This is a genomic window from Bradyrhizobium sp. KBS0727, from assembly GCF_005937885.2.
Classification (GTDB): Bacteria; Pseudomonadota; Alphaproteobacteria; order Rhizobiales; family Xanthobacteraceae; genus Bradyrhizobium.
The window spans coordinates 6117490-6344120 of record NZ_CP042176.1; the positions used below are offsets into that span (position 1 = coordinate 6117490).

At 63.2% G+C, this 226631-nt stretch carries 218 protein-coding genes, 2 tRNA genes and 2 pseudogenes (2 of these 222 only partly in view); 107 read left to right on the forward strand and 115 right to left on the reverse strand.

The features are described 5' to 3' along the window. A protein-coding gene (locus tag FFI89_RS28545; protein ID WP_138830854.1) for a tripartite tricarboxylate transporter substrate binding protein crosses the window boundary here: on the reverse strand, positions 1 to 149 show its 5' portion. It extends 895 nt beyond the left edge of the window; 149 of the gene's 1044 nt are visible here — the first part of the coding sequence; it begins with the start codon at positions 147 to 149; the stop codon falls past the left edge of the window. A gap of 89 nt (positions 150 to 238) precedes the next feature. Here FFI89_RS28545 and FFI89_RS28550 point away from each other — a divergent pair, with 89 nt between their 5' ends. The 4 genes from FFI89_RS28550 (at position 239) to FFI89_RS28565 (ending at position 2231) form a co-directional block, all read left to right on the forward strand. Then, on the forward strand, positions 239 to 625 hold the full coding sequence (locus FFI89_RS28550) for a carboxymuconolactone decarboxylase family protein (RefSeq protein ID WP_138830855.1): 387 nt from the start codon (positions 239 to 241) through the stop codon (positions 623 to 625). A 124-nt stretch (positions 626 to 749) separates the two neighbouring features. Next, complete coding sequence (locus FFI89_RS28555) at positions 750 to 1427, forward strand: alpha/beta fold hydrolase (protein ID WP_246669284.1); 678 nt, start codon at positions 750 to 752, stop codon at positions 1425 to 1427. Between the two features lie 192 nt (positions 1428 to 1619). After that, complete coding sequence (locus tag FFI89_RS28560) at positions 1620 to 1991, forward strand: DUF4118 domain-containing protein (RefSeq protein ID WP_138830857.1); 372 nt, start codon at positions 1620 to 1622, stop codon at positions 1989 to 1991. A 6-nt stretch (positions 1992 to 1997) separates the two neighbouring features. Further along, entirely contained in the window at positions 1998 to 2231 is a 234-nt protein-coding gene (locus FFI89_RS28565) for a hypothetical protein (protein ID WP_138830858.1), read from the forward strand. Between the two features lie 57 nt (positions 2232 to 2288). Here FFI89_RS28565 and FFI89_RS28570 read toward each other — a convergent pair whose 3' ends face one another. The 3 genes from FFI89_RS28570 to FFI89_RS28580 all read right to left on the reverse strand — a co-directional run bounded on the left by FFI89_RS28570 (position 2289) and on the right by FFI89_RS28580 (position 4692). Beyond that, on the reverse strand, positions 2289 to 2474 hold the full coding sequence (locus FFI89_RS28570) for a hypothetical protein (protein ID WP_138830859.1): 186 nt from the start codon (positions 2472 to 2474) through the stop codon (positions 2289 to 2291). A gap of 120 nt (positions 2475 to 2594) precedes the next feature. Then, the gene (locus FFI89_RS28575; RefSeq protein ID WP_138830860.1) at positions 2595 to 3110 is read right to left on the reverse strand and encodes a hypothetical protein; all 516 of its coding nucleotides are present in this window, start codon (positions 3108 to 3110) and stop codon (positions 2595 to 2597) included. Positions 3111 to 3144: 34 nt separating this feature from the next. Beyond that, positions 3145 to 4692 (reverse strand): acetolactate synthase large subunit, encoded by a 1548-nt coding sequence (locus tag FFI89_RS28580; protein WP_138830861.1) that lies wholly within the window; start codon positions 4690 to 4692, stop codon positions 3145 to 3147. Positions 4693 to 4915: 223 nt separating this feature from the next. On the opposite strand from FFI89_RS28580, the gene FFI89_RS28585 reads away from it, so the two are divergent. The 4 genes from FFI89_RS28585 to FFI89_RS28600 all read left to right on the forward strand — a co-directional run bounded on the left by FFI89_RS28585 (position 4916) and on the right by FFI89_RS28600 (position 8496). Then, the gene (locus FFI89_RS28585) at positions 4916 to 5497 is read left to right on the forward strand and encodes a L,D-transpeptidase (RefSeq protein WP_138830862.1); all 582 of its coding nucleotides are present in this window, start codon (positions 4916 to 4918) and stop codon (positions 5495 to 5497) included. Positions 5498 to 5604: 107 nt separating this feature from the next. Beyond that, positions 5605 to 6417 (forward strand): DUF2927 domain-containing protein, encoded by an 813-nt coding sequence (locus tag FFI89_RS28590; protein ID WP_138830863.1) that lies wholly within the window; start codon positions 5605 to 5607, stop codon positions 6415 to 6417. A 95-nt stretch (positions 6418 to 6512) separates the two neighbouring features. Continuing rightward, entirely contained in the window at positions 6513 to 7502 is a 990-nt protein-coding gene (locus FFI89_RS28595; RefSeq protein ID WP_138830864.1) for a LysR family transcriptional regulator, read from the forward strand. Between the two features lie 241 nt (positions 7503 to 7743). Beyond that, positions 7744 to 8496 carry a substrate-binding domain-containing protein gene (locus tag FFI89_RS28600; RefSeq protein ID WP_168213083.1) on the forward strand — a complete coding sequence of 251 codons (753 nt, stop codon included), beginning with the start codon at positions 7744 to 7746 and terminating at the stop codon, positions 8494 to 8496. Positions 8497 to 8564: 68 nt separating this feature from the next. Here FFI89_RS28600 and FFI89_RS28605 read toward each other — a convergent pair whose 3' ends face one another. Beyond that, entirely contained in the window at positions 8565 to 9737 is a 1173-nt protein-coding gene (locus tag FFI89_RS28605) for an isovaleryl-CoA dehydrogenase (RefSeq protein WP_138830866.1), read from the reverse strand. Positions 9738 to 9970: 233 nt separating this feature from the next. Here FFI89_RS28605 and FFI89_RS28610 point away from each other — a divergent pair, with 233 nt between their 5' ends. After that, positions 9971 to 11242, forward strand: a complete 1272-nt coding sequence (locus tag FFI89_RS28610; RefSeq protein WP_138830867.1) for a cytochrome P450 — start codon at positions 9971 to 9973, stop codon at positions 11240 to 11242. Positions 11243 to 11269: 27 nt separating this feature from the next. Next, positions 11270 to 12544, forward strand: a complete 1275-nt coding sequence (locus tag FFI89_RS28615; RefSeq protein WP_138830868.1) for a cytochrome P450 — start codon at positions 11270 to 11272, stop codon at positions 12542 to 12544. Between the two features lie 153 nt (positions 12545 to 12697). Here the strand turns inward: FFI89_RS28615 and FFI89_RS28620 are convergent, their stop codons facing one another. Further along, on the reverse strand, positions 12698 to 13621 hold the full coding sequence (locus FFI89_RS28620) for a LysR substrate-binding domain-containing protein (RefSeq protein WP_138830869.1): 924 nt from the start codon (positions 13619 to 13621) through the stop codon (positions 12698 to 12700). Positions 13622 to 13746: 125 nt separating this feature from the next. Here FFI89_RS28620 and FFI89_RS28625 point away from each other — a divergent pair, with 125 nt between their 5' ends. From FFI89_RS28625 to mdlC, 4 genes are all read left to right on the forward strand, one after another. Then, positions 13747 to 14913 (forward strand): acyl-CoA dehydrogenase family protein, encoded by a 1167-nt coding sequence (locus FFI89_RS28625; RefSeq protein ID WP_138830870.1) that lies wholly within the window; start codon positions 13747 to 13749, stop codon positions 14911 to 14913. Between the two features lie 9 nt (positions 14914 to 14922). Continuing rightward, a complete protein-coding gene (locus FFI89_RS28630) occupies positions 14923 to 16053 on the forward strand; it encodes a CaiB/BaiF CoA-transferase family protein (protein ID WP_138830871.1) in 1131 nt (376 codons plus the stop codon). Then, positions 16050 to 16916 (forward strand): MaoC family dehydratase N-terminal domain-containing protein, encoded by an 867-nt coding sequence (locus tag FFI89_RS28635; protein ID WP_138830872.1) that lies wholly within the window; start codon positions 16050 to 16052, stop codon positions 16914 to 16916. Before FFI89_RS28630 ends, FFI89_RS28635 begins: the two co-directional genes overlap by 4 nt. Before the next feature lie 76 nt (positions 16917 to 16992). Continuing rightward, positions 16993 to 18609, forward strand: a complete 1617-nt coding sequence (mdlC, locus tag FFI89_RS28640) for a benzoylformate decarboxylase (RefSeq protein WP_138830873.1) — start codon at positions 16993 to 16995, stop codon at positions 18607 to 18609. Positions 18610 to 18665: 56 nt separating this feature from the next. On the opposite strand, the gene FFI89_RS28645 is transcribed toward mdlC, so the two are convergent. Both FFI89_RS28645 and FFI89_RS28650 read right to left on the reverse strand, forming a co-directional pair. Then, a complete protein-coding gene (locus FFI89_RS28645) occupies positions 18666 to 19460 on the reverse strand; it encodes an SDR family oxidoreductase (RefSeq protein ID WP_138830874.1) in 795 nt (264 codons plus the stop codon). 85 nt (positions 19461 to 19545) lie between these two features. Next, on the reverse strand, positions 19546 to 20241 hold the full coding sequence (locus FFI89_RS28650) for a hemolysin III family protein (RefSeq protein ID WP_138830875.1): 696 nt from the start codon (positions 20239 to 20241) through the stop codon (positions 19546 to 19548). Positions 20242 to 20516: 275 nt separating this feature from the next. Between FFI89_RS28650 and FFI89_RS28655 the strand changes: the two genes are divergently transcribed. Further along, on the forward strand, positions 20517 to 21980 hold the full coding sequence (locus FFI89_RS28655) for a YcjX family protein (RefSeq protein WP_138830876.1): 1464 nt from the start codon (positions 20517 to 20519) through the stop codon (positions 21978 to 21980). Then, positions 21977 to 23008: a YcjF family protein gene (locus FFI89_RS28660; RefSeq protein ID WP_138830877.1), complete on the forward strand. Its 1032-nt coding sequence runs from the start codon at positions 21977 to 21979 to the stop codon at positions 23006 to 23008. The genes FFI89_RS28655 and FFI89_RS28660 overlap by 4 nt, the downstream gene beginning before the upstream one ends. A gap of 71 nt (positions 23009 to 23079) precedes the next feature. Here FFI89_RS28660 and FFI89_RS28665 read toward each other — a convergent pair whose 3' ends face one another. From FFI89_RS28665 to FFI89_RS28680, 4 genes are all read right to left on the reverse strand, one after another. Next, the gene (locus FFI89_RS28665; protein WP_138830878.1) at positions 23080 to 23337 is read right to left on the reverse strand and encodes a DUF1127 domain-containing protein; all 258 of its coding nucleotides are present in this window, start codon (positions 23335 to 23337) and stop codon (positions 23080 to 23082) included. A gap of 124 nt (positions 23338 to 23461) precedes the next feature. Further along, positions 23462 to 23926: a chromate resistance protein ChrB domain-containing protein gene (locus tag FFI89_RS28670; protein WP_138830879.1), complete on the reverse strand. Its 465-nt coding sequence runs from the start codon at positions 23924 to 23926 to the stop codon at positions 23462 to 23464. Positions 23927 to 23962: 36 nt separating this feature from the next. Continuing rightward, positions 23963 to 24967: a YncE family protein gene (locus tag FFI89_RS28675; RefSeq protein WP_138830880.1), complete on the reverse strand. Its 1005-nt coding sequence runs from the start codon at positions 24965 to 24967 to the stop codon at positions 23963 to 23965. Positions 24968 to 25211: 244 nt separating this feature from the next. Next, a complete protein-coding gene (locus FFI89_RS28680; protein WP_138830881.1) occupies positions 25212 to 26102 on the reverse strand; it encodes a DUF1259 domain-containing protein in 891 nt (296 codons plus the stop codon). Positions 26103 to 26653: 551 nt separating this feature from the next. Between FFI89_RS28680 and FFI89_RS28685 the strand changes: the two genes are divergently transcribed. Continuing rightward, a complete protein-coding gene (locus FFI89_RS28685; RefSeq protein WP_138830882.1) occupies positions 26654 to 27049 on the forward strand; it encodes a nuclear transport factor 2 family protein in 396 nt (131 codons plus the stop codon). 657 nt (positions 27050 to 27706) lie between these two features. Here the strand turns inward: FFI89_RS28685 and FFI89_RS28690 are convergent. After that, positions 27707 to 29272: a glycosyltransferase family 39 protein gene (locus tag FFI89_RS28690; RefSeq protein ID WP_138835799.1), complete on the reverse strand. Its 1566-nt coding sequence runs from the start codon at positions 29270 to 29272 to the stop codon at positions 27707 to 27709. A 340-nt stretch (positions 29273 to 29612) separates the two neighbouring features. Here FFI89_RS28690 and FFI89_RS28695 point away from each other — a divergent pair, with 340 nt between their 5' ends. The 5 genes from FFI89_RS28695 (at position 29613) to FFI89_RS28715 (ending at position 34050) form a co-directional block, all read left to right on the forward strand. Next, complete coding sequence (locus FFI89_RS28695) at positions 29613 to 31319, forward strand: adenylate/guanylate cyclase domain-containing protein (RefSeq protein ID WP_246669285.1); 1707 nt, start codon at positions 29613 to 29615, stop codon at positions 31317 to 31319. Positions 31320 to 31545: 226 nt separating this feature from the next. After that, positions 31546 to 31806 (forward strand): hypothetical protein, encoded by a 261-nt coding sequence (locus FFI89_RS28700; RefSeq protein WP_138830883.1) that lies wholly within the window; start codon positions 31546 to 31548, stop codon positions 31804 to 31806. 201 nt (positions 31807 to 32007) lie between these two features. Then, positions 32008 to 33207, forward strand: coding sequence for a molybdopterin-dependent oxidoreductase (locus FFI89_RS28705; protein WP_168213084.1), 1200 nt, complete (start codon positions 32008 to 32010; stop codon positions 33205 to 33207). Positions 33208 to 33218: 11 nt separating this feature from the next. Then, positions 33219 to 33530, forward strand: a complete 312-nt coding sequence (locus FFI89_RS28710) for a cytochrome c (protein WP_168213085.1) — start codon at positions 33219 to 33221, stop codon at positions 33528 to 33530. Positions 33531 to 33849: 319 nt separating this feature from the next. After that, complete coding sequence (locus tag FFI89_RS28715; RefSeq protein ID WP_027539571.1) at positions 33850 to 34050, forward strand: cold-shock protein; 201 nt, start codon at positions 33850 to 33852, stop codon at positions 34048 to 34050. A gap of 204 nt (positions 34051 to 34254) precedes the next feature. On the opposite strand, the gene FFI89_RS28720 is transcribed toward FFI89_RS28715, so the two are convergent. Together FFI89_RS28720 and FFI89_RS28725 are read right to left on the reverse strand one after the other, a co-directional pair. Next, positions 34255 to 34914 carry a hypothetical protein gene (locus FFI89_RS28720; RefSeq protein WP_371721938.1) on the reverse strand — a complete coding sequence of 220 codons (660 nt, stop codon included), beginning with the start codon at positions 34912 to 34914 and terminating at the stop codon, positions 34255 to 34257. Positions 34915 to 35009: 95 nt separating this feature from the next. Next, a complete protein-coding gene (locus tag FFI89_RS28725; protein WP_138830886.1) occupies positions 35010 to 35474 on the reverse strand; it encodes an Lrp/AsnC ligand binding domain-containing protein in 465 nt (154 codons plus the stop codon). 109 nt (positions 35475 to 35583) lie between these two features. Here FFI89_RS28725 and putA point away from each other — a divergent pair, with 109 nt between their 5' ends. The 3 genes from putA (at position 35584) to FFI89_RS28740 (ending at position 40702) form a co-directional block, all read left to right on the forward strand. After that, the gene (gene putA / locus FFI89_RS28730) at positions 35584 to 38595 is read left to right on the forward strand and encodes a bifunctional proline dehydrogenase/L-glutamate gamma-semialdehyde dehydrogenase PutA (RefSeq protein ID WP_138830887.1); all 3012 of its coding nucleotides are present in this window, start codon (positions 35584 to 35586) and stop codon (positions 38593 to 38595) included. 230 nt (positions 38596 to 38825) lie between these two features. Further along, positions 38826 to 40031 (forward strand): CaiB/BaiF CoA-transferase family protein, encoded by a 1206-nt coding sequence (locus tag FFI89_RS28735; protein ID WP_138830888.1) that lies wholly within the window; start codon positions 38826 to 38828, stop codon positions 40029 to 40031. A 23-nt stretch (positions 40032 to 40054) separates the two neighbouring features. Continuing rightward, positions 40055 to 40702, forward strand: a complete 648-nt coding sequence (locus tag FFI89_RS28740) for a glutathione S-transferase family protein (RefSeq protein WP_138830889.1) — start codon at positions 40055 to 40057, stop codon at positions 40700 to 40702. Between the two features lie 9 nt (positions 40703 to 40711). Here FFI89_RS28740 and FFI89_RS34615 read toward each other — a convergent pair whose 3' ends face one another. The 5 genes from FFI89_RS34615 to FFI89_RS28760 all read right to left on the reverse strand — a co-directional run bounded on the left by FFI89_RS34615 (position 40712) and on the right by FFI89_RS28760 (position 46458). Next, positions 40712 to 40879 (reverse strand): hypothetical protein, encoded by a 168-nt coding sequence (locus FFI89_RS34615; protein WP_168213086.1) that lies wholly within the window; start codon positions 40877 to 40879, stop codon positions 40712 to 40714. 13 nt (positions 40880 to 40892) lie between these two features. Continuing rightward, positions 40893 to 42317, reverse strand: coding sequence for an MFS transporter (locus FFI89_RS28745; RefSeq protein WP_138830890.1), 1425 nt, complete (start codon positions 42315 to 42317; stop codon positions 40893 to 40895). A 90-nt stretch (positions 42318 to 42407) separates the two neighbouring features. Next, positions 42408 to 43643, reverse strand: a complete 1236-nt coding sequence (locus tag FFI89_RS28750) for a flavin-dependent oxidoreductase (RefSeq protein WP_138830891.1) — start codon at positions 43641 to 43643, stop codon at positions 42408 to 42410. Between the two features lie 86 nt (positions 43644 to 43729). After that, positions 43730 to 45271: a hypothetical protein gene (locus tag FFI89_RS28755; protein WP_246669286.1), complete on the reverse strand. Its 1542-nt coding sequence runs from the start codon at positions 45269 to 45271 to the stop codon at positions 43730 to 43732. A gap of 221 nt (positions 45272 to 45492) precedes the next feature. Next, a complete protein-coding gene (locus FFI89_RS28760) occupies positions 45493 to 46458 on the reverse strand; it encodes a hypothetical protein (protein ID WP_246669542.1) in 966 nt (321 codons plus the stop codon). A 307-nt stretch (positions 46459 to 46765) separates the two neighbouring features. Between FFI89_RS28760 and FFI89_RS28765 the strand changes: the two genes are divergently transcribed. The 3 genes from FFI89_RS28765 (at position 46766) to FFI89_RS28775 (ending at position 48738) form a co-directional block, all read left to right on the forward strand. Further along, complete coding sequence (locus FFI89_RS28765) at positions 46766 to 47140, forward strand: Crp/Fnr family transcriptional regulator (RefSeq protein ID WP_138830892.1); 375 nt, start codon at positions 46766 to 46768, stop codon at positions 47138 to 47140. After that, complete coding sequence (locus FFI89_RS28770; RefSeq protein ID WP_138830893.1) at positions 47137 to 47949, forward strand: MBL fold metallo-hydrolase; 813 nt, start codon at positions 47137 to 47139, stop codon at positions 47947 to 47949. Before FFI89_RS28765 ends, FFI89_RS28770 begins: the two co-directional genes overlap by 4 nt. 174 nt (positions 47950 to 48123) lie before the next feature. Then, positions 48124 to 48738, forward strand: coding sequence for a glutathione S-transferase family protein (locus FFI89_RS28775; RefSeq protein ID WP_138830894.1), 615 nt, complete (start codon positions 48124 to 48126; stop codon positions 48736 to 48738). Positions 48739 to 48878: 140 nt separating this feature from the next. On the opposite strand, the gene FFI89_RS28785 is transcribed toward FFI89_RS28775, so the two are convergent. From FFI89_RS28785 to FFI89_RS28795, 3 genes are read right to left on the reverse strand one after another with little or no spacing between them, the layout of a single operon-like run. Continuing rightward, entirely contained in the window at positions 48879 to 49376 is a 498-nt protein-coding gene (locus FFI89_RS28785) for a TPM domain-containing protein (RefSeq protein WP_138830895.1), read from the reverse strand. Between the two features lie 14 nt (positions 49377 to 49390). Continuing rightward, entirely contained in the window at positions 49391 to 50299 is a 909-nt protein-coding gene (locus FFI89_RS28790; protein WP_138830896.1) for a YgcG family protein, read from the reverse strand. A 33-nt stretch (positions 50300 to 50332) separates the two neighbouring features. Then, complete coding sequence (locus FFI89_RS28795) at positions 50333 to 50953, reverse strand: LemA family protein (RefSeq protein WP_138830897.1); 621 nt, start codon at positions 50951 to 50953, stop codon at positions 50333 to 50335. Positions 50954 to 51233: 280 nt separating this feature from the next. On the opposite strand from FFI89_RS28795, the gene FFI89_RS28800 reads away from it, so the two are divergent. The 3 genes from FFI89_RS28800 to FFI89_RS28810 are packed head-to-tail and all read left to right on the forward strand — an operon-like array spanning position 51234 to position 54389. Beyond that, positions 51234 to 52025, forward strand: a complete 792-nt coding sequence (locus FFI89_RS28800) for an enoyl-CoA hydratase (protein ID WP_371722540.1) — start codon at positions 51234 to 51236, stop codon at positions 52023 to 52025. A 19-nt stretch (positions 52026 to 52044) separates the two neighbouring features. After that, complete coding sequence (locus FFI89_RS28805) at positions 52045 to 53178, forward strand: acyl-CoA dehydrogenase family protein (protein WP_138830899.1); 1134 nt, start codon at positions 52045 to 52047, stop codon at positions 53176 to 53178. Positions 53179 to 53192: 14 nt separating this feature from the next. Beyond that, positions 53193 to 54389 (forward strand): acyl-CoA dehydrogenase family protein, encoded by a 1197-nt coding sequence (locus FFI89_RS28810; RefSeq protein WP_138830900.1) that lies wholly within the window; start codon positions 53193 to 53195, stop codon positions 54387 to 54389. Between the two features lie 110 nt (positions 54390 to 54499). On the opposite strand, the gene FFI89_RS28815 is transcribed toward FFI89_RS28810, so the two are convergent. The 3 genes from FFI89_RS28815 to FFI89_RS28825 form a co-directional block, all read right to left on the reverse strand. Then, the gene (locus FFI89_RS28815) at positions 54500 to 56824 is read right to left on the reverse strand and encodes a xanthine dehydrogenase family protein molybdopterin-binding subunit (protein ID WP_138830901.1); all 2325 of its coding nucleotides are present in this window, start codon (positions 56822 to 56824) and stop codon (positions 54500 to 54502) included. 115 nt (positions 56825 to 56939) lie between these two features. Further along, on the reverse strand, positions 56940 to 57815 hold the full coding sequence (locus FFI89_RS28820; RefSeq protein WP_138830902.1) for a dihydrodipicolinate synthase family protein: 876 nt from the start codon (positions 57813 to 57815) through the stop codon (positions 56940 to 56942). Positions 57816 to 57966: 151 nt separating this feature from the next. Then, entirely contained in the window at positions 57967 to 60624 is a 2658-nt protein-coding gene (locus FFI89_RS28825; protein ID WP_246669287.1) for a M1 family metallopeptidase, read from the reverse strand. A gap of 236 nt (positions 60625 to 60860) precedes the next feature. Here FFI89_RS28825 and FFI89_RS28830 point away from each other — a divergent pair, with 236 nt between their 5' ends. Then, positions 60861 to 62609, forward strand: coding sequence for a peroxidase family protein (locus FFI89_RS28830; RefSeq protein WP_138830904.1), 1749 nt, complete (start codon positions 60861 to 60863; stop codon positions 62607 to 62609). A gap of 40 nt (positions 62610 to 62649) precedes the next feature. Beyond that, positions 62650 to 63063, forward strand: a complete 414-nt coding sequence (locus tag FFI89_RS28835; RefSeq protein WP_138830905.1) for a hypothetical protein — start codon at positions 62650 to 62652, stop codon at positions 63061 to 63063. A gap of 8 nt (positions 63064 to 63071) precedes the next feature. On the opposite strand, the gene FFI89_RS28840 is transcribed toward FFI89_RS28835, so the two are convergent. After that, on the reverse strand, positions 63072 to 65153 hold the full coding sequence (locus tag FFI89_RS28840) for a BTAD domain-containing putative transcriptional regulator (RefSeq protein ID WP_168213087.1): 2082 nt from the start codon (positions 65151 to 65153) through the stop codon (positions 63072 to 63074). 115 nt (positions 65154 to 65268) lie between these two features. On the opposite strand from FFI89_RS28840, the gene FFI89_RS28845 reads away from it, so the two are divergent. Next, a complete protein-coding gene (locus FFI89_RS28845; RefSeq protein WP_138830907.1) occupies positions 65269 to 65994 on the forward strand; it encodes a hypothetical protein in 726 nt (241 codons plus the stop codon). Continuing rightward, the gene (locus tag FFI89_RS28850) at positions 65976 to 66530 is read left to right on the forward strand and encodes a hypothetical protein (protein ID WP_138830908.1); all 555 of its coding nucleotides are present in this window, start codon (positions 65976 to 65978) and stop codon (positions 66528 to 66530) included. The genes FFI89_RS28845 and FFI89_RS28850 overlap by 19 nt, the downstream gene beginning before the upstream one ends. A gap of 57 nt (positions 66531 to 66587) precedes the next feature. Here the strand turns inward: FFI89_RS28850 and FFI89_RS28855 are convergent, their stop codons facing one another. The 8 genes and pseudogenes from FFI89_RS28855 to FFI89_RS28890 form a co-directional block, all read right to left on the reverse strand. Next, positions 66588 to 67016 (reverse strand): helix-turn-helix domain-containing protein, encoded by a 429-nt coding sequence (locus FFI89_RS28855; protein WP_246669288.1) that lies wholly within the window; start codon positions 67014 to 67016, stop codon positions 66588 to 66590. Positions 67017 to 67168: 152 nt separating this feature from the next. Beyond that, complete coding sequence (locus tag FFI89_RS28860; RefSeq protein WP_138830910.1) at positions 67169 to 67495, reverse strand: hypothetical protein; 327 nt, start codon at positions 67493 to 67495, stop codon at positions 67169 to 67171. 235 nt (positions 67496 to 67730) lie between these two features. Beyond that, on the reverse strand, positions 67731 to 69371 hold the full coding sequence (gene pgm / locus FFI89_RS28865) for a phosphoglucomutase (alpha-D-glucose-1,6-bisphosphate-dependent) (protein ID WP_168213088.1): 1641 nt from the start codon (positions 69369 to 69371) through the stop codon (positions 67731 to 67733). A 133-nt stretch (positions 69372 to 69504) separates the two neighbouring features. Then, a complete protein-coding gene (pyrC, locus tag FFI89_RS28870; RefSeq protein ID WP_138830912.1) occupies positions 69505 to 70599 on the reverse strand; it encodes a dihydroorotase in 1095 nt (364 codons plus the stop codon). A gap of 148 nt (positions 70600 to 70747) precedes the next feature. Then, a pseudogene (locus FFI89_RS28875) lies at positions 70748 to 70897 on the reverse strand (gfo/Idh/MocA family oxidoreductase); the annotation flags it as partial. A 106-nt stretch (positions 70898 to 71003) separates the two neighbouring features. Continuing rightward, positions 71004 to 72248, reverse strand: a complete 1245-nt coding sequence (locus FFI89_RS28880) for a threonine ammonia-lyase (RefSeq protein WP_138830913.1) — start codon at positions 72246 to 72248, stop codon at positions 71004 to 71006. Between the two features lie 144 nt (positions 72249 to 72392). Next, the gene (gene fabA / locus FFI89_RS28885) at positions 72393 to 72923 is read right to left on the reverse strand and encodes a bifunctional 3-hydroxydecanoyl-ACP dehydratase/trans-2-decenoyl-ACP isomerase (protein WP_138830914.1); all 531 of its coding nucleotides are present in this window, start codon (positions 72921 to 72923) and stop codon (positions 72393 to 72395) included. 393 nt (positions 72924 to 73316) lie between these two features. Beyond that, positions 73317 to 75089 carry a porin gene (locus FFI89_RS28890; RefSeq protein ID WP_138830915.1) on the reverse strand — a complete coding sequence of 591 codons (1773 nt, stop codon included), beginning with the start codon at positions 75087 to 75089 and terminating at the stop codon, positions 73317 to 73319. A gap of 442 nt (positions 75090 to 75531) precedes the next feature. Here FFI89_RS28890 and FFI89_RS28895 point away from each other — a divergent pair, with 442 nt between their 5' ends. Next, positions 75532 to 76014: a MarR family winged helix-turn-helix transcriptional regulator gene (locus tag FFI89_RS28895; protein ID WP_138830916.1), complete on the forward strand. Its 483-nt coding sequence runs from the start codon at positions 75532 to 75534 to the stop codon at positions 76012 to 76014. A gap of 66 nt (positions 76015 to 76080) precedes the next feature. Here FFI89_RS28895 and FFI89_RS28900 read toward each other — a convergent pair whose 3' ends face one another. The 3 genes from FFI89_RS28900 to FFI89_RS28910 all read right to left on the reverse strand — a co-directional run bounded on the left by FFI89_RS28900 (position 76081) and on the right by FFI89_RS28910 (position 79923). Then, positions 76081 to 77196, reverse strand: a complete 1116-nt coding sequence (locus FFI89_RS28900; protein WP_371721951.1) for an alpha/beta hydrolase family protein — start codon at positions 77194 to 77196, stop codon at positions 76081 to 76083. Between the two features lie 504 nt (positions 77197 to 77700). Continuing rightward, on the reverse strand, positions 77701 to 78741 hold the full coding sequence (locus tag FFI89_RS28905) for a DUF1254 domain-containing protein (RefSeq protein ID WP_138830917.1): 1041 nt from the start codon (positions 78739 to 78741) through the stop codon (positions 77701 to 77703). Between the two features lie 21 nt (positions 78742 to 78762). Next, entirely contained in the window at positions 78763 to 79923 is a 1161-nt protein-coding gene (locus tag FFI89_RS28910; protein ID WP_168213089.1) for a DUF1254 domain-containing protein, read from the reverse strand. 345 nt (positions 79924 to 80268) lie between these two features. Between FFI89_RS28910 and FFI89_RS28915 the strand changes: the two genes are divergently transcribed. From FFI89_RS28915 to FFI89_RS28940, 5 genes are all read left to right on the forward strand, one after another. Beyond that, a complete protein-coding gene (locus FFI89_RS28915; RefSeq protein ID WP_138830919.1) occupies positions 80269 to 81057 on the forward strand; it encodes a LysR family transcriptional regulator in 789 nt (262 codons plus the stop codon). A 633-nt stretch (positions 81058 to 81690) separates the two neighbouring features. Then, a complete protein-coding gene (locus FFI89_RS28925; protein ID WP_138830921.1) occupies positions 81691 to 86523 on the forward strand; it encodes an NAD-glutamate dehydrogenase in 4833 nt (1610 codons plus the stop codon). A gap of 76 nt (positions 86524 to 86599) precedes the next feature. After that, positions 86600 to 86920, forward strand: a complete 321-nt coding sequence (locus FFI89_RS28930; protein WP_138830922.1) for a hypothetical protein — start codon at positions 86600 to 86602, stop codon at positions 86918 to 86920. Positions 86921 to 87260: 340 nt separating this feature from the next. Then, the gene (locus FFI89_RS28935) at positions 87261 to 87488 is read left to right on the forward strand and encodes a hypothetical protein (protein ID WP_246669289.1); all 228 of its coding nucleotides are present in this window, start codon (positions 87261 to 87263) and stop codon (positions 87486 to 87488) included. Between the two features lie 103 nt (positions 87489 to 87591). Next, the gene (locus FFI89_RS28940) at positions 87592 to 87858 is read left to right on the forward strand and encodes an HGGxSTG domain-containing protein (RefSeq protein WP_138830923.1); all 267 of its coding nucleotides are present in this window, start codon (positions 87592 to 87594) and stop codon (positions 87856 to 87858) included. A gap of 320 nt (positions 87859 to 88178) precedes the next feature. Here FFI89_RS28940 and FFI89_RS28945 read toward each other — a convergent pair whose 3' ends face one another. After that, positions 88179 to 89345, reverse strand: a complete 1167-nt coding sequence (locus tag FFI89_RS28945; protein WP_138830924.1) for an alpha/beta fold hydrolase — start codon at positions 89343 to 89345, stop codon at positions 88179 to 88181. A 297-nt stretch (positions 89346 to 89642) separates the two neighbouring features. Here FFI89_RS28945 and FFI89_RS28950 point away from each other — a divergent pair, with 297 nt between their 5' ends. Then, entirely contained in the window at positions 89643 to 90593 is a 951-nt protein-coding gene (locus FFI89_RS28950) for a polysaccharide deacetylase (protein WP_246669290.1), read from the forward strand. Between the two features lie 345 nt (positions 90594 to 90938). Continuing rightward, entirely contained in the window at positions 90939 to 91601 is a 663-nt protein-coding gene (locus tag FFI89_RS28955) for a hypothetical protein (protein ID WP_138830926.1), read from the forward strand. Between the two features lie 65 nt (positions 91602 to 91666). Here FFI89_RS28955 and FFI89_RS28960 read toward each other — a convergent pair whose 3' ends face one another. The 3 genes from FFI89_RS28960 to FFI89_RS28970 all read right to left on the reverse strand — a co-directional run bounded on the left by FFI89_RS28960 (position 91667) and on the right by FFI89_RS28970 (position 94768). Beyond that, complete coding sequence (locus FFI89_RS28960; protein WP_138830927.1) at positions 91667 to 92818, reverse strand: CaiB/BaiF CoA-transferase family protein; 1152 nt, start codon at positions 92816 to 92818, stop codon at positions 91667 to 91669. Positions 92819 to 92821: 3 nt separating this feature from the next. Continuing rightward, entirely contained in the window at positions 92822 to 93610 is a 789-nt protein-coding gene (locus FFI89_RS28965) for an enoyl-CoA hydratase (protein WP_168213090.1), read from the reverse strand. 228 nt (positions 93611 to 93838) lie between these two features. Beyond that, positions 93839 to 94768, reverse strand: a complete 930-nt coding sequence (locus tag FFI89_RS28970; RefSeq protein ID WP_168213091.1) for a LysR family transcriptional regulator — start codon at positions 94766 to 94768, stop codon at positions 93839 to 93841. A gap of 340 nt (positions 94769 to 95108) precedes the next feature. Here FFI89_RS28970 and FFI89_RS28975 point away from each other — a divergent pair, with 340 nt between their 5' ends. Then, positions 95109 to 96086, forward strand: coding sequence for a tripartite tricarboxylate transporter substrate binding protein (locus tag FFI89_RS28975; RefSeq protein WP_138830930.1), 978 nt, complete (start codon positions 95109 to 95111; stop codon positions 96084 to 96086). Positions 96087 to 96453: 367 nt separating this feature from the next. Here FFI89_RS28975 and FFI89_RS28980 read toward each other — a convergent pair. Together FFI89_RS28980 and FFI89_RS28985 are read right to left on the reverse strand one after the other, a co-directional pair. After that, positions 96454 to 96528: transfer RNA gene (locus FFI89_RS28980), tRNA-Glu, on the reverse strand. Positions 96529 to 96676: 148 nt separating this feature from the next. Then, positions 96677 to 97015, reverse strand: coding sequence for a hypothetical protein (locus FFI89_RS28985; protein WP_138830931.1), 339 nt, complete (start codon positions 97013 to 97015; stop codon positions 96677 to 96679). 26 nt (positions 97016 to 97041) lie between these two features. On the opposite strand from FFI89_RS28985, the gene FFI89_RS28990 reads away from it, so the two are divergent. Together FFI89_RS28990 and rpoH are read left to right on the forward strand one after the other, a co-directional pair. Then, positions 97042 to 98070 carry an RluA family pseudouridine synthase gene (locus FFI89_RS28990; RefSeq protein ID WP_246669291.1) on the forward strand — a complete coding sequence of 343 codons (1029 nt, stop codon included), beginning with the start codon at positions 97042 to 97044 and terminating at the stop codon, positions 98068 to 98070. A 215-nt stretch (positions 98071 to 98285) separates the two neighbouring features. Next, the gene (rpoH, locus tag FFI89_RS28995) at positions 98286 to 99185 is read left to right on the forward strand and encodes an RNA polymerase sigma factor RpoH (RefSeq protein ID WP_027540787.1); all 900 of its coding nucleotides are present in this window, start codon (positions 98286 to 98288) and stop codon (positions 99183 to 99185) included. Between the two features lie 198 nt (positions 99186 to 99383). Here the strand turns inward: rpoH and FFI89_RS29000 are convergent, their stop codons facing one another. From FFI89_RS29000 to FFI89_RS29015, 4 genes are all read right to left on the reverse strand, one after another. Beyond that, the gene (locus FFI89_RS29000) at positions 99384 to 100019 is read right to left on the reverse strand and encodes an N-acetylmuramoyl-L-alanine amidase (RefSeq protein WP_138830932.1); all 636 of its coding nucleotides are present in this window, start codon (positions 100017 to 100019) and stop codon (positions 99384 to 99386) included. Between the two features lie 32 nt (positions 100020 to 100051). Further along, the gene (locus tag FFI89_RS29005; protein WP_138830933.1) at positions 100052 to 101278 is read right to left on the reverse strand and encodes a GGDEF domain-containing protein; all 1227 of its coding nucleotides are present in this window, start codon (positions 101276 to 101278) and stop codon (positions 100052 to 100054) included. 714 nt (positions 101279 to 101992) lie between these two features. After that, positions 101993 to 102610: a LysE family translocator gene (locus FFI89_RS29010; protein ID WP_138830934.1), complete on the reverse strand. Its 618-nt coding sequence runs from the start codon at positions 102608 to 102610 to the stop codon at positions 101993 to 101995. Positions 102611 to 102676: 66 nt separating this feature from the next. After that, complete coding sequence (locus tag FFI89_RS29015) at positions 102677 to 103090, reverse strand: response regulator (protein ID WP_138830935.1); 414 nt, start codon at positions 103088 to 103090, stop codon at positions 102677 to 102679. Positions 103091 to 103237: 147 nt separating this feature from the next. Here FFI89_RS29015 and FFI89_RS29020 point away from each other — a divergent pair, with 147 nt between their 5' ends. After that, complete coding sequence (locus tag FFI89_RS29020) at positions 103238 to 104083, forward strand: SDR family oxidoreductase (protein WP_138830936.1); 846 nt, start codon at positions 103238 to 103240, stop codon at positions 104081 to 104083. A 183-nt stretch (positions 104084 to 104266) separates the two neighbouring features. Here FFI89_RS29020 and FFI89_RS29025 read toward each other — a convergent pair whose 3' ends face one another. Further along, positions 104267 to 105085 carry a lytic transglycosylase domain-containing protein gene (locus FFI89_RS29025; protein WP_138830937.1) on the reverse strand — a complete coding sequence of 273 codons (819 nt, stop codon included), beginning with the start codon at positions 105083 to 105085 and terminating at the stop codon, positions 104267 to 104269. Between the two features lie 235 nt (positions 105086 to 105320). Between FFI89_RS29025 and FFI89_RS29030 the strand changes: the two genes are divergently transcribed. The 3 genes from FFI89_RS29030 to FFI89_RS29040 all read left to right on the forward strand — a co-directional run bounded on the left by FFI89_RS29030 (position 105321) and on the right by FFI89_RS29040 (position 106408). Then, positions 105321 to 105557: a hypothetical protein gene (locus tag FFI89_RS29030; RefSeq protein ID WP_138830938.1), complete on the forward strand. Its 237-nt coding sequence runs from the start codon at positions 105321 to 105323 to the stop codon at positions 105555 to 105557. A 427-nt stretch (positions 105558 to 105984) separates the two neighbouring features. Further along, entirely contained in the window at positions 105985 to 106188 is a 204-nt protein-coding gene (locus FFI89_RS29035; protein WP_138830939.1) for a hypothetical protein, read from the forward strand. Between the two features lie 16 nt (positions 106189 to 106204). Further along, entirely contained in the window at positions 106205 to 106408 is a 204-nt protein-coding gene (locus FFI89_RS29040) for a hypothetical protein (RefSeq protein ID WP_138830940.1), read from the forward strand. A 184-nt stretch (positions 106409 to 106592) separates the two neighbouring features. On the opposite strand, the gene rpoD is transcribed toward FFI89_RS29040, so the two are convergent. Together rpoD and dnaG are read right to left on the reverse strand one after the other, a co-directional pair. Further along, the gene (gene rpoD / locus FFI89_RS29045; protein WP_138830941.1) at positions 106593 to 108713 is read right to left on the reverse strand and encodes an RNA polymerase sigma factor RpoD; all 2121 of its coding nucleotides are present in this window, start codon (positions 108711 to 108713) and stop codon (positions 106593 to 106595) included. A 378-nt stretch (positions 108714 to 109091) separates the two neighbouring features. Next, complete coding sequence (dnaG, locus tag FFI89_RS29050) at positions 109092 to 111125, reverse strand: DNA primase (protein WP_138830942.1); 2034 nt, start codon at positions 111123 to 111125, stop codon at positions 109092 to 109094. Between the two features lie 197 nt (positions 111126 to 111322). Here dnaG and FFI89_RS29055 point away from each other — a divergent pair, with 197 nt between their 5' ends. The 3 genes from FFI89_RS29055 to FFI89_RS29065 all read left to right on the forward strand — a co-directional run bounded on the left by FFI89_RS29055 (position 111323) and on the right by FFI89_RS29065 (position 112659). After that, positions 111323 to 111640: a BrnT family toxin gene (locus FFI89_RS29055; protein WP_138830943.1), complete on the forward strand. Its 318-nt coding sequence runs from the start codon at positions 111323 to 111325 to the stop codon at positions 111638 to 111640. Continuing rightward, positions 111582 to 111896 (forward strand): BrnA antitoxin family protein, encoded by a 315-nt coding sequence (locus tag FFI89_RS29060; RefSeq protein ID WP_138830944.1) that lies wholly within the window; start codon positions 111582 to 111584, stop codon positions 111894 to 111896. The genes FFI89_RS29055 and FFI89_RS29060 overlap by 59 nt, the downstream gene beginning before the upstream one ends. A gap of 196 nt (positions 111897 to 112092) precedes the next feature. Continuing rightward, entirely contained in the window at positions 112093 to 112659 is a 567-nt protein-coding gene (locus FFI89_RS29065) for a chlorite dismutase family protein (protein WP_138830945.1), read from the forward strand. Positions 112660 to 112668: 9 nt separating this feature from the next. On the opposite strand, the gene FFI89_RS29070 is transcribed toward FFI89_RS29065, so the two are convergent. Genes FFI89_RS29070 through FFI89_RS29080 form a run of 3 tightly spaced genes read right to left on the reverse strand, consistent with a single transcriptional unit; the run spans position 112669 to position 114850 of the window. Further along, positions 112669 to 113067: a gamma-glutamylcyclotransferase gene (locus FFI89_RS29070; protein ID WP_138830946.1), complete on the reverse strand. Its 399-nt coding sequence runs from the start codon at positions 113065 to 113067 to the stop codon at positions 112669 to 112671. 32 nt (positions 113068 to 113099) lie between these two features. Further along, the gene (locus tag FFI89_RS29075) at positions 113100 to 113912 is read right to left on the reverse strand and encodes a transglutaminase family protein (RefSeq protein ID WP_138830947.1); all 813 of its coding nucleotides are present in this window, start codon (positions 113910 to 113912) and stop codon (positions 113100 to 113102) included. 2 nt (positions 113913 to 113914) lie between these two features. Next, positions 113915 to 114850 (reverse strand): transglutaminase family protein, encoded by a 936-nt coding sequence (locus FFI89_RS29080; protein ID WP_138830948.1) that lies wholly within the window; start codon positions 114848 to 114850, stop codon positions 113915 to 113917. Between the two features lie 96 nt (positions 114851 to 114946). On the opposite strand from FFI89_RS29080, the gene FFI89_RS29085 reads away from it, so the two are divergent. After that, positions 114947 to 115756: an N-formylglutamate amidohydrolase gene (locus tag FFI89_RS29085; protein WP_138830949.1), complete on the forward strand. Its 810-nt coding sequence runs from the start codon at positions 114947 to 114949 to the stop codon at positions 115754 to 115756. Here the strand turns inward: FFI89_RS29085 and FFI89_RS29090 are convergent. Continuing rightward, complete coding sequence (locus FFI89_RS29090; protein WP_138830950.1) at positions 115753 to 116727, reverse strand: DUF3592 domain-containing protein; 975 nt, start codon at positions 116725 to 116727, stop codon at positions 115753 to 115755. The genes FFI89_RS29085 and FFI89_RS29090 overlap by 4 nt on opposite strands. A gap of 102 nt (positions 116728 to 116829) precedes the next feature. Further along, complete coding sequence (locus tag FFI89_RS29095) at positions 116830 to 117447, reverse strand: LysE family translocator (protein ID WP_138830951.1); 618 nt, start codon at positions 117445 to 117447, stop codon at positions 116830 to 116832. A 331-nt stretch (positions 117448 to 117778) separates the two neighbouring features. Between FFI89_RS29095 and FFI89_RS29100 the strand changes: the two genes are divergently transcribed. The 4 genes from FFI89_RS29100 to FFI89_RS29115 all read left to right on the forward strand — a co-directional run bounded on the left by FFI89_RS29100 (position 117779) and on the right by FFI89_RS29115 (position 119232). Further along, positions 117779 to 118102 (forward strand): helix-turn-helix transcriptional regulator, encoded by a 324-nt coding sequence (locus FFI89_RS29100; RefSeq protein WP_138830952.1) that lies wholly within the window; start codon positions 117779 to 117781, stop codon positions 118100 to 118102. Next, on the forward strand, positions 118099 to 118509 hold the full coding sequence (locus tag FFI89_RS29105) for an SRPBCC domain-containing protein (protein ID WP_138830953.1): 411 nt from the start codon (positions 118099 to 118101) through the stop codon (positions 118507 to 118509). The genes FFI89_RS29100 and FFI89_RS29105 overlap by 4 nt, the downstream gene beginning before the upstream one ends. A 79-nt stretch (positions 118510 to 118588) precedes the next feature. Next, entirely contained in the window at positions 118589 to 118804 is a 216-nt protein-coding gene (locus FFI89_RS29110) for a hypothetical protein (RefSeq protein ID WP_138830954.1), read from the forward strand. Further along, positions 118801 to 119232, forward strand: a complete 432-nt coding sequence (locus tag FFI89_RS29115) for a DUF1801 domain-containing protein (RefSeq protein ID WP_138830955.1) — start codon at positions 118801 to 118803, stop codon at positions 119230 to 119232. The genes FFI89_RS29110 and FFI89_RS29115 overlap by 4 nt, the downstream gene beginning before the upstream one ends. 117 nt (positions 119233 to 119349) lie before the next feature. Here FFI89_RS29115 and FFI89_RS29120 read toward each other — a convergent pair whose 3' ends face one another. The 4 genes from FFI89_RS29120 to FFI89_RS29135 all read right to left on the reverse strand — a co-directional run bounded on the left by FFI89_RS29120 (position 119350) and on the right by FFI89_RS29135 (position 123074). Continuing rightward, the gene (locus tag FFI89_RS29120) at positions 119350 to 119793 is read right to left on the reverse strand and encodes a hypothetical protein (RefSeq protein WP_138830956.1); all 444 of its coding nucleotides are present in this window, start codon (positions 119791 to 119793) and stop codon (positions 119350 to 119352) included. Positions 119794 to 119874: 81 nt separating this feature from the next. Continuing rightward, positions 119875 to 120855: an ABC transporter substrate-binding protein gene (locus FFI89_RS29125; protein WP_138830957.1), complete on the reverse strand. Its 981-nt coding sequence runs from the start codon at positions 120853 to 120855 to the stop codon at positions 119875 to 119877. 210 nt (positions 120856 to 121065) lie between these two features. Continuing rightward, the gene (locus FFI89_RS29130; protein WP_138830958.1) at positions 121066 to 121620 is read right to left on the reverse strand and encodes a hypothetical protein; all 555 of its coding nucleotides are present in this window, start codon (positions 121618 to 121620) and stop codon (positions 121066 to 121068) included. 11 nt (positions 121621 to 121631) lie between these two features. Beyond that, complete coding sequence (locus FFI89_RS29135; RefSeq protein WP_138830959.1) at positions 121632 to 123074, reverse strand: LVIVD repeat-containing protein; 1443 nt, start codon at positions 123072 to 123074, stop codon at positions 121632 to 121634. 153 nt (positions 123075 to 123227) lie between these two features. On the opposite strand from FFI89_RS29135, the gene FFI89_RS29140 reads away from it, so the two are divergent. From FFI89_RS29140 to FFI89_RS29160, 5 genes are all read left to right on the forward strand, one after another. Next, complete coding sequence (locus tag FFI89_RS29140; RefSeq protein ID WP_138830960.1) at positions 123228 to 123758, forward strand: cytochrome P460 family protein; 531 nt, start codon at positions 123228 to 123230, stop codon at positions 123756 to 123758. A 166-nt stretch (positions 123759 to 123924) separates the two neighbouring features. Next, positions 123925 to 124239 (forward strand): helix-turn-helix transcriptional regulator, encoded by a 315-nt coding sequence (locus FFI89_RS29145; RefSeq protein ID WP_074819264.1) that lies wholly within the window; start codon positions 123925 to 123927, stop codon positions 124237 to 124239. Then, complete coding sequence (locus tag FFI89_RS29150; protein ID WP_138830961.1) at positions 124232 to 124699, forward strand: SRPBCC family protein; 468 nt, start codon at positions 124232 to 124234, stop codon at positions 124697 to 124699. The genes FFI89_RS29145 and FFI89_RS29150 overlap by 8 nt, the downstream gene beginning before the upstream one ends. Further along, on the forward strand, positions 124692 to 125153 hold the full coding sequence (locus FFI89_RS29155) for an SRPBCC family protein (RefSeq protein ID WP_138830962.1): 462 nt from the start codon (positions 124692 to 124694) through the stop codon (positions 125151 to 125153). The genes FFI89_RS29150 and FFI89_RS29155 overlap by 8 nt, the downstream gene beginning before the upstream one ends. Before the next feature lie 8 nt (positions 125154 to 125161). Continuing rightward, positions 125162 to 125674 carry an SRPBCC family protein gene (locus tag FFI89_RS29160; protein ID WP_138830963.1) on the forward strand — a complete coding sequence of 171 codons (513 nt, stop codon included), beginning with the start codon at positions 125162 to 125164 and terminating at the stop codon, positions 125672 to 125674. A 66-nt stretch (positions 125675 to 125740) separates the two neighbouring features. Here FFI89_RS29160 and FFI89_RS29165 read toward each other — a convergent pair whose 3' ends face one another. The 3 genes from FFI89_RS29165 to FFI89_RS29175 all read right to left on the reverse strand — a co-directional run bounded on the left by FFI89_RS29165 (position 125741) and on the right by FFI89_RS29175 (position 128699). Then, positions 125741 to 127351, reverse strand: coding sequence for an acyl-CoA synthetase (locus tag FFI89_RS29165; RefSeq protein ID WP_138830964.1), 1611 nt, complete (start codon positions 127349 to 127351; stop codon positions 125741 to 125743). Positions 127352 to 127483: 132 nt separating this feature from the next. Beyond that, on the reverse strand, positions 127484 to 127939 hold the full coding sequence (locus FFI89_RS29170) for a GatB/YqeY domain-containing protein (RefSeq protein WP_138830965.1): 456 nt from the start codon (positions 127937 to 127939) through the stop codon (positions 127484 to 127486). Positions 127940 to 127997: 58 nt separating this feature from the next. Then, positions 127998 to 128699, reverse strand: coding sequence for an alpha/beta fold hydrolase (locus FFI89_RS29175; protein ID WP_138830966.1), 702 nt, complete (start codon positions 128697 to 128699; stop codon positions 127998 to 128000). Positions 128700 to 128849: 150 nt separating this feature from the next. Between FFI89_RS29175 and carA the strand changes: the two genes are divergently transcribed. The 10 genes from carA to FFI89_RS29225 all read left to right on the forward strand — a co-directional run bounded on the left by carA (position 128850) and on the right by FFI89_RS29225 (position 138969). Then, the gene (carA, locus tag FFI89_RS29180; RefSeq protein ID WP_138830967.1) at positions 128850 to 130040 is read left to right on the forward strand and encodes a glutamine-hydrolyzing carbamoyl-phosphate synthase small subunit; all 1191 of its coding nucleotides are present in this window, start codon (positions 128850 to 128852) and stop codon (positions 130038 to 130040) included. A 191-nt stretch (positions 130041 to 130231) separates the two neighbouring features. Next, positions 130232 to 130732, forward strand: a complete 501-nt coding sequence (locus FFI89_RS29185) for a PaaI family thioesterase (protein ID WP_138830968.1) — start codon at positions 130232 to 130234, stop codon at positions 130730 to 130732. Between the two features lie 52 nt (positions 130733 to 130784). After that, complete coding sequence (locus FFI89_RS29190) at positions 130785 to 131312, forward strand: hypothetical protein (RefSeq protein WP_138830969.1); 528 nt, start codon at positions 130785 to 130787, stop codon at positions 131310 to 131312. Positions 131313 to 131505: 193 nt separating this feature from the next. Beyond that, positions 131506 to 132201, forward strand: coding sequence for a class I SAM-dependent methyltransferase (locus FFI89_RS29195; RefSeq protein ID WP_138830970.1), 696 nt, complete (start codon positions 131506 to 131508; stop codon positions 132199 to 132201). Positions 132202 to 132665: 464 nt separating this feature from the next. Then, positions 132666 to 136130: a carbamoyl-phosphate synthase large subunit gene (gene carB / locus FFI89_RS29200; protein WP_138830971.1), complete on the forward strand. Its 3465-nt coding sequence runs from the start codon at positions 132666 to 132668 to the stop codon at positions 136128 to 136130. 219 nt (positions 136131 to 136349) lie between these two features. Then, positions 136350 to 136823, forward strand: a complete 474-nt coding sequence (gene greA, locus FFI89_RS29205; RefSeq protein WP_092517971.1) for a transcription elongation factor GreA — start codon at positions 136350 to 136352, stop codon at positions 136821 to 136823. A 72-nt stretch (positions 136824 to 136895) separates the two neighbouring features. Continuing rightward, positions 136896 to 137177 carry a hypothetical protein gene (locus FFI89_RS29210; protein ID WP_246669292.1) on the forward strand — a complete coding sequence of 94 codons (282 nt, stop codon included), beginning with the start codon at positions 136896 to 136898 and terminating at the stop codon, positions 137175 to 137177. Between the two features lie 203 nt (positions 137178 to 137380). Beyond that, on the forward strand, positions 137381 to 137785 hold the full coding sequence (locus tag FFI89_RS29215) for a DoxX family protein (RefSeq protein WP_138830972.1): 405 nt from the start codon (positions 137381 to 137383) through the stop codon (positions 137783 to 137785). A 374-nt stretch (positions 137786 to 138159) separates the two neighbouring features. After that, positions 138160 to 138555: a DoxX family protein gene (locus FFI89_RS29220; RefSeq protein WP_138830973.1), complete on the forward strand. Its 396-nt coding sequence runs from the start codon at positions 138160 to 138162 to the stop codon at positions 138553 to 138555. 9 nt (positions 138556 to 138564) lie between these two features. Next, entirely contained in the window at positions 138565 to 138969 is a 405-nt protein-coding gene (locus FFI89_RS29225) for a DoxX family protein (protein ID WP_138830974.1), read from the forward strand. Between the two features lie 143 nt (positions 138970 to 139112). On the opposite strand, the gene FFI89_RS29230 is transcribed toward FFI89_RS29225, so the two are convergent. Next, positions 139113 to 139592 (reverse strand): Lrp/AsnC family transcriptional regulator, encoded by a 480-nt coding sequence (locus FFI89_RS29230; RefSeq protein ID WP_074819304.1) that lies wholly within the window; start codon positions 139590 to 139592, stop codon positions 139113 to 139115. 270 nt (positions 139593 to 139862) lie between these two features. Here FFI89_RS29230 and trxB point away from each other — a divergent pair, with 270 nt between their 5' ends. The 3 genes from trxB (at position 139863) to dapA (ending at position 143322) form a co-directional block, all read left to right on the forward strand. Beyond that, a complete protein-coding gene (gene trxB, locus FFI89_RS29235) occupies positions 139863 to 140828 on the forward strand; it encodes a thioredoxin-disulfide reductase (RefSeq protein WP_138830975.1) in 966 nt (321 codons plus the stop codon). Positions 140829 to 140830: 2 nt separating this feature from the next. After that, the gene (locus tag FFI89_RS29240; RefSeq protein WP_168213093.1) at positions 140831 to 141754 is read left to right on the forward strand and encodes a LysR family transcriptional regulator; all 924 of its coding nucleotides are present in this window, start codon (positions 140831 to 140833) and stop codon (positions 141752 to 141754) included. Between the two features lie 635 nt (positions 141755 to 142389). Then, complete coding sequence (dapA, locus tag FFI89_RS29245) at positions 142390 to 143322, forward strand: 4-hydroxy-tetrahydrodipicolinate synthase (RefSeq protein ID WP_138830976.1); 933 nt, start codon at positions 142390 to 142392, stop codon at positions 143320 to 143322. Positions 143323 to 143368: 46 nt separating this feature from the next. Here dapA and FFI89_RS34620 read toward each other — a convergent pair whose 3' ends face one another. Then, positions 143369 to 143509: a hypothetical protein gene (locus tag FFI89_RS34620; RefSeq protein ID WP_168213094.1), complete on the reverse strand. Its 141-nt coding sequence runs from the start codon at positions 143507 to 143509 to the stop codon at positions 143369 to 143371. Between the two features lie 312 nt (positions 143510 to 143821). Here FFI89_RS34620 and FFI89_RS35280 point away from each other — a divergent pair, with 312 nt between their 5' ends. Beyond that, positions 143822 to 143956 carry a hypothetical protein gene (locus tag FFI89_RS35280; protein ID WP_256379164.1) on the forward strand — a complete coding sequence of 45 codons (135 nt, stop codon included), beginning with the start codon at positions 143822 to 143824 and terminating at the stop codon, positions 143954 to 143956. Positions 143957 to 144173: 217 nt separating this feature from the next. Here the strand turns inward: FFI89_RS35280 and FFI89_RS29250 are convergent, their stop codons facing one another. From FFI89_RS29250 to FFI89_RS29285, 9 genes are all read right to left on the reverse strand, one after another. Continuing rightward, positions 144174 to 144854, reverse strand: a complete 681-nt coding sequence (locus FFI89_RS29250; protein WP_138830977.1) for a ParA family protein — start codon at positions 144852 to 144854, stop codon at positions 144174 to 144176. Between the two features lie 177 nt (positions 144855 to 145031). Next, entirely contained in the window at positions 145032 to 145340 is a 309-nt protein-coding gene (locus FFI89_RS29255) for a hypothetical protein (protein WP_138830978.1), read from the reverse strand. A 182-nt stretch (positions 145341 to 145522) separates the two neighbouring features. Then, positions 145523 to 145915, reverse strand: a complete 393-nt coding sequence (locus FFI89_RS29260) for a hypothetical protein (RefSeq protein WP_246669293.1) — start codon at positions 145913 to 145915, stop codon at positions 145523 to 145525. Positions 145916 to 146349: 434 nt separating this feature from the next. Then, positions 146350 to 146814: a hypothetical protein gene (locus FFI89_RS29265; protein ID WP_138830979.1), complete on the reverse strand. Its 465-nt coding sequence runs from the start codon at positions 146812 to 146814 to the stop codon at positions 146350 to 146352. 173 nt (positions 146815 to 146987) lie between these two features. After that, on the reverse strand, positions 146988 to 147458 hold the full coding sequence (locus tag FFI89_RS29270; RefSeq protein ID WP_246669544.1) for a hypothetical protein: 471 nt from the start codon (positions 147456 to 147458) through the stop codon (positions 146988 to 146990). Further along, entirely contained in the window at positions 147353 to 147952 is a 600-nt protein-coding gene (locus FFI89_RS35095) for a hypothetical protein (protein WP_246669584.1), read from the reverse strand. The genes FFI89_RS29270 and FFI89_RS35095 overlap by 106 nt, the downstream gene beginning before the upstream one ends. Before the next feature lie 430 nt (positions 147953 to 148382). After that, positions 148383 to 148459, reverse strand: a tRNA-His gene (locus FFI89_RS29275). 224 nt (positions 148460 to 148683) lie between these two features. Further along, positions 148684 to 149118 carry a phasin gene (locus FFI89_RS29280; protein WP_138830981.1) on the reverse strand — a complete coding sequence of 145 codons (435 nt, stop codon included), beginning with the start codon at positions 149116 to 149118 and terminating at the stop codon, positions 148684 to 148686. A 275-nt stretch (positions 149119 to 149393) separates the two neighbouring features. Further along, entirely contained in the window at positions 149394 to 149768 is a 375-nt protein-coding gene (locus tag FFI89_RS29285) for a phasin (RefSeq protein ID WP_138830982.1), read from the reverse strand. Between the two features lie 311 nt (positions 149769 to 150079). Between FFI89_RS29285 and FFI89_RS29290 the strand changes: the two genes are divergently transcribed. Together FFI89_RS29290 and FFI89_RS29295 are read left to right on the forward strand one after the other, a co-directional pair. Beyond that, complete coding sequence (locus FFI89_RS29290; protein ID WP_138830983.1) at positions 150080 to 153370, forward strand: histidine kinase dimerization/phospho-acceptor domain-containing protein; 3291 nt, start codon at positions 150080 to 150082, stop codon at positions 153368 to 153370. Between the two features lie 125 nt (positions 153371 to 153495). After that, on the forward strand, positions 153496 to 154323 hold the full coding sequence (locus FFI89_RS29295) for a metallophosphoesterase (RefSeq protein WP_138830984.1): 828 nt from the start codon (positions 153496 to 153498) through the stop codon (positions 154321 to 154323). Here FFI89_RS29295 and FFI89_RS29300 read toward each other — a convergent pair. Further along, the gene (locus FFI89_RS29300) at positions 154262 to 154747 is read right to left on the reverse strand and encodes a Crp/Fnr family transcriptional regulator (protein ID WP_138830985.1); all 486 of its coding nucleotides are present in this window, start codon (positions 154745 to 154747) and stop codon (positions 154262 to 154264) included. The genes FFI89_RS29295 and FFI89_RS29300 overlap by 62 nt on opposite strands. A gap of 214 nt (positions 154748 to 154961) precedes the next feature. After that, positions 154962 to 155756, reverse strand: coding sequence for an alpha/beta fold hydrolase (locus tag FFI89_RS29305; protein WP_138830986.1), 795 nt, complete (start codon positions 155754 to 155756; stop codon positions 154962 to 154964). A gap of 186 nt (positions 155757 to 155942) precedes the next feature. Here FFI89_RS29305 and FFI89_RS29310 point away from each other — a divergent pair, with 186 nt between their 5' ends. The 6 genes and pseudogenes from FFI89_RS29310 to FFI89_RS29335 all read left to right on the forward strand — a co-directional run bounded on the left by FFI89_RS29310 (position 155943) and on the right by FFI89_RS29335 (position 163699). Next, positions 155943 to 156593, forward strand: coding sequence for a GntR family transcriptional regulator (locus FFI89_RS29310; RefSeq protein ID WP_168213095.1), 651 nt, complete (start codon positions 155943 to 155945; stop codon positions 156591 to 156593). After that, the gene (locus tag FFI89_RS29315) at positions 156590 to 158119 is read left to right on the forward strand and encodes an aldehyde dehydrogenase (protein ID WP_138830987.1); all 1530 of its coding nucleotides are present in this window, start codon (positions 156590 to 156592) and stop codon (positions 158117 to 158119) included. Before FFI89_RS29310 ends, FFI89_RS29315 begins: the two co-directional genes overlap by 4 nt. Positions 158120 to 158197: 78 nt before the next feature. Next, positions 158198 to 159551 (forward strand): annotated as a pseudogene (locus FFI89_RS29320) (MFS transporter). Between the two features lie 112 nt (positions 159552 to 159663). After that, positions 159664 to 160986, forward strand: coding sequence for a cytochrome c (locus tag FFI89_RS29325; RefSeq protein WP_138830988.1), 1323 nt, complete (start codon positions 159664 to 159666; stop codon positions 160984 to 160986). Further along, positions 160983 to 161477: a (2Fe-2S)-binding protein gene (locus FFI89_RS29330; RefSeq protein ID WP_138830989.1), complete on the forward strand. Its 495-nt coding sequence runs from the start codon at positions 160983 to 160985 to the stop codon at positions 161475 to 161477. Before FFI89_RS29325 ends, FFI89_RS29330 begins: the two co-directional genes overlap by 4 nt. After that, positions 161474 to 163699, forward strand: coding sequence for a molybdopterin cofactor-binding domain-containing protein (locus FFI89_RS29335; RefSeq protein WP_138830990.1), 2226 nt, complete (start codon positions 161474 to 161476; stop codon positions 163697 to 163699). The genes FFI89_RS29330 and FFI89_RS29335 overlap by 4 nt, the downstream gene beginning before the upstream one ends. 103 nt (positions 163700 to 163802) lie before the next feature. On the opposite strand, the gene FFI89_RS29340 is transcribed toward FFI89_RS29335, so the two are convergent. Next, entirely contained in the window at positions 163803 to 164453 is a 651-nt protein-coding gene (locus FFI89_RS29340) for a 3-oxoacid CoA-transferase subunit B (protein ID WP_138830991.1), read from the reverse strand. A gap of 82 nt (positions 164454 to 164535) precedes the next feature. After that, positions 164536 to 165243, reverse strand: a complete 708-nt coding sequence (locus FFI89_RS29345; protein WP_138830992.1) for a CoA transferase subunit A — start codon at positions 165241 to 165243, stop codon at positions 164536 to 164538. Positions 165244 to 165523: 280 nt separating this feature from the next. Between FFI89_RS29345 and FFI89_RS29350 the strand changes: the two genes are divergently transcribed. From FFI89_RS29350 to FFI89_RS29375, 5 genes are all read left to right on the forward strand, one after another. Next, positions 165524 to 167458: an AsmA family protein gene (locus FFI89_RS29350; RefSeq protein ID WP_138835821.1), complete on the forward strand. Its 1935-nt coding sequence runs from the start codon at positions 165524 to 165526 to the stop codon at positions 167456 to 167458. A 248-nt stretch (positions 167459 to 167706) separates the two neighbouring features. Then, on the forward strand, positions 167707 to 168513 hold the full coding sequence (locus FFI89_RS29360) for an RMD1 family protein (RefSeq protein ID WP_138830993.1): 807 nt from the start codon (positions 167707 to 167709) through the stop codon (positions 168511 to 168513). Positions 168514 to 169021: 508 nt separating this feature from the next. Next, positions 169022 to 170407 carry an ABC transporter substrate-binding protein gene (locus tag FFI89_RS29365; protein WP_138830994.1) on the forward strand — a complete coding sequence of 462 codons (1386 nt, stop codon included), beginning with the start codon at positions 169022 to 169024 and terminating at the stop codon, positions 170405 to 170407. Positions 170408 to 170573: 166 nt separating this feature from the next. Beyond that, positions 170574 to 171446: a carbohydrate ABC transporter permease gene (locus tag FFI89_RS29370; RefSeq protein ID WP_138830995.1), complete on the forward strand. Its 873-nt coding sequence runs from the start codon at positions 170574 to 170576 to the stop codon at positions 171444 to 171446. Next, a complete protein-coding gene (locus tag FFI89_RS29375; RefSeq protein ID WP_138830996.1) occupies positions 171443 to 172294 on the forward strand; it encodes a carbohydrate ABC transporter permease in 852 nt (283 codons plus the stop codon). Before FFI89_RS29370 ends, FFI89_RS29375 begins: the two co-directional genes overlap by 4 nt. 7 nt (positions 172295 to 172301) lie before the next feature. Here FFI89_RS29375 and FFI89_RS29380 read toward each other — a convergent pair whose 3' ends face one another. From FFI89_RS29380 to FFI89_RS29390, 3 genes are read right to left on the reverse strand one after another with little or no spacing between them, the layout of a single operon-like run. Then, positions 172302 to 173117, reverse strand: a complete 816-nt coding sequence (locus tag FFI89_RS29380; RefSeq protein ID WP_138830997.1) for an ABC transporter permease — start codon at positions 173115 to 173117, stop codon at positions 172302 to 172304. Next, entirely contained in the window at positions 173117 to 174031 is a 915-nt protein-coding gene (locus FFI89_RS29385) for an ABC transporter permease (RefSeq protein ID WP_138830998.1), read from the reverse strand. The genes FFI89_RS29380 and FFI89_RS29385 overlap by 1 nt, the downstream gene beginning before the upstream one ends. Further along, the gene (locus FFI89_RS29390) at positions 174028 to 175221 is read right to left on the reverse strand and encodes an ABC transporter ATP-binding protein (RefSeq protein ID WP_371721978.1); all 1194 of its coding nucleotides are present in this window, start codon (positions 175219 to 175221) and stop codon (positions 174028 to 174030) included. The genes FFI89_RS29385 and FFI89_RS29390 overlap by 4 nt, the downstream gene beginning before the upstream one ends. A 173-nt stretch (positions 175222 to 175394) precedes the next feature. Here FFI89_RS29390 and FFI89_RS29395 point away from each other — a divergent pair, with 173 nt between their 5' ends. After that, positions 175395 to 175895 carry a heme-binding protein gene (locus tag FFI89_RS29395; protein WP_138830999.1) on the forward strand — a complete coding sequence of 167 codons (501 nt, stop codon included), beginning with the start codon at positions 175395 to 175397 and terminating at the stop codon, positions 175893 to 175895. A 43-nt stretch (positions 175896 to 175938) separates the two neighbouring features. On the opposite strand, the gene FFI89_RS29400 is transcribed toward FFI89_RS29395, so the two are convergent. From FFI89_RS29400 to FFI89_RS34625, 4 genes are all read right to left on the reverse strand, one after another. Further along, positions 175939 to 176127, reverse strand: coding sequence for a hypothetical protein (locus FFI89_RS29400; RefSeq protein ID WP_138831000.1), 189 nt, complete (start codon positions 176125 to 176127; stop codon positions 175939 to 175941). A gap of 55 nt (positions 176128 to 176182) precedes the next feature. Then, the gene (locus FFI89_RS29405; protein ID WP_138831001.1) at positions 176183 to 176836 is read right to left on the reverse strand and encodes a hypothetical protein; all 654 of its coding nucleotides are present in this window, start codon (positions 176834 to 176836) and stop codon (positions 176183 to 176185) included. 5 nt (positions 176837 to 176841) lie between these two features. Beyond that, positions 176842 to 177438: a superoxide dismutase gene (locus FFI89_RS29410; RefSeq protein WP_138835825.1), complete on the reverse strand. Its 597-nt coding sequence runs from the start codon at positions 177436 to 177438 to the stop codon at positions 176842 to 176844. Between the two features lie 203 nt (positions 177439 to 177641). Then, positions 177642 to 177812: a hypothetical protein gene (locus FFI89_RS34625; protein WP_168213096.1), complete on the reverse strand. Its 171-nt coding sequence runs from the start codon at positions 177810 to 177812 to the stop codon at positions 177642 to 177644. A 281-nt stretch (positions 177813 to 178093) separates the two neighbouring features. Between FFI89_RS34625 and FFI89_RS29415 the strand changes: the two genes are divergently transcribed. Beyond that, complete coding sequence (locus FFI89_RS29415) at positions 178094 to 179401, forward strand: tetratricopeptide repeat protein (protein WP_210249040.1); 1308 nt, start codon at positions 178094 to 178096, stop codon at positions 179399 to 179401. A 6-nt stretch (positions 179402 to 179407) separates the two neighbouring features. Here the strand turns inward: FFI89_RS29415 and FFI89_RS29420 are convergent, their stop codons facing one another. Both FFI89_RS29420 and FFI89_RS29425 read right to left on the reverse strand, forming a co-directional pair. Beyond that, positions 179408 to 180877, reverse strand: coding sequence for a glycerol-3-phosphate dehydrogenase (locus FFI89_RS29420; RefSeq protein WP_138831002.1), 1470 nt, complete (start codon positions 180875 to 180877; stop codon positions 179408 to 179410). Positions 180878 to 181044: 167 nt separating this feature from the next. After that, complete coding sequence (locus FFI89_RS29425; protein ID WP_138831003.1) at positions 181045 to 183744, reverse strand: EAL domain-containing protein; 2700 nt, start codon at positions 183742 to 183744, stop codon at positions 181045 to 181047. A gap of 258 nt (positions 183745 to 184002) precedes the next feature. Between FFI89_RS29425 and FFI89_RS29430 the strand changes: the two genes are divergently transcribed. Then, positions 184003 to 185106, forward strand: a complete 1104-nt coding sequence (locus tag FFI89_RS29430; RefSeq protein WP_138831004.1) for an NAD(P)/FAD-dependent oxidoreductase — start codon at positions 184003 to 184005, stop codon at positions 185104 to 185106. Between the two features lie 141 nt (positions 185107 to 185247). Here the strand turns inward: FFI89_RS29430 and FFI89_RS29435 are convergent, their stop codons facing one another. Beyond that, positions 185248 to 185433: a YdcH family protein gene (locus tag FFI89_RS29435; protein WP_138831005.1), complete on the reverse strand. Its 186-nt coding sequence runs from the start codon at positions 185431 to 185433 to the stop codon at positions 185248 to 185250. Between the two features lie 239 nt (positions 185434 to 185672). Between FFI89_RS29435 and FFI89_RS29440 the strand changes: the two genes are divergently transcribed. The 3 genes from FFI89_RS29440 to FFI89_RS29450 all read left to right on the forward strand — a co-directional run bounded on the left by FFI89_RS29440 (position 185673) and on the right by FFI89_RS29450 (position 186769). After that, the gene (locus tag FFI89_RS29440) at positions 185673 to 185879 is read left to right on the forward strand and encodes a YdcH family protein (RefSeq protein WP_027538800.1); all 207 of its coding nucleotides are present in this window, start codon (positions 185673 to 185675) and stop codon (positions 185877 to 185879) included. Positions 185880 to 186267: 388 nt separating this feature from the next. After that, positions 186268 to 186474: a hypothetical protein gene (locus FFI89_RS29445; protein ID WP_074819380.1), complete on the forward strand. Its 207-nt coding sequence runs from the start codon at positions 186268 to 186270 to the stop codon at positions 186472 to 186474. A gap of 43 nt (positions 186475 to 186517) precedes the next feature. Continuing rightward, a complete protein-coding gene (locus tag FFI89_RS29450) occupies positions 186518 to 186769 on the forward strand; it encodes a hypothetical protein (RefSeq protein ID WP_074819382.1) in 252 nt (83 codons plus the stop codon). A gap of 62 nt (positions 186770 to 186831) precedes the next feature. Here the strand turns inward: FFI89_RS29450 and FFI89_RS29455 are convergent, their stop codons facing one another. Beyond that, positions 186832 to 187512, reverse strand: a complete 681-nt coding sequence (locus FFI89_RS29455; RefSeq protein ID WP_138831006.1) for a GGDEF domain-containing protein — start codon at positions 187510 to 187512, stop codon at positions 186832 to 186834. Positions 187513 to 187664: 152 nt separating this feature from the next. On the opposite strand from FFI89_RS29455, the gene purE reads away from it, so the two are divergent. Both purE and FFI89_RS29465 read left to right on the forward strand, forming a co-directional pair. Beyond that, complete coding sequence (gene purE, locus FFI89_RS29460) at positions 187665 to 188153, forward strand: 5-(carboxyamino)imidazole ribonucleotide mutase (RefSeq protein ID WP_138831007.1); 489 nt, start codon at positions 187665 to 187667, stop codon at positions 188151 to 188153. Next, positions 188150 to 189253 (forward strand): 5-(carboxyamino)imidazole ribonucleotide synthase, encoded by a 1104-nt coding sequence (locus tag FFI89_RS29465; protein ID WP_138831008.1) that lies wholly within the window; start codon positions 188150 to 188152, stop codon positions 189251 to 189253. The genes purE and FFI89_RS29465 overlap by 4 nt, the downstream gene beginning before the upstream one ends. Before the next feature lie 22 nt (positions 189254 to 189275). Here the strand turns inward: FFI89_RS29465 and aqpZ are convergent, their stop codons facing one another. Beyond that, on the reverse strand, positions 189276 to 189989 hold the full coding sequence (gene aqpZ / locus FFI89_RS29470) for an aquaporin Z (RefSeq protein ID WP_138831009.1): 714 nt from the start codon (positions 189987 to 189989) through the stop codon (positions 189276 to 189278). A 262-nt stretch (positions 189990 to 190251) separates the two neighbouring features. Between aqpZ and rpsU the strand changes: the two genes are divergently transcribed. Together rpsU and FFI89_RS29480 are read left to right on the forward strand one after the other, a co-directional pair. Continuing rightward, entirely contained in the window at positions 190252 to 190557 is a 306-nt protein-coding gene (rpsU, locus tag FFI89_RS29475) for a 30S ribosomal protein S21 (RefSeq protein ID WP_138831010.1), read from the forward strand. A 263-nt stretch (positions 190558 to 190820) separates the two neighbouring features. Continuing rightward, a complete protein-coding gene (locus tag FFI89_RS29480) occupies positions 190821 to 191396 on the forward strand; it encodes a tetratricopeptide repeat protein (protein WP_246669545.1) in 576 nt (191 codons plus the stop codon). A gap of 155 nt (positions 191397 to 191551) precedes the next feature. On the opposite strand, the gene FFI89_RS29485 is transcribed toward FFI89_RS29480, so the two are convergent. The 11 genes from FFI89_RS29485 to FFI89_RS29535 form a co-directional block, all read right to left on the reverse strand. Then, positions 191552 to 192529 carry a hypothetical protein gene (locus FFI89_RS29485; protein ID WP_138831012.1) on the reverse strand — a complete coding sequence of 326 codons (978 nt, stop codon included), beginning with the start codon at positions 192527 to 192529 and terminating at the stop codon, positions 191552 to 191554. A 162-nt stretch (positions 192530 to 192691) separates the two neighbouring features. Beyond that, positions 192692 to 192976, reverse strand: a complete 285-nt coding sequence (locus FFI89_RS29490; RefSeq protein ID WP_138831013.1) for a cupin domain-containing protein — start codon at positions 192974 to 192976, stop codon at positions 192692 to 192694. A gap of 46 nt (positions 192977 to 193022) precedes the next feature. Further along, the gene (locus FFI89_RS29495; protein WP_138831014.1) at positions 193023 to 194120 is read right to left on the reverse strand and encodes a calcium:proton antiporter; all 1098 of its coding nucleotides are present in this window, start codon (positions 194118 to 194120) and stop codon (positions 193023 to 193025) included. 54 nt (positions 194121 to 194174) lie between these two features. Further along, positions 194175 to 194981 carry an alpha/beta hydrolase gene (locus FFI89_RS29500; protein ID WP_138831015.1) on the reverse strand — a complete coding sequence of 269 codons (807 nt, stop codon included), beginning with the start codon at positions 194979 to 194981 and terminating at the stop codon, positions 194175 to 194177. A 24-nt stretch (positions 194982 to 195005) separates the two neighbouring features. Beyond that, positions 195006 to 196406 carry an NAD(P)(+) transhydrogenase (Re/Si-specific) subunit beta gene (locus FFI89_RS29505; protein ID WP_138831016.1) on the reverse strand — a complete coding sequence of 467 codons (1401 nt, stop codon included), beginning with the start codon at positions 196404 to 196406 and terminating at the stop codon, positions 195006 to 195008. Positions 196407 to 196459: 53 nt separating this feature from the next. Then, positions 196460 to 196777 carry a proton-translocating transhydrogenase family protein gene (locus FFI89_RS29510; RefSeq protein ID WP_138831017.1) on the reverse strand — a complete coding sequence of 106 codons (318 nt, stop codon included), beginning with the start codon at positions 196775 to 196777 and terminating at the stop codon, positions 196460 to 196462. 11 nt (positions 196778 to 196788) lie between these two features. After that, entirely contained in the window at positions 196789 to 197916 is a 1128-nt protein-coding gene (locus tag FFI89_RS29515) for a Re/Si-specific NAD(P)(+) transhydrogenase subunit alpha (protein WP_138831018.1), read from the reverse strand. A gap of 133 nt (positions 197917 to 198049) precedes the next feature. Further along, positions 198050 to 198202 carry an aa3-type cytochrome c oxidase subunit IV gene (locus tag FFI89_RS29520; RefSeq protein ID WP_138831019.1) on the reverse strand — a complete coding sequence of 51 codons (153 nt, stop codon included), beginning with the start codon at positions 198200 to 198202 and terminating at the stop codon, positions 198050 to 198052. A gap of 95 nt (positions 198203 to 198297) precedes the next feature. Beyond that, positions 198298 to 198684, reverse strand: coding sequence for a type II toxin-antitoxin system death-on-curing family toxin (locus FFI89_RS29525; RefSeq protein ID WP_138831020.1), 387 nt, complete (start codon positions 198682 to 198684; stop codon positions 198298 to 198300). Beyond that, positions 198681 to 198962 carry an AbrB/MazE/SpoVT family DNA-binding domain-containing protein gene (locus FFI89_RS29530; protein ID WP_138831021.1) on the reverse strand — a complete coding sequence of 94 codons (282 nt, stop codon included), beginning with the start codon at positions 198960 to 198962 and terminating at the stop codon, positions 198681 to 198683. The genes FFI89_RS29525 and FFI89_RS29530 overlap by 4 nt, the downstream gene beginning before the upstream one ends. A gap of 78 nt (positions 198963 to 199040) precedes the next feature. Further along, positions 199041 to 200912, reverse strand: a complete 1872-nt coding sequence (locus FFI89_RS29535) for a M3 family oligoendopeptidase (RefSeq protein WP_138831022.1) — start codon at positions 200910 to 200912, stop codon at positions 199041 to 199043. A gap of 139 nt (positions 200913 to 201051) precedes the next feature. Here FFI89_RS29535 and FFI89_RS29540 point away from each other — a divergent pair, with 139 nt between their 5' ends. The 3 genes from FFI89_RS29540 (at position 201052) to FFI89_RS29550 (ending at position 206972) form a co-directional block, all read left to right on the forward strand. After that, positions 201052 to 202551 carry a sigma-54 dependent transcriptional regulator gene (locus tag FFI89_RS29540; protein ID WP_138831023.1) on the forward strand — a complete coding sequence of 500 codons (1500 nt, stop codon included), beginning with the start codon at positions 201052 to 201054 and terminating at the stop codon, positions 202549 to 202551. 345 nt (positions 202552 to 202896) lie between these two features. Further along, positions 202897 to 205071 carry a L,D-transpeptidase family protein gene (locus FFI89_RS29545; RefSeq protein WP_138831024.1) on the forward strand — a complete coding sequence of 725 codons (2175 nt, stop codon included), beginning with the start codon at positions 202897 to 202899 and terminating at the stop codon, positions 205069 to 205071. Between the two features lie 266 nt (positions 205072 to 205337). Beyond that, positions 205338 to 206972: a DUF882 domain-containing protein gene (locus FFI89_RS29550; RefSeq protein WP_246669294.1), complete on the forward strand. Its 1635-nt coding sequence runs from the start codon at positions 205338 to 205340 to the stop codon at positions 206970 to 206972. 249 nt (positions 206973 to 207221) lie between these two features. On the opposite strand, the gene FFI89_RS29555 is transcribed toward FFI89_RS29550, so the two are convergent. Both FFI89_RS29555 and FFI89_RS29560 read right to left on the reverse strand, forming a co-directional pair. Next, positions 207222 to 208985 (reverse strand): adenylate/guanylate cyclase domain-containing protein, encoded by a 1764-nt coding sequence (locus FFI89_RS29555; protein WP_138831026.1) that lies wholly within the window; start codon positions 208983 to 208985, stop codon positions 207222 to 207224. A gap of 272 nt (positions 208986 to 209257) precedes the next feature. Beyond that, positions 209258 to 209680, reverse strand: coding sequence for a GFA family protein (locus FFI89_RS29560; protein ID WP_138831027.1), 423 nt, complete (start codon positions 209678 to 209680; stop codon positions 209258 to 209260). Positions 209681 to 210007: 327 nt separating this feature from the next. On the opposite strand from FFI89_RS29560, the gene FFI89_RS29565 reads away from it, so the two are divergent. Next, entirely contained in the window at positions 210008 to 211393 is a 1386-nt protein-coding gene (locus FFI89_RS29565) for an FAD-binding oxidoreductase (RefSeq protein ID WP_138831028.1), read from the forward strand. A 123-nt stretch (positions 211394 to 211516) separates the two neighbouring features. On the opposite strand, the gene FFI89_RS29570 is transcribed toward FFI89_RS29565, so the two are convergent. Beyond that, on the reverse strand, positions 211517 to 211789 hold the full coding sequence (locus tag FFI89_RS29570; protein ID WP_027538822.1) for a DUF2312 domain-containing protein: 273 nt from the start codon (positions 211787 to 211789) through the stop codon (positions 211517 to 211519). A gap of 278 nt (positions 211790 to 212067) precedes the next feature. Further along, a complete protein-coding gene (locus tag FFI89_RS29580) occupies positions 212068 to 212370 on the reverse strand; it encodes a DUF1244 domain-containing protein (protein WP_138831029.1) in 303 nt (100 codons plus the stop codon). A 235-nt stretch (positions 212371 to 212605) separates the two neighbouring features. Between FFI89_RS29580 and FFI89_RS29585 the strand changes: the two genes are divergently transcribed. Then, the gene (locus FFI89_RS29585) at positions 212606 to 213193 is read left to right on the forward strand and encodes a DUF1036 domain-containing protein (protein WP_138831030.1); all 588 of its coding nucleotides are present in this window, start codon (positions 212606 to 212608) and stop codon (positions 213191 to 213193) included. After that, on the forward strand, positions 213190 to 214626 hold the full coding sequence (gene pyk / locus FFI89_RS29590) for a pyruvate kinase (protein WP_138831031.1): 1437 nt from the start codon (positions 213190 to 213192) through the stop codon (positions 214624 to 214626). Before FFI89_RS29585 ends, pyk begins: the two co-directional genes overlap by 4 nt. A 17-nt stretch (positions 214627 to 214643) precedes the next feature. Here pyk and FFI89_RS29595 read toward each other — a convergent pair whose 3' ends face one another. From FFI89_RS29595 to ybgF, 7 genes are all read right to left on the reverse strand, one after another. Further along, positions 214644 to 215072 carry an OsmC family protein gene (locus FFI89_RS29595; protein ID WP_138831032.1) on the reverse strand — a complete coding sequence of 143 codons (429 nt, stop codon included), beginning with the start codon at positions 215070 to 215072 and terminating at the stop codon, positions 214644 to 214646. Positions 215073 to 215164: 92 nt separating this feature from the next. Continuing rightward, the gene (locus FFI89_RS29600; RefSeq protein ID WP_138831033.1) at positions 215165 to 215839 is read right to left on the reverse strand and encodes a TetR/AcrR family transcriptional regulator; all 675 of its coding nucleotides are present in this window, start codon (positions 215837 to 215839) and stop codon (positions 215165 to 215167) included. 193 nt (positions 215840 to 216032) lie between these two features. After that, the gene (locus tag FFI89_RS29605) at positions 216033 to 217256 is read right to left on the reverse strand and encodes a glycosyltransferase family 87 protein (protein WP_138831034.1); all 1224 of its coding nucleotides are present in this window, start codon (positions 217254 to 217256) and stop codon (positions 216033 to 216035) included. Positions 217257 to 217643: 387 nt separating this feature from the next. Continuing rightward, positions 217644 to 218075, reverse strand: coding sequence for a DUF3052 family protein (locus tag FFI89_RS29615; RefSeq protein WP_138831035.1), 432 nt, complete (start codon positions 218073 to 218075; stop codon positions 217644 to 217646). Between the two features lie 11 nt (positions 218076 to 218086). Beyond that, complete coding sequence (gene ftsH / locus FFI89_RS29620; protein ID WP_027538830.1) at positions 218087 to 220009, reverse strand: ATP-dependent zinc metalloprotease FtsH; 1923 nt, start codon at positions 220007 to 220009, stop codon at positions 218087 to 218089. Between the two features lie 255 nt (positions 220010 to 220264). Further along, on the reverse strand, positions 220265 to 221293 hold the full coding sequence (tilS, locus tag FFI89_RS29625) for a tRNA lysidine(34) synthetase TilS (RefSeq protein WP_138831036.1): 1029 nt from the start codon (positions 221291 to 221293) through the stop codon (positions 220265 to 220267). Between the two features lie 51 nt (positions 221294 to 221344). Next, positions 221345 to 222400: a tol-pal system protein YbgF gene (ybgF, locus tag FFI89_RS29630; RefSeq protein ID WP_138831037.1), complete on the reverse strand. Its 1056-nt coding sequence runs from the start codon at positions 222398 to 222400 to the stop codon at positions 221345 to 221347. Between the two features lie 187 nt (positions 222401 to 222587). On the opposite strand from ybgF, the gene FFI89_RS29635 reads away from it, so the two are divergent. After that, entirely contained in the window at positions 222588 to 223460 is an 873-nt protein-coding gene (locus FFI89_RS29635; protein WP_138831038.1) for an alpha/beta fold hydrolase, read from the forward strand. Positions 223461 to 223517: 57 nt separating this feature from the next. On the opposite strand, the gene pal is transcribed toward FFI89_RS29635, so the two are convergent. The 3 genes from pal to FFI89_RS29650 all read right to left on the reverse strand — a co-directional run. Continuing rightward, positions 223518 to 224009, reverse strand: a complete 492-nt coding sequence (gene pal, locus FFI89_RS29640; RefSeq protein ID WP_138831039.1) for a peptidoglycan-associated lipoprotein Pal — start codon at positions 224007 to 224009, stop codon at positions 223518 to 223520. Between the two features lie 310 nt (positions 224010 to 224319). Then, positions 224320 to 225048 (reverse strand): hypothetical protein, encoded by a 729-nt coding sequence (locus FFI89_RS29645; protein ID WP_138831040.1) that lies wholly within the window; start codon positions 225046 to 225048, stop codon positions 224320 to 224322. A 147-nt stretch (positions 225049 to 225195) separates the two neighbouring features. Then, a protein-coding gene (locus tag FFI89_RS29650; protein WP_138831041.1) for a bifunctional diguanylate cyclase/phosphodiesterase crosses the window boundary here: on the reverse strand, positions 225196 to 226631 show its 3' portion. The gene runs 895 nt beyond the window's last position; 1436 of the gene's 2331 nt are visible here — the last part of the coding sequence; its start codon lies beyond the right edge, outside the window; it ends in the stop codon at positions 225196 to 225198.

The following is a 226631-nucleotide window of genomic DNA, read 5'->3' on the forward strand; positions in this document are numbered from 1 at the left end:
TCCGCCGCGGCGTCGCCACCGGCCACAACAGCCACTGTCATGGCCAGGCACAGTCCCGCGGTCTTGAGTAGATCGCTAAACATCACTCCCCCCTTACGCGCCAACTCCTTACGCGCCAAGCATTCGCTTGTCGTTTTCTTGACGGCCACAAACAACGGCCATACAGATCGATCATCATTCTATTTTTTATTGCCGATCGGGTTCACTGTAGCTCGGCCGCGGACGAAGGGAAATCACTATGCGTTCAGACTCCTCCCGCCGATCGCGCGGTGCACAAAAAATCGGCGAGGTTCTCGGTCAGACGCCGGAACAGGTCGAGCGATCACTCGGCGATGTTGCGCCGCAACTCGCGACCTACGTGCTCGAGACGATCTATGGCGAAGTCTACCAAAGCCCGACACTTGATTTGCGCACGAGACAGATCGTGACCGTCGCAGCACTAGCGACGCTTGGGACGGCGGCGCCGCAGCTCCGAACGCATATTGGCGGAGCCCTTCGATGTGGCGTGACGCGGGACGAACTGGTCGAAATCATGATGCAGCTCGCGCCTTTTGCCGGCGTCGCGGCCGCCATCAACGGCGTCGCGGCCTGCCGCGAGGTTTTCGCGGCCGCCGATAAGTCCTGAGCGCGGGATCGAACAATCACCACGGGAGTGGGCTGGAATGGTTTGGCATACGACGATCGGTAACGGCCCGACGAAAGTCCTGGTCATCCATGGGTGGTTTTGGGATCACCGGGTATTTACCCCGATGTTCGATGCGCTCGACCGCGACCTTTACACCTACGCCTTTATGGATATCCGCGGTTATGGCCATTCGCGCGACATCGCCGGCGCATTCTCCATCAGCGAGGTCGCCGCGGATGCTATCGCGCTCGCCGACCAGCTTGGCTGGCAGGAATTTCACGTGGTCGGCCATTCCATGGGCGGCAAGGCGGTTCAGAAGATCGCGATGGACGCCCCGGCGCGGATAAGATCCGTGGTCGCCGTGACGCCGGTGCCAGCCTCGGCCTTGCCTTTTGACGACGAGGTATTCGGCTTCTTCGCGTCGGCATGCGAACGCGACGCTGCCGCACTGGCCATCATGGGCGATTCGCTCGGCAATCGCGTCTCGGCAATCTGGCTGCAGCTGATGCTCCGACGCGCACGGGAGACCGCTACGCCCGCAGCGTTCAAAAATTATATGCAGTCGTTCATCAGAGACGACTACTCGGCGATGGCAAACAAGGTCACAGCACCGATGCTGGTGCTCTATGGCGAGCACGACAACGGCGTCAGTGAAGCCATGGTGAAGGCTGTCTATCCGGGCCTCTATCCGCACGCCGAGATCGAGAAGATCGGCAATTGCGGACACTACCCGATGCAGGAAACGCCGATCATCCTCGCAACCAGGATTCAGACGTTTCTTTCTCAAAGCACCGCAAGCTGAGAACATAGTGGAACGATCGTTCCGTTACGCACCTCGGACATTTGCTTGCCTCCCGGATCCGGTCGGCCCAACACCGCCCGCCTCACAAAATTCCGAAAACTTCCCGCTCCGCCTGGCCGCTCCGGGGCTTTTATTTGTGCCCTTCCTCCGCTAGCCTCCCGGCTTTCAGCATCCGATTTTGGGGGGAATTTGATGCGCCATCGGACTAATTACCTGCGCAGGTTGCAGCCATGGTCGATCGCGACCTTCGCGGCCGCGATCGCGGCGGTGGTGTTTGCGGCCACCATGCAGGAGATCGTGGCGACCTTCGGCATCACGCCTTACTTCGCCGGCTTCATTCCTGCGATCCTGGTGGTGAGCCTCGTCGGCGGCGCGCCGGCCGGCACCTTTGCGGCCATCCTCACCATTCCGGTGGTGTGGTGGGCGTTCATGCCGCCACACTTCGAGTTCAATCCGCTGACCGCCGACGACTACGACCGGTTCGCCATCTTCGTGCTGGTCAGTGCACTGGTGATCTGCTTTTCCCACCTCTATCGGGAAGCGCGCATCCTGATGCGGAAATAGCGGCCGATGCGCTATCCGAAACTCGCCGTGACAATCACCAGCCTCGCCGGCGGCGCGGTCGGATTGCTGGCGCCGATCGGCGTCGTCAAATGGCTGCTGCGGACCGAGCCGGAAGACGCCGGCATCCTGACGCTGTTTTTCCTGCCGGTATGGTGCCTGCTGGTGGTCGCGGGCCTGCTGATCGGCCGCCGTCTCGGGCTATCGATGTCAGGCGGCAAGCGCATGCATCTCAAGACCTGACGCTTGTCGCTCGGCTTCCGCGGTAAGCGTGAAGCCGAGTGCGCGATCGTCGCTGGTTCATGCGCAGGCCTGCAGGAGACGGGTGCTCTCGGCGGGCGCGAGATGCTCATGGTCGCGGACGATGATGGTGACCTGCCAGCCTTCGCTGGCCCACACCCGCGCCTTGGCAAGCGCCATCAGTGAACTCGCCCTGTCCATCCTGACGGTCTCGTTTCCGCGTTCTGCGACGATCCTGTAGGTCATGATATCCCCTTACGCACTCAACGATGCCAGGAGATGTTTGACGGCGGCTTTGGCCGCAGTTTGCCGACAATTTGTCCAATCGGCGGCAAGATGCGGCGGACTGAGGCACGCTGGAGGCCCTCACTCCGCGCTCAAACCCGCCTCCTTCAGCCGTCCGGCAAACCAGTTCGACAAGGCCTCGTCCTTGACGCCGCTGGTATAGACTTCCGACATCGCGACCTGCTTCTTGCCGAGCGTCACAAATACGCCGATCCAGTAGGCAAACCACAGATGCGGGTCGGTCAGCGCCCGCAGCTTGTGCTGGTCGTGCTCGACCGGCTGGTGATTGCCTGACTTGCGGACCTCGATCGCGAGAAGATTGTTGGGGATCGCGCGCTGGTGCACGACGATGTCGGGATAAACCGATTTTCCGAGGTGATCGTCGGTCGAGATGATGGTGCCGTGCGGCAGCCGCAGCGTGCGGTCGCCGAGCCGGTCGTAGCCGCAGTCGACCTCCCAGCCCGGGAACTCCTTTTCGACATGCACCGCCACCCGGTGTGTCAGCGTGTGCTCGCCGAGATCCTTTTCGAGCAGAAACGTCTCGCGCGCGTAGAATTCATGGAGTGCCGTGACGACCTTGTTGAGTTCGGTCTGCATGACGCCTCCACTGCGCGAGCGGGACGCCCGCCCCTCACATCTGCACTTCGATCAGCCACGGGCCCGGCTCGGCGATGGCTTCCGCCAGTGCCTTGTTGAAATCGTCGACATTGGCGACCGAGCGGCCCGGCACGCCCATGCCCTTGGCGAGCGCGACGAAGTCGAGGTCGGGACGGTTGATCTTGAGCATGTCGAGCGCACGCTGTCCCGGCTCGCCGGCACCGACGCCGTCGAATTCGCCACGCAGAATCTGGTAGATCTTATTAGCGAATACAATCGTGACGACGTTGAGGCCTTCGCGCGCCTGGGTCCACAGCGATTGCAGCGTGTACATCGCGCTGCCGTCGCCGACCATGCAGATCACCTTGCGGTCCGGGCAGGCCACCGCGGCGCCGGTCGCGACCGGGGTCGAGAAGCCGATCGAGCCGCCCATGTTCTGCAGCCAGTCGTGCGGGGCCGCCGCCGCCGTCGGCGGAAAGAAGCCGCGGCCGGTGGTGATGGATTCGTCCACTACAATGGCGTTTTCCGGGATCGCCATCGCGATCGCCTGCGCGATCGAGGCGTGCGTCAGCGCACCCGTCGGCGTGGCAATCTCGACCAGCTTCTGCGGCTGGCGGTCCTGCGGCTTGGCGCCGAGCGCGGACGCCAGCGCTTCCAGTGCCGCGACCGAGTTCTCGGCGCCGGACGTCATGCGGTGCACCTCGCAGCCATCGGGCTTCAGCATGCTCGGCTTGTTCGGATAGGCGAAGAACGCGACGGGATCGTTGGCCTCGACCAGGATGATGTTCTTGAAGTCCTTCAGGATCGGCAGCGCCTGCTCGATCACATACGGAATGCGGTCGATCGCAAACCGGCCCTTGCCGCGCGCCATGCGCGGATTGTAGGTCTGGCCCATCACCTTGCAGCCGGTCTTGCCGGCGATCTGCGCCGCCAGCGCCAACCCCTGTTCGGTCAAGGCGCTGCCGGTCATCAGCAGCAGCGTTTGGCCGCCACCGCTGCGCAGCACCTTGGCGGCGTTGTCGATGGCTGCAGAGGAATAATTCGCGCGCTGGCTTTCCGCCGGGACCTGGGCGATGCCGTCGGCCTCGTTCCAGGCGGTGTCGGCGGGCAGGATCAGGGTGGCGATCTGCGCCGGCGCGCTCTTTGCCGCGGCGATCGCAGCCGCACCGTCGGTAGCAACCGATTTCGCGTCCGGCGAGGTCCGTACCCAGGCCGACATCGGTCGCGCCAGTCCCTCGATATCCGAGGTCAGCGGCGCGTTGAAACCGATATGGTAGGTGGCGTGCTGGCCGACGATGTTGACGATGCCGGAATTGGCCTTCTTGGCGTTGTGCAGGTTGGCAAGGCCGTTGGCGAGGCCGGGCCCGAGATGCAGCAGCGTCGAAGCCGGCGAGCCCTTCATGCGGTAATAGCCGTCGGCGGCGCCGGTCACGACGCCCTCGAACAGGCCGAGCACGCAGCGCATGCCGTCGACCCGGTCCAGCGCGGCGACGAAGTGCATCTCCGAGGTGCCGGGGTTGGCGAAGCAGACGTCGACGCCCCCTGCGACCAATGTCCGCACCAGACTTTCCGCACCGTTCATGGTCTCGCTCCCATTCGCATTGTTCTGTAAGGGTCGCGAAGATCAATCATTGTTCGCGCGTTTCGTCAAAGGTTTAGGGCACAATGCAGCTATCGCCTGCGGCGTGTTGCCTTTTTTAACCGCGGTGTCCGAAAATGCCGCGCTCACGGCCTCGTTGCTTGCGAAAGCATGGTAATTATGGCCTGTCTCGAGTTACCGATTTGATATTTTCGCGAGAAAAAAAATGACCCGGGTTCTGGCTTTGCTGGTTGCGGCGGTGACGATGCTGGCTGCGGCCGGCCAGGCGCAAGCCCAGGGCTTCGACCTGCGCGACATCATGGGCGGCGGCCCCAATTTCTTCAGCGGCGGCGGCGGCGGATCAAGCCCGATCCCGCGCACGACCGTGAACTTTACCGGCAACTACGCGCCCGGCACCATTTTAATCAGCACGTCGGAACGGCGGCTCTATCTCGTGCTCGCCAACGGCCAGGCGCTGCGTTACGGCATCGGCGTCGGCCGCGACGGCTTCCGCTGGAGCGGCACCCACCGCATTACCGCGAAGAAGGAATGGCCGAGCTGGACCCCGCCGTCGCAGATGCTGGCGCGGCGGCCCGACCTGCCGCGTCACATGGCCGGCGGCATCGACAATCCGCTCGGCGCCCGCGCGATGTATCTCGGATCGACGCTGTATCGCATCCATGGCTCCAACGAGCCCGAGACGATCGGACAGGCGGTATCGTCGGGATGCTTCCGCATGACCAACGACGACGTCACCGACCTCTATAGCCGGGTCTCCGTCGGCACCACCGTCATCGTCAAGAACTGAGCCGACCGAAACGCCGGAACCCCGGCACCGCTCCTGCGCGCAACTGTCGGATCATGCCTTCTGATCATGCCTTGCACGCCTCCTCCGATTGCGGCAGCGTCGCCGTCATGCGCACGCCCCGCCGATCCCGCTATCTGGCAACCCTCGCGGCCGCTCTGACCGCGATCGCGCTTGGCGACATCTTGCCGCAGCCCGCCGCCGCGGCCGATATTCCCGCCATCGCCCAGCGTCAGCGCACCGAGAAGAAGATCTTCACCGACGGCGAGATCGTCGAAGGCTTTCTCAAGACCGCGTTCGGCGCCGAATACCATCTCGCCGGCCGCGTCGACCGCATCCGCAAATACGACATGCCGGTGCGGGTGTTCGCCGACGGCAACCGTCCCGACCGCAAGGCCCAGCTCGCCAAGATCGTCGCCGATATCGCCGCCAAGGTTCAGCACCTCGACATCGCCATGGCCGCGAGCAACGACGACGCCAACGTGCTGGTCAAGCTGGTGCGCGACCGCGACCTCAATCGCACCATCGCGACCTTCTACGGCAGCGAACGGGCCCGCGAGATCCGCTCGTCGCTCGATCCGCAATGCCTGTCGGGTTTTCGCAAGAACGAGAAATTCGAGATCGAACATTCCGACGTGATCCTCACCGTCGACAATGGCGACTTCGTCTTCTTCGATTGCGGCTATGAGGAGTTGCTGCAGTCGCTGGGACCGATCAACGATACCTCGACGGTGCCCTGGACCATGTTCAACGACAATGTTTCGATGGGCTATTTCGACGTCTACGACCAGTACATCCTGAACCTGCTCTACGATCCCAGGATCAAGGCCGGCATGACCGTGCAGGACGTCAAGGACGTGCTGCCCGGCGTGCTCGCCGACGTGCGCAATTGGGTGCGCACGGTCAACAATCTGCCGGAGTGACACCCCGCTGATCGGCCACGGCCGATAACAACGCAGGGTTTCATTCACAAAATGTTGTGACCTTTAAGAGTATTATTTGTATATGAGCATTTCACATGAACGAACTGCCACGAACCCAGGCCCTGCGCTGCTTCATCACGATAGCCCGTGAAGGTTCGGTTTCACGCGCAGCGACCTTGCTCAACCTGACCCAGCCTGCCGTCAGCCTGCAGCTCAAGGGCCTGGAAGAAAGCATCGGCCTGCAACTCTTCAACCGGACGCCCGGCGGCTTTACCCTCACCGAAGCCGGCGTCGCCTTGCTTCCGCTGGCGCACAAGGCGGTGTCGGCTTCATCGGATTTCAGGACGACGGCGGCCTCGCTGCGCGAGCAGCTACGGGGAACATTGCGCGTCGGCACCATCCTCGAGCCCGAGTTCATCCGGCTCGGACCGTTCGTGCGCAGCCTCACTGCCTCGCGGCAGAAGACCGAAGTCTTCCTGCGCCATGGCATGAGCGACGACGTGCTGACGCAGATCGGCAAGGGCGAGCTCGACGTCGGATACTATATCGACGCGCCGCCTCCGGCGCCCCCGCCGTTTTCCGAGCGCACCATCGGCGACGGAAAATTCCAGCTCGCGCCATTGACGAGCTACGACTACCGCGTGATCGCGCCTCTGGCATGGAGCGACCAGGTTCTGGGCAAGGACTGGGCCGACCTCGCCGATCTGCCATGGCTCGCAACACCGCTCCATTCGGCGCACCGGCGGCTCACGGACGATATCTTCCGTCCGCTGGGCGCGCTGCCGAAGCGCGTGGCGTTCACCGACCAGGAAGAGGCGGTGATCGACTTCGTCGAATCCGGCATCTGTCTCGGCCTTGCCCGCGACGGCCTTTTGGATCGCGTCACGCGCAAGCGGGAGTTCGTCATTGCCGACAAGGTGGCGCTGACCTGCGACCTCTCCTTTGCCTGTCTCGCGTCGCGGCGTCATGAAGACATGATCGCGCACGCCTTTTCCGCGATGCAGGCGGTGTGGGATTTGACGCCATCCCGCACGCCGCCGGCGCCGGTCGCAGCGGCGAGATCGCGCAAGGGCGCGGCGCGCTGACGCCGTTCCAAGCCTGGTGATCCCAGCCTGTGCTATGTCCGCTTCCGGACACGGCGGTAGTTCTACGATCTTGGCAGCGGCGACCGAATCACAGAGTCTGCGTTGGCGTCCCTTGATTGGGCGTTTCCTCCCGAAACTTCGCCCGCCCGATCGGCGGGCTTCCTTTTCCCAACGCGTCTCTTGACGCCTCCGTTACCTTCGTGCTCGCTGTTCAGGTCAGCGTATGGGGGGCGATGTCAACATGAAGCCAGGTTCACTTGCTTTGGTTGTAGTGACCGCGTCAGCCTTGCTCGTTACACAGGCGAGCGCTGCCGAGATCAGGGTGCTCAGCACACCGACGTTGAAGACCACGCTCGACGAACTCGGCCCAAAATTCGAACGCGCCACAGGCCACAAGCTCGTGACGAAGTTCGACGCCGTGGCGGTGCTGAAACGGCAAATTGAAGCAGGCGAACTGTTCGACGTGACCATTCTCTTGCCGGTCGCGATCGATGATCTGATCAAACAGGGCAAGGTCGTCGGCCGAACGGACATTTCCCGATCCGGCGTAGGGGTTGCGGTGAGAGCGGGGGCTACGACCCCGGATGTTGGCTCGGTCGACGCGCTCAAGCGCACATTGCTCAGCGCGAACTCGATCTCCTACTCACCCGATAGCGCCAGCAGCACGTTCTTTCTCAACCTGGCAGACCGGCTTGGGATAGGAAGCGAAGTAAGGCTTAAATTGAAGGCGGCGCCGGGTGGGCGCGTTATGGAACCGATCGCGAGCGGCGATGCAGATCTCACGGTGATTACGATCCCAAACATCGTCGGCGTGCCCGGTGTGGCCGTGGCTGGACGCCTGCCGGCTGAGCTCCAGAGCTATACGGTCTTTTCGGCGGGTGTCGGCGCCACTGCGAAAGAAGTCGATGGTGCCAAAGAACTGATCCGATACCTGGTCGCTCCAGAGGCCACAGCGGTCTTTGAAGCGAAAGGCATGGAGCGCGTGCCGCAATAGGATCGCCATCTACGCGGCGGAAACGGCCCCGATGATTTTGTCGGGACCGGCAGCCGCCCGGCGCAGCCTTATGCCGACTTGTCGAACAGCTCGCGCCCGATCAGCATGCGCCGGATCTCGCTGGTGCCGGCGCCGATTTCATACAGCTTGGCGTCGCGCAACAGGCGGCCGGTCGGATAATCGTTGATGTAGCCGTTACCGCCCAGCAGCTGGATGGCGTCGAGCGCGCATTGCGTCGCCTTCTCGGCGGCGTAGAGGATCGCGCCGGCCGCGTCCTCGCGCGTGGTCTCGCCGCGGTCGCACGCCTTCGCCACCGCGTACACATAGGCGCGCGAGGCGTTCATAGTGGTGTACATGTCGGCGAGCTTGCCCTGCACCAGCTGGAAGGTGCCGATCGGCTGGCCGAACTGCTTGCGCTCGTGGACGTAGGGCAGCACGACGTCCATGCAGGCCTGCATGATGCCGATCGGCCCCGCGGCGAGCACCGCGCGCTCGTAGTCGAGACCGGACATCAGCACGTTGACGCCGCGGCCGACCTCATCGAGCACGTTCTCTTCCGGCACTTCGCAATCCTCGAACACCAGTTCGCAGGTGTCGGAGCCGCGCATGCCGAGCTTGTCGAGCTTCTGCGCGGTGGAAAATCCCTTCATGCCCTTTTCGATGATGAAGGCGGTCATGCCGCGCGGCCCGGCTTCCGGATCGGTCTTGGCATAGACCACCAGCGTGTCGGCCACCGGGCCGTTGGTGATCCACATCTTGTTGCCGTTCAGGACGTAGCGATCGCCCTTTTTGTCGGCGCGCGTCTTCATCGACACCACGTCGGAGCCGGCGCCGGGCTCCGACATCGCCAATGAGCCGACATGTTCGCCGGAAATCAGCTTCGGCAGGTATTTGCGCTTCTGCGCCTCGTTGCCGTTGCGGCGGATCTGGTTGACGCAGAGGTTGGAATGGGCGCCGTAGGACAGCCCGACCGCGGCGGACGCCCGCGACATTTCCTCGACCGCGATGCAGTGCTCGAGATAGCCGAGGCCGCTCCCGCCATATTCCTCTTCCACGGTGATGCCGTGCAGGCCGAGCGCGCCGATCTTCGGCCAGAGGTCGCGCGGAAACTGGTTGCTCTTGTCGATTTCCGCGGCGCGCGGCGCGATCTCGTTGCTCGAAAAGGCATGGACGGTCTCGCGAATCGCATCCGCGGTCTCGCCGAGATCGAAGTTGAACATCCGGTACGCGTTGGGGATCATGGTGGGGCGGCCTCCGGCATATATTTAGGGCTTTGTGGCCTACAGGCTTATTCCCTCAAAATGCGCTTGTCACGGGCCGAAACGGACCGAAAAGCGGGACGATCGGACGGGCTCTGGTATACCGCAGATGCGGCAAACTCCCGCTTGCTCTGGCGCCTGCAACGGGCTGTAATTCGCCGAAATGACCACCCTCCGGGACCAACCACGGCGGGGACACAATCAGGAGACGCCTTATGCACGGAACGATCGAACTCTCCGGAGATTCCCATCTGCGGGCCGCGCGCGACAAGGCCAACTCGCTGCCGCTTGCCGATATCGACGTCAGCCATCCCGAACTGTTCAGGACCGACTCGTTCTGGCCCTATTTCGACCGGCTGCGCCGCGAAGACCCGGTGCATTACTGCAAGGACAGCATGTTCGGGCCGTATTGGTCGGTGACCAAATACAACGACATCATGGACATCGAGACCAACCATGCGGTGTTCTCGTCGGCGTCCTCGCTCGGCGGCATCACCATCCGCGACGTCGATCCCGACCTGCGCCGCGAAAGCTTCATCGCCATGGATCAGCCGCGCCACGGCGCCCAGCGCAAGACCGTGGCGCCGATGTTCACCCCGACCCATCTCGACCAGCTCGCGATCAACATCCGCAAGCGCTCGGCCGAATGCCTCGACAATCTGCCGAAGGGCGAAATTTTCGACTGGGTCGACCAGGTCTCAATCGAGCTGACCACCCAGATGCTCGCCGTACTGTTCGACTTCCCCTGGGAGGATCGCCGCAAGCTGACCCGCTGGTCCGACGTCGCCACCACCCTGCCCGGCCCGGACGGCGTCGTCGCCACCGAGGACGAGCGGCAGGCCGAACTGATGGAATGCGCGACCTATTTTGCAAGGCTCTGGAAGGAGCGGATCAATCAGCCGCCGAAGAGCGACCTGTTGTCGATGATGGCGCATTCCGACGCCACCCGCGACATGGACCCGAAGAATTTCCTCGGCAACCTGATCCTCCTGATCGTCGGCGGCAACGACACCACCCGCAACACGCTGTCGGGCAGCATCTATGCGCTGGCTAAGAATCCGGACCAGTACCGCAAGCTGCGCGAAAATCACGCGCTGATCGACAGTTTCGTGCCGGAGGTGATCCGCTGGCAGACGCCGCTGGCGCATATGCGCCGCACCGCGCTTTCGGATTTCGAGTTCCGCGGCCGGCAGATCAAGAAGGGCGACAAGGTCGTGATGTGGTACGTCTCGGGCAACCGCGACGAGGATGTGATCGACCGCCCCAATGACTTCATCATCGACCGCGCCCGGCCTCGTACCCACATCTCGTTCGGCTTCGGCATTCATCGTTGCGTGGGCTTGAGGCTCGCCGAGCTGCAATTGAAGATTATCTGGGAAGAAATCCTCAAGCGGTTCGACAATATTGAGGTGGTGAGCGAGCCGAAGCGGGTATATTCCAGTTTCGTCAAAGGCTACGAGACCCTGCCGGTTCGCATCGCCGGCTAACCTCACTTCACCACGGGAACATCGACGATGAACGTCCTGAGCTCCATCAGAGCAGACAAGAATGAGCTTCTGCGCGCCGCGCGCGAAGAGGCCTATTCCACGCCGCTGAAGGATTTTCATCCCGGTGCGCCAAAGCTGTTCCAGAACGATACGCTGTGGCCGTGGTTCGAGCGGCTGCGCAAGGAAGAGCCGGTGCATTACTGCACCAATGCGCCGATCGAGCCCTACTGGTCGGTGACCAAATACAACGACATCATGCATGTCGACACCAACCATGGCATCTTCTCGTCCGACTCCACGCTGGGCGGCATCTCGATCCGCGACGTTCCGCCGGGCTACGACTACCCAAGCTTCATTGCGATGGACCAGCCGAAGCATTCGTCGCAGCGCAAGACCGTGTCGCCGATGTTCACGCCGACCCATCTGGACGAACTCGCCAAACTGATCCGCGAGCGCGCCATCAAGGTGATCGAGAACCTGCCCCGCAACGAGACTTTCAATTTCGTCGAGCGGGTGTCGATCGAGCTGACCACGCAGATGCTGGCAACGCTGTTCGACTTTCCGTTCGAGGAGCGCAGCAAGCTGACGCGCTGGTCCGACGTCTCGACCGCGCTGCCGAAGAGCGGCGTCGTCGAATCCGCCGAGCAGCGCCGCCAGGAAATGGACGAATGCGCGGCGTACTTCACCAGACTGTGGAACGAACGCGTCAATGCGCCGCCGCGCAACGACCTCATCTCCATGATGGCGCACAGCGATGCGACGCGCCACATGGATCCCGACAACCTGATGGGCAACATCATCCTGTTGATCGTCGGCGGCAACGACACCACCCGCAACACCATGAGCGGCTCGGTGCTGGCGCTGAACGAGCACCCGGACCAGTACCAGAAGCTGCGCGACAACCCTGATCTGATCGACACCATGGTGCCGGAAGTGATCCGCTGGCAGACCCCGCTGGCCCATATGCGCCGCACCGCGCTGGTCGATACCGAGCTCGGCGGCAAGAAGATCAGCAAGGGCGACCGCGTCGTGATGTGGTACGTCTCCGGCAATCGCGACGAGGAAGGCATCGAGAAGCCGGAAGAGTTCATCATCGACCGTGCCCGGCCCCGCACCCATCTGTCGTTCGGCTTCGGCATTCACCGCTGCGTCGGCATGCGGCTCGCCGAGCTGCAACTGAAGATCGTCTGGCAGGAGATGCTCAAGCGTTTCGACCGCATCGAGGTGGTCGGCGAGCCGAAGCGGGTCTATTCCAGCTTCGTCCGCGGCATCGAACAGCTACCGGTTCGTATCCCGGCCTAGATCGAACCTGGTCCCGGGCACCCCTCGCAATCCGCCGGGCCTGCGGTCGCCTTCACGTGGCGCCGCCCTATCGAATTGCGGCATGGCAGCTTGAACCAGATGATAAGGCCGCGCCCGGTCTATCTGTTCTACTAAGCCCCCGTCGGACCGGGCTCAGGCAAGCGTGATTTCCCAGAGGCCCTCTGCACGGCATGCGCTGATTTCGTTGCGGAGAAGCGTGGTAATGAGCGTGATGGCTTTTGAGCCCGGATGGTCGAGCGGGGAGGCAAGGGTCAATTCGCGCGTCGGCGCCGGCCTGGAAATCCTGGCCGTTTCCAGCCGGCCGTCGGCGACCTCATGGCGCACCGACGACGGCGGCAGCAGCGTGTATCCCAGCCCTTCTTCGACCAGGCTGGTGAGGACCCGGAAGGAATCGGCTTCCAGCTGCACGTCGAGCTTCCATTTCTTCTTCGCCGCCGCGTGCTCGATCAACGCCCGGAGCCCATGCGAATGACTGGGCAGGACCAGCCGCTGCCGAAGCAGCCAGGCGATATCGACCTGCTTTTTTTGAGCCAGCCCGCTGCCGCGCGGCCCCACCGCCACGATGTCGTCGCGGCCGAGGCTCTGCACGGTCAAATGCAGGTCGCTCGACGGCCCATAGATGACCGCCAGGTCCATCTCGCCGCGGTGCAGCCATTCCATCAGGTGTCCGCTGTAGCTCTCCACGATGCACAGGGAAATGCCGGGGAAGCTTTCCACGGTGCGCCGGGCAAGCCGCGCCGAAAGCACGCAGCTCACGGTCGGAACCAGCCCCAGCACCACGCGCCCGGACGGCGGTCCTCCGGAGGACTGGATATCGTCGCGGATCTGGTCGATCTGCCGGACGATGCCCGCCGTCCTCGCCAGCAGCAGGCGGCCGGCCTCGGTCAGCACCATGCCTCTGCCGTTTCGGGTAAAGAGCTCGGCCCGCAACTCATGCTCGAGCAGCTTGATCTGACGGCTGAGCGCGGGCTGCGCCACCCGCAGCGTGTCGGACGCCTTGCTGAGGCTGCCCAGTTCAGCCACGCAACTGAACGTTCTGAGCTGACGCAGATCCATACTTGCCAGTCTTCGAATGCAGGTTCATACGCTATAACAAAACAGCATAGGGAGTTTGCGGTGGCTTCACAACGGCACGCCGATCAGCAATTGACATCAACCCATAGCCATCGCCAGTAAATCCAATGACCGCATCAGAACAACAAGACGAATTCCACGACATCCGCGACGCCGTCGCCAAGCTCTGCGCCCAGTTTCCGGGCGAATACTGGCGCAAGCTCGACCGCCAGATGGCCTACCCGAAGGAGTTCGTGAACGCGCTGACGGAAGCCGGCTACCTCTCGGTGCTTATCCCCGAGGAATATGGCGGCGCCGGGCTGAAACTGTCGGCAGCGGCAGCGATCCTCGAAGAGATCCAGCGCGCCGGCTGCAACGGCGGCGGCTGCCACGCCCAGATGTACACCATGGGCACACTGCTGCGGCACGGCAGCGACGCCCAGAAGGCGAAGTGGCTGCCGAAGATCGCCAGCGGCGAATTGCGGCTGCAGGCGTTCGGCGTCACCGAGCCGACCAGCGGCACCGACACCTCCTCGTTGAAAACCGTCGCGCGGCGCGACGGCGACCACTACATCGTCAACGGTCAGAAGATCTGGACCAGCCGCGCTGAACATTCCGACCTGATGATCCTGCTGGCGCGCACCACGCCGAAGGAAGACGCCAAGAAGCGCACCGACGGGCTGTCGGTGTTCATCGTCGACATGCGCGAGGCGAAGGGCAACGGTCTCGAAATCCGCCCGATCCGCACCATGATGAACCACGCCACCACCGAAGTGTTCTTCACCGACATGAAGGTGCCGGCCGAAAACCTGATCGGCGACGAGGGCAAGGGGTTCCGCTACATCCTCTCCGGCATGAATGCCGAGCGCATCCTGATCGCGTCGGAATGTATCGGCGATGCCAAATGGTTCACGGCGAAATCCACCGCCTACGCCAAAGAGCGCGTGGTGTTCGGCCGTCCGATCGGCCAGAATCAGGGCGTCCAGTTCCCGATCGCCAAGGCCTACGCCTCGATGCGCGCCGCCGAATTGATGGTGAAGGAAGCCACCCGCAAATACGAGGCCGGGCTCGACTGCGGCGCCGAGGCCAACATGTCCAAGATGCTGGCGGCGGATGCGGCCTGGGATGCGGCCAATGCCTGCGTGCAGACTTTTGGCGGCTTCGGCTTCGCGGAAGAATACGACGTCGAGCGCAAGTTCCGCGAAACCCGGCTGTATCAGGTGGCGCCGATCTCGACCAACCTGATCCTGTCCTATGTCGCCGAGCATGTGCTCGGCATGCCCCGCTCCTACTGAGAACATCAGATGTTGCCGCTGGAAGGATTGATCGTCGTCGCCGTCGAACAGGCTGTCGCAGCACCATTCTGCAGTTCGCGGCTGGCGGATGCCGGCGCCCATGTCATCAAGGTCGAACGCCCCGAGGGCGACTTCGCCCGCGGCTACGACGCCGCCGCCAAGGGCCAGAGCAGCTATTTCGTCTGGCTCAACCGCGGCAAGAATTCCGTGGTGATCGATCTTGCGACCAAAGAAGGCCGCGCCGCGCTCGAAGAGCTGATCGCCAGCGCCGACGTGCTGCTGCAGAACCTCAAGCCCGGCTCGATGGACAAGCTCGGCTTCTCGCTGGAACGGCTGCGCAAGGATTATCCGGCGCTGATCTGCTGCACCATCTCGGGCTACGGCGATACTGGCCCCTATGCCGACCGCAAGGCCTATGACCTCCTGATCCAGGCCGAGAGTGGCCTCGCCTCGATCACCGGCGGCCCGGAAGGCCCGTCGCGGGTCGGCATCTCGGTCGTCGATATCTCGACCGGCGCCACCGCGCATGCGGCGATCCTCGAAGCACTGATCGCCCGCGGACGCACCGGCAAGGGCGCCGACATCCGGATTTCGATGTTCGACGTGATGGCCGACTGGATGGCGGTGCCGCTGATCAATTCCGAGGCCGGCAATCCGCCGAAGCGGATGGCGCTCGCCCATCCCTCGATCGCGCCCTACGGCGTGTTCAACTCGAAAGACGGCAAGGGCATCCTGATCTCGATCCAGAGCGAGCGCGAATGGAAGAAGCTGTGTTCGGATGTGCTGGACCAGCCTGACCTGCCGAACGATCCGCGCTTCGCCAACATGGTCGAGCGCGTGCGCAACCGCGCGCTGACCGACAAGACGGTGGCCGACAGTTTTGCGACCATGAACCGCGTCGATCTCCTCAAGCGGCTGGACGACGCCGACATCGCCTTCGCCGAGGTCAACACCATGGCCGACCTCGCGGTCCATCCGCATCTGCGCCGCATCGAGGTCGACACGCCGAACGGCAAGGTGAACTATGCCGCGCCCGCCGCGATCTTCGTCGGCGAGGAAAGGCACTACGGCGCCGTGCCGGCGATCGGCCAACACGTCGAACTTCCCAAGACCGCTCGCGCTGGGAGTACCAAGTCATGACCGAAGCTGTCGTCGAAAATCTCGACCTGGATCATCTGCGCCAGTGGATCGGCAAGACCACCGAGGCGTCCGACATCGTCACCGCGCACCTGGTGAAAGGTTTGCGCGCGACGCTGTTTCAGGACATCGGCGAGCCGAAGACGGGCGACGCCGCACCCTGGACCACGCATTGGTGCCTGGCACAGCCGGTGTTTCCGATGTCGATGCTCGGCCCCGACGGCCACCCGACCCGCGGCGGTTTTCTGCCGCCGGTGCCGCTGCCGCGCCGGATGTGGGCCGGCGGCGAGCTGGAATTCTTCGAACCCTTGCGCGTCGGCGATGACTCCGAGCGGACCTCGCGCATTACTGACGTGACGATCAAGACCGGTTCGACCGGCGTGCTGTGCTTCGTCTCCGTCGAGCACATCATCACGACGCCGCGCGGCATGGCAATTCGCGAGCGCCAGGATCTGGTCTATCGCGACGTGGGCGGCGCGACGCCGGCAGCTTCAGCCAAGGCGTCACCGCCGGCGCCGGTCGCGAAACATCGCGAAAGCCATGTCAGCGATCCCGTGCTGCTGTTTCGCTACTCCGCGCTGACCTTCAACGGCCACCGCATTCATTACGACCGCGATTACGCCACCAAGGTCGAGGGCTATCCGGGCCTGATCTTCCACGGCCCGTTGCAGGCGGCTCTGATTGTCGAGTTCGCTGCAAAACTTCACGGCGGCACGCCGCCGAAGAAGTTCAGCTATCGGGGCCTGCAGCCTTTGTTCGAAGGCAGCGAATTCTCCGTCAACGCCAACGACATCGCCGCCGGCACGGAACTGTGGACCGCGAATGCAGAGGGCCAGCCGACCATGAAGGGCACGGCGACGTGGTGATTTGGTTCCCCGTCATTCCGGGTTCGATGCTACGCATCGCCCCGGAATGACGGCATAACTCCGAGGACGCAAGCAATTGTCCAAAAAGCCAGCCAAAGCCTCCACCACCGTCAAGGACGCCACCTTCACCCTGCTCCGCGCGTTCGGCGTCAAACGCGTGTTCGGCAATCCCGGCTCGACCGAACTGCCGTTCCTGAGCGACTGGCCTGACGACATCGACTACGTGCTGGGCCTGCAGGAAGCCTCCGTCATCGGCATGGCCGACGGCTATGCGCAGGCGACCCGCAATGCCGGCTTCGTCAACCTGCATTCCGCTGCCGGCGTCGGCAACGCGCTCGGCAACATCTACACCGCGCACCGCAACCAGACGCCGCTGGTGATCACCGCCGGCCAGCAGGCGCGCTCGATCCTGCCGCTGCAGGCGTTTCTCCAGGCCGAACGCGCGTCGGAATTTCCGCGGCCTTACGTCAAATACAGCGTCGAGCCGGCGCGGGCCGAAGACGTGCCGGCCGCGATCGCGCGCGCCTATTACGTGGCGATGCAGCCGCCATGCGGGCCGACCTTCGTCTCGGTGCCGATCGACGACTGGACGCGCCCGGCGCAATCGATCGAGGTCCGCCAGGTCAGCCGCGAACTCGGACCTGATCCGGCCGCGATGAAGTCGCTGGTCGCGGCGCTGTCGGAAGCAAAGCACCCCGCGCTGGCGATCGGCCCCGGCGTCGATCGTGCCGCAGCCGTCGACCTGATGGTGCGGGTGGCGGAGAAGACGAAAGCCGCGGTCTGGGTCAGCCCGTTCTCGGCGCGTTGTTCTTTCCCGGAACGGCATCCGCAATTCGCGGGCTTCCTGCACGCCTCGCCGGGACAACTGTCGGACGCATTGCGCGCGCATGATCTGGTGGTCGTGATCGGCGCGCCGGTGTTTACGTTCCATGTCGAGGGCCATGCGTCGATCTTCGATGGCGCGACCACGATCTTCCAGATCACCGACGATCCGACCGCCGCCGCCGTGACGCCTGTCGGTACCAGCATCGTCGCCACCATGAAGCCGGCGCTGTCGATGCTGCTCGACCTGCTGCCGGAAACCAGGCGCACCGCAGCGGCTGGCCGCGTGCTGCCGCCAAAGCCATCCGCGGCCGATCCGATCCCGGTCGAATATCTGCTCGACGCGCTGTTTCACGCCATGCCCAGTGATGCGGCGCTGGTCGAGGAAGCGCCGTCGCACCGTCCGGCGATGCAAAAATTCATGCCGATGCGCGGCCAGGACAGTTTCTACACCATGGCGAGCGGCGGCCTCGGCTGGAGCCTGCCCGCCGCGGTCGGCATGGCGCTGGGGCGGCCCGGCGTGCGCACCGTCTGCCTGATCGGCGACGGCTCGGCGATGTATTCGATCCAGGCGCTGTGGACCGCGGCGCAACGCAAGCTGCCGCTGACGGTCGTCGTCATCAACAATTCCGGCTACGGCGCGATGCGCTCGTTCAGCCAGGTGATGCAGGTGCGCAATGTACCGGGCCTCGAACTGCCCGGCATCGATTTCGTCAAACTCGCCGAAGGCATGGGCTGCGATGCGGTGCGGGTCGCCAAATCATCGGAGCTTGCCGCTGCGCTGAAGCGCGGGCTCGCGCATGACGGCGTCAGCCTGATCGAGGTGATGGTGGATTCGGCGGTGCCGCTGCTGTACGCGAAGAAGAGTTAGATGCTGTCATTCCGGGGCGATGCGAAGCATCGAACCCGGAATGACGCCAAGAGGCGTCACTTCCCATACGCCTCCCGCATCTTGGCCTGGATCTTCGCCATGCCGGCAATCCAGCGGTCGTAATTCTCGGTCTTCTTGCGCATATAGCCCAGCACCTGCGGATGCGGCAGAATGACGAACGTCTCCTGCTCGAGTCCGGCCAAAACATCCTGCGCCACCTGCTCCGGCGTCAGATCGCCGTCGCCGGATTGCGGGCCCTTCGGGATCGAGCGCAGCATCGCGGTATCGACGCCCTGCGGGCACAGAATGGAGACCTTGATGCCATCATCCTTGTGCGAAATAGCGAGATTTTCCGCAAACCCCACCGCGGCGTGCTTGGTGGTCGAATAGGCCGGACTTCCGACCTGCGAAAGCAGTCCCGCCGCCGAAATCGTGTTGAGGAAATAGCCGCCGCCGCGCGCCTTCATGCGCGGGATCAGATGCCGCGCCGCATAGACATGCGCCATCACATGAACGGCCCAACTCCGCGACCATGGTTCGTCGGAGGTTCCGCCCGCGTTGGCCGACAGCGGATCGAAGCCGCCGCCGATACCGGCATTGGAGCAGAACAACGCGATCGGGCCGAATTGCTTCTCGGTCTCCTCGATGACGTGAAGGATGTCCTTCTCTTTTCCGACATCGCATTTGAAGGCCGCTCCACCGATCGGGGTGGCAACGGCTCGCGCGGCTGCCGGATCGATATCGGCGACCACCACCTTGGCGGCGCCGGCGCGGTGGAACGCCTCGCACATCGCCTTGCCGATACCGTTGCCGCCCCCCGTCACGACCACGACTTTGCCGTTCACCTGCATGGCCGACCTCCCTTACAGCATGATCCGGAAAAGTGGGAACCGGTTTTCCGAAAAGATCATGCTCAAAAAATAAAAGTCTTCGTTCCTACGTCAGGACCAGATCGAGGATAGCCGTATAATGGCACGCCGCGCCAAGCAAGACGAAGCCATGCCAGATCGCGTTCTGGAAGCGCAGCCGCTGCCAGGCGTGGAAGATCACGCCCAGACTATACAGCACGCCGCCTGCGACGACGAACCCCAGCGCGAGATTCGGCAGCGCCTTCACGACCTGATCGTACAGCATCACGCCGCTCCAGCCCAAAGCGAGATAGAGGCCGACGGCGGTGCGATCGTATCGTCCCGGCCGCGCCAGTTTCAGCACGATGCCGATGATGGCGACGCACCACACCCCGATCAGCAGTACGATGGCGAAGGTGCTGTCCTTCAATTCCATGATCAGCGGCGTATAGGTCGCGGCGATCAACAGATAGATCGCGGAATGATCGAACCGCCGCAACACCCATTTGGCTGATGATACCGGCCAGAGATTGTAGGTCGCCGACATCGCCAGCATCGCCAGCAGGCCGGCGGCATAGACCGACACCGCGGCAACGTCGATCGCGCTGGCATAAACGGCCGCCAGCACGATCAGCGCGGTGGCCGCCACCAGGCCGAGACAGACGCCGACGATGTGCACGACGCCGTCGGCGATCAGCTCAGTGCGGTCGTAGTTCCAGTGCATGGCGCCGGCCGCCGCGTGGATCGAAGTCGATGCGATTTGCTTCAGTCTGAAGATCGTCATGACGGCCTTCCGAAAGGGGTCTGGGAGCCATAAGACATAAACCCATAAGACTCGGGTCCGGCGAGGTCAACGAACGGTTCAAGCGCTGGAATACCGCCGTCATCATCCGCGAAAGCGGATGATCCAGTATTCCACCGCTGTGGCCTTTTCGTGCTCCGGCGATTACTGGATACCCCGCCTTCGCGGGGTATGACGAGCGCTTGATTTCGGCCCGCCAATCGCCACTTTTCGGGGGTTCGCGCCCCTCCTCTCCCACATCGAGCTTTCCCGCCCGCATGGCCCCGAGTTTTTCAGACATCGTCGAGGAAGCGCGCCTGTCGGCGCGGGCGCTATTGGATTACGGCGAGGGCTTCTTCAATCCCACCGTGCGGCTCGGCGTCACCGGGCTGTCGCGCGCCGGCAAGACCGTGTTCATCACGGCGCTGATCCACGGCCTGACCCGCGGCGGCCGGTTTCCGGTGTTCGAGCCCTATGCGTCGGGGCGGATCGCCCGCGCCCGGCTCGAGCCGCAGCCGGACGATGCGGTGCCGCGCTTCGATTACGAGAACCATCTCCGCTCCCTGATCGAGCAGCGGCGCTGGCCGAGCTCCACCGTCGACATTTCGGAACTGCGGCTGGTGATCGACTATCAGCGGCAAAATGGCGCGGACCGGACGCTGACCATCGACATCGTCGACTATCCCGGCGAATGGCTGCTCGACCTGCCGCTGCTCGCCAAAAGCTACGAGCAGTGGTCGGCCGAAAGCCTCGCATTGTCGAGGGAAGGCCCGCGCCTCAAACTCGCCGCGCCCTGGCATGAGCATCTGGCGACGTTGAGCGCCGAAGGCCGCGAGGACGAACAGGCCGCGCTGACGGCCGCAAAGCTTTTCACCGACTACCTGCGCGCCTGCCGCGACGAGCGCTTCGCCATGAGCCTGTTGCCGCCCGGACGTTTCCTGATGCCGGGCAACATGGCGGGCACGCCGGCGCTGACCTTTGCGCCGCTCGACGTCGCCGCCGACGGAACGGCTCCCGACGGTTCGCTGTGGGCGATGATGAAGCGGCGTTATGAAGCCTACAAGGACGTCGTGGTGCGGCCGTTCTTTCGCGATCACTTCGCCCGGCTCGATCGCCAGATCGTGCTGGTCGACGCGCTCGCCGCCTTCAACGCCGGGCCGGAGGCGCTGCACGATCTCGAAGCCGCCCTCGCAGGCATTCTGGATTGCTTCCGGATCGGACGCGGCACGCTGCTCAGCAATCTGTTCCGGCCGCGGATCGACCGCATTCTGTTTGCCGCCACCAAGGCCGATCATCTGCACCACCAGAGCCATGACCGGCTGGAAGCGGTGTTGCGGCGTGCGGTCGCCAAGGCCGCCGGCCGCGCCGAAGTTGCCGGTGCCGCGATCGACGTCGTCGCGCTGTCAGCGGTGCGCGCCACCCGCGAGGCGGTCGTCACCCGCGGTCGCGACAAGCTGCCGTCCATCCTCGGCACGCCCGCGCCGGGCGAGGTCGCCAATGGCGAGACTTTTGACGGCGAAACCGAAGTGGCGACCTTTCCGGGCGACCTGCCCGACAATCCCGAGCAACTGTTCAACGGCGGGTTTCGCGGCCTCTCCAGCACGCCCTTCGACAAGGCCGATTTCCGTTTCCTGCGCTTCCGGCCGCCACGGGTCGCACAGGAGGGCGCGGAAGAGCCTGCACTGCCTCACATCCGCCTTGACCGCGCCCTTCAGTTCCTGATCGGAGACCGACTGCAATGAGCGAGAAAACGCCGCATCGGCGGCCGGCAACGTTCAAGCTCGACGATCCCGGCGTGGTCGTGATGGATTCTGACGAGACCGGCCGCCCTGCCCGCGGCACGGTGCGCATCACGCCGGAGAGCGATCCGTCGCTGCTGCCGGTGCTGGTCGATGCGCCGCTGGTGCCGGTGCGTCGCGGCTTTCGCTGGGGCACGCTGTTCTTTGCTGCCGTCGGCGGACTGGTGCTGCTCGGCACCGGGCTCGGCATCGTCAATCTGGTCGAGGATCTGTTTGCGCGCAGCGAAAGCCTCGGCTTCCTGGGCATCGCATTCGCCGCCGCCGCCACCCTGGCGCTGACGGTGGTGATCGCGCGCGAGGCGTTCGCCCTGGCGCGGTTGGCCACCATCGAAAAACTGCATCTGCGCGCTGCGGAAGTTTTGCGCAGCGACGACCGCGCCGCGAGCCGGGCCGTCGTGGCCGACCTGGTCAAGCTCGCTCACCAGAACCCGCAACTGGCGCGGGCCCGCGCCGCGCTGGCCGGCCATGCCGACGATATCATCGACGGCGCCGACATGATCAAGCTGGCCGAGCGCGAATTGATGACGCCGCTCGATCAGGAAGCGCGGCGACTGGTCTCGACGGCGGCACAGCGGGTCTCTGTCGTCACCGCCGTGAGCCCGCGCGCGCTGATCGACGTACTGTTCGTATTGGTGGCGTCGTTGCGGATGATCCGGCAACTGGCGCTGCTCTATGGCGGGCGGCCGGGCACGCTCGGCATGATCCGCCTGATGCGCCATGTCATCGGACATCTCGCCATCACCGGCGGCATGGCCGCCAGCGACAGCCTGATCCAGCAGATGCTCGGCCACGGCATCGCGGCCAAGCTCTCGCAGCGCCTCGGCGAAGGCGTACTCAACGGCCTGCTGACGGCGCGGCTTGGCCTCGCCGCCATCGACGTCACCCGCCCGCTGCCGTTCACCGCGCTGCCGCGCCCGGCGCTGGCAGACCTCGCCAAGGACCTGTTGCGCAAGCGGGACGACGAGGCGTGAGGTAATCCTGGCGGATGATCGTTTCGCCCGGACCAATCTCTACAAACGACCCCAGAGCGAGCATCGGACCGTCATCGGCTGTCGCACCACGCGTCCATGTACAAGGGAGACCTTCGCACTTCTTCAACATCCGTCTTCGATACGCCAATGTCGGCGAGCAGCCGATCATCAAATTCGAGAAGTTGCCTGTACTGGTCCCGTCGTTCCAACCACAGTGCTATTCCGGCCAGCCACCCAGCCGGGGTTCTCCAGGACCATCCAAGCGCCGGAAAAGAGACTGAAGCTGCGAGAGTATTGGTTGGATTGTTGATCGTGCTGCCGCAAGCCATGTTTCATCTCCTTCATGGAGCGAAACAACCCTTGGCTGCGGGAGCTCATCGGGCGGTTGTCGATGGCCCGAGCTATTTCTGTATCACAATTGCCTTTGGTGCTCAAGCGACGGCAAGCGAAGCATCAACTCATGAAGTCACCATGTGGCTTGCCGCGCCTGACCATCTCGCCGCAATACGCATAGAGCGCGTCATAGACGATCCACGCCGCCGCATTATGCGCGTGGTCGTCCTTGAAGCCGAGATGCCGAAAGCCTTCGGCGACCGCCTCCAGGCCGGGTCCCTCCGGTTGATGGTACAACGTGTTATCGGTATCGGCGCCATTGACGATCCGCCCGAGCAACATCAGCGCGGGATCGCCGGTCAACTTGTACTTTTTCAGGATTGCTTCGAACGAGCACTCCTTGCCGTGATGACCAAGCTCGACATCCTTGACGTCATAGGGAATGGCATCGAGGCGCTTCGCCTCCGCCATGACTTTCTCTCCAGGAACGAAAAAGAACTCGGCGTCCTCATCGACGAACTTCTTGATGAGCCATGGACATGCAACGCGGTCGACCTTGACCTTTTCTCGGGTGATCCATTTCATTCTGGTTCTCCTGCTCGGCTGTTGGCGCGGCGGACGTCAGACGTCCGAGAGGACGAGGACGCCGCCATGCGCGGGTGAAATCACGTAGAGCTGGTCCGGCGCCACCAGCGCCGTTGTATGCGCGCCTGCCCCGGTCACGGTTCGCGTGCCGTGGCCATTCCGCGGATCGATGGATTCGACAAGCCCGGGCTCTCCGATGGCGACATGAACCAGGCCGGTTGCCGGATTGAAGAACGTGACGTCGGGCGGACCTCCGATCGGCCACACGTTGGTGACTTCGCCCGTTGCGCTGTTCATCTCGACCAGGGTTCTGTCGTCACAGGCAACATAAAGCCTGCTTCTGGTATGATCGATGTCGAGACCGTGAGCGCCCGATGACGGGATTTTCCAATGCGTCACCACGCCAAGGTCCGGTAGCTGTGCCACCAGCACCATCGAGGGCTCGCGGATGCAGAGAAATATACGCCCGGCATCGGCGTCGGTGACGCACCAGCGAGGGCGCCCCGGGAGGTCGATCGATACGTGTTTGTGGTCGTGCAATCCGAAAAGCTGCAATGTCGGCGCTTCGGTGTCATTACCGATACAGGCTGCGATCGCCAGTCCGGATCGGGCTACGATCACGGCGCCGTTCGGTCGCGCGCCGGTCTTGAACACGGCACCGGTTTCCAGCGTGACGGCATCAAGCAAGGCGACGCTGGCGTTGCCGCGGTTGGTTGCCAGAATCTGTCCGTCGTCGGCGACGGCCCCGGCCACGCCCGGAAATCCCGGCAGCGTTGCCAGGTGGCGGCCAGCGTCGTGGTCGATTACCTCGATACAATCGCGTGCCGTGTGTGCAATGAAGACACGCCGGCTCTTCGCATCGAAGGCGGCGTGATCGAACTCGCTGCCTGCGGCGCCTGGTATGGCGATGGTTCCGACTATTTTCAGCGGCATGATGACCTCATAGCGCCGCGTGCGCTGAGGGTTGCGCTGATCACAATCTGGTAAGGAAGCAATAGAAAATCGGCCCTGGCATCGTCCACGCGCAATCTCCTCGAACATCGAGAGCTGCGCAGAGCTTGGACGGAGACCGTCTAACGGGGAGTCTGCATTTTCCCCGTGGTGTCAAACTAGTCTGGCGCGAGCGCTCTCGCAAGTGCCGGATCGGCGACCGCAAGACTCCAATGCCGGCACAATCACCGACGGGCCGGCCAACAGGCGCAATACCCGTACAGCCTTGCGCAACGTCTCGTCATCGACTCTTTCGCGGTCTTCAAGCGCGTCGCTTGATTGAACTCCTCCAACTCTAGCTCTTCGTGCTGGCGGTCTTGTCGAGTGCCGCGCGCAGGCCCCGGGCAAGTTTCAACGCATCATCATGGGCCCAGAAATGAAGGAAGAACAGCCGAGGCTGTTCGTCCAGCATGTGGCTGTGAACGGCGGTCACGTCGATGCCGTTTGATCGCAATGCCCTGATGACCGGGTTCACCTCGTCGCCGGACAAAACGAAATCCCCGGTGATCGCCGCCTTGCCGCCGCCGGTGGGCTGAAAACCGATGGCGATCGCCACGCCCATCGGCCCGACCGGACTCATCTGCATGCCATTTTCCGTGACCGGATCACGGCGCGGCACGGCAAATTGATAGACACCGCCGTTCGCCTGCCCTTTGACGCCGATGATCTGATCGAGCTGTGCGGTGTCGAGGTCGACGGCCGGCGGAGGCGCCGACGCGGCCGGTGTCGCGAGCGGAGTCTTGCTCGCCGTCAGGGCATCGCGAATAACGCTAGCCATTTTGGCCGGATCGCCGTGGCCTCCGACATGCATGTAGAACGTCGCGGGGCTGGCGCGAAGCAGGTGATTGTGGACGGCGGTGATCTCAAGCCCGCCTTCGATCAACTTGAGCATGACCGGATTGATTTCAGTTTCCAGCAGCACGAGGTCGCCCATCACCATGGCCTCTCCGTGCATCGGCTTGAACGCGACCCAGCCGCCGAGCGCCAGCGCCGGCTTGATGGTGACGCCGTCGAGTGTCACGGTCAGGTCGGTGCGGGGAAAACCGTAGCGGTGCACGTCGCCCGATACCGCGGGGTTCCTCCCGAATGCGTCATCGACTTTCTGCCAGTCGATTTCCTGAGCGTTGGCGGTTGTCGCGAACAAGGCGGCAAGGATCGTGGCCACATGCCAAGGTTTGAAACTCATGAGCTGTCCTCCGGGTTTGGGGTGGCGTCGGACTGCGCAATATCTGGTGGCAGAATGCCGGCCTCGAATCCCATTGCACGTAACGCAACGGCAAAGCCTTCGCTGACCTGCTGTGCACTTCCGGAATAAGTGACCGACGAGCTCTCGTGAACACAATCGGTCGGCGCCGTGTCAACGGCGATCGGTCCACAAAGCGCGCTTGTCAAGATTGGGAGCTGTCGGCCATCCATGCGCAATCCTCTCGACAAATCGAGCGTTGCGCAGATCTTGGACGGGAACCGTCTGACGGGGAGTCTGCATTTCCCCGAAGCTTTTTTAGTCAGAGTGCGGTGCACACGCAATAGGTGGATAAGGGTTCCGTTGCTGGTGTCACGAGGCTGTGTGCAGGGTCTCGAATAAGTTTAACATCAAACATGGCGGCGATCAGAGCCGCGCAATGACAATGTCCGCTATTGGGCATTGAGCGAACCTGGTGATCGCCCGGAGTGATATCTGCTCCCCGCGGATAACGGCCACGGCGCCACCGCGCCGGGCACAGGCAGGAGATCGAGATGGATGATCAAACCGTGCGGGCAGCGCTCCAGCGCCATTGGGACGCTTCCGATGCGAGCGATTTCGATGCCGAACACGAAATCTACCGCGAGGATGCCGTGCTTGATTATCCGCAATCGGGCGAGCGGATCCGCGGCCGGCACAATATTCAGGAGAGCCGACGCGTTCAGCCCAACACCAAGCGCTTTACGATCCGGCGAATGATCGGCAGCGGCGATCTCTGGGTTACTGAATTCGTGCTCAGCTATGATGGCGTACCCTCCTACACGGTAAGCATCATGGAATTCCGCGACGGACTGGTGGCGCACGAGACGCAGTATTTCGCCGATCGGTTCGACCCTGCGCCCTCGCGCGCAGGTCTTGTGGAGCGGACAAGTGGAATCACGTCGTCCTGAATGTGACGGCGATCTGCGACAAATTGGCACGACGGGCAAATCACCAAAACCTGTCCAGACCCTCGTGCAAAAATATTTCCGTTGCCCCGTCGGGCAAATCAGTCGTTCAACTTCGCCCGTCTACCGCGGCAAGAGGGGCGATCGCGATCGTCACGACCGTGCGGTGGGATGCGATGGACGCGAAGGCCGCGACTGACGAGCGTGGCAAAAGCGTACGGCGAAATCGTTTGGGTCCCACGCCCCGGTGCTGGCGTCAAGTCGGCGGGAGCGAAAGCTTCTCACGGCGATGGTGGCAAGAAAGCCGGTCACCAGGACGAAATCGTATAAGCCGTAAAGCCATTGCGCAGGGAAGGCCGGGTGTTCTCCGCTGAACCTGTATGCTCGTGTGCAGCATTTCTAATGCACAATCGCACGCGAGACCGCGGGTGCAGCGCGCATCCGGTCTTCCCCGCGCCCTCTATTTTTCGAGGGCAAGGTTTCCAGCAAAACCTCGGGCGCAACGCGCCGCGAGAATGTGAAGTCATGTTTATGTTCTGTCATTCCGGGGCGATGCGAAGCATCGAACCCGGAATCTCGAGATTCCGGGTTCGCTTCGCGCCCCGGAATGACGTCTCACTTGTGACGGCCTGAGAAAACCCCATGCACGACAGCTACGCCTTAAGACGCCACGCCCTCGCCCCCCACCGTCCCCGCCAGCACGCGCCAGTTGAACAGTGGCGAGTCCAGTGGCGGCGAGAGATCGGGGGTCCAGCCGGTGATTTTTTCCAACGCGTAGGTATCCATCACGATGCCGCGCCAGCTGCGTTCGACCCGTTCGAGCGGCTGCCGCTTCGCCGTCGTCAGATTCCACAGCGGCAACTGATTGTCCGGCTCGCGCCCGACATAGAGGCCGGTGTGATCCCTGATCCGATCCATGCCGGGATCGCGAAAATCCTGGAACCGGCCACGCTCGTTGATCTGGACGACGGGCACGCCGCTGCCGTTGAAATACCAGCGCAGCATCGCATAGGTGCGATAATCCGTGGTCGCGATCCAGGCAGCACCGGTCTTCTGCAACTGGTCGCGCGCGCGCTCCACGACCCGCTGATAGCCCGCCTCGCCGCCGACCGGATCGGACCGGCCGATGAAATTCCAGGGCGCCGCGACATAGTAGAGGAACACGGCGACGACGAAGGCGATGCCGGAAATGACGGCCACCCTCGCCCAGGCGAACGACGACTTCACCATCCAGTCCGGCCAGCCCTCGCGGGACAGCATGAAAAGGTTGATCACGGTGGCGGCAAAGCCGGCCGGCCACAGGAACATCGGCCAGGTATCGCCGACCCGCAGCGTCAGCGACTTCCAGAAGAAATACAGGAACGGCACCAGCACGGCGGTCGACAGCAGGATCGCGACCGGCTCGCGACGGCGGTAGCCGCGCCACGCCGTCAACGTCACCCCGGACAACACCACCGGCAGCAGCACGAACCCGACCAGGCCAAACTGCAGGCCGAAGAAGTCGCCGACGGTGCGGAACGACAACGCATGGGTCGCTACCGCGCGCACGAATTGGAAGCGGAACGACGCCCAGTCGTGCTGCGCGTTCCAGATCAGCACCGGCAGGAACACCACGACCGCGATCAGCGCCGCCAGCCACGGATACGGGCTGAGCAGCCAGCGCCGCCGCCAGTCCGGCACCAGCGCAAATGCCACTACCGCCGGCGCCAGCATCACGGCGGTGAATTTCGACAGCAGCGCCAGCCCGGCGAACAGGCCCGCGGCGAGCCACCAGCGCGCGTTACCGCTCTCATGGAGCCGAACCAGCGCCCACAGCATCGCGGTCGCAAACGGGATCATCGCCGTGTCCGGCGCCACCTTCGCCATCAGCAGGCCGTAGTAAAGCGCCGCCTCCGGCATCAGCACCGCGAACACGACGGCGCGAAAATCATGGGTCACGCGCCGGACGATATCGGCGAGCAGCAACTGCGTGACCAGCATCGCCACGATGCCACCAAACCGAACCCCGAGATTGGTATCGCCGAAAATGGCGGTGCCAAACCGGATCATCCAGGCGATGCCGGGAGGGTGATCGAGGAAGGAAAGCGCACTCTCCTTCGACCAGGTCCAGTAATAGGCCTCGTCGGTGCGCAGTTCCATGGCGCCGGCATAGACGATCCGCATCACGGTCAGGAGGGCGATCAGCCCCACCACGCCAAGCCATCTCGCACCAAGCCATGGCGGCATGGCAGGACGGGCCGGTCTCACGGGGCTGTTATCGGGTGGGGCAATCGTCACGGCGCTTTCTCCTCGACTCCCCGGGAGGTGTCAACGTGCCGTGTCCGAAAAAGCCCGCCGTCGTCCCTGCCTAGTGCGCAATTGCGCACGGGCGCAGGGACCCATAACCACCGGCCGTGGTAAGGAGAAACGACTTAAGCTACAGCCCCTCACGGATGGGCCGCGGAGTATGGGTCCCTGCTTTCGCAGGGACGACAACGACAATTGCGAGACCGTGATGGAATTACGCAGCGTTATCACCGATATCTAATCCATGGACCACATGCCAAAATTGAGCCGCCAACAGCTCATGACACTCATCCGCGGCACCAGCCTCCGGCAGGTCCGGCTTGCCAGCGGCGTGGTGCTGTTCGCCTATCTGGTCAGCCATTTTCTCAACCACGCGCTCGGCAATATCTCGATGAAGGCGCTGGCGACCGGCGTCTATTTCCATATGCTGTTCTGGCAATTCCTGCCGGTGGCGATCCTGTTCTACACTTCCTGTTTCGCGCACACCGCGCTCGGCATCTGGGCGCTCTACGAGCGCCGGCAGTTTCGCTGGAAGGCGATCGAGCCGATCCAGCTCGTGCTCGGCTTGAGCGTCCCGGCAATGGTGGTCGCGCATATTATCGGGGTACGGCTCGGCCACACGCTGTACGGCCAGGAAAAGCTCTACCCGCAGGTCTTCTTCGCGTACTGGATATCGACGCCCTACAAGGCCTGGCTGCTGAGCGCCGTCCTGATCGTCTCGTGGGTTCACGCCTGCATCGGCCTGCACTTCTGGCTGCGGATGAAGGCGTTCTACCAGAAGGCAGCGCCGTATCTGCTCGCCGTCGCCGTGCTGGTTCCGACGCTCTCGCTGCTCGGTCTCTATCAGGGCGGGCGCGACGTCATGAACAGCGACAGCCTCGAATGGCGGCAGGAAAATCTGTCGCAACGCGCGATGGGCACGCGACCCCAGGCGCAAGTGCTCGATCGCGTCACGGATTATTTCCTGATCGGCTATCTCGGCCTGATCGGGCTCGTGTTGCTGGGCAAGGGCGCCCGCGCCCTCTATGAACGCCGCGGCGGCATGATCAGCCTTTCCTACGGCAACGGCCGGACGGTGCGGGTGCCCAGGGGGTTGAGCGTGCTCGAGGCCAGCCTGCGCAACAACGTCCCGCATGCCAGCGTCTGCGGCGGCCGCGCCCGCTGCTCCACCTGCCGCATCCGTATCATCGGCGACTGTAGCGCACTGCCCGAACCGTCGCAGCGCGAGGCATTCGTGCTCGGGCGGGTCGGCACCACGGATCCATCGATCCGCCTCGCCTGCCAGTTGCGACCGAACGCCGACCTCTCGTTCTTCCAGCTGTTCCTGCCGCACACGATGTCGGCCAATGCGCAGGCGTCGAACCCGGCGCGGATCGGCCAGGAACGCTATCTCGTCAATATGTTCGTCGACATGCGCGGTTCAACCAAATTGGCGGAGAAGCGCCTGCCGTTCGACACCGTGTTCATCGTCAACCGCTTCCTCGGCGCGGTGTCGCAGGCGGTGATCGAGAGCGGCGGCAAGCCGAACCAGTTCATCGGCGACGGCATGCTGGCGCTGTTCGGGCTTTCCTCGAGCCGTCAGGAAGCCTGCCGCCAGGCCTTGAAAGCGGCAACCCTGATCGCCGCCAATGTCGACGAGCTGAACACGTTTCTCGCGCACGACCTGCGCGAGCCGATCCGCTTCGGCATCGGCATTCACGGCGGCGAGGTGATCGTCGGTGACATCGGCTACCGCGACCACATGGTGTTCACCGCGCTCGGTGACGCCGTCAACGTCGCGGCGCGGCTGCAGGACATGACCAAGGGCCTTGCCTGCGAGGCGGTTATCTCCGACGAGGTTCGCGTTACCGCGGGTGTCGCCGCCGATGCGCTGCCGCAGCAGCAGGTCGAGATCCGCGGTCGCAACGAGCCGATGATCGTGCGCACCGTGACCGAGGCGCGGACGCTGGCGGCGCTGGTTGAGGTCGAGCAAAGCGCCGCCGCGTAACATCGCTTCGCCACGCGTGGCGCGAAGCCAGCGTGATCTATCTCACACCTGAACGGATGTTCAGGAAATTGTCAGCGAATTCAATGCCGCTTCCTCGAACCCGGTTTCCGGCGCGTACGACAGATGGGCGATGGGCAAGACTGAAACTGAGCCCTGAAACTGAGCCCTGAAACTGAAACCCGCGCCGAGACGAAACGATCAACGCGCACATCGAAGGAGAACGACCATGCTTCGCAAAGTAGCTCTCGCACTTGTTGCCGCCGCTTCCCTCAGCGCCATGGCGCTGGCTCCCACTGCCGCTTCGGCGGGACCGTGGGGCGGCGGATGGGGTGGTGGCTGGGGCGGTGGTGGCTTCCATCATCACCACTGGGGCCACGGCTTCGGCATCGGCTTCATCGGTGGCGGCGACGACGGCTGCTACGTGACCCGCCCGGTGATGACGCCGTACGGCTACCGCTACCGCACCATCAACGTCTGCAGCTACTGACACAACGCCGTTCGCCCTATTCGGAAACCCCGGTCGCTCACATAAGCGGCCGGGGCTTTCCGTTGAACCTTGTTTGCAACACTAATGTGACATGCTCACTCCGAAAGCATCAATTGACTCCGCCTCCTCCGATGCGACAACTTCGCATCCGTGAGTCTGGTGATGACCGGCTCAAATAGAAGAAGCTTCGGAGGAAGCACGATGTTCGATCGACGAGAATTGCTGAGACGTGCCGGTATGGCGGCGCTGCTGACCGGCCTCGGTTCACAACGGGCATTCGCGCTCGATACCGTGACGCTGCCATTCGACAATGGCGAACGGCCGCTGGTGCGCTACCCGCAGAAGCGCCCGATGATCGGCCTGACGGAGCGGCCGCCGCAGCTCGAAACCCCGTTCGCGATCTTCAACGACGGCGCGATCACGCCCAACAACGCGTTCTTCGTCCGCTACCATCTGGCCGACGTGCCCTACGACATCGATCCGGACAAGTTCACGCTGGAGATCAAGGGCAAGGTCGATCGACCGCTCAAGCTCTCGTTAAGGGACATCAAGAAGCTGAAAGCTGTCGAACTGGTCGCGGTCAACCAGTGCTCCGGCAACAGCCGCGGCTTTTCCACGCCGCGGGTCCCCGGCGGGCAATTGGGCAATGGCGCCATGGGCAATGCGCGCTGGCGCGGCGTGCCGCTGAAAACCGTGCTCGATATGGCCGGCGTGCAGCAGGGCGCCAGGCAGGTCACCTTCAACGGCATGGACGGTCCGGTCAGCGACAAGACGCCCGATTTCGTCAAGGCGCTCGACATCGACCACGCCCGCGACGGCGAGGTGATGCTGGCCTATGGCATGAACGGCGACGACCTGCCGCTCCTGAACGGCTTTCCGCTGCGGCTCGTGGTGCCCGGCTACTACGGCACCTACTGGGTCAAGCATCTCAACGAAATCACCGTGATCGACAATGTGTTCGAGGGCTTCTGGATGAAATCCGCCTACCGGATTCCGGATACGCCCAACAACAGCGTCGAGCCGGGCACGGCGCCGAAGGCGACGATTCCGATCAACCGCTTCACGGTGCGCTCGTTCATCACCAACGTCGCCGACGGCGCCAAGCTGAAGCCGGGCTCGACCACGCTGAAGGGCATCGCCTTCGACGGCGGCAAGGGCATCAAGGAAGTCGCCGTCTCCACCGACGGCGGCAAGACCTGGACGCCGGCGAAGTTGGGTAAGGATCTCGGCAAATATTCGTTCCGCGAATGGAAACTGCCGGTCAAGCTCGCGGCCGGCGCCTACGAACTCAAGGTGCGCGCCACCAGCAATGGCGGCGACGTGCAGCCGATGACCGCGTTCTGGAATCCCGCCGGCTATCTGCGCAACGTCGTCGAAACCGTTCGCGTCACGGCGGCATGAGGGGAATGATCATGCGATACCGGATTCTCGTCACCCTCACCGTCACCGCAAGCCTCGGCTTCGCCGCCGCTTACGCAGCTCCGGTCGGCTACAAGCTTCCGGAGGAAACCTCAGCCTTCAAGCCCGGTGCGGGTCTCGAAGTGGTGCAGGGCAATTGCACCGCCTGTCACTCCGCCGATTACATCAAGACCCAGCCGCGCGGCGAAAAATTCAAGAAGGATTTCTGGGCCGCCGAAGTCACCAAGATGATCAAGGTCTACGGCGCGCCGATCGATGACGCGGATGTCGGCAAGATCGTCGATTACCTCGCCGCGAATTACTGAGGCGACGGGGCCCGGAGGGCACGGCGGTGACGGAAATCGCCGGCCCCAACGGCCCGGTTGTGGAGAGGCCACCACCCCGCCTCTCCCCCTGCGGGTAGAAGCGGATGGGCTCGCCTGCCGCGATTTCGCCGCGTCAAATGACCGCGAATCCGGCAAAAAGGCGGAAATGCGGTGCAATATGCCGCTTTTTTGCCGAAACGATGATGCCGTTTGCGCTACCCAGCCCGCCACAACCCGCGTATCCTGATGTCTCGGGCAGGCCGGTAAGTGCGGGGACCGGCAGCTCGTTTTATTTTTTGATTCCGCGGAGACGACGTGAATGGCTAAAGGTACGGTGAAGTGGTTCAACCCGACCAAGGGTTATGGGTTCATCCAGCCCAGCAATGGCGGCAAGGACGTTTTCGTTCATATTTCGGCAGTTGAGAAAGCTGGTCTTTCGACGCTCAATGAAGGGCAGACCGTCGAGTACGAAGAGATCGCCAACCGCGGCAAGACCTCGGCCGAGAACCTCAAGGTTTAGCGCAACAGCGCGTTCGGCAACGGCAAACTCTCGGACGCGATCCGGGAGTTGGGCTGACAAGGATCTCCAGAAAAAACTGTGAGCGTTCGGCGGAGCGGGCACCGCTTTGACGCGCACTCCGATAGGCCAATATGCCATTCCGTTCTGATCGCATCAGGACGGATTTTTTTTGGCCGGTCCGCGCCGAATCAACGCGAACCGCGCTCAATCTTCCGTCACCCATTTCTGCACCGTCATGACATCGGGCGGCTGCAGATAACCGCGCGGCCAGAGATCGACGACCCATTCGATCTTGGTGGCGCGATCGACCAGCACCGCGGTGTTGTGCGGCGTCTGCAGCACCAGCGTATTGCCGCGATAATGCGGATCGCCGACGGTGTGGAACTTGAGCAGGCGCCACTCCTGCAGCACCAGCAACAGGCTGGTGGTGTTGCGGGTGGTGTCCCAGCAATCGTAATTGTGCTTGTCGTCGAAATAGCGAAAATCCGCTTTCGCCACCCGCTTGTTGGTGCCGATGATCGGCCCCATGCGGCGGTCGAGCCAGACCACCGCCTTCTGCGCCGCGGCGCGTTCGGCCGCAGCCGACGCGTGCCCTGCATTCAATATCTGCGTCAGCGCCGCGCGATCGCCCGGAGTGAAATCGAGGATCTCGCGTCGCCGGCAAACGAAGCCGTAGCAGACCGTCATCGAATTGGCCGAGGGCGGATAGATCGACACCGTGCTGTAGAGCGCGGCGACTTCCCGGCTCATCTCGGTCGCTTCCGTCGACGGCGCGCCCAGCAGGCAAGCGAGGACAATCCCCGGCACGGTCGAAAACCTGGCCAGCGCATTTCCGAATCTCGGCGGATCGGCGTCTTGCATCATTCCAACAATCCCAAGCTGCGGCGTGGCCGAGAATTAGCGCGGCGGTTTCGCGCTGCCAATACGCGAGCCCGTCGCCTGTGGATCACGTCCCGGTATTAGCCGACCGGCAGCGGTGCGTCGCGCTTGACCTCTTCCATCACGGCGTAGGTCCGCGTCTCGCGCACGCCCGGCAGCGCCAGCAGGCTCTCGCCAAGGAACCGGCGATAGGCCGTCATGTCGGCGACCCGGGCTTTCACCAGGTAATCGAAGCCACCCGCCACCATGTGGCACTCCAGCACTTCGGGCGCCGCCTGCACCGCCTTGGCGAAGCGCTCGAAGATGTCGGGCGTGGTCTTGTCGAGCATCACCTCGACGAACACCAGCAACCCCAGGCCCAGCCGGTGCGGATTGAGCCGGGCGCCATAGCCCTCGACGAAGCCGTCGCGCTGCAGCCGCTTCAGCCGCTCGCCGATCGAGGTCGGCGACAGCCCGATCCGCTCCGCCAGCTCGACATTGGCAATACGGCCATCCCCTTGAAGAATTGAGAGGATTTTGCGGTCTATCTTATCAATTTCAGTCATTTATCAGGCCAATCTGAGTATCTGCAGTATTATCTAATGGTAAATCGTCAATTTGTCTATCGAACTACGGTTGATGCGGCAGTAGATTTGAGCGAGCTGGGAAAATCAGATGTCAAACGAGCAATCGCCTCCTCCACCCTTCAGCGCGCCCCACGCCCCCGATGACCGCACGATCGCCACCGGCCTGCTCCAGGCCGGGCGGCTGGATGCGGCCCAGGAACGGCGCATCGACGGCACCGCGACCCGGCTGATCGAGGCCATCAGGGCCAATGACGATCCGCTTGGCGGCGTCGAGGACATGCTGCGCGAGTTCGCGCTCTCGACCAAAGAGGGGCTGGCGCTGATGGTGCTCGCCGAGGCGCTGCTGCGGGTTCCCGACGCCTGCACCGCCGACCAGTTCATCGAGGACAAGCTCGGCCAGGGCGACTTCGTCCATCACGAGACCAAATCCAGCGCCTTCCTCGTCAATGCCTCGGCATGGGCGCTCGGGATGTCGGCCCGCGTGATCCAGCCCGGCGAGACCCCGCAGGGAACCATCGGCCGGCTGACCAAGCGGCTGGGTGCGCCGGCGGTGCGCGCCGCGACGCGCCAGGCGATGCGGCTGATGGGCAGCCATTTCGTGCTCGGCGAGACCATCGAGGCTGCGCTCGAGCGCGCGCAGCCGCATTCGTCGCAGCATCGGCGCTATTCCTTCGACATGCTTGGCGAAGGCGCGCGCACGGCCGAGGATGCGGCGCGCTATTTCAATTCCTACGCCAGCGCGATCGAGGCGATCGGCCGGACAGCCGGCGGCCGGTCGCTGCCCGACCGTCCCGGTATCTCCGTCAAACTTTCCGCGTTGCATCCGCGCTTCGAGGCCGTGAGCCGCGCGCGCGTGATGACCGAATTGGTCCCTCGCCTGATTGATCTCGCGCGGCAGGCCAGAGCGCATGAGCTGAATTTCACCGTCGATGCCGAGGAAGCCGACCGGCTGGAACTCTCGCTCGACGTGATCGAAGCTGCTTTCGGCGACACGTCGTTAGCGGGCTGGGATGGTTTCGGGCTGGCGATCCAGGCCTATCAGAAGCGCGCATCCGCCGTGATCGGCTATGTCGATGATCTCACAAGCCGCCTCAACCGGCGGATGATGGTGCGCCTCGTCAAGGGCGCCTATTGGGACACCGAGATCAAGCGCGCGCAGGAACGCGGCCTCGACGGCTATCCCGTGTTCACCCGCAAGGCGATGACGGATTTGAACTACATCGCCTGCGCGCGGCAATTGCTGGCGCTGCGGCCGCGACTATTTCCGCAATTCGCCACCCACAATGCGCTGACGGTTGCGACCATTCTTGAACTGGCGAGCGGCGAAGATGGATTCGAATTCCAGCGGCTGCATGGCATGGGCGAAGCGCTGTATGCGAAGCTTGCCGAAGATCGCCCCGGCATCGCCTGCCGGACTTATGCGCCGGTCGGCAGCCACCGCGATCTGCTCGCCTATCTGGTGCGGCGGCTGATCGAGAACGGCGCCAACTCGTCGTTTGTTGCGCTTGCCGCCGACGAGGCCGTGCCGGTGACGGCGCTGCTGCGGCGTCCGGCCGGCATCATCGGCAGTGCTGACAATGCCGGGCATCCCAACATTCCGCTGCCACGAGATATGTACCGGCCGCAGCGGGCAAACTCGCGCGGGCTTGAATTCGGCGAGCGCGCGACGCTCGACCGGCTCGTTGCGACCATCGCCGCGGAGCCGTTGCCCGAAGCTGGAAGCATCGCCGATGCGACACCGGCAGCGGCGAATGCGGCGATATCAGCCGCGCGCGACGGGTTCAAGACCTGGAGCCGGACGCCGGCCGGGAGGCGCGCGTCTGCGCTTGAAAAAGCCGCCGATCTGCTGGAACAGCGCGCCACGCATTTAATCGCACTGCTGCAGCACGAGGGCGGCAAGACACTCGACGACGCCCTGTCGGAAGTCCGCGAGGCCGTCGATTTCTGCCGCTACTATGCCGCGGAGGGCCGCGAACAATTTGGCGACGGCAAGGCAATGCCGGGCCCGACCGGGGAGAGCAACGTGCTCAGGTTGCGCGGCCGTGGCGTCTTCGTCGCAATATCGCCGTGGAATTTTCCGCTCGCAATTTTCCTGGGGCAAGTGGCAGCCGCGCTGATGGCCGGCAATGCCGTCGTGGCAAAACCGGCGGAACAGACGCCGCTGATTGCGGCGGAAGCCGTTCGGCTGTTGCATGAGGCCGGCGTGCCGGCGTCAGCACTGCATCTCGTGCAGGGCGACGGCCGGACCGGCGCCGCGCTGGTGGCACATGCCGACATCGCCGGCGTCGTCTTCACCGGATCGACCGAGGTCGCGCGCGCGATCAACCGCGTTTTGGCCGCCAAGGACGGACCGATCGTGCCGCTGATCGCGGAAACCGGCGGCATCAATGCGATGATCGTCGACGCCACCGCGCTGCCCGAGCAGGTCGCCGACGATGTCGTGACCTCTGCGTTTCGTTCGGCCGGCCAGCGCTGCTCGGCGCTGCGGCTGTTGTTCCTTCAGGACGACGTCGCCGACCGCATGATCGAAATGATCGCTGGCTCAGCGCGCGAGCTTGTCATCGGCGATCCCGCCGATCCCGCAACCCATATCGGACCGGTGATCGACGCCGAGGCCAAGCAACGCCTTGACGCCCATATCGCGCGGATGAAAAAGGACGCGAAGGTGCATTATGCGGGCACAGCCCCGGACGGCAATTACGTCGCCCCGCACATTTTCGAACTGTCCGATGCCAGCGAGTTGACCGAGGAAATATTCGGCCCGGTGCTGCACGTGGTGCGCTACCGCGCCGACCGGCTCGACCAGGTACTGCAATCGATCGAACGCTCTGGCTTCGGGCTAACGCTCGGCATCCATTCGCGGATCGACGATATGGTCGAAGCCGTGATCGATCGCCTTTCCGTCGGCAACATCTATGTCAACCGCAACATGATCGGTGCGGTGGTCGGCGTGCAGCCGTTCGGCGGCCATGGGCTGTCCGGCACCGGCCCCAAGGCCGGCGGCCCGCATTACCTGGCGCGCTTTGCGACCGAACAGACGGTGACGATCAACACGGCGGCGGCCGGTGGCAATGCGGCGTTGATGGCGGGCGGGGAGTAGGTGCGATTCGGACGCCGTCATTCCGGGATGGTGCGTTAGCACCAGACCTGAGGGGTGCAATTGCACCCGGGGAATCTCGAGATTCCGGGTTCGATGCTTCGCATCGCCCCGGAATGACACTGACGCACCCCGTTGCATCATGCCCCCGACATGGGTCAAATGGCGTTTGAACCGGATCACTCATCGCGATAATCAACAAAACCAACAAACGTCACGGGAGCGGCGCCGCCATGGAAAAAGGTATTTTTGAAGGCCTCAAGGTTCTGGACTGCGCGAGCTTTATCGCAGCCCCCGCGGCCGCCACCGTGCTGTCGGATTTCGGCGCCGACGTCATCAAGATCGAACCGCCCGGCGCCGGCGATCCCTATCGCAATCTGCCGAACTTGCCGGGCTACCCCCACAGCGAACACAATTTCGCGTGGCTGCTGGAGGCCCGCAACAAGCGCAGCCTCGCGCTCGATCTCTCGAAGCCCGAGGGCCAGGCCGTGCTGCACAAGCTCGCCGCCGAAGCCGACGTCTTCATCACCAACTATCCGCCGCCGGTACGTGAACGGCTAGGGATTACCCACGCCCATCTGGCGCCGACGAACGAGCGGCTGATCTACGCGTCGTTTACCGGCTACGGCGAAAAGGGCGAGGAAGCCAACAAGCCCGGCTTCGACTCTAACGCCTATTGGGCGCGCTCGGGCCTGATGGACCTGGTGCGCGCCGACGAACACACCACGCCGGCGCGGTCGATCGCCGGCATGGGCGACCACCCCTGTGCGATGGCGTTCTACGGCGCGATCGTGACCGCGCTCTACAAGCGCGAGCGCACCGGCAAGGGTTCGCATGTCTCTTCGAACCTGATGGCGAACGGCGTCTGGGCCGCCTCCGTGCTGGCGCAAGCCAAGCTGGTCGGCGCGAAATTCGGCGAACGGCGTCCGCGCGAGCGCGCGCTGAACGCGGTCACCAATCACTACCAGTGCAAGGACGGACGCTGGCTCATTCTGTCGCTGCTCAACGAGGACAAGCAATGGCCGACGCTGGCGCGCATCCTCGGACGCGAGGATCTGGTCACCGATCCGCGCTTCGAGACCAAGAAGGAACGCCATGCGCGGTCGCTGGAACTGATCAAGATCTTCGACGAGACCTTCGCCACCAAAGACCTCGCCGAGTGGCGGCAACTCCTCGACGGCAACGGGCTGGTGTTCGGCGTGGTCGGCATTCTCGACGACATTCCGCACGACAAGCAGATGATCGAGAACGAAGTGCTGGTGCCGTTCGAGAACGACACCATGCTGACCATCAGCAGCCCGATCTGGGTCGACGGCAGCAAGAAAGTCCAGCCGCGCAAGCCGCCCGGCGTCGGCGAACACAGCGACGAGATCTTGCGCAACGCCGGCTATGACGAGGCCGCGATCAAGAAGTTGCGGGCGGCCGGCGCGGTCGCCTGACAGCTCTCGGAGAAGGACCGATCATGTCCACCTATCGCCTGCACTATTTCCCGGAGTCGGGGAACAGCTACAAGCTCGCCTTGATGCTGACCCTGTGCGGCGAACGCTTCGAACCGGTGTGGACCGATTTCGCCGGCGGCGCCACGCGAACGCCGGAATGGCGGCGCGACGTCAACGAGATGGGCGAAATTCCGGTGCTGGAGGTGGACGGCGAGCGCCGCACCCAGACCGCGCCGATCCTGCTGCAACTGGCCAAGCAATACGGTCGGTTCGGCGGCGAGACCGAGCAGGAACAGTTCGAGCTGTTGCGCTGGCTGTTCTGGGACAATCACAAGCTGACCGGCTATATGGCGAGCTATCGCTATTACCGCGCGTTCACGCCGACGCCGGACCAGCACGTGCTTGCGCATTTTCGCCGGCGGCTCGACGACTTTCTGTCGATTCTCGAAGCGCATTTGCAGAAGAACGCTTTCGCCATCGGCGAACGACCGACGATATCGGATATTTCAATGATGGCCTATCTGCATTATCCCGCCGACGAAACCGGATACGATCTGGCGGCGAGCCATCCCGCCATCAGCGCCTGGCTCGGGCGGATGGCACAGTTGCCGGGCTGGAAACCGGCCTACGACCTGTTACCCGGCAAACGAATGACGCATTACGCCAACTAGGTTCACCGCTCAGCCGCGAAGCCACATCCAGGCGATACCAAACACGACCACACCGGCAATGACGGTAACCGCGACCGCCCAGCTGCTGACGCGAACGCTGCTTATTTTCTCGCGCCTGGCTTCATTCTCCGCGATCTCGCGATCGCGGTCTTTGTTCTCCTGGTCGGAAAAGCTCATCGCCGGTCTCCGCTCAGTTCGCTGCTGCTGCCGTGTCTAGCCTGGCATCAATCGATGACGGCCGATCGGCGCCTTTGCCGCCGCTCATGCCGGCGAGCCGGCTCAGCGAGAATGCCGCCAGCGCTGCACACATGGCGGCCGTTGCCGCCGCCATGAAGACCGATCCGGTGCTCCACTTCGCCGTCAACAGCGCCCCGCCCACCAGCGGCCCGATGATCGACCCGACCCGGCCGATACCGAGCGCCCAACCGACGCCGGTCGCCCTGACGGAGGTGGGATAGAATCCCGCCGCCAGCGCATTGGCGGCAATCTGGCCGCCGACGATGCAGAACCCGGCCGCGAAGATGGCCGCCGTCACGAGCGCGACGGAGTGACCGAGCTGACCGATCGCGCCGACGGCGAATACGGCGACAAAATACACAAGTGCCAGCGCGCGGAACGAGAAGCGGTCGATGATGCTGCCGAGCGCGAAGGTTCCGACCACGCCGCCGACCTGCAGCATCGACCCGATCAGAGCGGCCGAGGAAACCGAGGCGCCGAGATCGTTGAGCACGGTCGGCAGCCAGTTCGACAGAAAATAGAGATCGAGCAGGCTCATGAAGAACACCACCCACAGCAACAGCGTGGGCAACGTCCGCCCTTCCCGGAACAGATGCAGCACCGGCATCCCGGCCAGTTGCGGCTCTTGCACGACGAACTGTGTCGCGGGCGTAAAACCGGCTTTGGGATTGATCCGCCCGAGCAGTTCGGCAACCCGCGCCGGCGCCTGCCCGGTGAGCGCAAGGAAGCGCACGGATTCCGGCAGCCGCAGCGCCAGGATCGGCGCCAGCAACAGCGGTGCTGCGCCGCCGACGGCGAACACCGAGCGCCAGCCGAATTGCGGGATCAACGCCGCCGCGAGCAGCCCGCCGAGCGCTGCCCCGATCGAGAATCCGCAGAACATGACCATCACCATGGTGGCGCGGCGGCGATGCGGACTGAACTCGGATGTCATCGCGATCGCATTCGGCATCGCGCCGCCGAGACCGAGACCGGTCAGAAAGCGGATTGCCAGCAGCGCGTTGACGTCAGCGATGAAAGCCGTCGCGAACGTGCCGATGCCGAAGGCCAGCGTCGAGAAGATGATGATCCGCTTGCGTCCGATCCGGTCCGCCAGCGGCCCGAAGATCAGCGCACCGATCATCAGGCCGAACAGTCCGGCGCTGAACACCGGCCCGAGCGCGGCCTTGCTCAGGCCCCACTCTTTCGCGAGTGCCGGCGCGACATATCCGATCGCCTGGGTGTCAAAGCCGTCGAGAAACAGCACCGCGGCGCAGGTCAGCAGCAATTTGATCTGGAAACCGCCGACCGGCTGCCGGTCGATAAAGCCGACGACATCGACAGGCGATGCGCCGGCGACATCGACTGGGCCGTCACCCTGCGCCTGAGAACCTGCCATGCCGTCTTCTCCCCCAAAACGCCGAACCGCGGTTCTTGCCGACCGCATTGTCTCAGCCTAACTCGATTTCCGACACCGCTGCGGGAATTCTCACCCGCGCAATGCTTCCTTCGAATAACCCGCGATCCGCTTGTAGCCTTCGGACAGCCCCGCGAGTTCCTTGCGGCTGATGACGTCCTCGATCGTCTTGAAAGGGCGGTCCCCGGTGCGTTCGAACACCTCGCGCAGGATCGCATCCGGTGGATTGGTGCGGTTGGTGAGCACGATCCGCGTGGTGGCTTCCAGCCGCTGGTTTTCGTAAGCCGCAAGCGCGGCTACCGGATCGGCATGGTCGCGCAGCGCCGTCGTGAGCGCGCGCGCATCCAGGATCGCCTGGCCGGCACCGTTGGAACCACGCGGCACCATCGGATGCGCCGCGTCGCCAAGCAGCGTGATCCGGTCAAAACTCCAGCGCGGCAGCGGATCCTGGTCGACCATCGGGAATTCGAGCACATGATCGGCGGCGCGGATGAGGGCCGGCACATCGAGCCACTCGAAATGCCAGTCGGAAAACGCGCCGATGAAATCGTCGAGCGAGCCGGACCGGTTCCAGTCGCGCTTGCGATAGACAGGCGTCTCGATCTCGGCGACCCAGTTGATCAATTGCTTGCCGTCGGCGCCCGCGGGTCGGATCGGATAGATCACCATCTTGCCGTGCGACATCCAGCCGGCGCGCACCATGCTGGCGCCCGACAGCATCGGTTTCCAGCGGGTGACGCCGCGCCACATGTTGATTCCGGAATAGCGCGGTTCGCCTTCATCGGGATAGAACTGCTTGCGAACCGCGGAATTGATCCCGTCGCAGGCGATCGCCACGCGGCCGCGCAAGGTGGAGCGGTTCGAGCCGCCCGGGCCGTCGGAAAATGTCACGGCGACGCCAGCCGCATCCTGCTCGACGCCGACGCAATGCCGGTTGGTCAGCAACCGGTCGCCCCCGGCACGCGCGACGAAAGCATCGAGCAAGACCCGCTGCAGGTCGCCGCGGTGAATGGAGAATTGCGGATGATCGTAGCCCGCCGCGCGGCCAAGCGGCTCCTGGTAGATCAACTGGCCGAAGCGATTGAAGAAGGTCGCATCGGTGGTCGCGATCGCGACTTTGGCCAGCGCGCTCTCCAAGCCGAGCGCGGCCAGTTCTTTGGTCGCATGCGGCAGCAGGTTGATGCCGACACCCACCGCCTTGATCTCGGCGGCGGACTCGAAGATGCGGCAGGGAATGCCGGCCTCATGCAGCGCCAGCCCGAGCGTCAGCCCGCCAATGCCGGCGCCGACGATAATGACCTCGTCCATGCTTCTTCCCTGCGAAATAATTTGAAGCATAAAATAGGATTAGTAAGCCTACTGTCAATTGCGCCGTGGAGCCAAAATGGCCGGTTCTAACGGCTTTTGACGAAGCACATGCCCATGCGCGAGGTCTTGCCGGCGGGCTGGCAGGTGAGGCCCTCGGCGCAGCCCCAGGAATTGAAGCTCCGGTCGTTGTCGGCGGTCTTTGGGCTTCGGACATAGCAATGCGCCCCCCAGCCGTCGCCATATTCGGTGCCTGCGAGTTCCGCACCGCCGCGCGATTGCGGGCGGCTGGAGAAGCCGCGGGAATAATCCGGCGGCCTGCCGTCGCGCAGCGCGGTCAGAATATCGCGACGCCTGACCTGGTCGCCGAAGAAATGCGGCGACGCCGGCACCACGGTCGAATTCGACGGCTTTGCTGTCATCCAGTCGACGCCGGGGAAATGGAAGCCGCCGATGCCGCGCGTCTGGTGGCAGCCGGAACAGGTGACGTCGTTCAGCCGGCGCTCGAAGCCTCCGACCGAGCGGATGTTTTGCAATGCCACGCCGTCAGCCGATGCCTTTCGCAGCGCCGCCACGATGTCGGCCTCGGCGAATACGGGGTTGGCGGTTGCCCCCTCGCCTTGCAGCAGGCCGAACTCCGGCTGCAGATCCGATGGATCGAACCCGGCCGGCGTCGGCGCAATCGCGCCACGCGCGAGAAATTTTTCCGGGATCAGGGCCGTGCCGCGATCGAACTCGACGAGATGCCGGGGATCGAGCAGCCAAGCCTTGAACTCGCGTTTCAGGCTGTCGTCGGCCAGAATACGATCGCGGTCGATCTGGTTTTCCATCGGCGCTTCCTGAAACAGGTGCGCCTGCGGATCATAGCGAAACACCTTCAGCAGATAATCGGTGCGGAAATCGCGAACCGCCGATTTCGGCGCATGCGCGATCTGAAGATTGGTTTCGATGCGATCGATATTGGCGTAGCCAATCGGGTCGAGCGGACCGTCCTTTGCCAGCAGCTTTGCAGCAAGTTCGGTACCCGTCAGCACCAGGTCGCCTGCGGCCAACCAGCGTCTGGCGATTTCGGAACATACGATCGCCTGACCTTCAACCCTGGCCTTCAGCACGAGGTTCAGCGTCATCGGCAACCGTGGCGAGGCGGTGTTGTCTTCGCTGTCGGGCACATTGATGCGGGTCAGGCGGTAGATCAGCCGGATCTCGCCGCAGTCTGCTTGCGAGACATAGGCGCGGTCCATCCGGTTGACGATGCCCGCCAGCACGAAGCGCGTATCGGGGGAATAGAGCCATGCGCGGTCGAATAGCTGGAAAGCAAAACCGTCGCCGACGCCGATCGTCTCATTCGGCAGGCTTTTCTGGTGCCTCGCCACGTAGCGTTCGAACTCGCCGTCAACCGCCTGCCGGACCGGCAGCATCGACGGCAAGGCGAAGAGCTCACTGTCGGTGAGCGGAATATTCGCCGACCGCTCCGGCAGCAGCATGCGGCCGATGCCAAATTTGCCGCGGTCGAGTTCACGCAACGCCGCGGGATCGACAATGGCGGTGCCGCGCTCCAGCGGGGCGGCCGATGCTGAGCGATCCGGCACGGCGCCGGCAAACAGAAGCAGAGCGATTAGAAGGTAGCGCACGCGCAAACTAGGTCCTGACCAATGCCGCCACCAGGAGGCGCCACCAGGAGGCGTCTTGGGCGGCGTTTGCGTTCAGGAAATTAGCCGAAAAGCATCCCGGCTGTCTCGCGACAATCGGGATGCGGTTTCACGCGAGAGTGAAGGAATATTCGTAATCGGGCGAATCATCGCCGATCCACACCCATCCTCGGGCCACGCCCGAGGACTTCGCGGATCGCACGTTAACGCGAGATCAGGCCCTTGCTGGTCACGACCACCCATTTGCCATCCTGCCTGCGGATGGCATCGACACGACCGAGACCGGGGACTGGATCGCCGGCATAAACTTCAAAGATGCCCTGACGGCCTTCGATCAGTGCGCCGCCATTGGCGACGTCGCGCAGCACCCAGCCTTCGACCCGCGGCAGCCTGCTGACGTCGAGCTTGGGCGCAGCGGCCGCGGGCGCGGCAGCCGCAACCGTCGCCGGCTGCGACACCGAACCCGTGACTTCCCTCGCCTGGGCCGGCGCCGCGGCGGCGACAGGGGCAGGCGTGGCGCGGAGCTTGTCGACGGCTTCGCTGAGCTTGGCGAGTTTCGCGGCGGGTTCAGCCTGCGCCTTCTCGACCTTGTCGAGGCGATCACTGGCCTTGTTGAACTGGCCCGTCGCCATCTTCGAGGTGTGCTCGACGCCGGCCTTGAGCGCGACGATATCGGCATCGATCCGTGCAATCGAGGCTTCCAGCGCGCTGGCGTTCGCAGCCGCGGCATCCCCGCTGATCATATGCCCGAAACCGGCAGTCGCCAGCGCGCCACCCAACGCCCCCGCAACCGTCGCCAGCGCCACCACGGCCGCCATCGCCGACATCCGGCGCTTGCCGGAGGATCCCTCGCCCGATGCCGCTTCGGCCTTCGCACCGGCGTCCACGCGCTCGCCAGGCGACATGATCATCATCTTGCCGGACAGGTGCGACGTCTCCGGCTTGGCAGCGTCCACCTTCGGAACTTCCGGCTTGTTCGCTTCGACCTTGGGCGCATCAACCTTGAAAGGCTCGACCTTGGGCATTTCAGCCTTCGGTACATCAGCCTTGGGCGCATCAGCCTTCGGTACGTCGGCTTTGGGCGAAGTCTCTTCCTGTTCGGGCGCGAGCCTCGGGGACTCGACCTCGGCCGCGGCCCTCACCGGCGCGGACATGTCGGAAGCAGCCATCCCGGCGCCAACGGTTCCGGTTTCAGCGCTGGTCGGCTCGGGCTTGAGATCGATCACATCAAATACTCCAGGATTGGTTGACCTTTTGGTAACTTTTATTGCTTGCGAAATCGTTACCGGGCGCGGGCTTACCGAAATTTTAGGAAGTCATCCGGGCCGGTTTTGTGGCCGCAAGACGGCGGCCGCGCGGCCGGCGGCATCCGAACCCCGGCCATGCTGCTCTGCGGCAATCCCTGGCAGCTCCGTTTGCGCCGGCGGGTTTACCGACTAACATGCCGCCACCAACAAGCCAGAAGGCAGGGGCGCCATGACGATCGAGAAATGCATCAACGAGTTTGATGTAGATGACGTCATTTTCGAGGAGGGATCGACCGGGCGCGAGCTGTTCGTGGTGCTCGAAGGCGAGGTCGAGATCGCCAAGATGAACGGCGCGGCCAAGACCGTCATCGTGACGCTCGGCAAGGGCGAGTTCTTCGGCGAAATGGCGGTGATCGACGGCTCCTCGCGCTCGGCGACCGCGATCGCCGCGGCACCGCACACCCGCGTGATGCGGATCAACCATGCCCGCTTCGTCTATCTGGTGAGCCAGCAGCCGGCGTTTGCGCTGATGATCATGGATGCGCTCTCCAAGCGGTTGCGCGCCTCGAACGCCATCACCTTCAAAGCCGCGGCCACTACATGAGCGACCGCAAGCCGAGCCCGTTCAAGATATTGCTCGACAGCGACGTCTGCACGCTGATCCAGGCCGCCGAAGACGTCTATCAGATCCGCTTCAAGAACCGCGCCGCCAACGCCTATCTGGTGCGCGGCAGTTCGCGCACCATCATGATCGATGTCGGGCTGTCGTCGAACTATCCGCATCTTCTGACATGCCTCAACCATGTCGGTTGCCCGCCCGAAAAAATCGACATGGTGGTGTTGAGCCACGAGCATCTCGATCACATCGGGGCGGCCTGGCATTTTTCGGGCCGCACCTTCATCGCCGCGCATCGGCTGGCCGCCAACAAGATCATGCTGCGCGACGACTTTTCGATGCTGCGCAAGATGTTCAACGAGCCAAACGTGCCGATCAACGTCGATATCTGGCTCGAGGAAGGCAACCTGATCGACCTCGGCAATTTCCGGCTCAACGTGATGTACACGCCGGGCCACACCTCGGCCTGCATCACGCTGTTCGACCAGGACAAGGGATTACTATTCGCCGCCGACACGCTGATGCCCGGCGGCGTGATGGGCGGCGTGTTCGGCTCGGGCAGCATCGCCGACTACATCCAGTCGCTGGAGCGGCTCAAGGGCCTGAACTCGAAGATCCTGCTGTCGGGTCATGGCCGGCTGTCCGACACGCCGCAAGACGACGTCCGGATCGCGATCCAGCGCTCGCACACGCTGCTATCGGATACGGCGCAACTGTTCGACGCGCTCGACGCACGCTCGAACTTCGAACCGATCATGCAATCGGTGCGCGACCTCAACAAGCTCGACGACGGCTAGCGAACGATCTCGACGTTCCGGATTTATTCCCCGCAACCGCTGATTTTCGCGTGATGCTGAATCACATTCGGCGAAGCGGAACGTGTGAACCGTCCATTTGACAAATGCCGCGGCGGCCTGTTCAAAAGCAGCCAATAAACGGCGCCATCAAAAATCAACGGGAGAGAATGCACCATGAAGCTCTACGACTCGGTCGGACCGAACCCGCGCATTGTCCGCATGTTCATGGCGGAAAAGGGCATCGAAATGCCGAAGCAGGCGGTCGACCTGCGCAAGGGCGAGAATCGCGAGGCCGAACACCTGAAGCGTAATCCGCACGGCCAGATGCCGACGCTCGAACTCGACGACGGGCATTATCTCTCCGAAATCACCGCGATATGCGAATATCTGGAAGAGAAGAATCCGAAGCCGGCGATGATCGGAGCGACGGCGGAAGAACGCGCCGAGTGCCGTATGTGGACGCGCCGCGTCGACCTCAACATCTGCGAGCCGCTCGCCAACGGCTACCGCTTCGGCGAGGCGCTGAAGTTTTTCGAAAAGCGCATTCTCTGCGTCCCCGAGGCCTCGCCTGGCCTGAAGCAGATCGCCGCCAACCGCCTGCAATGGCTCGATGGCCAGATGGCGGACGGCAGGGAATACATCTGCGGCAAGCGCTTCACGCTGGCGGACATCCTGCTCTATTGCTGGCTCGATTTCGGCAACCAGGTCGGCCAGCCGCTGGACACCACCAACGCCAATATCGTGGCGTGGATGGCGCGTGTCGGGGAAAGGCCTTCGGCGAAGGCTTAGGATAAGGTCATTCCGGGGCGATGCGAAGCATCGAACTATGATGTGCAATTGCACATCTGAGAATCTCGAGATTCCCCGGGGGGGGGCAATTGCACCCCCGAGGTTCGATGCTTCGCATCGCCCCGGAATGACGACCAAAGCTAAATCACCACCGGTGCGTCCGGCAGCTCATTGGGGCCGCCGCTGCTTCTCGGAAAATGCGCTGCCATCTCGCGCGACACCGCCTCGATCCCCTTGATCGCGCCGGCTTCGAAGTTCTTCGCCCTGAAGTCGGCTTCCATCGCGGCACAGATCTTCTCCCAGCCGGCGGTGCCGACCTTGGCGTCGATGCCGCGGTCGGCGACGATCTCGACATTGCGGTCGGCGAGCAAGAGATAGATCAGCACGCCGTTGTTATGGGCGGTGTCCCAGATCCGCAATTGACCGAAGATATCGAGCGCCCGGTCCCGCGCCGACTGGCCGCGGAACAGCGGTGCGCCGTCGAGCGCGCCTTCCACCACAAAACGCACCTGCCCGGAATGCGTGGCTTCGCCGGCCTTGATCGCAGCTTCGATCGCGGCCAGCACGCCGGGCGGAAAATATCGCCGCTGCCACCAGTGATGATGCAGCAGATGCTTGCCGATGCGCGCAATGCCCATGTTCCCAGCTCTCTCTACCAGCTGCCGGACGCGCCGCCGCCGCCGAAGCTGCCGCCGCCACCGCCGCTGTCGCTTGAACTGCTGGAGCTGCTCGACCAGTCGCTGCTGCCGCCGCCCGACCAGCCGCTGCTACTGCTCCGGCCTCCACCACCCGTGTTGTTTGCAAAATCTCCGACCAGCGCAAAGATGAACACAATGATCGCCGCGAGCGCCGCCAACACCAGCGATTGAATGAAGAACCAGGCGAGTAAGCCGACGATACCGCCGGTCGCGATCGCGCCCATCAGCCGGCCGAGCGTGGCCCGCATCGCGGCGCCGACGACAAAAATCCCGAAGATGATGAACGGATTGAATGGATTGACATGGTCCAGCAGCCAGGACGGCTGGATGCCCTGCTGCGGCTCGCTCTGTGCCGGCGCGGGCAATTTCTCACCCTCGACGATCCGCATGATGCGGTCGACGCCTGCGGAAATGCCGCCGGAGAAATCGCCATTCCTAAACCGCGGCGTGATGATCTCGTCGATAATGCGTTTGGAAGTCACGTCGGTCAGCGCGCCTTCGAGGCCGTAGCCGACCTCGATCCGCAGTTTGCGGTCGTTCTTGGCGATGACCAGAAGCACGCCGTCGTCGATCTTCTTGCGGCCAATCTTCCAGGCTTCCGCGACCCGGAGCGAGTATTGTTCGATAGCCTCACCGTCCGTCGTCGGGACGATCAGCACCGCGAGCTGACTGCCCTTCCGGGCTTCGAATGCCCGGATGGTCTGGTTCAGGGCACTGACATCGTTGGTGGACAGCGTGCCGGTTTGATCGACCACCCGCCCGACCAGCGGCGGAACCGCGACGTCGGCGTGCGCGAAATCGGCAGCGACCGCGAACGCCCAGCACAGCAGCAGCGCAAGAAAGGAAGCTCTCGCAGCATTCATCGCGATTTGTCGGTTGCCGGCACGTTGGATCGGCTATTTCGAGGGCGCTGCGGGCGCCGCCGGAGCCGGATTGAAATCCACCTTCGGCGCCGTCGAGATTTCCTTCTCGTTCTCGACCGTGAAGTTCGGCTTTTCCTTGTAGCCAAACGCCATCGCGGTGAGGTTGTTCGGGAAGGTACGGATGCCGACATTATAGTCCTGCACCGACTTGATATAACGGTTGCGCGCCACGGTGATGCGATTCTCGGTGCCTTCGAGCTGCGCCATCAGGTCGCGAAACAGCGCATCCGATTTGAGCTGCGGATAGTTTTCGGTCACGACCAATAGTCGCGACAATGCGCTGGAAAGTTCACCCTGGGCGGCCTGGAATTTCTGGAACGCGGCCGGATCGTTCAGCACTTCCGGCGTCGCCTGGATGCTGCCGACCTTGGCGCGGGCGTTGGTGACCCCGAGCAGCACATCTTTTTCCTGCTGGGCGAAGCCCTTCACCGAATTGACGAGGTTGGGCACCAGATCGGCGCGGCGCTGGTACTGGTTGACCACTTCCGACCAGTTCGCCTTGACCTGCTCGTCATTGGTCTGGATCGCGTTGTAGCCGCAATTGGTCAGGCTCAACGTCGCCAGCGCCGCCAGCACGGTCCATAACTTTCGCATCGAAATTCTCCCGGTAAATCTGCGGTCAACATATCAGAACGGTATGAGGGTCCATACTCCTACTTCGTCATTCCGGGACGATGCGAAGCATCGAACCCGGAATCTCGAGATTCCGGGTTCGCTTCGCGCCCCGGAATGACGGCGGCGTAGTGATTCAATCCCCTTGCCTATCATTCGCCGACACCACAACATGGCCGGATAACAATAAAGGGAGGGCCGATTGACCGCTTATCAGACCATCGTGGTGGAGCGGCCCGAGCCTGGTATCGCGCGAATCGTGATGAACCGGCCCGAGGCGCGCAACGCCCAAAACCTGCAAATGACCTACGATCTCAACGCTGCCTTCGACGAGGCGGTGCAGGACGACGCGGTCAAGGTCATCATTCTCGCCGGCAATGGGCCGCATTTCTCGGCCGGGCACGATTTGCGCCCGGGCGCCAAGAATACCGCCGGCGTTGATTTTCCGCCGGTCGGAAATTGGGGTGGTTTCGCCGAACCCAACGCCCATGGTCGCTTCGCCCGCGAGCAGGAAATCTATCTGCAGATCACCCGGCGCTGGCGCAATCTGGCCAAGCCGACGATCGCCGAAGTGCACGGCAAATGCATCGCCGGCGGCCTGATGCTGGCCTGGGCCTGCGACCTCATCGTCGCCAGCGCCGATGCCGAATTCTGCGATCCCGTGGTCACCATGGGCGTCTGCGGCGTCGAATGGTTCGTTCATCCCTGGGAGCTCGGTCCGCGCAAGGCCAAGGAATTGCTGTTCACCGCCGACGTCTGGAGCGCGGAGGAAGCGCACCGGCTCGGCATGGTCAACCATGTCGTGCCGCGCCCGGAGCTTTCATCCTTCGTCCTGGCGCTGGCGCGGAGGATCGCCGCAAAACCTTCGTTTGCGCTGAAGCTCACCAAGGAAGCGGTCAATCGCTCGGTCGACGTGATGGGACAGCCCGCGGCGATCGAGCAGGCGTTCGCGCTGCATCAGCTCTGCCATGCGCATAATCTGCAGGAATTCGGAATGGTCGTGGACCCCGCGGGCCTGCATCCGTCCGTCAGGAAACCGGCGCAAACCAAATAACAAAAGCAAAGAAGATCAGATGGACCTCACCTTGAGCGACGAGCAGCGGATGCTGCGCGAAAGTGCCGACCGCTTTGTCACCGAGACCTACAATACCGATCATCGCAAGCGGTCGGCGAACGATCCGCGCGGCTTCGGCACCGGGATCTGGAAGCAGTTCGCCGATCTGGGCTGGCTCGCGCTACCGATCAAGGAGGACCACGGCGGGCTTGGCGGCGGCGCCATTGAGATCGGTATCCTGATGGAAGCATTCGGACGCGGCCTCGTCTCCGAGCCTTATCTGTCGACCGTCGTAATCGGCGCGTCATTGATCGCGGAATGCGGCTCCGAGGCGCAGAAGCAAGCGCTGCTGCCCCACATCGCCGACGGTTCGCTTTATCTCGCCTTCGCGCATTCGGAGCGGCAGGCCCGCTTCGATCTCGCCGACGTCAAGACGACGGCGAAGAAAACACCGGAGGGCTGGCGCCTCGATGGCCACAAGACCGCCGTGCTCGACGGCAACGCCGCCGGACAGATCATCGTCTCCGCCCGCATGGATGACGGCAAGCTCTGCCTGTTTCTGGTGCCGCAAGGTGCGCCCGGTCTTACCGCCCGCGATTTCCCACGGCTTGGCGGCGGCCGTGCCTGTAACCTCGATCTCAGGGATGTGCGCCTGCCCGCCGACGCCCTGCTCGGCGACGGCAGCGACGTGTTGCCGGCGATCGAAGGCGTGGTCGATCGCGCGATGGCCGCGCTCGGCGCCGAAGCCGTCGGCATCATGCAGACCCTGCTCGACCAGACCCTCGAATACACCAAGATCCGAAAGCAATTTGGACGGCCGCTGTCCGCCAACCAGGTGATCCGTCATCGGCTGGCCGACATGGCGATGCAATGCGACGAAGCCCGCTCGATGGCGTTGCGCGCCGCGCTGATGGCCGACGCTGAACCGGTGGCGCGTGCGCGCGCCGCTTCCGGCGCCAAGGCCAAGATCGGCAAATGCGCCCGCTTTGTCGCGGAGCAATCCGTACAGCTTCATGGCGCCATGGGAGTCACCGACGAGCTCGACATCGGTTCCTACTTCAAACGGTTGCTCGCCTTCGACACGCTGTTCGGCGGCAGCGCCCATCATTATCGCCGCTATGCCGCCCTCGGCGGCCGTACCGTTCAAGCCTGATATCGGAGCGCAACATGGATCTCACCTTTAACGCCGACGAGCGCGCTTTCGAGAAGGAAGTCCGCGACTTCATTGCCGCCAACCTGACGCCGGAGATCAAGCGCGCGACCGCGCTGACGCCATCGGTGTTCTCCGACCCCGATATCGGCATGGCCTGGCAGCGAGCGCTGCATAAGAAGGGCTGGGGCGCGCCGGGCTGGCCGGTGGACCATGGCGGCCCGGACTGGACCCCGGCGCAACGCTGGATTTTTGAGGCCGAATGCGCCCGCGCCGGCGTACCGAATGTGAATGTGATGGGCGTCAAGATGGTCGGCCCCGTGATCATCGGCTTCGGCTCGCCCGAGCAGAAGAACTTCTATCTGCCAAAAATTCTCTCCGGCGAGGATTACTGGTGCCAGGGCTACTCCGAACCGGGTTCGGGGTCCGATCTGTCCTCGCTGAAGACCCGCGCGGTGCGCGACGGCGACGATTACATCATCAACGGCACCAAGATCTGGACCACGCACGCCCATCACGCCAACCGTATGTTCGCGCTGGTGCGCACTAACGAGACCGAACGCCAGCAGGACGGCATCAGCTTCATCCTGATCGACATGAAGAGCCCGGGCATCACCACGCGACCGATCCTCACCATCGGCGGCGACCACGAGGTCAACCAGGTGTTCTTCGACGACGTCCGCGTCCCCGTCGCCAACCGCGTCGGTGAGGAAGGCAAGGGCTGGACCTATGGCAAATACTTGCTCGAATTCGAGCGCGGCTCCGGCATTGCGTCAGCCAAATTGCGCGAGGCGCTGAAGACGATTTCCGACCTCGCGGAGTCCGAGGCGACCGGCCGCGCGATCGACGACCCCGATATCGCGGTGCGGATGTCCGAGATCGAGGTCGATATCGACACGCTGGAAATGACCGAACTGCGGGTGCTGTCGGCACTGCAGACCGGACAGAATCCCGGCGCGGTGTCGTCGCTATTGAAACTGCGCGTCAGCGAAATTCGCCAAGCGGTCACGCGGCTCGGCGTCGAAGTGATCGGCAATGACGGGCTCTATGTCGAGCCGATCCGTCCGCTCTACCGGCTGAACGAGGCGCCGGGAATTCCGGAAGAATTGCTGCCGGTGGTGCCGGAATATCTCAACAGCCGCGCCTATACGATCTTTGGCGGCTCGTCGGAGATCCAGCGCGATATCGTCGCAAAGATGGTGCTGGGGCTTTAACTACCGTCGTTCCGGGGCGATGCGATAGCATCGAACCCGGAACCTAGAGCTTATCTTACACGATCGAGATTCCGGGTTCATCGCTCCGCGATGCCCCGGAATGACGGGAGCTACACCCCCGCCTTCGCGTCCCGGATCGCCTGCCAGATCTTGGCAGGCGTCAAGGGCGTGTTGAGCTGCTTGATGCCGAGTTCACTGAGCGCATCCATCACGCCGTTGGTGACGCAGGGCGGGCCGCCGATGGCGCCGGATTCGCCGCAGCCCTTGGCGCCGAGCGGATTGGTCCGGCAGGGTGCGGAATCGTCGAGCGTCACAGCGATCGGCGGGATGTCGTCGGCGCGCGGCACGCAGTAATCCTGATAGCTCGCGGTCAGCAACTGACCTTCCTCGCTATAGGCGACGCCCTCGTACAGCGCTTGCCCGATGCCTTGCGCGACGCCGCCATGGACCTGGCCGGTCACCAGCATCGGATTGACGGCGATGCCGACATCGTCGACCGTGGTGTAGCGCACCACCTTGCTGACACCGGTCTCGGGATCGATCTCGACTTCGCAGATATGCGTGCCGTTCGGCCAGCTCGGGCCGTCGACTTCGCCTTCCGAGTCGACGGAGAGTTTGGCGCCGTCTTCCTTCTTGGCGATCTCGAACAGGCTGATGCGCCGGTCGGTGCCGACCACCGAGAGCCAGCCGTCGCGGTATTCGATGTCCTCGACGGAAGTTTCCAGCACGTTCGAGGCCTTCTCGCGCGCTTTCGTGATCATATCATTGGTGGAGACCGCGACCGCCGTGCCGCCGACGAACAGCGAGCGCGAACCGACGCTGCCGAAACCGGTCGCGAGATCGGTGTCGCCCTGCACCACGTCGATCTTGTCCATGGGGATGCCGAGCGACTCCGACACCATCTGGGTGTAGGTGGTCTGCAGGCCCTGCCCCATCGCCATGGTGCCGGAGTGCAGGATGATGCGGCCCTCGGCCGTGGCGTGCAGCGAGACCTTTTCGGTATGCGCGCGGCCGCCGGTCCATTCGATGTAGCTGGTCAGGCCGCGACCGTAGAGCAGGCCCTTCTTCTTCGCCGCCTTCTTGCGCGCGGCAAAGCCGTTCCAGTCGGCGAGATCCGAGGCGCGCTCCAGCATGTGGGCGAAGGCGCCGGAATCGTACACCTGGCCGACCGCGTTGGTGTAGGGCAGTTGCGCCGGCTTGATGTAGTTGACCTTGCGAATGGTGCGCGGATCCATGCCGATCTGGCGCGCGGCCGCATCCATCAGCCGCTCGACGATGAACACCGCCTCTGGCCGCCCGGCACCGCGATAGGCACCGACGGGTGCGGTGTTGGTCATCACCGATTTCACCTCGAAATGCACCAGCGGCAGATCATAGACGCCGGTCTGCACGAACGGTCCGAGCACCAGCGGGATGATATTCGCCGTGCCGGAGGAGTAAGCGCCGGTACCGCCGACCGAGCGAACCCGATAGGCCTGCACGCGGCCCTTGGCGTCGAGCGCGAATTCGCCGGTCGAGGTCAGGTCGCGGCCGTGGGTGCCACCGACGAACTCGTCGGTGCGGTCGCCACGCCAGCGGATTTTCCGCGACAGCTTGGTCGCCGCATAGGCAACGATGCCGTCTTCCGGATAAAGGCTGGTCTTCTGGCCGAAACCACCGCCGATGTCGCCGACCAGCACCCGGACACTCTCCTTCGGCCGCTTCAGAATCGATTCGGCGAGCAGATCGCGGGTCGAACCCGGCGTCTGCGACTGCACATGCAGGATCAGCCGGCCGGTCTTCTTGTCGATCTCGGCAATCGTCGAGCGCGGCTCCATCGCCGACGGGATCAGCCGCTGGCTGACCAGGTCGAGCGAGACCACGTGCGCCGCGCTGGCAAAGGCCGCCTCGACCTTGGCCGCGTCGCCATAGCTCATGGCGGCAACGATGTTGTCCGGCGCTTCGGGCCACACCACCGACGCACCCGGCTTGATCGCTTCCAGCGGATCGACCACCGACGGCAGCACAGCGTATTCGACCGTGATCGCTTCGGCCGCGGTCTGCGCCAGCACGCGCGAGGTCGCCACCACGGCCGCCACGGCCTCGCCGGCGAAGCGCACAACCTCATGGGCAAGCAGCCGCCGCGGCGGCACCGTCATCGGCTTGCCGTCCGGCCGCTTGAAGATCGCCAGCGTCGGAAGGGTGCCGATATCGTCCTTGATCAGGTCGGCGCCGGTATAGACCGCTTCGACGCCTGGCATCTCGGTCGCGGGCTTGGTATCAATCGAGACGATTTTGGCGTGGGCATGCGGCGAGCGCAGCACGTAGAGCCACAGCGCGCCCTCCTCGGGCTTGTCGTCGATGAACTGCCCCTTCCCGGTGAGCAGTCTCTGGTCTTCCAAACGCTTGACCGGCTGGCCCGCACCAAAACGCATATTGCCGGGAAGAATGTTCATCAGTTTGTCCTTCGAGCTTCTTGTCGGATTGGGCGGGGTTTTAGCGGGTTTTGGGAAGGAAACAACTCGGTCTGGAAGGGACGAGGTAATGCGGTTTATGCAACTCGCAAGCCAGTTAGCCGACATCCCGCAAGGCTTGTTCGACCACCTTGCGCTGGTCGGCCGTCAGCGCCGCCTGCGGCGGAACGGGGTCGCCGACCGGATAGCCCTGGATCTCGAGCCCGGCCTTGATGCAGGCCGCCAGGTTGAAGCGCGCGAAGGCCTCGTTGATGCGCCACAGCTTGCGCTGAAGCACCATCGCCTCATCCCAACGCGCTGCCTTGCAGAGGTTGTAAAGTTCGACGCTCTGCCGTGGAATGATGCAGGCCGGTCCCGCCATCCAGCCCAGCCCGCCGATCAGCATCACCGCCGCCGGGATATGCGCGGAGGCCGAGAACACTTTGATGCTGTCGCCGCACCGGTTCATGATCGACAGCAGCCGGCCGGTATTGGTGGAGGCGTCCTTGATGTAGCCGATACGCGGATGGGTCGCGAGCCGCGCGATCACGTCCAGTGTCAAATCGGAGCGCTGGAATTGCGGGTTGGTGTAAATCACCACCGGGATATCGACGGCGTCGGCGATGGCGCGGAAATAGGATTCGATCTGCGCGTCAGCGACCGGAAAGTACGCCTCCAGAATCGCAAGGATGCCGTTGGCGCCGAGCCTCTGATAGGCCTTCGCCTGCGCCACCGCGTCCGCCGTCGAGGTCGAGGCGACACCCGCGATGACGGGCACGCGGCCTTTCGCGGCCTCAATCGCGGTTTGCACGACGCTCGTGCGCTGCGCCTGGCCGAGATAGGCGAACTCGCCGGTCGAGCCCAGCGGCGTCAGCCCGTGCACGCCTGCCTTGATCAGATCGTCGCACAGCCGTCCCAGCACCTCAGTGCGGATCTGGCCGGACGGATCGATCGGGGATACGAGATAGGGAAAGACGCCGTGGAAATCAGCCATGGTAGGGATGTTGCCTCAGCCTGAAAAATCTGGCCGCCATGGCTACCCGGAATGCGGGGGCATGGCAACGATCGCAGAGCAGCGAGATCCCCACTGGCTCAACCGATCGAGCAAGACTTCGTCCAGATGAAGGCGAAGCGCCGCGGCCGGATCAATTTCGCTGCCTGATCCAGGCATCGACCGCCGGCAGCGCCCGTGCCTTGAGGTCGGCCGAGATCGCGATCGTCTCCGTTGCCCGCGCGGCCATCACACGCCCGCCGGAAGTTGCCTGCGCAGGGGCAAACGCGGCCAGTTCGGCGACATGGCCGTCGTCGCTGAAATTGGTCATGAAGTTTGCGATGAACTGGTCGCGGAATTGCGGCCCCTGCTTTGCGAACAGCGCATCGTAGTTCTTCTGCAGAAAGTCCCAGGCGAGATCGGGCTGTTCGCCTGACGCGGCGACCGAGTTGATCAGGCCGGTGACGATCGTGCCCGGCACCTCGTCGGTCAAAGCCAGCGCCAGCGTGGCGCGCGCCAACGACACGTCACGCGCGCTGGCGGCGGCGAAATAGTAACGCAAGCGCTCGTTGGTCACGGTGCTCTTGCGCGCGAGCGCCAGCAACGTGTCGTAGGTGGCGCGGTCGGCCGTGATGCCGACGATATGGGTGACCGCATCGCGCAGCGCGGCGGGGAGCGATTTCGGATCCTGCAGGAAGCCCGCAAAGCGCCGCTTCGCCTCGGCGATGATCTCCTCGTCGCCGAATTCGCCGAGCACCCGGATCAGACTGGCGCGCAGTAACGTGTTGTCGTCGTCACCCGAACCGCTGCCCTCCCAGCCGAGCCGGTCGAACACCGGGCGCAACGTTGCCCGGGCATAGCCTTGAATCGCCGGGCGCTCGGCGCGGTCGCGCGCGAGACGGTTGAGCGTGGTGAACACGGTGATCACCTGATCCCAGACCGGGCGGCGATCGTCGGCGCTGACAGCCTCGACCAGCGTGAGATAGGACGGCGGCGCGGCGCGCCCGGCCGCCACCATCGCCCAGCTGTCGGTGAGAAAGTTGACGCGATCCTCGGCCGACATCTGCGGCAGCGATTTCGCCAATGCCGCCCGGCTGATCGGCCCGTATTCGACCCGGTAATAGCCGATATCGCCTGAATTGACCTTGATCGGTTCGCCGCAAGACCGGGCCGGGATTTCCATAGAGCCCTGAAGCAGCACGACCTCCGGCGACGACGTCGGGCGCAGCGGCCCGACAGCAACAGGGACCTGCCAGTTCCGGGGCGGAAGGGCGGCGGCGCCCGCCGGCGCGATCACGAAACGATCCTGCCGCAGTGTCAGCCGCTGCTCGTCACCGCTGCAGCTCGTCTCGGCCATGACCAACGGCACCCCGTCCTGCTCGGTGAAGGAGGCGGCGATGCCGGTCACCGGTTTATGGGCGGCACCCTCCAGCGCCTGCCAGAGATCGGCGGTGGTGGTGTTGCCATAGGCATGTGCGGCCATGTAGGCGCGGATGCCGTCGCGAAACGCCGTCTCGCCGAGGTAATTTTCCAGCATGCGGATCAATGCCTGACCCTTGTTGTAGGTGATGGCGTCGAACGCCACCATCGCCTCGCTCTCGTCGGTGATCGGCTGCTGGATCGGGTGCGAGGTACGCCGCGCGTCGAGCGCCAGGGCATATTGCTTCTGGGCGTAACCGTTCAGCCAGCTCTGCCATTGCGGGTAAAACTGCTCCGAGGCCTTGGTCGCCATCCAGGTCGCAAAGCCTTCGTTGAGCCAGAGATTGTCCCACCATGCCATGGTGACGAGATCGCCGAACCATTGATGCGCCATTTCATGCGCGATGATGCCGAAGATGCCGCGCCGCGCGCTATCCGGATTCGTCGCGGGATCGAACAGCAGCCGGCTCTCGAAGAAGGTGATGCCGCCCCAGTTCTCCATCGCGCCGCCGAAGCCGCCCGGCACCGCGATCAGGTCGAGCTTGGGCAGCGGGTATTTGACGCCGAAATAATCGTTGAACCAGGACAGCAGTTTGACCCCGCTGTCGAGGGCGAACTGTCCCTTCGCGGCCTTGCCCGCGGTGGCGACGACGCCGACCGTGACGCCGTCCACCTCCGCCGTGATCCGCTCCAGCTCGCCCACCGTCAGCACGAACAGATAGGTCGACATTTTCGGCGTTGTTGCGAAAGTGACTTGCTTCAGATTCGGCTCCAGCGGCTGCTCGCGCACTACCGGCATGTTGCCGACCGCGAGAAAATTCCGCGGCACCGTTACCGTCCACGCGAAGCTTGCCTTGAAGACGGGCTCGTCCCAGCACGGAAATATCCGCCGCGCATCCGACGGTTCGAGCTTGCTCGTGAGCAGGCGCTTCACGCCGTTATCGGTCGGATAGTCGACGAAGAAGAAGCCGCGATCGAATTTGTTGATCTGCGCCGCAAATTCGATGCGGAGCCGGTGAGGGCCTGTGGCAAGCGGTTGCGCGAAGGTGAACGTGGCGGTCTCGGTACCGGCATCGAGCGCGATGTCGGCGCGCGTCGTGTCGTCGTCGACGGTGACGGCCGCAAACGTCGTGTTGACGGCGTTGAGCGTCAGTCGCGCGGTGGGCGCGCGCACCTCGATATCGACGATTTCCACGCCTGGTAGCGCAAGGCTCGCGATGTCGGGTTTGAGCTCGATCGCATAGTGGACGGGAACGATCGCCTTCGGCAATTTTCCCGGCGTGCCGTCGAAGGAAAAAACCGGCTCCGCGCAAGCGGCGCCGGATATCGAAAACACCAGCTCGAACGCTGCAGCGAGCCGTCGCAGCGCCTGCGATATCGCAATCGTGTTCACGCCAAACTCCTTCGTCATTCTACGCGCCAAGCGCGCGGGCGCCATTCTGCGCGCCAGGCGCGCGGCATCATATTCGTGTCCGTCGTTCGGCCATAGGCAAAAGTGCCAGCCACCGCACCAACCGGCGCGCCGCAAAGATGTCCACAGATGTCCACAACCTCTAACGATTTAGCTCACGATAATTTCACGACCTTCCCAGCAGTCTCCGGGCCGGACCAACAAGCGAGATACTGTCGATGGCGGTACAGAAGGTCGCTGAAGCTTCCACTCTCCAGACTTCTGGAACTGAAGCGCGCAACGCTGCTCAGCCCGCAGCAGCTCCCGGCTTTCGCCACTTCCTCCATACGCCACTGCCTTCGCAACGGTTTCGCGTTTTCGGGATCGACCCGCTGGAATCTCCCGCGCTGCAGTCGAGACTGCGCGGACTGATGCACCGCCTGTCGCGGCGGATGGATGCCGAAATATACTGGCCGCAGCATAGCGACGGAGCGGCCGAACACTGGGAAAACCCCCGCATCCCTTCCGGTTACACCTACCTGCTGCAGTTCGTTGCGCACGACCTGGTTCATTCGGCGATCCCGCTTTCGGTGGCCGGAACGCTCGGCGCCGGGACCGCCAATGCGCGCCGCATGCCGCTTCGGCTCGAAACCCTGTTCGGCAGCGGTCCCGTCGGATCGCCGCATATTTATGCACTCGACGCCCCGAATGACGACCGACGCACGAAGCTGCGGCTTGGGCGGATGCGCTGGAAAGAGAACGAGCCCGCGACCGGTTGCCCGTTCCGCGACATCGCGCGGACCGGGGCTGAGAACGTGACCGGGATCGACCGCAGCATCGCAGGCATGCGGGTTGCTCTCACCGAAGCGCTGGTCGCGGATCCCCGCAACGACGACCACGCCGTGATGTCGCAACTGACGGCGCTGTTCTCGCTGCTTCACAACAGCTTGATCGATCACGTCCGCCGTCAGGAAAGAAGCCACGGTCCGAACGAGCGGTTTGGCGCCGCCTACAAGCGCTTCCGGTGCGTTCGGGAAGCCGTTACCGCGATCTATCACAACATTCTGCGCAACGACCTGATGCGGAGGCTGATCCATCCGACGATCTATGCAGCCTATAGCGGACCAACGCCGAACTTCATCGACCGGCCGGGTCAATCCGCCAGGGACTCCGCGACCGGCTGGCAAATTCCGTTCGAATTCTCGCACGGCGCGTTTCGGTTCGGCCACTCCATGGTGCGGCCCGAATACAATATCAACGACCTGTCCAACCAGGACCTCTACAACACCCTCGAAAAGACCTCCGCGAACGATCCGGTCAACATGCCGCTCGACGAGACATGGATGATACGGTGGTCGCATTTCTTCCGGATCAACGGATCGAAGCCGAATTTCAGCCGGCGCATCGGTCCGTATCTCAGCGACGGATTGGGCAACGATCAGATCTTTCCGGCGTTCGACGAGACCGAACGGGTGGGCTTGCTGTATCGCGACCTGCTCGGCGCCGGGCTCGCCGGCATGTGGTCGGTAGACGCGCTGATCGCCGAGATCGCCGCGCGCAGACCGCACTTCATCGCCATGTCGCGCCTGCTGTTCGATCGCGACTATCGCATCAGCCAGCTCCGCGAATGGCTTGCCGCCGCGCCGGCCTATGGCAAGCTGACGGACGAGGACATCGAGACGCTTTCGAACGATCCGCCGCTGCCGTTCTTCATCCTGTTCGAAGCCATGCTGCAACCCGGCGCGGAAGGACTGCGCCTTGGGCCGCTCGGCTCGATCATGGTGTCGGAAGTGATATTCGGCGCACTCGCCGGCGATCCGCGCACATCCAACGGCGATTCACTGACCGATCAACTGGCCGATTTGTCCCGCAACTATTACCCGGCAAATTTTTTCCAGGACATTCCCGATATTTCGAGCATGGCGCAGCTGGTGGAATTCACCGCCGAAATTGCCGAGCTGAAGCAAGCCGTGCCCGCATTTCTGTGAGCAGAATTGTCTGCCTCACGCAACCCGGAGGAGCAAGACCATGCAGCGCATCGAAAGGCTACAGGTGACCAACCACGAACGTTGGGGCAAGCTGGTGAAGACCTGGGCGACCGGCCAGAACTACCTCGACGACGACAACACCTATCCGCTGCCGGAGACGATGGACGAGTTCAAGGAACAGCTCGCCAAGGCCCAGGTATTCGCGACCGTGCCCGAGCGCTTCAAGCAAATCCAGTTTGTGTCTTCGGACCAGGAGACCATCCTCGTACGCTTGCCGCCGAAAGTGATGATCGAAGACTCCGAGGCCCTGCTCAACCAGCCCGGATCGACCTACCCGCTGCCGCCGTTCTACAAACGCCTGTTCAACGGCATGGATCCCGTGATCTCGGAAGAAGAGAAGTTCCGGGTGCATGCCGAGCGTATCGGCGACTACACCATCAGCATCTGCGCCTGAGGTCGGGGTCAGAGCCGAGTGATGCTTTCGACAGGAAGCCCTGCGCCACCCAAGGCAGAGCGCAGGGTTTCCCACCTCGAATCTATGTTGATGGGGTGCGCCTGCAGAAGCCAGCGCGTGACGGCCTCGTCGGTGGGCGCTGCCGGGCCGACCCAGAAGGAACGTATCCCATTGAGGAACCGCTGGGCCTCTTCGCGTGCGGTCTCGGTATTTCCCAGCTTATACAGCGCCGCCGCTCGCCATGCCGGCAAGGTCTTGATGACGCCATGCGCCCGGCCACTGGCTTCCATCGAACCGGCATAGTCACCACACAAAAAGGCGATGATGGACTGGTACCCCCATTCGAGGCCGGATGGCGCCAGCGAAAGCGCATGCGCCTGACGGGCGCGCAGTTCTGCCTGATCGATCGATCCACAGAACGCGCAATAGGCCGCACAGGACAGCAAGGTCCACGGATCGTTGTCGTTCAGCTCGCAGGCGAGTTCCATGTGCGGCGCCGCTTCGGCCTCACGTCCTACCATCACATGGGACCAGCCGCAGCACAGATGCGCCCTGGAATCGACGGGGTCGAGTTGAACGGCGGTCTTTGCCAGTTCGAGGGTCGTCCGCGCCTTTTCGAGATCGTGAAACAAGCCCGGATGCACAAAATGTTCAATGTTGTTCATTTGCACGAGGCTGCTGTAGCACGGCGAGAAAGTCGGATTTTCGCGGATCGCATCACGAAAGATGGTGACGGCCCGCTGCCAGCTCTCCGGATCGAACTTCGTGATGAGATTTTGCCCGCGAAGCCAGCGGTCGTGCAGATCGAGCGAAACGTCGGGTTCGCCCGCGAGCCGCATCAGCCGCTCGGTCGACAGTTGCACGTTCAGCGAGGTCGCGATGCGGCGGATGATCCGCTGCTGGGTTTCGAACCAGTTGCTGAGACCGAGGCGGAAGCTTTCGCTCCACACATAGATTCCGGTGGTATCGTCCCGCAGCACCATCACGATGTTGATTTCGGCGCCTGCCTGGTAGGCGGTGGTTTCGATGCAGTATTGCGGCGCCGCGCCCGGTGCCGGAAGCACGTCGGCGGCCGGCGCGCGATCGACAACGCTCCATTCGCGGAAGCGAACGAGACATGCGGCGAGATGCTGGGAGAAGCCCTGCACCAGATGGCCGTGGTCCTCGTCGATGCCATGCATTGCAAAGGGCCGCAGCACCAGAAGCGTCTTGACGGGTGCATTTGATAACGACGAGGCCGCAGGAACGGGCTGGAGACCGGATCCGTTGACTGCCCGGGCCGCCAATACGCCATTCTTCGCATGGGCGCCGCGATCGGTCAGCGGCTGCTCGAAAATGCCGAGCTTGATGCTGGCAACGAGCTCTTCAGTCTGCGACGACGGCTCCATACCGTAATCGCGATCCAGCAGGTCCCATAACGATTTGTAGATGCGCAGTGCGCCCGCAATATCCCCTTCCTCGGCATGCGCCCGCATCAGGTAGCGGCAGGCATGTTCGTGGGTCGGATCGAGGTTGACGATCGCCGCAGCGAATTTCTTTTTGGTGTCGCGCGGGACGTTTGCGCCGATCAAACCGGCCTCGAGGCTTCGCATCAGCCGCTCGTGGATCGTTTGACGCTTGGCCAGCACCCAAACGCGAAAAGACGGATCGAGATCGTCCATGCCTTCGAGCAACCGCTCGTCAAGCGCTGGCGCATCGAGCAGCAGGGGATGGACCCGCTCGTTTTCAGCCTGCTGAAGCACGCTCTCGATATCGACTTCCACTCGCCCGATGTTGATGCCGATCATCAACCGCTCGGCGACGAAGCCGCCAAATCCGGCCTCCTCCAGCATCGAACGCAATTCGCGAACGACCTGACGCAGCGAGGCGCGCGCCTTTTCCTCGTCCGACCGACTCCACAGCAGGCCGACCAGCCGTTCCCGGCTTTCCTGTTTGGTATCCGACAGCGCCAGATAACCGAGGACCGCGGCGGCCTTGCGGGTGCGCAAATCGATCGGCCGGCCGTTGAGCTTCAAGCCGAAACGCCCGACCAGCGACACCGACAGCCGCGGGGCATTTTCGCGTGCCATCGCGGCTTCGTTTGCTGTCATGGCACTTGCGCTGCCTCGCATCCAAGGATTTCCGTGCCGGGCTGGAATTGCCGCCAGTCTATATCAAAGCGACGCCGTCGGTATAGGTTGCGCCGCCGCCGGTTCGCGCCATGGCATGTCGCAATCTCGCCGTGACGATTTCGGACGGCTCTGGCTGCAGCCGGGCGCGACGACACGCACCACAGGGACGGCAAAGTGCTGGCGCGTCAAATCGATGCAGCAGGTTTCGATACCCGGTTCTTTCAAACGCCCAGCGATCAACTCAAATATGACACTCGCATCAGTTGCGCCGATGGCGAAATGCGACGGGGCCGGCGACCTGCTGCAGCAACGCGCATCGATCGGCATCCATCATCGCGCGGCGCAGATGGGTACGGTCCTGCGCAGGGGGCGCAGCATCTCCGCGCTCGCGGCGTTTGGTTGCGATGACGGCCTCGGCAAACTCGCGCGGGCACATCTCGAGCGTGGCGCAGCGGGCCGCCGCCTCACGTTACGACCTGCACCGACACCGGAGACGTCGACCATCGGGCTTTCCGGCATGCAAGGGACCGGCGAGAACCGGATCAAATGGCGCGCCAAGGCTGACCAGGTCGGGCGCCCCCAGTTGGAACAGGCGCAAACCGCGAGGCAGCCATCAACAGCCGCAACATCTGTTGGCATCGTGATCGCCGGTCGCGTCCGATGGCTCGCCCAGCGACAAATTAGCTGCGGACAGCAACAAATCTGCCGTCGAATTTTCAGCGCCGCTCACGGTGACCTCACGCCTGACCCTCAAACTTCGGACGTGAGGTCAGTCATCACGCCCTCGCCTTGGAGGAATTTATGCTCGCGAAAGCCTTAGTCATAGCCATGGCGGCCGATATTGCCCGGTCGGATTATGCAAAGCCAACCCTGATTCGCAGCCGGAGCCGCGAGTGGCTGATCGCCTGCCGCTGGGGACCGGACGGCGAGTATCTTTCAATTGCGACAGCCGGCGCGCTTGCGGAGCCTCTTGCGAAGGCAGCACCGCAGGCGATCAAGCCGATCCACAGCCTGTTTGGCTTGCTGATTTCCGAATCCGAGACGGATTCCACCAGCACCTTCCTGCTGGTGCGTCAGTTGCCTGGTGGGATCGAACTTGCCGGCACGTTCTTTCCCGCCGATGGGTATGTGGTCATGCAGCAACATGCCGACATCCATCTCGTCTGCAAGGCACGTTACTCGCACAGCTGCGGCTGGCTCCACGGCAGGGAAATCCGCAAGGACATTCCCGATCCGGCACCTTCCTCGGCCGAAGCGATGTCCTGGCATATCGAGGCGTCGCGGCGTGACTGGATCGGCGAATTCATTCCGGGAACAATGCCGCGAGAGCGGATCCCGATTCGCGCTGCCGGCTGACGGGGTCAATATCCGCAGGCACGCCGTCACCTGCCGCAAGCGTGCTGCCGCTCGAAACTAGATCCGCACGCGCGAGTTCCTGCGCTCGCCACGTGGCGCCGCAAGCCGCGCCACCGAAGCCTTGGTCATTGATTTATGAACGACCGGCTTCTGAACGATAGGCCTCTGAACGACAGGCTTCCGAACAGTCGGCTTCTGATCGGCGATGCTTTCCACCAGCTTCGCGATGGCCAGCCGCACGCGTGAATTGGTTCGCAGATAGGCCTTGAGAACGCGCAATGCGCCGGGCTCGGCGAGCAGATGAACCGGTGAATTCGATGCTGCGGTTTTTTCCAACGAAGACTCGAACAACTCGCCGACCGTAATCCCCAGCACGGAAGCGATCTGCGACAGCCGGTTGGCGCCGACCCGGTTTGCGCCCTTCTCGTATTTCTGGACCTGCTGAAAGGAAACGCCGATCCGGTCGGCGAGCGCCGTTTGGCTCATTCCGTGATTGATCCGGAACATACGAATCTTGGCGCCCACCATTGCGTCAAGCGGACCAGACTTCCTAACTGCCATTGTCAGGCTCCCCGATTTTCCGAGTTAGGGAAGACTAACACAACCTCAGGGCGTTGCGGACGCTAATTTGCGATTCGCTAGTTCACAAGCCCCGGCAGGATCTTCGCCCGTTGCTCGACATTGACGTGGTCGAGCAACAGCCGGCCTCTCAGGTCGATGGCCGCCCTCACGGCCGGCGGATGACCGGTCTCGAGATAGCGCTGCAGCACAGAACGGCTCTCGTCGGAGAGCGCAAACAGCGCCCGCATCAGCTCAAAAAACCCCGGTTCTTCCGCTACATAGAGCAGTTCTCGGAGTTCCGCCCCGGTAAAGCGCCCCAACGCCGCCAGGAGCCATTCGGTTTGGTCATTGGGATCGCTCTCGGGCTCGCGATTAAGATAATAAACGACCGATTCCGCACTCATGTCTTCCCCCGATCCTCGCGATAGCCCACGAGCCCCCCCGTCCGGGACGGATTTCCTGGCAGCTAACACTGATCATGAGAGTGCGTGGCCTCTCGTGATTTCAGCGTGATTGCGCCGGAGCAGCCCGGCCGGGGGTGCCTGCTTGCGCCGAATTGACGCACCCACCGCACAGAGCGTGAGACCTTCGCCACCGCCGCTCCCGTAGCATGCCCATGACGTCAGGAGCCTTGTCGGCTCAGAACGCTTTGGCGATTGCGCGCTGGGCGTCCTGCTGAATCAGCTTCAGATGGTTCTGGTCGCGAAAGCTCTCCGCGTAGATCTTGTAGACGTCTTCGGTGCCCGATGGCCGGGCGGCGAACCAGCCCATCCCGGTCTCAACCTTGATGCCGCCGAAGGATTGGTCGTTACCCGGCGCCCTGGTCCTGACGGCGCTGACCGGTTCGCCGGCGAGTTCGCGCATGTCGAGTTGGTCCGGTCCCAGCGCCTTCAAGGCGTTCTTCTGCGTTGGGGTCGCCGGCACGTCGATCCGCTCGTAATGGGGCACGCCGAGTTCGGTCGTGAGCCCCGCGAACAATTGGCTGGGATCGCGGCCGGTCCGCCCGAGGATTTCGGCTGCCAGCAGCCCCATCACGATGCCGTCCTTGTCGGTCGTCCATACCGACCCGTCCCGCTTGAGGAACGACGCGCCGGCGCTTTCCTCGCCGGCGAAACCGAACGCCCCGGTGCCGAGGCCCTCGACGAACCATTTGAAGCCGACCGGGGTCTCGACCAGGTCACGGTTCAGTTTCCGCGCGACGCGGTCGATGATCGAACTTGAGACGATGGTCTTGCCGATCGCGGCCTGCCGGCTCCATTGCGGCCGGTGCTCGAACAGATAGGCGATCGCGGCCGCGAGAAAATGGTTGGGGTTCATCAGGCCATTGGAGCGCGTCACGATGCCATGCCGGTCGGCATCGGTATCGTTGGCAAAAGCGACGTCGAATTTGTCGCGCATCTGGATCAGGCTCGCCATCGCAAACGGCGAGGAACAGTCCATCCGGATCTTGCCGTCCCAATCGGCGGTCATGAACCGGAAGGTCGGATCGACGGCATCGTTCACAACGGCAGCATTGATCCCGTAACGCTCGATGATCGGCTGCCAGTAATGCACCGCGGCTCCGCCGAGCGGATCTATCCCGATCTTCACGCCCGCGGATTTGATCAGCGCCATATCGACGGCATTGCCGAGATCGGCGACATAGGGACGGACGTAATCGTGCAGATGCGTCGAGGGCGCCTTGCGGGCACGCTCATACGGCATCCGCGCAACGCCTTTCATGCCGGCTGCCATATAGGCGTTGGCGGCCTTTTCGACCTTCGACGTCACGTCGGTATCGGCAGGTCCGCCATGCGGCGGGTTATACTTGTAGCCGCCGTCTTCCGGCGGGTTATGCGACGGCGAGACGACGACGCCGTCGGCAAGGCCGCTGCTTCGTCCCTTGTTATGGCTCAGGATCGCATGCGAGATCACCGGCGTCGGCGTGTAGCCGCCGCGCTCATCGATCATGATGTCGACGCCGTTGGCGGCGAATACTTCCACCGCGCTCACCAGCGCCGGCTCCGCCAGCGCGTGGGTGTCGATACCGACGAACAACGGCCCGGTGAGACCGGTCTCGCGGCGGTGGTCGCAGATCGCCTGCGTCGTCGCCAGAATATGATTTTCGTTGAACGAATTCTTCAGCGACGACCCGCGATGCCCCGACGTGCCAAAGGCCACGCGCTGGGCCGGGTCGGCCGGATCCGGCTTCGAGGCAAAATAGGCCGTCACCAATCGCGGCACGTTGACGAGGGAAGCGGGATCGACCGGTTTGCCGGCGGCGGGATTTTGGGCAGTCACGTGACCTCTCAGGACTGATAGCGTGTTCGGAGATATAAATCGCGAAAACAACCCCATGCAAAGTAGAATGGCGCGCGAAAAAAGGCCGGGCGGCGCGACCCAACCCGCCCTGGCGGCCGTCAGAACGCGCAAATCAGGGCCGCACCTCGCCGAGAGACCACGGCAGTGCTTCGTCGCCACGGAACACCACGATATCGCCGCCATCAACGGCGATAGAAGCCGGCATCGCTGCAGAGCGCCGCTTGAGTTCGATCGTGCCGGCGTTGACCGGCAGGCCGTAGAAATTTGCGCCATTCAGCGAGGCGAATTTTTCCAGCCGATCAAGAGCGCCCTCCTCTTCGAACACCTGCGCGTAGGTCTGCAGCGCGGTGGCACCGACGAACACGCCGGCGCAACCACAGGCCGCCTCCTTGAGGCTGGACAGATGCGGCGCCGTGTCGGTGCCAATGAAGAAACACGAGTCGCCGGATGTCACGGCGCTGCGCAGCGCGAGGCGATGATGTTCGCGCTTGGCGACCGGCAGGCAGTAATAATGCGGCCGCAACCCGCCCTGAAACAGCGAGGTCCGGTTGATGACCAGATGATGCGGCGTGATGGTTCCGGCGACGCGCGGCGCGTGGGCGCGGACGATGGCGACCGTTTCCGCCGTCGTCACGTGCTCGATAACGACCTTCAGGCCCTGGTGGTCGTGCAACAGCGGCAACAGGCTCTGCTCCATGAACACGGCCTCACGATCGAATATGTCGATCGCGGGATCGGTCGCTTCGCCGTGAATCAGTACCGGCATGCCGATGCGCTCCATCCGCTCCAGCACGGGACGCAGCGCCTTGATATTGGTGACGCCGTGATGCGCGTTGGTGGTGGCGCCGGCCGGATAGAGTTTTGCGGCGGTCCATACCGCTTCGGAATGGCCCTTCTCGATTTCGTCGGGAGATGTCGTATCGGTCAGATAGCAGGTCATCAGCGGTTCGAAATCGCTGCCGGCCGGCCGGGCCGCGAGGATACGGGCACGATAGGCAATGGCGGCGTCCACCGTGGTCACCGGCGGCACGAGATTTGGCATGATGATGCCGCGGGCGAATTGCCCTGCCGTGAACGGAAGCACCGTGCGCAGCATCTCGCCGTCGCGCAAGTGAACATGCCAGTCGTCAGGACGCCGGATCGTGATGCCGTCGACCGCTTTTCCGCGGGAGGCCACAGAGGCGTTGAAAAGTGTATCCAGATTCATGGCTCAGCCTCGTTAAGCAATTCGCACGGCGCAGCGGCCAGGAACCTGCGATCATGGGAATCGCGCACGTTTCCTGTCCACCAGAGCAGATAGGACATTTGGCAGCGGATACCAACCGCCACCGGGACGCGCGCCGCGAATGGCCGGGTCATGCCGCGTCCTCGAACGGTTCCACCGTGCGGCGGCGTCCCAGCATGAAGGCGTCGGCTACAAGCTGGAACGGGGCAAGATCGACGTCCAGCGCACCCGTCGCGGTGAGTTCGACGAAGCGCCGGTAAAGCCCGATATACTCGGCCTCGGCGTCCTCCGTCGCCGTGATCGCCGGCACATGCTGATCCCGCGCGATCTTGCCGAAGCCGACGATGATAATGCGAAGCGGGCTCATGATGCGCCCGCACGCGTCGCTAGTGGGCACCGACGACCACATTGAGATCGGCGGCCCTCAGCGCCTCGATCGTCGCGGCGAGATGCGACCGGTCCCTGGTCTCGACCACGATCTCCAGATGCACCGCCTTGGCCGGCAGATCCGTGAAGATGCGCTGATGGGATACTTCCACGATGTTGGCGCCGACCCGGCTCAGAACAGCGACCACCTCGCCGAGCTGTCCCGGCCGGTCCACGATGTCGAACCTCAGCTGTGAAAGGCGGCCCTCCCTGGCGAGTTGGCGGGTAAGCACACCCGATAGAAGCCGGGTGTCGATATTTCCGCCGCTCAGCACAAGACCGAGCTTGCGGCCCTTGAAGCGCGCGGGATCGGCGAGCACGGCGGCCAGACCGGCGGCCCCGGCGCCTTCCGTCACGGACTTTTCGATGGTCAGAAGAAGGCTCAGCGCATGCTCGACATCCTGCTCCGTCACCAGAACGATGTCATCGACCAGCGCGCGCACGATCTCGGATGTGATCCGGCCAGGGGCTTTGACGGCAATGCCTTCCGCGAGGGTGTCACCGCGCATCGGTAGGGATTGATGCTTGATAAGATTGTACATCGAAGGATAGAGCGCGGCCTGCACGCCGACCACCTCGATATCCGGCTTGAGTGTCTTGGCGGCGACCGCGATGCCGGAAATAAGCCCGCCTCCGCCGATCGGCACGATCAGAACGTCGAGGTCAGGCACCGCAGCCAGCATCTCGAGCGCGATGGTGCCCTGACCGGCAATGATCAAGGGGTCATCGTAAGGATGAACGAACGTCAGGCCCTCGTTTCGGCCATGCGTCGTGGCCAATGCGGCGGCCTCCTCCAGTGTCGCCCCGCCTTCGATCACGGTCGCGCCATGCCGGCGCGTGTTCTCGATCTTCACCGTCGGGGTTCCGACCGGCACGTAGATGGTGGCCGGTATTGAAAGGCGTGCCGCGTGATAGGCCACGCCCTGCGCGTGATTGCCTGCCGAGGCCGCGATCACACCTCGCCGTCGCTGATCGGCCGACAGGGCCGATAGCCGGTTGAGCGCCCCGCGCTCCTTGAAGGTCGCGGTGAACTGCAGGTTTTCGAACTTGAGCCACACGCTGGCGCCGGTGATGTCGGACAAGGTCCGGCTGCGGTCGAAGTTCGTGCATTTAACCAGGCCGGCCAGCGTGGCTGCCGCGGCCTCGATATCGGCGAGCGTGACCGGCAGTTGCGCCAGCGATGCTCTTGCCGTTTGAACCGTCATAGTCGAATCTCCGATTGTCGCGTTCAAGGTACTGCATACCTGTTGCGCCGGGGCAAGCTTCGCTCATGGATGAAAAGGCTGCCATCGCTTCGCAACGATAGCCAAGGGCCCCGGAAGGCCACAGCCTCTTTCCCGGACCACATCTCAGATCGCGGGTGCGATCAATCCGACTCTCATGTCCTTGGCGAGATATACGCATGCGTCGTCGGCAAACACGCTGCCATTGGCAATTCCGAGCGCCAGTTTACCGCGCCTAACGAGGCGCATATTCACCTCGTAGCGCACGCGCTTGACGTCTGGCGTGATATGCCCCCGGAACTTGACCTCGCCGACACCGACGGCGCGGCCCTTGCCCGGCGAGCCCGACCAGCCGAGCCAGTAGCCAATGATCTGCCACATGGCATCCAGACCCAGACATCCAGGCATCACAGGGTCGCCGAGAAAGTGACTGTCGAAAAACCAGAGACCTGGCGTGATATCCAGTTCCCCGACGACATGGCCCTTGCCGAATTCGCCACCGGCGAGGCTGATCTCCGTGATGCGGTCCATCATCAGCATCGGCGGCGCCGGCAGTTGGGCATTGCCCGGACCGAAATAGCCGCCTTCGCTCGATCTGAGCAGTTCTTCCCTGGTGTAGGACGATTGCGGCGCGTGAAAGTCGCGAGGGTCGGACAAGGACGATATCCTCCGGCGTTTGGCTATCGGTCGCTGAACGTCAGGCGACTTCGTCCCGACCGCTTTTTTCGATGCCAGAGGCGGCCGAACGGCGGCGGCGCAGTGTTCGGCGAACCACCTGCAAGCCTTGTACACGTACCACAAAATGAAAAACCTCCGGCAGGGCATTGCCGGAGGTTTCGGAGGTTTATCATAAAGGTGAGTGTGTCTCCTCTGATCGAGCGAGCGGCGGCCAAACGTTCCAGCAGCAACTCCAGACCTTATGTACAAAACTAAAATACCTTAGTCAATCATGCATTTTAGTTTTGTACATATTCTCTACCCGCCGCGGTTACAACGAAAAGTCCCGGCGGTCTAACGCCGGGACTCTCCAGATCATCAACCCGCGACAGATCAGAAGTTTCGCTGGGCCCTCAGATTGAAGGAAGCCGTCTGCTGGTCCTTGAACGTATACGTGGTGGCCAGGAAGGGTGGGTTCACGCCGAATTGCGATCGCGTGGTACCGCTCCAGTTCTGATCAAGATAGGACCAGAAAACTTCGCCACTGAACGTCAGTCCCTTCACAGGTGTCCATCCGGTTCTGAAGCCGACCTGATAGACGTTGAAATCCGGATTGCAGGTCGAGGTGGGATTTGCACCTCGGTTGCCCCAACCAAACAACGGATTGCCAGAGACCGAATTGCAATATGCGTTCTTGGCGACATCATTGTAACGCACAGCTGAGGCGCTTCCGAACAGGCTGCTCTGCCAGTTTGCATCCCAGTTGTGGATGTAGCCGCCGCGGAATCCGAACGCTTTGGTCAACTGGATTCCACCGGTGGCAACGCCCGCCCCGTTCAAACCATTGCCGTTGCTGAACACACCGTCCGAGACGTAGCCGTACCCGACCGTGGGGTTGCCGCCGGTATTGTTGAACATCGCGAAGGATGGCGAAGCACCGCTGGTCGAAATCACGGCCTTGGTGTCGCCTTTGGCGAAGGTAGTATCGACGTTCAGGGTATCGCCAACTCCGGTCGGCAGGTTCTTGAGCTGGAGACCGGCAGTGATGGCGCCGCCCCATCTGCTGTCAGGGTGACCGGAAGTCAACGAGCTACACGGCTGTCCAGCTACCGTGTTGATGATGCCGTTCGCCGGACACACGATGTAGGCACCGGCGCCGAACGGGGTTGAGAAGCCCTGCGAGCCAGCGTCGGTGGAGGAGTCGAGGAAGTTGTACGACGCGTTGATATAGTGTGCGATCGCCGAAACCTGGAAGATGCCCCAGGCCTGATCGACCCTGATGTTGCCCGCGATATCCGGCGCGAACTGTCCGCCATAGGCGTTGGCGGGCCCACCGGTCGAGCGGTTAACCGCTGAACCTGCGGCCGCCCCCAGCCCGAAGCCGCCCTGGAACAGGGTGGTTGGCGTCTGCACGCCGTTGGTGGGGAAAATCGCCGGCAGCGTAAACACGTCGAAATTGCCGAGCTGGGTACGATTGAACACCTTGCCTTCATCGAGACCGATGCTGGCCGACACGCCGTTGCCGAACTGTGCGGTATACTGGATGTTGTTCACGCCGGTTACATAATCGGGACCGCCGATCAGGAACGAGGTGTTGTTGTTGCCGCCGTAACCATTCCAGGGCAGGGCATAGGCCGAAGCGGATTTGCCGAACGTAAAGCCGGCAAACTGGATGAACACCATTTCGACAGCGACCTGGCCGTTGCCGGGCGTGTCGTTGTTCAGTGTACCCAGGAGAGCAGCGCCGTTGAGCGATTGATTGGCGGCGGTGCCGCCATAGGTGCTGAACTGAAAGTCACCCTGGCCGAAAGTACGGACAACGCCGTATTCGGTGGCGGTGCGCGTATCGAGCGTCAGTGCCATACGCGAACGAACATTGATTCGGTCGGTGAAGCGGTTGCCCTGGCCGGACTCGTAGCCACCGTCACCACTCCAGAATGGAGCGCCGTAGATGCCGCCGCCATAGGTGGAGTCGACGCGCAGATAGCCACCCATCTTGACGCAGGTGTCGGTGCCCGGAATGTAGAAGAAACCGGCTCCATACAGGGAGCAGATCCTCACATACTCGACCGCTTTGGCCTTGACGGGAAGATCAGCTGCCTGCGCCCCGCTCAGGGCGGCGAGACCCGCCGCTGAGCCGAGGATAAGGCTCTTAATCATTTTCATGTTAACCTCCAAGTTGTTCTCTCTCGAGGCTCCGTACCCACCGGGGTAATTTCCCTCAGGGCTGGCTCCCCCCAAAAACCGCTCGATGGTTTCGCTCTTGTGCCCCCGCACGAGAGAGGGACTTGCGCGAGCATCCAGCGGGACGATCCGGAACCCCCAGCCGTCGGAAACGACTATGAGTGCATTACTTCACTAATTGAAATACCTTATTTTATAAGCTAACTTCTTTTGGAAATGATGTGCCTTTCTTGCAACTGATGGAAAACCTCGCGTCAAAGCCAAACCTGGCCGTTTTCTAGGATTAATATCCCCTGCTGCCGCGTGGATAAGCAATAACGCAGGATATTTTTACTTGTTTTGGAAATGAAATCGACGAAGATAGATCGATGGCCGGGCAAGGCAGCAAGGTTGCAAACCTCTCGGCGCACACGAGGAATGTCGATTGGGCGAAACGGCTCCAAAGAATCAGGACGCCATCCGGCGGTTCGCCTGGGTTATCAATTCTGTCGGCGTTCACCTGGAAGAGCTGCGCTACTTCTGGGCCAAGGCGCTCGGCATCAGCGGCCCGCAGTGGATGATCCTGATGGCGCTCGCAGATCTCGACGACAAGGACGGCGTTCCCGTCAATGTTGTCTCCAAGAAGCTTCATGTCGATCCGTCGTTCGTTACGACGCAATCGAAATTGCTGGAGAAGAAGGGTTTCCTTCGCCGGAAGGCATCGACCGAAGACGCCAGAATCGTGCTGATGTCGTTGACGGACAAAACCTACAAGCAAATGGCAGGGCTCGCCGCCCAGCAGGAAGCGCTTAACGCGTTCATTTTTGCCGAACTCAGCAACAAGCAGCTCGACGATTTGATCGATACGCTCAGCGGCTTGAGAAATCGCTTGGAGAAGGGCCGCCTTAAGGTCATTGCGGATGCGTGACCCTGTCCGGGCTGGAATGACCCGCCCGGCCCGGTAAACGCCCACACCCTTCAAGTACGACACCCTTCAAATACCGAGGCGCGAAGCGATCCAATCGAAAATATACTCGTTGGCGAGCGTTGGATTGTCGACGTGGCCCTGCATCGCCGCCGTCTCGGAAGCGGCGAATATTCTAAGCGTTACGTCACGCCCGTCCTCCTTGAGCTGCATGAATAGCTCCCGCACGCGCTCGGCTCTCAACCAGCCACGCTCGCCGGTCGCAATCAGGACAGGACATTTGATGTTGCGTGCGACCCGCCCGAGATCACGATCCGACCGCGAACACTTCGCCTGAAACGGGGCACGCCCTGCAAGGAAGGCACGCTCATGCAGGTCCCAGATGCCGCCATCGCACACAGCCGCCGCAAAGCGATCGTCGAATGCGATGCCGCGGGCCACGAAGGACGATCCCCACCCGTCGGCCAGAATGGCGATCCGGCTGGTATCGACATCTTCCCGTTCGACAAGATAATCCATGATGTGTCCGAGGGTCGCTTCGAGGTCGGAACGGCCGACGATCTCGTCGAACTCCCGACCTGTGCCGGCCCCGAGCAAATCAACAGCGAGCAGCGACATCCCCCGCTCACGGGCGTAGCGCCCAACCTTGTGGAGGAACTCTTCCTTGCGCTGGCCAGGCTCTCCCACACAAAGGATGACTGGCGCCCGGCGAGCCGGTTCCGGCGCCGGCAGGAAATAAGCCTCGAGCGGATACCCGCCCGGCCAGGGGATCCACACCACCTCGCCTCGCGGGTTGCAGCAGTCGAGATAGTCGCGCGCGCATTGGCGCATGTTTGATGTCGCGAGCCGGTATTGACGATCCCCGCGATCGAATGGGAGCGCCGCCGACTGATAGTAATTGATGGCGCGCAGCCAGTTGCTCCGTGCGGTCAGCACGAGGCCGTCGCGCCGTGCAGCGTTGCCGCGCTGGCAGTTTACATCTGCAACGCTCATCCATTCGCTGTACCAGGAGTGGTCGTTCGACGGATCGATGCGGCTGGCCGTGACCCGGCACTCGGCGGCGGTCGCCCCTCCCTCCTGCGCAGATCCCATTAGCCTCAAGAACTCAATCGACAGATCCTCGTGCCCTGGCCACAAGGCCCAACCCAGAAGGTCAGGTTCAGATTCGCCGCAGTCAATGCTCAAGCCTCCCCTCCCCCGCTCTATTGCATCACGGCAATACGAGCCTTGCAGCGAACCATGCATTCACGTCTCCGTCGCCGGGCGGACCGACAGATCAAACAGCCCGCGCATGTTCTGCCGGCCGGATGATGGCGCGCGCCGAAAATTCGGGCACGCGCCTCCGTTAGACATTTCCGCCCTTTGAGTGCCAGATCAGGCAGCCAGGATGGTTATTCCCGGGTTCACGGGCAGTTTACTTGAGGGGATGCTGTAGCTTTACCGGCCCTGGACCGCATGGCTCGTTGGGCGCACGCGCAAGAGGAGCGCGGTGACCGAGCGATGCTCGTTGCCTTGCTCAGTGAAGAGCGACAACAAGAAGTAGCGCGACGTCCAAAACCTGGTTTGGACGGGGAGATCGTTGCGCCGCGCGATCTTCGCCGCGTCAGGTGGACTTCGAACTCGCGTCGACCGACGGTCCTCACGGACCTGCCCAACACGAAACAGAGTCTCTCACACGCCCGCCATTCGTCAGTTCGCCGGCTGCGCTGCCGGAAATTTCCATTTGCCGCTCACCACCGCCGGGTTCGGCATGTACAGCCGCACCATGTAGTTCCATTTGTCCAGGATCGGCAGGCAATTCGGGACTTTGCCGTCGCAATTGCCGAACTGCACCGCGACGGAGCCATCGGCCTCTTTCTTTGCGGTGACGTTGTTCAGGTTGTAAGCATTCAGCGGATTGGGCTCGTAATAGCCCTTCTCGTTATAGACGCTGATCGACCAGAACCCCTTCACGGGCACGTCCTTGACTTTGAGCGTGTAAACCGTCTTGCCGTCGTTCCTTGCGGGCACGACGTTGAGGTAGAGCGTCTCCTTCTCGGGTATGCCGCCCCATGCCGAAGCCGCACCGGCGAGCCGCCGCACCGGCTCGACTTCGCCCTTCTTTCCGAACATGCCCTTGGTGTCAGGCAGGGTGGATGCGAGTACGAGCAACGCATCGCGGACCTTTTTCTGACTGGCCTGATCCCAATTGGGCACCGTGAAGCTGCCCGGACCGCCTTTCTGCTCGACCTTGATCGCATCCTGCACGCGGTGGACCGCGTCGACGTCCTTCTGATCCGCCGTATCGACCAGCGTGCGGACCACAACCATTACATAGCGCGTGCCGATCTGTTTCCTGGTCAGCGTGTGGGTGCCGCGACCGTAAAAGATGTCGTGCGTGTAATGGTCTTCATCGATCACCTGCATGGAAATGTAGCGATTGCCGGGATCGGGCATCGTGACGGTCACAGGGCCGGCATCGAGATCGAATACGCCGGAGGAGTACAGCGTATCGCGATTGAGCCTGATGACCGTTTGATGGTCCACCCTTGCCGGCTCCCGACGATGGCGCAGCTGACCGAATGCCCCGTCCTTCGCCAGCCGGGAGAAATACAAATCGCTTTCCGCACGCGGGAAATTATCGGCCGTCACCGGGACTGCCGTATCCACGGCGGCAGACTCCGCGCGCGCAACCGAAGCAATCGGACTGACGGTCGAGAGCAGCAGAACGATGGAGCAGATCTTTTTCATGACGAGTCGCTTGTTGGTCGATCAGATCGACTGGATGGCGGGAAGCTGATAGCGGCCTTCAAGGAGCTCGGCTTTCGGCAAATAAGCGCGCAGGATCGGTATGAAATTGCCTTCGGCCGGTGCCGGCAGCCAGTTCGCGTTCGGGTTGGATGCCGGCTCCGCGCGCGACATGACGATTTCGAGCGAACCGTCGGGACCGCGCTTGAGGCCGGCCGTGCGGTCGCCGACCGTGTAGCGGTTGATCGGGTTTTCCGCGAAATAGAGTCCGCCGTCGGGCATGAGCCGATACATCGACAGCGACCAGAACGAATCCACCGGCGGCAGTTGATCCGCAGCGAAGGCCAGTCTCCAGGATTTCGCGCTGTCGAATCCCCGGCCGTCCGGCCCGCCCGCGCGAAGGTACATCGCTTCGACCCGGGGCAGTGCGGCGAGACCGCCGATCGCGACAGCCGCGCGATAATCGTAGTCCTGTCCGAAATCGCCCATGCTGTAGCGTGGGAAACTCCAGCCGTTATGCACCAGCGTATTCTTGCGAATTTGCAGGAGCCGGTTGCCGTAGTCTCCGATTCCGGCCTTGATCTCCGCAATCTGCTCCGGCGAAAAACGCGACGGATCGAAGGTTTTCCCGAATTGCAGAAGGGGCGCGATCCCATCCAGGATGCGCGAGTCCGTCACCGGCGGCGGATTCTCGTTCATCAATTCCTGCACGGCGGCGAAATATTCGTTCCACGGCGCGCTGCGCTTTGCGTAGCTTTTCAGCGCGCCGCTCTCCGGCCCCTTGATCGTCCATCCGTCCTGGAACGCATGCGCCTTCGACAGATCGCCGTCACCATCGACAAGCGTACGGCCGAGAATCCATACCGAGTTGGTCGGCGCACGGATCGCCTGAGGAATGTTGGCCGTTTCGCGCGGGCCGATGACGGTGAATGTCCGCGCATTCGAACCGGAGGTCCGGGTACCAACGATCGCGAAATTGTTGGAATACATGTCCATCAACGGCACGCAATAGTACCGGCTGCCGGACGCAGGCACTGAGATCGTGACCGGACCTTTCTCGAGGCTCAGCCAGGCCTGCGAATACAGGGTATCGTTGTTGGGCGTGGTGACGAACTGCCCCTTCGCGGTAACGAGCGCCCGTTGGTGTTGGAAGGTATTCGGCTTCACGCCCTCAGCAGAACGCACCGCCCGCTGCTCGGCCATCTCGATGAGAGGGAGCCCCCAAATCCACGCATCGCACGCGGCAACTCTTAGGTTGCCGGGCACTACCGGTTGGGATGCAACGTCGGAGCGTGCTTGCGCGTAAGCCCGGGTCGAAGCCACGGTAGCCGCGGTGACGGCAAGAAACTGTCGGCGGTCCAATTTTTCGCTCCGTTTGTTGTTTCGCTGGCATCAGGCGTCATTGGACGGCGCAAAATGTCGTTAGGCATCGAGGATCGTCGACAAGATGGACCCCTATGACATTCCTGTAAATTTGATTATATTCAGTCCGTGGTTACTTTTTGTTATGCTTCGGAGCGCGTCGCAACCATGCTCACAACGCCGGACTTTTTGCTCAGGCGGCTGCGAATGCGGCACTTCCAGTTGCTCGTACTGCTTGCCGATCAAGGTTCGTTGCGGGCGGCAGCGACATCGCTGAACCTCACGCAACCCGCAGCGAGCAAGATGTTGGCCGAGGTTGAGCGAGCGTTCGGAACGACCTTGTTCGATCGCGGACGACACGGCGTTGACCCCAATATCTTCGGCCGCTCCGCGATCCACCACGCGCGCGTGATGATCGGTCAAGCCGTGCACGCTGCGGAAGAACTGAACGCGATGCGTGGCGGTGCGACCGCTGTGGTGCGTGTGGGAGCGCCATCGATCACCGGTATCGTGCCCAAGGCGACCGTTGAGTTGATGCGGCTGGTCCCGGGCGCCCGCGTCGAGATTCGGGAGGGGCCCGTGCGCGACCTCCTGAGACTTCTTCTCGAGGCCGAACTCGATTGTGTGTTCGGCGCCCTGCCGTCCGAGGCGTTGACGAACGATCCGATCGAACAACTTCAGTCAGAGATCATCTTCAACGATCACGTCTGCGCCGTCGTGGCGAAAACGAACCCGCTATCGCGCCAAGGCAATCTAAATTGGCACGACCTTGCCTCTCAACGATGGATCGCTCCCCCTCGTCATACGGCAGTTCGGCGGGCTTTCATGGCCGGGTTTCTTAACAATGGGCTGACGCCACCCCAGCCGGTTGTGGAAGCAGTTTCGCCGACAACGCTTGGCGCACTGATAAGGCTGGATCATTCATTGATCGGCGTTGTTCGCTACGGCAGCGCTTGAGACAGCGACGCATTTCCCGATGCCCGGGTCGTCGAGATTGTGCCGCGAGTGGCATTGCCTCCGCTCTGTGTGATCCTGCGCCGAATTGCGGCCGAACATCCCAAGGCTGTTGTCACCTTCGTCGACGCTCTCAAACGCGCCGCTCGCTCGCGACGCACGCGCGAGAAATGAGGAATTTTACCACCGCGACCACCTGCCCGCCCTCGCGCAGCGCATCGAGGTGGCCGACAGGGAAGTCCGCATCATGGGATTGAAGTCGGTACCGCCGCGTATTCCCGTCGCCGCTTCGATTGCAAATCGGCAACTGCCCGTGTTCGCAGTTCCGTACTGAATGGCGCGCCACTCAGAACAAAACCACGAACTCATACACAATTGAAATTGCTTGTGATTTTGCTTAAACTATTGGTTCGGTGGCCGTCGGCGCCTACTTCGGCCTCACGCGCTGCCATATCTCAGCACTTCTCACGACAGCGTGCGCCTTGGATAGGTTTGGGATATTATCGTCAGGAGCTGTCGAAGCTTTGAGACCGGGATTTCGCGTACGCGCTCGATCGCGGCCAAGGCAGTGGCGCTCAAAGAGATGCACTCCAGAATCAAGCTGACGATCGCGACTGCGGTCGGAAGGCGCGGCAAATGGAGGACATTATGGCTTGGCGTGACGATAAAGCCCGTTCAACTCTGATCCGGGATGCAGCGGGAAGCGTGCAGCCGGGCAAGGCTCCCCGGACCTTTGCCGAACTTCTGTTCGGCTACACCAATGTCGAGGACCTCGCCAATCACGATGCCTCGTCGCTGGCCTTCCTGGCGGAACAGGCCTGGGAGCACGTGCAGCAGCGCACGGCCGGCAGCGCCGATGTCCGCGTCGTCAATCCGATGATGCCGGACGGGCGCGAGATTTCCGTGCTCGAAGTTCTCAACGACAATATGCCCTTCCTGTTTGATTCCACGATGGCGGAGCTGGCCGAGCAGGGCATCGAAGTCACCCTCGTCGCTCACCCGATCCTCGCGGTGGAGCGCGATGACCAAGGCAAGCTCCTGCGCTTCTACGGCGAAGCACTGCCGGAGGGAACAAAGGGCACGCGGGAAAGCCTGATTCATCTCCACATCACCCGCCTGGACGCCGATGCCGATCGCCAGAAGCTGATCGACGGTCTCACCAGGACGTTGAACGACGTCCGCGCCTGCGTCGCCGACTGGCGCGCCATGCGTGACCGCGTCGAGGAAGCGATCAAGACTTTCTCTTCCAATCCGCCGCCGCTGCCGATCGATGAGGTCGCCGAAGCCAACCAGTTCCTGCAATGGCTCTGCGCGGACAATTTCACCTTCCTGGGGGTGCGCGAATATCGCTTCTCGCCCGACAGCGATGCGTCCGACGACATCACGACCGGCGAAGGCCTCGGAATCCTCCGCGATCCGGATGCGAAGGTCCTGCGCCGCGGTAGCGAAATGGTGGTGATGACGCCGGAAATACGCGAGTTCATGCACGAACCCACCCTGCTCATCGTCATCAAGGCCAACGTCTCCAGTCGCGTTCATCGTCGCATTCGTATGGATTATGTCGGCATCAAACTCTATACGCCCGACGGCCGGCTGGAGGGCGAATTGCGGGTCGTCGGCCTGTTCACCTCAGGCGCCTATACCCGCTCCGCACGGCAGATCCCTTATGTCCGCCACAAGGTGACGCGGGTGCTGCAACTCGCCGGCTTCGACCCGAACAGCCATTCGGGCAAAGCGCTTATGCATATTCTCGAAGAATATCCGCGTGACGAACTGTTCCAGGTCGACGTCGACACGCTCTACAATTTCGTCATGGAGATACTGATCCTCTACGAGCGTCCGCGCGTCCGGGCGCTGGCGCGGGTAGACAAGTTCGATCGCTTCGCCTCCATCCTCACCTTCATTCCGCGCGAGAAATACGACACCGACGTTCGCACGCGCGTCGGCGCCTTCCTCTCACAGGTCTACAAGGGGAAGCTGTCGGCCTCCTACGTTTCATTCCCTGAAGGGGCGCTTGTGCGCGTCCACTACATCATCGGGCGCTACGAAGGCAAAACTCCCGTCGTCGAACGCTCCACGCTTGAAGCCGGGATCAGCGCCATTGCCGCGACCTGGGCCGACAAGCTGAAGGCCGCGCTCACTGCCTCGACCGATGGCATGCGGGCGCGCATGCTCACCAACCGATATGCCAAGGCCTTTAGCGGCGGCTATACCGAGGTGTTCGGCGCGGAACAGGCGATCACCGATATCGCCACCATCGAAAAGCTCACGCCAACCCGCCCGGTGGCGATTTCGGTTCACCGTGACGAAAGCGAGGTCGATCCCAAGCGCTTCGGACTAAAGGTGTTCTCGCGCGGCGCGCCCCTGTCGCTGTCCTACCGCGTGCCCGTGATCGAAAATCACGGCCTGCGCGTGGTCAACGAACGCACCTATCAGATCGCGCCGCGCGCCACGCCGGCGCCTCCGCCGGTTTGGCTCCACGACATGACGATCGAGGCCAGCGACGGCCAGCCGATCACGATCAGCCCGGAATTCAGCCATCGCCTTGAAGCCTCGATCATGGCGGTGGTCCGCGATCGCGCCGAATCCGATGGATACAACGGCCTGATCCTGCGCACCGCCCTGGGCTGGCGGGAAGTCACGACCATCCGGGCGCTGTCCCGCTACCTGCACCAGATCCGCGCGCCGTTCACCCAGGATTATATGTGGGAGACCTTGCGCAAGAACGCCGCGATCACGGCCAGCCTCGTCGCGTTGTTCCAGACCCGCCTCGATCCACGCCTCGCCTCCACGGATGCCGAACGCTCGGCACGCGAGACGGCCCTGCTTGCCGAGGTCGAGGAGCAGCTCAAATCCGTCGCCTCGCTGGACGAAGACCGCATCCTGCGCCGTTTCACCAACCTGGTGCAGGCGACGATTCGCACCAATCTGTGGCAGATCGGCGAGGATGGACATCCGCGCCCGGTGATCTCCTTCAAGTTCGACGCGCGTCGGATCGACGACCTGCCGGCTCCACGACCTCTCTACGAGATCTTCGTCTATTCACCTCGTGTCGAAGGCATTCACCTGCGCTTCGGCAAGGTTGCGCGCGGTGGCTTGCGCTGGTCCGACCGGCCGCAGGATTTCCGCACCGAGATCCTGGGCCTCGTGAAAGCGCAGCAGGTCAAGAACGCCGTGATCGTGCCGGTCGGCGCCAAGGGCGGCTTCGTGCCCAAGCGCTTGCCGCCACCTTCCAATCGCGACGCCTGGCTCGCGGAAGGCACCGAAGCCTACCGCATCTTCGTTCGCTCGCTGCTCGAGCTCACCGACAATCTCGATGGCGACGTCGTCGTGCCGCCCGACTCTACCGTGCGCCATGACGGCGATGACCCCTACCTGGTCGTCGCCGCCGACAAGGGCACCGCCACCTTCTCCGACGTCGCCAACGCGATCTCAGCCGAGAAGAACCATTGGCTCGGCGATGCCTTCGCTTCCGGCGGCAGCCAGGGCTACGACCACAAGAAGATGGGGATCACGGCGCGCGGCGCCTGGGAGGCGGTCAAGCGCCACTTCCGCGAGCTCGGCACCGACATTCAGACCATGCCGTTCACCGCGGTGGGCGTGGGCGACATGTCCGGCGACGTTTTCGGCAATGGCATGCTGCTCTCGCCGGCGACAAAGCTCGTGGCGGCTTTCGATCATCGCGACATCTTCATCGATCCCTCGCCTGATCCTTCGATCAGTCTCGCAGAGCGCAAGCGCCTGTTCGACCTGCCTCGATCGAGCTGGCAGGACTACAACAAGTCGCTGATCTCTCAAGGCGGCGGCGTGTTCTCGCGCCAGCTCAAGGCGATCCCGCTCGCTCCGGAAGTGCGCACCCTGCTCGATCTCGACAAGCCGCAAGCCACGCCTTTCGAGGTGATGACGGCGATCCTGAAAGCGCGCGCCGACCTTCTGTGGTTTGGCGGCATCGGCACCTATATCCGCGCGTCGGCGGAAAGCGACGACCAGGCCGGCGACCGCGCCAACGATCCGATCCGCATCGCGGGCAGCGACGTGCGCGCCCGGGTGATCGGCGAAGGCGCCAATCTCGGCGTCACTCAGCGCGGCCGCATCGAAGCCGCGCAGAAGGGCGTCAAGCTCAACACCGACGCGATAGACAATTCGGCCGGCGTGAACACGTCCGACGTCGAGGTCAATATCAAGATCGCGCTGGCGCGCCTCGAGCGCGAGGGACGCCTCAGCCCCGCTGACCGCAACAGCCTGCTTGCCGCGATGACCGACGAGGTCGGCGCTCTGGTGCTGCGCAACAACTATCTGCAGTCGCTGGCGCTCTCGCTCGTCGAGCGCAAGGGCGTGGCGGAGACCGGCTTCCTCACCCGCCTGATGCAGTCGCTCGAGCAGCGCGGCTTGCTCAGCCGCGCGGTGGAGTTCTTGCCCGACGACGCAGCGCTCACCGAGCGCACACGGCGCGGCCAGTTCCTGACGCGGCCCGAGCTTGCCGTGTTGCTCGCCTACGCCAAGCTGACCCTCTACGATGACCTGCTCGCCACCAGCGTGCCCGACGATCCCTATCTTGCCCGCGAACTATCTCAGTATTTTCCGCGCGAGGTTCAGGACAAATTCCCGGCCGCGGTCGAATTCCATCGCCTGCGGCGCGAGATCATCGCGACCAGCCTCGCCAATGCAGTGATCAACCGCGGCGGCCCGGCCTGTGTCGTGCGCCTGATCGACGAGACCGATGCCGATATTCCGACCATCGTCATGGCCTACGTGGCGGTCGATGAATGCTACGGACTGAAGTGGCTCAATGACGCGATCGATGCACTCGATACCTGCATCGACGGGCAGGTGCAGTTGTCGCTCTACGCTTCTGTCCAGGACCTCCTGCTCTCCCGCATGGTCTGGTACGTGCGCAATGTCGATTTCAAGGACGGGCTGGAGGCCGTCGTCGCGCGCTTCGGCCCGGCTATCCGCCAGATCGTCGCCGCGCTCGACACCACCCTGCCGCCGGACTTGCAGGCCGCACGTGCCAAGCGTCGGCAGGACCTGACCGATGCCGGTGTCCCGGCCGGCCTCGCCGGCGAACTCTCCGATCTCGACGCTCTGGTCTCGGCACCCGATATCGTGACGGTTGCGGAGCGCACCGCCCGCCCCATCGGCGACGCCGCCGCCACCTTCTTTGCCGCCGAGGCGAATTTCCGTCTCGACCGGATCGTTGCCGCCGCGCGCAGCGTGCCAGCAAACGACTATTTCGAACGTATGGCGATCGATCGCGCCGTTGAGCAGATCGCTGGCGCCGAAAGAAGACTGGCCGCGGATATGCTGGCGACCGGGCAGTCCGGCCAGCAAGCCGTCGAGACCTGGCTCGCGGCTCATCCCGAAGCGACGCGCATCCGCCGCTCGGTCGAGGAGATTGCCGCCAGCGGCCTGACGCTCGCCAAGCTGACGGTGGCTGCGAACCTGCTGGGGGACTTGGTCAAAGCCTGAGGCGTGCGAGGCAGCGATGTGAGACTCTAAAGAGCAATGCTAGCGCAAGTTGTTAGCCGGCGAACGGAGGAATCCAATGATCCATGCTACTTGCCATACTGCCGATAATGTCCGCTGCATCGAGTTCGATGCCACACCCTGGTTCAGCGAGGCTGACGCTCCGAGCATTATCGATTTGGCCCAACGAGGATGGGCCAGCACGGCGATTGCAGATTCCCTTGAGCACCGACGAGGATACGAACGCTTGCACGACCTCGTTGAGTATGCGGCGAAGCGACTGCAACCGGAATCCCTGGAGGACCCAACCTGGGAAACCTTCGAGTGCGTCGTCGATGGACCCGACGCCGTGGCCTGGCTCGAGAAGAACCGGCCCGACGTTGTGGCAAGGATCCGATAAGCCACGGGAGGCGCCAGCAATTTGCGACGATTGATTGGCGGCATCGCAAGCGGCATTCCCAAAATATCGAAAACAACCCCATGCAAAGTAGCCGGCGACCGCCGGCAACAGACGCCGGCGTCAGACAAACAAATTGACACGTCGGGCAAATCAGGGGCATTCTTTCATCATTCCGAAAGCCTGAATGCGCCCGTCGCCCTGCCATAGCGGGCGCGTCCGTCGCGATTGCAGCCCAAAATCCTCACCCAAAACTGGAATTTTACCGGGCCGCGGCGGCGAGCGATCGCCTGCGCGTGGCCGAACCGCGCGCGCTGGCCGCGCGCCTGCGAGGGACCTCGACATGAACACCGCTCCCGACCTCACCATCTCAACGGCAATCGCCGCAACCGACCAGACCAAAGCCGCCGCCACCCCGCGGATCAAACTGCTGTCGCACGGCTTCTCCATCGACCATCCTGATCCGGAGCTCGGCGAACGGATGGCGAGCCTGCCATCACCGTGCAGAACGTGTCGGTCGGCGACGGCGGCAAGGCCATCGTCGGCAACGTCACGCAGCATGCGAGCGTGATGGTTTCGGACAGGAGCCCGGCATCCGCAGCGCGCAAGGCGCCGAAGGCGCCGGGCTCCAGGCGACGGCCCGCTTGCGCGGATGCCAAGCGGAAGGCATAGGCATGAGCGATCACATCAGAAATGCCGGGCCTATGCTCGTGAGCCCACGTTGTTGCGCTCAAACGCGTCCCGGCGGCGCGTGCCGCGCGCCGGCGGTGCACGGCAGGAAGCGCTGCCGCATGCACGGTGGCGCACAGGAATCCGGCGCACCATGGGCAAACCAGAACGCGCGCAAGCACGGCCTGTTCACCAAGGATGCGATCGCCGAGCGAAGGCGGATTCGGGATTTGTTGGGTGAAGCGCGGGAGCTGTTGGAAGGGATGAAGTGAATGGACTTCGCGAAGATTGGGAGTCTCGGACTCGATCGAGAAGCCCTCTCGTTCCTGTCGCAGCGCCCAGCTCAGAACGGGATGTCACTAAATGTCTCACTAATACCCTTGGCAGCCGGGAGGTTGGCTACGCTTGGGCTAGTGATACGAGGATCCCGGATTGGACAACGAAAGACTTCAAGAAAAAACCGGTATGTCGTCCAGTTGCATAAGTAACGAACGCTGAATACCGTCGTCGCCCCGGCCACACGGGTAGCCGCTCGGTCGAGGAGATTGCCGCCAGCGGCCTGACGCAGCGCGCCGACCATTTTGATTGCGCATCAATGATGCGGATCGGCAAGGCCGTTGTGGCAAGGCTGGCTGCGAAATTCGGGCTGATCCGTTTCAAGCCACCGGGCAATCCGAGGCCACGAATTGCTCAAGGTCTTGCAACCCATCATGAGGCCAAGGTGACCGCAAGGCTCGCTGCCTCTCTCCACGCATGCTGGCGGAGTGCCCAGCAGCCGCGCTGTTGCAAACGCCTGGTCGAGCGGTACGACCGCGTCATCTGCGCCCGCCAGCAGAAAGAGCGGAACCCTCACCTCGGCCAGGTTGATTTTACGGCCGAGCGCAATGAAGCGTCCCTGCGCGATCCGGTTTTCCCGAAAAATCCAGTCCGTTACCTCGAGATAATAGGTCCCTGGTAGATCCAGTGTTTTGCCGTCCCAGCGCTCAAAGCGGTCGAGCAGTGCCCTGGATTCTGCTGTTTCATCGGTCAGATTTCTTTGCAAGGCGGCTTCCACGTCCTGCAGGCTGAACGAACTGCTCCAAAGGCGATGCATGTGCTCGCCGCTCACAATGCCTCCTGCCCGACGTATCAATTCATCCAACGCCGGTTTCGGAACATTCGCCACGGCCCGAGATAACTCCGATTGAACCGAAACATCGACCGGGGTCCCCACCAGAACCAGCCGACGCACTTTTTCGGCAAAACGAGCGGCATAGACGAGCGATAGCCAACCGCCCTGGCATAGGCCCACGAGATCGACAGGCGGCCCTATTTCATCAACCGCAATGTTGAGATCAGCGAGATAGCTGTCGATCGAGAAATAGCGCATATCGGGCTCGGCCGATCGCCAATCGGTCAGATAGACCCGGTCCAGGCCGCCCTGTTGAAGCGCCTCCACCACGCTGTGACCTGACGCAAAGTCAGCGATCAATGCGCCATGCAGCGAATAGGGGGCGCAGACAAGAACCGGTCGCCCGATGCCTCGGCGCGAAAAATCCCTTAACTGCATGGACGGGAGTTGAAGCGCAATCGTATTGGCCGTCGTCCAGGGCAATGACGTTTCGCCCTGTCGGTCGGATGACCTGGACCCATCGTCGAGCCACCAAGCGTACGCATCCAGCGCCAGTCTTGCCGCCGTGAACGGCCAAAGCAGCACTTCATGCGCCCAGGCGGCGTCTGGTCCTGCCTTCTCTACCGGTGTTTTCGTTTGCTGTCGCAAGTCCGCCCACCCGATTGGTTTCCGTCCATCAACTCAGGACGGCATGGGCCGAAGGTTAGCCTTCATCAAGATAAAGACGATTTGAGGACCGCTGTTCTTGCGCAGGAGCTGCGGAGGCCTTCATCTGCATCGAGACGGACGCAGAGCACACCGCTCCGGCGCCTGCTGGCGCCCCATTCAGAACAAAGATGCAACCATTCAGGCTTACGTTCCATATTGGTCACAGAGATGAATCCAATCCGCGATCCCGGACGCAGGAGGCCAGCGTCCGGGGCCTCGCCAGCACACAGGTGGGACATGCGTAAGTTGACTTTCGCTTTTCTTCTTGCCGCCAGTCTCGCGCTCGCCCCTGCGACGGCGCGATCCGGCACGGACTGGATCACCGGCCTGCCGCGGCAGGACATCCCTGTCGTATCGTGGCCTGGAGACAAAATGGTCGCCGTCACCTTCGTCCTCTACGTCGAAGTGTGGGGGCGTGGACACGGGCCCAACTTCCGACCTGACATGACCGGGCGCACGCCCGATCTCGTCGACGAGGGATTTCGACAGTATGCGATCAATTTTGGCCTGCCGCGCACGGCCCGACTGTTTAAGGAGATGGACGTCCCGCTCAGCCTGGCGCTGAATGCCCAGTTTCCGCAGGCCCAGCCGGAAACATGGCAGGTGCTCCGCGCGCTCGTTCCCACGGCGCCGATCATCGCTCACGGGATCAACAATTCCACCGACCTTCTGCCGCTGTCCGAGGGGGCGGCAGCACAGCGTGTCTATATCCGCAAGACGCTCGACATGATCGAGGCGAGCACCGGCGTTCGCAGCATCGGCTGGTCGAGCCCGAGCGTTTATCCCGATGCGGAGACCTTTCAAGCGAGCGCCGCGGAAGGCATCCGCTACACTCTTGACGGCATGGATTCGGACATGCTGTCGCGGCTCGACACAAAGCCGGCGCCGCTAGTGCTGGTGCCTTACCCTCCGAGCGTCGTCGACATGGGGCAGTACCTCTCCCGCTTCAAGGAGGCCGGCGATCTTGAGCGACTGTGGATCGACTATGTGCATGAACTTGGGCGTGAGGCCGCTGCCGATCCCAAGAGACCCGCGACGGTGGTCGCCATCGGCATTCATCCCTTTGTCGTCGGCACCCCGGCTGGGGCTGCCGCGCTGCGCCGTGTCTTGCAAAGTCTCAAAGCAAACCACCTCGTCTGGCTGACGGATGTCGAGGCGGTGTTGCGCGCCGCCGGCCAATCTCGCTAGAGCATGTCCTGTTGCAGTAAAAAGCGCGATTCCGCCCACGATCTTCGTTTCGACCCGTCTTCGTGACCCTTCGATAGGGCGCACGCCCAAAATATCGAAAACAACCCATGCAAAGTAGCCGGCGCCCGCCGGCGTCAGACAAGCAAATTGACACGTCGGGCAAATCAGGGGCATTGTTTCATCATTCCGAAAGCCTGAATGCGCCCGTCGCCCCGCTAGAGCGGGCGCGCCCATCGCGCTTGAAGCCGAAAATCCTCACCCACCATTGAAACTGCACCGGACCGCCGTGGGCCAAGCGATCGCCTGCGCGTGGCCGAACCGCGCGCACCTGCGAGGGACCTCACCATGAACACCGCTCCCGACTCCACGATCTCAACGGCGATCGCCGCAACCGACCCAACCAAAGCCGCCGCCACCCCGCGGATAAAACTGCTGTCGCACGGTTTCTCGATCGACCATCCGGATCCAGAACTCGGCGAACAGCTGATGGCTGACGCGCTGGGGGTCGCCGACCGCGACGCGATGCATGGCATCCTCCGGCAATTGGTCAGGGCCAGCGTGAGCGGCGAGAACCCCGACGAGGTCAACCTCGCCTTCATGATTTCGATGGTGAAGAGCATCAAGCCGAGGGACTCCGTCGAGGCCATGCTGGTGGCGCAGATGGTTTCGGTTCATGTGATGGCGATGCGATGCGCCCATCACCTCGCCGAAGCCTGTGACCTCGCCCAGCACGACAGCGCCGCGCGCGCCCTGGGCCGGCTCGCCCGCACGTTTCCCGCCCAGATCGAGGCGCTGAACCGCTACCGGAGCCATGGCGAGCCTGCCATCACCGTGCAGAACGTGTCGGTCGGGGACGGCGGCAAGGCCATTGTCGGCAACGTCACGCAGCATGCGAGTGTTATCGTGTCAGACAAGAACGCGGCGTCCGCAGCGCGGAAGGCGTCGAAGGCCGCGGGCTCCAGGCGAAGGCCCGCTTCCGCTGATGCCAAGCGGGGAGCACAGGCCTGAGCGATCACATCAGACATACCGGCCCGATGCTGGTGAGCCCGTGCCAAAGTCCGTAACAAGCCGATTTATTGAGGCAGGCGTTCCTTGGAAGCGCTGAGCGCGCCAAGAACGACCTCCGTGTGGGCGCCAAGCTTGGGAGAAAGAAGCCGCGGTTTTGGCCGTTGGCCATCGAACGAGAGGGGCAATCCAATCAGCTGCATCCCGGCGGTGCCCGAAATAACTTGTAGCATTCCGAGCGCTTTGGTCTGCTGCTCTTCGAGAACTTCGGGAATTGTCAGGACGGGAGCGCAAGGGATGCCGGCGGCCTCGAATGCGGTCACCCAATCCTCCTTACTGCGGGTCGCAAGAATCGCGCGCAAACTGTTCTGCAGAGACGAACGATTCATAACCCGCGCGCTGTTCGTAATATATCGCGCATCTTTCTTCCATTCGGCCCGCCCCAAGACGTCGGCCAGCTTGTTAAACAGCCGGTCGTTGCCAGCGGCGACAACGAGCGCGCCTGTCTTCGTTTGGAATATTTGATAGGGAACGACCGAGGGGTGTCCGACACCGTGTCGTTTGGGTGCGTCCCCAGATACAAGATAGTTAGCCGCTGGAATTCCGATCCAACAAAGCGCCGTTTCGAGCAAAGAAGTCTGCACCAGGCAGCCCTGCTTAGTCGTGATACGTCGTAGTAATGCGCTTAGAATGCCGATAACCGCCCACATCCCAGTGCCTAAATCGTTGATTGACGGGCCGCAGCGCACCGGGTCGCCGTCCGGTTCCCCGGTAATACTCATCGGCCCGCCGAAAGCCTGGACCAGCAGTTCGTAGCCGGGTTTTGCCCTCATTGGTCCTACATGTCCGAATGCACCGATGTCGGCATATACGAGTTGAGGAAAACGCGCTTGCAACAGCTCCGGTCCAAGGCGGAGGTCCTCAACCGCGCCCGGCCTCAGATTGTGCAGAAATACGTCCGCAGATCCGATGAGCTCGAGAAGTTGCGCGTACTGTCCGGGATCCTTGGCGTCCAATACGACACTCTGCTTATTACGGTTCATTTGATGGAAGAGGGCGGCATCCCCCTCCCAAAAAGGTGGCCCCCATTGGCGCGCATCGTCCCCTCCGGGCTTCTCGACCTTGATCACTTCGGCGCCAAGATCCGCGAGTATTTCGGCAGCGAAAGGTGCAGCCAGGATTTGTCCGAGTTCGACGATACGAATGCCGGAAAGCAACATCGGCTATCCTCGTGGCCGGTCAATGAAAGAGCGAAGCATTTGACGGGCCTCACCGGTTTCAAACGTTTCCGAGAACGTAGCGATACCGGTCGAGACAGCCTGATCAATCGGCAAGGTCTCCCAATCCCTGATCAATCGCTTCTGCAGCCGCATCCCGCGGTTGCCGTTGGTTGCCATGAGACGGAGCCAGCTATCAACCGCCGCATCGAGCGCCTCCGGCGCAACCACCTTTTCAACCAAGCCCCACTGCAACGCTTCCGCTGCGTCAATCGTGTCGCCCAACAACAAAAGGCGCCGCGTGCGTCCCCAACCGATAAGGCCCGGCAGCAGCGCGGCCTCTACGACCGAGGGCATGCCGAATTTCACTTCCGGCATTCCAAAAACTGCGTTGCTAGACGCAACTCGCATGTCGCAGGCGGCAGCCAGCTCCAGACCAGCACCCAGCGCGTAACCGTTGACTCTTGCAATGACAGGCACCGGCAAGTCCCGAAGACAACGGCAACACTCATGCACCCGCGTGATGAAGGCACGTGCGGCGGTAGGATTCGCAAGTTGGGAAAGTTCGTGAATGTCGGCCCCGCCTATGAAGGCCTTTTCGCCGGCGCCCGTTACCACTATCGCCCGCATCTTCTGATCCGCGTGCAGGGCATTAACCACAGCCACGAACTGCGACATCAGATCCGAGTTCAGTGCATTTAAACTGCGACTGTTGTCGATTATGACGTGAACTACATCAGCGAACTCCGGCCTTGTATCGAATCTCGACGTCACTCCCGGAACATTCTGCAGCACCTTGATCTCCTATCCAGTTGATCAAGTACCAAGCGCCCGCGAACATTATTGGTCAAAGACCGAGTGAGTCTGGCAGCCATATGTTAGCGATATGGCCGGGGTCCAGAGGCACCGATTTCCACGAGTCAGCCCGCTCGTCCTGCGAATCTGCCTGGCGTTTGCCCCTCGCCGCCACCTCGTTGAGAGGCCCGATGCTAGAGAACCCGCGCGCGTCTGGTCTTCACACTTTTAGCTCTCATTCGAGCAGAGGCGCGCGAGCCAATTCCCGCTCTGCACCAGTCTGGACACGATCTGTCGTGCTGTCTCTTCAACGGTCTGAAGAGCGCGCGTGGCCGGAACGTCGGCAGAGCGACAGAAAATCACAGAACGTGTGATTGAAGGAGAGCCTATCCGCCTTGCTGACAGGCGTCCGACCTCTAGTTCCGGCCGAATAGAGGCGTGAGATAGAATAGTATAACCCAAGCCCGTTGCCACCAGCTCCTTGATCTGCGGGATCGCGTCCACTTCGGCGACGATTTGAAATGAAATGCCCTCGCGTCGAGCGCAGTCAGCGATCAGTTCGCGAAGGCTGTGAGGCCGACCCGGGAGTATCATCGGCATAGCAGCCAAATCGCGTAAAGCGACATCGACTCCATCCAAGTTTCCAGGTGGTCCCACCAAATACAGGTCCTCCTCCAGGACGCGCCGTGCGACCAAACCGTGCCCCTCCTCGAGTCGGAATACTACCCCCAAGTCCAGACGTGCTGATCGGAGGAGTTCGGGAATATGCCCAGTATTGCTTTCACAAAGTCGAAGCCTGATCTGGGGAAACTCATCCAAGGTCTGTCGTACGAGAGGGGCGCCCAGCATCATTGCGATAGATTGCGACATGCCCCAAACAACACTCCCAGCCGGTTCCGGAGCCTCGCCCTGAATGTCCTCTCGCGCAGCGTCGAACCGTTGGATAATATCGCGCGCGTGAGTCAACAGTTTCGCGCCCGAGGCCGTCACACGCACACCTCGAGCGGTCCGGTGCAGCAGCGCCGAGCCAAGCTCTGCTTCCAGCTTCCGGAGCTGCAGACTAAGGGCCGGCTGGGCAACATGGAGACGAAGAGCTGCCTTAGAAATCGTTCCCTCTTCGGCAATGGCGACAAAGTAGCGGAGAGTCCGAATATCCATGCTGATGATACTATCCACGTATTGGCGGTATCGCCACGGACTCATTTACTTCAAAATGGTGTCTGCACTGGTCGGAATTGGCTGCCGCGCCTTCGCCCGGATGACTTCTGATCCATATCGACAGGATATGGCCGCCAGACCCACTTGGTATTTGACCGCATTTCGTTTGCCGGGCCTAGTGTTCGAGGACATGTTTGCGGACGAGCAGCGCTGACATGCAGAGACGCCACTAGCCAATCACAGCAGCCGCCTACTTCGTGAACCGCTCGTGGAAGCACAGGGGTGGTCGGAAAGAGGTCCCCCGCGACAAAAGCTGAAATATATTCAGGGAGGTTCAGAAATGAAGCTTACGCGCCGCGAAGCGATAGCCGGAGCGTCCTCCCTTTTCGCTACGCGAGTATTTGCGGCCACGGATTGGCCCTCACGTCTCATCAAAATCGTCGTTCCATTTGCAGCGGGCGGTCCTACGGACTTCGTAGCGCGGCTATTGGCGGAGCCTTTAGGTACAGCAGTTGGTCAGCAGGTGATCATCGAGAACCGGCCCGGCGCAAGTGGAAATCTGGGCGCGCAGGCAGTTGCAGACGCCGAGCCGGACGGCTACACGCTCCTCCACACTACTGTTGCAACCCAAGCGCTCAATCCAATTCTCATGCCGAGTTCCAAGTTGAGGCCCCTCAAGGACTTGGTTGCGGTCGGAACGACTGCCGCACTTCCGAACGTTCTCGTTGTTCAACCCAAGAAAATTGAAGCGAGCTCGGTTCAGCAACTCGTCGAACTCGGCAAGACGGCATCGAAGAGCCTGAACTATGGCACCTTCGGACACGGAACGTCGCCCCACATACTTAGCCTGCTCCTTCAGAGGAAGGCGGGCTTTGAAGCTGTCGCTGTCGCATACCGGGGAAGCGCCCCCGCTCTCACGGACCTCATATCCGGGCAAATTGATTATCTGTTTGACAACGTCACTACGTCTTCAGAGCAAATCAAAGCGGGAATTGTACGGGGCCTGGCCATCACATCGGCGTCACGCTCCTCGGTTCTCCCAGACCTGCCGACGATGAAAGAAGCCGGCTTCGATGGCTTCGATCTAAATTTCGGATTCTCGCTAATGGCGCCTGTACGCACGCCAGTGGCTATCCTCACCAAGCTTCGATCCGCCTTCGACATGGTGGTGAAAACGACGAGCTATGCGAACGAGTTGCGGGCACGTGGAGCGGAACCGCTGCTCGTTGCTCAGGCCGACCTGGCGGGCTTCGTGGAACGCGAAACCGAAAGGTGGGTGCAAGTCGCTCAACAGATTAGTCTCAATCCTTCGAACTAGGGCGCTCATAAATCGAGCTTGATTGGTGCGGTTTGATCGATGTCCGCCAAGCTCCGATAGCCCACCGAAAGCTAACACGGTCAGCTTGATAACCGTACGACAGGTGGGCAACCAGTGCCGGCTGTCGATGCAAATGATCGGCGGCCCGCCGCACGATTGCGGGCGCAAGGTTGCGGTCACTGAGCCAACAACTGTGAGCGCGGGGCTAGAAGGCGGCGGCCATCCGCAGCGGGGGCCGACCAATTATTGGTCGGCGATAGGTCTGACCTTCGCCCGGCGATACCACGCAAAGAGGGCACAGTTGGAGTCTGCCAACGAGACACCAGCTGGACACTCTGCTTCGCGAACCGGCTAAGTTATTGATTTCTGGCGCTCCCTAGGGGAATTGAACCCCTGTTTCAGCCTTGAGAGGGCCGCGTCCTAACCGCTAGACGAAGGGAGCGTTGGCTGCAGGGAATAGCCTCGAAATGCGCGGTCGGCAAGGCGGAAGCTTCCGCCTGTCCCTGACTTGATCGGGGATTTCCCGGGCGTCTACGACGAAGAAAGACGTGGATGGCCGGGTCAAGCCCGGCCATGACGGTGGTGGTGAATCAGGGTTCGCTGACGAATTTGAGTTTTCCGGCCGGTTTCAGCGTTTTGGCGTCGAAGGTGCGGATTTCGGTCACCCCGCCTATGTCCAGCGTCACCACCAGCCGCTCGCCGGCAACCCCGGTCGAAACGATGCGGGCGCCCTTCGGCAGCGTCGCGGTGACATCCGAGGTCGCCGCCGTGGCGCTTCCCTCGCCGCGATAAAGGCGGTAACCGACAGCGATCAGGACGATGGTGACGGCCAGCGCCGAGGTCAGGCCTGCGATCACCATCATCCGCCGTACGCGCGCAAATAGCGCGGCCTGCTCGGGGGTCGGTTCGGGCGCAACGGCATCGGTCATGCGGGACTCTTCGTAAGGACAAGGTTTTGGACGAGGGCATTTCAACGGGCGGACACTCAACGGGCGCGCAACGGCTGGAGGTCACCGTCGGCGGCGACGAGGGTTCGTCCCGCCTCGACCGTGTGCTCGCGGTGCTCCGCCCCGAACTGTCGCGCTCGCGGCTGAAAGCGCTGATCCTGGCCGGTTCCGTCACCGCCCGGGGCGCCCCCGTCCGCGACCCCGCTTATCATGTCGTCACCGGCGATACGATCACAATCGACGTCCCGGAGGCGGTGGCGCCGGAGCCGAAGGGCGAGGCGATCGCGCTCGATATCGTCTACGAGGACGACGACATCGTCGTCATCAACAAGCAAAAGGGACTGGTCGTGCATCCGGCCGCCGGCCATGAGAGCGGCACGCTGGTCAACGCGCTGATCGCCCATTGCGGCGCAAGCCTCTCGGGGATTGGAGGTGTCCGCCGCCCCGGCATCGTGCACCGGCTCGACAAGGACACCACCGGGCTGATGGTGGTCGCCAAGAACGACCACGCCCATCAATCGCTGACCGCGCAGTTCGCCGACCATGGCCGTACCGGGCCGATGCAGCGCGGCTATATGGCCTTCATCTGGGGCGCGCCCGGCCGCCAGCGCGGCACGGTCGACGCCCCGATCGACCGCCATCCCTATGCCCGCGAAAAGATGGCGGTGCGCGACGGCGGCCGCGAAGCGGTCACCCGTTGGGAGCTGCAAGCCAGTTATAACGGCCGCGACGGCAAACCGGTGGCTTCCCTGCTCGCCTGCCAGCTCGAGACCGGGCGGACCCACCAGATCCGGGTGCATCTGTCCCATGCCGGTCACCCCCTGATGGGCGATGCCGTTTACGGCTCCCACTTCAAGACCAAGGCCGGCCACCTCGGACCCCAGGCCCAGGCCGCCCTTTCGGCCCTCGGCCGGCAGGCCCTGCACGCCTACCTGCTGGCTTTGGAACACCCCCGGACCGGGGAACTTTTGCACTGGGAAGCGGCTTTGCCGGAGGATTTGCTTCTCCTGCAAAGCGCCCTGGAAGCGGCGCTATGACGCAGGCCGCCTAGAAAAGCTTTGTTATGCCAACAGGTTATAGCTGCCACACGGGGACGTGACGTCAGCAATCCTTCCCTATCGGCCCCGATTTGGTGTATGTTGCACCTGCGCTGAATATCCAGCGCGGAACATCGCAGCCGGGCCGGCTTTAACACAGCGGCCGTCTGCCGGGCCCGCCGCTATCGGGGGCCTGAACCACTGGAGGGCGCTAAATGGCCCGTACAGCTACGTTACCGGTTCTCAATGGAGAACACGGTCTTTCCCGTTACCTCGCCGAGATCCGCAAATTTCCGATGCTGGAACCCCAGCAGGAATACATGTTCGCCAAGCGTTGGCGCGAACATGACGATCGCGACGCGGCACATCACCTTGTCACCAGCCATCTCCGGCTCGTGGCCAAGATCGCCATGGGCTATCGCGGCTACGGCTTGCCGATTTCCGAGGTCGTCTCGGAAGGCAATGTCGGCCTGATGCAGGCGGTCAAGCGGTTCGAGCCCGAAAAGGGCTTCCGTCTCGCTACCTACGCTATGTGGTGGATCAAGGCGTCAATACAAGAGTACATCCTGCGTTCCTGGTCGCTCGTGAAAATGGGCACCACCGCGAACCAGAAGAAGCTGTTCTTCAACCTGCGCAAGGCGAAGAGCAAGATCTCGGCGTTGGACGAAGGCGATCTCCGCCCCGACCAGGTCAAGATCATTGCCAAGCGCCTCGGCGTCACGGCCCAGGACGTGATCGACATGAACCGCCGCCTCGGTGGCGACGCGTCGCTCAACGCGCCGATCCGCGACGACGGTGAAGCCGGCGAATGGCAGGACTGGCTGGTCGACAACTCGCCCAACCAGGAAGCCGTGATGGCCGAGCACGAGGAATTCGATCATCGCCGGCAGGCGCTGAATGGCGCCATCGGTGTGCTCAACCCGCGCGAACGCCGCATCTTCGAGGCGCGACGTCTGGCGGAAGACCCGATGACGCTGGAAGACCTCGCCGCCGAATTCGGCGTCTCGCGCGAGCGCGTGCGGCAGATCGAGGTCCGGGCTTTCGAGAAGGTGCAGTCGGCCGTCAAGGGCACGATCGCGAAGGCGGAAGCCGCCGTCCTGGAAGCCGCGCTCTAACCCTGCACGGGAAGCAACAACTGACGAAAGCCGGCGGCGACGCCGGCTTTTTGTTTTTGGGGGAACGCTTCAGCACCATCGCTGTCGTCCTCCGCGAAAGCGGGGGACCCAGTATTCCAGAGGCGTCGGTGATTGAACCGATAAGCCGCGGCGTACCGAGTCGGATTCAACCGGTCGTCGCAACACTTTGTGTATGGCCTACTCGCCCCATTCCCGCGCCAGCTTCGCCAGCGCGCAGCCTTCGCAATAGCGGGCGTCCTTGAAGTCGATCCAGTTGTGGGCATAGACGCGTTCAAGCGGAATGCCGTAGCGCGCGCGCAAGACCTTCACCAGGATCCGCCACGCCGCGACCTGTGCCTCGGTCGGCCCGCGCGTCACGTCGGGATAGTTGCCGGCGAATTCGACGCCGATCGAGGTATCCTTGTTCACCTGGCGATAGGTTTTGCTGTTGTCGATGTATTTGTTGTCGTTGCGGTCGGCGCCGTCGGTATGGGTCGGTACCAGATTTTCCGCCACCGCCCAGTACACCGTGCCGTCGGTCTCGACCCAGACCATGACGCCCCGCCGGGTCGGATTCCGGTTCTGCTCCTGCGCGCCACCGCGGGCGGAGCCGGCCGGACCTTCGGTCTGGTGCACGATGATGTTGCGCCAGGGATGGGCCTTTGCGGGATCGCCCCATGGCGCCAGCCAGATCACTTTCAGGCCGGGAATGTCGGGTGTGCCCGACGCGCGCGCGATTGCCACGAGATCGGGCGTTTGCGCGGAAGCCGGGACGGAGAATGCCAAGGAGAACGTGAGGGCGCCAAGCGCCGCGACGGCGAAACGAAGTTTCATGATCTGGCGTCCAGTGGGCTCACTGGCGCGTATCACGCCCGCTTGCGCGCGGCCATATCCGAAACGGCCGGGCTTGGGAGTTCGGGGACCAGCGGCGGCGCCGGGTCGTAGGCCGCAAACCGGTTGCGGCCGCCCTTCTTGGCTTCATACAGAGCGTGGTCGGCGGCCGCGATCAGGCGGTCGGGGAATGCGCCCATCTCCCTTGTCCACTGCGCGACGCCGATCGAGACCGAGATCGGAATGTCGGGGCCCGCGCATTGCTCGGCATCCGCGCGGCAGACTTCCAGCACGCGGCGGGCGATCATGGCGCCCTCGCGCAGCGTCGAGGACGGCAGCACGATGCAGAACTCGTCGCCACCGGAGCGCGCCAGCATGTCGCCGGGCCGCAGCCGGGTTTGCGCCATCAGCGTGAAATGCTGCAGGCAGGCGTCACCGGCGGCGTGACCGTGGGTGTCGTTGATGCCCTTGAAGCCGTCGAGATCGATCACCAGCAACGCAAACGGCTGGCTGCTGCGTTCCGAACGCGCGCATTCCTCGGAGAGGCGCTGCACCAGATGGCGGCGGTTGCCGACGCCGGTGAGGTCATCGAGCAGCGCCAGATCGGCGACCTCGTTGCGCAGGCGATCCATCGCCATCAGCAGGAAACCGAAATTCAACGCCATCGACAGGAACACCAGCGCCAGCACCACCATCGACTGCAACGGGGTGAACTGCACATAGGAGAACCCGCCACCCGCGCCGGTCACGCCGGCGACCAGCCTGAAGGCGTAGATGGAGATAATGAGCGAGGCGACGATGCCGGCGAGGCGAGCGCCCGGATTGGCGCGGCCCTCCACGCTCAGCAGCATCCGCAGGCTGAGTAGCAGCGGCAGCGTCTGGCTGATCGAAAACACCATCAGCCGTCCCGGAACGCTGTCGTAGATGAAGGTAAAGAAGAACAGGCCGGCGAAGCCGAGCCCCGTGACCAGCAGGCTGAGGCGCCAGTTGGCCGGCTGGTCGAAGAATTTCTGGATGCCCATCGTCGCGATCCAGATCGCCAGGATCAGCGCGGTGCCGGCCAATGCCAGCGGCACCAGCGAGTCCGTCATCACGACGCGGAGCGTCGCCACCGCAGCCCCCGCCGCCGCCACGAACGACGAGCCGGTCCAGAACCGCGCCGGCACGAACGCCGGATAGCTGCGCACCACGTAGGCCCAGATCATGCCGAGCGCGAGAAAGTTGATGACGAACACCGTCCATAGCGTCGGAACGCTCAGCATCGCTGACACCCAAGGCCTACGCGGCCCCGTCTCCCCTGTTGTTCAACCAAATGCCGGAAACTTGCGCCTCCGGGGCATTCCCCCCACGACAATCCCCGTTGTCTTGGCAACAAGGTGCATCCGCGACGCTTAACGGACTCTCACCGTGGCCTTCGAATCCAAACCGTGGTTTTGAAATGATGAAGAGGGTGCGTGTTTCCCCGTCGTTAAGCATGACGCGCGCGACGCGAAGGACACGACGAACGGCGTTTTGATGAAAAATCGCGCCGAAACGCATAACACCTGTGGATAACGCGATGACGGTCGCATGACGGCACGCGGAATCGCGACGCGAATCTGTTGGGATTGTGATCGAGGATGTTGTGAGGCTAGCCCTCCGCCAAGCATGCCTCGGAGTCGCGTTTCAATCCATTAAAACCTTGAGAGGATACTATGGCTAAGAAAGCGAAGAAGGCGAAAAAGGCGAAGAAGGCGAAGAAGGCCAAGAAGTCCAAGAAGTGAATTTTCGCCCGGGTGGAGCGCTCAGTTCCGCCCGGGCATCCAACTCTCGAAAGTTGGCAAAGATGGCGGGCCCAAGGCTCGTCTTTTTTATTTGTCCCGCCTTTTTGATTTTGTGGGCGCGGCACAAACTTGTAGCCCGGATGAGCGAAGCGACATCCGGGGAAACACGAACACCGGTCCCGGATATCGCTTCGCTCATCCGGGCTACGAAGCCTACCGCTCCGCGAATGCGAGCTTGGCGCCGAGCGCCGCGAAGCCCGCCGCAAAGCTCCGACGCAGCCAGGCCATCACCTTCGGTCGCGAGATGACGCGGTCGCGGACCGAGGCGGCGAACAGGCCGTAGACGGCGAACACCGCAAAGGTCATCGCCATGAAGGCGCCGCTCAGCTCAAACATGCGAGCCAACGGATGGCTCTCGTCGGCGGCGATGAACTGCGGCAGGAAGGCCAGGAAGAAGATCGACAGCTTCGGATTGAGGATGTTGATCAGGATCGCCGTGACGATGACCCGCCGGCTGGAGCGCTCGCCCGCGGCCGGACCCGTGTCGATCGAAAGCGCGCCGGTTTCGCGCAGCGCCTGCCAGGACATGTACAGCAGATAGACGACGCCGCACCATTTCAGCGCGGCAAACGCCAGCGCGCTGGTATGCAGCACCGCGGCTAAGCCCAGCATGGCCGCCAGCATCTGCGGCACGATGCCGAGCGTGCAGCCGAAGGCGGCGGCGATGCTCGGCCGCGCGCCCTGTGTCAGCGCCACCGCCAGCGTATAGAGTACGCCGGTGCCGGGCGAGGCGACCACGATCAGCGAGGTCAGGAGAAAGGACAGCGTCATGGCCCGCCAATATCACGGTTGGGATAGACGCGGAAGCGTCCGCGCGAAGGGGGCATGACGCGGAGATCACGCGCGCGGGCGTGACTTGCCTGTTTCGTCGAGGCTCCAGGCATAGGCCATCCGTTCCGCCTCCCGGATCACATCGAGCGGCGCCCACGGCTTGGACCAGAATTTTGCGCCATCGGGCAGTTGCTGGGGCAGCGGCTTGCCCGAGGTCACGATCACCCCCATGTCGGGATTGTACTTCCGGGCAAAATGCGCGAGCTCGATGCCATTCACGTTGCCGGCGAGTTGCACGTCGGTCAGCATCAGCATCACGTTGTCGCCGGCGTTTTCCAGGACCAGTTCGGCCGCCTCGGCGCTCTCGCACTCGATGACATCGACGTCGCTTTCCTCCAGCAACAGGCAGAGCATCTCCCGTTGCATCGGGTCGTCCTCGACGATAAGTGCGGTCGCGCGGAAGGGTCTTGATTGTCCCATGGTGACCTCCGTTTTGGTTGAGCCCCAGAGCCGTCGGGGTTAAGCGCCGAAACTGCTTTATGGTTCGGTTCCAATTTGCCAAAGTTCGGAAAACTACAACTTTCGCGAGTTCCCCTCCCCGTCTGACCTGCATGGAGCTGAGACCTGATGACTGCGATTTCCGGAAGTGCCGCCGCCGTGACCGGCGCCGCCAGCGGCATCGGCCGCGCTCTGGCGCTGGAATTGGCCGCGCGCGGCTGCGATCTCGCGCTCGCCGACCGCGACGAGGCAGGGCTGCAGGCGCTCGCCGCCGAGATCGGCCGCGATGCCAAGCGCAAGGTCAGCGTGCACCGGGTCGATGTCGGCGAGCCCGGCCAGATCCAGGATTTTGCGATCGCCGCCACCGCCGCGCATCCCGCGCTCAATATCCTCATCAACAACGCCGGCGTCGCCTTGCTCGGCAGTTTTGCCGAGGTCGAGCAGGCGCAGATGGAGTGGCTGATCAACATCAATTTCTGGGGCGTGGTGCACGGCACCCGCGCGTTCCTGCCGCATCTTTCCGGCAGGCCGGCGGCGCATATCGTCAACCTGTCCTCGATCTTCGGCATCATCGCCCCGCCCGGCCAGACCGCTTATTGCGCGGCGAAATTCGCGGTGCGCGGCTTTTCCGAAAGCCTGCGCCATGAACTCGCGATGGCGAACAGTTCGGTGAAACTGTCGGTGGTGCATCCCGGCGGCGTCTCGACCAACATCGCGCGCAACTCCCGCACCGGCGCCGGCGTCACCGACAACGCCCGCCGCGCCCAGTCGATCGACCGCTTCGACGCGATGGCCAAGACCACGCCGGCCGCCGCGGCCCTTCGCATCATCGAAGGCATCGAGAAGAACCAGCCCCGCATCCTGATCGGCAACGACGCCCGCTTCATGGATCTCTTGCAACGGTTTCGACCTTCGACCTACTGGGCGGTGCTGGCGAGGCGGCTGGAGAAGATGGCCGCGCAGGCGGGGAAGTGACCGCGGCGCGCGGCCATTGCGAGCGCGGCGTGGCAGAGATTTGAATCCCGCCGTCATGCCCGGGCATAGCCGTTCGAAGAACGGCGTCGCTTCCGCTCGCCTATGACCCGGGCATCCACGTCTTTGGTGCGCAAAAAATAAGTCGTGGATGGCCGGGTCAAGCCCGGCCATGACGAACTCCAATCACCGCCCGCCCAGCTGATCGGCAAAATACCCGATCGTCTTGCGATAGATCGTGGCCCTGTTCCACTCGCGCATCGCCTCGAAATTGGCGGTGCCTTCGCCATAGGGCGCGCCCATCTTGAAGCCCGAGGTGTGCAGCAGGTTGGCGGTGGAGGCGAGCACGTCGGGCACGCTGTGGCGGAGATCGACATGGCCGTTGCCATCGAAATCGACGCCGTACTTGATGTAGGACGACGGCAAAAATTGCGTCTGGCCGATCTCGCCGGCATAGGCGCCGATCATGTCGTTGAGGCCGAGATCGCCACGCTGCACGATCTGGAGCGCGGCCAGCAGTTCGCCCTGGAACAGTTCGGTGCGGCGGCAATCATGCGCCATGGTCGAGAGCACGCGAAACACCGGCAGCTTGCCCATGTCGCCCTTGCCGAAATCGGTCTCGAGTCCCCAGATCGCGACCAGGATCTGCCGGGGCACGCCGAACTTCGCCTCGATGTTCGAAAGCAGCGCCGCGTGTTTCTGCAGCATCGCGCGGCCCGCATTGATGCGGCCGGCGCCGACGCGGGTCGAGACATATTGCTCGAACGATTTGTTGAAGGTGCCGCGCTGGCGCCGGTCGAACGCCAGCACGCCCATGTCCTGCTGCACGCCGCCGAGCGCCTGGCTGATCACGCCCTGCGAAATTCCGGCCGCCCGCGCCTCCTGCGACATCGCCGCCACGAAGGTATTGAAGTCGCCGCCGCAGCGGGCGGCGTAGGCGGGAGTGGCGAGCGCAAGCACGGCAAGGACAGAGGCGCAGAGCAAGGAAGGACGGGGGAAATGCATGGGGAGCCATTTTCTGAGGGGGCGCGGGACAATTGAATGCGTCTCTACCATATCCGCCGTTGTTGTTCGAGAGTCCGCGGCGGCATCGCGTCCGCGACCAGGAGGCTCACCATATTGCCGGGGAAACCGTGCGAGACCCGCTGCCCAAGCCGTTGCGGAACAGGGCTTTCTTGCGGGCCAGCCATCACGGAAGCTATAATTGACACCGGCCGCCTTATCGGGGACAAGCCCGCTTATGGCGAAAAAACCCGGCACCAATCCCAAAGGCGAGTTCGCCTTTTTCAACGTCGTCTATGAGGACGGCTCCCAGCGCTCCAACCGGCGCGTGCCTGCCGAGCTGCTTGGCGGCCTCGACGGCGACGAGCCGGCACGCGCGTTTATCCTCGAGCAGGACCGCGAGATCGCCGAAAAGTCAGGCCGCGGAACGCTGGCGATCAAGAGCATCGAGCGGGTCGGCGTGAAGAAGAAATAGGCGCTTCGTCCCTTCAACAGCCCATCCAATTCCGTCATCATTTCCGTCATGGCCGGGCTTGTCCCGGCCATCCACGTCTTGCTTGCTACTCGACCGCAAAGACGTGAATGCCCGGCACGAGGCCGGGCATGACGGATGTGGTTGAGACCCCGCCCCCGCCTACGTCAACCGAACGGCGATGAACGACGCCGTGACCCCAACGGGATTGCCCTCACCGTGCGGCTTGGCGCGAAGCACGGACCCAACCAGCGACTGAACCTGATCGATGCCCGCCGGCCAGTGAAACGCCAGCGATGCCTGATAGTCGTATTCTCAGCCTTTGATGTCGGTGTCCGGGCGCCCGAACTCACTGATCTCAACGGTGAGCGGCGCATCCGATGTCGCCGGCACAATCGTGCCTTCGAGATCGAGCGTCAAAGTGGGGCTCATGACCAAGGTGCCGGTCGTGGTCGGCCTCGGCGTCTCGAAGATGAAGATGCCGCCACTTCTGATCGGCCTGGTTGCGGTAGCTGCGATAGGCCCAAGTGCCGGCGAGCGATGGTGCGTCTGCCATGTCGATCTCACCTTTGGTGAGATAGGTCTACAGACAAATACTACCTTAGATTGCATCACGAAGCAATCTAGCCTGTGACTATTTTATCAGCCCGATGACCATCGATATTTTCAGCCTGAAAGCCGTCGAAAATATCAGCACGTCGATCGAGAATTGGAAAAAGCAGCTCAAGACAGCGCTTGAAAACCTGCAAGACGCAGATGCGTTACCCGATGAGGTAAATCCAAAGCTCGCCATTCAATTTGCCGGATACCCTATCCCTCACGCAGCAATCATGCGGCACTGGTCAGTTCTTTGAGGTCTCTGGTAACCAAAGTAACCGATCAGAGAGCGGCTCTCACTCGGACAATGGACTGGTGAACAAGCTTCGCCACTTTAAAGTCTTCCACGCAAAGCGGCGGGCTTTCGCCCGCCGCTTTTGTGTCGATGGATTGCCGGGTCATCCCTGATCAAGTCAGGGACAGGCGCCCGGCAATGACAGATCAATTATCCAAAAAGCTCCGCAGCTTCCGGCTTCGCGACGGATGCTTCAACTTCCGCAGCGCCTTGGCTTCGATCTGACGAATACGCTCTCTCGTCACCGAGAACTGCTGGCCGACTTCTTCCAGCGTGTGGTCGGTGTTCATGCCGATGCCGAAGCGCATGCGGAGCACGCGTTCTTCGCGCGGCGTGAGCGAGGCCAGCACGCGCGTCGTCGTTTCGCGCAGGTTGGACTGGATCGCGGCATCGATGGGGAGGATCGCGTTCTTGTCCTCGATGAAATCGCCGAGATGCGAATCTTCCTCGTCGCCGACCGGGGTTTCCAGCGACAGCGGCTCTTTCGCGATCTTGAGAACCTTGCGCACCTTCTCCAGCGGCATGCCGAGCTTTTCGGCGAGCTCTTCCGGGGTCGGCTCGCGGCCGATCTCGTTCAGCATCTGGCGCGAGGTACGCACGATCTTGTTGATGGTCTCGATCATGTGCACGGGAATGCGGATGGTGCGCGCCTGGTCGGCGATCGAGCGCGTGATCGCCTGCCGTATCCACCACGTCGCATAGGTCGAGAACTTGTAGCCGCGGCGGTATTCGAACTTATCGACCGCCTTCATCAGGCCGATATTGCCTTCCTGGATCAGGTCGAGGAACTGCAGGCCGCGGTTGGTGTACTTCTTGGCGATCGAAATCACGAGACGCAGGTTGGCCTCGACCATTTCCTTCTTGGCCTGGCGCGCCTCGCGCTCGCCCTTCTGCACGCCGTGCACGATCTTGCGGAATTCGCCGATCTCGAGACCGGTCAATGCCGCGAGCTGCTGGACTTCGCCGCGCAGTTCCTTGATGCGGTCCTTTTCGTGATGGACGAAATTCTTCCAGCCCTTGGCGGAGAGTTTCGAGACACGGTTGAGCCAGCGCGGATCGAGCTCCGAGCCCTGGTAGTTGCGCAGGAAATCCTCGCGCGCGACGCCGTGGCTGTCACCCAAACGAAGCAGGCGGCCTTCGAACGAGACCAGCTTCTTGTTGATGTCGTAGAGCTGCTCGACCAGCGAATCGATACGGGCCTGGTTGAGCCGCAGCGACTTCACCTCGACGATGATTTCGTCCTTCAGCTTCTTGTACTTGCGCTCCTGCGAGGGCGACAGCGTCTCGCTCTGCAGCTGGTTGGCAATGTCCTGTTCTTGAAGACGCCGCAGCTTCTTGTATTCGGAGGCGATCTTGTCGAAGGTCTCGACCACCTTCGGCTTCAGCTCGGCCTCGATGGCCGCGAGCGACATCTGGTTTTCGAACTCGTCGTCATCCATGTCGCCTTCGGCGGCGGCCTCGGCCGGATCCTTTTCTTCGGTTTCGGCACCGGCCGCAGGCGCGGCGCGGAACGGGGTCGGCGACGGCGGGGCGGCCGGGGGTGCCACATGCGCGGGCGCGGCACCGGCGGCGGCCGGCAGCGGCTGGCCGTCGGGACCGACGGGTGCGGCGATCAGCGCCGGGTTCATGTTGTTCTTGGCGTCGGGGCCGGCGTAGGTCGCTTCGAGATCGATGATGTCGCGAAGGAAGATCTTTCCTTCGTTGAGTTCGTCGCGCCAGATGATGATGGCCTGGAAGGTCAGCGGGCTTTCGCAGAGCCCCGCGATCATCGCCTCGCGGCCGGCCTCGATGCGCTTGGCGATCGCGATTTCGCCCTCGCGCGACAGCAGCTCGACCGTGCCCATCTCGCGCAGATACATGCGGACGGGATCGTCGGTGCGCTCGCCGGGCTCGGATTTCTTGACCTCGGTGACGGCCTTCTGCGTGACCTCGACAAGCTCGTTGTCGGTGTCGTCGTCGGCCTCTTCCTTTTCTTCCTCAGAGTCGGCCTCTTCGGCTTCGGACACGTTGATGCCCATGTCCGAGAGCATCGACATGATGTCTTCGATCTGTTCGGGCGAAGTGGTGTCGGAGGGCAGCACTTCGTTGAGCTGATCGAAGGTCACGAAGCCGCGCTTCTTGGCCTGCTTGATCATCTTCTTGACGGCGGCATCCGACAGGTCGAGCAACGGCGACGGCGCGTCCGGCGAATCCTTCTCAGGGGCGTCCGCTGCCTTGTCGTCTTTTTCCTTGTCCTTAACCTGCAGCGTCTTTGCCTTGGTGGCCATTCATCAAGCTCCCGAAACGCGCTCATGCCGGACAGCGTCAGCCGCTGCCTGCCTTGAATAACTGGAGACAACTTTTCTTCGAAAAGCCGCCTCGCTCGATTTACTTCTTGAGCATGATCCGACCGGAAAACCGGTATCCACTTTTCCGGATCATGCTCCCTTCTCGAGCATGATCCTCATGCTCATGACGCGGAAAGGGCGGCGCAAACTGTCGCCACCCCCTAAACCCCTCGTCACCGGTGTTATGCCAATAGGCTCTAGACCTGCTAAGTACCTTGGCGGCTATTAAGTTTCGCTTAACCCTGTTTTTGCAGCCAAACCATGGGTTTGGCGAGTCTTTTAACGGCTCCGGCCGCGGCCGTCCGCATGAATTTTTCATCAGACGCTTTTTCGGAACCGGCCCGAAAGTTCGCCAAAACCCTCGATCAGGGCCTCGGTGCCGTCCAGCGAGTCCAGCCGGGCACTGACATCCCTCAGCCAACCCAGATTGGCTTCGCTGGCGTCCTCGCCCAAGGCCAGCTCGGCGTCCTTCTTCTCCCTAAGTAGGGCGTGAGTTTTCTGATGCAAGACAACGAGTTGCTGCCAGGTCGCTAAAACGTCTTCCCGCGCCGCCCCCGGCTTGCTCCCCCACACCGCCGAGGTCGTGATCACCCGTTCAACCCGTTGAAGAATCTCACCTAATCCGCGAGCCTCGAGATCGGCCCGCATCTTCTCGGCCTGCTCTTCCGGCTCCGGAGAATGGTGATGGTCGTTGGCAAAGGCCGCGATAATACCGGCGCGGAGCTTGTTGGCCTCCGGATGAGCCAGTTCCAGCGCCGCCACCTCCTCCAGATGGTCGTGCAACAGCCAGGGGTGGTTGATCAGGGATTGCAGGATCAGCGCCTCGCGGCGGGAGATTGCCGAGCGCTGGCCGCGCATGATCGGGCTGTTGGCCAACTGGGGGCTCGCGGCCTGGTAGGGGCCGCGGTTGATGGTCTGGCCGGTCGACGCCCCCTGCCCGCGGCCGCCGCCACCGGCGAATCGGCCCGCCGGGCCCCCGGTGAACGCGCCGCGGGGGGCAAAACGGCGGCCTGATTCGCCGCCTCCGCCCCTGCCGAAATTGCCCCTGCCATAGCCGCCGCCGCGCCCGCCTTCCGGCGCAAAAGTGCGCTGCAGCCGCTCGGCGAGATCCTGGCGATAGTAGCGCCGCACCACCTCGTCGCGGATGCCGTTGCTGAGTTCGCCGATCCGCGCTTCCAGCGCCGCACGCCGCTCGGGGGTCGCAAAGCTGCCGCCCTCGATCTCGCGCAACCACAGCATGTCGGCGAGCCCGCGCGCCGCACCGATGACCTCCTCGATCGCAACGCGTCCGCCGGAGCGCGCGAGATCGTCGGGGTCCTGCCCTTCGGGCAGCAATGCAAAGCGCAGGCTTTTTCCGGGTTTCAGATGCGGCAGCGCCAGGTCGGCGGCGCGATAGGCCGCCTTCTGTCCGGCACGATCGCCATCGAAGCAAAGGATCGGCTCGTCCGCCATTTTCCAGATCAGCGCGAGCTGGTTTTCGGTCAACGCCGTGCCAAGCGGAGCGACGGCGCCGCCAAAACCCGCGGTGACCATGGCGATGACGTCGACATAGCCTTCGACCACGATCAACGGCGCGCCGTTATGCGTCGCCTGCCGCGCGGGCGCTAAATTGTAGAGGTTGTCGCCCTTGTGAAACAGCGGCGTTTCCGGCGAATTCAGGTACTTTGCCGGAACATCCTTTTCCAGCGCACGGCCGCCGAATGCGATCACCCGGTTACGAATATCCGTGATCGGAAACATCACGCGGTCGCGGAAACGATCGTAGGGCACGGGAATGTCGTCGCCGCCGATCAGCAATCCCGCTTCGACCATGTCGTCGGTCGAAATGCCCTGGGCGCCCAAATATTCCTTCAGCGCAAAGCGCTCGCCGGGGCCGCCCGGGGCATAGCCGATGCGGAACTGGAGTTGCGTCGCCGGCGTGATGGCGCGGTCGGCGAGATAGCCGCGCGCCTTGGCGCCGAAGCGCGAGGCCAGCGTGTCGCAGAAGAATTTTGCGGCAAGGTCCATCACGTCATAGAGCGTCTTGCGGCGCTGCTCGTGCTTTGCGGCATCCGGCGTCACCGCCGGCAGCGCCATGCCGGCCATCGAGGCCAGCCGCTCGACGGCTTCCGTAAAGCCGACGCCCTCGGTCTCCATCAAAAACGAGATGATGTCGCCGTGCTTGCCGGAGGAGAAGTCGTGGTAAAACCCCTTCTGGTCGTTGACCGTGAACGAGGGCGACTTCTCCTGCTGGAACGGCGACAGCCCCTTATATTCCCGTCCCGCCTTCTTCAACTTCACGCGCCGCCCCACGACTTCCGAAACCGGAAGCCGGGCGCGCAGTTCGTCGAGAAATTGGGGCGTGAACCGCATGGGGTGAGTTTGTGCCTTAAGTCGGCGGGCTTGTGCCAACCGATCATGGATATAGGGATGGGCGGGAGAAATACGAAGTTCGTCGGGTTTATCCAGCCTATTCACAGGGACGGGATATCGGATCAATCTACAACCCGAGAGCGCAGTCGACTTGACAGAGAGCATACATTTGTATATACAATATCTCAAGGTCGAGAATGGCTGATTTCGAACTTCTCCCGGCGGCGGGTTTCGAGTGGGATGAGATCAAAAGCGATGCCAACCTGATCAAGCACGGCATTTCCTTCGACGACGCCAGCGATATCTTTTACGGACCGGTCAGTCTCCATCCGTCAAATCGAAACAATGAGGAGCGCTGGGTTGCGATAGGTTTTTTGGGAAACAGGTTGATCGCCGTGATCTTTACGCGACGGTCAAACGTTATCCGGATCATCTCGGCGCGACGCGCGAGGAAAAATGAAGAAAGAAAATATCGTAACGCGAAAATGGGGCGATCGCCGGAAGGGCAAGACTGACTGGGCGCGCGTCGATGCTCTGACTGACGAGGACATCACCAAGGCTATCGCCAACGATCCGGACTGGGCGGAATTTAAGGATATCGACTGGTCGGACGCCGTGCTGGTGATGCCGGCCCGGAAGAAAGCCATCTCCATTCGGGTCGATGAAGACGTGCTCGACTTCTTCAAGCAGCAAGGCGACGGCTACCAGCGGCGGATTAACGCCGTGCTGCGGTCCTACATGCAGCAGAAGGCCAAGAAGAAGCGGGCTTGAGGTCGAACTGCACCCGCGGAGAACGCGGCCCCCTCCCTCCCTCGTCATGGCCCGCTATAGCAGAGAAAGACGTGGATGCCCGGGTCATCTAGCGCGAAGACGCGCTTCGCGCTTTTACCGGGCATGACGGCGGCACGAAGGTGGTACACCGCTTGCGCCGCTTGAAACCTGCCCGGTTCCACGCTTCCATGTCTCCATGTTCACGGTGTTCAGGGGCGGACAAAGCGGGGCGTGGCGGGTGATGTTGGTGGCGCCGGTGAAGGGCGCCGGCCTGGCGCTGACGCCGTCGCTTTCGGTCACCCGCTCCGAATCGGTCGCGCTGCCGATCGTGCCCTCGCAAAACTCCTGGCGGCTGGTGGGCGTTACCAGCCATGTCCGCTACGTTGAGCGCGCCGAGAAGGACCAGCTTACCGCCGCGCAGGCCGGGCTCGGCCGGCCCGAGGCGAGCCGTGCGGCGCTGATCCCGATCCGGAAGTCGGCGGCCTGGTGGGAGCTGACGCAGGAAGAACGGCGAAAAATCTTCGAGGACAAGTCGCACCACATCGCGTCGAGCCTGAGATTTTTGCCCGCGATCGCGCGGCAGCTCTATCACAGCCGCGACTTCGGCGAACCATTCGATTTCCTGACCTGGTTCGAATACCAGCCGGACCATGAATCGCTGTTCGAGGAACTGGTGGGCCTGCTGCGCCAGACCGAGGAATGGAGCTATGTCGAGCGCGAGGTCGACATTCGCGTCGAGCGCGAAAGGCTGGATGCGGGTTGACGCGCGAACCTACTTCTCCAGAAACTTCCCCGAGGCAATGTGCGGCAGGCCGGTGACGGGCCAGTTGTAGATGTAGGTCCACGCCTCGCTCGCGGAGCCGTCTTCCCGCGTGACCCGCAGCATCTGCCGGAGATATTCGGTCGGCTCGGGAAAGCCTTCGCCGCAGGCTTCATACATGTCGAACTCGCCGAGCAGCGCATCGCGGTCGCGCAGGCGATACAACTCCCCGAACACGATGTCCGTGGGATCATCCGACAGCGTCAGCCCCGGATAGTGCTTGATGAGATAGAGCCGGCCGCGGCAGGTCGCCGTGCCCAAATAATCCGCGCTGCGCGACAACAGCGTCGCCATCGGATGATCGAAGCCGCGCATCAGGGTGCCGTAGACGAACAGACGATCTGAAATCATGCCGCGCAGTTATCCCGGCAACGCGCTCGGGATCAAGCCGCCACCACCTCGTCCGTCACCACGACGAACTTGACGAGGTCCATCCGGCCAAAACTCGTGGTCAGCGCGACGTCGGCGGCGTCGCGGCCGGTGCCGATCAGGATGCGGCCGATGCGCGGGTGGTTGTGGCGGGCGTCGAAGGTGTACCACTCGCCAGAGAGATAGACCTGGAACCAGCCGGAGAAATCCATCGGCGCCGGATCCGGCGGCACGCCGATATCGCCGAGATAGCCGGTGCAGTAGCGCGCCGGGATGTTCATGCAGCGGCAGAACGTCAGCGCCAGATGCGCGAAGTCGCGGCAGACGCCGGCGCGCTGCTCATAGACGTCATGCGCCGACTTCATGTGATGCGCATGCTCGTAGCCGAAGGTGACGTGGTCGTGGACGAAATCGACGATCGCCTGCACCCGCGCCCAGCCGGGTTTGGTCGCTGAAAACAGCGACCAGGCGATATCAATCAACTTGTCGGTCTCGCAATAGCGGCTCGGCATCAGATATTGCAGAACGTCGTCGGGCAGTTGATCGATCGGCAGTTGCTGCGCGTCCGGCGCCACCGCATCGGGCAGCCCGGAATCGCGGACCCGCGCCTTTCCCTTCAATGTCACGCCGCCGGCGGGCGCCACCAGCCGGCCGCAGACATTGCCAAAACTGTCGCGGTAGAAACCGATCGGCACTTTCGGTTCGGCAACGATGCTTTCCTGGCCGACGATGTCGACGCGGCGCGACGGGTGGACCGAGAGCATCATCACCATCGGCGTCGGCGCCACGGCCGCATACGAAATCTCGAAGCCGACGTCGATCTCCACGATCAGACCCTCTCGTGGGACTGACGTTGGGACTGCGCTCCGGATCGAGCTTCGGGCGCGACATCGCCGACCGATACGACGTTGATGCTGATCTCCATGCCGACATAGGCGTCGGCCGAACCGAGATAGCAGCCGTGCAGCGGGATCGCCTGGCGCGGGTCGCGCGCCACAGCGACGCGGATCAGGTCGCGGGTGCCGACGATGCCGTTGGTCGGATCGAACTCGATCCAGCCGGCGCTCGGCAGATAGACCTGCACCCAGGCATGGGTCGAGCCGCCGCCGACATAGCCGTGCGCACTGTCGCCGGGAATGAACAGGTAACCGGAGACGAACCGCGCGGCGATGCCGAGCCGACGCAATGCCTCGATCATGAACATCGCATAATCGCGGCAGGTGCCCGAGCCGGTCTGCAGCGTGTCGAGCGGATGCTGGGTGCCCTGCTCGTGGCGCTTGCGATAGGTGAAGGCCTCGCGGATGCCGTGGGTCATGCCGCTGAGAATGTTGATGGTCGGTGTCGGCCCGTCCGCGTCGAGAAACTGCCGCGCCCACGCCGACAGCTCGCCGTTCGGATCGCCATATTGCGGCGCGATGAACTGCTCGAGGTCGGGAAATTCCTCGCGGTCGTAGAGGAACGGATAGAAATAGGCGGTGTCGTCGGGGGTCAGCGCAAACTCTTCCGCCGGATTGTGCTCGACGGTCGCCATCGAGGTGAACGACAGCGTTTCCGCGCGCTCGTCGAAGGTCGCGATCGCGACGCTGTTGCCGAACACGTCGTGGATCCAGCGCAGCGACATCGGCTGCGGCGAAATCTCGAGGCTAGACGACAGCACGCGCAGGTCATGGCCGTCGCGCGGGCGCAGCATGATTCGATGCTCGCCAAACGCCACCGGGCGGTTGTAGCGATATACGGTCTTGTGGTGAATGGTCAGGAGCGGCATCGTTCAACAATCATCGATTCTGGGTGCTCTAATCTAGAGTGAACGTTGCTCATTTGCAGGTCGTCTGCCGCTTGAATAGGCACCAATCAGGGAAATTTGCTGTTGAACCCCGCAGACGACACAGTCTTACTTCTGGGAACCGAGGATGTTCCCCCGGTCCGTGAGTACAACGCGGCGGGACGCTCGCCGTTCTTTCTCACCTGCGACCATTACGGCCGGCTGATTCCGCGCGTACTCGGCGATCTCGGGCTGCCCGAGAGCGAACTTGTGCGGCACATCGCATGGGACATCGGCATTGCCGGCGTCGCGGAGTCCTTGTCGAAACAGCTCGACGCGCACCTGATCGTGCAGCGCTACTCGCGGCTGGTGATCGACTGCAACCGCCCGCCGCATGTCGCAGGCGCGATCCCGCGCATCAGCGAGGCCACCACCATTTCCGGCAACGAGGGCCTTGCGCGCGAGGCCGCGCAAATGCGGCGCGCGGAAATCTTCGATCCCTATCACCACCGCATCGACGCGATCATCGATGCGCGCCGAGCCGCCGGCCTGCCGACGGTGCTGGTGTCGCTGCATAGTTTCACGCCTGCTTATGCCGGGATCGCGCGGCCGTGGCATATCGGCACGCTCTATCACCGCGACACCCATCTGCCGCCGCTGCTGCTGAAACTGTTGCGCGCCGAGGGCGATCTCGTGGTCGGCGACAACGAGCCCTATGCCGTGAGCGATGATACCGACTACACCATTCCCGTGCACGGCGAAGCACGCGGCCTGATCAATACCGGCATCGAGATCCGCCAGGATTTGATCTCGGATCCCGCCGGCGAGAAATCCTGGGCCGATCGACTGGCGCGGATTTTGACCGAGGTCGAGCCGCTGCTGCGGGCGCAGGGGTTGCTTTCTGCCTAACCGTGAACCGCCGTGTAGTAGGTGAGGCCCGCGAACCCGGCTGCGAGCAGCCACAACACCCAGGCAAAACTGGTGCGCGGGTTCAGCGTCGCCTCCGACGGATTGAGCGGATTGACATAGACCTTGACGGCGGCGCCGTCCTGATAGGCCGTCATGAACTTGCGCATCAGCCAGCCCGACGTCGAGTTGCTGCCGGTGGCAAAGCGGGCTTCGATGGCGGTGTAGTCGACATCGTTGAACCGGTAGGCGTACGACACCTGCCGCTGATACATCACCGCGCCGCGCGATCCCTGCTCGGTCGGCGCTGCCCGGTATTGTTCGACATCCGACATCTTGATGGTGCCGGACACGACCGGCCATTTCGTCGCCAGCCGCACCTGCTTTTGCATCACCAGTGCGAACAGCGCGATGACGACACCGAACGCGCCGAACGCGATCACGAGCGGCGACAGCTTTGGATCCGCCAGCCGCGCCGAGAGAAATTCGGACAACCGGTTGAGGCCGAACACCGAGCCGAACACGATCGCCAGCACCACCGCGGTGCCGATGCCGAGGCAGCCCCACAGGCCCGTCGGCAGGTCGCGTTCCAGCACGGCTTCGTTCGGATGCAGCTGGTTGTAGAACACCGTGACCGGCGTGCCCGCCGGATAACGCGCGATGGTTTCCGCGACTTCGAAATTGCCGCGGTCCTCGCCGATGCTGACGCGGTTGTTGCGCAGCAGCTGGCCCCTGACGGTGTATTCGTAAACGATGTTGGCGAAGTTGCGCTGCTCTAAGCGATGGCCATCTTCGCGGTCGCTGTCCATCACCCGGATCTCGCGCACTTCGGAATTCGAGATCACCACCTTGCCCGCAGCCGACGGCCATTCGCGGGCGGCGCGCACCTGCAACGTCTTGTAGGCGGCGGCGACCAGAATGAGCCCGAGCGGCGCGAGCAGCATCAGGTAAACGTACCACGGCAGATTTGGCATGAACTTCCCCCAGAGACGACGCCGGGATTAGACGCGCCGTCGCGGCTTAGGGTTCAACAAGCCTGGGGTTCAACAGGCCTTGGGATCATGCCGGCCTGCGCGTCACCTTGCCCGCGTCAGCGCCAGCCAGATGCCGCCGCCGATCATGAAGCCGCCGGAGACGCGCGACAAAAGCCGGGTGCGCTTGGCCGAGAAGAACCGCCGCGCCCGCCCCGCCAGCACCGCATAGATCGTATCGGTGACCGCGCCGGTGGCCATGAAGGTGAAGCCGAGCAGGACCACCTGCGAGAAGTGATCCCGGCTCATGTCCATGAACTGCGGAATGAACGCGCCGAAGAAAATCAGCACCTTCGGATTACTCAACAGCACCAGAAAGCCCTGCAGGAAAAACCCGCCGCGCGGCGGTGGCGGCGGCTCGTCGGCCTTGACGCCCTCGACCGGCGACCACACCAGCTTGATGCCGAGCCAGACCAGATAGGCCGCACCGGCAAATCGCACCCAGTCGAACCAGTAGCCCATGGTCGCCATCAGCGAGGTCAGTCCGACCGCGACGATGCCGATCACGATGGTCAGGCCGGCCTGAACGCCGGCGATGTTGGTCAGCGCCGCGCGCGTGCCATGCCGCAGGCCGTTGGCGATGACCAGCGTCACCACCGGACCCGGAATGAGCGCCAGCGCGACGCAGGCGGCGACGAAAGCGAGATAGGCCTGAAGGGACATGGGGAAATCCGGTGAGAGGCGATTTTTCGAATTATGCATGCGGCAGGTGGAGATGGAAACCGGGCTTGGGGACCACGCACGACCCAACGGGGTATGTCGAACTGGCACCTGGCGCGGTCATGCCCGCCCTTTGTGCCGGGCATCCACGTCTTTGCCCAAACGCGCAAGATAGACATGGATGGCCGGGACATAGGCGAGCGGAAGCGAAGCCGTCCTGCGGACGGCTGTGCCCGGTCATGACGAGCACTGAGAAACTCAATTTCTCCGATTGACTAATCCATAGCTCATCAGTTATGGATCAAACCCATAGCCAACGGGTTATCGATCCCACATGCCGAACGCTTCCGATACATTGTTCAAAACGCTCGCCGATCCGACCCGGCGGGCGATCTTCGAGCAATTGTGCCGCAAGGGCGAGCAGACGGTCGGTGCCCTGACGACCCAGGCCGGGGTCTCGCAACCGGCCGTCTCGAAGCATCTCGGCGTCCTGAAACAGGCCGGACTGGTGCGCGACCGCCACGAAGGCCGCCAGACCCACTACAGCGCGCAACTCGGCGCGCTCGGCCCGCTGATCGACTGGACCAGCGAGATGGCCGGCTTCTGGCAAAGCCGGTTCGATCACCTCGAAGACCTGCTCAAAAGGATGGACCAGTGAACGCACCCGCGACCGAAATCAGTACAGTCATCGTCGAACGCGAAATCGCCTTCCCGCCGGAAAAGATCTGGCGCGCGCTGACGCAACCGCATTTGATCGAGGAGTGGCTGATGAAGAGCGACTTCAAGCCCGCGGTGGATCACCGTTTCAGTTTTCGCGCCGACTGGGGCTCGGTTGACTGTCAGGTCCTGACAATCGAGACCGGCAAGACATTGTCCTACACCTGGGCGGCCATGGGTCTGGACAGCGTCGTCACCTGGACCCTGACGCCATCAGGCGCGGGGACGCTGCTGCGCATGGAGCAGTCGGGCTTCCGTCCGGACCAGAAGCAGGCTTTTCATGGCGCCCGGTTCGGTTGGCAGAAATTCCTCGCAAGTCTCGAACAGGTATTGGCGCGGATCGAGTGAGGCAAAGATCGATTGAAGCGCTGCTAGGCAACGCCTCGCCGCCACCCATCACGCGTTAGTACCGAAAACGGATCCCCTCATGAAAGATGCCACCCTACGCTCGATCATTCGCTGGACTCACATCATCTGCGCGATTCCCATCATCGGCTACATCTATAGCCCGTTCGAGGTGCTTCCGGATTATGCTCCCCCGACCCGATTCGTATTCTTTCCGGTCATGTTGCTGTCGGGGCTCTGGATGTGGAAGGGCCATGTTGTTCGACGGCTCGTTAATCGGGACATGAGGGTGCAATGACTCCATCGCAGCGCATCGACCAGCTGATCGCCGGAATTACCGACTGGCGCGGCGAGACCTTTGCCGGCCTCCGCAAGACCATCCTAGAAGCCGACCGCGAAATCATCGAGGAGTGGAAGTGGATGGGCAGCCCGGTATGGTCGCGTGACGGCATCATCGCCGTCGCCAACGCCCACAAAGGCAAGGTGAAGCTGACCTTCATGTACGGGGCGAAGCTTGCCGATCCCGACAAGCTGTTCAACGCCGGCCTCGAAGGCAACGAACGGCGCGCGATCGATTTTCTCGAGGGCGACAAGATCAATCAGCGGGCGCTGAAAGATCTCATCCGCGCCGCCATCGAATACAATCAGAGCCGGTTGAAGAAGAAAGCGCCGGTGAAGAAGAAAGCGCCTGCGCCTAGCGGCGCGAAAAAGGCCAAGAAGGCTTGAAGTCTTTTTTCCTCGCCCGACGCGGACCAAACTGAAAGCCCGCCCGAGGGCGGGCTCTCTCTCCAAATTCAAGCCTGGTGGTCGAAGATCATTCGACCATCACAGGGACATTGAATTCTAGCGCGACGATAGCTGGGGTGGTCGCGCCATCACGAAGTAGCCAGACCCCGCCGCGCCGAAAAGATAGATGAGCGCCGCAATCCACCCCATTGCGTTCAACGTGCCTGCTGCGGTCCCCATGACAACGACAATCAACCCGACGGCGTCCCCGACAATGGTGGCGATGAACACGCTGCGCATGAATTCCGACGAGCCGTCCCGGGCAAACCAGAAAATTAAACCCAACCCCACCAGCGCGGCACCAAACAATCGCGCCATCAGCAGGGTTGCAGCCGAAGTTGCCATTCCATAACTAGCCGCGACTTGTTCGGGCGCCAGAACAAAACCAACACCATGCACCAGGGCAAGAACAGCAATGATTGCGAAAAATGTTTTAACCGTCATAGCGTATACCCCCTTTTCAACGCCGCCAGCGAAATGCCGATCGGCATCTGCCAGCACATCGGAAATGCTCCAAGGATGCAAGAAACGTTATGCGTGCGAACGAACTGAGCTAACGGCTGCTGCATCGCACCCACGCGGCTATTCGATCACCTCATCAGCGCGGCCGAGCAACGATTGGGGAACTGTAAGGCCGAACAACTTGGCGGTCTTGAGATTGATGACCATCTCGACCTTCGTGGACTGCTGGACCGGCAAATCAGCGGGCTTCTCGCCCTTGAGAATCCGACCCGTGTAGATGCCGACTAGATGGTATGCGTCCGTGAGACTGCCTCCGTAGCTTACAAGGCCGCCCGCTGCCGCGAACGCGCGAAGCTGGTAGATTGTGGGCATCGCATGGCGGATGGTCAGCGCGCCGAGTTGCTCGCTCCGACTATTGAAGAATGGCTCACCTCCGATCACGAGCCCACCTGCTCGCAGCTCGACCAAGCGTGCAAAGACCGTATCGAAGTCTCGGTCGGTACTGGCGTGCAGGACGTGAAGCTGCAGTCCGAGGGTGTGGGCCGCCGCCTGAAGTTCCTTCGATGTGGTCTCAGCACGCGCGGGGTCGGTTGGGTTGACGAGCGCGGCAATGATGGTCGCGGTGGGAGCCAATTCGTGCAGCAGCTGCAGCCGCTTCGGCCCTAGCTCCACATCCAGGATGCTCACGCCAGTGATGTTACCGCCGGGCCGACTCATGCTGGCGACAAGTCCCACCTCGACCGGGTCGAACCCTGCCACGAAGGCGATCGGAATTGTCGGGGTTGCTTCCTTTGCCGCCTTTGCCGCAGGGCCGTTCGCGACAATCACGGCCACCTGACGCCGAACGAGATCGGCTGCTAGCGCGGGCAGCCTATCGTATTGATTCTCAGCAAAGCGGTATTCCATCACGACGTTCTGGCCCTCGACATAGCCGACTTCTTTCAGGCCGCTGCGGAACGCCGTCAAAAGTTGCGGGTCTTCGCCAGATGCCCTGGTGCCGAGGAACCCAACCACAGGCATCCGCGGCTGCTGCGCTCGCGCCGCGAGCGGCCATGCGACCGCCGCGCCGCCCATCAGTTTGATGAATTTCCGCCGTCGCATGTGTCCCCCATAAGGACCACGCCTTGCGCAATTCCTTGACCTTAGCACTTCCGACCGGGCAGCGAGTGAGAAATGGCAGGCAGTCGAGCCGAAATGCCTATCAGGCTCGAAGTCTGAATTGGGTCGTTTGCGACCGGGTTATGCCAGCAGCAAGTCCGGTCGTGTTCGCCACGCCGCCGAAAGCGGCGGTATGGAGTATTGGCTCCAGCGCTAGCGTCCTTCCATCGCCGCGGTCATCCACTCCGACATCTTCGCAGAGCCGAGAAAATCCAGCGCGGCGCGCTGGATGCCGGTCGCATCGCCGCTACCCTTGGCCACCGCGACCATCAGGTCGCAGCGGTGTGACACCGCGATACCGACAGCGGTGTGGCGCGACCCGTCGGACATGGCGAGATCGTAGGGCCTGATGCGGCCGGGCATATCGGCGATGCGAACCACTTTGCCCGGCTGCAGCGGCGCGAAATGCTCGCTGATCAGATCGAGATCGGCGACGCGATCGACTTCGTCGTCATCGGCAACGCCGGTGTCGCAGTTGCAGAAGCCGACCTTGGGACGGACATAGACCTCGACCTCGCCGCCGCAGCCGGCCGCGCCGCAGCGGAATGCCTTGCCGGCGGGCCAGCCGTCGCGGGGAAACGGCCAGGCGATTTCCTGCCATTCCGCTTTCCCAGGGTTTTCGCCCGGCGCGGCACGTTGATAGGCGGCGCCGCCCGACAACGCGCCGAGCGCGACGATCCCGGCCACGATGAGGAGCCCGCGCCGCACGCGTCACATTCCTAGGGCAGGCCGGCTGCGGCGCGCGCCGGGCCGGTCAGTTCCAGAATGTGCAGTCCGGTATTGGCGCGGTCGACGATATAGACGTAACCGCGCTCGTCGGTTTCGACATTGTTGGTCTGGATCGCGACCTTGCAGCGGTCCTTGCCGTCGATGGTGACGCAGCGCTTGTCGGTCGCCGCCGTGATCGACGGAATGAAATAGCCGACTTCCTTCGGGTGATAAGGATCGCGAATGTCGAGCGCGCGGACGCCGGCATTGAAGAAGGCGATGAACGCCATTTTCTTGTAATAGATCGGCGCCATGCTCTCGTTGGAGGAATGCGAGCCGAACCGCCCGCCCCGCTCGCAGAAGTCGCCGCTCGATTCCGGCACGGTGTAGCTCGAGATCATCATCGGGCGGTTTTCCACCGTGACGTCGGCGAACCACACCATCTGCCGCGCCTCGCTGCATTCGTTCAGGATCGCCTCGTCGACGATCATCACGATGTCGCGGTGCTTGCCGTCTTTGTCCTTGGCGAATTCGGCGATCGGCATGCCCAACATCGGGAACGTGGTGTGCGCGCCGTTCAGCGCCGACATCGGCATCCGCGAAATCTCCGGCAAGCGCAGATTGTCCGGCGTCGACTCCTTCGGCCCGTTGATGAGCTTGTCGCGATCGACGATCTGCAGAAAGCCGCCTTTGTTGGTGCCGTAGCCGAAATAGACCCGATTGCCGGATGGCCCGGTCGAGATCGGGCCGTGCAGTTCGGTCGGCACCGCGCCGGTCGAACCGGGCTCCTGGCCGGGCAAACCGAAATCACGAATTTTGACGGGATGGGCGGGATCGCTGAGATCGTAGACCTGCGTCATGCGGCGGGTGCGCCAGTCCGGCGCGCCCGAGACCAGAAACGCAATACCGGTGTCGCATTCCCACCAGTTCTTGTGGGTGTCCTTCAATCCGCCAAGCCGCGTGATCAACACCGGATTGGCGGGATCGGCGACGTTCCAGATCTCGTGGGCCTCGCCGCCGAAGCTGCGCAGCATGTACACCGCATTGCGATCGCCCTTGGGCAGCTGCTTGCCGTCGCAGATCCGCACCATCTGCGCGCCGCCGGCCTCGTACTTTCCTTCCTGCCCCGGAATATGCCGAAGATATTTCGGCTGCGCGGGATCGGTGACGTCGACGATCGACGTGCCGTTGGGTTCGGCCTTGCCGGTCTGCGGATTGACCGGCGTCGGAACGTCGTCGGTGCCGCCGTGATGGCCGATATAGGCGATCCAGCGGTCGCCCTGGTGATGAATGGTCGGCTGATAGGCGCTGCGCGCCTGCAGGTCACTGGTTCCGACCAGCTTCATGTTGGATGCTTCCGGCGGCGCGCCGATCTTCTGCGGTTCCGAAGCGGCGCCACTGGCGCAGGCGATTGAAAATGCGGCGAGAATTGCGAGTTTGACGCGACCGCTCATGTTTTTTCCACCCCGGTTACCGGCCAATCTTTGCTGGCTCGTTCAAGAGGATATCATAGCGGGGACCGCTTGCCTTGCACTACGCTCGGCAGGAACAAATTTGCGGGATGAGGTGCGAGAGTTCGGTCCACGATAATCAGGGAAGGATCAGCCATGAAAAGCTGCAAGCTCACCATTGCCGCCGCCACGGCAGTGCTCGCCATCCTTGGCGGCGCGGCCGTTTACGCACAAGACAAATACGCGCTGAAATCGCCTGACGGAGTAGCGTTCTCCGACTTCAAAGGATACGAGGACTGGGCAGTGGTCTCCTCGGCCCGGACCGACGACGTGCTCAAGGTGATCGTCGCCAATCCGGCCATGATCGAAGCCTTCAAGGCTGGCGTGCCCGGCAATGGCAAGCCGTTCCCGGAAGGCGCCATGATCGCGAAGCTGCAATGGAAACCAAAGAAGAGCACGGAGGCCCCCTTCGCCGTGGATGTGCCTGACGTCTTCACGCAGGCGTTCGTCATGGAAAAGGACAGCGCAAGATTTCCGAAAAGCGGCGGATGGGGATACGCGCTATTCAACTACGAAGCCGCATCCGACACGTTCACGGCAGATCCCAGCCCCTCGGATTGCGGACACGCGTGCCACGTGGCCGTGAAGGCGAAGGACTACATCTTCCATCCGTACCAGAAACGTTGAACCGCGCGTGCCGGTTTTCATGACAGATCACCCGCAGACAACAGGCTGAAGAGATCGGGGACGGTTCAACCAACCGTCGCCTTCAAACTCGCCGGCGGCCCTCCTCCGCAAGCGTTTGAAGATCGGCACTTGACATGCAACCATTTGGTTGCCTATTATCTCCTTCATGGATGAAGTCTTCAAAGCGCTCGCCGATGCATCGCGACGCTCGCTGCTGGACCGGCTTCACGCCCAGAACGGACAGACGCTGAACGAACTCTGCGACGGCCTCGCCATGACGCGGCAGGCCGTCACAAAACACCTTGGGATTCTCGAGGCGGCCAACCTCGTCACCACGCTGAGGCATGGCCGCGAGAAGCTGCACTACCTCAATCCGGTCCCGATCCATCAGATCGGCGAACGCTGGATCAAGAAATTCGAGCGCGGAAAGCTCGCCGCGCTCAGCGAATTGAAACGGCAACTGGAGAAGCGTGATGAGTAAGCCCGAATTCGTCTATGTCACCTATATCGAGACCACGGCCGAGAAGCTCTGGCAGGCGCTGACCGACGGCAACTTCACCGAGCGCTACTGGTTCGGCTACCGAATCGCCTCCGACTGGAAGGTCGGATCGCCTTACACATTTGCCAGCGGGGGCAAGCCGACCAACGAGGGCAAGGTGCTGATATCGGATCCGCCGAAACGGCTGGCCTACACCTGGGACCCCTGCTCGGCGGAAGCCAAGCGCGAACAGCCCTCGCGCGTCACCTTCGATCTCGAGCCGCATGGCGCCACCGTCAAGCTGACCGTAACGCACGACAATCTCGACGAAGGCGGCAAGACCTTGCGCGACATTTCCGGCGGCTGGTCGATGGTGATCGCGAGCCTGAAGAGCCTGCTGGAGACCGGACATGCCCTCCCCTCTGATCTACCGTCGATCGCCAAGGAGACTTCCTGTGCCTAAGCCCGAGTTCGTCTACACCACCTATATCGAGACCACGCCGGAGAAACTCTGGCAGGCGCTGACCGACGGCAACTTCACCGAACGCTACTGGTTCGGCGCCCGGCTGCGGTCGGACTGGAAAGTGGGTTCGTCGTTCGAGATGGTGCGCAGCGACGGCAGCGTTTCCGACGCCGGCAAGGTGGTCGAGTGCGACCCGCCGAAGCGGCTGGCCTATACGTTCATCAACCTGTCCGACACCTACAAGAACGAGTTCCCCGCACTCGCCACTTTCGTGCTCGAACCCTATGGCAAGTTGGTGAAGTTGACGCTGACCCATGAAGGGTTTTCGGAAGGCAGCAAGTTCTTTAATGGGATCTCGAAGGGATGGCCCGCGATCCTCTCCAGCCTCAAGAGCATTCTGGAAACCGGGCAGCCGCTGGAAATCCCCTTCGAAGCGCTCAAGATGGAAAACTGAGTCCTGCGATGAACATCGACACATTCAAGCCGGCCATCGTCTACACCATCTACATCGCCTCCACGCCCGAGAAGGTGTGGCAGGCGCTGACGACGGCCGAATTCAGCCGCAAGTACTTTTTCGGCAACGCGGTCGAGGTCGATCGGAAAGTCGGCGGGGCCTACGTCGTGCGCACGCCGGATGGCGCATTGCACATCAGCGGCGAGGTGATCGAATACGACCCGCCACGCAAACTCACTATCACCTTCAACGTCAACTGGCCGGAACTGATTGAGAAGCTCGGGCCTACATTGGTGAGCTACGAAATCGAACCCGCCGGCGACACGGTGAAACTGACGATGCTGCAATCGCACGACCGCGACATCAGCGACGACATCCTCTCCGGCGGCCGCCAGGGCTGGCCCGCGATCCTGTCGAACCTGAAAAGCCTGCTCGAAACCGGGCAGCCCCTTGCGATCAAGATGCAACCGCCTGAGCGGATGCTGGCCGCGCTGAAGACACTGGGGATTGGGACGCCTTAAGCTGCCGCGCGTGCCAGTGCGCTCCCTCGCCCCGCTCTTCGCGGGGAGAGGTTAAGGAAGCAAACCTCACCCCAGCGCCCGCAGCTCGCGCCGCAGCACCTTGCCTGTCGCCGTCATCGGCAGCGTTTCGGCGAACTGGACGAAGCGCGGATATTCGTGGGCGGCGAGTTGCACCTTCACGAACTCCTGAATCTCGCGCGCCAACGCCTCGTCGGGCGCAAAGCCCGGGCGCAGCACGATCCAGGCCTTGATCGATTCGGTGCGGATCGGATCGGGAATGCCGACCACCGCCGACATCGCCACCGCCGGATGCTTCATCAGCGTGTGCTCGATCTCGGAGGGACCGACGCGATAGCCGGCAGTGGTGATGACGTCGTCCTCGCGGCTGACATACCAGAAGTAACCGTCGTCATCCTGGATGCCGAGATCGCCGGTGAGCAGGAATTCGCCGGCGTATTTCTTTGCCGTGGCTTCCGGGTTCTTCCAGTATTCGATCATGGTGCAGGGACAAGGCTGGCGCACGCCGATGACGCCGCGCTGTCCGCGCGGCAACTCCTCGCCCTGGTCGTTGACGATGCGGACATCGAAACCCGGCGTTGCCCGGCCCATCGAGCCCGGCCGGATCGGAAACAGGTTCGAGTTGCTGCCGATCACGAGATTGCACTCGGTCTGGCCGAATACTTCATGGGCATCGATGCCGAAGGTTTCGCGCACCCAGCCCAACAGTTCGCCGCCGAGCGATTCACCGCCGGTGAAAATGCTGCGCAGTTTGACGCCGGGGTTTTTCACATCGGCCTGCCGCATCAGTTTCAGCGCGGTCGGCGGCAGGAACACGTTGCGGATGGAAAGTTCGGCCATCATCGCCATCGCTGCCTGCGGCTCGAATTTTCGCGCGCGGTGGCCGACCAAGGGAATGCCGTGATACCAGAACGCGAACAGGGCGTTGATGAGCCCGCCGATCCAGGCCCAGTCGGCCGGCGTCCACATCAGGTCGCCGGGTCTGGGCAAAAAGTTGTGGCACATCTCGACATTCGGCAGATGGCCGAGCACGACGCGATGCGCATGCAGCGCGCCTTTGGGATTCCCCGTGGTGCCCGAGGTGTAGATGATCAGCGCGGGATCGTCGGCCGAGGTATCGACGGTGGTAAAATCCGGCGATGCCGCCTGCAGCGACGGCCAGAACGGTTTGGTGCCGGCTGGCGTCTTGTCGCCGATGATGTAGATATTTTTCAGGCCCGGAAGCCGGTCGCGGATTTTCGACAGCTTCTCCCAGCCGGCTTCATCGGTGACGATCGCCTTGGCTTCCGAATTCGTCAGCCGAAATTCCAGTGCGTCCTCGCCGAACAGCGCGAACAGCGGAATCGAGATCATCGCGGCGCGATAGGCCGCGAGATGAGCGACCGGCAATTCCAGCGACTGCGACAGGAACACCGCGACGCGGTCGCCACGCTTCAGCCCGTCAGCGACCAGCACATTGGCAAAGCGGCGCGACATGTCGGCGACCTCGTCGAACGAGGTGCGCGTCGTCGTCCCGTCATCGTGGACATAGACCAGCGCCAGCCGGCCGGTGCCGTCCGCATGCCGGTCGCAACACGCGGTCGCGATGTTGAAGCGCGCCGGCACGTCCCAGCGGAAGTCGCGGTAGAGCTCGTCGTAGGTGGAGGCTTCGGTGAGCATGTTTCCGTCCCTCGTCATGGCCGGACTTGTTCCGGCCATCCACGTTCTTTTTTCTTGTGGCCAGTTTTAAAGACGTGGATGGCCGGGACAAGCCCGGCCATGACGGAGAACGGTGCTTTTGTAAGCCAGGCTTTACGAAGACAACGCCGCCTTCACCATGCCGCTGGCCTTGCCGAAATCCATCTGGCCGGCGAATTTCGCGCGCAGCACGGCGATCACCTTGCCCATGTCCTTCATTCCGGCGGCGCCGGTCTCGGCAATGGCGGCCGATATCGCGGCCTTCACATCGTCTTCCGACATCTGCTTCGGCAGATAGGCGGAGATGATTGCAATCTCCTCGCGCTCTTGTGCCGCGAGTTCGGCGCGGCCGCCCTTGTCGTAGAGCTCGACCGATTCCTGGCGCTGCTTGATCATCTTCTGGAACACGCCGAGCAGGTCGGCATCGCTGAGCGGCGGCTTGCCTTCTCCGCGCGCGGCGATATCGGCGTTCTTGATGGTCGAATTGACCATGCGCAGCGTGGAGAGCTTGCGCTCGTCCTTGGCCCGCATCGCGTCCTTGACCGCATTGTTGATGTCGTCGCGCAGCATCGTTCTACCTCTTTGGATATCTGGGACCTGATCTAGGCCGTTCGCAGCCTCAGAACAACTAGCTCTGCAGCCATTCGACCAGTGCGGCCGCGGTCGCCTCTGGCTGTTCCGGCTGCGGCAGGTGCCCGCAATGCGGCAGGATCACGAGTTTCGCGTCGGGAATGTTGCTGGCCATTTCGATCGAGAGCGAATTCGGGATGGTGTTGTCCTGATCGCCCGACAGCACCAGCGTCGGGCATCTGATCCACGCCAGCGCCGGGCGCGAGTCGGGCCGGCTGATCACGGCCAACTGCTGGCGGATGAAGGCGTCCACCCCGACATCCTCGCCCATGTCGTGGACGAGCTGGCGCAGGCTTGCGTCCTCGCGCCGCGAGGGATGCACAAAGCCGGGAAACAGCTCGTCGAGCACGTCGCGATAACCGCCGCTCTTTGCACGCGCCATCATGCCGCGCCGCCGCTCGGTCGCCTCCGATGTATCCGGCCGCGCCTGGGTGTTGAGCAGCGCCAGCCGCGCTACCCGCTCCGGAGCCTGCCGCATGATCTCGAAGGCGATGTAGCCGCCCATCGAATGCCCGGCGAGCGCAAAGCGCGGCGGCGCCTCGGCCAGGATCCGGCGCGCGATCGCCCCCATATTGTCGTCGCGGATGTGGTTGGCGACAGTCACCGGGCCGCACCGCCACAGGGCCGGCATGACAGGGGCATAGATCCGGGACGAGCTGACGAGGCCGGGAATCAGCAAGATCGGCATCGAATTGTCCATGTCGGCTCCGGATTCGGGCGGATTTGGCGGAAAAGCGGGAACCCTCAGCTTAAGACCGCGCCGCTGCCTGTCAAATATGCGGCAAACGCATGTGAATCGGGGCCTTTCCGGCTTTGACGGGGCCGGATGTCGCGACTATGTAGTGCGCTCATGACCACATCTGAAAACGCTTCTGCCTGGCCGGACCATAAACCGACCGCGCTGCTCGTGCTTGCCGACGGTACCGTGCTGGAAGGCTTCGGCCTCGGCGCGGAAGGCCATGCGGTGGGCGAAGTCTGCTTCAACACCGCGATGACCGGCTACGAGGAGATCCTCACCGATCCCTCCTATGCCGGGCAGCTCATCACCTTCACCTTCCCGCATATCGGCAACGTCGGCACCAACGACGAGGATATCGAGACGGTGAACATGGCGGCGACGCCGGGCGCCCGCGGCGTCATCCTGCGCTCCGCGATATCAGATCCCTCGAACTACCGCGCCACCAAGCATCTCGATGCGTGGTTGAAGGCGCGCGGCATCATCGGTCTCTCCGGCATCGACACCCGCGCGCTGACCGCGCTGATCCGCTCCAAGGGCATGCCGAATGCTGTCATCGCGCACGCCAAAAACGGCGAGTTCGACCTGCACGGCCTCAAGGAAGAGGCGCGCGAATGGCCCGGCCTCGAAGGCATGGACCTGGTGCCGATGGTGACCTCGGCCCAGCGCTTCACCTGGGACGAGACGCCGTGGGTCTGGGAACAGGGCTTTGGGCGGCAGACCGCGCCGGAATTCAACGTCGTCGCGATCGACTACGGCATCAAGCGCAACATCCTGCGGCTGCTCGCCGGCGTCGGCTGCAAGATCACGGTGGTGCCGGCGACGACTTCGGCCGAAGACATTCTGGCGATGAAGCCGGACGGCGTGTTCCTCTCTAACGGCCCCGGCGATCCCGCCGAGACCGGCAAATACGCGGTGCCTGTCATCCAGCAGGTGATCAATTCGGGCACGCCGACCTTCGGCATCTGCCTCGGCCACCAGATGCTCGGCCTCGCCGTCGGTGCGAAAACGAAAAAGATGCATCAGGGCCATCACGGCGCCAACCATCCGGTCAAGGACGAGACCACCGGCAAGGTGGAGATCACCTCGATGAACCACGGCTTTGCCGTGGACCAGGCGACATTGCCGAAGGGCGCGACCCAGACCCATATCTCGCTGTTCGACGGCTCCAATTGCGGCATCGCGCTCGACGGCAAGCCGGTGTTCTCGGTGCAGTATCACCCCGAAGCCTCCCCCGGCCCGCGCGACTCGCATTACCTGTTCCAGCGGTTCGCCGACCTGATGCGGGCGAACAAGGGCGCGTAGGGCGCTCGTCGCCGGCCACCGTCATGCCCGGGCTTGTCCCGGGCATCCACGTTTTGATTGTATTTCAGCAACCCAAGACGTGGATGGCCGGGTCAAGCCCGGCCATGACGCGGAGAGACGTCGTACTAGATTTAGTGCGCTGCATATAATATGATACCCATCATCATAAGCCAGCCGCAGGACACCTTCCCATGGACGACAAGCCCGCCGCCGCAAAGGTCGAATATGGCGTCACGCCGACGCAGGTGATGGCGTCGATGTCAGGCGTCGACTTCGTCCGCGCCATCTTCGACGGCAAATTGCCGGCGCCGCCGATCATGCAGAATGTCGAGCCGTTCGATTCCAGCGCCGAACCGGGCCATGTCGTGTTCCACAGCGTGCCGGGTTTCCGGCACTACAACCCGATCGGCTCGGTGCATGGCGGCTATGCCGCGATCCTGCTGGATTCCGCGATGGGGCTTGCGGTGCACACCGCGCTGCCCGCCGGCACCGGCTACACCACGCTGGAATTCAAGATCTCCTTCATCAAGGGCATGACCGAGGATACCGGCGTGGTGCGCAGCGAGGGCAAGACGCTCAGCGTCGGCCGCCGCGCCGCCACCGCCGAGGCCCGCATCACCGATTCAAAGGGCCGCCTGCTCGCGCACGCTACCACGACCTGTCTGGTGTTCGAGATCCCGAAGGGAACCTGAGCTGCAGACATCGGTTTGATCCACGCGTATGACTTCGCGCGAGGAGAACGTCATGTCCGGGATCGCGGATATCCAGCCGCTCAGCTTCATCTTCGACGACGACGGCTTGGTGCCGAACAACGCGATGCCGCTACTGGTCTACAAACGCGCCATCGACCTCGACGCCCGAGATCCCGAGGCGACCATCGAGGCGCTGTTCGGCGCCAATGGCTGGGGCGCGATGTGGCGCAACGGCGTCTACGACTATCTGCATTATCATGCGACCGTGCACGAGGCGCTCGGCGTCGCACGCGGCAATGCGGTGGTGCGGTTCGGCGGCGACCGCGGCACCGAGGTTGCGATCGCGGCCGGCGACGTCGCCATCCTGCCGGCGGGCACCGGGCATCAATGCCTGTCCGCCAGTGACGATTTCAGCGTCGTCGGCGCCTATCCGCCCGGCCCGCCGGTCGAGATCACGCGGCCGACGCCCGAGAACTACGCCAGCGCGCTGAAGACGATTCCGCACGTGAAGATGCCAAAGAGCGATCCGGTGATGGGTGAAAACGGGCCGTTGGTCCGGCTGTGGCGGATCTCGAACTAGCCCCTCCGTCATCGCTTATCGATGAAGGTCTCGAGCAGGCCCGCGGCGCCGGAATCCTTGGCTTTGCTCGCGCTGAACCTTCCTGTTAGGAACCGGGCATCGGCGGCCCCAAGCAGAGTCGCCCGCCCTCTAATGCATCACCTCATCTCCGGTTCCACGAGCCGGAACCCCAGTGCTGCCGGACGCCGCCCGAATGGACGAATGGATCGACTATTACGACTCCACGCATACGATCTATGCGAGCAAGCTGCATCGCGACCTGCATTTCCAGCTTATTGCGCGGGACATCATCGGCTACATCACCTCGCCCGACGCGGTGGTGCTGGACTATGCCTGCGGCGAGGCGCTCTCGGCCGCCAAGGTAGCGGAGGCCTGCGGCAAGCTCTACCTCGCGGAGCCCGCGCCTGGCGTGCGCGGCCGGCTGATTGCGCGGTTCGCGCCGAACACCAGGATCCGCGTCCGCTCGCTGGACGACCTGCGCAACATGGAGGAGCAGTCGGTCGATCTCGTCGTCATGAACTCGGTCGCGCAATACATGACACCGGACGAACTGGATTCCGCCTTTGCCGTCGTTCGCCAGCTGCTCAAGCCCACCGGGCGACTGGTCCTGGGCGACATCCTGCGGCCCGAAGTCGGCATGCCCAAGGACGTCCTGGCGCTGTTGAAATTCGCCGGCCGCCACGGCTTTCTGAAAGACGCGCTTTACGGCCTCGCCAGTACGGCGCTGTCGGACTACCGGCAATTGCGCAGCCGAGTCGGGCTGCAGCGCTACGGCGAAGGCGAAATGATTGCAAAGCTCGCCGCATCAGGCTTCTCCGCCTCGCGCGCCCGCGTCAATATCGGCCATAATCCGTGGCGGATGACCTTCGTGGCGCGGCACGCCTTCTAAAGCCCGGTTCTCCAACACGCCTTCGGCGCCGTTAGCCAGCCGTTAACCTTGGCAAAAGATGATCGCCGCGGCCCGGTGGCGGAAATGTCTACGCGGGAGCGATGCATCGCTCTTTATCCTGGTTCAAGTCCAGGCCGGGCCTCCACGCTTCGCCCTGACGGGCTACGCGTGGCGCAGCCACGCCAGACCGGCAGGGCGAAGCGTGTCCGGCGTAGCTGGAGCGGAGCGAAAGCGTAGACGGACCGGGTGCCGCGCCCGAAGCGCCCTACGCGGGCGGACCGAAGTCCCTGCCAACGCAAAAAGCAGCCAAAATCACGGTTGATGGGGGCTTTTTGGGGGTTACGCGGGTGCGAAATCTGGTCTAAAGACCGTCCCGCGCGCGAGGGATACCCGCGCTCTTGGCTTAGGGGACGCGCAGCACGCGCGCCCTTTTTTTGTGCCCAAAATCCAGTCCGCGAGACCTGATGCCCAAAAGAACAGATATCTCCACCATCCTGATCATCGGCGCCGGTCCTATCGTGATCGGCCAGGCCTGCGAATTCGACTATTCCGGCACTCAGGCGGTGAAGGCGCTGAAGGAAGAGGGCTACCGGGTCGTCCTGGTCAATTCCAATCCGGCCACCATCATGACCGATCCGGACCTGGCCGACGCCACCTATATCGAGCCGATTACCCCCGAGATCGTCGCCAAGATCATCGAGAAAGAGCGCCACGTCATCCCGGGCGGCTTCGCGCTGCTGCCGACCATGGGCGGGCAGACCGCGCTGAACTGCGCGCTGTCGCTGCGCCGCCAGGGCACGCTCGACAAATTCGACGTCGAGATGATCGGCGCCACCGCCGACGCCATCGACAAGGCGGAAGACCGCCAGCTTTTCCGCGAGGCCATGACCAGGATCGGGCTGGAGACGCCGAAATCGCGGCTCGCCAACGCCTCGGCGCTGAAGAAGTCCTATCGCGACAAATATCACGCCGAGCGGGAGAAGCTTTCCGGCGCCGCACTGGACGAACTCGAACGGCAGTGGACGCTCGGCGAGAACGAGCGCCGCAAGCGCTATCAGGAGCACGCGCTCGGTGAGGCGCTGATGGCGCTGTCCGAGATCGGCCTGCCCGCGATCATCCGCCCCTCCTTCACCATGGGCGGCACCGGCGGCGGCATTGCCTACAACAAGGAAGAGTTCCTCGACATCATCGAGCGCGGCCTCGACGCGTCTCCGACCAACGAGGTGCTGATCGAGGAATCCGTGCTCGGCTGGAAAGAGTACGAGATGGAGGTGGTCCGCGACAAAAAGGACAACTGCATCATCATCTGCTCGATCGAGAACCTCGATCCGATGGGCGTGCATACCGGCGATTCCATCACCATCGCGCCGGCGCTGACGCTGACCGACAAGGAATACCAGATCATGCGCGACGCCTCGCTGGCGGTGCTGCGCGAGATCGGCGTCGAAACCGGCGGCTCCAACGTCCAGTTCGGCCTCAATCCGGCCGACGGCCGCATGGTCGTGATCGAGATGAACCCGCGGGTGTCGCGCTCCTCGGCGCTGGCGTCCAAGGCGACCGGCTTTCCGATCGCGAAAGTCGCGGCCAAGCTCGCGGTCGGCTACACCCTCGATGAAATCGCCAACGACATCACCGGCGGCGCCACGCCGGCCTCGTTCGAGCCGACCATCGACTACGTCGTCACCAAGATTCCACGTTTCGCGTTCGAGAAATTCCCCGGCGCGTCCCATACGCTGACGACGTCGATGAAGTCGGTCGGCGAGGTGATGGCGATCGGCCGCACCTTCCAGGAAAGCCTGCAGAAGGCGCTGCGCGGGCTGGAAACCGGGCTGACCGGCCTCGACGAGATCGAGATCGAGGGGCTCGGCCGCGGCGACGACAAGAACGCGATCCGCGCCGCCTTGGGCACGCCGACGCCGAACCGCATCCTGCAGGTCGCGCAGGCGATGCGGCTCGGCTGGACGGACGAGGAGATCTTCAATTCCTGCAAGATCGACCCGTGGTTCCTCGCCGAGATGCGCGGCATCGTCGACATGGAATCGAAGGTCAAGGCCAGCGGATTGCCGGAAAATGCGTTCGGCATGCGGACGCTGAAGGCGATGGGCTTTTCGGACGCAAGGCTTGCCGTTCTCGCCGACACCACCGAGGCGGAGATCACGGAAAAGCGCCACGCGCTCGCGGTTCGCCCGGTGTTCAAGCGCATCGACACCTGCGCGGCGGAGTTCGCTTCGCCGACCGCCTACATGTATTCGACCTATGAAGCGCCGTTCGCGGGATTTCCCGCCGACGAGAGCGCGCCTTCTGACAAGAAGAAGGTCATCATTCTCGGCGGCGGACCGAACCGGATCGGCCAGGGCATCGAGTTCGACTATTGCTGCTGCCACGCCTGCTTCGCTCTCGCAGACGCCGGCTATGAGACCATCATGGTCAACTGCAATCCGGAAACCGTGTCGACCGACTACGACACCGCGGACCGGCTCTACTTCGAGCCGCTGACCGCCGAAGACGTGCTGGAAATCATCGCCACCGAACGGCAGAACGGCACGCTGCACGGCGTGATCGTGCAGTTCGGCGGCCAGACCCCGCTCAAGCTCGCGCGCGCGCTGGAAGCAGCCAATGTACCGATCCTCGGCACGTCGCCCGACGCCATCGATCTCGCCGAAGACCGCGACCGCTTCAAGCGCGTGCTCGACAAGCTGCGCCTGAAGCAACCAAAGAACGGCATCGCCTATTCGGTCGAACAGGCGCGGCTGGTGGCGGCCGATCTCGACCTGCCGCTGGTGGTGCGCCCGTCCTACGTGCTCGGCGGCCGCGCGATGCAGATCATCCGCGAGGAAAACCAGCTCAACGATTACCTGCTCGGCACCCTGCCCGAGCTGGTGCCCGCCGACGTCAAGGCGCGCTATCCCAACGACAAGACCGGGCAGATCAACACCGTGCTCGGCAAGAACCCGCTGCTGTTCGATCGTTACCTGTCGGATGCCATCGAGATCGACGTCGACTGCCTGTCCGACGGCAAGGATACCTTCGTCGTCGGCATCATGGAACATATCGAGGAGGCCGGTATTCACTCCGGCGATTCCGCCTGCTCGCTGCCGCCGCGTTCGCTCGACGCGCAGATGATCGGCGAACTCGAACGGCAAACCCGTGAGTTGGCGCTCGGCCTCGACGTCGTCGGCCTGATGAACGTGCAATTCGCCATCAAGGACGGCGAGATCTACGTGCTCGAGGTCAACCCGCGGGCGTCGCGCACCGTGCCGTTCGTCGCCAAGGTGGTGGGCACGCCGGTGGCAAAGATCGCGGCGAGGATCATGGCCGGCGAGAAGCTCGCGGACTTCAATCTGAAGAAGCACCAGCTCGGCCATGTCGGCGTCAAGGAATCGGTATTCCCGTTCGCGCGCTTCCCCGGCGTCGATACCGTGCTCGGTCCCGAGATGCGATCGACCGGCGAGGTGATGGGCATCGACCGTTCGTTCGAGGTCGCCTTTGCCAAGAGCCAGCTCGGCGGCGGCACCCACGTGCCGCGCAAGGGCACGGTGTTCGTGTCGGTACGCGAGAGCGACAAGACCCGCATCGCGGAAGCGGTACAGCTGTTGTACTCGCTTGGCTTCAAGGTGATGGCCACCTCGGGCACCCAGCGTTTCCTCACCGACTTTGGCGTGCCGACCGAGAAGGTCAACAAGGTGCTGGAGGGACGGCCGCATATCGTCGACGCCATCACCAATGGCGACATCCAGCTCGTCTTCAACACTACCGAAGGGCCGCAGGCGCTGGCCGACAGCCGCTCGTTGCGGCGCGCTGCCCTCTTGCATAAAGTGCCATATTACACCACTCTTTCGGGTGCTGTGGCGGCCGCGCAAGGCATCCGCGCCTATCTGGGCGGGGACCTTGAGGTCCGCACCCTGCAGAGCTATTTTTCCGAAAACTGATCGTTCGCCGGGCGAAAATGCCCGCTAAATGATTGGTAAAAAAGCCGGTATGGCTGGAACCCACCGCTCGTTTGGATGTTCTATGGCCCCTGACGGGGCCGGAAGTTAATAGGCCAACAGGCTCACGAATCGGGCCATCAAGCCTGGAAACGAAATCGAAAGAGTGGCTCGTGCGCGCAGCCTGATGGCCGCTCGCACGATCGAAGGACAGAAGAGATGATGGAAAAGGTTCCGATGACCGCTGGCGGCTATGCCGCTCTCGAGGTCGAGTTGAAAAAGCGCCAGTCGGAGGATCGTCCGCGCATCATCGAGCATATCGCCGAGGCGCGTTCGCATGGCGATCTCTCGGAGAACGCGGAATATCACGCCGCGAAGGAAGAGCAGTCGCACAATGAAGGCCGCATCGCCGAGCTCGAAGACAAGCTCGCGCGCGCCGACATCATCGACATCTCGAAACTGTCCGGCGACACCGTCAAGTTCGGCGCCACCGTCACCCTGGTCGACGAAGACACGGAGAAGAAAGCGGTGTGGCAGATCGTCGGCGAGCCGGAAGCCGACGCCAAGAAGGGCCGCATCTCCATCACCTCGCCGCTGGCGCGCGCCCTGATCGGCAAGAAAAAGGGCGCGACCGTGGAAGTGATGGCTCCCGGCGGCGCCAAGGCCTATGAGATCACCAAGGTCGAGTGGCGCTAGGTTGAACCTGATGCCGGCGGCATGATCCGCCGGCGCGGGACCGGCAATGCATTCATCGACGGGAAGAACGGCATGCGACCACGTCATGTTGTCAGGCGTCTTGCGGTTGCGCTGTCGCTTGTGGTCTGTACGCTCGACGCCTCGGTCGCCGCCGACCTCTCCATCCCGCCACGCAGCGTACCGAAGAACTTTTCAGTCCAATCGGGTCCGCCGAACTGCAGCCGATGGACCGACGATTGCGTGAACTGCTCGCGCGGCGCCAAAGGCGAAACCGCCATCTGCTCCAACATCGGCTTTGCCTGCCAGCCCAAGGCAATCCGCTGTCTCACGCCGGAAACTTCCCAGAACAAATAGTTTCGGAGAATAAATTGCCTGCGAGGTAGGTCACCTGCGAGTGACCGACCTGAAAGAAGCCGCGTTTCTCACGCGGCTTTTTTGTTGCGCGTGACGCGCGATCTATTCACGCCGTTCTAACACGATCGTTACTTGGCACATCTGCTTAACTTGTTAATAAATATCCCCTGAATAGTTATACATAACCATCTGGGGACCACCCAATGCAGAGCATTCTTGCCGGGCGCTACTCGCTCAGCCTTCTTAGTATCCTTCGCGTCTTCGCAGGCCTCAGCCTGCTGCAGCACGGCACCGCCAAGATCCTGGGCTTTCCCGCGGTCCCGATGTTCGCGAACGTTTCACTCGGTTCGATGATGGGCGTCGGCGGGCTGATCGAACTGGTCGGCGGCATCCTGTTTACCATCGGCCTGTTCACGCGGCCGGTTGCCTTCATCCTCTCCGGCTTTACCGCCGTCGCGTATTTCATCGCGCACGCGAACAAGAGCTTCTTTCCAGTGTTGAACGGCGGCGAACTCGCTGCGCTGTACTGCTTCGTCTTCCTCTATTTCGTGTTCGCCGGCGCCGGCCCGTGGAGCGTGGACGCGATCAGGGAAGCCAAGAGCGCGTGAGCGGTGCGGCAAAGAAACGCAGCTTGCCCAAGTTGGGCATGCTCCATTCTCGATAGCGCGTCGCCGGGAGCGGCGGGCATGGCGACGGAGCAAGCCCATGAACCTGGAGCGTATCGGCGCGGCCTGCCAGCCTTATCTGCTCGGCGTCTTTCGATTCATCACCGGCCTTCTGCTCTTCCAGTTCGGTGTCGCGTAGCTTGGCAGAGCAAATAGCCTGCGAGGCAGGTCACCTGCGAGTGACCGCCAACACTTCAGCCTCGCGAATATTCCAATGGAGCTTTGCAGCACGTCACGCAATTCTTATCCGAACGTGCTTTTCCTCGCCGTCGCGACACGTTACGAATGTGTCTGCTATCCAACTCAAGGGGAACGCCATGACAGAAGCACTCGCGGCGTGGACGCCGCGCGCATTGAGTATTTTACGCATCGTCACCGGCTTGATGATCATCGAACATGGCATGGCCAAGTATCTCGGCTTTCCGGCGGTTCCGTCCCTCGCGAGTGTGCAGCCGCTGTCGATGCCCGGTATCGGCGGCATACTCGAACTGATCGGCGGCGCGCTATTGATCCTCGGCCTGTTTACCCAGCCGGTCGCTTTCATTCTCTCCGGCGAGATGGCGGTCGCCTATTTCATGGTGCATGCGCCGAGAAGTTTTTATCCGCTGCTTAATGGCGGCTCGTTGGCGATTATCTACTGCTTCGCCTGCCTCTATCTGTCGACCGCGGGCGGCGGCCCGTGGAGCGTCGATGCAACGATGAAGCGGACGTAGGGGGTAGCCATGGACAAGTTCAACAAACTTCTGGGTACCGGCCAGCCGGTCATTCTCAGCATCTTTCGCGTGGTTACCGCGTTGATGCTGTTTCAGTTTGGCGTAGCCAAGCTGCTGAAATTTCCAATCGTGCCCGTTCTCTCGGAGGTCCCGGCACTATCGCTGTTCGGAATCGCCGCTATGTTCGAACTGATTTTTGGCGGCCTGCTGATCCTCGGCCTGTTCTCGCGACTCGCGGCCTTCATCCTGAGTGGAGAAATGGCGTTCGGCTACTTCATCAGCCATTTTCCAAAGAACTTCATCCCGATCTTGAATGGCGGCAGTCTCGCCATCATGCTCTGTTTCTCGTGCCTCTACCTCGCCTGCGCCGGCGGCGGGCCGTGGAGCGTGGATGCGATGATGAGGAAGAAGTAGGACGGTAGCCTTGCCGTCATCCTGAGGGGGCGAGACCGATGGCGCCATGCGCCGTCGGTCGTGCCTCGAAGGATGGTTGTGCGAGGCTCGTCCTTCTCCAAGGCGCGCGAAGATCGAGCGCACCTCGGGACGACGGCGTCGCGTCAGCCCACCACCTTCATATCCAGCGGCACCGCCGCTTCATATTTCGAGTTGTGCAGCACCAGCGAGGTCCTGACGTTGCGCACATGCGGCGCCGCGGTCAGATGGGTGACGAACTCCTGAAACGTCGCCATGTCGGGGGCGACGCATTTCAAAATGAAGTCCACCTCGCCCGAGAGCATCCAGCATTCCCGCACCAGCGGTTCGGCGCGGACGAACTCCTCGAATGCCCGCAGGTCGGCGTCCGCCTGGCTGGACAGATGCACCGACGCAAACACCGTGACGTCAAAGCCGAGGCGGCGCGGATCGAGCAATCCGCGGTAACCCAGGATGTAGCCCTCCTCCTCCAGCGTCCGGACCCGGCGCAGGCAGGGCGGCGGCGAGATGCCGACCCGTTTGGCCAGTTCGACGTTGGTGATTCGGCCGTCGGCCTGGATTTCGGCGAGGATTTTGAGGTCGATTTCGTCAAGATTCTTCGACACGCGGGTCCGGTTCCCTGGGGCTGGCTGGGCTGGCAGACAATAGTTGCAACACTCATAGCGCAGCCGACGCCGAATGCGCAATTTTATTGCGCGTGCAGTGCGCAATTTGACCTAGTTCCGGGGAAAAATCGCTGATTTGGATTGCAATTCTTGCATAGCTACCCAGATGTCCTAGACTTGGATTTGACACTTTTGGCGCCGCCGCGATGCCTTTTCCGGTCGCTTTCCGCTCAAGTCCTGACCAAACTCCCTTAAGAAAGGGAACTGCCGATGTCTGCGCCTATCCATGCCAAGGTCGTCATTATCGGTTCCGGCCCCGCCGGTTACACCGCAGCGATCTACGCGGCACGGGCCATGCTTGAACCGATCCTGATCCAGGGCATCCAGCCTGGCGGGCAGCTCACCATCACCACCGACGTGGAAAACTATCCGGGCTTCGCCGACGTCATCCAGGGCCCCTGGCTGATGGAGCAGATGGAGAAGCAGGCCGCCCATGTCGGCACCAAGATCGTCACCGATCTCGTCACCAAGCTCGAGCTGTCGCAGCGGCCGTTCCGCCTGACCTGCGACAGTGGCGAGGTCTATCTCGCCGAGACCGTGGTTTTGGCCACCGGCGCGCAGGCGCGCTGGCTCGGCATCGCCTCGGAAGAGACCTTCAAGGGCTTCGGCGTCTCGGCCTGCGCGACCTGCGACGGCTTCTTCTATCGCGGCAAGGAAGTGGTGGTGGTCGGCGGCGGCAACACCGCGGTCGAGGAAGCGCTGTTCCTGACCAACTTCGCCTCGCAGGTCACGATCGTGCATCGCCGCAATCATTTCCGCGCCGAGCGCATCCTGCAGGAGCGCCTGTTCAAGCATCCCAAGATCAAGGTGGTCTGGGACTCGGCGATCGACGAGATCTGCGGCACCCATAACCCGGACAAGGTCACCCATGTCCGGCTGAAAAACGTCAAGACCGGCGCGCTGACGGAGGTGCCGGCGGACGGCGTCTTCATCGCCATCGGTCACGCACCGGCAACCGACCTCGTCGCCGGCCAGATCAAGCTGAAACCATCCGGCTATGTCGAGGTGGCGCCGAACTCGACCGCGACCTCGGTGCCCGGCCTGTTTGCCGCCGGCGACGTCGCCGACGAAACCTGGCGGCAGGCGGTTACGGCCGCCGGCCTCGGCTGCATGGCAGCCCTTGAAGCTGAACGTTTCCTGGCTTTGCGCGCGAGCGATCGCGCCGCGGCAGAATAGACATGCCTCGAACGCGAAACGGATCTACGGACATGGATTGGGACAAGCTGAAGGTGTTTCACGCAGCGGCGGAAGCGGGAAGCTTCACGCATGCCGGCGAGCAACTGGGGCTTTCGCAATCGGCGGTATCGCGCCAGGTCAGCGCGCTGGAGCAGGAGCTCTCGGTATCGCTGTTCCATCGCCATGCCCGCGGGCTGATCCTTACCGAGCAGGGCGACCTGCTGTTCCGCACCGCGCATGACGTGTTCATGCAGCTGCAGGCGGCGCGCGCCAAGCTCACCGACAGCCGCGAGCGGCCGAGCGGCGACCTCAAGATCACGACGCCGCCCGCGCTCGGCATCAACTGGCTGATTCCGCGGCTCGACGAGTTCACCGCGCTCTACCCGGACATCCGCATCTCGCTGATCGTGACCGACGAGGATCTCGATCTGTCGATGCGCGAGGCCGACGTCGCGATCCGCACCCGCAAGCCGACCCAGCCCGACCTGATCCAGCGCAAGCTGTTCTCGATCGGCTTCCATGCCTACTGCTCGCCGGAATACATCAAGCGTTTCGGCACGCCGCGCACGCTCGACGATCTCGACTCGCATCGCATCATCATGCTCGGCGACGCGCAGGTGCCGCCGCATCTGCAGAACCGCTCCTGGCTGATCGACGCCGGCCGCAACGGCTCGGGTCCGCGCGAACCGTTCTTCAAGGTCAACAACATCCTGGGACTGGTGCGCGCCTGCCAGCAGGGGCTCGGTATCGCCGCGCTGCCGGACTATCTGGTCGAGGAAAACAACCGGCTGGTGCAGCTGTTCGGCGAAACCGACTCGATCCAGGTCGACACCTATTTCGTCTATCCGGAAGAGCTCAAGACGGTAGCGCGGGTGCAGGTGTTCCGCGACTTCGTGGTCAGCAAGGCGCAGCGCTGGCCGTCCTAGAGTCTGATCGGTTCTGATGGGATCAGAACCGGGCTCTAGCCTTTTTTTGACGCGTTTTCTACCGCAGATAAGTCTACGCAATCTGCGTAAACTTGATTGCTATGTGAACCGGTATCCACTTCACTCGAAAACGCTCTGGCAGTGGGTGACTTTGTCATCCCGCTTCCGGACGCGCTGATATTACACAGGGCCCGCTCTCCGCATGACTGACATGCGGCTCGGGCGGTTGCTGCGAGGCGCCGATGGGGATCATAGTGTTTCCACGCTGAGCGGCCGCGTCGCGCATATGTCCCCCTCCTCCAGTGGCGCGGCAGTTCAGTAATCCCTCTTGGAAGGTGATTGTGTCGGCCTCACGTGGCCAATACCTTAAGCCGGGCTCTTTTGAGCCCGGCTTTTTTTTCGTCCGCACGTCATGTTGGTACGCGGATTGACAATGCGGTCTGCCGCACCCATCATCTGCGAATGATCACGAGTTCGTGCGCATCGCTGTCGTCGAAAAAAGGTCCCCTTCCGGGGACCCGAGATCGACGCGCGTAATAATCTTCACGCCTGCCCGATCCCGAAACCCCGCCGCGAGGTCGGGGTTTTTTATTGGTCCCGTCTCCGGCTCTCTAAGCCCTCAAGGAGATGGAACGATGACCGACCAACCAACACCCGCTCTGCAAAGCCGGCTGCAAGGCCTGTGGCTGCCCCTCGTCACGCCGTTTCGGAACGGTGAACTCGACGAGCCCAGCCTGCGGCGGCTTGTCCGGCACTATGCGCGCGGCCCGGTCGACGGGCTGATCCTCGCCGCCACCTCGGGTGAAGGCATGTCGCTTGGCGCCGACGAACTCGAGCGGCTGGTGGCGCTGACATACGAGGAAATATCCGGCAGCGGACGCAGCCTGCCGATCTGCCTCGGCCTGTCGGGCGCCAGCACCTCGAAGATGCTGGATACGCTGGACGAGACCGCGGTCTGGCCGATCGACGGCTATCTGATCGCAAGCCCCTATTACACGCGGCCGTCGCAGCGCGGTCTCGTGCAGCATTTCAAGGCACTCGCCGATCACGCCTCCTGGCCGATCGTGCTCTACAACATCCCGTATCGCACCGCGGTCAATCTCACGAACGAGACGCTGCTCGAGCTCGCCGAACATCGAAACATCGTCGGCATCAAGGACTGCAGCAGCGACCGCGACCAGTCGGTCGACTTCCTGAGGCGGCGTCCGGCCGGCTTCCGCGTGCTGACCGGCGAGGACGCGCACTATCACGAAGCGCTCGGCGACGGCGCCGACGGCGGCATCCTGTTGTCGGCACATCTGGAAACCGAGGCGTTCGCATCGGTGCATACACTGATGAAGCAGGGCGACCGCGACGGCGCGTTGGCGTGCTGGGAAAGTATTTCCGAACTGACGCGGCTGTTGTTCGCCGAGCCGAGCCCGGCGCCGGCGAAATACTGGCTGGCGCATCAGGGGCTGATCGACAGCGCCGAGGTTCGATTGCCGATGGTGGAGGTGAGCCAGGAGCTCGCTGTGCTGCTCGATGCCGACATCGCGCGGCGCAGGCCACCGTTGTTGCGGCGCGCCTGATGTTGTTCTCCCTCTTGCCATATACGGCGAGAGGGAGAATGGCCTGCTAGCTGACCAGCAGCCGATAGGTCATGACAGGCGCGAAGCCGAGCAGCATCGCCCAGATCGCAAATGACGACACCAAGAGAACGTCGTGCATTCGCTGGGCGTGCTCGCAGATCGGATATTTCTTGTTGTCGCCGGACATTGGTATCCCCCCGTTTTTTCTTGAGGGAGTATCCATACGCGTAAAATTTTAATGTTGCGGGCGACGCGTCGCTCGCCTTTGAAGCTTCGCGGTCGCCAGGCGTTAACCACCCGACGCCGATCGAAACGCGTGCGGCCCTGCGACCGGCCTCGTCGATCGACCTCTCATATAGCGGTGTCGATCAACCCGCCGCGCCTCGGTGGTTAATCGGTGGTAGCACCTGCGGTCAAATGCGAGCGAAAATGCGACCGGGTTTTTAAAACCGAACGCGTATCAACATCCCCGCAACAACAAAAAACGCGGGGGCGCGTCGTGAATTTCGAAAACAACACCATCCCTGAACAACAGGGCTTTACGACCGAGGACATCTTGTGGGCCGTCGGCATCTGGTCGGTGATCCTGACCCTGTCGCCGGTTGTCGTGTTTTACGTGCTGATGGTGGCGTAGGCGCGCGTCCAACGCACGCCGTCGTTCCGGGGCGATGCGAAGCATCGAACTACGGTGCGCAATTGCGCATCTGAGAATCTCGAGATTCGCCGGTGCGCAATTGCGCACCTGAGGTCTGGTCCTTCGGACCATCCCGGAATGACTGCGAGATAAATGGACACCCAAAAAAAACGCGCGGAGCCCGCGCGTTCTTTGTCGTCCAGACCTGACGGCGTTGTTACGCCGCCTGCTTGTGCATGGCGCCCGATGCCGACGCCGTCCCGCGGATCGCCTTGATCGAACGTTCGATCGCGGCCCACAGCCGGCTGATCTCGGCGGCAGCGCGGCCTTCCGCGTAATATTCGCGGGCGCCTTCGCCCTGGCTCAACGCCATCAAGAGATCGGCACGGTTGGTGATCTGACCGCTCCACACCGGCGCGCGGAACTTGGTCAGCGCTTCACGCGCGATGGCGACGATGCGGCTTTCGGCGCCGTCACGTTCGGCAGGCGCGCCGTTGATGACGACCGCATAAGGCTTGCGCGCCGAGCGGCAGGTCAGAATGGTTTCCTGCACCGCGTTGACGTCGAACACGCCGGGCCGCGCCGGAATGATCACCATCGTCGCATTCCGGATCGCGTCGTCGACGACCGCCGACAGATTCGGCGGCGTGTCGATGAACACCCACTCGACGCCGTCACGCTTGGCGGCGGCGATGATGCCGCTGACCGAATTCACCGCGGCCTTGATCGGCGGCTCGTTGGTGCCGCGCAATTTGTGCCAGAGAGTGAGTGACCCCTGCGGATCGGCATCGACCATCAGGATCGGTTTCGTTGCCTTGTGAACATGGGCAGCGAGGTGAGCAGCCAGGGTACTTTTTCCCGAGCCCCCCTTACGCGAAGCGAAAACTATGACGTTCATACCTTGGCCTCCAGATTGACCCCAGGAGGCGAAAATGAATCAGCGCGCTGATTCGTTAAAGAAAAATTTGATGGCAGCCGCGATGAAGCCACTGATTTGCCAACAAAGTTGCTTTTTGAGTCACACCGTGCGGTGCAATACAATCAGAAGAGGAATAGCCGCAACGGCTTGATCCGGTCATTGCATGGATTTTGCGCGCTGGCGTTCGATCCATTTGCGCTCGAGCCACCCGAGCATCCCCACCATCGGCTTCTGCAGGACAGGCACATCCTGCGCGAACAAAAGGAGTCCGAGCGGCAGCATCCAGAGTCCGAGCACCGGCAGGAAGCTGAAGATACCGCCGAGGATCAGGAGAATGGCGAGCGGAATCCTCGCATAGCGCGACGACGGCCGGCGCAGCCAGCCGACGAATTTCGCCAGCCGCGGCGGCAACTTGTCTTCGAACCAGGCGAAATGCCGGTCGAGCTCTTGCTGATGATTGCGCAACGAACCTCTCCTCTGGCCCTTAGCGTTTTCAAGCGAAGCATGCCCCCGGACTGGCTCCGAAGGTGAGTAGCGGTTCGCAGGAAGAGAGCGCGTCAAGAGACCAAGGCAGAGATGTTCATCGGTCGCAGCGCCGCAAGGCGTCGGTCTGTCGCACGAAGGGGACTTGAAACGGCGCGCGGCGATCAGTTCGCGGCGGGCTTTGCCGGCTTGGTCGACCTGGTCGACGGCTTAGTCGATGACTTGCTCGATGACTTGTGCTTGTGCGCCTTGCTGGCGACCGGCTTCCGCGCCACAGGCCTGATGGTGGTGGGGGCGTCTGCGGCGGCGTTCAGCTCGGGATCCGGCCTGAACTGCGCGCGGCAGGCCGGCGAGAGCTGGGACTTGTTGCGGGCCATGCAGGCCGTCACCCGCGCAACGTCCGGGATATCCGAACTGCAGAGCCGGAATGCATCGCCGGTGCAGGCTTGCTCCTGCTCGGGCGTATAGGCCTGGCCGGCGGTGGACCACACCGAAACCGAGAGCGCCGTTGCCAGCATCAATCCAAAATGAAAATTCCTGATCCGGAAAGAAGTCATCGATCCCCCCAAGGCAGTGTTGGGCGGAATTGTGGGTGAACGGCTGGGCCTTGGCAAGCAGGGGTACACCGCAGGCCACCGCGCAAGCGTCGCGTCAGTGCTGTAATGATCGGGACGGGGATGAGGCGGACGACGCGGATGGTACAGTTGGGTGGGAACTGCCGTGGAAGCAAATTACCCTTGATAAACCTAGCGAATTTGGCCGCGACCGATTTGCTTTTGTAGCACGCATTTGTAGTGAAATCCTAGCGTGCAACACGCCGGCGCTCAGTAAAGAGCCCGCTAGGATCATCCGTAAGCAGGGTTGTGCAGCAGGCCGCCACGACGGATCACGGCTGTCTGTTCCCAAGCGTTTACACGCGCCGTGTCTTGCTTGGCAGATGTACGCTTTCGCCCAGACGCGGAACTAAAGTTCAAGCGGGCCCGAACTTAGATTAGGCTGTGGCCGGAACGGCGATCCTTTCCTTCAGTTCGGTGCAGGTCTTGCGGACCTCCGCCGTCATCTGCGAACAGTCCTCAATCTGAACGAAGATGCGCTTGGCCTCCTCGCGGTAGCGCATTGCGGTTTCCTTCATCTCCTGGGTCACGGCGAGCGCATCGCGGGTCATCGCCTCGCATTGCTTGACGCGCTCGATCAGCTCCGCGCCCATCGCCTCGATGTCTTTCGCTGCAGCTTCGTATTCGCGGACAATGGCTTCCGCCGTCAGCTTGCCGATCTCCGTGGCCCCGTCGCGGTGCTCGACATAGTCCGGCATCGACCCGGTCGGCTCACGCACCCCTGGCGGCGCGAAAGTGACCGGCCGCGGCTCGTGGACTGGCGGCCTGTTTCGAAGCTCCGCCTCGATTTCGCTCTCTAGATCAATGACGCTCGAGACTCGTCCTACTATTGACTGAACCATCACTAATACTCCCTTGGTTAACAAAGTGAGTCCTCGTAATCGAGCTTAATCAGACTCCGCTTCTTCGGACGCTGCGCGCCGCGCTCTTGCGAAGGGGGAAGAGAATATCGCCAAAGTTCCTGTAGTTCTACTGTGATCGATGACGTTTGTTCACTAAACGTTCCATCAATGAATTAGCGACTACGTTTTTCAACGTGGGACACGGAGGCACAAAGGCTCTCCTGTAGGCTTGGCACTTGATGCTGGCGCATCGCCTCTCGGAGATCAGTCCTGTTAAGGGAAACTAATGCCGGGCCCCCTATTGCGCAGGGTACCGTTTTGCCAACGGCTTCGCCTGAGAAGGCCACTACATCACGGCTGAAGTCGTATCGTACGGGTGGATTGTTGAAGGTCAGGTCTAGACCCGGCAGCGACGACCTGAGAGCCCCCACCGTCTTGAGTGTAAGGTCTCGAGTGAAGCCGTTTACTTCGCTAAGTCCTTCAGAATGCAGCTGCCGCCATCGCGGGCCACGCGAATGCGCTTCATCCCACGCCTGTTTCAAATCGTGCGGGCGCGCATCCGCGAGCACCCGTGGGAGCGCGTCTGCTTGTTGAACGTCCTTGTCTCGCTTCGCCGCGCCTTCCCGGCGGCGTCTTGAGATAATGAGCTTGTGAACCGCATATCGTGCGGGCGAGGGCACGTGATCCCTTCAGCGCCCACCTCCGCAAACTCTCGCTGCATTTCGAGGAACACAGCCCTCCAGCGCTGCACAGTTTTTTCCGCAGGCTTCCTTGCTTTGACGAAAGCCTCAAACAATTCCCAGCAACTCACACCTGAGCCCCGTGTGGGACCATCGGTGAACGGCGGAAAACTGTCAGGAGTGTCATCACGGGAGTAGTCTCCGTTTGCGCGCCGCTCCAATACAGAAAGATTGTCGCCAACCGCATCTACAAATAGAGCGTAGGCTTCTGCGTTGAGTGCAAGACCCTCACTGGCAAGGAAAGTTGCCACACGGGCCAGCTCTGCGATTTGCGGCCTGACCGCTTCTCGAATTTGGGGCTCCTTCGTCCACTGCCAATGCAGATCGGCTTTGGAGTTCTCAAGGAACTCTTCGGGAGCCTCGGGGTAGAGAATGTTGTAAGCGAGATGATCACTCAACTCTCGCCAATGCTTCGGTGTTCTCGGGTCATCCCTCGTGCTTGGCAATGAACCAAGCGTACCAACGGCCTGCCAAAGCAATCGCGTTGATACGTGTGAGAGGCTGTCCTTTACCGTTGGCGGTTGCTCGCAAAGCGGCAATGCGCGTCTCAACTTCGGCCAACCATTCGGCATGGCGAGTTTTGGCTTCGTGTAACGATGTGCCCGCAGGGAGCTTGAACAGCTACTCCCAGCTTGGACCGTAGAGATGCGCGTAAGCCCCTCGCACATCTTTTGGAATGCTTTTGCGTGCGGCGTATTCGCCACTCTTTTTTGACCGGACTAACGCAGCCATCCTGAATGCTATTTGTAGCGCTCTTTTGTATTTAACGTGGGCAAATACATCAGGTCTATCAATACGCTACTGGAACCACAGGGGATTTTTGTGTGGTGGTACAGTTGGGTGGGCTCGAACCACCGACCTCCTGTTCCACAGACAGGCGCTCTAACCAACTGAGCTACAACTGCATCCTTTGCGAGGCCCCCTTCAGGGGGTCGCGAATTGGGCGGAAACTAGGTGCAACGCACCGCTTTGGCAAGGCCGCGGAGCCACCGATTATGGTCGTTTCGAAGGCTATCCGCGTTCACGTGCAGACTAGGGTAAACCGGCCAAAATCGTCCCAAGACAGCAAACAAGACAGCAAAAAGCCCGGGCCGATCGCCCGGGCTTTCCGTAATCCGAACCGGGACGATCAGGCGGCCGGCTTGTAGAGCTTGGAAGCCGAGGCCTTGATCGGCTCGACGGTCTCGGTGGCGACCTTCTGGCTGAGCTCGGTGAGCTCCTTGGCCTGGGCGGCGAGCGTCTCGAACTGCTTCTTGGCGTGCGAGGTCCACAGCTCCAGCGCGGCGGCCGGCGTCTTCACGCCGAACAGTTCCTGCGCGAAGTCGAGCGAGGACGAGGTGTTGGCCTTGAAGAACTCGACCAGCTTGGCCGAGTACTCGCTGGCGCCCTTGCTGGCGGAGGTGAATACCGCCTCGATGGTGCCGTTATGGGTCTCGGCGGCATCCTTGAACTTGGCGTAGCTGTCGCGGGCCTGCGAAACGCCCTTTTCGGCGAACGCGCGCATTTGCTCGGGGACTTCGAAGGGGATGATGGAAGCGGAGAACGGGTCGGTCGAACTGGTCACGGCATGCATCCTTCACAATGGGGTTTAAACGACTTGCTCCCTCGCGGGCGGTCGGCAAGCGGCCTGAAATACCGAAGGGGAGTACGTACACAAACTCACGGAAGCGCCCATCCACGGGCGTGCCTAACTAACACCCATATCATGTCAATTTTGTGCAACGCAACGCAGTTTCTGGTGCATTGCCGCATATGTGACCCGGGCAGGATGCAGGTTCCCGCCCGGCTATCCAACGGTTGTATGGCCGCTCCGGGCAGCGCAGGTCGGGTCAGCCCGGCTCAGGTTTTGGGCTTCGCCACTTCCATCGCGGCCTTGCTGACGATCTGGCCCATTTCGCTGGCCTGCTGCGTCAGCGACCGCATCTGGCCCTGCACATATTCGCTGTGCAGCCGCATCACCTCGGTCAAATCCTTGGCCTTCAGGAGCGACTGCGCATAGTCGAGCGAGGCCTGCACGTTCTGTTCGGCATAGGCGACCGCCTTGGCGCCGATGTCCTTGGCGCCGGCACGAACCGTGGCGCCGCGCTCCTCGATGGAGCCCGCGGTCGCCTGCGCGGAGGCCACGAATTTCTCGAACGTCTTGCGGGCCTGATCGAAGCTTGCTTCCGCCATCGATCGCATTTCCTTCGGGATCTCGAAACGATCATCGCTCATGGTCCACTCCTGTTGCGTTGCACATTCTGGATAATCCTGATTATCCGGATATCGCTGAACGGCCTCGTCGGTATGACGTAAGTCCAAAGGATCCCCATCGTGGACCTCTGGCGGCCGTTTGCAACAACCAACGGACCGGTCAAGAGTTCAGCCCGACGCGCGGCCGGCGAGGTTAAGGTTATCCCGGCTTTGGCTTCCCCTGGTACGGCCCGGCCGTGGACCTGCCGCTCCCCGCTTGCGATACTAACGATCCCCGGAGGCTGCCGTCGTTTTGACGGCCGATTCCAAGGCCGGACGGTCCAATAGTTGCGATGAACTTTGCGGAATTTCAGTTGCAGGCATCAGGCGATCCGCGATTGGCGGCCTACGCGGCCAGCCGTCTGCCCGCTTGGGTGTGGTCGTCCGACGGCACGCGAATCCTGTGGGCCAATCCGGCCGGCGCCAGCGTGTTCGGCGCGGCCGACGGCGCAGCGCTTGCGACGCGAATTTTCGGACCGGCCGACCGCTATCGCCGGCAGATCGCGCAGCTTGCGGGCCGCGTGCCGACGGGCGACGCCATCCGGCTGGAGCGGCTGCAGGGTTTTGGCGCCGCGCCCGGCATGCTCGCGACCTGCGGTTATCAGCGGATCGATTTTCACGACGGCAGCCACGGCATTCTGATCGCCGCCGGCGCACCGCCGGTCGTGCGCGAACGCACTGTCGCGGCGATGCCGCCCGAAACCAAACCGTCCGAGCCGCCAGCCGCTGCCCACGCGGAGCCGTTGCTCGCACCACAACCGGCAGCGGACGTCGAGCAACCGTCGCCGTCGCAGCCAGCCGAAACTCCCGCCGAGTTTGCGCTGTTCGACGCCTTTGCCGAACCATCAGCGGCACCGGTTGTCGAGCCGACACTTGCGAACGAACCGCCCGAGCCCGGTCTGGAAAGCGTGCTGCAACTCGATCTGCCGCATGTCGAAGCCGCGCCGCGCGAACCGCACGCCGAAACTGCATCGGAAGCAACGCCCGCGATCGAAGCCGATGCGCGTGAGCCATCGCCCTACATCAAAGCCGTTGCCGACGAACCGCTGGATGCCGAAGCGATCGCCGCGCCCGTCCCGGCGCCATCCCCGCTTGACGAATCGTTGCCTGCCCCGCAGCGGCTGCCGCTGCGCTTCACGTGGCAGGTGGATCAGGACGACCGCTTCACGCTCGGCACCGACGAATTCATCCGCCTGATCGGGCCGCATACTGCGGCCGGTTTCGGCCGGCCGTGGCGCGAGATCGCCGAGACGTTCGGCCTCGATCCCGACGGCCATGTGGCCGAGGCGCTCGCCACCCGCGCGACCTGGACCGGCATTACGCTGAACTGGCCGGTCGACGGCGGCGGCCGGTTGCCGGTGGAATTGTCGGGCCTGCCGGTGTTCGATGCCGCGCGGAATTTTTACGGCTACCGCGGCTTCGGCGTCTGCCGCGATATTGACGGCCTCACCCGGCTTGCGGCGGAGCGCGACCATCCGTCGTTCGAAGGCGCGGCGCCGCCGCCGCCCTGGTCGGCGGATTTCGTCCAGGCAGGCCCCGCCGCGGATGCGCCAGCGAACGACAGGCACGGCGAAGATTCGTCTGACCCGACCGGCGCAGCGTCAGCTTCATTTGCAGAATTGCCTGGCCCGATAGCATCAGAGACTTCACTCCAAACCGATTTGGAAACCCCCGTGGAACCTCCCAAGGACACGCAAACAGACACGCAAACGGACGCGCTCACGGAAACGCCTGTGGAGACGCCGAAGAACGTTTTGCCGTTCCGCCCGCCTGGCGACGCCAGGCCGCCGTCGTTGACGCCGGTTGAAAACAGCGCCTTCAACGAACTCGCTCGGCAATTGTCGGCGCGGCTCGACACCGAAACCGGCGCCGAGACGCCTGATGTCACCGGCTTCGACGAAACCGTGGTCGAGAAGCCCGCGCTGGTGACGATGTACGAAGGCCCGAGCGAAGCGCCGGCCACCGCGACGCCTGAATGGCTGGCGCCATCGGAGCCGCCCGCGCGCGGCGAAACCAGGCGCGACAAGCCGCTGCTCGATTTGCTGCCGGTCGGCATCCTGATCTACCGGCTCGACCGCCTGCTCTATGCCAATTCGGCCTTTCTGACGCAGATGGGTTATCCCAGCCTGCATGCGCTGGAGGATGCCGGCGGCCTCGACGCGCTCTATGTCGAGCCCGGCGTCTCGAACGCCTCCTCGACGTCGGACACCGGCACGCCGGTGACGATTTCCGCAAGCCAGCCTTCGGACGAACATGCACCGCCCGCGGCGGCCGACGCCCGCCTCTACACGATTTCCTGGGACGGCGACTCCGCGCTTGCTTTGATCTTCTCCGGCACGCGCCATGAAGGCGAGGCGGTCGCAGCGGCGATCGCCCACGCAAGCCCGGCTCAGCCAGGCGCGCTCGCTGAGGCGCTTGTTGTCGAGGCGCTTGTTGCCGAACCGCCGGTCGCCGAACAACCCTCGCCCGGCGGCCACGCCGACGCCGAGGAGCTCGGCGCCATCCTCGACACCACGGCCGAAGGCATCGTGATGTTCGACGCCGAGGGCAATATCAATTCGGCCAACCGCAGCGCCGAAGCGCTGTTCGGCCATGACGGCGACGCGCTCGCACGCTGCAATCTGGCCGACCTGTTTGCGCCGGCGAGCCGGCATGCCGTGTTCGACTATCTTGCCGGCATCAAATCGTCAGGCGTCGCCAGCCTGCTCGATCACGGCCGCGAAGTGCTGGGCCGCGAAAGCAAGGGCGGCATCATCCCGCTGTCGATGACGATGGGCCGCACCCGCCCCGACGGTCCGAATTTCTTCGCCGTGTTCCGCGACCTGTCGCAGGCAAGGCAAACCGAAAACGAATTGCGCGAGGCGCGGCGGCTGGCCGAGCGCGCCGGCACCGCCAAGGCCGACGTGCTGGCCCGGATCAGCCACGAGGTACGCACGCCGCTCAACGCCATCATCGGCTTTGCCGAAGTGATGATCGGCGAGCGGTTCGGCGCGCTCGGCAACGAGCGCTACGCGGAATACATGAAGGACATCCGCGCCTCCGGCGAACGCGTGATCGCGATCATCAACGACCTGCTCGATCTGTCGCGGATCGAAACCGGCAAGCTCGATCTCGCCTTCACCACCCAGAACCTCAACGAGCTGGTCGAGAGCTGCGTCGCGGTGATGCAGCCGCAGGCCAACCGCGAACGCATCATCATCCGCACCTCGCTGGCGCATACGCTGCCGCCCGTGCTGGCCGACGCACGCGCGCTGCGCCAGATCGCGCTGAACCTGATCGGCAATTCGATCCATCTCGCCAATGCCGGCGGCCAGGTCATCGTCTCGACTGCATTGTCCGATTTCGGCGAGGTGATGCTGCGGGTCCGCGATACCGGCCACGGCCTCAACGACAACGAAGTCGCGGCCGCCCTGGAGCCGTTCCGGACCCAGGCACCATCGGATCAGACCTCCGACAGCGGCGTCAGCCTGTCGCTGACCAAGGCGCTGGTCGAAGCCAACCGCGCCAAATTCCGGATCAGGACCGGCGGGCGCTCCGGCACGCTGATCGAAGTGGTGTTTCCGCACGCCGTCGCAAACGTCTGACCGCGCTGCGCTGCTGCGAGCATGTGTCGCGCGCGGCGCGGCACAATTTTTGCTCGAATCCACTTTGCTGAATGCATCCCTGGCCGGATCGCCCATTTTGCAGGCATTTTTGGATCTGATCGATTATGCGCGCTCTCGTTGTCGCCGACTTGCATTATTCATTGCCGCAATTCGACTGGCTGCTGGCGGCCGCGCCGGAATTCGACCTGGTCATCCTTGCCGGCGATGCGCTCGACATCGGCTCGCACGTCGATTTCCGCGCCCAGATCGTGGTCGTGAAGAAATATCTGTCGCTGTTGGCCGGCATCACCAAGGTCATTCTTTGCTCGGGCAATCACGACCTCGACGATCGCAGCCCGGAGGGCGAAAAAATCTCGCGCTGGGTCGGCGAAGTCCGCGAACTCGGCATCGCCTGCGACGGCGACAACGTTGTTATCGGCGACACGCTGTTCACGGTGTGCCCGTGGTGGGACGGGCCGTTGGTCAAGCAGCGCATCGAGGACCAGCTTCGCGACGCCAACGCGCAACGGCTGCCGCGCTGGGTCTGGGCGCATCACGCGCCGCCGGCGAATTCACCGACGAGCTGGGGCGGCAAGCGTTTCTTCGGCGATGTCGAACTGGTGCAATGGATCGAGCGCTATCAGCCGTCGATGGTGATCTCCGGCCATGTGCACCAGTCGCCCTTCATTCCCGACGGCTCCTGGTTCGATCGCCTCGGCGTCACCTGGGTATTCAACACCGGCCTGCAGGCAGGTTGGCCGCCGGTCTATATTGTGCTCGATCTCGATGCGGGTACGGCGTTCTGGGTCTCGGCCGGCGATGCGCAATGGATCGACCTCAAGATGCCGTTGCAGCGGCCGGCGCAGCCGATCCTGAATCCGCCGGCCTGGCTCACATCCTTGGGTCGGATTGCAAATCCGATCCTGGCGAGACCTGCGACGGCGGCAGGTTGATCATGCTCTGCAGGAGTTCGCCGACCATCGAAAGATGGCTGTCATGGCCGGCATATTGGTGCATGAGGTCGGCGAGATAGGTGGTCGCGACGTGAAGCCGTTGCGCCATCAGCCGCCCAATCAACAGCGCCACCTCCGGCTGGTCGCGCAGGAACGACGCGGCATCGTCGATTTCGACGATCACGGAATCGGAGGCCGTACGCACGGTGGCGGAATGCGGCTGATCGAGCAGCAGCGACATCTCGCCGAATACCGCGCCGGGCTCGGTGATCACGGCGACGACGCTGTCGCCCTTGACGACTTCCACCCTGCCCTCGACCAGCACGAACAAATGCCCGGTCTTGCCGCCCTCGTGGATCACGTGCGTGCCCGCCGGCATCGCCCGCCGGTTTCCCCCGCCGCAATAGTCCAGAATCGCACGCATCAAACGACCTCCGCCTTGGGCAGTCTAAAGCGTTTTCCCGCGAAGTGGAAACCGGTTCGCGTCAGGAAAACGCGTCAAATCAGGAATCTGGAGCCCGGTTCCGATTCCATCGGAACGCAACTGGCTCCAGGCACGGAGTATGCCAAGGTCGAACGGATTACGCGCGGCCCGCTGCTCAAATTCTCGGCATAAGGGCGCAATCCGGCGCGACGTCTCAGGCGGTTGCCGGGTTGGTCACCGGCAGGAAATCGCCGATCACGTCGAGGAACAGCCGCGGCGACTGGAGTTGCGGCACATGGGCGCAGCCCGGGACGATCTCGAAACGCGCCTGCGGCAGGCCGGCCGCCAGTTCGCGCGACATCGGCGGCGGCGTCGCCTCGTCATGCTGGCCGACCAGCACCAGCACCGGCGCTGTCACCTTGCCGAGTTCGGGCCGCAGATCGAGGTTCGCCAGCGCGTCGCAGGCGGCCCGAAACACGTCCGGGTCGGTGCGCAGAAACGCCTCGCGGCGATCGGTCATCAGATCGGGATGCGCGGCCTGAAATTCCGGCGCGAACAGACGCCGCATCGCGACCTCGGTAATCGCCGACAATCCCTTCGCCTTCGACGCCGCCGCCATGTTGCGAAAGGCCTCGCGCCCCGCTTCCGAGAACGCCGCGCCGCAATCGGCGAGCACGAACCTGGCAGCAATTCCGGGATGGCGGATGGCCATTTGCAGCGCGACGAAGCCGCCATAGCCGTTGCCGAGCACGATCGCCTCCCTGCCGCCGGCGGCATCCTTGACTGCTTCCGCCATGCGGTCAGCGACCCCAGCCAATCTACCATCGACTGCCAGCGAGCGGCCGAAGCCCGGCAGCTCGGGCACGATCACCTGAAACGAGGTCGACAGCTCCGGGACGATGGCGTCGAAACTGGCGCGGTCCGACAGCAGCGAGTGGAACAAAAACAGCGGCGGCCCCTCGCCGGACTGCGCTGCGTTGACGGTGCCGCCTGCCAATAGCCGATCCATCCGGGTCTCACTTTCAACTGCTGTCTCAATTCGCTTTGGCAAATCGCTTCGGCAAATCGCTTTGGAACGCCGTTTTGGCGCGCCAACGCGAGAATTGATAGATCAAAAACCGAACAATTCAAGCCTTTAGGCCTTGACGTGATATTTCACGGCTGCAAGATTGTCGATACCATAGAAGGAATTCTGATGCTTTTACGCGACAATGTCTACGAAAGCCTCCGGTCTGATATTCTAACCTGCCACTTCGCACCGGGCGATGATATGCGCGAGCAGGATCTCGCCGAGCGTTATGCCGTCAGCCGCCAGCCGGTACGGGAAGCGCTGTTGCGGCTGGAGCGCGAGCATCTCGTCACCGTGCAGCCGCGCCAGGGCTACCGGGTCAATCCGATCTCGCTTGCCGATGCGCGCGATCTGTTGCGATTCCGCCTGGCGCTGGAGCCGGCCTGCGTCGCGGAGGCGATCGAGAATGCCAGCGATGACGTCCTGAAGTCGCTGAACGAATTCCGTCGCTTCGCCGGCAACCACGAAGACTTCATCGCCTACAACCGCGCCTTTCATTCGGCGCTGGCCCACGCTTCGGGCAACCGCCGCATGGCGGCAGCCCTTTGCGACCTGATCGGACAGGCCGACCGGCTGGTGCGCGTCAGCGTCGCCAATCTGAAAGGCCACGATCCGGCGAAGCTTGTCGGCGAGCACGTCGCTCTGATCGAGGCGATGCAGCGGCGCGAGGCGCGCACCGCCGCCCGACTCATCAAGGCCCATATCGCCCAAACCGAAAAACGCGTGCTGCCGGCGCTGAAGCGAAACGCCGTCATCGTCGACGGGAGAGAAGCATGAACATCCCGTCCAAGCCCGCCACCATCGACGTGGAAATCCACGGCAATTTCGTCGACGGCCGCGAGGTCGAGGCCGGCGCCGGCGAGATGCTGGATGTACGCAATCCCGCCACCGGCGACGTCATTGCGCGAATTCCGAACTCGACCGCTGATGACATCGACCGCGCCATGAAAAGCGCGCGCGCCGCCTTCGAAGGCAAGGCCTGGGGCGGCCTGGACACGCGGTCGCGCGCGCGGCTGGTCAATCGCCTCGCCGACGCCTTTGAGGCCAATCTTGACACGCTGTACCGGCTGGAGACGCTGAACAACGGCCGCCCTGTCAACGAAACCCGCGCGCAGCTGTCGCGGCTGCCGGATTTCTTCCGCTATTTCGCAGGGCTCGCGCTGGCGCGCCGCGATTCCGTGATTCCGGTCGAAGGTGCGTATTTGAACTACACGCTGCGCACGCCGATCGGGATCGTCGCCAACTGCACGCCGTTCAATCATCCCCTGATGATCCTGTGCAAGTCGCTCGCCGCCGTGCTTGCGACCGGGTGTGTCACCGTGGTCAAGCCGTCGGAATATACGCCGCTGACGACGCTGAAGCTGGCGCAGATCTTCACCGAGGCAGGCCTTCCGCCCGGCGTCTTCAACATCGTGCTCGGCCTCGGCCAGAGCGCCGGCAAGATGCTGGCCGAACACGGCGACATCAACAAGCTGGTGTTGACCGGCGGCACCGAAGCCGGCCGTATCGCCGGCGGTGCGGCGGCAAAAGTGTTCGCGCACCAGACCATGGAGCTCGGCGGCAAGACGCCGGTGATGGTGTTCGACGATTTCGACGTCGACCGCGCGGTGAATTATGCCGCGTTCGGCGCCTTCATCGGCGCCGGCCAGACCTGCGTCTGCGCCTCGCGCCATATCGTACAGGCCTCGATCTACGACGAGTTCGTCGAGAAACTCAAGGCAAAGACTCAAAGCATCCGCATCGGCGATCCCTTCGATCCCAACACCCAGCTCGGCCCGGTAATTTCGGCGCGGCAGCGCGACCGCGTACTAACCTATTCGCGCTTCGGCCATGAAGACGGCGCGCGGCTGGTGACCGGCGGCGTAGCCGCAAAAGTGGCTGGGCATGACAACGGCTATTTCGTCGAACCGACGGTGTTTGCCGACGTGAAATCCGACATGCGTATCTTTCAGGAGGAAGTGTTCGGCCCCTTCACCTCGGTGACGCCGTTCAAGGACGAAGCCGACGCATTACGCCTGGCCAACGATTCTCCGTTTGGCCTCGCGGCCGCGATCCGCACCCGCGACGTCGGCCGCGCCCATCGCGTGGCATCGGCGGTCAAGGCCGGCATCGTCTGGATCAACGACCATCACCGCCTCGACCCGGCATCGCCCTGGGGCGGCGTCGACGACTCAGGCATCGGGCGCGAATGCGGCACCGAGAGTTTTGACGATCATTTCAACACCAAGAGCGTGATGGTCGCGACCCATGACCAGCCGTTCGACTGGTACCGCGACACGGCGACCCAACGACGTCTGAACTAGCCGGCAAAGCACACGGCGAACCGTCCAAAGAGACGGGAGGCCGCATCAACGAAACCAAAGGGTAAGGGGAGTGAGACCATGTCGACTTCGGTAAACGCGGGCAGCCGGCTGGATCGGCTGCCGATCGGCCCGTTCCATCGCCGCATCATGTTCCTGATCGGCATCGGAATGTTCTTCGACGGCTTCGATATCTATCTGGCCGGCACCGTGCTCGGCGTGACCTTGAAGTCCGGCTTCTCGACGCTGCCGCAGAACGCCATGTTCATTTCGGCGACCTTCGTCGGCATGATGCTGGGCTCGTTCGCGACCGGCTTTCTCGGCGACCGCCACGGCCGGCGCTTCACCTACCAGTTCAATCTCTTGGTATTCGGCCTCGCTTCGCTGGCGGCGGCCTTCGCACCCAGCATGGCGATCCTGATCGCCTGCCGCTTCGTGATGGGTTTCGGGCTCGGGGCCGAGAACGTGGTCGGCTATTCGACCATGACCGAATTCGTGCCGGCCAAGACGCGCGGCAAATGGCTCGGGCTGATGGCGGTCTGCGTCGTGACCGGCCTGCCGATCTCGCTGCTGGTGGCCTCGATCGTGGTGCCCGAATTCGGCTGGCGCGCGATGTTCGTGCTCGGCGGGATCGGCGCGCTAATTGTCTGGTACCTGCGCAAGTCGCTGCCGGAATCGCCGCGCTGGCTGGAAGCGGTCGGCCGCACCGCGGAGGCCGAGGCACTGATGCAGGCGATTGAAAAGGAAGCCGCGCAAGGCCGGCCGCTGCCGGCGCCCGGTCCCAGCTTCGAGCGAGCTCGGCACGCTGTTCACCGCGCCGCTGCTGTCGCGGATGATCGTGGGCTCGGTCTGCCTGATCACGATCAACACGTTGCTCTATGGTTTCGTCACCTGGCTGCCGGTGTTCTTCATCAAGCAGGGGCTGACCATCGCCACCTCGTTCAGCTATTCGCTGATCATGGCGCTGGGCGCGCCGATCGGCTCGGCGATCGGGGCGCTGACGGCGGACCGCTGGGGCCGCAAGCCGACTATCATTGGCGCCTCGCTGATCTCAGTCGTGCTCGGCATCATCTATCCGATGATCTCCGATCCGATGCTGCTGCCGGCGGTAGGCTTTGCGCTGACGGTGCCGATCTACGTGCTGGTGGCGCTGCTGTTCGGCGTCTACATCCCCGAACTGTTCCCCACCGAAGTCCGCCTGCGCGCTTCGGGAATCGTCAACACCCTCGGCCGCGGCGCCACTATCGTGACGCCGTTCCTGGTGGTGATGCTGTTCGAGGCCCGCGGCGTCGCCGGCGTGATGGCGCTGATGATCGGGCTGCTGGTGGTGCAGATCGTTACGGTCTGGGCGCTCGGCATCGAGCCGCGGCATCGCAGCCTCGAGGAACTCAAGCGCGACGACACCGCGCCGGGCGTGCTGAAGGAAGCTTCGTGATCCCGTTTTCGCCGGGAACACGCAGCTTGATTTCGACTTAGTGAAGCAACCAGCTTGGCGCCCGTGCTACAACGCGGGCGTCAAGGCGGCTCAAGAATAGGTGCAAAATCCAATGGCATCGCCGCGGATCCTCGGGAGCATCGCCGCAGCGGCCGTGATCGCCGGCGCGATCGCGGCGGTCGCGATCGTCTGGCGGCCGGCGATTGCGGCGATCGATCCGCCGGCACCATCATCGTTCGACAGCGCACTGGTCAAACGCGGCCGCGATCTGGCGGCGATCGGCAATTGCAACGACTGCCACACCGTGCGCGGCGGCAAGGACTTTGCCGGTGGCCTGCCGGTGCCGACGCCGTTCGGCACCATCTATTCCTCCAACATCACGCCGGACGCCGAGACCGGCATCGGCCGCTGGTCGGAGGCCGCGTTCCGCCGCGCCATGCAGTCTGGCGTCAACCGCGACGGCCAGCATCTCTATCCGACCTTTCCCTATGACCATTTCACCCGTGTTTCCGACGACGACGACCGCGCGCTCTATGCGTACCTGATGACGCGGCGACCGGTTCGCGCGCCGGCCCGCGAGAACCAGTTGGCGTTTCCGTTCAACCAGCGTGTCGCGGTTGCGGGCTGGAAATTGCTGTTCCTGCGCCGCGGCACTTATCAACCTGACAGCACGCAAAGCGCGGAATGGAATCGCGGTGCTTATCTGGTCGAGGGACTGGCGCATTGCGGCGCCTGTCATACGCCGCGCAACGCGCTAGGCGCGGAAAAGACGCAAGCGTCGTTCGCCGGCGGCGACGTCGACAACTGGCACGCCTACGCGATCAACAGCCAGTCATCCGCGCCGGTGCCGTGGGATGCGGAAGCGCTGTTTAGATATCTGCGCCAGGGCTGGCATCCCGATCACGGCGTCGCGCGCGGGCCGATGGCCGAGGTCGTCAGCAATCTGTCCGAAGTGCCCGAAAGCGACGTCCGCGCCATCGCGACCTACATGGCCGGCGTGTTCGGCGCGCCGACGGAAGCGCGCAAGCGCCGCGGCGATGAAGTGCTGGCGCAGGCCAATTCCCGCCCGGCGCAACCGGCCAACGACGGCACCACATCAGGCGCGCAGATCTATGCCGCGGCCTGCGCGACCTGCCATGCCACCGACCGGGCGCCGCCGTTCGGCGGAATCAATCTGGCGCTCTCGACCGCGCTTACGAGCCCCGACGCGCGCAACGCCGCCAACATCGTGCTGTCGGGAATTCGCCCTACCGCAGGTGAGCGCAGCCCGATCATGCCCGGCTTTGCGGAAAGCATGAGCGACGCCCAGATCGCGGCATTGCTCGATTATCTGCGTACGCGCTTCGGCAACGCGCCGCCGTGGACCAACACCGCCGACATCGTCCGCGATATCAGACGAACCCAGACCGTATTGCTGCAGCGAGATCAGCCATGATGACATTGAAGGTCAATGGTCAGGACCATCAGATCGACGCCGATCCGGAAACCCCGCTGCTCTATGTGCTGCGCGAGGATTTGAAGCTCAACGCCGCCAAGTTCGGCTGCGGGCTCGGCCAATGCGGCGCCTGCACCGTCATCGTCGACGGCAAGGCGGTGTTGTCCTGCGTGACGCCGCTGCTGCTGCTGGAAGGCAAGAAGGTCACCACCCTGGAAGGCCTCGGCACATCAGAGACGCCGGCGCCGATCCAGCGCGCCTTCATCGAGGAACAGGCGGCGCAGTGCGGCTACTGCATCGCCGGCATGGTGATGCGGGCGCAGGCACTGCTGCAACGCAATTCGAAGCCGACCGACGCCGAGATCAGGGCCGAGCTGCAGCTCAATCTCTGCCGCTGCGGCACCCATATGCGGATCCTGCGCGCCGTGCACCGCGCCAGCCATCTGATGCAGACCGCCGACGCCTCGCCCGTGCAGAGGAGCACGCCATGAACGGCCCTATCAGGCTCAATCGCCGCAGCGTGCTCGCCGGCGGCGGCGCGTTGATCGTCAGCTTCTCGCTGGGTGAAGCATTCGCCGACGACCAAGGCGCGCCGCCCGCGCCGAAGCCGCCCGGCAGTCTCGCCGAGACGCCCTATCTCGATGCCTGGATTCGCATCGATGCCGACGGCACCATCACCGCCTTTACCGGCAAGGCCGAACTCGGCCAGGGTTTCAAAACCGCGTTCCAGCAGATCGCCGCGGAAGAGCTCGGCGTTCCCTTCAAGGCGGTGAACGTCGTCACCGCCGATACGCGCCGCACCGCCAACGAAGGCTACACGTCCGGCAGCAACTCGACAAAATACAGCGGCACCGCGATCCAGAACGCGGCGGCGCAGGTGCGCGAACTCCTGATCGCGGAAGCGGCGCGGCGGCTCGAACTGCCGCCCGAGACGCTGAAGACCGAAGGCGCCACGGTGATTACGCCGGACGGGCGGAAACTCGGTTACGGCGAACTGGTCGCCGGCGACATGCTGCATGTGCAGGCGCAGGCCAAATCGAAGCTGAAGGACCCGGCGACGTATTCGATCATGGGACAGCCGGTGCCGCGCGTCGACATTCCCGCCAAAGTCACCGGCGGTGCGGCCTATGTCCAGGACATGCGGCTGCCCGGCATGGTGCATGCCCGCGTGGTGCGGCCGCCGAGCTACGGCGCGGAATTGATCGCGCTGGATTCCGCTAGTGTCGAAACGCTGCCCGGCGTCGTCAAAGTCGTGCGCGACGGCAACTTCCTCGCGGTCGTGGCCGCCGGGGAATACCAGGCGGTCAAGGCGATGCGCGCGCTCGCAAGCGTGGCGAAGTGGCGCGAGACTGCACGACTGCCGAAGGTGGATGACCTGCCAAACGTGATTACCGGCCTGCCGTCGCAGGACACGACCATCTACACGCAGGCCAATCCGTCGGCGACGGGAACCAAGACCATCGAGGCGAGCTACACGCGGCCCTATCAGGCCCACGGCTCGATCGGGCCATCCTGCGCGGTGGCGCAATCGATCGACGACGCCGTGACGGTGTGGACGCATACGCAAGGCGTCTATCCCGATCGCGCCGGCATCGCGGAGATGTTGCGGGTGCCGCCGGCCAGCGTCCGGCTGATCCATGTCGAGGGCTCCGGCTGTTACGGCCATAACGGCGCCGACGATGCCGCGGCCGATGCCGCCTTGATCGCGCGCGCACTGCCGGGCGTGCCGGTTCGGGTGCAGTGGATGCGCGAGCAGGAACACGCCTGGGAGCCGTTCGGGCCGGCGATGGTGACCAAGCTGAAAGCCTCGCTCGACGGCAACGGCGCCATCGTCGACTGGAACTTCGAGGTCTGGAGCAACACCCATTCGATGCGGCCGGGCGGCGCCGGCGCGATGCTGGCGGCCCAGCACATGGCGCAGCCGTTCGCGGTGCCGGCCCCGAAACCACTGCCGCTGCCGGAAGGTGGCGGCGACCGGAACGCGATCCCGTTCTACAAATTTCCCAACGCGAAAGTGGTGCATCATTTCATCCCGGCGATGCCGCTGCGGATTTCGGCGATGCGCGCGCTCGGCGCCTATCACAACGTGTTCTCGATCGAGAGCTTTATGGACGAGCTCGCGATCGCTGTAGGCGCCGACCCGGTCGAGTTCCGGCTGAAACATCTCGACGATCCCAGAGGTCGCGACGTGATCGAGAAGGCGGCAGAAGAATTCGGCTGGCAGAAGGGCCAGAAGGCGCCGCCGGACCGCGGCTACGGCTTTGCCTTTGCCCGCTACAAGAATCTCGCCGCCTATTGCGCCATCGCCACCGAGGTCGAGATTAACAGGCAGAGCGGCCGGCCGCGGCTGGTGCGCGCGGTGGCGGCGGTGGACAGCGGGCAAGTCGTCAATCCGGACGGGCTGACCAACCAGATCGAAGGCGCGATCCTGCAATCGATGAGCTGGACGCTGTACGAGAGCGTTACTTTCGACGATACGCGCATCACCAGCATCGACTGGCAGACCTATCCGATCCTGCGCTTCGACGCCGTGCCCGAAAAGGTCGACGTGCACATCATCAACCGCTCCGGCCAGCCGTTCCTCGGCAGCGGCGAAACCGGTCAGGGCCCGGCCGCAGCCTCAATCGCCAACGCGATTGCCGACGCCACCGGCAAGCGGCTGCGCGATCTGCCGCTGACGCGAAAGCGGATCAAGGACGCGATTGACGCGTGAGATTTTTGTAGCCCGGATGAGCGCAGCGATATCCGGGACTCACGCAAGATCGGTCCCGGATATCGCTGCGCTCATCCGGGCTACCAAGGCTATGAGGCCTCGCTTACGCGTTCTTCAGCGCCACCCGAAACTCGGCTTCGGTCTTGGCCTTCACTTCGTCGAGCGTGACGCCGTCGGCGAGCTCGATCAGCGCCATGCCGTCCTTGCCGTGCTTGTCGATAGTGAAGACCGCGAGATCCGTCACCACCATGTCGACGACCTTCTCGCCGGTCAGCGGCAGGTTGCACGTCTTCAGGAGCTTGGCGCCGTCCTTGGCGGAATGCTCCATCACCACGACGACGCGCTTGACGCCGGCGACCAGATCCATCGCGCCGCCCATACCCTTGACCATCTTGCCGGGGATCATCCAGTTGGCGAGGTCGCCGTTCTGCGCCACCTGCATCGCGCCGAGGATCGACAGGTCGATATGGCCGCCACGCACCATGGCGAAGGAGTCGGCCGAGGAGAAATAGCTGGTGTCGGGCAGTTCGCTGACGGTCTGCTTGCCGGCGTTGATCAGGTCGGCGTCGACTTCGTCCTCGTACGGGAACGGTCCCATGCCGAGCATGCCGTTCTCGCTCTGCAGCGAGACGTCGATGCCCTCGGGGATGTAGTTCGAGACCAGCGTCGGGATGCCGATGCCGAGATTGACGTAATAACCGTCGCGCAATTCCTTGGCGGCACGAGCGGCCATCTGTTCACGGGTCCAGGCCATGAGGCTCTCCTGCTTCTATCGTTTGCGCATGATCTTGTCGGAAAACCGGTACCCACTTTTCCGGATCATGCGCTGAGTTGTCTTAAGCCGCGGGGCGCGGGCGGGTGTTGCGGAACTCGATGCGCTTCTTGCCGGCGCCGACGTCGACGATGCGCTGGACGAAAATGCCGGGCGTATGGATGTGGTCCGGATCGATCTCTCCGGCCGGCACCAGATGCTCGACCTCGGCGACCGTCACCTTGGCCGCCGTCGCCATCATCGGGTTGAAGTTGCGCGCGGTCTTGCGATAGACGAGGTTGCCGGCGGTGTCGCCCTTCCAGGCATGCACGATCGCGAGGTCGGCGAACAGGCCACGCTCCATGATGTATTTCTCGCCGTCGAATTCCTTCACTTCCTTGCCTTCGGCGATCAGCGTGCCGACGCCGGTCTTGGTGTAGAAGGCCGGGATGCCGGCGCCGCCGGCGCGGATGCGCTCGGCCAGCGTGCCCTGCGGATTGAATTCGAGTTCCAGTTCGCCGGCGAGGTATTGCTGCGCGAACAGCTTGTTCTCGCCGACATAGGACGAGATCATCTTCTTGATCTGCCGCGTCTCCAGCAGCCGGCTGAGGCCGATGCCGTCGACGCCGGCATTGTTGGAGATCACCGTCAGGTTCTTGACGCCGGAATCGCGAATCGCGTCCGACAGGGTCTCGGCGATGCCGCACAGACCGAAACCGCCCGACATGATCATCATGCCGTCCTTGAGAACGCCATCGAGTGCCGATTTGGCGTCGGGGTAAACCTTTTTCATGGGAAAAATGACCTGATGGAGGGGACGGCCTGGGGCCGGCATTGTCGGGGATTATTAGGCGAATTCTTCGCGGCGCGTCAATGACGGGGGATTTTGCCCGTCAGGCCTTGCCCCGGCCCGCGGGATGGCCTTGAAGATGGCCTTGAAAGCGTCAAGAAAAGCCTTCAAGTTGTGTGGGTTGGCATCGGCACTCACACATGCGCCGCCTGCCGCAATCAACCTAGACCTCAATACCGCAAGCCCCACTTCGGTTTAGCCAGACCCGGATATGTCATTGACGATGGCCCAAGGAATGAAGCGCCTCGCGATGCCGATTGCGGCGTTGCTCGGCGTGGCCCTGATCGGCCTGATCGGGACGTCGTGGTTCCTCAACCGGGACGCGTTGCGCGAGGCGGTCGAGGCGCAGATCCGCGCCGTCACCGGGCTCGACCTCGTCATCAACGGCTCGATCGACGTCTCGGTATTTCCCGGCAGTTATGTCTCCTTCCATGACGTCGGGCTGAAGGGCGGCGGCACCACCGACCCGGCGCTGCGGGTCGACGTGCTGACCGCGAATTTGCGGTTGCTGCCGCTGTTGCTGAGGCGCTTCGAAATCGCCGACGTCATGATGTTGCGGCCGCTGATCCACGTCATCAGGGACGGCAATGGCGAGAGCAACTGGACGCCGTTCGTCGAGACCATCGCGCGCGCCATGAAGCCCGGCGCCGAGAACCAGGTGTCGTTCTCGGAAATCCGGATCCAGGACGGCGTGCTCAACTATGAGGACGCCACCAACCACGTCTCGGAAGTGCTCGGCGATATCGACCTGTCGCTGGCCTGGCCGTCGATCTCGCGCTCCTTTGCCGCGACCGGACAATTCGACTGGCGCGGCGAACGCGTCGACGGCTCGATCAGCGCCGGCGACTTCGTCGCGATGCTGTCGGGCGACCGCTCCGGCCTGAAGGCGCGGCTGGCCTCGGCGCCACTGAAACTCGCCTTCGACGGCACCGTCGCCAATCGCACCAGCCTGATGATGGAAGGCACCGTCACCATCGACAGCCTGTCGTTGCGCAATGCGCTGCGCTGGATGGGACAGTCGGTGCCCGGCGGCGGCGGGTTCGGCCGTTTTGCGCTGAAGGCCCGCGCCAATGTCGTCGGCGCCGCGGTCGCCCTGACCAACGTCAACGTCGAACTCGACGGCAACGTCGCCGAAGGCGTCATGACGGTGGCCAATAACGGCCGCCAGACGCTGCAGGCGACGCTCGCCGCCGGCGCGCTCGATTTCACGCCGTATATCTCGACCTTCCGCCTGCTCGCCAGCGGCGCCCGCGACTGGAACCGGCAGCTCTTCGACCTCAACGCGCTGTCCTCTACCGACCTCGACATGCGCCTGTCGGCAGCCAAGGTCACGGTCGGCCCGACCAGGCTCGGCCGCACCGCGTTCGGCGCCAATCTGCGTGGCGGAGCGCTGGCGCTCTCGGTCGGCGAGGCGCAGGTCTATGGCGGCATCGCCAAGGGCTCGTTCGGGATTGCGCGCTCGGACGCGGTCGCCGACGTCAAGGCCCAGTTCCAGTTCACCGATGTCGACCTGCAGGCCTGCGCCAGCGAATTGTTCGGGATCAACAAACTGTCCGGACGCGGCAATCTCAGCGTTTCGCTGGTGGCATCGGGCGCGAGCCCGTTCGGCCTCGCCTCCTCGATCGACGGCAGCGCGACGCTGACCGGCCATGACGGCGCGATCGCAGGCTTCAACGTCGAGCAACTGCTGAAGCGGCTGGAGCGCCGGCCGCTGTCCGGCAGCGGCAATTTCCGCTCCGGCTCGACGCCCTATGACAATCTCACCGTTTCGGTGAAGTTCAACGATGGCGTCGCCACCGCCGAAGACGTCCGCGTCGAAGGCCCGGCAGCGCGCCTGACCCTGACTGGCACGGCTTCGGTGCCGACGCGCGAATACGACCTCAAGGGCGTCGCCAGCCTGACCTCGGCGCCGAATGCCCCGCCCGGCTTCGATCTGCCGTTCGTGGTGCAGGGCCCCTGGGACGATCCATTGGTGTTTCCCGATCCCGAAAGCCTGATCCGCCGTTCGCCGGGGGCTGCGCAATTGCTCGACTCGATCAAGGACGCCAAGGCCCGCGACGCCGTGAAATCGGTGATCGAACGGATTACGGGTGGCGGGGCACGGCCGGCCGCGCCGGCGGATAGACCGGCTGCCGCGGAGGGCGGGAAGTCGAATTAGCGGGCTATAGCGTTTTCGAGCGAAGTGGGCACCGGTTCGCGTAAAGAAAACGCGTCAAAACAAAAGAGTAGAGCCCGGTTCTGATTCAATCAGAACCGATAAGGCGCGAGAGCCGCGTTCGGTATCTGAAAGGTTTTCCAGCCTCGGAGACCCGCAGGCTGCCGGGTGTCGCCTTTCGGCACGGCCGTTGGTGCGATACCATCGTGGTTCAGCGCTCGCTCGCCACCGGCAGCACGACGGCTCCCTGAATGGAAAAGTCCCCGCAACCAGCACGGCGCATTGCGGTCCACGCCCTTCACCTCGGCGACCGGATCAACACGTCGAGCTATGACGGCGACATCCTCTCGGCGGTGCCGCTGGCCGTTCGAAGTGGGGCGAACGGCGTTGCGGTGCTGTTTCGCTACGGCGTCGCCGTCCTGATCGGCTTCACGCCGGAAGAAGAGTCCGCATTTCTCGGGAAGATATCGACCCGCGTCGTAGGCAGGCTCAGCGTTGCCGAGGAAGAGAGTACTTTCGTCGAGATCGCCGGCGGCGCCGATGACCAGATCTCCGCGGGCGGCCCGGTCACGCTTGGAGACATGTCGTTACCGCGACTGCTCCTCGTCGCCGACGCGTTGGCCAAGAGCGTGGCACTTGCCAGTGACGAGCGTGACGTCACCAGGGTATTCGGCGTGATCGAACCCTTTGCCGCGGAACTGGCCGCGCATGGCCGCACCCGTCGCAACCGGACCGAGATATTGAAGCTGGTGGGTAACGCCTTGCTGGTTCAGCACAGGGTGTCCGGCCGCGTCGCCGTGGCGGAAAAGCCCGACGCGCTGTGGGACCGGCCCGACCTGGAACGGCTCTATGCCCGGCTTGAAGACGAGTATGAATTGAAGGAGCGGGTCGAAACCCTCGACCGGAAACTGGCCGTGATCGCCGATACCGCGGAGACCCTGGCTGATATCATCGACACAAGGCGTTCGCTGCGTCTCGAGATCATCGTCGTGCTGCTGATCGCGATCGAAATCGCGACCAGCCTCTATCAGGTATTCATCGCGCGCGGGACGCATTGAAGCGCTTAGCGCGATGGGTGGAGCTCTTTGCGAAACCCATCGCTATCGCCGGAGTAGTTGATGGATATCGCCCTAGCGAAAGAAGTTGCGCCGCAGCCTGTCGGCAAGCCAGATCGCGTAGATGGCCACGAACGAGAGGACGAATATTTCGCCGGTAAGTATGAAAGCCTGCTGGGCAACTGTCATGTGTCCCTCCGCTGCTTGCTCGTTCGCTCGCCCGATTGATACCGAGCGCTGCGGCCTTTGAGCCGCGCATTCATGATAGCCGCAATCGGCGGCGTTGGGTTGCGATCGATCAATGTTCTGGTTTGCGCACCGCGACTGATTTCCTGATTTTGCCCGCCCCGCTCCCGGTATTCGGGGACGCCAACTGGCCGATACGAAAATGGTTGAACCATTTGCTTGTCCCCCTACAGAAGTTGGCCATTCCCCATCTGGATCGCGCCGCTTGGTTGCGCTATCTTTTATCCAACCGGTTAAAAATCGGGGCATATCGAGGGAGAACAACGTGAGATCCAAGGGAATTGGTGCGCTTTCAATCGCGATCGCCGCTGCCGGGCTATTGTATGCCGCAGCGCCTGCGTTCGCCCAGCAAAAGACGATCACCGTCTGGTTCGGCAAGGGCTTCTACAAGTCCGAGGACGACGCGCTGCTGGAGACGATCAAGAAATTCGAGGCCAAGACCGGCATCAAGGTCGAACTGTCGCAATACGCGATCCAGGACATGATCCCGAAGACGGTGGCGGCGATGGATTCCGGGACCGTGCCCGACGTCGCCTATTCCGACAGCTATGACGTGCAGGCCCAGGGCAAGTGGGCCTATGAGGGCAAGCTCGAGGACCTCTCCGACATCCTGCTGCCGATGAAGGGCGCGTTCGCGCCTAACACACTCGAAACCGCGCTGCTTTATAACGACGTCACCAAGAAGAAGGCCTATTACGGCTTCCCGCTGAAGCAGCAGAGCATGCACGTCCAGATCTGGCAGGACATGCTGGAACAGGCCGGCTTCAAGCAGAGCGACATCCCGACCAAATGGGAAGACTACTGGTCGTTCTGGTGCGACAAGGTGCAGCCCGCGATCCGCAAGGCCACCGGCCAGCGCATTTATGCCGTCGGCCAGCCGATGGGCGTGGAATCCACCGACTCGTTCCAGTCGTTCTACACCTTCATGGATGCCTACAACGTCAAGCTGGTCGACGACGACGGCAAGCTGCTGGTCGACGATCCCAAGGTGCGCGCCAACCTGATCAGCGCGCTGAAGGACTACACCGACACCTATGTCCGCGGCTGCACGCCGCCCTCCTCCACCACCTGGAAGGATCCGGACAACAACGTCGCGTTCCACAACCGAACCATCGTGATGACGCACAATTTCACGATCTCGATCGCGGCGAAGTGGCTCGACGACGCCAACAATCCGGCATTGACCCCGGAACAGCGCGCCGCCGGCAAGAAGGCGTATGAGGAAACCATCATCACGGCCTCGTTCCCCAACAAGCCAGACGGAACGCCGATCAAGTACCGCTCCGACGTCAAGACCGGGCTGATCTTCGCCAACGCAAAGAACAAGGCGGAAGGCAAGCAGTTCGTCGCCTTTCTGATGCAGGAAGATAACCTGCGGCCCTATATCGAGGGCGCGCTCGGCCGTTGGTTCCCGGTCACGACCGCCAGTCAGCAGAGCCCGTTCTGGCAGGCCGACCGCCATCGCAAGGCGGTCTATACCCAGTTCACCGGCGGAACCACGCCGTTCGACTTCACCAAGAACTGGAAGTTCACTATCCTGAACAACGAGAACGTCTGGGCCAAGGCGATGAACCGGGTGGTGAGCGAGAAGGTTCCGGTCGACAAGGCCGTCGACGAACTGATCGCCCGCCTCAAGCAGGTCGCTGGCTAGTTTACTCTCCCTCTCCCCGCCCTTCGCGGGGAGAGGGTTGGGGTGAGGGGCTCTATCCACGAGCGACGCACGTGGTGAGCCCTGTACCCCCTCACCCGAAGCCTTCGGCTTCGACCTCTCCCCGCAAGCGGGGCGAGGTATAAGAATTACAGCGACGAGTACGACCATGGCCATCACACTCTCTTCCGACCACGCGATACCCGGCCCGCCGCTGTCGGCGCGGCTCTCCACGCCGCAGGTCTGGGGCATCATACTGCTGGCACCGTATCTGCTGGTGTTCCTGGCCTTCGTGGTCTATCCGGTTGGCTACGGGCTGTGGCTGGCGCGGCATCCCGCCAGCTATGTCGCGCTCTATCACGACCCGATCTTCGCGCGCGCCGCGATCAACACGCTGATCTTCCTGGTCATCGGCATCAATTTCAAAATGCTGGTGGCGCTGTTTTTGTCCGGCTTTTTCGCGCAGCAGCGCACCTGGATCAAATGGCTATCGGTGCTGTTCATCCTGCCCTGGGCGGTGCCGTCGATCCCGACCATCCTGTCCGTGCGCTTCATGTTCAACCCGGAATGGGGCGTCATCAACACGCTGATCTTCAAACTCACCGGCGAGGACGGCCCGAACTGGCTGAACGATCCGACGGTGGCGCTGTCGATGGCGATCGGCGTCCACATCTGGAAGTCGCTGCCGTTCTGGACGCTGATCCTGCTGACCGGGCGGCTCGCCATCCCCCACGACCTGTTCGAGGCCGCCGAAGTCGACGGCGCCAGCTGGTGGCAGAAATTCCGCTTCATCACCTGGCCGTCGATGCAGATGCTCTACATCACCTGCACGCTGCTCTCGATGATCTGGACGCTCGGCGACTTCAACAGCGTGTACCTGTTGACCGGCGGCGGCCCGGCCGATCTCACCCATGTGCTGGCGACGCTCGGCATCCGCTATCTCCGACTCGACCAGCTCAGCCTCGCGATGGCCTCGATTGTCTGCGCGCTGCCGTTCGTGCTGCCGCTGATGTATTTCATGATGAAACGGTTGTCGCGATGAAGCTGCCAACGCTCAGGGAAGTCGGAACCGAAGCGCGCCTGCTGCTGATCGGCATTCCCGTGTTCATCTGGACCATGGTGCCGATCTATCACATGTTCCTGTTCGCGATCTCGCCGAAGGAAGACGCGTTCTCCGGCAAGCTGTGGCCGACGCATCCGACGCTGCACAATTTCCACATCGTGTTCTACCAGGAGCACTACTTCCTGCGAGATTTCTGGATCCAGTTCTGGAATTCGCTGGTGATTGCGGTGTCCGCCGGCGCGCTGACGCTGATGATCGCAACCGCAGCGGCGTTTTCGATCTCGCGGTTGCGCGTGCCCGGCGGCCGCACCGTGATGAACATGGCGCTGTTCACCTACTTCATTCCGGCGGCGTTCCTCGCCGTGCCGATGTACCGCACCATGGGCACTTACGGCCTGCTCAACAATCACTGGTCGCTGATTCTGGCGATGGTCACCATCGCCTCGCCTTACGCGATCTGGGTACTGAAACAGGCCTCCGACAAGCTGCCGGTCGAACTCGACGAAGCCGCCACCATGGACGGCGCCACGACGCTACAGTTGTTCCGGCTGGTCTACGTGCCCTTGATGATGCCGTCGCTGGTCGCGGTCGGCACCTACGCGCTGCTGCTGGCCTGGAACGAATATCTCTATGCGTTCCTGCTGCTCTCGAAAGATACCGACATCACGCTCCCCGTCGCGCTGGGCAACTTCCTCGCCGCCGACGACTCGCCCTGGGAACTCCTGATGACCACCGGCTTCATCTACGCGCTGCCGCCGGCTGCGATCTATTACGCCTTCAAGCGCTACATGGTCGGCGGATTGACCGCAGGCGCGGTGAAGTCGTGATGACGGCTCACAGCGGCGCGGCACTCTCGGCTTGCGAACTCGACAGCTTCGAAGCGAACGAAGCCATCACGATCACCACCGCGATGAAGGCGATCACCATGGTGCAGATCGCGTTGATCTCGGGCTTTACGCCGAGCCGCACCTCGGAATAGATCCGGATCGGCAGTGTCGCCGAGCCCGGCCCGGTCGTAAAACTCGCGATCACGACGTCGTCGAGCGACAGCGTGAAGGCCAGCATCCAGCCCGCGGCGATCGCCGGAACGATCAGCGGCAGCGTGACGGCGAGAAACGCCTGCACCGGAGCGCAGCCGAGATCCATCGCGGCTTCCTCGAGACTGCGATCGAGCGAGGCCAGCCTCGACTGCACCACGACGGTGACGAAGCACATGGTCAGCGTGGTGTGGGCAATGGTGACGGTCCAGAACCCGCGTTCGGCGTTCAGCGCCACGAACAACAGCAGCAGCGACAGGCCGGAGATCACTTCCGGCATCACCAGCGGCGAATACAGCATGCTGGAAAACAGCGCACGTCCCCCAAAACGCTCGCCGCGCACCAGCCCCACCGCCGCCAGCGTACCGAGCAGCGTGGCAACGGTCGCCGATACCGCCGCGACGCGAAGGCTCATCCAGGCGGCGTCCAGCATGGCGCGGTCGTTGAAGAATTCATGGTACCAGCGCAGCGACCAGCCACCCCACACCGTGACCAGCCGCGAGGCGTTGAAGGAATAGATCACGAGAATGACGATCGGCAGGTACAGAAACGCCAGCCCCAGCGCCAGCGAGGTGACGTTGAATCGCGAGATCTGGTTGACCCGGCGCGCCATCAGCCCGCCCCCTCCAGCGTGCGGCGCTGCAGCCGGTCGTACAGCAGCAACGGCGGCACCAGCAGAATCAGCAAAGCTATCGCAACCGCCGAGGCCACCGGCCAGTCCCTGTTGGTGAAGAATTCCAGCCACAGCGTCTGCCCGATCATCATCGAACCGGAGCCCGCCAGCAGATCCGGGATCACGAACTCGCCAACGATCGGGATGAAGCACAGCAGTACGCCGGCGCCGACGCCCGGCAGCGACAGCGGAAACGTCACCAGCCAGAATGCCGCCCGCGGCGACGCGCCGAGATCGCCGGCTGCCTCCAGCAGCGCGGGATCAAGCTTGGCGAGCGTCGCATAGAGCGGCAGGATCATGAACGGCAGATACGAATAGACGATGCCGAGATACATCGCGCTGTCGGTCGACAGCCACACCACCGGCGCCGACACCAGATGCAGCGCCAGTAGAATCTGATTGAGCAGGCCGTCGTGCTGCAAAATATTGATCCAGGCATAGATGCGGATCAGGAATGAGGTCCAGAACGGCACGATCACCAGCATCATCGCGATCCCCTGCCAGCGCCGCGGCAGCCGCGCCATGCCATAGGCGATGGGGTAACCGATCAGGAGCAGGATCAAGGTCGACGTCACCGCGACGACAAGGCTGCGCAGATACGAGGTGATGTAGAGATTGTCCGAGAGCAGCAGCCGGAAATTGTCTAGCGAAAGCTGTGCGAACGCGGCCTTGGTCGCGCCCCAGCCTTCCGTGAGGTCGAACAGCGGCAGATAGGGCGGCTGCGCAATCGCGGTCTGCGACAGGCCGATCTTGAGCACGAAGCCGAACGGCACCAGGAAGAACAGCACCATCCAGACGTACGGCGCGATCGCGGCGTAACGCGCCGGGCGGGCGAAGATGCGGCGACCGCTCATTGCTCCAGCACCACGCAATCGTCGGGCGTGAACCACGCCACCACGCGCTGGCCGGCGCTATAGGCATCGAAATCGAGCCGCGCGGTATTGGCCATCGACGAGCGCACCATGGCGCCGGACTCGAGCTTGACCTTGTAGACCGTGAGCCCGCCGAGATAGCCGACATCGGTGATGACGCCTTCGAGCCGGTTGATCGCATGCGAATTGGCCGCGTCCGACGCCGGGCCACGGCGCGACAATTTCACCTTCTCGGGCCGGATCGCGACGCAGACCGTGGCCTTGGTGACGGGCTGGCGCGGCTCAGCCACGACGAGCGTTCCCGCCTCCCGTGTCGAGACATTGAGACGGTTATGGTCGCGCGAAGTAACCTCGCCGTCGAACAGGTTGACGTCGCCGACGAACTCGGCGACCCAGCGCGAACGCGGCGCCTCGTAGAGTTCGCGCGGCGTGGCGACCTGTTCAAGCCGGCCGGCATCCATGACGCCGATCCGGTTCGCCATCGTCATCGCCTCTTCCTGGTCGTGAGTGACGATCACGAAGGTCGTGCCAAGACGGCGCTGCAGCTCCATCAATTCCGCCTGCGTGCTCTCGCGCAGCTTCTTGTCGAGTGCCGCCAGCGGCTCGTCGAGCAACAGCACCTGCGGACGTCGCGCCAATGAGCGCGCCAGCGCGACGCGCTGCTTCTGGCCGCCGGAGAGCTGATCGGGCTTGCGCTTCTCCATCCCCTCCAGCTTGACGAGCGCGACCATTTCCGCGACGCGGGTGGCGATTTCGTCCCGGCTCATCGCCGCGCGTTTCAGGCCGAACGCGATGTTGTCCCGCACGTTGAGATGGGGGAACAGCGCGTAATTCTGGAACATCATGTTGACCGGGCGCTCATGCGGCGCGACCGGCGCGATGTCCTTGCCCTCGAGCAGGATGCGGCCCTCGTCCGGCGTCTCGAAGCCGGCGAGCATCCTAAGCAGCGTGGTCTTGCCGCAGCCGCTGGGGCCGAGCAGCGCGAAGAACTCGCCGGCCCTGATATCGAGCGAGAGCCGGTCCACCGCGCGGAAATTGCCGAACTTCTTGCCGACCCCCTCGATACGGAGCAGCGGCATGTCGGCGATCGCCGCGGCCGGCGGCTCGGGCTTGACCGGCGCCGCCGCCACCTCGATTTTCGGCGTGTCGATTTCCGGCGATTCCTCGGTCATATCCCCTGCCTGCCCCATCGTCGCTGCACGCTAGCGGCGGATCGGCATCCGCTCAACCGCTTCGCCGGCCGCGGCCACAATATTGTGGATGCCGCCGGTCACGTCTCTGCTAGGGTTCGCAGGCTTCAGAATGTTTGCGATCATCGACGATTTGACGGAGCTGGAGAAACAGGATGCTTGCTCGGATTTTGCTGGTTGCGACGGCGATCATCTCCCTGCTCGCCGGCTCCGCAGCCGCCCAAGAAGCCATTGTGACCTACAAATCGTTGAGCCCCGAACTCGCGCTCGATTTAGCACGGGCATCGCTGGCGGACTGCCGGAAGCGCGGTTTCCAGGTCTCGGTGGCGGTCGTCGACCGCTTCGGCGTCACGCAGGTGCTGCTGCGCGACCGCTTTGCGGGTCCTCACACGGCATCAACCGCGACGGGCAAGGCGTGGACGGCGGCCACGTTCCGCACCAGCACAACCGAACTCAACGCCATCAGCCAACCCGGCATGATGCAGGCCGGTATCCGCAACCTGCCGGGCGCCATCATGATCGCGGGTGGCTTGACAGTCGAGGCCGCCGGCTCGCTGCTGGGAGCCGTTGGAGTTTCAGGTGCCCCCGGCGGTGACGCGGATGAAGCCTGCGCCAGGGCGGGTATCGACGCGATCCGCGACAAGCTCGATTTCTAGGCGCGCACCTGGCCATCGCGCCTGCGGCGAGGTCCTGAGCGAGTTACTTTGGTTTGCAGGATTTCATGCAGATTTGATACTCGGTCTTGCACGTCGGTCCCGCATAATTCTTCATGCAGGCGGACTGCTGGACACGGCAAGCCTTGCAACTGCTGGCCTGCTGGGCCTTTGCCGCACCGATCGAACCGGACAGCCCCAGCAATACCATGATGATGATTGCAGCAACGCGCATGATGGTTTCCCCCTCTTCTGTTGTCGACGAGGCCGTCTCATTTATCCTTACGCCGTCATTCCCTGATCACGGCAATTGTCAGCTCATAGAATGCCGTGAAGCTGTCGGCCTTGGTCCAGAGGCCGACGGCGCCCGGCCCCTGGATCGTACGGTCAACCGTTTCGATCAACGAACGTCCATCGAGCGACACCTTGATCGTGTTTCCTTCGATCCGTGCGGTAAGCTGCTGGGTCTTGCCATTCGGCACGGAAGCATCGACGCCGGCGATCTGCCGCCGGACGCCGTCGATGACGTGATAGACGTTGACGTTGTTTTCGAGCGCGTTGGCCCGGGCAACGTAGTAATTGCGCGCGTCCTTGACGCGAAATATCAGTCCGGCAGCCTGGTCGATTTTTCCGGCGATCGGCGTGAACGATACCGAAAGCTCGACATCGCTCGCCTTCACATCATCGACGATGCAAATCGGAAAGCGGTTGTCCACCGCCACCCGGCTTGCCTCGGCGAGCGCCGCACGGTTGTGCACGAGCAGAACCTGCCACGCGACGGGTCCGCCCTGACCAGTCAGCGCCGGCCGGCAAGTGTCTGCCGGCGCACCGACGGTGGCCTCCGGGCTGGCAAGCCGTATCACCCGTGCATCCCCAGCGGCAGAGACGGACGCAAGGGTCAGGGCTGCAAGCAAGGTAACGCCGGCATGGAGAATTGCCCGCATTGGGATCATCCCTCGCGGCTGACGCGGTCGTAGAGTTTGGCCGCGTTGTCCCAGTTGATGGCCTCCATGAAAGCATCGACGTAGGCACCCGCCTTGGCACCGTAATCCATATGATAGGCGTGTTCGTACATGTCGAGCGCGATCACCGGCCGGCCGCCGGCGATGGCATTGGTGTGATCCGCCGCCCATTGGTTGATCAGCCGCTTGTCATGCGGCGAATAGGACAGCAGCACCCAGCCGGAGCCGCCGCCCTCCGCTTTGCCCATCGCAGAGAATTCGGCGCGCCAGCGTTCGACACTACCGAAATCGCGCGCAATCGCCGCCGCCAGCGAGCCTCCCGCCGCACCGCCACCGCCCAGACTGTCAAAATAGGCCTCGTGCAGAATCATTGAATTCATCGCGACCAGTTCTTCGCGCTTGAGGCCATTGACCAGGAAATTCGGCGCCTTTGCGAAATCGAGTTCCGCAAGCTGGGTGGCGATGGCGTTCAAACGCTTCACCGCGCCGACATAGTTGTTTTCATAATGGCTGACGAGAATCTTCTCGGAGATTCCCTTCACCGACTTCGGGTCGAGTGAAAACGGCTTGATTTCATAGGCCATGGATCTTGCTCCCGGTAGCGGTGCGGTCTGCGCACCGGCGGATGGTTGATTGAGCGTCGAAGCCGCTGTGATCCCTGCGACCAGCCCGATGCTCTTGATGAAGTCCCGACGTTCGATATCCCGTGTCATGACCTATTCTCCTGGGGTCGACGCTCGCGCTCCGGCTATCGTGCAAAACTGTCCCTGCGCGGAACGGTTGCTCGCTAACGGGTTGATCCCGCAACGATGTGAGCATGGTCTTGAGCTTGATCGAAATGAAGGTGACCGCCGTCGCCATCTGCCGCGCGCATCGACAGATCGACGAGCGTCCGGCTTTCCGCCATCACGGTCGGACGGGAAAACGGATCGGACAGGCTCGGGTTGATCGATGACATGCTGCGCCCTTGCTGATTTTTCAAAGCCGGACGCGATTCTTCGGCATGTCGCCTCGTGGGGAGATCGCTTCCCCATGCCGTGACTACACGCGACGGGGGGCCGACTTGTCAACCTCGCCCTTCGTAACAAATGCGATACCACCGGAGCCCAATTGTGGCTCACGAGCGGGACCGATATCCGTGCCGCAATGCACAGCTACAGCAAGCCGCCACAATAATTTAGATGCCGCCGGTCACGTCTCTGCTAGGCTTGGCGCAACCCTCGCGACGGCGGAATAAAAATGAACCGGGACAGATACGATCTGGTGCTGACGACCACCTCCGACCGGGCCGCGGCGCGGTACCGCGACGGCGTGGACTGCATGCTGTCGGCCTGGCACGGCGCCGAGGCCGCCTTCGACCGCGCCATCGCGCAGGATCCCGGCTTCGCGCTGGCCCATATCGCGCGCGCCCGCCTGCACCAGCTCAACATGGAAGCCGGGGAAGCCCGCGCCATGGCCGCGCGCGCCCGTGAACTGGCCGCCGGTGCGACGTCGCGCGAGATCGGCCATATCGAGATCATGTCCGCGGTGATCGAGGGCAAGCCGAAGCTCGCCGTCAGCGGCGCCGAGGCTCATCTGGAGGAATATCCCCGCGACGCGCTGGTGCTGTCGCTGCTGCTCGGCGCCTTCGGCCTCTATGCCTTCTCCGGCCGCGCCGACCATGACGCCGCCAAGCTCGCGATCTGCGCGCGCAACGCTACGCATTACGGCGAGGATTGGTGGTTCACCAGCTATCTCGGCTGGTCGCATACCGAAGCCGGAAACCTCCGCGAGGGACGGGCCTTGAGCGAACGCGCGGTGGCGCTGCGGTCCGCCAATGCCAATGCCGCGCATGGCCTGTCGCATGCGATGTTCGAACAGGGCGACATGGAAGCCGGCCGCCAGTTTCTGTCGCAATGGATGCCGGCGCATGAGCGCCAGAGTTTCCTGCACGGCCATCTGGCCTGGCACGTCGCGCTGACCGCGCTCGACGGCGGCGACACCGGCGGCGCGCTCGCCATTTACGAGCAACATATCAAGCCGGCGGGCCGGCCCTATCCGCCGCTGAATATCTTCACCGACGGCGCCTCGCTGCTGTGGCGGCTGTCGCTGGCCGGACAAACCGGACTGGAGCCGCACTGGCGCGACATGGCCGCCTATGGCGAGAAATATTTCCCGCAGGCCGGTGCGCATTTCGCCGACGTTCACTATGCGCTGGCCGGAGCGATGGTCGGCAGCGACGCCCTCGACGCCCGCATGGCCCAACTGGAGGACCGCGAAGCAGCCGGCAGGCTGGCGCCGGGCCGCAGCGCCATCGAGCTGTGCCGCGGCATCAAGGCATTCGCCGATGGCGACAATGAAGATGCGATCCGGCGCCTCGAGCCCGCAATATCGGAACTGGCCCGGATCGGCGGCAGCCACGCCCAGCGCGAATTGTGGGAAGACACGCTGATCGTCGCGTGCCTGCGCGCCGGCCGCGGCGACAAGGCCGCCCGCCACATTTCCGCGCGGCTCGACCGCAGGCCGTCCGCACGGGATGAGGCCTGGTCACGACAGGCAAGCACGTAATGAAACTCACGCGGCTTTCGCCATGAAGGCCGCTAGGGCCTCGCGATCCGCCGGCGGCATCGTGAGGCCGAGCTTGGAGCGGCGCCACAGGATATCATCGGGGAAACGCGCCCATTCGTTGGCCATGAGATAGCGCACCTCGGCGCCCGTCAGTTCCGGGCCAAAGGCCGGGCCAAGGTCGGCGCGTTCCCTGGCGTCGCCGAGCACCGCCTTGACGTTGGTGCCATAGGCCGCGACCAGGCGGCGGGCCTGATCCTCACCGAGAAACCGCCAGCGCTCGCGCGCCGCGTCGACCTCGTCCTCGAAGCGGCCCCAGGCAAAGTCGCCGCCCGGTAGCGCCGTCTTCGCCGTCCAGCGTGCCGACATCGGATAGAACGGCGTCAGCTTCGAGACGGCCTTCTCCGCGCGTCGGCGCGAAGTCGTGACGTCGCCGCCGAAGACCGTGATCAGCGGCGCCTTGCCGCGTCCATGGTCGAACGTCATATCGCCGTCCCTCGGCGATCGTTCGCTGGTGGGGTTCATCACCATGTTGACGCCGGAAACCGTCCGCACCACGTCGACCGGCTCGATCCGCTCGCGAAAATAGCGGTTCGCCGCGTCGCAGAGATAGGCCACGTCGCCGGCCGACGTCGCCACGATGGCCGGATCGCCCTTGAAGGCATGGCCCACGGTGCCGATCAGCGTGAAGTCTCGCTCATAGGGGCTGGCGAAAATCAGCCGGCCGTCGTTGTTCTGGAAGACATAGACATTGTCGCTGTCGAACAGCCGGCGAACCACGATCTGGCTCATCTGCACGCTGCCCGCGTTCGGCGGCGGCTGGCGCAACACGGTCTCAGCCACCGACGCGGTCCAGGCCCCGGTTGCGTTGACGAGCGCGCGCGCGGTCACGACCTGGCGATGGCCGCGATCGATCGCCACCAACCGCCATGTGGCGCCCCGTTCCGCCCGGGTGCAGCGCGCGCCGGTGCGGATCACGGCGCCGCGCGCCGCCGCATCGACCGCGTTCAGGATCACCAGCCGGGAATCGTCCGCCACACAGTCGGAATATTCGAACGCGGTGCCGAACGGCCGCTTCAACGCATTGCCGACCGGATGATGGGTAACGTCGACAGTGGCGGAGGCCGGCAGGCCGTTGCGCGAGGCCAGCCGGTCATAGAACAACAGCCACGACCGCAACTGCCAGGCCGGGCGTTCGTCGGAATGGGCGGGGATGGCAAAGCGCATCGGGCGCACCAGATGCGGCGCAGTCCGAAGCCAGATATCGCGCTCGGCCAGCGCCGCGCGGACACGAAGAAAGCGTCGGCGTTCCAGCCCCGCCAGATCGCCATGGATCAGCCGAGGCGAGGCCGAGGACGCGCCCGCGCCGAGATCGCCCTGCTCCAGCAGGATCACGCGCAGACCGCGTCCGGCGGCGTCGCGCGCAATGCTGACGCCGTTCAGACCACCACCGATAATCGCCAGATCGTAGTCCGCCATACGCAACGTTTACTGGAGAGAGCCGTGACTGAATCAGACTCTAGAGCCGTTTGCGTTCCGATGGAATCGGAACGGGGCTCCAGATTTTTGATTTGACGCGTTTTCTTGACGCGAACCGGTTTCCATCCACGGATCAAGTCCGAGAGCGTGCTTTGCTGGAAAACGATCTAGCCGGTCTTGCGTGTAGGCTCCACGACAATGCCATCGCCGCGGCCGACCAGGGCGGCGTATTGTCCGATCGGGAACGGCTTGCCGATGAAATAGCCCTGCACCGCGTCGCAGCCCTCTTCCGACAGGAAGCTGAGCTGTTCCTGGGTCTCGACGCCCTCGGCGACGATCGACATTTCGAGGCCATGGCCGAGATCGATGACGGCGCGAACGATCGCCGCCGATTGCGGGTTGCGCCCGAGGTTCATGACAAAGGCGCGATCGATCTTGATCTTGTCGAACGGGAACGCCTGCAAATAGCTGAGCGAGGAATAGCCGGAACCGAAATCGTCCATCGAGATCCGCACCCCGAGCGCCTTCAGCCGTCGCAACAATGCCAGACCGCGGTCGAAGTCCTCGATCAGCACGCCCTCGGTGATTTCGAGTTCGAGCCGGTCCGGCGCCAGCCCGGTTTCGAGCAGGATCGAATGCACCAGGCTGACCACGTCGCCGTGCATGAACTGGGCTGGCGACAGGTTGACGGCGATCTGCAGCGGCACCGACCAAGAGGCCGCCTCACGGCAGGCTTCGCGCAGGATCCACTGGCCCATTTCGACGATCAGGCCGCTTTCCTCGGCGAGCGGAATGAAATCGGCAGGCGACACGAAGCCGCGCAGCGGATGCTGCCAGCGCGCCAGCGCCTCGAAACCGATGATCTCGCTGCTGGCGACCGTCGCGCCCGAGGTGGCCTGCGGCTGGTAGTACAGCGACAGCTCGCCGTTCCTGATCGCGACCGAAAGATCCTGGTGCAGCACCCGGCGGTCGCGGATCTGCTGGTCCATCTCGGGTTCGAACAGGCTGATCGAGCCGCGCGATTTCGCCTTGGCGCGGAACAGCGCGGCGCCGGCATTGGCAAGCAGCGAGGCCGCATCCGCGCCATTATGCGGAAACACCGAGATGCCGGTGGTGACGCCGGTGCGGACCGACTTGCCGTCAATCGGGAATTCGTTCGACAGCGCCTCGGCGAGCTTTTCGGCCAGCGCCTTGCCGGCCTCCGGCTGCTTGCCGTCGATGATCAGGCCGAACTCATCACCGGAGAGCCGGGCCACCACGCCGCCGCGGGCGGAAGCCTGGATGCGGCGCGCGACCTCGATCAGGAGCTTGTCGCCCATGGCGTGGCCGAAGACGTCGTTGACTTCCTTCAGTCCGTCGAGGTCGACGCACAACACCGCGAATTCCTCGTCGGTGCCGGCGCAGGCCTCGATCATCTGGGCCAGCGCCTGCAGGAAGGCGGCGCGGTTCGGCAGATCGGTCAGTCCGTCGTGATAGGCCATGTGCGCCATCCGCGACTCGGTCTGGCGGCGGTCGGTGACGTCCTCATGGGTCTTGATCAGATATTGCGGTTCGCCGGCATCGTCGAGCACGGTCATGCGGCGGGTCAGGAACAGCCGCAAGCCGTCCTTGGTGGAGATCGGATGCTCCTCGGTGAGCAGGCCGCGCTTCTTGATCGCGGCTTCGTCGCGCGCGATGATCAGCTTCGCTTCCCTGGGATTGAAGATATCGGCCGCGGTCAGCCCGGTGGCATCCTCGCGGCGGCGATTGAGGATGGTTTCCGCGCTGCGGTTGGCGAGCAGGTAGCGCCCGTCACTGACGCGCTCGACGATCAGCGACACCGGAATGTTGTCGACCACCAGTTCCAGGAACTTCTTGGTGTTCTCCAGTTCGCGCGACAGCGAGCGGCGTTCGGTGACGTCGTCGAACAGCGCGATCAGGAACTCCGGCTCGCCGCGCTCGTTGCGCGCGACCACCCGGTTGGAGGCGAGAATTCGTTTCTCGGAACCACGCTCGACCATGAGTTCGGTGCGATGATATCCTTCCGGCGCGTTCAGCGCCGATTGATCCGCGACGTCGATGCTTTTCGCGGTTTCGGGCCGGAAGATCTCGTCGGCGCGCTTGCCGATGATATGATCGCGGGAGAACCGCGAGAAGCGTTCGAACGCGCGGTTGGCGAAGATATAGCGGCCGTCGTCGATGTTCTTGGCGGCGACGCAGACCGGAACGTTGTCGAGCACGGATTCCAGGAACTGGGTGGTCGAGGCGAGCTTGCGCGACAGGTTGCGCTGTTCGGTACAATCCTCATGGGTTCCGATCGTGCCGCCGTTCGGCAATCGAAAGATCTTCGAGAGGACCGATCTTCCGCCGGGCATTTCCGTGACGAAGCCTTCCGGACGGCGCGCCAATGCGGCGAATTCCTCGACGGTGAGATTCAACAGGCCGCGCGAACGCCGCAACTCGACCAGGTCCCGGCCGGTCTTGCAGCTTGCGATGTCGGCGCGCGTGAATCCGTAGATGTCGAGCAGGCGGTCGTTGCAGAAGACGACGCGGCCCTGCGCGTCGGACATTATCACGCCCTGATTGAGATTGTTCAGGGCGGAACTGATGAACGCGTTGCGCCGCAATTTGGCACGCCGTGACTTGCGCAACGCACTCAGCACCCAGATTCCGGCCGCACCGAGAAAGGACGCGACGACGATGCCGCCGATCAGGAATTCCCAGACCAGATTGGGATCGAGCGCGCCGATATAGCTTGCCGGCGCAAAGCCGCCGGACAACGGCGCGCTCCAAGCCGATCCGCACGGCACAGCGGCGGCAAACAGGCACATGACGGCCTGCGCCGGAATCGAATTCTTCCCGCCTGCCTGCCAATTCTTGCCAGTCATCACTCACCCGCGGATTTGCGGGCGGAGTGTCTGGCTTGGCGGGTTTGGATCGGGTAAACGCGTACCCTTGCAACTCAAAAATGTGACATAAATTGCGGCAATTGCCCGGACATGATTAATGCTTCACTAACGGGACCGCGCTAAGGCGTATATCAAGGCAAACCAACGGGTTGCTTGGACACTTCGGTGGGCGGAATGATAGTAACCGGGCGCGGCCATCGCCCAATCCCGCGCCATAATCCCGGACCTGAAGCTGACATGGACAGAGTTGATTGCGTCGTCATCGGAGCGGGGGTGATCGGGCTTGCGATCGCACGCAAGCTCGCTCTGGCCGGCCGCGAAGTGATCGTGCTGGAAGCGGCCGAGGGCATCGGCACGGTGACCTCCTCGCGCAACAGCGAGGTGATCCATGCCGGCATCTACTACCGCGCCGGCAGCCTGATGGCACAGATGTGCGTCAGCGGCCGCCATGCGCTCTACCGATATTGCGCCGATCACGGCATTCCCCATCGCAATTGCGGCAAGCTGATCGTGGCAACCACGCCGAAAGAAACCGAAAAGCTGCAATCGATCCGGGCGCATGCCGAAGCCAACGGCGTCGACGACATGCAGTTGCTTTCGGGCGAAGCGGCGCGCGCCCTGGAGCCGGCACTGAACTGCGACGCGGCGCTGCTGTCGCCCTCCACCGGCATCATCGACAGCCACGCCTACATGCTGGCGTTGAAGGGCGATGCGGAAGCGGCAGGTGCTGCCTACGCGTTCCATACGCCGCTGCTGCGCGCGCGGGCGAACGCAGGCCGCATCGAGATCGAAGCCGGCGGCGACGCGCCGATGACGCTTGCCTGCGATCTCCTGGTCAACGCGGCCGGACTTGGCGCACCCGCGGTGGCGCGCGGCATCGAGGGCATGCCGGTCGAATTGATTCCGTGCGCCTATCTCGCCAAGGGAAACTATTTCAGCTGCAACGCGCGGGCGCCGTTTTCACGCCTGATCTATCCGGTGCCGGAGCCCGGCGGTCTCGGGGTGCACCTCACGCTCGACATGGCCGGCCAGGCTCGCTTCGGCCCCGACGTGGAATGGGTCGAGAGCATCGATTACGCGGTCGACCCCGCGCGTGCGGAAAAATTTTATCCCGCGATCCGGCGCTATTGGCCGACGCTGCCGGACGGAGCGCTGATGCCGAGCTATTCCGGAATCCGACCGAAGATCGTGCCACCCGCGGTCGCCACGCAGGATTTCCTGATCCAGGGACCACGCGACCACGGCGTCACCGGACTGATTAACCTGTTCGGTATTGAATCGCCGGGCCTGACGTCCTCGCTCGCCATCGCAGACCATGTCGGCGGACTGGCAAATCCATAGACTGCAGATCTGCAAACGATCGTCGCTTCTGGCGATCGCTGCGAACGCAATGCTTAGAGAAACGCAAACCTTCAGCGGATGAGCGCGTCAGCGCCCATCCTGCGATGAAGTGCCGTTCTCGATACCTGCGGGGGAAGTCGGCTAGTGCAGCGTTTCGCTGCTGGTATTTCTCAACCGCTCGATCTGGTCCTTGACCATCAACTTGCGGCGCTTCAACTCGACAATTTGCAAATCGTCTGTGGATAGATGCACGAGCGCTTCGTGCAATTCGCTTTCGAGGATCTTGTGTTTACGTTCAAGTTCAACAAGATGCGCCTGTAGAGCCATACGAAATCTCCTCGGTGGGTGAAACCTCAGATTCGATCCGGACGACGGAGTGTACACCAGCAGCCGAATCTGTCGATGGGTATCCAGAATCGGGCCTCTCATATTTTCGGATTTATCTGTAACCAATCGTGAGTATGGAACCCGGTCAGCTTGCGGAGCGGCCCCGCAGGGACGATATTTACCGCCAGCTTCCGCAAAATCGTTCACAACCTCATCGTGCTCTCCAGCTAGCGTACACCATGACCGACGAAGATGAGCGCGAGCTCGAAAACGAACTTGCCAGACTGCAGCAGGAGCATCGCGATCTCGACGCGGCAATCGACGCGCTGCATCAATCGCCGGCGCCGGACCTGCTGCGACTGCAGCGGCTGAAGAAACGCAAGCTGCAACTGCGCGACCGCATCGCCTTCATCGAAGACCAGATCACCCCGGATATCATCGCCTGATAGTTGGCCGTCTTTCCGGGCGCTCGTCAGGGCGAACCTCAGATGCGCAGTTGCGCATTGCGGAATCTCGAGAGTCTGAGATGCGCAACTGCGCATCGTAGTTTGTGCTCTACATCGCTCCGGAATGACGAACCCGAGGGTTCGGCAACCTGGGTCAACCTGCCGCAGGGCTGCGAACCGTTTGAGGCAATGCGGCTCGGGCAAAATCGCCTGCCCTTCCCGGCAAATCCTTTTCCCCGACATCCACAAGGACAGACGTCGCGGTGATCCTGATCGGCCGCCGCCGCCGACCGGCCTCGCGGCCGTCAGATCGTCCCACTCCACAGCTTGACTTCACGAGAACAAAAGAGGAACATATTTCCTCGCCGCCAGCCAAGGGAGTTTTGCCATATCCGCCCCGTCATCCCTGTCCGACAACAGCCGCTACGAGCAGGCCTGCGATCAGGCCATAGCGATGTGCGACGGCAATCTGCGCTCGACCATCAAGGCGCTGATCATGGCCAACGAATATCTGGAGACCGAGCTGGAGGAATTGCAGGCCGCCGTTGCCGCCGGCTGCGTGCCGGCAAAATATTCGAGCAGCAACGCGGCCTGAAACCGGGCGATCAAGGAGCGATCCAAATCAAGGAGCGATCCAAATGGCTGATGTCACCTATTACGTCGCGATGCCGTTCCTGCAGGACGACAGCGGCTCGCCGGTCGCGGGCGCCGCGGAAGAATGTCAGAGCTCGACAATGGCGTTGCGTCGCGCCGAGATCCTGTCGCGCACGCCCGGCAGCATCGGTGCGGTCGCATTCAGCCGCACCGGCGATCCCATGATCGGCGAATTCGGCGACGCGCAACTGCTGCGCAAGTTCGGCAGCGTGCCGGACGATCTCAGCGGGCTGTAATTGCTGCTTTGTTGCACGCGTTTTCTTGACGCGAACCGGCACCCGCTTCGCGCGATAACGCTTCAGCTTTCATGGCGCCGCTGCGCCTTGCGCACATACATCGCGCTGTCGGCGGCTTCGAGCGCGCGGCCGGCCTCCGAATGGCTGTCGAGGATGGCGACACCGGCGGAGGCGCCCGCCGAAATGGTGCGGCCACGGAAAACGAAGGAGAGCCGGTCGATCATCTCCTCCAGCGCGGCGGCCTTGGCCTTGGCATCGGTCTCGCTGAGATGCCACAACAGCAGCGCGAACTCGTCGCCGCCGAGCCGGCCGATCACGTCGGACGAGCGCACCTGTCCCAGCAGCGTGGTGACGATGGCCTTGAGCACCTGATCGCCCGCGGCATGTCCAAAGGCATCGTTGATCGGCTTCAGGCGATCGACGTCGAGCACGATCAAGGCGCCGCCGGCGCGATAGCGCTTGATGTAGGCGATCGAACGATGAAGTTCCCGTTCGAAGCCACGCCGGTTCGGAATACCGAGCAGGAAGTCCGTATCGGCGAATGCCTGCAGTTCCTCGATTCGCGCCTCAGCCCGCGCCAATTGCGCTTTCAACCGCCGAATCGTCGATCGCTGGTCCGCCGAGGCGGCTGGCGAGCGGAGGGTGGGCGTGGCCTTGCGGCGCGGTGCGGCTTTTTGCCCCGCGCCCGCGCTTTTGGGGCGTTTTGGGCCCTTCGAGGCGGTCGCCCTGGTTTTCTTCGTCATGGCCTTCCCTGTGCAGGCTTGCTTATGAAGGCTTGCCCGGATTCACCAAGACAGGATAGTCCATTCCGGACCCCTTGCCACGCCTTGGATGGCGCCCGGGCCGCCCCTATAATGCGGCCTATGTTTCTGGATTCCCGAACAGAATTGACGAAATGACCGCACCCATCGCCATCATTATGGGAAGCCAGTCGGACTGGGAGACCATGCGCCACGCCGCCGAGACGCTGACAGCGCTCGGGGTCGATTGCGAAAAACGCATCGTTTCGGCGCACCGGACCCCGGATCGGCTGTTCGCCTTCGCCAAGGGCGCCAAGGCCGAAGGCTTCAAGATTATCATCGCCGGCGCGGGCGGTGCGGCCCACCTGCCGGGCATGGCGGCGGCGCTGACGGAACTTCCGGTGTTCGGCGTTCCCGTCGAATCCAAGGCGCTGTCGGGGATCGATTCGCTCTACTCGATCGTGCAGATGCCGGCCGGCGTTCCCGTCGGCACGCTCGCTATCGGCAAAGCCGGCGCCATCAACGCCGCGCTGCTTGCAGCCTCGGTGCTGGCGCTGAACGACCCGGCGCTGGCGCAGCGTTTGGCCGCGTGGCGCAAGCAGCAGACCGACGCCGTCAAAGAGCGTCCGGAGGGTTCGGCGTGACGGCTTCCCATCCCGTGAAGCTGAAGCCGGGCGACACCATCGGAATTCTCGGCGGCGGACAATTGGGCCGGATGCTGGCCATGGCGGCGGCGCGGCTCGGGCTGAAAAGCCAGGTGTTCTCGCCCGATCCGGATTCACCCGCCTTCGACGTGGTGCAGCACGCGACCTGCGCGGAATATGCCGACGTCGAAGCGCTGGAACTGTTCGCCAACGACGTCGACGTCATCACCTATGAATTCGAGAACGTGCCGGCCGCGACCGCGATGGTGCTGGCCGCACGCCGCCCGGTGCTGCCCGCGCAGAAGATCCTGGAGACCACACAGGACCGGCTGGTCGAGAAGGACTTCATCAAGCGGCTCGGCATCGGCACCGCCGACTACGCCGACGTGTCGTCGGCCGAGACCTTGCGCACCGCGATCGCGCGCATCGGCCTGCCCGCCGTCATCAAGACCCGCCGCTTCGGCTATGACGGCAAGGGCCAGGCGATCATCCGCGAGGGCGATGATCCCGGCCGGGTCTGGGAAGAGCTCGGCACCAAGTCCGCGATCCTCGAGGCCTTCATTCCATTCGAGCGCGAGATCTCCGTGATCGCCGCACGCTCGGCGGACGGCCATGTCGAGTGTTACGACGTCACTGAAAACGAACACCGCGACCACATCCTGAAGATTTCGCGCGCACCGGCCGCGATATCGGATGAACTGGCGGCGTCGGCGCGCGACATCGCGGGCCGAATCGCCGATGCGCTGGACTATGTCGGCGTGCTCGCCGTCGAGATGTTCGTGGTCGCCGGCAACGGCGGCCCGCACGTGCTGGTCAACGAGATCGCGCCGCGGGTGCACAATTCCGGGCACTGGACGCTGGACGGCGCCTCGATCTCGCAATTCGAGCAGCACATCCGGGCGATCGCCGGCTGGCCGCTCGGCAAGCCGGTCCGCTACGGCCCGGTCACCATGACCAACCTGATCGGTGACGATATCCTGAGCTACGAGCAGTGGCTGACGGTCCCCGGCGCAACCTTGCACCTCTACGGCAAGGGGCCGCCGCGGCCGGGTCGCAAGATGGGCCATGTCACCGAAGTGGCCCCGCTTTCCAAAGCATAGCCGGCAATCGCAGCTACACTTTTTACTTGCCCTCTACCGTGCCGGCCGGCTCGTCGCTGAGCCAGCGATAGATCACGCCGCCGAGCACGCCGCCGATCAGCGGTGCGATCCAGAACAGCCAGAGCTGCGCCAGCGCCCATCCACCGACGAACAGCGCCGGCCCGGTGCTGCGCGCCGGGTTCACCGAGGTGTTGGTGACGGGGATGCTGACGAGATGGATCATCACCAGCGCCAATCCGATCGCCAGCGGCGCAAAGCCCGCGGGCGCCTTGCCGTGAGTGGCACCCATAATGATGAACAGGAACATCATGGTCATCACCACCTCGGTGATGAAGCAGGCCACCAGGCTGTATCCACCGGGTGAATGGGCGTCATAGCCATTCGACGCAAAACCCTTGGTGACATCGAATCCGGCAGCGCCACTTGCGATCACATAGAGCAGCGCGGCGGCGACGATCGCCCCAACGACCTGTGCAATCACATAGGGCAGGATCTGGCCGGCCGGAAAACGCCCGCCCGCGGCAAGGCCGACCGTCACGGCAGGATTGAGATGGCAACCCGACACATGGCCGATCGCATAAGCCATCGTCACGACGCTCAGGCCGAACGCCAGCGACACGCCGACCAGGCCGATACCGACCTGCGGAAAGCCCGCAGCGATGACGGCGCTGCCGCAACCCGCAAAGGTAAGCCAAAAGGTTCCGATCGCCTCGGCGGCATATTTTTTGGCATTCATTGGTCGCCTCCCCGTGCTGCTTTTTAAATCGTTGGAACTAACTAGTAACGGCCCCGCAGAAGATATCCAACCCGCTGAATCGGGGGCGTACGGGCCGAATTTGTTTGAATTTCGTGCCTTTCCTTGGCTCAAATCCGCCTTCTCAGGTGGACATTCCCGAATTTGTCTGGTACATCGCCGCCCTCAGGGTTAAGGGCTAGGCCTTTTGCCAGCCCTTTGCTTTACCAGAATTCCTATCCGATCAATTGAAAGAGGATGCCGCGTGCAGGTTCTCGTCCGCGATAACAATGTCGACCAAGCTCTCAAGGCGCTGAAGAAGAAGATGCAGCGCGAGGGTATTTTCCGCGAGATGAAGCTCCGCGGCCATTACGAAAAGCCGTCCGAAAAGAAGGCCCGTGAAAAGGCCGAAGCCGTGCGCCGCGCGCGCAAGCTGGCCCGCAAGAAGCTGCAGCGCGAAGGCCTGCTGCCGATGAAGCCGAAGCCGGTGTTCGGCGCTGGTCCCGGTGGCGAGCGCGGTGCTGCCGCCGGCGGCCGTGGTGGCCCGGGTGCAGGTCGCCCGCCGCGCTGAACAGTTACGCGGATCTTGAAATACGATAACGCGGGCCTTGCGCCCGCGTTATTTTTTGGTGCCACGCGATCCTGCGCGGTTTCCGTCCGCAAAGCCCGTTCCAGCTCTTGCTGCCATAGCCGCTGATGCATTTTGCGCTACGGCGGGTTACCAATGCCGGATTAGCGCGAGCATTTCCCGTAATGGCCCACCCGGCGCCCCCGCCCTCCTCCGGAGTTTTGCGTTTCCGGCGCCACGCGCCGGCGCCGGGCATTTTGGTGGCGATGATATGTTCGCTGCCGCTTGGCGGCTGCTCGTTCGATCTCGGATCGTGGGGATCGGACAAGGAAAAGCCGCAGCAGCAGGCCGAGCCAAAACCTGCCGACAATACCGGCGCCCTCAGCGTTGCCGACGCCCAGGGCTACGCGATGCGCGGCCAGGTCCTCGCCAAATCCGGCAAGAACGAAGAAGCGCTTGCGGAATTCGATCGGGCGCTCGCGGTCGATCCCTACAACGTGCCGGCGCTCTACGGCCGCGGCCTGATCCATCAGGGCGCAAAGGAACATCAGCAGGCGATCGAGGACTTTACCGCGGCCAATGGCCTGTCGCCGCAGAAGGCCGAGCCGCTGCTGGCCCGCGCGAACAGCTACTTCGCACTCGACAAGGTCAAGGAAGCGGTCGTCGATCTCGACGAGGCGGTGCAGGCTGACCCGAACAGTGCAGCAGCCTGGTCAGCCCGTGGCGCCGCCTATGAGCGGCTGGGCGACAAGGTCAACGCGTCCGCTTCCTACAACCGCGCACTCGCGCTGCGCCCGAGAGACGAAGCCGCGCGAAACGGCCTCGCGCGCACCGGCGGCTAGTTCTGATTCTCGGCGCGTTGTCTTCACGCGAACCGGTGACCACCCTCGGATCAAGTCCGACGGCATGCTTCGCTTAAAGCGCGATAGCTCTTGTTCTCGACGCGTTTTCTTTACGCGAACCGGAAACCACTTCGCTCGAAAACGCTACGTCTGGATTACTTCGGCAGGACGGCGTGGAAGAGGGATTTCGCCGTCGACAGCATGTCTTCGGCAACCGCCGAGGTCCGCTCGCGCACGGACGGCTCCGCGGCCTCGGCACGAAGGTCGAGCGGCCGGGAAACCGGAATCTCGGCCGGCGGTGTCGGACGGCTCGGATCGGCGGACCCGGCATTGGCCGCGTAAGGCGGCCGCGGCTGTGACGATCCCTGACCATAGGCATCCGCCGGCGGCGCCGAAACCATGATCGGCGGCGGCAGCGGCCGCACGGCAGGCCCGGCCGTCGCAGGCGCCGTCACGACGCGGGGCGCATCGACGGCACGTGAAGCCTCACGTGAGGTCTCTTGCACACGCGGTGAGGCGTCGCCATTGCCGCGCAGACGCTCGATGGCGGCGCGCGCCAGGTCGTTGGCATCGCGGCGCTCTTCCGGCACAACGGCGGCCTCGACCGGCGGTACAGGTGCAGGCGCGGCCGCAACCGGGGCGGCGGCAGGCGTGACGGGCTGCACCAGCGACGGCAGCACGACCCTTACTTTTTCTTTTTCACGTTCTTTTTCACGCGGCGCGGCCGCGTGACGGCGCGGATCGGCGGGAATGCTGGCGGTCTCGACGGGGGCATCGGCGGATTTTACGTCAGCCTTCGCCTCGGCCTTATCCTTGTCTTGCGCCTTTTCGACCACCGTCGGCCGTTCGGCGGCGGTCCTTTCCATCAGGCTCTTCTCGGAAACGCCCTTGGCCTTGACCCCCGCAGCCGGGAGATTGCCGACGTCCGCGGCCTCGGCCGGCTTCGCGTCAGCAGCCTTGCTCTCGCCCTTGGGCTCGACCCCCTTGGGGTCAGCAGCCGACACGGCGGCCGCGACAGGGGCGTCGGCGCCCGGCTTGGTCACGATGTAATGGTTGACGATGTACGCCCCGATGATCGTCGCCGCCACCGAGGGCAGGATGTCCAACGCAAATTTCTTCAGGTAATTCAGCATTCCGGCCACTCCCCGCGTGTCCTTGATGCGGGAACTTCTGGGCATATTGAGGGATCAACTGCGACGGATCGGTGGCAATTGGCCTATCCCCGCAACGTTTCGTGTAGTTGGAGGCTGCTCCCGGGATGTGACGCCGGCCCCTCGACGCCGGTCGGAGGCGGGTCAGGGCTTCAGTTCGACCTCCAGAAACACGATCTCGGTCGCGGTCTCGTTGAGCACGTCGTGCTGGACGCCGGCTTTGCGGAAATAGGACTTTCCGACCCCGAGCTGCGCCTTGGAGCGTTCGCCATTGGGCGCCACGATGGTCATCTCGCCCGCGGTCACCGGCACGATCACGTAGTCCATGCCATGGGTGTGATGGCCGGTCGCGCTGCCGGGCGCGAGCCGCCATTCGGTGACGCGGACTTCGGGGGTGTCGACCTGAACGTCGGATTTGGCGCTGAGCATCGTGGGGTACTCCAGGTAATTTCCGAGAAGTGCGATTTCCGGGACGTTACGGCACGAATACCATGAACAGGAACACGGCAAACACCACCATATGCACCAGCCCGAACAGGATGTTGGTGCGGCCGGTGCCAAAGGTGAGCATGCTGATGATGAAGGTCAGCACCAGCAGCACCATCTCCTGGGCGTTGAGCCCGAGTACCAGTTGCTTGTCGAGCGTGTAGGCCGCGACCGCCACCGCGGGCACGGTCAGCCCGATGGTGGCGAGCGAGGAGCCCAGTGCGAGGTTGATGCTCTTCTGAAGATCGTTCCTGCGGGCGGCGGTAACGGCCGCGACGCCCTCCGGCAGCAGGATCAGCAGCGCTACCACCACGCCGGCAAAGGCCGGCGGCGCACCAATGCTGGCAATGGTGATATCGACCACCAGCGAGAATTTCTTTGCCAGCAGCACCACCGCCAGCAGCGAGACCAGCAGCAGCGCAATACTCACGACCAGCATCCGGTTCGAGAGCTGTGATCCTTCGGTCGAGGCATCGGCGGCTTCGTTGATGAAATAATCGCGATGCCGGATGGTCTGGGTGTAGAGAAAAACGCCGTAGAGAAGCAGCGTCACGACACTGACGAAGCCGAGCTGGGCTGCCGAATAGATCGGCCCGGGCGCCGTCAGGGCGTAATTGGGCATGATCAGCGTGATCGTCGCCATCACGAACAACACGCTGAGATACAGGTTGGTGCCCGAGACCTGGAAATCCTGCTCCTTGAAGCGTAGCCCGCCAATGAAGATGCAGAGGCCGACGAGGCCGTTGCACACGATCATGACAACCGCGAACACGGTGTCGCGGGCCAGCGCCGGCACCGGCTTGTCGCCGAGCATGATGGTGGCGATCAATGCGACCTCGATGATGGTGACGGCGAGCGTCAACAGCAGCGTGCCATAGGGCTCGCCGATCCGCTCGGCGATGACCTCGGCATGATGCACGGCCGCGAACACCGTCCCGAACAGGATCGACAGCAGCACGGCCGCGAACACCAACCCGGCCGCCGATGGCGTGAATGTCAATCCAAGGCCGGTGGCGACGGCAAAGAGAGCGACCGCAAGGGCTGGAAATATCCACGCCGATTTCGGCATCGGTCCGTGTGCGCTCATGCGATCAATCCCTCAAAGGCCCGTGAATGGACGATGCAACCACCATAGCAGACGTCAGCCGCTTGCAGCGTCGACGAATCGACGCGCGGTTTCAACCGCGCCGAAATTGTCGAGATCATTGTGGCTGCCTTCCGGAAAGCGGACGAACCGCTTCGGTTCATTCGCCAGCGCAAACAGCCGTTCGCCGAAGCGGATGGGAATGGTGGCATCGCGCCCGCCATGCATGAACAGGGAGGAAACCTTGACCCCTGCAATCCGCGCATCTGAACGGAACGGGTCCCGCAGCACCAGCCGCACCGGCGCGAACCAGAAGGCGGCGGCGGCCACGTCCGCGATCGAGCTATAGGGCGCCTCCAGGATCAGCCGCGCGACCTTCTGTTCGGCCGCCAGCGCCACCGCAACGCCGGTGCCAAGCGAGAAACCCCAGACCACAATCCGCTCAGTGCCATAGAGGGCGGCCGTAAAGTCATAGGCGGCTGCCGCATCCATCAACAGTCCGCGCTCGCTTGGCTGCCCGCTCGAGCCGGCATAGCCGCGATAGGACAGTGCAACGACGCCGGTGCCGTCGGAAATCAGGTCGTGAAAGCGGCCGAAGAAGCCGGCGAGAAAATCGCCGTTGCCGTGGAAGTAGAGCACGACCGGATGGCCGGGCTTTGCCGGGACGTGCCAGACGATGACCTTCTCACCGTCTGCCGTGCCCAGCACATGCTCTTCCGCTTCGCCAAAGCCCGCCTGCTGCGGCGACGTGCGCACAACGGTCGGAACCGGAAACAGGAACGAGCGCTGCGCAAAGAACAGCACAACGAGACCGACGGCATAACCGACCGAAACGACAATCAGGAGCCATTTCAGGACGGTCATCAGTCCCGTCCGCAGGTCAAAACCTTACATCGCCTTGACGATGCTCTCGGTGACCTTCTTGGCGTCGCCGAGCAGCATCATGGTGTTGTCGCGGTAGAACAGGGGATTGTCGATGCCGGCATAGCCCGAAGCCAGCGAGCGCTTGATGAACATCACGGTGCCGGCCTTCCAGACCTGCAGCACCGGCATGCCGTAGATCGGCGAGCTCTTGTCTTCCTCGGCGGCCGGGTTGGTGACGTCGTTGGCGCCGATCACGAAGGCGATATCCGCCTGCGCGAATTCGGAGTTGATGTCCTCGAGTTCGAACACCTCGTCATAGGGCACGTTGGCTTCCGCCAGCAGCACGTTCATGTGGCCAGGCATGCGGCCGGCGACAGGGTGAATCGCGTACTTCACCTCGACGCCTTCCTTCTTCAGGATGTCGCCCATTTCGCGCAGCGCGTGCTGGGCCTGCGCCACCGCCATGCCGTAGCCGGGCACGATGATGACCTTCTGCGCATTCTTCATGATGAACGCCGCATCGTCGGCCGAACCGAGCTTGACGGGCTTCTGTTCACCGCCGCCACCGCCGCCCGCCGCCGCGGTCTCACCGCCGAAGCCGCCGAGGATGACCGAGATGAAGGAACGGTTCATCGCGTGGCACATGATGTAGGACAGGATCGCGCCGGAAGAACCGACCAGCGCGCCGGTGATGATCAGCGCCGAATTGCCGAGCGTGAAGCCGATGCCGGCCGCGGCCCAGCCGGAATAGGAATTCAGCATCGAGATCACGACCGGCATGTCGGCGCCGCCGATCGGAATGATCATCAGCACGCCGAGCGCCAGCGCGATGATGGTGATCAGCCAGAAGTCGAGCGCGCTGCCCGACATCACGAGGCCGACGATGAAGAACACCAGCGCCAGCGCCAGCGCGATGTTGATGTAATGACGCCCTGGCAGGATGATCGGCGCGCCGCTCATCCGTGCCGACAGTTTCAGGAACGCGATCACCGAGCCGGTAAACGTCAGCGCGCCGATGGCGACGCCGAGCGACATTTCGACCAGGCTCTGGGCATGGATGTGGCCGGGCGTGCCGATGTCGAAGGCTTCGGGCGCGTAGAACGCGCCGGCGGCGACCAGCACCGCGGCCATGCCGACCAGCGAGTGGAAGGCAGCGACCAGTTCCGGCATCGAGGTCATCGGCACCCGGCGCGCAATCACGGCGCCGATCGAGCCGCCGATGGCGATGCCGAGAACGACCAGGATCCAGGCGACACTGTCGGCCGGCGGATGGCTGGCGAGGGTGGTCACCACCGCAATGCCCATGCCGACCATGCCGAAGAAGTTGCCCTGCCGGGAGCTGGCCGGACTGGACAGCCCGCGCAGCGACAGGATGAACAGCACACCCGCCACGAGATAAAGAACAGCTGCCAGATTGGCGTTCATCTCAGGTCCCCATTGTCTTCGTCACCACGAGGTGCACGCCTATCACTCGTCATTTACCTGGCCTTCTTCTTGTACATCGCCAGCATGCGCTGGGTGACAAGGAAGCCGCCGAAAATATTCACGCAGGCGAAGATCAGCGCGATGAAGCCGAAGCCCCGCGCCCAGCCCGAGCCGCTCGAAATCATGCCGACGCCGACCGCGAGCAGCGCGCCGACCACGATCACCGAGGAGATCGCATTCGTCACCGACATCAGCGGCGTATGCAGCGCCGGGGTCACCGACCAGACCACGAAATAGCCGACGAACACCGCGAGGACAAAAATCGACAGCCGGAATACAAAGGGATCGACGACTTGGGCGATGTGCTCCATGGCTTCTCTCCTTACGCTTTCGGCTGGAAGTTCGGGTGGATGACGGCGCCGTCCTTGGTGAGCGCGGTGGCTTTCACCAGTTCGTCGTCCCAATTGACCGCGAGCGTCTTGTTGGGCTTGTCGATCATGGTCTCGATGAAGTTAAACAGGTTGCGCGCGTAAAGGCTGGAGGCGGATTGCGCCACCCGGCCCGCGACATTGGTGTAACCGACGATCTTGATGCCGCCGACATCCGCGACCTCACCGGCCTTGGCACCCTCGACATTGCCGCCGCGCTCGACGGCAAGGTCGACCAGCACCGAACCGGGCTTCATCGACTTCACCATCTCGGCGCTGACGAGTTTTGGCGCCGGCCGGCCCGGGATCAGGGCGGTCGTGATCACGATGTCCTGTTTCTTGACGTGCTCGGCGGTGAGCGCGGCCTGCTTGGCCTGGTATTCTTTCGACATTTCCTTGGCGTAGCCGCCGGCGGTCTGGGCGTTCTTGAATTCCTCGTCCTCGACCGCGAGGAATTTGGCGCCGAGCGATTCAACCTGCTCCTTGGTTGCCGGCCGCACGTCGGTCGCGGTGACGACGGCACCTAGCCGTCGCGCCGTTGCAATCGCCTGCAGGCCGGCAACGCCGACGCCCATGACGAAGACTTTTGCCGCCGGAATGGTGCCGGCCGCGGTCATCATCATCGGAAAGGCGCGGCCAAAGGCCTCGGCTGCCTCGATCACGGCGCGGTAACCCGCAAGGTTGGCCTGACTCGACAACACGTCCATCACCTGCGCGCGGGTGATGCGCGGCATCAATTCCATCGCAAACGCCGAAATGCCGGCATCCGCCATCGCCTTCAGCGCAGCATCGTTGCCATAGGGATCCATGATGGCGATGACCAGCGCGCCGCGCTTGTACTGCGCAAGCTCCGAGGCCTCGGGCCGCTTCACCTTGATGATGATGTCGGCGTCCTTCAGGGCGTCGGCGCTGACGGTGGCGCCGACCGCGGTGAATTCGGAGTCCGGCAGGCCCGACTTGATGCCCGCGCCCGGCTCGATCGCGATATCGACGCCCAACGCCTTGAATTTCTTCACGGTGTCGGGGGAAGCGGCGACCCGCGGTTCGGACGGATCGATTTCCTTGGCAACGGCAATCTTCATGGGCCCTCCGGCGGCGCGAGAAGCGCGCGCGCAAGCAAACTAGCGTTATTTCCGCCAGCCAGGATACCGGTTTCGCAACCGGACGAGATGCAAATTTTCAGATCGCGCCCTCATTGGCAGCGCAGGGAGGGGGTCAGGTCAGGAAATAGCCCATCAGGGCAACGATGATGACAACGGCCACAGTGCCATATTTGACCAGCATGATGAAGCCTTCGTAGGTCTGCTCATGGGCCGGATAGTCGTTGCCGTCGGCGGTGGTGTAGGCAACTTCGTTATGATCAGCCATCGGTGTCCCCAGTCAAAGATCGGATTCCAGCGTCGAAATAGCGCAAAGCGCCTGCAAGGGCAACGCCGGACGGGGCCGGATTCCCGCTTATCGGGTCATTCGGACGGCCAATTGTCACGGATCCAGCGGGTCAGGCTTTCCTCGCTGACCTCACCTGCGGCAAGGGAGAGGATGATGGCGGTGGCGTGCGCTGGCTCGGGAGCAAAAGGTATATCGTTGCCGCGCAGGAAGACCATCATGGCGTGGAACGCAATACGCTTGTTGCCGTCCACAAACGCATGGTTACGGGCGAGACCGAACGCGTAGGCTGCGGCGAATGCAGCCATATCCTTTTGCCCGTCATTCCATTGGTTGACTGGCCTCAGGACCGCCGTGTCGAGAAGGCCCTGATCCCGGATGCCTTCCGATCCACCGAATATCGCCAGTTGCTCCGCATGCATGTCGACGACTTCGTCGACATCGAGCCAGATCGGCTCACTCATTTTGCGAGCGCAGCGAACGTATCGCGGTATTCGTGCATGACCTTGCGAGCGATTTCCATGGTTCGCGCATGCTTGGGGTTGAACGGCGAAAGGCGCAAGCTGCCGTCCGGTTGCTCAACCGGATAGAATTTGTCCCCCTCTTTGAGATTAAGCCGGGCAAGAAGCTCTTTCGGCAGGATCACGCCAACCGAATTGCCAATCTTCCGAATTTGAAGGGCGTTGTCCTCAAGCTTGTATTCGCGAGGGGCCTCGCTCAAGCCGCGCGGTTTTTTGTTCATGGCGTATTCTCCGTTATACAAATTGTATAACAGAATTACACCCACCGTTCAACAAATGTTTTACGCCCCTGCGCGGCCTCAGCCCATCGCCTCCAGTTCGTCGATCATGCCCGCGATCACGGACAGCCCGCCGTCCCAGAATTTGGGGTCCCTGGCATCGAGCCCGAACGGCTTGAGCAACTCGGAATAATGCTTCGTGCCGCCGGCGGCGAGCATCGCCAGATAGCGCTCGGCGAAGCCGTCGGCGGCATTCTCGTAGACCGCGTAAAGCGAGTTCACCAGGCAATCGCCGAACGCATAGGCATAGACGTAGAACGGCGAATGGATGAAGTGCGGGATATACATCCAGAAGTTCTCGTATCCCGGGCGGATGTCGATCGCCGGCCCAAGGCTCTCGCCTTGCACGCTGAGCCAGATCTCGCCGATGCGTTGCGCAGTCAGTTCGCCGTTCTTGCGCTCAGTGTGGATGGCACGCTCGAACGAATAGAACGCGACCTGCCGCACCACGGTGTTGATCATGTCCTCGACCTTGCCGGCGAGCAGCGCCTGGCGCTGTTTGGCGTTTTTGGTTTCTGACAACAGCCGCCTGAAGGTCAGCATCTCGCCGAACACGCTGGCTGTTTCCGCCAGCGTCAGCGGCGTCGGCGCCATCAGCGCGCCGTTCTTCGCCGCCAGCACCTGATGCACGCCGTGGCCGAGTTCATGCGCCAACGTCATCACGTCGCGCGGCTTGCCCTGGTAATTCATCAGCACGTAAGGATGCGCCGACGGCGTGGTCGGGTGCGAGAACGCGCCGGGCGCCTTGCCGGGCCGCACCGGCGCGTCGATCCAGCGATCGGTGAAAAACCGCTCGGCGATATCGGCCATCTCGCCGGAGAAACCGCGATACGCCGTCAGCACCATCTTCTGCGCCTCGGGCCAGGCGATGGTGCCGGTCGCCGCGAACGGCAGCGGCGCGTTGCGGTCCCAATGCGCGAGCTTTTTCTTTTTGAACCAGCCGGCTTTCAGATTGTAATAGCGGTGCGACAGCCGCGGATAGGCCGCGCGAACCGAGCCGACCAGGGCATCGACGACTTCGCGCTCGACGCGGTTGCTGAGGTGGCGGGAATCCGCCACGTCCTGAAAGCCGCGCCAGCGATCGGAAATCTCCTTATCCTTGGCTAGCGTATTGGTGATGAGCGCGAAGGTCCGCTCATTGTCCTTGAAGGTCTTTGCCAGCGCCTGCCCCGCGGCCTTGCGCTTTTCCGGCGCGCGGTCCTGCAACAGGTTCAGCGTCGGTTCGATCGCGAGCTCCTTGCCACCGACCTTGAAGCGCAGCCCCGAGATGGTCTGATCGAACAGCCGGTTCCAGGCGGCATAACCGCTCTGGGACTTTTCGTGAAACAACTGCTCGACGCGATCTTCGAGCTGGTACGGCTTGTCCTTGCGCAGGTCCTCGATCCACGGCCGGTAGTGACCGAGCTCTGGCGTCTGCATCGCACGCTCGATCACAGCATCGTCAACGCGGTTGAGCTCGAGCGCGAAGAACAGCAAGTGCAACGACGCTGCCGTCAGTCGCTCGGAAACATCGCCGTAAAATTTGGAGATCGCGGGATCGACGCTGTCGCCGGCATGCACCAGCCCGGCATAGGAGCCGAGCCGGCCGGCAAGATCATCGATCGCCTCATAGCGCCTGACCGCCCCGGCGAGCCAGCGACCGCCATCTTCCCGCGCAACGCCTTCAGCCAGCTTGCCTTTGTAGTCCGTCTCAAACACGACGCATTCTGAATCCATCTTCTCCAGGTCACGCGCGATTTCGGGCGCGTCGATGCCGGAATAGAGATCCGCCAGATTCCATTCCGGCAACTTGCCGGTTTTGGATTTGGCTGCGGATTTGGCTGGAGGCTTTTTGGACGTCGATTTGCGTTGAGCGGTCGACTTGCGAAGAGCGGATGAGGAGCGCGAGATCATCTTGTTCGAAACCTGTGTTCAGTCGTTAAGGCTATGTCGGCGGAAACAGAGCGGGACGGCAACGTTTAAGAGTGCGTTAATCGGCATCGGCGAGAGTGCCCCGATTCGAGACAGATAGTTGTAACGTGCGGGGAAAACCATGGCTGCCACCATTTTGATTGCCGATGACGACGCGGTACAGCGCCGATTGGTTGAAAACATGGTGCAGAAGTGCGGTTACGAGCCCCTCGTCGTCGAGAGCGGCGACGCCGCGCTGGCCCTGCTGACCGCCTCCGACGCCCCGGTGATCGACGCCGTCGTGCTGGACCTCGTGATGCCCGGCCTCGATGGCCTCGGCGTGCTCGCGAAGATGCGCGACGCCGGCCTGAACATCCCCGTCATCGTGCAGACCGCCCATGGCGGCATCGACAATGTGGTTTCGGCGATGCGCGCCGGCGCCCAGGATTTCGTGGTCAAGCCGGCCGGCTTCGAACGGCTGCAGGTGTCGTTGCGTAACGCGCTCAACACCAGTGCGCTCAAGGGCGAATTGCAGCGTATCAAGCACAGCCGCGAAGGCCGTCTCACCTTCGCCGACATCATCACCCGCAGCGAAACCATGGCCGGCGTGCTGCGCACCGCGCAGAAGGCGGCAGCGTCCAGCATTCCGGTGCTGATCGAGGGGGAATCCGGCGTCGGCAAGGAATTGTTCGCCCGCGCCATCCATGGCACGAGCGAGCGCAAGGCCAAACCCTTTGTCGCCGTCAACTGCGGCGCCATCCCCGACAACCTCGTGGAATCGATCCTGTTCGGCCACGAGAAGGGCGCGTTCACCGGCGCCACCGAACGCCATATGGGCAAGTTCGTCGAGGCCTCGGGCGGCACGCTGTTTCTCGACGAAGTCGGCGAATTGCCGCTGGCTGCGCAAGTGAAGCTGCTTCGTGCGCTGCAGGAGGGCACGGTTGAGGCCGTCGGCGGCCGCAAGCCGGTAAAGGTCGACGTTCGCATCATTTCGGCGACCAACCGCAGGCTGCTCGATCTCGTCAAGAACGGCGCGTTCCGCGAAGACCTGTTCTATCGCCTGCATGTGTTGCCGCTGACGATCCCGGCCTTGCGCACGCGGCGCGAGGACGTCCCACATCTGCTGCGGCATTTCCTCGCGCGGTTTGCCGCCGAGGAAAACCGCACCATCTCCGGCATCAGCGGCGAGGCAGTGGCGCATCTGGCCCAGCTCGACTGGCCCGGCAACATCCGCCAGCTCGAGAACACGGTGTACCGCGCCGTGGTCATGAGCGAGAGCGACCAGCTTGGCCTTGCGGATTTCCCGCAAGCTGCGGCCCATGCCGGACCGGACGCACCGCTCTCGCATAGCGAACCGCTGGTCCTCGCGCCGTCAACGGCGCCCGCGATGGTATCGGGTAATGAAATACCGATCGCGCCACTGGCCGGCGCCGGCAGCCTTGCACTGCTGACCGCCACCGGCGAGGTGCGGCCGCTCGAGGAAATGGAAAACGAGATCATCCGCTTCGCCATTTCGCATTATCGCGGACAGATGTCGGAGGTCGCGCGCCGGTTGAAGATCGGCCGCTCCACACTCTATCGCAAACTCGACGAGGCTGCCGCCAACGACGCGGCCGAAGGCGGCGCGCAAGACGCGAATTGAACCGAGCGCAATTGTGGCGCTCCGGTGGCAATGATCGCGGCGAATCAAACGCATGGGTGATTCGGGAACCTTTGAACCGTTGCTTGCCGGTGACAGACAAAGGGCGGGCGGCGTGGCAAAACCTCGCCACCCAAAGCAATGGGTAGTTTGAGGTCAGTTTGTCGTGAGTTGCCCCGCATGGCGCTGGCTGCATCACAGGGGCACATGTATCGTCTGCGTTGACTCGTTGCGTGCAGGCGTACCGACGTGAGAACCGACAGAAGCCGGCGCTAGCGCGCAAGCTGTGACCAACGATACCTGACGACTGTTCCATGCCGGGGCAGTTTCGCCCAAGGGGGTGTGACGATGCGTGACTGTTCGACTAACCGTGCTGGATTTGACCGCGTCTTGATGGCCGTCGCGGCAACCTTCCTCGCGGTTTCCGCGACCTCGGCTCTGGCAGCCCAGTCGGATACGCCGCGCGCCAGCGCCGCCGAGCTCGCAATCGATGCGGCAGTCCCTCGTCCCGAACCCGCCAACGTTCCGCCGCCGGCGCCGGGCGATTTCAAGACCGATGCCACCGCATCGGTACCCGATGCAGCCAAGGCTGCAGAATCCAAGGCCACTGAATCCAAGGCGACCGAAACAACCCCTGAGCCGAGCACGACCGCGAAGGCGACCGAACCCAAGCCGGCCGAGATCGTCACCGCGCCTGCCGCCAAGACCGACGACACCGCGACGACGCCTCCGGCGGCGACCGCCACGGCACCCGCCGCCGAACCTGCCAAGGAGCCGGTGAAGGCTGCGAGCAATGTGGCCCCGGCCGATCAGCCGGTCGCCGACAAACTGCGCGACATGCTCGGCGGAAAGTCGCTGCGCTATTTCGACCGCAAGGCGGAGCGCGCGGCTGTCGAGAAGTTCTACTCGGCCCGTGAATACGCGCCGCAGTGGACCCAGGCCGGTCAATTGACCGCCAGCGCCAAGGGCGTGATTGCCCGGCTGAAGGACGCTGCCGCCGAAGGCCTGAACCCGGCCGACTACGCGCCGCCGGATTTCGCGGCTGCCACCTCGCCGGACCAGCTCGCCGATGCCGAGCTGAAGCTGACCGCCAGCATGCTGGACTATGCCCGCCAGGCCCAGAGCGGCCGCATGCACTGGTCGCAGGTCTCGGCCGACATTCTCTATCCCGAGCACCCGACCGATGCCGCCGAAGTGCTGGCCAACATCTCGACCGCCAAGGACGCTTCCGCCGCGCTCGACGGCTACAACCCGCCGCACAAGCTCTACAAGGAACTGAGGGCGAAGCTCGCCGAATTGCGCGGCCAGGGCGATGGACCGGTGGTGCAGATCGCCGATGGTCCGGCGCTGGCCTTCAAGGCCGGCACCAAGAAGCAGCCCGGCGTAGCGGTGGAAGATCCGCGCGTGCCGCAACTGCGCGCCAAGCTAGGCATCACCGAGAACGCCGACGACACCCATTACGACGCCAAGGTCGCCGAGGCCGTGCGCAAGTTCCAGGAGAGCGTCGAGCTGAAGCCCACCGGCGTGCTCGACGAGCGCACCGTGAAGGCGATCAACAGCCCGAAGCGTGACAAGCAGATCGACACCGTCATCGTCAACATGGAGCGCTGGCGCTGGCTGCCGCGTCAGCTTGGCGCAGCGAACATCGGCAATGCCTACGTCATCCTGAACATTCCCGACTACACGCTGAAAGTGATGCAGAACGGCGCCCAGGTCTGGACCACCCGCGTGGTGACCGGAAAGCCGGGCCAGCATGCCACGCCGCTGCTGACGGAAACGATGAAGTTCATCACCGTCAACCCGACATGGAACGTGCCGCCGTCGATCATCTACAACGAATATCTGCCCGCCTTGCAGCAGGACCCGACCGTGCTCGAGCGCATGGGTCTGAAGCTTGAGCGCGCCCGCGACGGCAGCATCCACATTTCGCAGCCGCCCGGTGAAGCCAACGCGCTCGGCCGCATCCGCTTCAACTTCCCGAACAAGTTCCTAGTCTATCAGCACGACACGCCGGACAAGAACCTGTTCGCCAAGGAAGATCGCGCTTACAGCCACGGCTGCATGCGGGTGCAGAATCCGGACCAGTACGCCGCGACCCTGCTCAACATCACCATGCCGAACGAACGCTACACGCCCGAGAAGATCCGCGGCATGTACGGCCACAGCGAGATCGACCTCAAGTTCCCGACGCCGATCCCGGTCAACATCACCTATCAGACCGCGTTCGTGGACGACGCCGGCAAGCTGCAGATCCGCAAGGACGTCTATGGCCGCGACGCCGCCATGCTGTCGCTGCTCAAGGGCAGCCGCAGCAAGGACCTCGAAAACATGGTCGCGCATGCGCAGCCGAGTTATTCGCGTCCGCCGGGCTCCAGCCTGCCGGCCGGCGTCAGCTTCGCCAGCGACACCACCTCTTCCGGCCCCTCGTTCTTCGAGCGGTTGTTCGGCGCGCCGTCCTTGACACCGCCGGCACCGGTCGGCCGTCGGCCGCAGCAACAGCAGCGGCGGGTCATCACCCGTTAATCCCTGCCGTCGGCAGGCAGCTGAAAATTCCAAACAAAATCAACGACCTCGTCCCTCGGGCGAGGTCGTTTACGTTAACCATTATCCATCTCGATTTCGGCACCGGGCACTTTTTCGCCATAGTCCACGGGTTAGGTTGGCGCTTGCTTGGGGGCGGGACGGTAAGCCTCGGTTAACCCTCCCGCTTTAAGAAAGCGTTCACCTTCTTTCGCTGGGGAAAGGCGAAGGAAATCTCTGAGCGCTCGTTCGACTGGGTGGGCTCATACGTGCTGGCTGGTTTCGCGCGCCAATTCAATCCGCTGTCTATGCCGAAGGCCGGATATCGAATCGGCCTGACGTCGCTATTGCTCCTCGCCGGAGCAGGCTCCGTCCATGACGCGACCGCGCTGAACGAAACCCGCACGCTTTCCTTCCACCACACCCATTCCGACGAAGACCTCACCGTCACCTTCAAGCGCGACGGCCGTTACGACGAAGAAGCGCTGAAGCAGCTCAATCACTTCCTCCGCGACTGGCGCAGCCAGGACCAGACCACGATGGATCGTCACCTGTTCGACATCCTCTGGGAAGTCTACCGCGACGTCGACGGCAAGAAGCCGATCCAGATCATCTCCTCCTACCGCTCCCCCGCCACCAACGCCATGCTCCGCCGCCGCTCCTCGGGCGTGGCGCGCTTCAGCCAGCACATGCTCGGCCATGCGATGGATTTCTACATCCCGGACGTGCCGCTGGAGCAGATCCGCTACGCCGGGCTCCGTTTGCAGCGTGGCGGCGTCGGCTTCTATCCGACCTCGGGATCCCCGTTCGTTCATCTCGATACCGGCAGCATCCGTCACTGGCCCCGCATGAACCACGACCAGCTCGCCAGGGTATTCCCGGACGGCCGCACGGTACACGTTCCCACCGACGGCAAGCCGTTGAAGGGGTATGAGCTGGCGCTGGCCGATATCGAAAAGCGCGGCAGTGGCGACGACGCCGCCACCGTCGGCAAGAAGCCCGGCCTGTTCGCCGCGCTGTTCAGGGGCAAGTCTTCCGAGGACGACGAGGAAGCTGCCGCGCCCGCCGTCAGCGCGAAACCCGCGACCGCGACCGCGACCGTCGTGGCCGCCGCAGCGCCGACGCCGCGCGCGAAGCCGCAGGCCGCAGCGACCCTGCAACTGGCCTCGGCCGACGCGCAGATCGTTCCGGCGCCGAAATCCAAGATGGAGGTCAAGACCGAGGCCAAGGCGGAAGCCAAGACAGAATCCACGCCTGCCGTGCTGGCCTCCAACGAGCCGAAGCCGCAGACGCCGGCCGATATTATCAACGCCCGCGGCTTCTGGGGCGATGTCCCGACAGAGGCCAAGCAGGCCAGCCCCGCGCAGGTCGCCGCCCTCAAGGCGCGCCAGGCCGTCGGCGCCGCCGATCCGCAGCCGACCGCCAGCGTCACGGAAGCCTTCAACAAGGCGCTCGCCTATGCGCCGGCCGCGACCTCACCGGTCGATCGCGCCAACATCGTCGCCGCTTCCGCACCGATCCCGCGCAGCGTCCACCCGACCCGCAATGCCGCGGTCGCCGCGACCGAGATCAATACCGTGGTCGCCAAGGGAGTTCAGGGTGGACCTCAGGGTCGGGACAGCGTGATCTCGACCTCGGCCCGCCTCGCCGCCGCCAAGGGCAACGATATCTGGATGCGGGTCGTGATGCTGGCGCCGAGCGCGAGCAACGCGATGTCGACGACGGTGCTCGGCGATACCGACATGACCCTGTTGCGCGGCTTCTTCGTCAAGCCGCAGGCTGCGATCGCGATGACCTTCTCGGACGATCCGATGATGGGCATGACCACCGACCGGTTCTCCGGTTCGGCGACCGCCAGACTGACGACGCAGTCGTTCACGCTGCGGACCGCGTCGCTGCGTTAAGCAGAACTCGTCATTGCCGGGCATAGCCGTACGAAGGACGTCGTCGCTTGCGCTCGCCATAGCCGTACGAAGGACGGCGTCGCTTCCGCTCGCCATAGCCGTACGAAGGACGGCGTCGCTTCCGCTCGCCTATGACCCGGCAATCGATCGCTCCTTCGCAAAATCTCTCCCGGAAGATTGCGGGGTCAAGCCCGCGTATGACGCCGTCGGCGCCTCATGGCATCCCGCGCGCGCGTCCCTTTCGCCGCGTCAGGCCGGCAGGCCCGCCGTGAGGAGACCGGCCTGGTGGCGCTCGCGGTCGACTTCTCGCTTGTAGTGCTGGGTGGCGAGGTGGGCGGCCGTCGAGAAGCTCGGCTCGCGCTTTATGACCTCTGCCGCGTGCGCGGCGGCCGCCACGGCGTTGCCCATTTGCGCGAAGGTGGCGGCAAGAAACGCATGATGCGTGTGGTCGGGCCGCGTGATCCGTGAGAAGGCCTCGGCGGCTTCGGCATATTTCTCGGCGCAATAGCAGGCGCGCCCGAGGTGGCTCCAGAAGCGCTCCGGGTGGTACGGGTTGAGGCGCATCGCCTTCTTGATCCAGTCGATGCCCTCCTCCGGCCGCCCGAGCCAGGTTAGAAGCTCGCCTTGCTGCACGACGACGAGGTCGTAGTTGGGGTTGAGCGCGAGCGCCCGCTCCTGATGGTAGGCCGCCTTGTCATGATCCTCGCGATTGAGGTTGAGCGCGGCGAGGATCCGGTGCACGTCGCTGTCGTTGTCGTCGAGCTTGAGTGCGATCTCGAGCTCCGCGGCCACCTGCTCGAAGGTCGCGTCACGATCGGCGCACCAGCTGTAGACCCAGGTCTGCCCGAGCACGCAGGCCCGCCAGGCGTGAGCGTGCGCATAGTTGGGGTCAAGCGTGATGGCCCGCTCGAGCAGACGTTGCGCTTCCGCATTGTCTTCCCGCGTCGAGCGATGGTGCAGCACCTTGGCGGCCAGCACGCACTCGTAGGCCGCCATGTTGTCGGTCGGCTTGCGCTTGACGCGGTCGTGGGCCGCCGCCTCGACGCGGCCCGGCAGCGTCGCCACGATCGCGTGCGTCATCTCGTCCTGGATGGCGAAGATATCGGCAAGCTCCCGGTCGTAGCGCTCGGCCCAAACGTGCCGGTCGGCCTCTGCGTCGATCAACTGCACCGTGACGCGAATACGATCGCCCGCCTTTCGCACGCTGCCTTCCAGCACGTAGTCGACGGCAAACTCCTTCGCGACCTCCTGCACCTTCACGGCCTTGCCCTTGTACACGAAGGTCGAGTTGCGCGAGATCACGAGCAGGTCGTGGAAGCGCGACAGCTCGGTGATGATGTCCTCGGTCAGTCCGTCGGCGAAGAACTCCTGCTCGGGATCGCCGCTCATGTTGACCAGCGGCAGCACCGCGATCGAGGGCTTTCTGGCGACCGTCGGCGCCGCCGCATTCCCCACCTGGTCGGGTACCATCCTGGAATCCGAATCGAGACGGATGCGGAAGACCCGGATCGGGCGCGCGATGTTCTTGACGGTCTGGTCGCCGAGATCCTCAAAGCTCAGATCTTCCAGACGATCGCCGACCTGATCGCGGACCGCGCCCGAAACACAGATACCGCCGGACTCGGCCAGCACTTCCAGGCGGGATGCGACATTGACGCCGTCGCCGAATATGTCGTTGCCGTCAACGATCACATCGCCAAGATTGATGCCGATGCGAAACTGCATCCATCGCGCCGGTGCGACGTCCGCGTTGCGTCGCGCCATCCGGCGCTGAACCTCCGCCGCGCACAACACCGCATCGACGACGCTGTGGAACTCGACCAGCAGGCCGTCGCCGGTGGTCTTGATGATGCGGCCGCGATTCTTGGTGATGGCCGGATCGATCAGCTCGATCCGATGGGTCTTCAGGCGCGCAAGCGTGCCCGTCTCGTCAGCCTCCATGAGCCGACTAAAGCCGACCATGTCGGCGGCGAGGACCGCAGCGAGCCGTCGCTCTGGTCCAGGCACGTCCATTTCTTCGTTCCTTCGCAGGGCAGTCTAGCAGATCAGAGGCCTTAGCCCAAGCTTTCGCGCGCCGCGAGCAGGCCACGCCACCGCCGCTGCGCCCCGAAATCAAAAGATAAGCCCAAAATATCCTCGCACCCATATTAACGAGCTTAGGCCGTACCGCGACTTGTCCGAGCGGGTTGCCGACCAGAACAACTCTCCCGGGAAAGACCGCATTCAATGGTTTCGGCGATCGCCAAATAGCGGCCATGCGACTTGTAGATGCGTTCGCCGTTTTCTCAATCCGGGACGACCTCTCCTGAACCGCCAAACTCCTTCGGAAAATCCCTCAGCTTGGGAACGCCGTCTCGCATCGGCAAAACTGTCTGAGCGTAATTTACGTGTACACCGGGCGTAAATTTCAACGTCGGTAGTACCGCCGCGAAAACGTCGACTAATTCCAGGGGCGGATGATTGGTCATCAGGTGCCCGCCGCATTTCGCGCAATACTTGCGCTGGCTGAGCTCAGTCTTCTGGAACGTCGCGACATGCTCGGCTCCCGCCGTGATCCGTACCGCCTCCGGCTTCCAGAGGCTGAAGGCGTTTACAGGTCCGCCGGACCACGAACGACAAGAATCGCAATGACAATAGCCCATGGCCTCCGGTGCCCCCGTGACCTCCAGTTTGACTGCGCCGCAAAAGCAGCTTCCAAAGTGAGGCATCGGCTCCCTCCTTCGGGTTCGTTCGCTATCGGTAGCGAGCGCGGGGGACACTCCGGCGTTACACTAACAAACTAGTAGGCCCGCCGCATCCTTCGATCGGAGAACGAAATGGGGGAATTGCGGTCCTTCGCGAAGGTCCGGTCAGCGGTCATTCGCTACAGAGATGCATTGTCGACACGACGTCAACTTGAGAGCGACCAAATGACGGACACCGCGGGGTGTCTCAAACGTGGCATCCCACGGTGAAGGCCGGATTTTGCCAACGTCCGAAGACGGGAGTAACCTCAAGCTCAATCAGCCGATCATTGCGTAGAACAGGAGGATGTCATGCAAGCCATGGCCACCGAAGTTTTCATCGGCAACATGCGCGGCCCGGTCATCAGGCGAACGGATGCCGATTATGACGCTGTGCGGAGCCTCTACAACGGGATGATCGACAAGAGTCCCGTGATGATTGCGCGGTGTACCGACGTCGCTGACGTTGTCACTGCGGTCAATTTTGCAAGGCAGAACGAACTCCAGGTCGCGATCCGCGGAGGCGGGCACAACGGGCCGGGGCTTAGCAGTGTGGATGGCGGGCTGATGGTCGATATGTCGATGATGAAAGGCGTGCGGGTCAATCCCGCCGCCCGCACCGTCCGCGTCGGTCCCGGCTGCACGCAAGGCGATGTCGACCACGCCACGCATGTTTACGGGCTCGCCGTGCCGGCCGGCATCGTCTCGACGACCGGCATTGCCGGCCTCACGCTTGGCGGCGGCACCGGATACCTCACCCGCAAGTATGGCCTCACCATCGACAATCTGCTCGAGGCGGATGTCGTGCTCGCCGACGGCCGAATTGTCACCGCCAACAAATCAGAGAACGCCGACCTCTACTGGGGCCTGCGCGGCGGCGGCGGCAATTTCGGCATCGTCACGAGCTTCCTGTTCCAGGCTCACCCGGTGAACATGGTCTATGCCGGTCCAGTGTTCTGGGATCTCGAAAATGCCCGGACTATCATGCAGAAGTACAGGGATTTCCTGCCTGGCGCTCCCGAGGACCTCGGGGCCTTTGTCGGCTTGAAGACTGTTCCACCTGTCGATCCATTCCCGGCGGAGCATCAGGGCAAGCGCGCCTGCGCCATCATCGCTTGCTACAACGGTCCGATGGAAGATGGCCAGGCGGTTATGGCCAAGTTGCTCGATGGCCTGCCCCCGCCGCTCTTCAACTGGATGGGCGAAATGCCCTATCCAGCCCTCCAGGCCATGTTCGATCCGTTCTTTCCAAAAGGCTTGCAATGGTACTGGCGCGGCGATTTCGTGAAAGAACTGACCGACGAAGCGATCGACGTTCATATCGCCCGGGCAGGGAAACTTCCGAGCGCGCTTTCGCTCATGCATCTTTATCCGATCGACGGCGCTGTCCGTCGTGTCGGCAAGAGCGACACCGCCTGGAACACGCGCGACGCCACTTGGTCGATGGTTATCGCCGGCATCGATCCCAATCCGCAAAAGGCGGGCGAAATTACGCGCTGGACCAAGGGCTACTGGGAGGCCGTGCATCCTTACTCCGCTGACGGCGGCTATGTGAACTTCATGATGGACGATGGGGACGACAGCAGGCTCAAGGCCACCTATGGCGACAACTATGATCGCCTTGTCGCCTTGAAGGGCAAATACGACCCGACGAACTTCTTCCGCTTGAACCAGAACATCAGGCCGCTGCACTCATAAACGGTCAGCGGCTTCACGGCCGGGGATTGGATCGCGTTCGGTGTACGCCGAACGCGCCATTCAGCGCCAGCCACGCAGGCTCAACCGCGCAGGCTTGCGCGCGCCGAAAAATGCCTGCCGGCCTCACAGCATCCCGAGGGCCTGCATGTAGGTTTCCAGGATGGTTTCCTCTTCGGCGCGCTCGTTGGCGTCCTGCTTGCGCATCCGGATGATGGTCCGCAGCGCCTTGACGTCGAAGCCGTTGCCCTTGGCCTCGGCGTAGACGTCGCGGATATCGTCGGAGATCGTCTTCTTTTCTTCTTCCAGACGCTCGATCCGCTCGATGATGGCCTTGAGCTGGTCTTTGGCGAATTTGGTCGCGGGCTCGTCCTGGACGGCGGCGGCGGAAGTGGCCATCGGGTACTCCTGAATGGAACTGACGTTGAGACTGAAAGATCAAGCGCCGCACGCTTGGGCGCGCGGCGCTTTTGTCGGATTGACCCTCAAGATTGGGGCTGCCTGCGTCAAGGAAACATCGCACTCATCCACAGCGCGCCCACAGGAAGGTAAGCCTGCCAGCGACGTCATTCCGGGATGGTCCGAAGGACCAGACCTCAGATGCGCAATTGCGCATCGGGGAATCTCGAGATTCCGGGTTCGATGCTGCGCATCGCCCCGGAATGACGTGCCTAACGTCAATGCCCGCTATGGGCCTTTTTCATCGCCTCAAGCTGCTCCGGGCTGGCGGAGCCCTGAAACTTCGATTTCCAGGTCTCATACGGCATGCCGTAGATCGCCTCGCGGCTCTCGTCCTTGCTGATTGCCACACCCATGGCGTCGGCCTCTTCCTTCATCCAGTTCGACAGGCAGTTGCGGCAGAAGCCGGCCAGGTTCATCAGGTCGATGTTCTGGACGTCGGTGCGAGAGCGCAGATGCCCGACCAGGCGCCGAAAGGCGGCGGCTTCGAGCTCCGTTCTGGTTTTGTCGTCAATCGTCATGGCCGTGGGTCCCGCTTTGGTGGGCATGATCCGGGAAAAGGGAGCGCTGTTTGCCGAAAAGACCATGCCCGAACAGAAAGCTCAGCATATTGATATCAGGTAGGAATTGTCACAGATTTTGCCATATCGGCGCGCAAAACAGGGCCCTTCCGGTGGCAATTTCGGCACCACGGCGAATTCATGGTTTGCCGGTGGGCCGCGCCAAATCGTCAATCATTTGATATAGCCTCGCTGCATGACTGCAATAGATTCTCTCCGTTCGGCCCCCCTCTCCGCTCGCCTGACCGCCGGCCTCCTGCCGGTCCTGGCATTTGCGGTGATGTTCCTCTGGAACGGCCCGGCCGCGGCTGATTTCCGGCTCTGCAACAACACCTCGAGCCGGGTCGGCATCGCGCTCGGCTACAAGGACGCCGAGGGCTGGACCACCGAGGGCTGGTGGAACGTATCCTCGCGCAGTTGCGAGACGCTGCTGCGCGGAACGCTTGTCGCACGCTTCTATTATATCTACGCGCTGGACTATGACCGCGGCGGCGAATGGTCGGGGCAGGCCTTCATGTGCTCGCGCGACAAGGAATTCACCATCAAGGGCACCGAGAATTGCCTGGCACGCGGCTTCGACCGCACCGGGTTCTTCGAAGTCGATACCGGCGAACAGCGAGCATGGACCGTGCAACTGACCGAAGCCAACGAGCAACCGGCGCAACGCGTGCCGGGAATTCCGGGGACGATGGGTCCGGGAAGCCCCGGCGGGGTTCCCGGACTGCCGCCGGGCGGGACGCCGCCGGGCGGACCGGGACTGCCGCCAGCGGCACCCAAGCAATGAGGCGGCTCCGTCGTATCAAGATCCTCGCAACGCTCGGCCCGGCATCGTCAGACAGCGCGATGATCCGCAAGCTGTTCGAGGCCGGCGCGGACGTATTCCGCATCAATATGAGCCATACGCCGCACGACAAGATGCGCGAGCTGGTCAAGACCATCCGCAATGTCGAGAGCAGCTATGGTCGGCCGATCGGCATCCTCGTCGATCTGCAGGGGCCGAAGCTGCGGCTCGGCGCCTTCGCCGAAGGCTCGACCCAACTCAAGAACGGCCAGAGCTTCGTGCTCGATTCCGACAAGACGCCCGGCGACAACAGCCGCGTTCAGCTGCCGCATCCCGAAATCCTGGCGGCGCTGCGGCCGGGCCATGCGCTGCTGCTCGACGACGGCAAGGTGCGCCTGATCGCCGAGGAGACCTCGTCCGACCGCGCGGTGACGCGGGTGGTGATCGGCGGCAAGATGTCGGACCGCAAGGGCGTCAGCCTGCCCGACACCGACCTGCCGGTGTCGGCGATGACGCCGAAGGATCGCGCCGATCTCGAGGCCGCGCTGACGACCGGCGTAGACTGGATAGCGCTGTCGTTCGTGCAGCGCGCCGAAGACGTCAACGAAGCCAAGCGGATCATCCGCGGCCGCGCCGCCGTGATGGCCAAGATCGAGAAGCCGCAAGCGATCGACCGGCTCGGCGAGATCCTCGAGGTTTCCGACGCGCTGATGGTGGCGCGCGGCGATCTCGGCGTCGAACTGCCGCTGGAGCGGGTGCCCAGCCTGCAGAAACAGATGACGCGGATGGCGCGCCGTGCCGGCAAGCCGGTCGTGATCGCGACCCAAATGCTGGAATCGATGATCCAAGCGCCGGTGCCGACCCGCGCCGAAGTCTCCGACGTCGCCACCGCGGTCTATGAAGGCGCCGACGCCATCATGCTGTCGGCGGAATCCGCGGCCGGAAAATTCCCGGTCGAGGCGGTCTCGACCATGAACCGCATCGGCGAGGAAGTGGAGCGCGACCCGACCTATCGCTCGGTGCTGTCGGCGCAGCAGCCCGAACCGGAGAATACGGTCGGCGACGCCATCGCGGATGCCGCGCGGCAGATCGCCGAGACGCTGGAATTGTCCGCGATCATCTGCTGGACCTCGTCGGGCTCGACCGCGATCCGCGTGGCGCGCGAACGGCCGAAGCCGCCAGTGGTCGCGATCACGCCGAACCTCGCCACGGGGCGCAAATTGTCGGTCGTGTGGGGCGTGCATTGCGTGGTGGCGGAAGACGCCCACGACCAGGACGACATGGTCGACCGCGCCGGCTCGATCGCGTTCCGCGACGGTTTCGCCAAGGCAGGCCAGCGCGTGATCATCGTCGCCGGCGTGCCGCTCGGCATCGCCGGCACCACCAACATGGTCCGCATCGCCTATGTCGGGAAGGACGGCGACGCGAAGAAGTGACGGCAAAGCCGGACCACTTAGCCCTGCAGCGTCGCCTCCAGCGTGATCTTCGTATTCAGGAGTTTCGACACCGGGCAGCCGGCTTTCGCCATGCCCGCCAACTCCTGGAATTTCGCGTTGTCAGCGCCGGGGATCTTTGCGGTCAGCGTGAGATGAACCGCCGTGATCGCAAAACCGTCGCCGACTTTCTCCAGCGTAACGTCGGCCTTGGTCGCCATCTGCTCTGCGGTGAGCTTGGCTTCGCCCAGGATCAGCGATAGCGCCATGGTGAAACAGGCGGCGTGCGCCGCGCCGATCAGCTCCTCCGGATTGGAGCCGGGCTTGCCCTCGAAGCGGCTGGCGAAGCCGTAGGGGTAGTCGGCCAGCGCGCCGCTCTTGGTTGAGATCGCGCCCTTGCCGTCCTTGATGCCGCCCTGCCATTTGGCCGACCCGAATGTCGTCGTCATGTGTCGCTCCTTGCACCATCGTTGACGTCATTGACTACGCCGCAGTCTGGCGGATGGTTGCGTCAAGGCGGTGTCGGGCGAGCAGGAATTTTCTAGGCGCCGACCAGCGTCTTGGCCGGCAACACCGCCTGCACCACGAGGCCGCGGGCGCGGGCGTCCATGACGCCGACGGCGCGCAGCGCCAGCAACGTCACGGTCTGCACGGCGTCGCGCAGCTTGCCGGAATCGTCCTTGTTATCCGGCGCCAGCGGGCCGACCAGGGCTTCGTGCAACGCGCCGAGCAGCGCGGTGGCGGCAAGCGCGGTGTCCTGCGCCGGCAGATGTCCGGCGCGCACCGCGGCATCGATCCGCGTGGCGATCTCGCCGGAGATTTCGCGGCGGCTGGCAAGCCTCGATGCCGAGACGTCGACGTCGACCGGCTCGGCGAGAATGCCCCAAGAGAGCTTGCGCTGCGACAGCACGTGGACGGCGACCGTGGTGACGGCCGCCGCGAGCGCCGATGACGGACCGGGCGCGGCATCCGCCGCACGCCGGATCGCCGCCAGTTCGTCACGCGAAACCTCGGCAATCAACTCGGAAATCAGCTCGGCCTTGGACGGGAAATAACGATAGACGGTACCGGCCGCGACATTGGCCCGGACCGCCACCGGTGCGATCTGTACCGCGGCCATGCCGCCGTCGGCCGCGGCATCCCGCGCCGCCGCCAGAATGGCACCGCGCCGGGCTGCCAGCCGCTTCACAACCTGATGGGTTCGCCGATAAACCATGGCGCGTTTCCCGTCCCCAGCGCGCCCCAGGAGGCCTTCGAGGCCCCGGAACGCGCGCGTCTTCAATGTTTTGAGCGATTGAACGCCAACCGCTTTGAAGAAGTGAACAACTATTCAGACCGCCTGACAAGACGATTTCGCGCGCCCGCGTGACCATGAAAGCGACAAGCCGGCGAACGGGGCCTGAGGGAGCCTAGGCGCCTGCCGCAACCAGCGCCGGCACAGGCTCGCGGCGCCACCAGGGGCCGGCGCGACGCAGGACGAGCGCGGCCACGATCAGCGTGGCGCCGAACCCGAGCGGCACGCCGGAGCAGATGAAGCCGATGATCAGGAGCGCCGCACAGCCGAGCGCCGGAAGTTCGTAACGACGGAAGCCGTCCCTGAGACCGATACGGACCAGGAAGGCCGTGGGAATGGCGAGCACCGTCAGGTCGTACATGAAGAGATAGGGCGTGGTCAGCAGGGTGCCGGCGGCAAGTGCGGCGGCCTTCAACGTATAGGGCACGCGGCTGCGCCACAGCAGCGCCAGCACGACGGCGACGGACGCCGTGAGGACCCACTGGAATCCCCACGCCAGTTGTTCGGTGCCGCCGAAATAGCGCACCAGCGCGAAGATGCTCTGCAGCTTCCACCACGGCGCTTTGCCCTCGGTCAGGAACGCCTGCGAGAACATCGGCATCCAGTGGAAAAAGGCCTGCCAGCTCTCGGTGCCGAACGCGAGCCAGGAGACAAACGCCAGCACAACGACGGTCACGCCGGCGGCAACAAACGCGCGCCATTGCGCGGCGGCGATCAGCACGACCGGAAACAGCAGCCCGTATTGCGGCTTGTAGCTGAGGAGTCCGAGGCAAATGCCGGCGAGGATCGGCCGCACCGGCAACAGATACAGCGTGGCGCCGATCAGTGCCGCGGTGAGAAAGCCGTTCTGGCCGACGAAGATATTGCTGAACACGACCGGGACGGCGAGCGCGAGCAGGAAGCCGAAGTTGCGGCCGACGATGGCGCGCATGACGGCAAGATAAGGCACAATGCTGACGGCCACCCAGCCGATGAACGCAACGGGGTAAGGAAACTGCGCCAGCAGCGATGCGACGAACAGAAACGGCGGCGGATAGTGCCAGGCGAAATAGCCGACGAAATCCTGCCCCAGCAGATCGACCTCAACCTGCTTCTGGATCACCCAGTCATAGGCCTGCGCCGGATGACCATCGAGCACCAGGCGGCCGGCAGCCCAGACGTTGACGAAGTCGGTCGGAATTCCCAGGCCGTTGACGTCGTAGATCCACCAATGCGCAAAGAACGCGGTCGGGAAGAACGTCGCGTTGATGACGAACAGCACAAAGCACGCTTTCACCAGCGCCGCGGGAACGGCGCCGGGATCCGGCGCGGTCACGGAAGTGGAAACGGAAGCAGCCATGCGAGGTCCTCAGGGCTTACGCGCGGCCTGTTCGAGCGCGCGCACCCCTTCAGCAATAGGCCGGACTGAATTGAGGAAATCTTAAGGTTTGGGGGCGGCGGCAGGGGATTTTGGGCGCTACTCATCCGCCGCCGTCATTCCCCGGTGCGCAATTGCGCACCTGAGGGCGGCGCGAAGCGGCGAACTACGATGTGCTATTGCACATCTGAGAATCTCGAGATTCCCCGATGCGCAATTGCGCATCTGAGGTTCGCGCAAAAAAGCGCGCCCCGGAATGACGCCTTCACTCAATTCCCGGTCTGCAACTCGCCGAAGCGATCCCAGGTCTTGCCGTTGAAGCGCATGAACTGCATCTGGTCGACCGGCACGGATGCAAAAGCGCGCGGACTAATTTGGCCGCCTGCGCCCTGGCTCGGTTCGCTGATTTTTGGGGATCACGAATTTCAATCCGGACCAGGTGTCATCGATCGCGCAAACCTTGATATCGACGAGGCCAAGCGGGAGCGCGGTGTCGCGCACCACGACATCCGTCAGGTCGGTCGCGACGCCGGAAGATTTCTTCGGCCACGACACCCAGATCATGCCGTCCGGCGCGATCGCCGCGCGGTAGTCGCGCAGCCGGGCAGCTAACCCTTTCGCTTCGGTCACGAACAGATGCACCATGTCGAGCGGCGCTTTCGCAGCGCGCGCCAGCGTTACGCCGGTGGGCAATTTGCCGACGATATCGGCATAGGCGGCAGGCGCGCCGGCGCTGAAAATGAAAAAGCCCGGCTTGATGCCGAGCTTTTCCACAACAGGCTTGCCGGAAGTGCCGGCCATCCGCGACGGCCTTACGCCTGCGGCTGCGGCTCCAGGCCGGCATCCGGATCGGGCCGCGGGCGCGACTTGCCGGCCGGCGGCACGGCGGAGGCGCGCGGCGTGGTCGGCTCTAGCACGGACTCGCGATTGGGCTTCTTGCCGTTGAGCAGGTCCTGAATTTCGTCGCCGCTCAGCGTTTCGAACTCCAAGAGACCCTTGGCAAGCGCTTCAAGGTCCGCGCGCTTCTCGGTCAGGATTCGCGTGGCTTCGTTGTAGCCTTCCTCGACAAAGCGCCGGATCTCGGTGTCGATCTTCTGAACCGTAGCTTCCGAAGCGTTCTGGGTGCGGGAAACCGACATGCCGAGGAACACCTCGTCCTGGTTCTCACCGTAGGACACGGTGCCGAGGGCCTCCGAGAGGCCCCAGCGCGTCACCATCATGCGCGCAAGCCGCGTTGCCTGCTCGATGTCGGACGATGCGCCTGACGTCACCTTCTCCTTGCCGAACACCAGCTCTTCCGCGACGCGTCCGCCCATCATGATGGCAAGGCGCGACGTCATCTGCTCGAGCGACATCGACAGCTTGTCGCGCTCGGGGAGCTGCATCACCATGCCGAGCGCACGTCCGCGCGGAATGATCGTGGCCTTGTGGATCGGATCGGTCGCGACGACGTTGAGGCCGACGATGGCATGGCCGCCCTCGTGATAGGCCGTCAGCAGCTTCTCTTCCTCGGTCATGACGAGCGACTTGCGCTCGGCGCCCATCATCACCTTGTCCTTGGCCTCTTCGAACTCGGCCTGCGTCACCATGCGCTTGTTGCGCCGGGCAGCCGTCAGCGCTGCCTCGTTGACGAGGTTCATCAGGTCGGCGCCGGAGAAGCCGGGCGTACCGCGCGCGATGGTCTTGAGGTTGATATCCGGCGCCAGCGGCACCTTGCGGACGTGAACCTTCAGGATCTGCTCGCGACCGACAACGTCCGGATTCGGCACCACCACCTGGCGGTCGAAGCGGCCGGGACGCAGCAGCGCGGGATCGAGCACGTCAGGCCGGTTGGTCGCCGCGATCAGGATCACGCCTTCATTGGCTTCGAAACCGTCCATCTCGACCAGCAACTGGTTGAGGGTCTGTTCGCGCTCGTCGTTGCCGCCGCCGAGACCGGCACCGCGATGACGGCCGACCGCGTCGATTTCGTCGATGAAGATGATGCAGGGCGCGTTCTTCTTGGCCTGCTCGAACATGTCGCGGACACGGCTGGCGCCGACGCCGACGAACATTTCGACGAAGTCCGAACCCGAAATCGTGAAGAACGGCACGTTGGCTTCACCCGCGACCGCGCGTGCGATCAGGGTTTTGCCGGTGCCGGGAGGACCGACCAGCAGCACGCCGCGCGGAATCCGTCCGCCGAGGCGCTGGAATTTTCCGGGGTCGCGCAGAAACTCGACGATTTCCTGCAGGTCCTGCTTGGCCTCGTCGACGCCGGCAACGTCCTCGAAGGTGACGCGGCCATGCGCTTCCGTCAGCATCTTGGCGCGCGACTTGCCGAAGCCCATCGCCTTGCCGGCACCGCCCTGCATCTGCCGGGACAGGAAGATCCAGACGCCGATCAGGGCGATGAAGGGCAGCCAGGAGACCAGCAGCGACACGAACCACGGCACGTTGTCGCCGGGCGGCTTCGCGGTGATCGAGACCTTGCCGTTATACAGGCGCGAGACCAGCGTTGGGTCGTTCGGCGCATAGGTCTGGAACGAGGAGCCGTTGGTGAAGGTGCCGTGGATTTCCGGTCCCTGGATCACGACGTCGCGAACATGGTTCTGGTCGACTTCGCTCAGCAGCTGCGAGAACGAGATATCCTGCGAGGACGCGCGCTGACCCGGATTCTGGAAAAGCGTAAACAGTGCCAACAGCAGCAAGACAATGATGACCCAGAGGGCGAAATTGCGCAGATTGGCGTTCATTGAACTTCCTTCGTGGTCGCGCGGATCGCGGCCTTATGTCCTTGGCAGTATCCCTTGGGTAGCCACGAGGGAGTCCCCGGATAACTGGATACAATCTAGGTGCCGTCCCGGTCGATGCCAAGGGAAGCACGCAGGACTATTTAACGCATCCTAGCGCGATTCCCGGTCAAATAATGGCGTTGTTTCAGCAGTTTTTCGGGGCTGGTTAAGGCTGTCCGCCCCATTAAGCCGCATCTGGAGATATCGGGCGGATTCTCACCCCGTCCTGCCGCGGCGCGGCGGCGCCGGATCGACGTAAATTCGGCCACGGCTGAGCCCGATCACGGCTCCGGCCAGGGTCTGTTTCAGCCGTGGCTGGCCGTCCGCGATGGCCCGATCCAGGGCCCCCAGCAGCGCCTCCAGTTTACCGAGTTCCACCGGCCCCTCGTGACCGACACGATCGATCGCGCGCTTCAGCAGCCGGAGCCGGATTTCCTCCGCCAGGCCGGCAAACGCGCCGGCGTCGAACCCAAAGCGCGAGGCATCGTTGCGATCCCTCAGCGCGAGATATCGCTCGGCGCCGTCGGCCAGCACCTCGATCGCGGCGTTCGCCCGCGCCAGCCGCGAGGCCAGCCGCGCCAGGTTACGGCTGTCGCCGCCCTCCTCGGCCAGAACAGGCATCAGCGCCCGCAACCGGGGTCGCGTGTAGCTGGCGTCGCGATTGGTCGGGTCGTCGGCGAAAGCGATCTTCGCCCGGTTCAGCGTCGCGACCAGCTGCGATTTCGGAATGTCGAGCAGCGGCCGCGCCAGCCGTACGCCTTCGCGCTCGCTCTCGCGGGCCATGGCAGCGAGGCCGGCAATGCCGCTACCGCGCAGCATCCGCATCAGCAGGGTCTCGGCCTGGTCGTCGCGGGTGTGCGCGGTCAGGATATGCGTGGCACCACCGGCGCGGGCGGCCTGCGCCAGTAGCCGGTACCGCGCGGCGCGGGCGGCCGCCGGCAATCCGGTCTTCGGCTTGACGCCGCTCCAGCGCAGCGTGCGATGGGGCAGATCGAGGTCCTTTGCCAGCCGTTTGACGTCACGCGCCTCGCGCGCGGCTTCGCGCCGCAAGCCATGATCGACGGTGACGGCGATCAGCCGAGGGCCGCGCGTCAGGGCGCGGCGCCAGCGCGCCGCGAGCCACATCAGCGCGATCGAATCCGGCCCGCCGGACACCGCGAGCACGATCGCGGGCGCGGCCTTCCAGTCCGCGAACAGGCGCTTCGCCTGGCTTACCGAGATCGGGGAATGGTCGTCGTCGGACATAGGCGGCGCTGGCTTACGCAAGGCCAATAGCGGCCTCGACCAGCGGCAACGTTAGCACTTAACCCGCTTTTGCTCACGGTCGACGGCAGCCTTGACGCCGGCCGAGGCCCGCGGATATTTCCGCGTCACTTCGCCGAGTGCGGCGCAGGCGGCTTCCTTTTCCTTCAGCGCCGCCAGCGACTGGCCGAGCCGCAGCAGCGAATCCGGCGCCTTGGCGGATTTGTCGAACTTGGTGGTCACGCCGAGAAAGGCTTCCGCAGCGTCGCGATATTGCTGGCGCTGGAAGTAGCTCTCGCCGAGCCAGTATTGCGAATCCGCGATCAGGGGATCGCTCGGATACTTCTGCGCAAAATTCTTCATGGTCTCTTCGGCCAGCGCGTAATCCTTGCGCTGCATGTAGCCGATGCCGAGATCGAACTCGTCCTTGGGCGTGGCTGACGGCGGCAGCGTTGTCAGCGCGGCGCTGGCGGGGCCTCGCGGCGGCGCGCCGGCGGGATCGCGCGGGCTGGTGGCACCGAGATCGAGCGGTTCGCCGGCGCCGCGTCCACCGGGCGCTCCGATCGGCGCTTCGTTGGCGACCGGCATCTGACCGCCGCCGAGCGCGCGCGGCGCACCGGGAGCGCCGGGATTCTGGCTGGGGTCGAAGGCATCGCCGCGGCGGCGGCCAGGCGCCTGCGGGGCGGCCGGCTCCTGCATGATCGGGGCAGGTGCCGCGATCTGCGGCTGGTCGTAGCCCGGCTGTGCCGCGGGATAACCGGGCTGCGCCTGCGGTTGGCGATAGCCGGGGTTCGGCTGAGCCGGCGGCAGCGCGGCCATGCCGGGTTGCGCGGCCTGGGGCTGGGCTGCCTGAGGCTGAACAACTTGCGGCTGGCCGCCGGGCGCCGCACCGAGCTGCCGCAGCCGATCTTCGAGCTGCCGGTTCCGGTACTGCAGTTCCTCGTTCTGGCCCGTCAGTTGCCGCAGCTGGTTTTCCAGCCGCTGGATCCGCATTTCCGCATCGGCGTCGTCGGCCTGGGCCAGTACCTGTGTGAGCGCGGCCTGGGAAGACAGAGCCAGCATCGCGACGATCGCCGCGGCGCCGGCAGCATTGAGAAACCTGGGTGACATTTTGCCCTGACGAAGAAAATCGCGTTGACCCGCGAAAGCGGTACGAATTGAGGGAGGGAGTACGCCGGAATTGTGACTGGCGTTTCCGAATCCGCACGGTGGATTACGCTATGGTTTAGTGTCGGCTTCAAAACAAGCAAGCGTGATCGTCGAGCGGCCCGTTCATCTAGCTGAAGGAAGCCAGCCCATGCATGTGTCCGTGAACGGGGTGCGGCTGTTCTTCGACGTCGAGGGTGCGAAGTTCGTTCCCGACGGCCCGACGATGCGGGAAAAACCGGTGCTGCTGATGCTTCACGGCGGTCCCGGCGCCGACCACTCGATCTACCGGCCCGCCTACTCCGCTTTGGCCGACATTGCCCAGATCGTCTATCTCGACCATCGCGGCAACGGCCGCAGCGAGGACGGCGCGCGCGAGGGCTGGAATCTGGCGCAGTGGGGCGACGACGTTCGCGCCTTCTGCGAGGTGCTCGGCATCGTCGATCCGATCGTGCTCGGCGCATCGTTCGGCGGCATGGTGGCGATGGCCTACGCCACCCGCCATCCCGCACACCCTTCGAAGCTGATCCTCATCAGCACCGCCGCGTCCGGCGCCGAATATCTGCACCGGCGTATCGAACTGTTCGAACGCTTTGGCGGCGCGGAAGTCGGCGCGCTGGCGCGCCGCCATTTCCTGGAAGTCGGAGGTCACACCGGCCAGGCCTCGCTGGAGGCGTGGCGACGACTGGCGATGCCGCACTACTTCCGCAAGCCCCGCGACCCCGACATGGCGCGCCGCGCCGTCGGCCGCCCGGAGGTGCTGTTCTGGTTCGCCGGACCTGATGGCGAGAGCCACCGCTTCAATCTGTTTCCCGAACTGCATCGGATCCAGTGTCCGACCCTGGTGCTCGGCGGTGAGGACGACCCTATGCACCCGATCGAAAGTCAGGCGGATATCGCAGCCGCGCTGCCGCCGCATCTCGTGCAGTTCGAACGGTTTGCCGATTGCGGGCACGCGGTCATGCCCGATGCACCCGAGCGCACGACCGCCGTGATCCGGGACTTCGTCTTGCGCGCAAAATAAAACCGGCACCCGAAGGTGCCGGTTTCGAATTCTGCGAAGGCCGACTTGAGGCCGAATTTACGAGCTGGCGTTCAGCACGGTGACGGCGCGACGGTTCTGCGACCAGCAGGAGATGTCGTTGCAGACCGCGACCGGACGCTCCTTGCCGTAGGAGATCGTGCGCATGCGGTTGGCATCGATGCCGCGCGATGCGAGATAGGTTCGCACCGACTGGGCACGGCGCGCGCCGAGCGCGATGTTGTATTCGCGGGTGCCGCGCTCGTCGGCATGTCCTTCGATGGTGAAGGAATAGCGGTTGTAGGTCTGCAGCCACTGGGCCTGTTTTTCCAGGGTCGCGATCGCCTGCGGGCTCAGGTCGGTCTGGTCGCTCTCGAAGAACACGCGGTCGCCGACATTGACCACGAAATCCTGCTGGCTGCCCGGGGTCGCCGCACTGGCCATCGCGCCGTCAGGGCCGACGTTGTTTTTGGCGCAGGCGCCCATCGAGAGCGCCACGGCAAGCACCGCAGCCACCTTCCAACCCTGGAGGTTACGCATTTGATATTTCATTCCGGAGCCTCCACGCTCACGTTTTCGAACTGTCATCCCGGTCTACAGGTCGATGGTTAAGCGAACGTTCCGTCAACCTTGATGGGATGTTGCCAGACCCGCTCAAATGCCGACAAACGACGAAAAGCGACCGCGATGGTTAATGATTTGTAAATGTGGCGCGACGGTGAAGGCAAGCGCGCCCACGGCCTGAATCACCTGATTTTAGGCGTTCGGCAGCGGCTGGATTTGCGCCGGGAGGCGAAACAAGCGTTGATACGGCCGGGACCTGCCGGACCATTTCCGGTCCGCGGGGTCGAGTCCGGCAGACTCAGGAGCTTGGAACGATGGACGCGCGTTCGTAGGAGGCCTGCGCTGACTGCTGCTGGCCGGGACGCTCGAACAGCATCCGACGCTCGAACGCGGTCGAACGCAGGAACGGGTAACGGGCAAGCACCGGCTCCCGCACCGTCGGCAGATGCGCCGCCATCAATCCGACCGGCTTCACCAAGCCCGGATACAGTCGCGGCTCGCACCAGGTTTCCTGCAGGAACACCCGACGGTAAAACGCCTGATGCTCCGGACGAACGATCGCCAACCCGTAATCGGCGTTGAAATACACGCCAGCCATGGAACCGAGCCGCACGGTCACATAGGGCAGTTCAGGGAAATGACGAGCTTTGTCGGGGTCCGCGACGAAGCGGGTTGAATCGATGAAGATCCTGCCCTTGTCCAGTTCAGGGTGCAGGACATCGCCGAACAGTTCGACCGAAGGCGACATCCGCCATTCGGACGTCAGCACGCTGATGCGGATCGAGCTGTAGAGTTCGCCATTGAAGTAAACGCCGAATGTCCACGCGTTGGGGGAGTCTTCGTAACCGTCCATCACGCGCTGGTCGGCAGAAGGACGGACAGCACCCTCGCGCAAGTAAGCCCGATAGCGCAGCCTGTAGATCTCGTCCTTTTCTTCTGGCGTTGTAGCGAGACGGTAGTCGGCTTGATTTAGCCAGTCCGAACTCCGACCCATGGCCGTCGTAGAAGCTTCGGCCGGGGACCTCATGCAGTACTCCTAATACTTACAAGCAACTTCTGCGAGCGACCCAAAGATTAACAGCTTGTTAACGAGATTGCAAAGCTATCACGACATTAGGGTTAACCTGTTGCCGGAGCACGCGAAACTTTAGGTTGCGCCAGGTCGTCTCAACCGTCAAGCGATAGAGCGGGATGGAACCAGCTGCAACGGTTCGTCGGGCAGCCGCCGGCCGTGCGAAACGTTCAAAAGCTGGCGAATCCGCGCCGCCGGAACCGGCCGACTGAACAGGTAGCCCTGCACTTCGCTCACCGTGCCGTCGGCGCTGATCAATTCCAGTTGCTCGTTGCTCTCGATACCCTCGACCACGACCGACATGCCGAGGTCCGCCGACAGCCGCGCCACGCCGCGCAGCAGCGTCAGCGGACGATCGCTATCGATGCCTTCCAGGAAGGAGCGGTCGATCTTGACCTTCTCCAGCGGGAAATTGTGCAGATAGCTGAGGCTGGAATAGCCGGTGCCGAAGTCGTCGAGCGAAATTCGCACACCGAGCGAATGCAGTTGCGACAATACGTCGTGCGTCAACTGGGTGTTGCGCAACAGCGAGGATTCGGTGATTTCGATTTCGAGGCGGTTCGCCGGCAGGCCCGAAACCTCGAGCGCGTAGCGGACCTCGCTCAGCACGTCGCGCTGATGGAACTGCTGCGGCGAGAAATTGACGGCGACGCTGACGGCTTCCGGCCACTTCATGCATTCCATGCAGGCCTTGCGCAGGATCCAGCGGCCGAGATCGACGATCAGGCCCATGTCCTCCGCGACCGGAATGATGTCGATCGGAGAAACCGTGCCGCGAACCGGATGGTTCCAGCGCAGCAGCGCTTCGCAGGTCGATATTCTTCCCGACTTGAGATTGACCAGCGGCTGGTAGAACAGCTCGAACTCCTCGTTGGCCAGCGCCTTGCGCAGGTCCAGTTCGAGGATGCGGCGGGCCTCGACGACCTGCGCCATCTCGTCGCGGAAGAAGCAGAAGGTGCCGCGGCCGTCGGCCTTGGCGCGGTACAGCGCCATATCGGCGTTCTTCAGCAGCGTATCGGCGCTGACGCCGCGCGTGCTCATGGCGATGCCGACGCTGGCGCCGATCTCGACCAGATGATTGTCGATCTTGTAGCGTTCGCTCAACCGATCGACGATGCGCCGGGCCAGGCCCGCGGCGTCGTCGGCGGAATGGATGTTCTGCTGGAACACGACGAACTCGTCGCCACCGAACCGCGCCACAAAATCCTCGGGCCGCAGCATCTCGCGCAACCGCTCGGCCACCGCACAAAGCAACTGGTCGCCGCAGGGATGGCCGAGCGTGTCATTGACCTGCTTGAACTGGTCGAGATCGACAAACAGCAACGCCGATAGCTGCTCCGCCCCTTGCTGAATCGCAAGCAGGCGACCAATTTCATCGCGGAAATTGACCCGGTTCGGCAGCGCCGTGAGTTCGTCGTAGCGGGCCAGATGACTGATGCGGGCTTCTGCAGTGCGCCGCTCGGTAATATCCTCGAGCAGCACGACGGCACCGCCGTCGGCCATCGGCTGGAACGTCCACGACAGCGACCGGCCCCGGG

Bases quoted from the DNA above. Each gene is read 5' to 3' on its own strand.
- FFI89_RS28550 (WP_138830855.1), top strand. From the start codon at position 239: ATGCGTTCAGACTCCTCCCGCCGATCGCGCGGTGCACAAAAAATCGGC.
- FFI89_RS28555 (WP_246669284.1), top strand. From the start codon at position 750: ATGTTCGATGCGCTCGACCGCGACCTTTACACCTACGCCTTTATGGAT.
- FFI89_RS28560 (WP_138830857.1), top strand. From the start codon at position 1,620: ATGCGCCATCGGACTAATTACCTGCGCAGGTTGCAGCCATGGTCGATC.
- FFI89_RS28565 (WP_138830858.1), top strand. From the start codon at position 1,998: ATGCGCTATCCGAAACTCGCCGTGACAATCACCAGCCTCGCCGGCGGC.
- FFI89_RS28570 (WP_138830859.1), bottom strand. From the start codon at position 2,474: ATGACCTACAGGATCGTCGCAGAACGCGGAAACGAGACCGTCAGGATG.
- FFI89_RS28575 (WP_138830860.1), bottom strand. From the start codon at position 3,110: ATGCAGACCGAACTCAACAAGGTCGTCACGGCACTCCATGAATTCTAC.
- FFI89_RS28580 (WP_138830861.1), bottom strand. From the start codon at position 4,692: ATGAACGGTGCGGAAAGTCTGGTGCGGACATTGGTCGCAGGGGGCGTC.
- FFI89_RS28585 (WP_138830862.1), top strand. From the start codon at position 4,916: ATGACCCGGGTTCTGGCTTTGCTGGTTGCGGCGGTGACGATGCTGGCT.
- FFI89_RS28590 (WP_138830863.1), top strand. From the start codon at position 5,605: ATGCGCACGCCCCGCCGATCCCGCTATCTGGCAACCCTCGCGGCCGCT.
- FFI89_RS28595 (WP_138830864.1), top strand. From the start codon at position 6,513: ATGAACGAACTGCCACGAACCCAGGCCCTGCGCTGCTTCATCACGATA.
- FFI89_RS28600 (WP_168213083.1), top strand. From the start codon at position 7,744: ATGAAGCCAGGTTCACTTGCTTTGGTTGTAGTGACCGCGTCAGCCTTG.
- FFI89_RS28605 (WP_138830866.1), bottom strand. From the start codon at position 9,737: ATGATCCCCAACGCGTACCGGATGTTCAACTTCGATCTCGGCGAGACC.
- FFI89_RS28610 (WP_138830867.1), top strand. From the start codon at position 9,971: ATGCACGGAACGATCGAACTCTCCGGAGATTCCCATCTGCGGGCCGCG.
- FFI89_RS28615 (WP_138830868.1), top strand. From the start codon at position 11,270: ATGAACGTCCTGAGCTCCATCAGAGCAGACAAGAATGAGCTTCTGCGC.
- FFI89_RS28620 (WP_138830869.1), bottom strand. From the start codon at position 13,621: ATGGATCTGCGTCAGCTCAGAACGTTCAGTTGCGTGGCTGAACTGGGC.
- FFI89_RS28625 (WP_138830870.1), top strand. From the start codon at position 13,747: ATGACCGCATCAGAACAACAAGACGAATTCCACGACATCCGCGACGCC.
- FFI89_RS28630 (WP_138830871.1), top strand. From the start codon at position 14,923: ATGTTGCCGCTGGAAGGATTGATCGTCGTCGCCGTCGAACAGGCTGTC.
- FFI89_RS28635 (WP_138830872.1), top strand. From the start codon at position 16,050: ATGACCGAAGCTGTCGTCGAAAATCTCGACCTGGATCATCTGCGCCAG.
- FFI89_RS28645 (WP_138830874.1), bottom strand. From the start codon at position 19,460: ATGCAGGTGAACGGCAAAGTCGTGGTCGTGACGGGGGGCGGCAACGGT.
- FFI89_RS28650 (WP_138830875.1), bottom strand. From the start codon at position 20,241: ATGACGATCTTCAGACTGAAGCAAATCGCATCGACTTCGATCCACGCG.
- FFI89_RS28655 (WP_138830876.1), top strand. From the start codon at position 20,517: ATGGCCCCGAGTTTTTCAGACATCGTCGAGGAAGCGCGCCTGTCGGCG.
- FFI89_RS28660 (WP_138830877.1), top strand. From the start codon at position 21,977: ATGAGCGAGAAAACGCCGCATCGGCGGCCGGCAACGTTCAAGCTCGAC.
- FFI89_RS28665 (WP_138830878.1), bottom strand. From the start codon at position 23,337: ATGGCTTGCGGCAGCACGATCAACAATCCAACCAATACTCTCGCAGCT.
- FFI89_RS28670 (WP_138830879.1), bottom strand. From the start codon at position 23,926: ATGAAATGGATCACCCGAGAAAAGGTCAAGGTCGACCGCGTTGCATGT.
- FFI89_RS28675 (WP_138830880.1), bottom strand. From the start codon at position 24,967: ATGTTCGAGGAGATTGCGCGTGGACGATGCCAGGGCCGATTTTCTATT.
- FFI89_RS28680 (WP_138830881.1), bottom strand. From the start codon at position 26,102: ATGAGTTTCAAACCTTGGCATGTGGCCACGATCCTTGCCGCCTTGTTC.
- FFI89_RS28685 (WP_138830882.1), top strand. From the start codon at position 26,654: ATGGATGATCAAACCGTGCGGGCAGCGCTCCAGCGCCATTGGGACGCT.
- FFI89_RS28690 (WP_138835799.1), bottom strand. From the start codon at position 29,272: ATGCCGCCATGGCTTGGTGCGAGATGGCTTGGCGTGGTGGGGCTGATC.
- FFI89_RS28695 (WP_246669285.1), top strand. From the start codon at position 29,613: ATGACACTCATCCGCGGCACCAGCCTCCGGCAGGTCCGGCTTGCCAGC.
- FFI89_RS28700 (WP_138830883.1), top strand. From the start codon at position 31,546: ATGCTTCGCAAAGTAGCTCTCGCACTTGTTGCCGCCGCTTCCCTCAGC.
- FFI89_RS28705 (WP_168213084.1), top strand. From the start codon at position 32,008: ATGTTCGATCGACGAGAATTGCTGAGACGTGCCGGTATGGCGGCGCTG.
- FFI89_RS28710 (WP_168213085.1), top strand. From the start codon at position 33,219: ATGCGATACCGGATTCTCGTCACCCTCACCGTCACCGCAAGCCTCGGC.
- FFI89_RS28715 (WP_027539571.1), top strand. From the start codon at position 33,850: ATGGCTAAAGGTACGGTGAAGTGGTTCAACCCGACCAAGGGTTATGGG.
- FFI89_RS28720 (WP_371721938.1), bottom strand. From the start codon at position 34,914: ATGATGCAAGACGCCGATCCGCCGAGATTCGGAAATGCGCTGGCCAGG.
- FFI89_RS28725 (WP_138830886.1), bottom strand. From the start codon at position 35,474: ATGACTGAAATTGATAAGATAGACCGCAAAATCCTCTCAATTCTTCAA.
- putA (WP_138830887.1), top strand. From the start codon at position 35,584: ATGTCAAACGAGCAATCGCCTCCTCCACCCTTCAGCGCGCCCCACGCC.
- FFI89_RS28735 (WP_138830888.1), top strand. From the start codon at position 38,826: ATGGAAAAAGGTATTTTTGAAGGCCTCAAGGTTCTGGACTGCGCGAGC.
- FFI89_RS28740 (WP_138830889.1), top strand. From the start codon at position 40,055: ATGTCCACCTATCGCCTGCACTATTTCCCGGAGTCGGGGAACAGCTAC.
- FFI89_RS34615 (WP_168213086.1), bottom strand. From the start codon at position 40,879: ATGAGCTTTTCCGACCAGGAGAACAAAGACCGCGATCGCGAGATCGCG.
- FFI89_RS28745 (WP_138830890.1), bottom strand. From the start codon at position 42,317: ATGGCAGGTTCTCAGGCGCAGGGTGACGGCCCAGTCGATGTCGCCGGC.
- FFI89_RS28750 (WP_138830891.1), bottom strand. From the start codon at position 43,643: ATGGACGAGGTCATTATCGTCGGCGCCGGCATTGGCGGGCTGACGCTC.
- FFI89_RS28760 (WP_246669542.1), bottom strand. From the start codon at position 46,458: ATGGCTGCTTCCGACATGTCCGCGCCGGTGAGGGCCGCGGCCGAGGTC.
- FFI89_RS28765 (WP_138830892.1), top strand. From the start codon at position 46,766: ATGACGATCGAGAAATGCATCAACGAGTTTGATGTAGATGACGTCATT.
- FFI89_RS28770 (WP_138830893.1), top strand. From the start codon at position 47,137: ATGAGCGACCGCAAGCCGAGCCCGTTCAAGATATTGCTCGACAGCGAC.
- FFI89_RS28775 (WP_138830894.1), top strand. From the start codon at position 48,124: ATGAAGCTCTACGACTCGGTCGGACCGAACCCGCGCATTGTCCGCATG.
- FFI89_RS28785 (WP_138830895.1), bottom strand. From the start codon at position 49,376: ATGGGCATTGCGCGCATCGGCAAGCATCTGCTGCATCATCACTGGTGG.
- FFI89_RS28790 (WP_138830896.1), bottom strand. From the start codon at position 50,299: ATGAATGCTGCGAGAGCTTCCTTTCTTGCGCTGCTGCTGTGCTGGGCG.
- FFI89_RS28795 (WP_138830897.1), bottom strand. From the start codon at position 50,953: ATGCGAAAGTTATGGACCGTGCTGGCGGCGCTGGCGACGTTGAGCCTG.
- FFI89_RS28800 (WP_371722540.1), top strand. From the start codon at position 51,234: ATGAACCGGCCCGAGGCGCGCAACGCCCAAAACCTGCAAATGACCTAC.
- FFI89_RS28805 (WP_138830899.1), top strand. From the start codon at position 52,045: ATGGACCTCACCTTGAGCGACGAGCAGCGGATGCTGCGCGAAAGTGCC.
- FFI89_RS28810 (WP_138830900.1), top strand. From the start codon at position 53,193: ATGGATCTCACCTTTAACGCCGACGAGCGCGCTTTCGAGAAGGAAGTC.
- FFI89_RS28815 (WP_138830901.1), bottom strand. From the start codon at position 56,824: ATGAACATTCTTCCCGGCAATATGCGTTTTGGTGCGGGCCAGCCGGTC.
- FFI89_RS28820 (WP_138830902.1), bottom strand. From the start codon at position 57,815: ATGGCTGATTTCCACGGCGTCTTTCCCTATCTCGTATCCCCGATCGAT.
- FFI89_RS28830 (WP_138830904.1), top strand. From the start codon at position 60,861: ATGGCGGTACAGAAGGTCGCTGAAGCTTCCACTCTCCAGACTTCTGGA.
- FFI89_RS28835 (WP_138830905.1), top strand. From the start codon at position 62,650: ATGCAGCGCATCGAAAGGCTACAGGTGACCAACCACGAACGTTGGGGC.
- FFI89_RS28840 (WP_168213087.1), bottom strand. From the start codon at position 65,153: ATGACAGCAAACGAAGCCGCGATGGCACGCGAAAATGCCCCGCGGCTG.
- FFI89_RS28845 (WP_138830907.1), top strand. From the start codon at position 65,269: ATGTCGCAATCTCGCCGTGACGATTTCGGACGGCTCTGGCTGCAGCCG.
- FFI89_RS28850 (WP_138830908.1), top strand. From the start codon at position 65,976: ATGCTCGCGAAAGCCTTAGTCATAGCCATGGCGGCCGATATTGCCCGG.
- FFI89_RS28855 (WP_246669288.1), bottom strand. From the start codon at position 67,016: ATGAGCCAAACGGCGCTCGCCGACCGGATCGGCGTTTCCTTTCAGCAG.
- FFI89_RS28860 (WP_138830910.1), bottom strand. From the start codon at position 67,495: ATGAGTGCGGAATCGGTCGTTTATTATCTTAATCGCGAGCCCGAGAGC.
- pyrC (WP_138830912.1), bottom strand. From the start codon at position 70,599: ATGAATCTGGATACACTTTTCAACGCCTCTGTGGCCTCCCGCGGAAAA.
- FFI89_RS28880 (WP_138830913.1), bottom strand. From the start codon at position 72,248: ATGACGGTTCAAACGGCAAGAGCATCGCTGGCGCAACTGCCGGTCACG.
- FFI89_RS28890 (WP_138830915.1), bottom strand. From the start codon at position 75,089: ATGAAAATGATTAAGAGCCTTATCCTCGGCTCAGCGGCGGGTCTCGCC.
- FFI89_RS28905 (WP_138830917.1), bottom strand. From the start codon at position 78,741: ATGAAAAAGATCTGCTCCATCGTTCTGCTGCTCTCGACCGTCAGTCCG.
- FFI89_RS28915 (WP_138830919.1), top strand. From the start codon at position 80,269: ATGCTCACAACGCCGGACTTTTTGCTCAGGCGGCTGCGAATGCGGCAC.
- FFI89_RS28925 (WP_138830921.1), top strand. From the start codon at position 81,691: ATGGAGGACATTATGGCTTGGCGTGACGATAAAGCCCGTTCAACTCTG.
- FFI89_RS28930 (WP_138830922.1), top strand. From the start codon at position 86,600: ATGATCCATGCTACTTGCCATACTGCCGATAATGTCCGCTGCATCGAG.
- FFI89_RS28935 (WP_246669289.1), top strand. From the start codon at position 87,261: ATGAACACCGCTCCCGACCTCACCATCTCAACGGCAATCGCCGCAACC.
- FFI89_RS28940 (WP_138830923.1), top strand. From the start codon at position 87,592: ATGAGCGATCACATCAGAAATGCCGGGCCTATGCTCGTGAGCCCACGT.
- FFI89_RS28950 (WP_246669290.1), top strand. From the start codon at position 89,643: ATGCGTAAGTTGACTTTCGCTTTTCTTCTTGCCGCCAGTCTCGCGCTC.
- FFI89_RS28955 (WP_138830926.1), top strand. From the start codon at position 90,939: ATGAACACCGCTCCCGACTCCACGATCTCAACGGCGATCGCCGCAACC.
- FFI89_RS28960 (WP_138830927.1), bottom strand. From the start codon at position 92,818: ATGTTGCTTTCCGGCATTCGTATCGTCGAACTCGGACAAATCCTGGCT.
- FFI89_RS28970 (WP_168213091.1), bottom strand. From the start codon at position 94,768: ATGGATATTCGGACTCTCCGCTACTTTGTCGCCATTGCCGAAGAGGGA.
- FFI89_RS28975 (WP_138830930.1), top strand. From the start codon at position 95,109: ATGAAGCTTACGCGCCGCGAAGCGATAGCCGGAGCGTCCTCCCTTTTC.
- FFI89_RS28985 (WP_138830931.1), bottom strand. From the start codon at position 97,015: ATGACCGATGCCGTTGCGCCCGAACCGACCCCCGAGCAGGCCGCGCTA.
- rpoH (WP_027540787.1), top strand. From the start codon at position 98,286: ATGGCCCGTACAGCTACGTTACCGGTTCTCAATGGAGAACACGGTCTT.
- FFI89_RS29000 (WP_138830932.1), bottom strand. From the start codon at position 100,019: ATGAAACTTCGTTTCGCCGTCGCGGCGCTTGGCGCCCTCACGTTCTCC.
- FFI89_RS29005 (WP_138830933.1), bottom strand. From the start codon at position 101,278: ATGCTGAGCGTTCCGACGCTATGGACGGTGTTCGTCATCAACTTTCTC.
- FFI89_RS29010 (WP_138830934.1), bottom strand. From the start codon at position 102,610: ATGACGCTGTCCTTTCTCCTGACCTCGCTGATCGTGGTCGCCTCGCCC.
- FFI89_RS29015 (WP_138830935.1), bottom strand. From the start codon at position 103,090: ATGGGACAATCAAGACCCTTCCGCGCGACCGCACTTATCGTCGAGGAC.
- FFI89_RS29020 (WP_138830936.1), top strand. From the start codon at position 103,238: ATGACTGCGATTTCCGGAAGTGCCGCCGCCGTGACCGGCGCCGCCAGC.
- FFI89_RS29025 (WP_138830937.1), bottom strand. From the start codon at position 105,085: ATGCATTTCCCCCGTCCTTCCTTGCTCTGCGCCTCTGTCCTTGCCGTG.
- FFI89_RS29030 (WP_138830938.1), top strand. From the start codon at position 105,321: ATGGCGAAAAAACCCGGCACCAATCCCAAAGGCGAGTTCGCCTTTTTC.
- FFI89_RS29035 (WP_138830939.1), top strand. From the start codon at position 105,985: ATGACCAAGGTGCCGGTCGTGGTCGGCCTCGGCGTCTCGAAGATGAAG.
- FFI89_RS29040 (WP_138830940.1), top strand. From the start codon at position 106,205: ATGACCATCGATATTTTCAGCCTGAAAGCCGTCGAAAATATCAGCACG.
- rpoD (WP_138830941.1), bottom strand. From the start codon at position 108,713: ATGGCCACCAAGGCAAAGACGCTGCAGGTTAAGGACAAGGAAAAAGAC.
- dnaG (WP_138830942.1), bottom strand. From the start codon at position 111,125: ATGCGGTTCACGCCCCAATTTCTCGACGAACTGCGCGCCCGGCTTCCG.
- FFI89_RS29055 (WP_138830943.1), top strand. From the start codon at position 111,323: ATGGCTGATTTCGAACTTCTCCCGGCGGCGGGTTTCGAGTGGGATGAG.
- FFI89_RS29060 (WP_138830944.1), top strand. From the start codon at position 111,582: ATGAAGAAAGAAAATATCGTAACGCGAAAATGGGGCGATCGCCGGAAG.
- FFI89_RS29065 (WP_138830945.1), top strand. From the start codon at position 112,093: ATGTTCACGGTGTTCAGGGGCGGACAAAGCGGGGCGTGGCGGGTGATG.
- FFI89_RS29070 (WP_138830946.1), bottom strand. From the start codon at position 113,067: ATGATTTCAGATCGTCTGTTCGTCTACGGCACCCTGATGCGCGGCTTC.
- FFI89_RS29080 (WP_138830948.1), bottom strand. From the start codon at position 114,850: ATGCCGCTCCTGACCATTCACCACAAGACCGTATATCGCTACAACCGC.
- FFI89_RS29090 (WP_138830950.1), bottom strand. From the start codon at position 116,727: ATGCCAAATCTGCCGTGGTACGTTTACCTGATGCTGCTCGCGCCGCTC.
- FFI89_RS29095 (WP_138830951.1), bottom strand. From the start codon at position 117,447: ATGTCCCTTCAGGCCTATCTCGCTTTCGTCGCCGCCTGCGTCGCGCTG.
- FFI89_RS29100 (WP_138830952.1), top strand. From the start codon at position 117,779: ATGCCGAACGCTTCCGATACATTGTTCAAAACGCTCGCCGATCCGACC.
- FFI89_RS29110 (WP_138830954.1), top strand. From the start codon at position 118,589: ATGAAAGATGCCACCCTACGCTCGATCATTCGCTGGACTCACATCATC.
- FFI89_RS29115 (WP_138830955.1), top strand. From the start codon at position 118,801: ATGACTCCATCGCAGCGCATCGACCAGCTGATCGCCGGAATTACCGAC.
- FFI89_RS29125 (WP_138830957.1), bottom strand. From the start codon at position 120,855: ATGCGACGGCGGAAATTCATCAAACTGATGGGCGGCGCGGCGGTCGCA.
- FFI89_RS29135 (WP_138830959.1), bottom strand. From the start codon at position 123,074: ATGAGCGGTCGCGTCAAACTCGCAATTCTCGCCGCATTTTCAATCGCC.
- FFI89_RS29140 (WP_138830960.1), top strand. From the start codon at position 123,228: ATGAAAAGCTGCAAGCTCACCATTGCCGCCGCCACGGCAGTGCTCGCC.
- FFI89_RS29145 (WP_074819264.1), top strand. From the start codon at position 123,925: ATGGATGAAGTCTTCAAAGCGCTCGCCGATGCATCGCGACGCTCGCTG.
- FFI89_RS29150 (WP_138830961.1), top strand. From the start codon at position 124,232: ATGAGTAAGCCCGAATTCGTCTATGTCACCTATATCGAGACCACGGCC.
- FFI89_RS29160 (WP_138830963.1), top strand. From the start codon at position 125,162: ATGAACATCGACACATTCAAGCCGGCCATCGTCTACACCATCTACATC.
- FFI89_RS29165 (WP_138830964.1), bottom strand. From the start codon at position 127,351: ATGCTCACCGAAGCCTCCACCTACGACGAGCTCTACCGCGACTTCCGC.
- FFI89_RS29170 (WP_138830965.1), bottom strand. From the start codon at position 127,939: ATGCTGCGCGACGACATCAACAATGCGGTCAAGGACGCGATGCGGGCC.
- FFI89_RS29175 (WP_138830966.1), bottom strand. From the start codon at position 128,699: ATGGACAATTCGATGCCGATCTTGCTGATTCCCGGCCTCGTCAGCTCG.
- carA (WP_138830967.1), top strand. From the start codon at position 128,850: ATGACCACATCTGAAAACGCTTCTGCCTGGCCGGACCATAAACCGACC.
- FFI89_RS29185 (WP_138830968.1), top strand. From the start codon at position 130,232: ATGGACGACAAGCCCGCCGCCGCAAAGGTCGAATATGGCGTCACGCCG.
- FFI89_RS29190 (WP_138830969.1), top strand. From the start codon at position 130,785: ATGTCCGGGATCGCGGATATCCAGCCGCTCAGCTTCATCTTCGACGAC.
- FFI89_RS29195 (WP_138830970.1), top strand. From the start codon at position 131,506: ATGGACGAATGGATCGACTATTACGACTCCACGCATACGATCTATGCG.
- carB (WP_138830971.1), top strand. From the start codon at position 132,666: ATGCCCAAAAGAACAGATATCTCCACCATCCTGATCATCGGCGCCGGT.
- greA (WP_092517971.1), top strand. From the start codon at position 136,350: ATGGAAAAGGTTCCGATGACCGCTGGCGGCTATGCCGCTCTCGAGGTC.
- FFI89_RS29210 (WP_246669292.1), top strand. From the start codon at position 136,896: ATGCGACCACGTCATGTTGTCAGGCGTCTTGCGGTTGCGCTGTCGCTT.
- FFI89_RS29215 (WP_138830972.1), top strand. From the start codon at position 137,381: ATGCAGAGCATTCTTGCCGGGCGCTACTCGCTCAGCCTTCTTAGTATC.
- FFI89_RS29220 (WP_138830973.1), top strand. From the start codon at position 138,160: ATGACAGAAGCACTCGCGGCGTGGACGCCGCGCGCATTGAGTATTTTA.
- FFI89_RS29225 (WP_138830974.1), top strand. From the start codon at position 138,565: ATGGACAAGTTCAACAAACTTCTGGGTACCGGCCAGCCGGTCATTCTC.
- trxB (WP_138830975.1), top strand. From the start codon at position 139,863: ATGTCTGCGCCTATCCATGCCAAGGTCGTCATTATCGGTTCCGGCCCC.
- FFI89_RS29240 (WP_168213093.1), top strand. From the start codon at position 140,831: ATGCCTCGAACGCGAAACGGATCTACGGACATGGATTGGGACAAGCTG.
- dapA (WP_138830976.1), top strand. From the start codon at position 142,390: ATGACCGACCAACCAACACCCGCTCTGCAAAGCCGGCTGCAAGGCCTG.
- FFI89_RS34620 (WP_168213094.1), bottom strand. From the start codon at position 143,509: ATGTCCGGCGACAACAAGAAATATCCGATCTGCGAGCACGCCCAGCGA.
- FFI89_RS29250 (WP_138830977.1), bottom strand. From the start codon at position 144,854: ATGAACGTCATAGTTTTCGCTTCGCGTAAGGGGGGCTCGGGAAAAAGT.
- FFI89_RS29260 (WP_246669293.1), bottom strand. From the start codon at position 145,915: ATGACTTCTTTCCGGATCAGGAATTTTCATTTTGGATTGATGCTGGCA.
- FFI89_RS29265 (WP_138830979.1), bottom strand. From the start codon at position 146,814: ATGGTTCAGTCAATAGTAGGACGAGTCTCGAGCGTCATTGATCTAGAG.
- FFI89_RS29285 (WP_138830982.1), bottom strand. From the start codon at position 149,768: ATGAGCGATGATCGTTTCGAGATCCCGAAGGAAATGCGATCGATGGCG.
- FFI89_RS29290 (WP_138830983.1), top strand. From the start codon at position 150,080: ATGAACTTTGCGGAATTTCAGTTGCAGGCATCAGGCGATCCGCGATTG.
- FFI89_RS29295 (WP_138830984.1), top strand. From the start codon at position 153,496: ATGCGCGCTCTCGTTGTCGCCGACTTGCATTATTCATTGCCGCAATTC.
- FFI89_RS29300 (WP_138830985.1), bottom strand. From the start codon at position 154,747: ATGCGTGCGATTCTGGACTATTGCGGCGGGGGAAACCGGCGGGCGATG.
- FFI89_RS29305 (WP_138830986.1), bottom strand. From the start codon at position 155,756: ATGGATCGGCTATTGGCAGGCGGCACCGTCAACGCAGCGCAGTCCGGC.
- FFI89_RS29310 (WP_168213095.1), top strand. From the start codon at position 155,943: ATGCTTTTACGCGACAATGTCTACGAAAGCCTCCGGTCTGATATTCTA.
- FFI89_RS29315 (WP_138830987.1), top strand. From the start codon at position 156,590: ATGAACATCCCGTCCAAGCCCGCCACCATCGACGTGGAAATCCACGGC.
- FFI89_RS29325 (WP_138830988.1), top strand. From the start codon at position 159,664: ATGGCATCGCCGCGGATCCTCGGGAGCATCGCCGCAGCGGCCGTGATC.
- FFI89_RS29330 (WP_138830989.1), top strand. From the start codon at position 160,983: ATGATGACATTGAAGGTCAATGGTCAGGACCATCAGATCGACGCCGAT.
- FFI89_RS29335 (WP_138830990.1), top strand. From the start codon at position 161,474: ATGAACGGCCCTATCAGGCTCAATCGCCGCAGCGTGCTCGCCGGCGGC.
- FFI89_RS29340 (WP_138830991.1), bottom strand. From the start codon at position 164,453: ATGGCCTGGACCCGTGAACAGATGGCCGCTCGTGCCGCCAAGGAATTG.
- FFI89_RS29345 (WP_138830992.1), bottom strand. From the start codon at position 165,243: ATGAAAAAGGTTTACCCCGACGCCAAATCGGCACTCGATGGCGTTCTC.
- FFI89_RS29350 (WP_138835821.1), top strand. From the start codon at position 165,524: ATGGCCCAAGGAATGAAGCGCCTCGCGATGCCGATTGCGGCGTTGCTC.
- FFI89_RS29360 (WP_138830993.1), top strand. From the start codon at position 167,707: ATGGAAAAGTCCCCGCAACCAGCACGGCGCATTGCGGTCCACGCCCTT.
- FFI89_RS29370 (WP_138830995.1), top strand. From the start codon at position 170,574: ATGGCCATCACACTCTCTTCCGACCACGCGATACCCGGCCCGCCGCTG.
- FFI89_RS29375 (WP_138830996.1), top strand. From the start codon at position 171,443: ATGAAGCTGCCAACGCTCAGGGAAGTCGGAACCGAAGCGCGCCTGCTG.
- FFI89_RS29380 (WP_138830997.1), bottom strand. From the start codon at position 173,117: ATGGCGCGCCGGGTCAACCAGATCTCGCGATTCAACGTCACCTCGCTG.
- FFI89_RS29385 (WP_138830998.1), bottom strand. From the start codon at position 174,031: ATGAGCGGTCGCCGCATCTTCGCCCGCCCGGCGCGTTACGCCGCGATC.
- FFI89_RS29390 (WP_371721978.1), bottom strand. From the start codon at position 175,221: ATGACCGAGGAATCGCCGGAAATCGACACGCCGAAAATCGAGGTGGCG.
- FFI89_RS29395 (WP_138830999.1), top strand. From the start codon at position 175,395: ATGCTTGCTCGGATTTTGCTGGTTGCGACGGCGATCATCTCCCTGCTC.
- FFI89_RS29400 (WP_138831000.1), bottom strand. From the start codon at position 176,127: ATGCGCGTTGCTGCAATCATCATCATGGTATTGCTGGGGCTGTCCGGT.
- FFI89_RS29405 (WP_138831001.1), bottom strand. From the start codon at position 176,836: ATGCGGGCAATTCTCCATGCCGGCGTTACCTTGCTTGCAGCCCTGACC.
- FFI89_RS29410 (WP_138835825.1), bottom strand. From the start codon at position 177,438: ATGGCCTATGAAATCAAGCCGTTTTCACTCGACCCGAAGTCGGTGAAG.
- FFI89_RS34625 (WP_168213096.1), bottom strand. From the start codon at position 177,812: ATGTCATCGATCAACCCGAGCCTGTCCGATCCGTTTTCCCGTCCGACC.
- FFI89_RS29415 (WP_210249040.1), top strand. From the start codon at position 178,094: ATGAACCGGGACAGATACGATCTGGTGCTGACGACCACCTCCGACCGG.
- FFI89_RS29420 (WP_138831002.1), bottom strand. From the start codon at position 180,877: ATGGCGGACTACGATCTGGCGATTATCGGTGGTGGTCTGAACGGCGTC.
- FFI89_RS29425 (WP_138831003.1), bottom strand. From the start codon at position 183,744: ATGACTGGCAAGAATTGGCAGGCAGGCGGGAAGAATTCGATTCCGGCG.
- FFI89_RS29430 (WP_138831004.1), top strand. From the start codon at position 184,003: ATGGACAGAGTTGATTGCGTCGTCATCGGAGCGGGGGTGATCGGGCTT.
- FFI89_RS29435 (WP_138831005.1), bottom strand. From the start codon at position 185,433: ATGGCTCTACAGGCGCATCTTGTTGAACTTGAACGTAAACACAAGATC.
- FFI89_RS29440 (WP_027538800.1), top strand. From the start codon at position 185,673: ATGACCGACGAAGATGAGCGCGAGCTCGAAAACGAACTTGCCAGACTG.
- FFI89_RS29450 (WP_074819382.1), top strand. From the start codon at position 186,518: ATGGCTGATGTCACCTATTACGTCGCGATGCCGTTCCTGCAGGACGAC.
- FFI89_RS29455 (WP_138831006.1), bottom strand. From the start codon at position 187,512: ATGACGAAGAAAACCAGGGCGACCGCCTCGAAGGGCCCAAAACGCCCC.
- purE (WP_138831007.1), top strand. From the start codon at position 187,665: ATGACCGCACCCATCGCCATCATTATGGGAAGCCAGTCGGACTGGGAG.
- aqpZ (WP_138831009.1), bottom strand. From the start codon at position 189,989: ATGAATGCCAAAAAATATGCCGCCGAGGCGATCGGAACCTTTTGGCTT.
- FFI89_RS29480 (WP_246669545.1), top strand. From the start codon at position 190,821: ATGATATGTTCGCTGCCGCTTGGCGGCTGCTCGTTCGATCTCGGATCG.
- FFI89_RS29485 (WP_138831012.1), bottom strand. From the start codon at position 192,529: ATGCTGAATTACCTGAAGAAATTTGCGTTGGACATCCTGCCCTCGGTG.
- FFI89_RS29490 (WP_138831013.1), bottom strand. From the start codon at position 192,976: ATGCTCAGCGCCAAATCCGACGTTCAGGTCGACACCCCCGAAGTCCGC.
- FFI89_RS29495 (WP_138831014.1), bottom strand. From the start codon at position 194,120: ATGAGCGCACACGGACCGATGCCGAAATCGGCGTGGATATTTCCAGCC.
- FFI89_RS29500 (WP_138831015.1), bottom strand. From the start codon at position 194,981: ATGACCGTCCTGAAATGGCTCCTGATTGTCGTTTCGGTCGGTTATGCC.
- FFI89_RS29505 (WP_138831016.1), bottom strand. From the start codon at position 196,406: ATGAACGCCAATCTGGCAGCTGTTCTTTATCTCGTGGCGGGTGTGCTG.
- FFI89_RS29510 (WP_138831017.1), bottom strand. From the start codon at position 196,777: ATGGAGCACATCGCCCAAGTCGTCGATCCCTTTGTATTCCGGCTGTCG.
- FFI89_RS29515 (WP_138831018.1), bottom strand. From the start codon at position 197,916: ATGAAGATTGCCGTTGCCAAGGAAATCGATCCGTCCGAACCGCGGGTC.
- FFI89_RS29520 (WP_138831019.1), bottom strand. From the start codon at position 198,202: ATGGCTGATCATAACGAAGTTGCCTACACCACCGCCGACGGCAACGAC.
- FFI89_RS29525 (WP_138831020.1), bottom strand. From the start codon at position 198,684: ATGAGTGAGCCGATCTGGCTCGATGTCGACGAAGTCGTCGACATGCAT.
- FFI89_RS29530 (WP_138831021.1), bottom strand. From the start codon at position 198,962: ATGAACAAAAAACCGCGCGGCTTGAGCGAGGCCCCTCGCGAATACAAG.
- FFI89_RS29535 (WP_138831022.1), bottom strand. From the start codon at position 200,912: ATGATCTCGCGCTCCTCATCCGCTCTTCGCAAGTCGACCGCTCAACGC.
- FFI89_RS29540 (WP_138831023.1), top strand. From the start codon at position 201,052: ATGGCTGCCACCATTTTGATTGCCGATGACGACGCGGTACAGCGCCGA.
- FFI89_RS29545 (WP_138831024.1), top strand. From the start codon at position 202,897: ATGCGTGACTGTTCGACTAACCGTGCTGGATTTGACCGCGTCTTGATG.
- FFI89_RS29555 (WP_138831026.1), bottom strand. From the start codon at position 208,985: ATGGACGTGCCTGGACCAGAGCGACGGCTCGCTGCGGTCCTCGCCGCC.
- FFI89_RS29560 (WP_138831027.1), bottom strand. From the start codon at position 209,680: ATGCCTCACTTTGGAAGCTGCTTTTGCGGCGCAGTCAAACTGGAGGTC.
- FFI89_RS29565 (WP_138831028.1), top strand. From the start codon at position 210,008: ATGCAAGCCATGGCCACCGAAGTTTTCATCGGCAACATGCGCGGCCCG.
- FFI89_RS29570 (WP_027538822.1), bottom strand. From the start codon at position 211,789: ATGGCCACTTCCGCCGCCGCCGTCCAGGACGAGCCCGCGACCAAATTC.
- FFI89_RS29580 (WP_138831029.1), bottom strand. From the start codon at position 212,370: ATGACGATTGACGACAAAACCAGAACGGAGCTCGAAGCCGCCGCCTTT.
- FFI89_RS29585 (WP_138831030.1), top strand. From the start codon at position 212,606: ATGACTGCAATAGATTCTCTCCGTTCGGCCCCCCTCTCCGCTCGCCTG.
- pyk (WP_138831031.1), top strand. From the start codon at position 213,190: ATGAGGCGGCTCCGTCGTATCAAGATCCTCGCAACGCTCGGCCCGGCA.
- FFI89_RS29595 (WP_138831032.1), bottom strand. From the start codon at position 215,072: ATGACGACGACATTCGGGTCGGCCAAATGGCAGGGCGGCATCAAGGAC.
- FFI89_RS29600 (WP_138831033.1), bottom strand. From the start codon at position 215,839: ATGGTTTATCGGCGAACCCATCAGGTTGTGAAGCGGCTGGCAGCCCGG.
- FFI89_RS29605 (WP_138831034.1), bottom strand. From the start codon at position 217,256: ATGGCTGCTTCCGTTTCCACTTCCGTGACCGCGCCGGATCCCGGCGCC.
- FFI89_RS29615 (WP_138831035.1), bottom strand. From the start codon at position 218,075: ATGGCCGGCACTTCCGGCAAGCCTGTTGTGGAAAAGCTCGGCATCAAG.
- ftsH (WP_027538830.1), bottom strand. From the start codon at position 220,009: ATGAACGCCAATCTGCGCAATTTCGCCCTCTGGGTCATCATTGTCTTG.
- tilS (WP_138831036.1), bottom strand. From the start codon at position 221,293: ATGTCCGACGACGACCATTCCCCGATCTCGGTAAGCCAGGCGAAGCGC.
- ybgF (WP_138831037.1), bottom strand. From the start codon at position 222,400: ATGTCACCCAGGTTTCTCAATGCTGCCGGCGCCGCGGCGATCGTCGCG.
- FFI89_RS29635 (WP_138831038.1), top strand. From the start codon at position 222,588: ATGCATGTGTCCGTGAACGGGGTGCGGCTGTTCTTCGACGTCGAGGGT.
- pal (WP_138831039.1), bottom strand. From the start codon at position 224,009: ATGAAATATCAAATGCGTAACCTCCAGGGTTGGAAGGTGGCTGCGGTG.
- FFI89_RS29645 (WP_138831040.1), bottom strand. From the start codon at position 225,048: ATGAGGTCCCCGGCCGAAGCTTCTACGACGGCCATGGGTCGGAGTTCG.